This is a genomic window from Rhizobium sp. FY34, from assembly GCF_005222845.1.
In the GTDB taxonomy this organism is placed as follows: domain Bacteria; phylum Pseudomonadota; class Alphaproteobacteria; order Rhizobiales; family Rhizobiaceae; genus Neorhizobium.
Genome location: NZ_STFZ01000008.1, coordinates 1 through 197,131 on the forward strand (window position 1 = coordinate 1; position 197,131 = coordinate 197,131).

Sequence of the window (197,131 nt, forward strand, 5' to 3'; positions counted from 1 at the left end):
TCTCCGGTTTGCAGTTCGCACCAGAGATTCTGATTCATTGCCGTTTGGGAAGCCCAAGAGTCGCAGTCAATGAGGACGCGTATAAGCGGCAAGGAGCCCCCATCTGGCGCGGCTAATGCTGGGCAGGGTATTTCGGGCATACGAGTTCTCTGAATTTGAGGATCTATGTCTAGACCTGCGGCTAGGGGGTGTGGACGGATTACCGCATGTTCAATTTCTGCGATTGAACTAAGCCGCTATCGCGGCGATTGGGGGCAGGCTTTGAACGGAGCCTCCTGACTGGTTGGATGGTGGTGTTGCAACCCACCCTTCAGACAGGAGGTCCAGATGGCTGAGCTTAGCCCTCTTCGCCGCCGGATGATCGAGGACATAACGGTCCGCAATCTGTCTCCGGCAACCCAGCGATCCTACATCAACGCCGTCCAGAAGTTCAGCCGCTATTTCGATCGGTCACCGGATCGGCTTGATCTTGACAATGTTCACGCCTTCCAGGTTCATCTGGTCTCGACAGGGATATCCTGGGCGTCACTGAACCAGATCGTCTGCGCTCTCAGGTTTTTCTACGGCATCACGTTGGGCCGGAATGATGTGCCCGAGCGCATCCCGTATGCGCGCAAGCCGCGCACACTCCCAGTTATTCTGTCGGCTGACGAGGTCGTTCAATTCCTCGAGGCCGTTTCCAGCCTGAAGGCCCGGGTGGCGCTGACATGCGCCTATGCGGCGGGTTTGCGGGTCGGGGAAGTCTGTGGGTTGAAGGTGCATGATATCGACTGCGGATTCCGACGTGAAGCCGGCCACCATTCCGATTTGAAGCCGGCCACGATTCCAATCAAAGATCGGCCGGTTTTCGGCACTGAAGGATACTCCCCTGGGTCAGCAACTTTGGCATCAAATGAACCACGCGCAACGTGGAGATTTCGATGCCGGCAAAGAGAAGGCTGACCATGAGACAGTTACGACAAATGCTGCGGCTTGCCGGAAGCGGGACCAGCGCCCGTGAGATTGCGGTCGTGTTAGGAATAGCGCGCAGCACGGTGCAGGATAATCTGCGGCGAGCGGCGGAGATCGGATTGAGCTGGCCTTTGCCGGGCGACCTGACCGACGATGCGCTGGAGACAAAGCTTTTCGCCCGCAACGGGGTCAAGCAAGGTACCCGACGACGGACTGAACCGATCTGGGCCGAACTCACCATTGAGCTCAAGAGGCCCGGCGTCACTCTGCTGATCCTCTGGGAGGAATACCGCGCTTCAAACCCCGATGGCTATGGATATAGCCGCTTCTGTGAGCTTTTCCGGGGTTTCGAACAGCGTCTGTCTCCGACGATGCGCCAGGAGCATGCCGCCGGCGACAAGGTCTTTGTAGATTCTTCGGGAAAGAAGATACCGATTGTCGACCGCACGACTGGTGAGATCCGTGAGGCGGAGATCTTCGTCGCCGTGCTCGGCGCTTCCAGCTTCACTTATGCGGAAGCGACATGGACGCAGACCCTGCCTGATTGGATCGGCTCGCATGTTCGCCTCTTTCGCTTCATCGGGGGCGTTCCGCGGCTGATCGTTCCCGACAATCTCAAGTCGGGCGTCAATCGCGCCAGCTTCTACGACCCCGAGATCAACCGCAGTTACGGCATGATGGCCTCGCATTACGGTGTTGGTGTTCTTCCGGCGCGTCCGAGGCGGCCTAAAGACAAATCCAAGGTGGAGAACGGCGTTCGTTTCGCCCAGTCCTGCATCCTTGGACGCTTGCGCAATCAGACCTTCTTCTCGCTGGCAGAGGCCAATGCCGCCATTGGCCAGGCTCTTGATCGCATCAACGATCATGTCATGCGTCGCCTTGGTGTCAGCCGTCGGCAATTGTTCGAGAATGTCGAGCGTGCAGCGCTCGCACGCCTTCCCGGTGACGATTACGAGTTTGCGGAATGGCGATTGGTCCGTGTCTCGATCGACTATCACGTCGAATACAAGACCTTCCTCTATTCCGTTCCACATGGCCTCATCCGTCAGCAGGTCGACCTGAGAGCAACGGCGCGCACCATCGCGATCTTTCACCGCGGGAAGCGTGTCGCTGCCCATCAACGTCGGTATGGTGGTCCTCGACATGGAACCGATCCGGAGCACATGCCCAGCTCCCACAGGCGATATGCCGAGTGGACGCCCGATCGCTTTCGTCGCTGGGGCGCGTCCATCGGGCCCAATACCGAAGGTTTGGTGATCGCAATTCTCGCCAGCCGTCCACACCCGGAACAAGGCTTTCGAACATGCTTGGGCATTCTGCGGTTGTTTCGCGATATCACTCGCGATCGCGCCGAGGTCGTGTCTGCCAGGGCAGTCGAGATCGGAGGCTTGAACTGCAAAAGCATCGCCTCGCTTCTGGCCAACCATAAAGCCGCAAAACACTCCACCGAACCGTCTGCAATCATCGACCATGCCAATCTGCGTGGCCCAGGCTACTTTCATTGAGGATAGATACCGATGCTGACAAATCCCACCATCGACATGCTGCATGAACTCGGTCTTAAAGGCATGGCCACAGCCTTCCAGGAACTCGACGCACAATCCGAAGCACGCGGCCTCGAGCATGGAGAGTGGCTTGCCATTCTGTTGGAGCGTGAAGCTACCGTGCGCCAACAGAAGCGCTTTGAAGCTCGCGCCAGAGCTGCCAAATTACGTCATGATGCGCAGATCGAGAATGCTGACTTTCGCGCCGCACGTTGTCTCGACCGCAATCTGTTCTTGGCGCTTGCCGGTTGCGACTGGATCCGCAAACACCACAGTCTGCTCGTCACAGGGCCGGCCGGCATCGGCAAGAGTTGGCTTGCTTGCGCGTTGGGCCATAAGGCCTGCCGCGAGGATTTCTCCGTCGCCTATCATCGCGTTCCCAGGTTGTTTGCCACCCTTGCGCTGGCAAGGGGTGACGGCAGATATGGCCGTATCCTCAAATCGCTCGCCAAGACCGATCTGCTGATCCTTGATGACTGGGGTCCGGAGAAGCTCAATGACGACCAGCGCCGCGACCTTCTGGAGATCATTGAGGATCGCTACGAACGGCGGTCGACCATAGTCACCAGTCAGGTGCCCCTGGATCGATGGTACGAGATCATCGCAAATCCAACACTTGCCGACGCCATCCTGGATCGCCTTGTCCACAACGCCTACCGCATCGAGCTCACCGGTGAAAGCATGAGAAAGCAGCGCGCTCCAGCGCTTCCTGAAGCATCGAAGCCTTGACGTCGCACGAAACCAGATCCAAACATCAAACAGACCCAGGATCCGTCCGACAAATGGCCGCCTTCAGATCGGAACGCCGGCCGGAATGAAATCGGAATGACTGGCCGGCTTGATATTGGAATCAGTGGCCGGCTTCATCGGAATACGCAATATCGACAGCTCCCGGATGGTGATCCATGTCCGTCACGGCAAAGGCAGCAAAGCCCGCTATGTCATGCTGTCTGTGGAGTTGCTGGGAATTCTGCGCAGTTATTGGCGTCTCGCACGTCCAGAATCGTTCCTGTTTCCGGGACGTGATCCCAGCAAGCCCATCGAGCCGACAGTGTTGAACGCTGCCTGCCGATCAGCAGTTACCGCGACTGGCCTTTCCAAACGCGTCACCGTGCACACGTTGCGGCATTCCTTCGCCACGCATCTTCTGGAGAATGGCACCGATATCCGCATCATTCAGGTTCTGCTCGGTCACGCCCATTTGTCGAGCACGGCCCACTATACGCAGGTTTCCAACAAGACCATCTGCTCTACGACGAGCCCGCTCGACCGATTGCGCCTGGAGGTGACGCCGCCGGGCTATTAGTCGGGTGCGCTCTGCCTTCGAAATCGCCGACATCTTGCGGCGGCATGGGGCGTCCTACAGACGAGAGAACGCCGGTCACCTTGGCCGCGGCGAACGTCGCGTCATGGGTGCGGTCGAAGCTTGCCGGACGCCGCAGCTTGGCGGTCACGTCGATACTTGCGACGACTGTGGCCTGACACGTGTCTCCTATAATTCCTGCCGCAATCGCCATTGTCCGAAGTGCCAGGGGGCGGCGCGCAAGCAATGGGTCGCGGCCCGTATCGCCGATCTGCTGCCGGTCCCGTACTTCCACGTGGTCTTCACCCTACCTCCGGCAGTCGCCGAGATCGCTTTCCAGAACAAGGCGGTCGTGTATGCACTGCTGATGCGGATTTCGGCTGAGACACTGCAGACTATCGCCGCCAACCCCAGATGGCTGGGCGCCGAGATCGGCGTTACCGCCGTGCTTCACACATGGGGCCAGGCGATGACCCACCATCCCCATGTCCATTGCGTCGTGCCGGGTGGAGGTCTCTCGCCGGACAGGTCGACGTGGATCGCATGTCGACCGGGCTTCTTTTTTTGCCAGTGCGCGTGCTGTCACGCCTGTTCCGCCGGCTCTTTCTGGCAGCTCTCGCCAAGGCCTTCGCTCAGGGCGAACTGCGCTTCTTCAATGACCTCGCCCATCTCAACGACGCTGCCTTGTTCACCCGCCATCTAGCATGTGCGCGCAGCATCGAATGGGTCGTCTATGCAAAGCCGCCCTTCGGCGGTCCAGACCAGGTGCTCGCCTATCTCGGCCGATACACCCATCGCGTCGCTATCGCCAACAGCCGCATCGTCGAACTTGATGATGACCATGTTGCCTTCCGATGGAAAGATTACCGGCGCAATGGATGTGATCGCGAGCAGATCATGAGCATTCATCCTCACGAGTTCATCCGACGATTTCTCTTACACCTGCTTCCCGCCGGCTTCCACCGCATGCGTCACTTCGGCTTTCTCGCCAACAGTCATCGACGGGATCGCATCGCTCTGTGCAGGATGCTCCTTGGGCAGTCATCGCCCCCAGGCGAGCAAGCCCATTCCGGCGAAACACAAGGCGGGAAGTCCTACGAATGCCCAGCAAGGCGCGGCAATCCTATTGGGTAGTTCACGTTGAGGCTTGGCAGCGCAGCGGACTGACGCGGACGGAATATTGCCGTGTGCATCGCTTGGCGAAGGACACGCTCGATCGTTGGCTTAAGTACTTTGCGGGCGACGACGCCGCGCGTAAGCAGGCGGAATTGCGCCGTCAGAAACGTCTGGAAGAACGAGTGAAGCATCGTTCTCTGAGAGGACTATCTCTGAGGGCTCCGATCCAGCCCCACCGACACGTCGGATCACCAGAACAGTCTAGGTGATCCGACGCGCAAGTTCACACGAAATGCGAACCTGAAATGCTACCGCCATCTGCCGTGACGAACCACTCCATGCTGTCTACACTGTTGTACCAGTCAAGAACTTTAAGTCCAGCTTCGGCGGTACCATCACTGAAATCGCTGACGGTCGATATGACCAAGTCATTCCCATCGCGAACGTATTGCAGAGCTGAGATATCTGCGATTGCGTTCAAGTACACATAGTCGGTACCGACACTTCCTGAGTCGGTGATAGTGGCCTGCATAGGCCCATCAATGAAATAGTGATCTCCATTTTCTCCACCATCAGCGAAGCCTTGGCCGGAAGTCAGGTATAAACTATCAGCGCCCGCCCCCCCTTGAAGCTGGAAGCCCGCTCCGAGACCCAGGATCGTGTCATCCCCATCCTCGCCATAGGCAAAACCCGCAGCGGTCGAAATGGTATCGTTGCCCGTCCCACCGTATACCGTTGCGTTCGTTACGAAGACCGTATCATTACCTCCATCGCCATAAATTACGGTGCCAACGTCATTGCCCGTCAAGCTGGCTGCATTGTCGCTGCTTCCTGAGGCGTAAATGATGTCGTTACCCTCCCCACCGAACAGGGTGTCTGCCTGCTCTGGAGTAGATGAGATGCCGCCTTGCACAAGCTTCAAGCCGCCAAATATCGTGTCGTCCGCGGCTCCCCCGCGGACAGAATCGTTGCCGTCGCCACCCTCAATGAGTGAGCCAAGCGCACTGGCTGTCAGTACGTCGTCAAAGTTTGAACAAACAAGTTGGAGGAAGCTCGAATGGGGCATCTGAATCAGTGATCTTTCCAGGGTTGGCAAGGTACAGTTCTCTTCAGTTTCGGAGCAAACTCCAGAAGCCATGCTTCTTGCCATGCACACGTTGCAGGCCCAAAACATAGGCATCGTGGCCCGGCAAACCGTTGAAGTCGCTGATATGGGCCTCCAGCGCAGTGCATTGTAGCAAATGCCGGGCGGCGTGCTTGTAGCGGCTGGAGCGGGCGGTCTGCAGCGTAAAATCGATCATGGCGCGCAGCGCAATCGTGGCGGCCAGCGGATGTTTTTCCGCAAGGGTTTCGGCCGCCGCGCTCATCAACTCGTAGAGATCGCCATCCAGCTCTGTGCGACGGCGCAGCACCAGCTTTGCCGCTTCCGCCGGTTGCGGCCAGCGCAGGAAGAAGGCCAGCGCCTGGTGCACATCCTTGGCCGCCTGTACGAAGGCAAAGCCCCTTTCCTCGGCCTCCATATCGTCGAAATCCGGCAGGCGCTTCACAAAGGCGCGCAGATGATCCTCATCAAGGCTCTGCTCAAAGCAGGTCCAGCGATAGGCCTGCGCTTCCTCGGGCCGCTTTTCCGCCTCCAGCGCATCGATACGCGCCTGCTGCCATTCAAACGGAATGAGATGGCCAGGGCGCGGGCGCGCCTTGTCGAGCACAGCGAGCGCTTCCCTCGACCGGCCAGCCGTCAGCAGCCGGCGGGCGATATCGGTTGCCACCATGGGCGATTGCAGGCTCGCTTTGGATTGCTGGGCGATATAGGCATCCACATCGCCTTCCGCATCGGCAATCGCCTGCAGCGCCAGTTTCACGGTACTATCCCGATGCCGGCCGTAGATCTCGTCTTCATAGACCGGGCCGGAACTGCCCCAGCCGATCACGCGACGCTCGCTGTCAGGCAGTTTTTCTTCAGGCTCGGCCGCCCAGGCCTGCAGACGCTGGCGCAAATGGCCAAGGCCATCGCTTCCCAGCGCTTGCGCCATCTGCGCAATCAGCGTGTCGAACTGGCCATAGCCATTGCCGCTGAGCGCTGCAAACACCCGATCCGCCAGCACCTGGGGCGCAAGGCCAGCTGACTGCGCAAGCCTGCCCGCATCGGCGCAGGCTGCATGGAAGCTCTCGATCAGCGTGCCATTGCCATCATCGCTGCGCTCGAAGATCGGCTCGGCCAGCGCCAGAAACTGCCAGATCAGTTCGAAGGCCTCAGACGGATCGCCGGGCGCGACAGTGTCGACGATCGTGCTGCGCTGGGTTTCGAGGTCCAGCTTCACGCCCTTCACCTTGCGCCAATCGATGAAGGTGCGCGCACGCGCCAGGCTGACCAGGCGCTTGCGCACTTCGCGGGCCACTTCCAAACTTCCCTGGCTGCCGGCCAGTTCCAGCCGCAGCCGCCGTTTATGGGCGGCATTGCCGGTGCTGATCTCAATCAGCAATGCGGCCAGCCGCTCGGTGCCCAGCGCTTCGAGGTTCTTTGCATTGAGCGTGGTTTTGGCAGCCATCCCGTTCCGTCACCCTGTCCTGATACCCTTGTCTTTGCAGCGAAACTACCCCGCACTGGCTGCAATACCAAGTGCGTGCTTTGCGAAAGTTCTGGCTCAAGCGCCGTCAATCCGGGCGGTCGATCACGGCGCGGCCGCTCGTTAGGTCCGCCACCAGGCGCAGAATGCTACCTGCCTCCTGCGCCGGCAGATGCAAAGCCAGCTTGGCGCCGTGGCCGTTGAAGGTTTCCTCGATCAGGCGCACATCCTCTATGGCGCCAAGCCTTGCCTTTACCAGCGCCAGATCGGCAAAGGACAGACCAAGGCCAATCATGATGCTCGGTACGATCTTCGTCTTTTCCGCTGCTTGAAGGCAAAGCGCCGCCGTCCCGCCATAAGCACGTATCAACCCGCCACTGCCCAGCAGCACGCCGCCGAACCAGCGCGTCACCACCACCGCCACGTGATCGAGCCCCTGCCCGTCAATGGCCTGCAGAATCGGCTTGCCGGCCGTGCCGCTCGGCTCGCCATCATCTTGGAAGCGATAGGCCTGACCGATGCGCCAGGCCCAGCAATTGTGGTTGGCATCTGTTATGGAATGCGAAGCGATAAAGGCACGGGCCTCCTCCTCGCTCGACACGGCACCGGCCGTGGCGAGAAAGCGGCTGCGCTTGATCTCCTGGGAAAAACTATGGCTGGCGGCAAGGGCGAACATGGGTCTCGCTTATCCGATAATCTCTGGTCCGCGAAGATGCGTGCCGGACGAGCCCACGTAAAATTTATGGTTTTCGCGGCTAATACTTAATTAGTAAACAAGACGTATCCTGACGGAACTGGACAATAGTGGTTCGGTGGATGCAGCAGCCTGGTCAATCCAGTTTTGCGCATGCTCCCCATGCAACCATTGCCAACAGGCCCGATACGATACCCGCAACCGACGCTGGGAGGATATTCTGATGAATGCCGTGCAAATCAGTAGCGATGAAGTTCTGGAGATCATCGCGTTTCGCCTGCACTCCCAGGAGTTTTGCGTGCGCACCACATCGATCCGGGAAATTCGTGGCTGGGCGCCGGTCACGCCACTTCCGCACGCTCCTTATGAAGTCATCGGCGTGATGAACCTGCGCGGCACCGTGATCCCGATCGTTGATCTCGCCGTCAAGCTTGGCATGCCGAACACGGAAGTCAACGAGCGTTCGGCCATCGTGGTGGCCGATATCAAGGGCATGACGGTTGGCCTGCTGGTGGACCGGGTCTCCGATATCATGACCATTCCGGGCAACCGCCTGCAGCCGGTTCCCACCGCTGCCGGATCCAGCTCCGCCTTTTCCGATGGCATTATCGCCCATGACAGCGGCATGATCTGCTTCCTCAACCTGGAACGCATGTTCGGCACCGATGGCCTGGATGATTGGGGCATGGTCGCCTGATACGGCAGCCATAGGCCCCTCCTTCCATTCGCTTATCAAGGCACCGCGCCTGTTGCCGGTGCCTTTTGGCATTTTGACATTCTGAGGCTTTGCCGCGTCGATCAGAAATTCGCCGCCAAACGACGGTGAATGGCGTTGAGATCGCCCATGCTGCGCAGCGAGAGCGCATTTTCCCAGGCAAGAGCCGTCGAAACGATATGATCGAGATCATCGTGGCGGGGAGCCCAGCCCAGAAGCCGTCGCGCCAGCGTCGAATCGGCAATCACGGCGGCTGCATCGCCCGGCCGGCGTGGACCATACCGGGTCTCGAAACCGCCGCCGCCGACCCGCTGCACGGACTGCAGAACCTGCAGCACGGAATAGCCGCGGCCATAGCCGCAATTGGCCACCAGCGGCTCGCCGCCCAGCCTTAGATAGGCCAGCGCCTTCAAATGCGCAGCCACAAGATCGCTGACATGGATATAATCGCGAATCCCGGTGCCATCGGCTGTCGGGTAATCGGTGCCATAGACATCGACACCGCTGCGCTTGCCAAGCGCTGCCTCGCAGGCAATCTTGATCAGATGCGTGGCACCTGCCGTGGAAAGCCCGGTGCGGCCTTTGGAATCGGCGCCCGCCACGTTGAAGTAACGCAGAGCCACATAGCGGAATTTGTGAGCGGAGGCCGCATCGCGCAGCATCATTTCCGACATCAGCTTTGACTGGCCATAAGGGTTCTTCGGTGCCGGACGGGCGTTTTCGCGCACGGGCCCGTCATCCGGCTGATCGCCATAGACGGCAGCCGTGGAGGAAAACACGAAATGCTCGATGCCGGCCTTGATGGCGGCATCTGCCAGAAGCGCGGTCTTGGCTGTGTTGTTTTCGTAATAATCCAGAGGATTGGTCATGGATTGCGGCACAACGATCGAACCGGCGAAATGCAGGATGGCATCGATACGGTTTTCCTCGAAAATGCGCTCGAGCATGGCCCGGTCGCCTACATCGCCGAGATAGAAGCGCGCCGCATCGGGCACTGCCCAGCGGAAGCCCGTCGATAACCGGTCGAGAACAACGACTTCCTCGCCTGCGTCCAGCAAGGACCAGACCATGTGACTGCCAATATAGCCTGCGCCACCGGTTACCAGAACTGCCATGTCGATGCTCCCTGCTCTTTGTCTTGAGCAGCATCGAACCACGTCCCGGTTCATCAGTGCTTACCGGGAGCCTTTCCGGTAAGCTATTGTTCTTTATGTAGAAAATAAAGAATTTCAGCTTTCGTTCAAATTGTAGCGACATCGAGCCAAAAGGAAGCGAAAGGGCCGGAAATTCCTGTCAAAGACGGGCAATATACTCCGCCAGCCGGCCTGCGGCTTCGGTCACCTGCCGAGGGTCGCGCAGGAAGCAGGCGCGCAGGAAACTCTCCCCGCCTGGCCCGAAGGCCGTGCCGGGTGCAAGCCCCACCAGTGTCTTGTCGACGATGTCGAAGGCTGCCTTGCGCGGATCATCGATGCCGTCGATCTTCAGAAACGCATAGAGCGCGCCATCGGGCTTCAGTGTCTGCACGCGGTTGGTGGCAATCAGCGCATCACAGAGGATATCGCGCGAGGTGCGGGCCCGCTCGATATTGGCGCGCATGAAATCATCGCCCTTGTCGAGGGCGGCAATCGCGCCGCGCTGCATGAAGGGCGTCAGGCCGGAGCTTGAATACTGGATGAGGTTTTCCAGCACCTGGCCGATCTCTGGCGGCGCAACAATCCACCCAACGCGCCAGCCGGTCATCGACCAGTTCTTCGAGAAGGAATTGGCGTAAAGGATACGGTCGTCTGCCTGCTGGATATCCATGAAGGAGGGCGCACGCGGCCCGTGATAGTAATAGAGCGCGTAGATCTCGTCGGCGATGATCCACAGTCCATGGCGACGGGCAAGCGCCAGAATGGCCTTCAGATCGTCTTCGGTTGCCGTCCAGCCCGTCGGGTTGGAGGGCGTATTGATGAACAGCGCCCTGGTGCGCGGCGTAATCGCCGCTTCCAGCTTGGCGATATCCAGCGACCAGCCGCCACCGACGAAATCCACCGGCACCGGCACGGCCTTGCCGCCGGCGATGCCGATGGCGGCAACGATGTTCGGCCAGCTGGGCGACAGGTAGACGATCTCATCGCCCGGCGCGCTGACGGCCTGGACGCAGAGATTAATGGCATGCATGCCCGAACTGGTGGCGAAGAAATGATCGATCGGCAGTGTGACGGAGAAATGACGCTCGTAATAGCGCGACAGTGCCTGGCGCAATTCCGGCAGGCCACGCTGCCATGTGTAGAAGGTTTCGCCGGCATCCAGCGAATCCTTGGTGGCCTGGTTGATGAAATCCGGACTTGGCAGGTCTCCCTCACCCGCCCAGAGCGGAATGAGGCCTTCGCGGCCGCGGGCATAGTTCACCAGTTCGACGATACCGCTTTGCGGGGCGGCAAGCGCACGGGCGCTAAGACTGTTCTTGAGGGTCATGCTGCAAATCTCCATCTGCCGCCTTCATAAATCAGGCACGCGCCGAAATCCCATGACATTCGGTGAGCGCCTGATCGAATTTGGTGATGGATCACCCAACCGGTCAGCGGGTTTTCAGGAGATCGCGGATTTCGGTGAGCAATTGCACATCGGCCGGCGGCGGCGCGGGTGTGGCGTCAGCCGGCTTCTTCTCCTCGGTGAGGCGGATGCGGTTCACAGCCTTCACCATCAGGAAGATGATCCAGGCCAGGATCAGGAAGTTGATGATCACCGTCAGGAAGTTGCCATAGGCAAACACGGCGCCCTGTTCACGTGCGGCAGCCAGCGTCGTTGCGGTGACGTTGGAATTCAGCCCGATGAAGTAGTTGGAGAAATCTATACCGCCAATGATGACGCTGACGACGGGCATCACCACATCATTGACAATGGAATTCACGATGCCGGTAAAAGCGCCGCCGATAATGATACCCACCGCCAGATCGACAACATTGCCTTTGGCTATGAAAGACCGGAATTCGCTGACCACCGACATGGCGTACCTCTCGCTCTATGCTTTTTAATCTAAAGTTTCGCCTAATATAACCAAGCCATGTGACTTGGAAAGAGACGGTTCATGGAAGCCGTGGTTCTCCATTCAACTTTTTGCCGAGACGGCTTCGATTTCCAAGGCACGGCTTTTCCCCTATCATCGACCCACAATGAAGCCGGATCCTGCCGGCATGCGGAGGGGATATGCTACCCGGCTGGATGATCCTGCTGTCAGCCTGCGCCTATGTGCTCCTGCTGTTTGCCGTGGCAAGCTATGGCGACCGCAGAAGCCGGCGTTTGGGCGTTCCCAAGCAAGGACGCCCGGTCGTCTATTCGCTCAGCCTTGCCGTCTACTGCACCTCCTGGACCTATTTCGGCGGCGTTGGCCTGGCCTCCGAGCGCGGACTGGAATTCCTCGGCATCTATATCGGGCCGATCCTGGCATTCACGCTTGGCATGCCGCTTCTGCGGCGCATCGTGGAGATTGCCAAGGCAGAGAAACTGACATCGGTGGCCGATTTCATTGCCGCCCGCTACGGCAAGAATTCTGCCGTCGCGCTGATTGTCGCCGTCATTTCGCTGGTCGGTGCCATTCCCTATATCGCCCTGCAGCTGAAGGCCGTTTCGAATTCCGTTTCCACCATGGTCAATCCGAGCGAATATGGCATTGGCAGCGGCAATCTGTATTTCATCGATCTTGCCCTCATCGTCACGCTGATGATGGCCAGTTTTGCGGTCATGTTCGGAACCCGCCACGCGGATGCGACCGAACATCAGGATGGGCTGATCCTGGCCGTTGCCATGGAATCCATGGTAAAGCTGGTGGCCATCTTCACCGTTGGCCTGACGGTGGTGTTCCTGATCTTCAACGGTCCGGCTGATCTTTGGGCAAGGGCGTCGCAAAGCCCGCTTGTTGAACAGGCGATGAACTATGAGACTCCGATCTCGCGCTGGCTGCTGCTGATCGGCCTGTCGGGCTTTGCCATCATCCTCTTGCCGCGCCAGTTCCATGTCACCGTGGTGGAGAACCGCACGCCGCGCGAACTGAAAATGGCCGGCTGGCTGTTTCCCATCTACCTGATTGCCATCAATTTCTTCGTGCTTCCGGTGGCTATCGGCGGCCTCATCCTGTTTGGTGGCGCCGGCGACGCGGATCTCTATGTGCTGCAACTGCCGCTTTCGCATGAAATGCCGCTGATCACGTTGATCACCTTCATCGGCGGGTTTTCCGCCGCCACCGCCATGGTCATCGTCGCCTCCGTCGCCCTGTCGATCATGGTATCGAACGACATCATCATGCCGATCTTCCTGCGCCGCAAGCTGATGACGGCCGGCGGCCATCGCGATGATTTTGCCAAGACCTTGCTGCGCATTCGCCGCATGGCGATCTTTGCCGTGCTGATGCTGGGCTATGGCTATTACCGCGCTGCAGACAGCGAATCCGGGCTTGCCTCCATCGGGCTTCTGGCCTTTGCCGCCGTCGCGCAGATCGCGCCCTCCCTGTTTGCCGGCCTGTTCTGGCGGCGAGCCAATGCGCGCGGCGCCATTGCCGGCATGTGTCTCGGCTTTTTCGCCTGGGCCTATCTTCTCTTCGTGCCGAGCCTTGGCGGCCCGGACAATTCGGCGCTGGCCGCCGCCATCCTCGATTTCCTGATGCCCGGCACGCAGATGTTTTCCGGCCCGAAGGCCGATCCGCTGGTCAATGCCGTGCTGCTCAGCCTTCTCGTCAACAGCGCTGCCTTCATCATCGGATCGCTGTCGCGTAATCCCCGTCCGGTGGAACGCATCCAGGCCGGTATCTTCGTCAAGCGGCATCTGCGCTCGCAATTTGCCACGCGCGGCTGGAAGACCCGCGTCAGCGTCGGCGACCTGAAGGCGACGATTGCCCGCTATCTCGGCGAGGAACGCATGCGGCGCTCCTTTGCCAATTACGAGCACAATGCAGGCCGCAAGCTGGGCGAGGACGAAGCCGCCGACATGGCACTGATCCACTTTTCCGAACAGCTTCTCGGCAGCGCCATCGGTTCATCCTCGGCACGGCTTGTCCTGTCGCTGATCCTGCAAAAGGCCGAGGATGCCGGCTCCGATACGGCCTGGCTTCTCGATCAGGCCAGCGAGGCCCTGCAATATAATCAGGACATCCTGCAGACAGCACTCTCCCAGATGGACCAGGGCGTTGCCGTGTTCGACAGTTCCGACCGGCTGGCGATCTGGAACAGGCGCTTCCGTAACCTGCTCGACCTGCCGGAACAGGTGGGCCAGGTCGGCTATCCGCTGGCCGATATCGTGGCGATCCTCACCGAACGCGGGCATCTGCCCATCGAGGAGAGCGAGACCGTCATCCGGCGCATCAAGACGCTCGATACGCCCTTCTCTCTGGTGCTCGACGGCGGAGCCCGCATCATCGAAGTGCGGTCCAACACCATGCCGGATGATGGCATTGTCGCAACCTTTACCGACATGACGGACCGCGTGGCCGCCGCCCAGGCCCTGAAGCAGGCCAATGAGACGCTGGAACAGCGGGTGGAGGAGCGCACGGCGGAACTGACACGCGTTAACCGGGCTTTGGCCGAGGCACGCGCGGCAGCCGACGAGGCCAATAATGGCAAGACGCGCTTCTTTGCCGCTGCCGGCCACGATATCCTGCAACCGCTGAACGCGGCGCGCCTCTATTCCTCCTCTTTGGTGGAGCGGCTGGGCGCTTCCGACAATAGCCAGTTGGTGCGCAATATCGATTCGGCGCTCGAATCGGTGGAGAGTATCCTCGGTGCAGTGCTCGATATCTCGCGGCTCGATACAGGCGCCATGAAGCCGCGGGTGTCGTCGGTACCGCTTGGCGAATTCCTGCAGCGGATCGAGACCGATTTTGCCCCGATTGCCCGCGAGAAGAACCTGACATTCAAGGTGCTGCCCAGTTCGCTCACCGTGCGCACCGATCCGACGCTCTTGCGCCGGCTGGTGCAGAATCTCGTGTCCAACGCGATCAAATATACCAGGAGCGGCAAGGTTCTGGTCGGTGCGCGCCGGCGCGGCAATGAAGTGGTGATCGACGTTCTGGACAGCGGCATCGGCATTCCTTCCTCCAAGTTCAAGACGGTGTTCAAGGAGTTCGCCCGCCTGGATGAAGGTGCGCGCACCGCCGCCGGGCTTGGGCTTGGTCTTTCCATCGTCGATCGCATTTCGCGGGTCCTGTCGCATCCGGTGGAACTGGCCTCCACACCGGGACGCGGCACCATGTTTAGGGTGCGGATGCCGCGCGACATGGCCGCCCCCCGCACGAGCCGGGCAGAGCCGAGCGGCAAGTCCATGCCGCAGCCACTGTCCGGTCTTCGTGTTCTGTGCATCGACAACGAGCCGCAGATTGTCGATGGCATGGTGCTGCTTCTGTCCGGCTGGGGCTGCACGGTCCTGCATGCCGGCTCGATTGCTGCCGTGGAGGCACTTGCCGGCACGCGCGAGGCAGCGCCAGACATTGTCATTGCCGACTACCATCTGGACGACGGCACCGGCATAGAGGCGGTTCTCAGGTTGCGGGCACTGTTTGGCGGCCCCATTCCCGGCCTGCTTCTGACCGCCGACCGCAGCCTTGAGGTGCGTGCCCAGGCGGAACGCTATGGGCTTGGCCTGCAGCACAAGCCGGTGAAGCCGGCGGCCCTGCGCGCCTATATTACCCAGGTGGCCGGTGCACGGCGCGCCGCCGCCGAGTGAGCAGCGTTCCATCCCATACCACGACAGGTTCATGACGGGTTTGTGAATTCGCACAGATCCGCTATGTGCTTGCCTTGCGGAACCGCGCCGCCTATTCCGCGTTACACGCCAAACATCCCGCCCGCAGAGGCAGCACGGACCGCAGCACTGGCATCGGTCCGCTGGACGGAGTCGCGACCGATGAAACGCTTTGATCTGATTGACGGCATGCGTGGCTATTTCCTCGTGTTCATGCTGATCAACCACATGATTTTCGCCGGCGGCTACTGGCTGGTACAGATCAACCACAACCAGCTGGCATTCGTGGAGGATGCCCAGGGCTTTGTGTTCCTGTCTGGCCTTCTGATCGGCATGGTCTATGCCCGCAAGATGGCCAGGAACGGCTATGCGGCCGGTCGCCAGGCGATCTATTCCCGCGCCTTCGAGCTTTACCGCTATGCAATAGGCATCGTGATCTGCGTGCTGGCGGCGCAGATGCTGCTGCCGGGCGCCTATTATATCTGGTACAACTGGCTGGGTTACACCACCTTCGACGACCCATGGCGGCTGGCAGCGATTGCCAGCTTCATCTACCAGCCAACCTTCATGGATATCCTGCCGCAATATATCATCTACATGATCTTTGCGCCGATACTGGTGAAGCTGGTGCTCGACGGCAAATGGGCGCATGTGATGGCCGGATCGCTGATCCTGTGGATGGCCGGGCAGTTGGGGCTTCAGAAGCTTGTCACCGTTCCGATCGACATCTTCTTCATGCGTCCTGATGATCAGGGCGTGCGCGTCTCGTTCAACCTTCTGGGCTGGCAGATCGTGTTCTATTCTGGTCTGGTGCTGGGCGCACTGACGGCGCTGGACCGCATTCAGTGGACGAAGATCTTTTCGCCGCAGAACAGTTTCATCCCGACGATCTGTGTGCTCGTCTGCGGTTTCTTCCTGCCGCTGCGCCTGCTGACAGCGCATGGCATGCTACCGGCAGAGCTGGCGGCGAAATTTTCAACGATGGAGATCCGCGCCGATTTCGGCCCCGTCTACCTCATCAACTTCGTCGCCGCTGCCACACTGATTGCCTGGATGATCATTGCCGGGCCGAAACACAAGGCAGCCTGGGTACAGAACATCGCCAATGCGATTATCTGGGTCCTATCGCTGAAGTTCCTGCAGCTTCTCGGCCGCCATTCGCTCTATGTCTATGTCTGGCATGTCGCCATCGTCTACGGAGTCTACTATCTCGACGGTCGCACACCGGAACTGTCTGAACTGACCAAGACGGCCATTGCGCTGACCTGTGTTGCCCTGCTTGCCGTGCCGGCGCTGTGGCGCGAACGCGACAAGTGGCTTGCCACATCCTCAAGCGGTGCATCGCCGCAGACGGTGACGCTGCCCGCCGGCAAGCAGGCCTGACGCATCAGGCCAGCACGTTTTCCGGCCGCATTCGGAAGATCACCGTCAGACCTTCGGGGGCGAAATCGAAACTGCATTCGCCGCCAAAACTGGTGGACATGCGCCGTACCAGCTCATTACCGAAGCCATGCCGGGTGGGAGGGCTGACGGTCGGGCCGCCGCGTTCCTGCCAGACGAGTTCGATCATCGGATCCGCATCGATTTCACCGGCTGGAGCCTCGCCTTTGACCATGCGCCAGGTAACGGAAATCTGCCCGGCATCCTGCGAAAGCGCGCCATATTTGAAAGCATTGGTGCCAAGCTCATGCATGATGAGGCTGAGCGAGATGATCGTGGCGCCGCTGAGATTGAGCCGTGGCCCTTCAAACGACAGCCGCTCCCCCTGATTGAGGCCGAGCGGTTCGACGGCGGCCAGAATGGCTTCGCGCATATCCGCGCTGCCGCCATGCAGGGAGCCACGCAACAGGGTGATGGAATGGCCCATGGCCTGGATGCGCAGGCGCAGCTGACTGCCAAGCTCCTTCGGTGTCGCGGCATAGCGCTGCGACAGCGAGATCAGGCCGCTGGTGGTGGCGAGCAGGTTCTTCATCCGGTGATCCACCTCTTCAGAGACAAGCTGCTGCAATTGAAGGTGACCCGTCAGCTCTTCCCTGGCTCGCACCTGCGCGGCATAGGCCGAGAGCAAAAGCTGCAAAAGGCCCAGATCAATGCCGATGACGAGAAAGAAAAACGACAGCGCGGTGATGGAGGGGCCGTTGAGTTCGAAGCTTTCCACCGGCGGCACGAACCAGTACCACGCGACCAGCGCGCAGATGATGGTGTTTAAAATCGCCGGGCGCATGCCGAAGAAAAAGCCGGTGAGGATGATGGCCGGGAAAAAGGTGAGATAGGGGAAGCCCGGCGGCAGGAAGGGATCGATGACGAAGCGCATCAGGACGGCGATGGCGACAATCAAAAGCGACATACCATAGGCAAAGGCGGCCTGCGAAGGGCTGGAGCCCTTGGTGGTGGAGCGGAAGGCCGGCAGGCGTGACAGGAGCGCCACAAGCCAGGTATCGCGGGCCTCGATGCGTGCAATACCGCTGCGTCTTCCAACCGTTTTTTCTACGGAAGACGCCGCTTCCCCCTCAGACACCATCTACTCGACCTTCCCCTTGGTATTTTTATGCGATCGTATTTAGCGCAGTTTGCCAGGGAATGCAGCAGCTTCCATAGACTTGATCCGATATCCGGCTCCCGACTTGCGGGCGGGAACCGGAGCATGCTGACGCTCGCGGCGATGGACGGATTACTGACCGGCCGGGTGCAGCGAGTTGATGATGGCCAGGAGCGCCGGGCCATGCTTTTCCTGTTCGCCCTTGGTGCCCCAATAGGTGATGACCAGAAGCTTGCCGGGCTTGGGCGAGACGACCGAGAGGCCGACGCTGACCGGGCCGTCCTTATCCGTGCCGGACCAATCGAAATTGGCCATCTTCATGCCGTTGATCTCGTCTTCCGACTGCTTCTGCGTCGAGCCATCGATATTGACGCCATTGCCCTGCAGGAAGGCGACGGCATCATCGATCACCTTGTCGCTCGTCCTTTCATCCGCGACATCGATCGACAGGTAGATGGCGCCGTCATCCGAGGTTGCCTCGATGCCGGTTTCGGTTTCTTCCGGGCTCCAGCTTTCCGGGATCGCGATACTGGCAACGGGCGCATCCGAGGGAAACACCACGGTTTTGGACGCGGCAAACGCGCCAAAGGGCTGGATCAGGGCAATAGCGAGAGCGGCGGCGAAGATCTTCTTCACGGGTGATGTCCTTTGGATGAGGTGAAAGCGGCCTTTCGGCCAAATAGCGGGGCGAACGGTCGGCACCGTCCACTTGCTCAGATACGACTTTTCACCTGTCAGCAAGATGAATGTTAGTAACTGCAAACAGAATAACATGATTTATTTTGCAGTGGACGTGGGCAAGGGTCCGCTCTTGCGGAAGATCTTGCCAGGGCATGGCTGCCATTCGCGGATGCGATACCGGATCGGCGGTTCTTGCTATAGGTTCCGTGCTTTCATGACCTGCCGGAGATCCTTCCCATGTTGCGCGGCATTGCAGCCCTCCTTCTTTTCCAACTGATCGGCGAGAGCCTGGTTTTCCTCACCAAATTGCCGCTTCCCGGTCCGGTGATCGGCCTGGTTCTGCTGTTTATTGCTTTGCAGATCGGCCGGCGAGCAGGCTATGCACCCTTTCCCCAGGTGGAAGGAGCGGCGAATAGTCTTCTCGCCAATCTCGGACTGCTGTTCGTGCCGGCCGGCGTCGGCGTCGTCTCGCTCTGGGGCGTGATGCAGGCGCATGCCGGTGCCATCGGCTTGGTGCTGGTTCTGTCCGCCGCCGTGACGCTGGCGGCCACCGTCTGGACCTTCATTGCCGCACGGCGCTTCTTTGACAAGAAATGGGGCGCCTGATGCGCAGTCCTGTCGATCTCTGGGTCTATCTCTCCACCTCGCCGCTGATCTGGCTGACGCTGACCGTCTGCACATGGATTGCCGCCGTCGAGCTTTCTGTGCGGCTGAAGCGACACCCGCTGTTGAACCCGGTGATGATCTCCATCCTCTTCCTGTCGCTGGTGATGACACTCTTCCACATCCCTTACGAAAGGTTCTTCGCCGGCGCACAGTTCGTGCATTTCCTGCTGGGACCGGCCACCGTTGCCATTGCCGTACCGCTTTACCTGCAATGGCACGAGGTGAAGCGTGTTCTGGCGCCGATTGGGGTGGCGCTTCTCGTCGGTTCCGTCGTGGCCGTTGTCTCGGTCATTGTGCTTGGAACGCTTGTCGGTCTGCCGCACGACGTGATGGTGTCCTTCCTGCCGAAATCGGCCACCGCCGGCGTGGCCATGGCGATTTCGTCCTCGCTCGGCGGCAATCCCTCGCTGACAGCGGTGCTGGTGATCCTCACCGGCATTATCGGCGCGCTGATCGTAACGCCCTTGATGAACCGCATGGGCATTCGCGATTATGCCGCGCGCGGCTTTGCCGTGGGCCTGACCTCGCATGGCATCGGCACGGCCCGCGCCTATGAAGTCGACAAGACGGCCGGCCTGTTTGCCGGCATTGCCATGGCCCTGAACGCCATCGCCACTTCGCTGATCGTGCCGCTGGCAGCCCACCTGCTTCTCGGTTCGTAAGCGATCAGGCACCGGATTTGCGCTTGCCGAGGAGCGGGTGCATCTGCGCATCGAAGAGATGCTCGCACTCGTCGAGCGCCTTCAACATTTCCCCCTGCCGCCGCCCGCCAGGGCCGGTGCAGGGCGGATAGGCTCGATTATAGCCGCCCCTTTCGATCTGCGCCTTGGAGAGGAAGCCGCGGCATTGTTTGGCGCGGCGGCAGACGGACAGGTCGCAGGTTTTCCAATAGCCGAGCACGGTGGCGGGAACCTGCATCAGGATCTGGCAGTGCCTGTCCCGTTCGTCGGGCGGCAGGCGATCGAACTGACCCTCGGTCAGCCCATTGATATGGGGTTCGTTTTCGTAGATCCAGTCCTCGCGTGCACGCTCTTCCTTGCTCATGGCCATGTGACATCTCCCTTTCCTGTTTGACATGCCGAAACGCCGCCAAGGGCCGCAGAACGGCCATCGCGGTTGCAAGGAGAAGCCACGCAAGGGCGAATGCCCGTTGGTGAAAAATGAGAATGGCTCCGCCCTTGCGTGGCCTTCGGTGTCCTGTCAGGGCATCCCTGCCCCTACAGATGAATGCCTCATCCCACTGCACAGCGGTTTCCCGATGCTTGCACGGCTCAACCGAACCGGACATGGCTGTCCGGGGAGGACTTGATAGGCCAGGCATTTGCGCCGCCATGGCTTTCACCTCCTCATGAGGCCGCCGCACGTTACGACAACACCATGAGGCACCGGCCCCGCCTGCCCGCGACCGTCTCGCGAAACACTCCGGCAGCGGAGGCAGGTGGATTATGAGCACAGGTTTGGGATGTGGGGATGAGGAAGGAGCTAAGTGGTTGAATTTGCGAGTGGCACGAGGGGATGCGTGCACGAAATGGCAGTGAGGATGACGCCGTTCAGGTTGAGGATCTATGCGACCCAAACCCAACGCATAAGCATGGATATAATTTGCGTATATGCGAGAGATGAAGCGCCTATGCCAGACATATGGCACCCTTCTTGCTAGCACTGAGGCATTCGGACAAGGCTGCAAGGCCCCCGGCAACCTTGGAGCATAGTTCATGAAATTCTCACATATGTTAGCGCTATCAGTAGCGGCGTTCATCGCAACACAGCCAGCCCGCGCCGATGAGGGCGTGCTGGCGGCCATCAAGCAGGCCGGCGTGTTGCGGATGGGCACCACCGGTGACTACAAGCCCTTCAGCTACAAGGGTGCCGATGGCGCGCTGACCGGCGCCGACATTGCCATGGGCGAAGACCTGGCAACCTCGCTCGGCGTGAAGCCGGAATTCGTCGCCACGACCTGGAAGACGATGCTGGAGGACTTCAAGGCCAACAAGTTCGACGTGCTTCTGGGCGGTGTGACCGTCAACCCGGCCCGCGCCGAGGTGGGCGACTTCTCGCTTCCCAATGTCAGCGACGGCAAGCGCCCCATCGTGCGCTGCGCCGACAAGGACACGTATACAAGCATCGAGGCGATCGACCAGCCATCCGTACGGGTGATCGTCAATCCGGGCGGAACGAATGACAAGTTTGCCCATGAGCGCTTCACCAAGGCGCCGATCCAGGTGTTTCCCGACAACAAGGTGATCTTCGACGAGATTGCCGCCAACCGCGCCGATGTGATGGTGACGGATGGCGTGGAAGTGGATCTGCAATCCAAGCTGCATGAGGGCGTTCTGTGCCCGGCAGCCGTGGCGCAGCCCTTCACGCATTTCGACAATGCCTATCTGCTGCGCAAGGACCCCGCTTTGAAGGCGGCCGTTGATGATTTCATGCGCAAGCAGCTGGAAAGCGGCGGCTGGAAGACGAAGCTGAACGCAGCGATGAAATAATAATACAGCCGGCTGGCTGGTGTGAGCGCCAAGCGCCAGCCGCCATCGAAAAACCCTTTCCCTGCATTTCCAGGGAAAGGGTTTGCATAGAAAGAAAGTCCCCTCCCAAACCCTCCCCACAAGGGGGAGGGCTTAACCCGGCCGCACGCCTTGATGCAGGAATGGTGTGACTGCTGCGTCGTATCTCCCCCCTTGTGGTGGGGTCGCAAGGACGGGGCGAGACCTTGATTACGCAGCTTTTTCCACCGCGCCATAGGGATCAAAGCGCGTGTAGAAGGTGTCGCCCTTGGCGGCCATGTCGAGGAGCAGCGGCGTTGGCTTGAAGTGAGTGCCGTATTGGCTAGCCAGCGTTTCGCAGAGCGCCACGAACGTCTTCACGCCCATGCCATCGATATAGGACAGCGTGCCGCCGGTATAGGGCGCGAAGCCGAAGCCGAGGATGGAGCCGACATCGGCCTCGCGTGGATCCGTCACGATGCCCTCTTCCATGGTGCGGGCCGCTTCCAGCGCGATGGTGACGAGAAGGCGCTGCTTCAGCACGGTCACATCCACCTCGGAAGCCGGCTTCTGCGGGTAGAGATCCTTGAGGCCCGGCCACAGGAACTTCTTGGCGGGCTTTGCCGGATAATCGTAGAAACCGCGCGTATTCTTGCGGCCGCGACGATCGAGATCGTTCACGAGCTTGTCGACCAGCGCCATATGCTCCGGCTTCACCGAGGCTTCGCCCAGATCGGCAATCGAGGCCTTCATGATCTTCTGGGAGAGATCGACGGCGACTTCGTCGTTGAGCGACAGCGGCCCGACCGGCATGCCGGCCATCTTGGCGGCATTTTCGATCATGGTGGCCGGCACGCCTTCGATCAGCATGTCATAGGCTTCGTTGATGTAACGGAAGACGCAGCGGTTGACATAAAAACCGCGCGTATCGTTGACAACGATCGGCGTCTTCTTGATCTGGGCGACGTAATCCAATGCGACGGCCAGCGCCTCGTCACCGGTTTCCTCGCCGAGGATGACTTCGGTGAGCATCATCTTTTCGACCGGCGAGAAGAAATGCACGCCGATGAACTGCTTGGGGCGCTTGGAGTTTTTCGCCAGGCCGGTGATCGGCAGGGTCGAGGTATTGGAGGCGAAAATGGCGGCTTCCGGCAGGACGGCCTCGACCTTTTCGATGACATCCTTCTTCACCTGACGGTCTTCGAAGACGGCTTCGACGACGAGCGCCACATCCGAGAGCGTGGAATAATCCGCGGTGGGCGTGATAAGGGAGAGCAGCTTTTCGCCGTCTTCCTTGGTCATTCGTCCCTTACCGATCTGGTCTGCCACCAGCTTTTCCGAATGGGCCTTGCCCTTGGCGGCGGCTTCCTCGTCACGATCGATCAGCGAGACGGCAATGCCGGCGGCTGCCGTGACATAGGCGATGGAGGCGCCCATGAAGCCTGCGCCGACGACGCCGATTTTCGTGAGTTTCTTCTTTTCCACGCCTGCCGGGCGACGCGCGCCCTTGCCCAGTTCCTGCATGGAAATGAACAGCGAGCGGATCATCGAGAAGGCTTCGGTGGTGCGCAGGATTTGCGTGAAATAGCGCTGCTCAACCTTCAAGGCCGTATCAAACGGCAGCTGCAGGCCTTCATAGACGCATTTGAGGATGGCAAGCGCGCCCGGATAATTGCCAGCGGTTTCACGGCGCAGGATGGCGGGAGCGGCCGGCCAAAGCTGGGCAGCAGCTGGCGTCCAGATGCCGCCACCGGGAACCTTGAAGCCCTTTTCATCCCAAGGTGCGACGGGCTTCAAGCCATCCTTGATCATCTGTTTGGCGGCAGGCACCAGTTGATCCGGCTCGACCACCTGATGCACGAGGTTCATCGCCTTGGCGCGCTGCGGGGTGAGCGTCTGGCCCGTCGTCATCATTTGCAGGGCATCCTGCGTATTGGCAAGGCGCGAGACACGCTGCGTGCCGCCGGCACCGGGGAAAATGCCGACCTTGACTTCCGGCAGCGCCAGCTTGACGGATTTCGAATTGGAGGCGACGCGGCCATGGCAGGCAAGCGACAGTTCCAGCGCGCCGCCCATGCACACGCCATTGATGGCGGCAACCCAGGGCTTGCCATTGGTCTCGATCTTGCGCCACAGCCAGGTCATGCGGCCGGCTTCGGTAAACAGCGTCTGCATGGCGGTTTCGGGATTTTTCGCCTGTTCCTGCTGCAACAGATCGAACATGCCGCGGATCATGGTGAGATCGGCGCCGCCGGAAAAGGCAGGTTTGCCGGAGGTGAAGACGACGCCCTTGACGGCCTCATCCTTGACGGTCGCATCGACGATGGCATCGATTTCCTGCATCACCTCGACGGTGAAGACGTTCATCGACTTGTCCGGCATGTCCCAGGTGACAAGCGCAATGCCGTCTGCGTCGGTTTCAACGGTGAAATTCTTGTAGGTGCTCATGATGGGGTACCTCTTCCCTTGAAATTGTGCCGATGTCGCCGCCGCTCCGAATTCGGTGCGATCTGGCGGGGTTAAGCCCCTCCCCCTTGTGGGGAGGGGTTGGGGAGGGGAATTTGCCGTAAAAACCCCTCCCGCCTGCCGGCCACCCTCCCCACAAGGGGGAGGGTTAGGACCCCCATCAAACGCGTTCGATGACCGTGGCCGTGCCCATGCCGGCGCCAATGCAGAGCGTGACAAGCGCGGTATTCAGATCGCGCCGCTCCAGCTCATCCAGCACCGTGCCGAGGATCATGGCGCCGGTGGCACCGAGCGGATGGCCCATGGCAATCGCCCCGCCATTGACGTTCATCTTGTCGTGGGAGATGTCGAACGCTTGGAGATAGCGCAGCACGACGGCGGCAAAGGCTTCGTTCAGCTCGAAGAGGTCAATGTCAGAAATCGACATGCCGGTGCGCTTCAGAAGCTTTTCCGTGACATCCACCGGGCCGGTGAGCATGAGGGCCGGATCGGAGCCGATATTGGTGAAGGAGCGGATACGGGCGCGGGGTTTCAAGCCCATGGATTGACCACCGGCTTTCGAGCCGACGAGGACGGCGGCGGCGCCATCGACGATGCCAGACGAATTGCCGGCATGGTGGACGTAAGTGATGCGCTCGACTTCCGGATGCGCCTGCAGGCCGACGGCTTCGAAACCGCCCATTTCGCCCGGCATCTGGAAGGAGGGATTGAGCGCTGCCAGCGACTGCATGTTCGTTTCGGGCCGCATATGTTCGTCGCGGTCCAGAATGGTGAGGCCGTTCTGGTCCTTCACCGGAATGACGGATTTGGAGAAATAGCCGTTTGCCCAGGCATGGGCGGCGCGCTTCTGGCTTTCCACCGCATAGGCATCCACATCATCGCGGGTGAAGCCGTATTTCGTGGCAATCAGATCAGCCGACACGCCCTGCGGCATGAAATAGCCGGGGAAATTGACGGAAGGGTCCATGTACCAGGAGCCGCCCGACATGCCCATGCCGACGCGCGACATGCTTTCAACGCCACCGGCAATGACGATATCATCGGAACCGGCCATGACCTTGCCGGCGGCGAAATTCACCGCATCGAGACCCGACGCGCAAAAGCGCGAGATCTGCATGCCGGGCGCCTTCACCGAATAGCCGGCCTCGAAGGCGGCAGCCTTGGGAATGACGGCGCCGGCATCCATGACCGGATCGACGCAGCCCATGATGATGTCATCGACGGTTGCCGTGTCCAGCCCGTTGCGGTCGCGGATGGCTTCCAGCGTTTTCGCAGCGAGACGGACGGAGGGCACTTCGTGCAGCGATCCATCCTTCTTGCCCCGTCCGCGCGGCGTGCGCACGTGGTCGTAGATATAGACTTCAGTCATTGTCTCTCTCCCTTGGGCGCGCGGGGCGCCTGAAATTCTTGTGCCTCGCCAGCCTATCGCGCTTACGGGGCGTCATCCTCGGGTCAACCCTCCCCCTTGTGGGGAGGGTCGGAGCGAAGCGACGGGGAGGGGTTGAGAACCGTGAAGATCCCCTCCCCCACCCTCCCCACAAGGGGGAGGGAGCCCGTCGGCGCAAGTGGTTCTCAAAACGCCTCGGCGGCCAGTTCCATCAGCGTATCGCAGCCGGCCTCGATGCGGACCTTGCGAAGTGCCGTTTCCGGCATGATCTTGTCCATGTAGAAGCGCGCCGTGACAAGCTTCGTCTTGAGGAAATCCCCCCGCTCGTCGCCGGCAGCCAGGAGGTCCTGCGCGGATTTCGCCATTTTCGCCCACATATAGCCGAGCATCACGAGGCCGAAGAGGTGCATGTAATCGGTGGAGCCGGCACCGGCATTATCGGGTTTGGCCATGGCATTCTGCATGAACCACATGGTGGAGGCCTGCAGATCGTTGAGGCCCTTTTTCAGCGCCTTGGTATAGGGCGCCATGGCTTCGTTTTCGCGGTTCTCGTCGCAGAAATCGCCGATTTCCTTGAAGGCGGCCATGACGGCACGCCCGCCGTTCAGCGCCAGCTTGCGACCGACCAGATCGAGTGCCTGGATACCATTGGCACCCTCATAGATCATGGCGATGCGCGCATCGCGGACATACTGGCTCATGCCCCATTCTTCGACATAGCCATGGCCACCATAGACCTGCTGGGCCATGACCGCATGGTCAAAACCCTTGTCGGTCAGCACACCCTTGAGGATCGGCGTGGCAAGCCCGAGCAGATCATCGGCAGCCTGACGCTCGGCTGCATCCGAGGAACGGTGGGCGATATCGGATTTCAGCGCCGTCCACAGCATGAAGGCGCGGCCGGCCTCGTTGAAGGATTTGATGGTCATCAGCGTGCGGCGGATATCGGGATGCACGATGATCGGATCGGCAGCCTTTTCCGGCGCCTTGGGGCCAGAGAGCGAGCGACCCTGCAGACGGTCCTTGGCGTAGGACACGGCGTTCTGATAGGCGACTTCGGAAATGGCGAGACCCTGAAGGCCGACGCCGAGGCGTGCCTCGTTCATCATGACGAACATGGCGTTCAAGCCCTTGTTCTCCGCGCCGATCAGATAGCCGGTCGCATCGTCATAATTCATCACGCAGGTGGCATTGCCGTGAATGCCCATCTTGTGCTCAAGCGCACCGCAGGAAACGCCATTGCGCGTACCGACCGAGCCATCATCATTGACGATGAATTTCGGCACGATGAACAGCGAAATGCCCTTGGTGCCGGCGGGCGCACCTTCGATGCGCGCCAGAACCAGATGGATGATATTGTCCGTCATGTCGTGTTCGCCAGCCGAGATGAAGATCTTCTGGCCGGAAAGCTTGTAGGACCCATCTGCCTGCGGCAGTGCCTTGGTGCGAAGCAGGCCGAGATCCGTGCCGCAATGCGGCTCGGTGAGGTTCATGGTGCCGGACCAGGAGCCCTCGATCATCTTCGGCAGATAGGTTTGCTTCTGCGCATCGCTGCCATGTACGAGAATGGCCGCGATGGCGCCCTGGGTGAGGCCCGGATACATCATCAGCGACATATTGGCGGCAGATGTATATTCGCCAAGCGCGGCATGCAGCGTATAGGGCAGGCCCTGGCCGCCGAATTCTTCCGGCACGGCAAGCCCGATCCAGCCGCCTTCGCGATAGGCATCATAGGCCTGTTTGAAGCCTTTGGGCGTGGTGACCGAGCCATCATCGGCGCGCCTACAGCCTTCCTGGTCACCGGAATAGTTCAACGGGAAAAGCACTTCTTCCGAAAGTCGCGCTGCTTCCGAGGCAATCGCCTCAATCATGTCCGGCGTTGCATCGGCAAAGCCGGGAAGGTTGTTGTAGCGCTCGATGCCGAGCACGTCCTTCAAGATAAACAGCGTATCGGCAACGGGGGCCTTGTAGACGGGCATTTCGCGAACTCCTCCAAATCAGCGACCGGATCGACCGGTATTCATGACCGTATAAAATATTGACGTGCGCGTAAACGTCAATCCGACAAAAAACCGCAGGCAATGGAATCTTTGCGTGTAGAATTTTCGCATCAGTTGCAGGGGTGACCGCTGATCGGGCGAAAAGAATGGACGATGTTAACACGGTATTAACTACGTTTCGCGAAATGATGACACCAGCCGTCGTGCGTCGTGCGTCGGCTTCACTGACCGTGAGGAAGCAGACCTAACGTCAGACCAGTTCCGAGCACGTTTCGAGACCTAGGTTGTGACGATGCATGCACCCTCCGCACGGAACTGATCAGTGGTTGACTTCAGGGCCAGAACTCCCAGGACGTGTGCGAAGCGAGCAAGATATGAACGGATCACGCCTAACTTCTCATCCTCGTGGAGAAAACTCTTCGCTTGATGCGCTCAACCGCACGATCGAAGGGCTGGAAGCCCGCATCGCCGGTCTGCTGAAGACATCCGGCCGTGGCACAGGCGCGACCGGCCCATCGGTCGCGGCCAGCGCCAGTGCCAGTGCCAGCGAGCCGTATCGGGCGCCTCCAGAAAACCCGCGCTCGCCCCGTATCGACATCGATATGCTGAACGAGATCCGCCAGCGCCAGCGCATTCTGGATGCCAGCCGCGACCGTGAAGGCCGCCGTGAACGGGGCCCGAAAGCCGGGCACGCCGCGGCACGCCAGCCGGATCTCCCCGCACCTGCGCCGGCTGCCCGCCCGCAGCCCACAGCCGAGGCACCGCCGCGCGCCAATAGCCGGCCGCTTGCCAATACGGACATTAAGGCCAATACCGACATTCAGGACATGGCCCAGGCGCTGCACAGCCTGCGCCGGGAGCTGAAACAGGATATTTCCGACAGCATTGCCCGCGAAATGTCCACCTTGCGCGGCGACGTGCAGGCCCTGCGCCACTCTTCGGCCGATACCTATTTCGGCGACGACCTGCGCGAGGATCTGGGCCGGCTTGCGCATGGCGTCGATGTTCTGAGCCAGAGGACGCCATCGGGCGCGCTTGAACTGCGCGGCGAACTGGAAGACCTGCGCCGGCTGATCGATGGCCTGGCCACGGAACAATCCGTACAGCGCATGGAAAGCCGCTGGACCGCACTGGAAGACCGCATCGAGGATATCGATACCGGTTCCATCCAGAAGGAACTGATCGCGCTGGCCTATCGCATCGATGGCATCAAGGCGGAACTGGGCACCATGGCCGACAGCCCCGCCATTCGCGCCCTGGAAGACAAGGTGCTGATGATGGCAACGGCGATGGAGGAACTCATCGCCCGCCCGAACGAGACACAGACCTTCAACGACCAGTTCTCGCAGCTGGACGAGCGCCTGGACGAGATCAGCCGGGCCGTTGCCATTTCCCGCAGCCCGCGCGCCGATGCCGAGGAACAGGCCATGCTGCGCCGCATGGAAGAGCGCCTGGCGCTTCTGGCCGACCGGATGGACAGCCTGGCCCATGTGCAGGATGCCCAGCGCCTGGAAGACCGGCTGGACGAACTGGCCGAGACGATGAAGCACGGCCCGCAGGGTGATCTCACCGGCTATATTTCCGACCTGTCGCGCAAGATCGATGCGCTGGCGCTGGAACAGACAAGCGACGGACTGGCAGACCGGCTGGACGACCTGACGCGCCGGATCGACGATATGGGCCGGCATTCCGACCTGCAGGACGAGGCCGGACTTGAACGACTGGAAGTGCGTCTGGATGCGATTGCCGCGCGCCTGGACGAGGCGACAAGCGGGCCGGTTGGCGACAACCAGGCTATCATCAACCTTGAAAAACAGATTGCCCATCTGTCGAGCCTGCTCAGCGAGCCGCAGCATGAAGGGGCAGCACTGGTTACCCATTTCGATGAGCGCATGTCGGCGCTGGAAGGCTATATGGCCACCAGCGACGAATATATTCTGGAAGCCGCCCGGCAGGCCGCCGAAACCGTGATCGAAGCCTATGCGCGCAACGGCACGGCAAGTGCCGCCTCGCCCGGCGATACGGCTGCCATCATCGGGCTTGCCGAAGACCTGCGCCATCTGGAGCAGCTGGCGCGCAGCTCTGAAGAGCGCACGCACCAGACCTTCGAGGCCCTGCACCGCACGCTGGTACAGATTGCCAGCCGGCTGGACACGATGGAAGACAGGCTTGCGGCACCGCCAAGCTCGCTGATGAACCATGCGGTGATCGAGCGCAACCAGGCGGCTTTGCGCAAGCAGGACATCGCGCGCGAACCGGCGCATCTGGACCAGGCGTTTCTGGAGCCGGCCAAGCGCGACCGGGCTGTGGCCTCTGATGAGATCCGCCCGCCTTTTGCCGCGGCCCCCATTGCTGGCCCCACCGAGGAGAAGCGCGCTGCCGAACGCAGCGTGCTGGCCCGCACGACCGATGACCTGATGAATGACGCCGCCAGCGGCATCGACCTTTCAGACGTTTCGCAACCCGATGAAGCGGCAGAACCCGTTGCATCCAGGACCGGCCTTCTGGCCGGACTGACGAAACGACTGATGCCGGGCAAGACAGGCACGAAGGCCAAGGCGACCAAGCCCGCAGCATCGACAAAGGCAGAGCAGAAGAAGCAAAAGCGCGCAGTGATCGATCCGGCGCCGTCGCTCGATCCCGGCGATCTTGCCGATGGCCACGAGAATGATCTTCTGGAACCGGGTTCCGGCACGCCGGACCTGCGCAAGATTCTGGAGCGCGTGCGGGCCACACAGGCCGCCAGCGGCTCCACGCCTGCCATGGATGGCGAGCGGATCGACTACATAGCCGCCGCCCGCCGCGCCGCAACCGCTGCGGCCCAGGAAACCGACCCGATGCAGGTGGCCGCCAAGCCGAAGCAGCAGCGTATCAAGGCCAAGGTCGATGCCGGTGGCCTGAAGGGCTTGCTCGCCCGCCATCGCCGTCCGATCCTAATGGCCGTTGGTGCCATTCTTCTGGCCCTGATGGCCATGCCGCTGGTGAGCACGCTGACACGCAGCGAGAAGGCACCGACACCGACGGTGGCGATCACAAGCGAGCAGACGAGCCAGAGCCAGCCCGCAGCCATGACGCCGCCGGCCAGAAACGATGCAGCGCAAGTGCAGGCATCCTCTGCCCAGCAGGCGCACGCAAACCTGATGGCACCGGCACAGGATGTGCAAACCCTGCAACAACCCGGACAGCCGGCGGATGCGACCGTGACGGCAGCGCCGCTTGGCGCACCCCAGACGGATGCCACCGTGGCTCCGGCTGCCGCCGCGGCCACACCACGGATCACAGTGCCTGAGACCATCGGGCCGAAATCGCTGGCCGATGCCGCCGCCAATGGCGATCCGCAGGCGCTGTTTGAGATCGGCGCCCGCTTTACCGAAGGCCGCAACGGCGTTGCAACCGACCTGCCGGAAGCCGCCCGCTGGTATGCCATGGCCGCCGAGCAGGGCTTTGCACCGGCGCAATATCGCCTGGGCAGCCTTTACGAGAAAGGCACCGGCATCGGGCGGGACATCAAGAAAGCCATGGCGCTCTACGAGCAGGCGGCTGCCGCCGGCAATGCCAGCTCCATGCACAACCTGGCTGTGCTTTACGCCTCCGGCGCCGCCGGCGCCGCCAATTACAAGGCGGCTGTGGACTGGTTCACCAAGGCGGCCAATCTGGGCATAGTAGACAGCCAGTTCAACCTGGCCATTCTGCATGCGCGCGGCAATGGCACGCCGCAGAACCTGGAAGAATCCTATAAGTGGTTCGCCATCGCGGCCAAGGGCGGCGACAAGGATGCCGGCCAGAAGCGCGACGAAGTGGCCAATGCGCTGAAGCCCGAACGCCTGGAGGCGGCCCGGATCGCCGTCGATATGTGGAAGCCGCAAGCTGTCAACGAGCGCAGCAACAGCGTGAGCGTGCCGGACGAGTGGGTTGGCAAGGGCGTTACGACAGCTTCGGTGGACATGGAAAAGGCCATTCGCAACATCCAGGCGATCCTCAACCGCAATGGCTATGATGCCGGCCAGGCGGATGGCATGATGGGCAAGAAGACGGTGACGGCCATCAAGTCCTTCCAGCGGGCCAATGGTCTGGCCGAGGACGGCACGATTTCCGAACCGCTGGTGCGCAAGCTGCTGGAAAAGAACGAGACGAAGGGCGCCTGAGCGCGCTCTTCATCATGCCGTTTAGAAATAAGGCACTGTAAAGCGCTTATGAATTGACTCCATGCCCGCAGCCGTCGCATGACGGGTATCGGCATTGCGCGGTTTTCCGCCTGCGCCGCTGAAAATTCAGAACGCCGCAACGGGCGGTTTCCCCCATCGCGCTACCGCCCGGGACGGCGAAGCTTTTGCTGATCGTGAGGCGCCCGTGACTGTCTATCTGCCGATTGCAGAACTGTCGGTGAACATCTTCGTGATCCTGGGCATGGGCGCAGCCGTGGGCTTTCTCTCGGGCATGTTCGGGGTGGGCGGCGGCTTCCTCATCACGCCGCTTTTGATCTTCTACAACATCCCGCCCGTGGTGGCGGTCGCAACCGGCGCCAACCAGGTGGTGGCCTCGTCCATTTCCGGCGCCATCACCCATTTCCGGCGCGGCACGCTGGATATGAAGCTGGGCTCCGTGCTGCTGATGGGCGGCCTTGCAGGGGCCACGCTTGGTGTGTGGATCTTCTCCTGGCTGAGAAGGCTTGGACAGCTCGACCTGATCATCTCGCTGCTCTATGTGGTCTTTCTCGGCACGATCGGCAGCCTGATGCTGGCGGAAAGCCTGCGTGCCATGCGCCGCGCCGCACGCAACGAAAAACTGCCACTGAAGCGGCCCGGCCAGCACAATTGGGTGCATCGCCTGCCCCTGAAGATGCGCTTCAAGAAATCCAAGATCTATCTCTCGGCCATTCCGGTGGTGGCGCTCGGCTTTGGCATCGGCATCCTCACCTCGGTGATGGGGGTTGGCGGCGGCTTCATCATGGTGCCGGCGATGATCTATCTGCTGCGCATTCCGACCAATGTCGTGGTGGGCACCTCGCTGTTCCAGATCATTTTCGTCACCGCCTATACGACCATGGTGCAGGCAGCGACCAATTATTCCGTCGATATCGTGCTTGCCACCATCCTGATGGTGGCCGGCGTGATCGGCGCGCAATATGGCGTGCGCGTCGGCCAGAAGCTGCGCGGCGAACAGCTGCGAGCGCTGCTCGGCCTTCTGGTTCTGGCCGTGGGCCTCAGACTTGCCGTGGATCTCGTGCTCACACCCGCCGACATCTATTCGATTTCCGTCGGAGGCTTTGGCAGCCCATGACGCGTTTCCTGTCTGCCGCACTCACTCTTTTCGCAGCGCTGGCCTTTGCCGCGCCCGCACCTGCCCAGCTTCTGACAGGCGAAACGCCGACGATCCGCGAGGGGCTGGAAATCGGCACGTCCACCAGCGAAATCGCCATCACCTCGGATTTTCGCGGCGCAGATCTGACGATCTTCGGGGCGCTGACCAATGCCGACGAACTGTTTCTGGCCATCGGCCAATATGATGTCGTGGTGACGCTGGAAGGCCCGCGCGATTTTGCCACCGTGCGGCGCAAGGAACGTGTCTTCGGCATCTGGATGAACACGCGCTCCATGACATTCGAGCAGGTGCCGGAATCCTATTCGATTGCCAGCACCCGCCATCTCGACGATATTCAGCGCGCATCGGCTCTCAATTCCATTCCTGTCGGCATTGACCACCTGACGCTGTCGCCGACCGGCTTTGTCGGCAATGCCTCGCTGCTCGCCGATTTTCGCGAGGCCTATCGCCGGCTGAAGCTGACCAATGGGCTATACCAGCGCGACACGACGGGCGTGCGCTTTGTCAGCCCCAGCCTGTTTCGCGCCACGGTGCGCCTGCCGGCCAATGTGCCGGACGGCATTCATATGGTGCATGCCTATCTGTTCAAGAGCGGCGAGATGATCATGCAGAAGGACCTACCGCTGCGGGTGGTCAAGACCGGCCTGGAACAGGCGATCACCGATGCCGCGCACGAAAAGCCGATCGCCTATGGCCTGTTCTGCGTGCTGATTGCGGTGCTGACCGGCTGGGGAGCCAGCGTGATCTTCCGCAAGGAATAGCACAAGGGTAGGCCAGGGACGGGGCTGTCTGCACCGGGAATGGCGGGAAGAGACTTGGATGGATGGCCAATTTTGACCACAAACCTGTCGCACACAGGTGTTGTAATATCATTACGCCAACCCTCGGGACAGAGTGCTCCCGGTCGTAGGTGCCATGCCCCTTCGAACGCGGCTTGCCGCCCTTTCCCTTCTGGAACGCCCATGGTTTTGAAACCCATCCTCTTCGCAAGCCTCATGGCTGCGGCCACTTTCAGCGCGGCAGGCGCTGCCACGCTGACCCCCGACAAATATGTGGCCGTGATGCGCCACGGGGTGCGCCCGCAAACCAACAGTGAGGACCTGTTGCATTATTCCACGCAAGCATGGCCCGTATGGGACACAGCAGACGGCATGCTGACCGCGCATGGCGCACAGGCCGCCGGAAAGCTGGGCGCCTGGGAGGTTTCCATGCTGCGCGACAAGGGGCTTGTGCCGCAAAGCGGCTGCCCGGCACCGGGCGATGTGTTCGGCTGGGCGAACGGCTCGGTCAAGCGTACCATCGATACCGGCAATACCGTGCTGTCTGCCATGTTCCCCGGCTGCGGGCTTTCCGTCGGCTTCAACAAGACCGCTGACGTGGATGTGCTCTATGCCGCCTCGGATGCAGCACTCGGAGCCATCGACGTGGAGACGGCAAAGGCCGCGATCCTGGATGCGGCGGGCGGCAGTTTCGACACCATGAAGGCGAAGGCCCAGCCTCTGCTGAAAGAGCTTGATGCGGTACTGGGCTGCGAGACAAGCGCCTGCTCGATGGTCGAGCGGCCCTGGACGATGGAGGTCAAGGAACCGAAGAACGGCAAGCCGGCCAGCGTTTCCGTCAAGGGCCCGCTGACCGAGGCTGCCGCCGTGGCGCAGGTGTTCCTGCTGCAATATGCCAATGATTTTCCGATGAACGAGGTTGCCTTCGGCAAGCTGGACGGGGCGCAGGATATCATCCGCCTGTCGGCACTGCGCCAGATGAAATACGATATCAGCAACCGCGTGCCCTATGTTGCACGGCGCGATGCCTCCAATTTCCTCAACCAGATCCTGCTGGCTGTGGCCAAAGACCCGAGCGATGCGACGGTGTCCGACGGGCCGCCCAATGCCAGGTTCCTGCTGTTCATGGCCAGCGACACGCAGCAGGCCGAAGTGGCAGCCATGCTGGGCCTGCATTGGCATCTGCCGCCCTATGTGGATGACGAAACGCCGCCGACGGGCGCTCTGAGCTTCGAGCGGCTGCATGATGCGAGCGGCCGAGCCTATGTGCGGCTTGGCTTTACCGCGCCGACACTTGACCAGATCCGCAATGCCTCGGTGATCGATGCCGCTTCGCCACCGGTGCAAGCATCGGTTTCTATCCCCGGCTGCGAGACCGAGACGGTGGAGGGCGCCTGCCCGCTCGACCGCTTCCTGACGATTGCCCGTGCTTCGCTCGACATGAGCGCGGTGGGCGAACAGAGCTATCGGTGATCGCGCAGATTGGTATCAGGCGACATGCTTTGGCCGGCCGGGGCGACGCGGCCGGTAATGGGCATGCATCAGAAGCGGATCGCGCTGGCTGGCGCGCAAGAGCATCTTGACGGCAGTGCTGATGGGCGCGCCGCTGCGATAATTGTTCCAGCTGCGCAGACTGACGCCGAGGAAATCGGCGGCCTCGTTGTTGGAAAGTCCGGTCGTCTCCTGCCAGGCCTTCAGATCGCTCAGACCAAAATCACGCTGATCCTCGGCAATCTGGCGCAGATGAAAGGCGTCTATGGCGAGATCATCGCCGTCCCAGGCAAGGGTGGCGCCAAAATCCTCCGCATATGCGCTGGACCAGACGGCAGGTGAGGCAAGAGCCGCAAGAAGCCCGCCGCCGGTGGCGATCCAGCCGATAAGATTGACGGTGGATGCCGTGCCATCCGCCCATTCGATCGAAACAAGCGGATAGGCCAAGGCCGTCACCTGTCTGATACGTGGCATATCCATGCTCTGACCTGTTTCACGCAATGGGAAAACGCGGGTTGGTTCTGTTCCACTCATCGGCAATCAACCTTTGGTTCGCCCTTGCCCAATTCATGGCCGTTTCTTCCGCCTTGCGCGACAGGCTTCCCCGCAGCACCGACAGGGTTGCAATGTCCACCAAAGCATCGGCATCCGGCGTGATGACATGAAAATGCGGCGGCAGATGGTCATTGGCATAGACCCGGATGATCAGGTTGCCGATCTGCACCAGCCTGCCCATGCCTTTTACTCCTTAAATATAGTGCAAATTATGCATCATGTAAATGCCATGCAGACGGATAGACCCGGCTTCGGTTGACCCTACCCGATCAGGCTATCGAAGCGCACGGAATAGATGCGGTCGCGGCCGAGCAGATGGGCGATCAGGGCGGCACGGTCAAACAGGCCGTGCATGGCCTTATGCTTCAAGTCCAGACCGCCGGTCAGAACCCCGAAGGCGGGCATGACCAGCCGTGTGCCATCGGTGGCAAAGCAAGGGCGCCGGACATATTTGCCGCGCCGGCCAACGGTGGCGGACGGGTGCAGATGGCCGGCCACCTCGCCCTTGCCGGCGACCAGGCTCGGCTCATGGCGAAAGACGAGGCCGCCATGCACAAGCTCGTCGGCGCTCTGGCCGGGCAGGCCGGTTGTTCCATCGGGATCATGATTGCCGTTGATCCAGATCCAGTCACGACCGCGCGCCAGTTCACCGATCATGGTGCGGAAGCTATCCGGCATAAGTTGCGAGCCGCGTCGGTCATGAAAATTATCGCCGAGCGAGATCACCGTCTTTGGATCATAGCGGGCAATGACGGCGGTTAAGATGTTGAGCGTTGCCAGCGTATCATAGGGCGGCAGCATCATGCCGCGCCTGGCAAAGGCTGCACCCTTTTCCAGATGCAGATCGGAGACGACAAGAATACCGTGATCCGGCAGATAGAGCCCGCCCAGCGGATCGCACAGGGCTGCCACGCCATTGATGGCGATCTCGGCGCCGGTAAACGGGCTGATCATCTCGGATGGGGCATAGGCCAGTCGCGGATTCATCATCGTCGTCTTCTGTGGCAAGGCGTGCCTGCCGTTTCCTTTGTATCGATTGCCCCTCACCCTAACCCTCTCCCCGCAAGCGGGGCGAGGGAACGTGGATGCGGAGACCGCTTGCCGAGCCGCCTGCGCCGCAGGATCCATCGCGGAGGCAGAAAGTCTCGATCCCCCTCGCCCCGTTCTTGACGGGGAGAGGGTTGGGGTGAGGGGCGGACTTCGCCGATCGATCCACCCTACCCGCAGCCAGACATCATCCCATCGCCTCGAGGATCATATCCTCGGCGGCTTCGGCCAGAACCGCATCCTGCGCTTCGCCGGCCACCGTTTCGCGACCGATTTCCAGCATGATCGGCACGGCAAGCGGCGAAACGCGATCCAGCGGTCGATGCACGACATGGCCCTTGATTCGCGCCAGCATAGCGCCAAGCCGTGCCAAATCCAAAAGCCCCGATGCCGCATCGCGCCTTGTTGCCTCCAGAAGCACATGATCCGGCTCGTGGCTGCGCAGCACATCATAGATGAGATCGGTGGAGACCGTGACCTGTCGGCCGGTCTTTTCCTTGCCCGGATGGCGCCGCTCGATGAGGCCGGAAATCACCGCGCAGTTTCGAAAGCTGCGCTTCAGCATGAAGCTTTCATCCAGCCAGGCTTCCAGATCATCGCCCAGCATGTCCTCGTCAAACAGGTCGGCAAGGCTTAAAACACCGGTCGCGATCATCGCGCCCATGTCGTTCAGGCCCCAGATGGCGAGCGAATAATCGGTGGCGACAAAGCCGAGAGGGCGCGCACCGGCACGCTCCAGCCGGCGCGTCAGCAGCATGCCGAGCGTCTGGTGCGCCAGCCGGCCTTCAAAGCAATAGGCCACGAGGAAGAAGCGCTGGCCGCGTGGAAAGGTTTCAATAAGCAGCTCATCGCGCGCCGGCAGCATGGATTTTTCGCCCTGGAGCGACAGCCATTCGCGCACCTGAGCGGGCAGTACATGCCAGCGGGCGGGATCGGCCAGCATGCCGCGCACCTGGTCTGCGAGATAGGTGGAAAGCGGGAATTTGCCGCCGGCATAGGCCGGGATCTTCGGATCGAGCGAGGCGGCATTGGAGACGAGACATTCATTTTCGCGGATGCCCTCGAAACGCAGGACCTTGCCGGAAAACAGGAATGTATCGCCGGCCACCAGTTGCTCGATGAAATATTCCTCGACCTTGCCGAGCGACAGACCGCCACGACCCGGACCACCCTTGGCGCCGCGCTTGACGAGGCGGACATTGAGCTCGGCGGCCGCCACGATGGTGCCGAGGTTCATGCGGTATTGCTGGGCGATCTGCGGATTGGAGACACGAAAGCGGCCATCCGCCATCTTGCGGATCTTGGCATAACGTTCATAGGCGCGCAGCGCATAGCCGCCGGTCGCGACGAAATCCACAATCCGCTCGAACATGTCCCAGGAGAGAGAGGCATAGGGCGAGGCGCTGGTGATTTCCGTGTAAAGCGCCAGTGGATCAAAAGGCTCAGCACAGGCCATGCCCAGCACATGCTGGGCCAGCACATCCAGCGCCCCCTCACCCACCGGCGGTGTATCCTGCGCGCCAAGATAATTGGCATCGAGCGCTGCCTGGCACTCCATCACCTCAAACCGGTTGGCCGGCACGAGAATGGCCTTGGATGGTTCATCCATGCGGTGGTTGGAGCGGCCGATGCGCTGGGCAAGCCGGGATGCGCCTTTGGGAGCACCGACATGCACGACGAGATCCACATCGCCCCAATCCAGCCCCATATCCAGTGTCGAGGTGGCAACGACCGCCCGCAAGCGGTTGGCGGACATGGCGGCTTCCACCTTACGGCGCTGGCCGGCATCCAGAGAACCGTGATGCAGGGCAATCGGCAGACTGTCCTCGTTGATCGTCCAGAGTTCCTGGAAGATAAGCTCGGCCTGGAAGCGCGTATTGACGAAGATCAGCGTTGTCTTGTGGCGGCGGATTTCCTCATAGACCTCGGGAATGGCATAGGTCGCGACATGGCCGGACCAGGGAATGCGCTTATCGCTGTTGAGAATATGGATATCCGGCGGCGCACCGCCGGTGACATGCACGAGGCCGGCGGGCCTGGAGACGACTTCACCATCGGCATTGTTCTGCGCCACCAGCCAGCGCTGCAGGTCCATCGGATCGGCCACCGTGGCCGACAGGCCGATCGTGGTGAGGCCAGGCGCCAGACGGCGCAGGCGCGCCAGACCCAGCGCCAGAAGATGGCCGCGCTTGGAGGTGACGAGCGAATGCAGCTCGTCCAGCACCACGAATTTCAGATCCTTGAAGAAGCGCTCGGACTGGCTGTTGGCCAAGAGCAGCGCCAGCTGTTCCGGCGTGGTGAGGAGAATATCCGGCGGGCTGAGCTTCTGGCGCTGGCGCTTGGATTGCGGCGTATCGCCGGTGCGGTTTTCCACCGTGACGGCAAGCCCCATTTCCTCGACCGGCTTCATCAGGTTGCGCTCGATATCCACCGCAAGCGCCTTCAAGGGCGAGATGTAGAGCGTGTGGACGCCGGTAAAGGCAGAACCGGGCGCAAGCTTGCCGCGCCGCGTGAGATCAGTCAGCGATGGCAGAAAGCCGGCCAGCGTCTTGCCGCCGCCGGTTGGGGCAATCAGCAGCATGTTTTCGCCCACAATTGCGCGGGCGAGCAGTTCCATCTGATGGGCGCGCGGCGACCAGCCCTTTTGCGCAAACCATTTCTGGAAGGGTCGCGGCAGAAGGTCCGGCAGGGCAGTTGGCTGGGGGTCGTTCAGGCTGTTATCCACGCTTCCCAAAGTAAGACAAAATTCCGCAAAAAGAAGAGCGCTTGACGTCGCACAGAATCATGGATAACTTTTATCCATGATAAGGAGACGGACCGATGAAGCTGGGTGACGGCGTCGAACAGGCCATCCATTGCGTGGGGCTGTTGAGCGGACTTGACGGTGACAGCGTTCTGTCGGCGGCAGCGCTTGCCGAATTCCACGGCGTATCGACCAGTTACCTCCTGAAGCATCTGCAGGCACTGTCCGGAGCGGGGCTTCTGGAAACGGTTCCGGGGCCGAAGGGCGGCTATCGACTGGCAAAACCGCCTGCCGAGATCAGCCTTCTCGATATCGTGCTTGCCGTCGAAGGCCCGCAGCCCGCCTTTCGCTGCGCCGAGATCCGCCAGCGGGGGCCAAATCCGCTGCCCGGTCGCTACTTTACCAAGCCCTGCGGCATCAATGCCGCCATGCTGAAGGCGGAACGCGCCTATCGCGCGGAACTCGCCAAGACATCCATGGCCGATATCCTTGAGGGTCTGGCCGCGGAAGACGACGGAGGCATTGCAGCACGCGGCTGCGCCTTCCTGAACCTCAACCAGCGCGCCGCCGGTCGCAAGGACTGACGGCCTCACCGACAGGAGATCACCTGATGCAGCCCCGCCTCAACTTCTTCAAGGCCGCGCCCGAGGCCTACAAGGCCGTTCTGACGCTTGAAAACTTCGTGCAGTCTTGCGGTCTGGAGCGCCGCTTCATCCATCTGATCAAGCTGCGCGCTTCCATCATCAATGGCTGCGCCTTCTGCGTCGACATGCATGTGAAGGAGGCCCGCCATGACGGGCTTTCCGAGCAATGGATCAACCTGATGAGCGTGTGGTGGGAATCGCCTGTCTATGACGACAAGGAGCGCGCACTTCTGACCTGGGTCGATGCCGTGACGAAGATTGCCGAAACCGGCATTCCCGACAGCGCATACGCGCCGTTGCACCAGCATTTCAGCGAGCAGGAACTGGTCAACATCACGGTGGCGATCGGTGCGATCAACATCTGGAACCGGCTCGCCGTCGGCTTCCGCTCGCAGCACCCGGTCGATCAGCCGGCAAAGGCCGCGTGATCAGCAATTTGCTACATTGATCAGTTGGAGGCGTTAAGACGCCCCCAACATCACACCGGCAAACGGCAGAGAGATCCGTGCGTAGGCCGGCGCCCGGACTTCCAGAGCTTTACTTCACGACATCGATCTCTACGATGAAATCTCTGATCTTTCCATTTCGAAAGGAAATTCTTGATCTGAGCTCATCCTTGCCAATATAGCCCGGAGTGGACGTGTAGTATGCTACACTGGCCGGGAATTTGGTGCTATTGCACTTGGCGAAATCCCCCTTAAAATCGCCTCGAAACACTTTTTCATTTACAATTTCGGTCTTTCCGTGCTTTGGCGACTCGGTAATGCGCGTATTCGGTACGTTACCAGATGTGCAATCCCGATTGGCGAGAACTGCGTGGCCGAGCATTGTGCGCTCTCCAGATACCGCTTTCTTGTTGATATGCGTGACGCTTATTCCATCCGGACCCGTTGTCGTGCAGCCGCTCAAAAGACCGGCGAAAACTACAACTCCTAGCAAACATCCCCACTTGATCATCATTCCCCCTGAAATCCTTTAGCCTACGGCGATACTTGCAGAACAAACCGGCACCTGCTGCCGACATAGAAACCGACTTAAAAGCATTACACTCTGATAATTCAATTATAAATCTCGTTCGCACAATTATTACGTCTTACCGCACACTCTACCGGTCTGCACGGTGGTTGACGTCGAGCATGAGGTCAGCATCACCTCCCTAAGAATGGCTGCGGCCTCAATCCACAATTTCATTTCACGACATCGATTTCTACAGTGAAGTCCTTGATCAAACCGTTGGCATAAGAGATCCGGACCTTGAATTCATCTTAACCAAGGTAACCAGACACCGAAGTGTAACACTGATTTGGAAACTATCTTCCCCAAAATCGCCGCGAGTATTGTTTCTTTACCCGTCAGTTCCGACTCACGAATTACGCCTCAGGACATTATTCATTCTGTTCACGCAACCATCTGTCAATGGGTGAACGTGAAACAGATATTTAAATTAGACAACACTACCTTACGATATACCTGTCCGTGCGGTGATTGATGGCCAGCGTCAGGTTGAGCATCACAGCGGCAATGATCGAGCAGAGGATGACGAAAGGCGTGGCGACGAAGAAGGAGACGCCAAGCACGACGAAATCCAGCCCCAGTTGCACGAAGCCGGCGCGCCAGCCGAACTTGTCCTGCAGGTAGAGCGCCAGGATGCCGAAACCGCCCAGGCTTGAGCGGTGGCGAAACAGAGCCAGCATGCCAGTGCCGAGCAGAAGACCGCCAAACAGCGCCGCCACCAGCGGATCAATGGCGCCAATCGGGATGAGGCCGGGCAGGATTTCGGTGAGCAGCGAGGTGAGCGCCACGGTTGAGAAGGTTTTCAGCGTGAAGGCAAGGCCCAGCCGCTTATAGGCGATCCAGTAGAAAGGCAGGTTGACGAGGAAAAAGACCAGGCCAAAGCTGAGGCCCGTAGAATAGCGCAGGAGAAAGCCAAGGCCCGCCGTGCCGCCGATCAACAGATGCGCCGACGACAGAAGCGTGACGCCGAGCGCTGCCAGCATGGAGCCGGCAACGACGCCCTGGACATCTTCCAGCAGCGAATGGCGCTCGGAACTGGAGGCCCAGAAACCGACCGGACTTTTGGAGGAACGTGCATCGGCCATCAGCGCACCACGATATAGCGGTCCGAGCGATGGTTGATCGCCAGGAACAGGTTGAGAATGACGGCGCCGACAATCGACCAGATGACGATCTGCGGATCGAGCACCAGGAAGGCGGCGGCCATGACGCCCGTATCAAAGGCAAGCTGGATAAGGCCCGCCTGGATGCCGAAGCGTTCCTGGATATAGATGGCGAGGATGCCGACGCCGCCGAGGCTTGCCCTATGCCGATAGAGCGCCAAAAGACCATAACCCAGGAGCAGCCCGCCCATCAGCGCGCCCCAGAAGGGATGCAGGTAATCGATGACGAGAAAGCGCCCTTCGATTTCCGTGACGACGGAGACAAGGCCGATGGCGATGAAGGTTTTTGCCGAAAAGGCAAGGCCCAGCCGCTTGAAGGACAGATAGTAGAAAGGCAGGTTGACGAGGAAAAACAGAAGGCCAAAGGAAATGTTGAAGGCATAGTGGATGAGGAAGGCGACGCCCGCCGTGCCACCCGTCAACAGGCCGACACGGTTAAGGAGATAAAAGCCGAGACCGGAGACAAGCGCTCCGGTGATGAGGCCCTGGCTATCCTCCCAGAACGTGTGCTTGGACGGATCGGCGCTGTAAAAGCCGAGAGCCTTTTTCTGGTGCTGCGACAAGCGGATTTTCCCCTGCTTCTTTTCCGCAATTGTGCACCGCAACAGGGGCTGCTTCAAGATGCCGCCGCAGGCTGACTTGAAATGGCAAGAAAGCATCCGCTCAGGTTACCAGCCGGGCAAGAAACAGAATGCCGAACAGCTGTTTTCCGGCATCCATGCGAATATCGGTCTTCATCATATCGACGACCTCAAAGCCTGTATCGGCCAGCCGGTCGCGCACATAGGTCTGGCTATGGGCGTAGCGCAGCGAGGATTGCAGGCCAAAACCCTCTGGGATTTCCCCGCCATCTTCCACGGAAAAGGCAAACAGGCCGCCGGCTTTCAACAGCGCGCGGGCCAGAAGAAAGGGCGCATCGAGCCTGCCGAGATACATCAGGACATCGGCGGCAGAGACAAGATCGGCGCGCTGCATGGCGAGGGTTTCGGCAAACAGGCCGCAGCTTTGCGGCGATGCCGACAGATCGGCCTGCGCCAGATGATGATAGATCCGCTTTTCGCCGGCCTTGGCCAGCATATTGGCAGACAGATCAAACCCCTCAAGCCGGGCCGTGACGCCTGCCACTTCGGCGCCGAACAAGCCGGTGCCGCAGCCGAGATCGACAGTCAGTTCAAACGGTGCATGGGGTTTGACCAACGCAAACAGCTTTTGCGGCACGCTGTAGTTCAGTTTTTCGACAAGCGAGACTTCGAAACGATCAGCATAATCGTCAAACAGGCCTTCGACATAGGCTGAAGGCGGGCTCTGCGGCATGGGGGCGGCCCCGAGTGACGCAAGCTTGAGGCCGGCGCCGAAAATGCCGGTGCCATCCAGCGTCTCAACCTGGCCGTAAGCCGCGACGGCGCCTGTCGCAAGGCCCGCCTTTTCGCGGTAATCGCCGAGGCGAAACCAGCCGGCGGCCCAGCCGGGCACAAGCTCCAGCGCCTGTTCCATCAATTCGGCAGCGGCGGCAAAATCGCCGGCCTCAGCCAGCATGCGCGCATAATCGGCACGGCGATCGGCGATTGCATCGCCGGACGAGAATTGGGTGGGGGTCATGGGCTTCGATGCGTCAAGAGGATGGGCGCTTCTGCGCCAAGCCATAAAAAAATACAAGTTCTATCGCAGCAAGCCATGACGACGAAGCTTGCGGGCGTGTCGCGACGGACCTATCTGTTTTGCCGCAACGAAGAAGGAAAACCGCAATGTCCGACCAGATCAACAGAGCGCTTGGCGACAGTCCGGGCCGCACGATCGTCAAGCTGATCGTCGTATCGCTGATTGTCGGCTTCATCATGGCCGTGTTCGATATACGCCCCTGGGACGTGTTCCACGGCTTGCGCGACTTCTTCATCGACCTGTGGCATCGCGGCTTCAGCGCGCTCGGCGCGGTGGGCGATTACCTCGTCCTCGGCGCCACGATCGTCATCCCGGCCTTCATCCTTTTGCGCATTTTCAGCTACAGGCGATAATGACACACCTGCCTTCTTACCCTACCCGCCGCGGTTTTCTTCTCATCTCCGGCGGCTCCCTATTGACGCTTGCCGGCTGCACGACGCTTCGCGGTCCTTCCACACCCTCCGTCGATGGCGCGACAGACGATACGCGCGCGGCTCTGCCGCTCGTCAATGCGCTGCGGGCACGCCACGGGCTTTCAGCGCTTGGCGCCAGCGGCCCGACCGGGCGGGCGGCGGCAGAACAGGCCGTGCGCATGGCAAAGGCCAATGAGATGAAGCACCTCATTGGCTTTGGCGATGATTTCGGCGACCGGATGAAGCGCAACAGCGTGGCCCTGCCGGCAGCTGAAAATATTGCGAGCGGCCAGGCGAGCGTGACTGAGGCCGTGCAGGCCTGGATCGATTCGCCCAAGCATCTCATCAATATGCTGGGCGATTACCGCGCCGTGGGCGTTGCCATGGCGCGCTCTCCCTCCACCAGCCGTCCCTATTGGGCGATGGTGCTCTCGGCTCAAGCTTGAAAGCTTAGGACCGATCAGAGCGGTCGTGCCGCCCAGCGATCGGTACCGGTATCGCGCAGATCGCGGATCGATGTCGTGCCGAGACGGTCCATTTCCGCCGAGAGACCCCGCAGGATGTCCACGGCAAGCCCCGGCCCGCCATAGACCATGGCAGAGTAGAGCTGCACGAGATCGGCACCGGCGCGGATCTTTTCCAAAGCCGTCTGCGCACTCGACACGCCGCCCACGCCGATGATCGGCAGAGCCGGACCGATGCGCCGGCGCATGCGGGCAAGGACCGCCGTTGACCGGTGAAACAGCGGCTTGCCCGACAGTCCGCCCGCCTCATTGGCCTTTGCCTCGTTTTTCAACCCGGAGCGGGCGAGCGTCGTGTTGGAGATGATCAGGCCATCGAGCGGATGCGACAGAACTTCGGCGGCGATATCATCCATGCCCTCTTCGGTCAGATCCGGCGCGATCTTCAGGAAGACCGGCACCGTGCGGCCAATGCGCACCGCCTCTTCATCGCGCGCCAGAAGCACGGCCGACAGAAGCGCGGCAAGGCTTTCGCGCGCCTGCAGATCGCGCAGGCCCGGCGTGTTGGGCGAGGAAATATTGACGGTGAAATAGCGTGCCAGAGCGGCAAAGCGGTGAATGCCCGCGACATAATCGCCGATGCGATCCTCGCTATCCTTGTTGGCACCGATATTGACGCCGACAATGCCTTTGGTCTTCAGCGCCGTCAGCCGCGTGAAGGCGGCCTCATGCCCCTCATTGTTGAAACCGAGGCGATTGATGACCGCCTCATCCTCCACCAGGCGGAAGATGCGCGGGCGCGGATTGCCGGCCTGCGGCTTTGGCGTCAGCGTGCCAACCTCGGTAAAGCCGAAGCCGAGATTGAGGATCGCCTCGGGCACCTGGGCATTCTTGTCATAGCCGGCGGCAAGGCCGACCGGATTGGGGAAGACAAGGCCGGCAAGCGTGAGTTTCAGGCGCGGATCCGGCGGCACCCGGCAGGCGGGCACGAGGCCGGACCGCAGCGCGGCAATCGACAGGCCATGGGCGGCTTCCGCATCGAGCGTGAACAGCGCCGTGCGGGCGAGATCAAAGAGGGACATCAGGCAAGCTCCGGAAAGACATGGTCGCCATCTGGCCCAAGCGGCAGCGGCGTTTCAGACACGACGGCCGACAGCGGCAGCGGTGCATACAGATGGGGAAAGAGATCACCGCCGCGCGAGGGCTCAAGCATGAGCTTATCGCCCAGCGCCTGCGCATCGACTGCGAGGAGCAGCAGACCCGCCTGGCCGGCGAAATGACGGGCTGCGGTCTCACGAAGCTGGGCGGATGTCGAGAAATGGATGAAGCCATCGGCATGATCCACCGGGGCACCATCGAAAATGCCAGCCTTGCAGGCCTTGTGCCACAAATCCTGCGTGACGATCTTATATATGATGCTGGCCATGACCGGCTCCTGTCGCAGTGGAGACCGGCAGGCTTTGCCGCAAACCGTGCTGCTTGTCCATGGGTACAAGCGCCAAGACGGGGGAACGGCTGCCCAATCAGGAGGATGTGACGATGCGGATAGGATTATTTGCCTTTTACGTGATGCTTGCGGGCCTGCCTGCGCTCTCAACCCTGGCGCAACAGCCCGCCGAGGAACCCGGCGCCAATCGCTACCGCATGGAGCGCACCGAGCAGGGTTTCATCCGACTTGACCAGCAGACCGGGGCCGTGAGCTATTGCCGCGAGGCGGCCGATGGTCTTTCTTGCCGTCTGGCCGCAGACGAGCGCGCAGCCTTTGAACAGGAACTCGACATTCTCGCAAAACGTGTGGATGCACTGGAAAAGCGGCTGGACGCAGCGTCCACGCCGCAACGACTGCCGAGCGACGCGGAAGTGGAAAAAACCCTGTCGATCATGGAGCGCTTCATGCGCCGCTTCATGGCCATCATCGGTGAAAGCGCACCGGAGACCGCACCGGCTCCCAACCGCACATGACCAGTCATACATGACCGCTTTGAAACTTAAGCTTGTCTCGGGGGCTTGTTTCAAGTCACAACCGGGTCTAATAATCAAAGGGTGAGGACGCAGGCTATGCTCTTGGGAGGGGGCGTGGAAATGCAAACACTGAAAATCATCATCGCAGACGATCATCCCCTGTTTCGCGGCGCATTGCGCCAGGCGCTGAGTGATATTGCCCGGCAGCCGGACATTATCGAAGCCGGGACTTTCGAAGCCGCCCGCCGCATGGCGGGCGACCACCCGGACGCAGACCTTTTGCTGCTTGACCTTGCCATGCCGGGTGTCAGCGGTTTTTCCGGCCTGATGTCGCTTCGGGCTGAATTTTGCAGCCTGCCGATCGTCATCGTCTCGGCCAGCGACGATGCGGCCACCGTGCGGCGGGCGCTGGAACTGGGAGCTTCCGGCTTCATCTCGAAATCATCCGGGCTCGACGATATCCGCACCGCCATCGAAACCGTTCTCAACGGCGGTCTCTGGGCACCCGAAGGGCTGGCGCGCGAGGCGGAGGAAGATCCGGCCGTGGTGGAGCTGAAGGAGCGGCTGAGAACGCTGACGCCACAGCAGAGCCGCGTTTTATCCATGTTGGCCGAAGGCCTGCTCAACAAGCAGATTGCCTATGAGCTTGGCGTTTCGGAAGCCACGATCAAGGCGCATGTCTCGGCCATTCTGATGAAGCTGAATGTCGATAGCCGCACCCAGGCGGTGATCAAGCTCGGCAAGGTGAATATGGCGCTGGTCGCCTGACATGCCTGCAGGAAAGGATTTTATTCCTTTCCCTCTTTACTCAGGAACGCGGTTTCATTAAATCTTGAGGCATCGGGACGCGTGAGCGGCCCGATCCTGGCCATTGGCGGATGCAGACGCATCGTGCCGCACGGCCATGGATTCCGCCATGATGAGCAGGTCTCGCCTTGCCACCCTCCCCTTCCTGATGGACCGGGTCGCCGCAGGCGCTGGAGCAAGAACGGTGATGTTGTCGCATGATACGATCTGGATGGCGATCGACACGCTGGCGGAACGCCATCAGATGACGGCGTCCGGCCTTGCGCGCCGGGCGGGGCTCGACCCGACATCCTTCAACAAATCCAAGCGGCTGGGGCCGGACGGGCGGCTGCGCTGGCCCTCGACGGAATCGATTGCCAAGGTGCTGGAGGCAACCGGCGCTTCGCTGGACCAGTTTGTCAGCTATGTGCCGCAGGAAACCCATGAGAGCGAGCTTCTGGACGCACCGCGCCACGGCCTGCCGGACGGCGCCTTTCCGCCGCAAACGGGCGCCATTCCACTTTTAGGCTTTGCGCAGGCCGGCGCCGGCGGCTTTTTCGATGATGGCGGCTTTCCAGCCGGCCAGGGCTGGGATGTGGTGGATTTTCCCGTCTCGGCCTCGCGCAAGGCCGGTGTCTATGCGCTTGAAGTGCAGGGCGATTCCATGCTGCCGCTTTACCGCGACGGCGACCGGTTGATCGTCGAGCCCGGCGCGCAGGTGCGCCGCGGCGACCGGGTGGTGGTGAAAACCCGCGAGGGCGAGGTCATGGCCAAGATTCTTTTGCGCCAGAGCGTGCGGTCCATCGAACTGACATCGCTCAACCCCGCCCATGCCAACCGCGTGTTCGATATGGCCGAGGTGGAGTGGATGGCACGCATCATCTGGGCAAGCCAGTAACCGGGGCCATGCCCACACATTTTTCAGGGCCAACTCTTTTTCAGTAAAAGCCGTTGGGGAAATAGCGCAGATAGATGTCCTGCAACCTGCCCTTGCGGATCAGCTGGTTGAGCGCATAATCCATGGCAGCGGGCAGAAGGCCACTCTCCTTGCGTGTCATGATCGTCAGTCCTTCGCCGAGGAAGCGCTGCGACAAATAGGGGCCATCAAAAAGGCGGCAACAGGCTTCAGAATCGGCACTGGCCACCCAGAAGGGCAGCCGCAAGGCATCGGAAAATACAGCATCCACCTCGCCCTGTTTCAGGGCCGAAAGCATGCTCTCCTGGCTGTCATAGGCCACGCGCCTAAGCGCGGGGAAGAAGGCTGCAAGCATCTGATCATGCGCCGTGCCGGCCAGCACGCCGACCGGGCGGGTGGCAAGCGCTTCTGCGGCCTTGCCCGAGATATCCAGGGTGCGACGCACGGCAAAACGCGCCGGAATGCTGAGATAGGGCCTTGAAAAGGCAAAGTTTTCGCGAAGCGGCGCCGTGACTGCGATACCGGCCACGGCCGCCTCACCCGTTCCCTCCAACAGGGCCTTTTCGATATCGGCAAAGGGCATGGCCTGGATCTGGCATTTCGGCTCGATGGCAAGTTCCGCGCAGATTTCCCGCACCAGATCGACATGGAAGCCGGACAGCCGGCCGGTCTGATCGACAAAGCTGAAGGGCGGAAAATCGACCGTTGTCAGCACCCGCAGACGCGCCAGGTTCTGGAGGTCAGGCCTTGCCAGGCGCTCGCCCGGATCCATCAGCAGCGGCATGTCAGACGGCGTCTGGCCCAGTGCTTTCAAGGGAAAAAACCCAACCCAGGCAAGAAATATCAGAGCGAATGCACGGAACTCTGAGTGATCCTTACAATTTGATTGTTTAACCATGGCGTGTATGCCTATCATGCGCTCGGGGTCAGGTTGGGGGCAGCCTGCGCAACGTGGTGTACCAGCTTGACGGATTTAGGGGAATATCCGCCGACAGATGCCATCCCAGGCCTGGGGAGGCGCAACAGCAAGGATGAGGCACCGGAAAAGCCGGTGCCGGACGACACGGCCCATGCAACAGAGATCGCGGCCCTGCGGGCGCTTGGCCTGTCAAAGCCATTGCTGGCATGGCTTTGCACCAGGGCGCACCGCAACGGCACGACTATTGAAACGGAACTGCTGGCAAGCGGCCGCGTGCGCGAGGAGGCCTATTTCGGTGCACTCGCCAGGGCCTTTCGATTGCCCTTTGTCGCCAGGATCGACCCCGCGGCAGTGCAGGACCTGGAGGGGCTGGACATCCAGTTGCAACGCCCGACGCAGATCCGCCTCAACCACAAGGCGCGGGCGCCGCAGGTGGCCATCGTACCGGAAGCCGCACGGCTGGCGGAATTTTCAGCACTTCTGATGCGGCTGCCGGATCTTGGCCGCGGACTTGTGATCACCACGCCCGGCGCCATTCGCCGCGCGGTCTGGGCAGCCGGCGCGAGGCGGCGCGTGCGCCACACGGTATCGGAACTTTTCGACAACCAGCCGCAGCATTCGGCGCGCATCGTGGCCACGGGGCGCCAGGGCATGATCAGCGGCATGCTCCTGACGCTGCTGGCGGCGGCGATTTTCTGGGTACCGGGCGCGCTGCTGCCGCTGATGCATGCGGTGATCTCGCTGCTCTATCTCTCCTCGCTTGTCCTGCGTATCCTGGCCGTCATCCTGCACAAGGTGCGCAAGCCAAAGCCGGTGCCACCACCAGAGGCACCGCTCGCCTGCTATACGGTGATGGTGGCGCTCTACCGCGAGGCAAACATGGCACCTCAGCTGACTGAGAGCCTGATGCGGCTGGATTGGCCACGCTCAAGGCTGGATATCAAGCTGGTCTGCGAAGCGGATGACCGTGAGACGATCGAGGCTTTCCAGGCGCTGAACCTGCCACCCCATTTCGAGATCGTCGAAGTGCCGCCCTATCATCCGCGCACCAAGCCCAAGGCACTCTCCTATGCACTGCCGGCGGCGCGCGGCGACTATCTCGCCGTCTATGACGCGGAAGACCGCCCGCATCCGCAACAGTTGATGGAGGCCTGCCAGCGCTTTCGCCAATGCGGTCCGGATGTGGCCTGCCTGCAGGCGCCGCTGGTGATTGCCAATATGCAGGAAAGCCATGTCAGCACACTGTTTGCGGTGGAATATGCCGCCCTGTTTCGCGGCCTTCTGCCCATGCTATCGCGCTACCGGATGCCCATGCCACTGGGTGGCACATCCAATCATTTTCGCACCGATGTGCTGCGCAAAGTGGGTGGTTGGGACCCGTATAACGTAACGGAGGATGCCGATCTTGGCCTGCGTCTCTACCGCCTCGGCTACCGATCCGAAACGCTGCGTTGCCAGACGCTGGAAGATGCCCCTGTCTCGATGAAGGTCTGGACCGACCAGCGCCGCCGCTGGTTCAAGGGCTGGCTGCAGACCTGGCTGGTGATGACCCGCCATCCGCTGACGACCATGCGGCAAATGGGGCTGAGGGCCACGCTCGTCTTTCACCTGCTGATCGGCGGCATGCTGATCTCAGCGCTCGGTCATCCGCTGATCCTGCTGTTTTTCGGCTCCACGCTGCTGACGCTGGCAACGACGCCCGTGGCCACAATCCCGCTTTTAAAGCTTTCTCTGTTTGCCATCGATACGGTGAATGTGTTTGGCAGCTATGCGACGTTTCTGGCACTCGGGATCGGCTCGATGATCGAGCGCGAGAAACGCATGGTGGGCTGGCGCTGGATCGGTGTGCCGCTGCACTGGTTCATGAGTTCCTATGCCGCCTGGCGGGCGCTCAACGAATTGCGCACGAACCCGTTTTTCTGGAAAAAGACACCGCACAACCCGAGCCCGCCCAAGAAGGAACAGTGAGCGGAGAGATGGAGCGGGTGAAGGGAATCGAACCCTCGTATTCAGCTTGGGAAGCTGCTGCTCTACCATTGAGCTACACCCGCATCTGACCTGGAGAGGTAGCACCAAGACGCAGGCGCGTTCAAGCAAAAATCGCAAATACGGCGGTGAAGTCCGCGCATCTTCACAAGCGAACTACCGGGTTGATGCGCCCTGTTTCAACGGAAATGCTTGGACAGTTTCAGGCCCTGCGCCTGGTAATTGGAGCCGAGGCCCGAGCCATAAAGACCCTGCGGGCGCTCCAGCATATGTTCATAGACGAGGCGACCGACGATCTGCCCATGTTCGAGAATGAAGGGCACTTCATGGCTGCGCACTTCCAGCACCGCCCGGCTGCCGGAGCCGCCGGCCGGCGCATGGCCGAAGCCCGGATCGAAGAAACCGGCATAATGCACGCGAAACTCGCCGACCAGCGGATCATAGGGCGTCATTTCGGCGGCATAGAGCGGTGGCACATGCACGGCCTCGCGCGAGACCAGAATGTAGAACTCGTCCGGATCAAGGATCAGTTCGTCGCGGCCACGGCTATAGAGCGGCTCCCAGAAATCCAGAACATCCAGCGCGCCCTTGCGATCCACATCAACGACCGAGGTATGGTGCTTGCCGCGATAGCCGATCAACCCATCCGGGCCGGTGCCCTTCAGGTCGATCGACATGGCAATGCCGGCGCCCGACACATTCGGCGTTTCGCTGGCGACCAGCGTATCAGTCGCATGCAGGGCCATAACCTCGGTTTCCGACAGAAGCGCGTGACCGGTGCGAAAGCGGATCTGCGACAGGCGCGAGCCACGCCGCACGATGACCGGGAAGGTGCGCGGCGAAATTTCCAGATAGAGCGGTCCCTTGTAGCCGGCCGGGATCTTGTCGAATTCCTGCGCCCGATCCACCATGACGCGGGTGAAGATATCGAGACGCCCGGTCGAGCTTTTCGGATTGCTGGAGGCTGACAGATCGGCCGACAGATCCAGGCTTTCCATCAGCGGCACGATATAGACGCAGCCGGTTTCCAGCACGGCTCCGTTTTCAAGATCGATCTCGTGCAGGGTCAGCCGTTCAAGCTTGTCGGCCACCGTATGGCCGGGGCCGGGCATGAAGCTGGCGCGCACACGCAGAGCCTTGGAACCGAGCCTCAGATCAAGGCTTGCCGGCTGGATCTGGTCCGTATCGAGCGCGGCTTCGCTCTTCAACCGGCCCTCCTGGAAGAGTTCGCCGATGGCACGATCTGCCAGAATGCCCGCATTGCGTTTCATGTGAACCCGTCCTTTATTGCGGCGACAAAAGCAAAAGCAGGGAATTGACGCAAGCACTGCTTGGGCGTATGCCTCGCTTATCCCGTGGTGATTTGGCCGGTCGGCTTGCAGCCACGTTAAATAAGTGGCTAAAAAGACCGGGTGCGAAACCGGTCTGCTTTTGCGACCGGTTTTTTTGTTACGAAGTGGTGACACGCATGACCAAGACCTGGCGCCCCGCAACCCAACTCGTTCACGAAGGCACGCTGCGCTCGCAGTATGGCGAAACCTCGGAAGCGATCTACCTGACGCAGGGGTTTGTTTACGAGAATTCCGCCGCAGCCGAGGCCCGTTTCAAGGGCGAGACGGACGGTTTCATCTATGCCCGTTACGGCAGCCCGACCAATGACATGTTCGAAAAGCGCATGATAGCGCTGGAAGGTGCCGAAGACGCACGCGCCACGGCCTCCGGCATGGCTGCGGTTTCCGCCGCCATTCTGTGCCAGGTGAAGGCCGGCGACCATATTGTGGCTGCCCGCGCGCTGTTTGGTTCCTGCCGCTGGGTGGTGGAAACGCTGGCGCCGAAATATGGCGTGGAATGCACGCTGGTCGATGGCCGCGATCTTGCCAATTGGGAAGCGGCAATCCGCCCCAATACAAAGGTGTTTTTCCTCGAAAGCCCGACCAACCCGACGCTGGAAGTGATCGATATTGCCGGCGTTGCAAAGCTGGCCGATCAGGTGGGCGCAAAGCTGGTGGTCGACAATGTGTTTGCCACGCCGCTTTTCCAGAAGCCGCTGGAGCTTGGCGCGCATGTGGTGGTCTATTCCGCCACCAAGCATATTGATGGCCAGGGCCGCTGCCTGGGCGGCGTGATCCTTTCCGACAAGCAGTGGATTGCCGAAAACCTGCAGGACTACTTCCGCCACACAGGTCCGGCGATGTCGCCCTTCAATGCCTGGACGCTGCTGAAGGGCCTGGAAACGCTGCCGCTGCGCGTCAAACAGCAGACGACGAGCGCTGCCAAGATTGCCGATTTCCTGGCGGATGAGAGCAAGGTGGCCAAGGTTATCTATCCCGGACGCAAGGACCATCCGCAGGCCGATATCATCGCCAAGCAGATGACCGGCGGCTCGACGCTTGTGTGCTTTGAACTGAAGGGCGGCAAGGACGCAGCCTTTGCATTGCAGGATGCGCTGGAGGTGATCAAGATCTCCAACAATCTGGGTGATGCCAAGAGCCTGATCACCCATCCCGCCACGACAACGCACAAGAACCTGACAGATGCGGCCCGCGCCGAGCTTGGCATTTCTGCCGGCACCTTGCGGCTCTCCTGCGGGATCGAGGACGAAGACGATCTGGTGGACGATCTGGCGGCAGCGCTTTCGAAAGTCTCGGCATAAAAGGTCGATTCACCATCGCGGTTAGGATTAACCGCTAAAAATCAGGCTTTGACCACATCCGGGCGCGGGCGGATTTCTTGACCTCGCGCCCATCCTGTATGATATCCGTACAGGTAATACCAAATTTCGATGATTGGAGCCTGTCGGTTTCTATCATGGCGATCTGGTATAAGATGAAGGTGTCGCCATGTATCGCGCAATGACGAAAGATATTGAAGTGGCCGTCGAGCCCTATTTTCTGGAGGAGCAATCCGATCCGGACGATAGCCGCTATGTCTGGGGCTACCGCATCGTTATCGCCAACCATTCCGAGCTGACCGTGCGGCTGGTGCATCGCTACTGGCACATCACCGACCAGAACGGCCTTGTGGACGAAGTGGAAGGACCGGGCGTCGTGGGGGAACAGCCGCGCCTGCGGCCCGGCGACACATATGAATATTCTTCCGGCTGTCCGCTCGACACACCATCCGGCATGATGTTTGGCCACTACCAGATGGAAAGCGATGAAGGCGAGACCTTCTTTGTCGAAATCCCCGCCTTCTCCCTGGATGCGCCCGGCCTGATGCGCATCCTGAACTGAGCTTCAGCAGACGTAGCAAGGGCCGATGCCTCGGCCCTTATTACATGTCTCAGGCCGGAATGAATTCCGACGGCGCGTAGCGATAGGTCGTCGAACAGAATTCGCAGGTTACCGAAATCTCCCCGTCTTCCAGGCTCGCCTCGATTTCCTCGGCGGTGAAGCCTTCCAGCACGCCCTTGATCTTGTCGCGTGAGCAGCTGCAACGGTCGAGCACGGCCTGCGGCTCATAAATGCGCACGCCCCGCTCGTGGAAAAGCCGGAACAGAAGCCGTTCGATATTGACCTGCGGATCGGTCAATTCGTCCGTATCCACGGTTTCCACCAGCATGCGGGCCTCCGCCCAGGCGTCGTCATCGCCATGATCATGGGTCTGTTCATCTCCATCGCCGCCATGCAGATCCCGCTGGCGCAGGCGTTCCGGCGCCTGTGGCAGGAACTGCGCCAGCACGCCGCCGGCCCGCCAGTTATGGCGCGGCTTGCCTTCCGGATCGCGATCGATGAGTTCGGCAACGCCAAGGCGCACCCGCGTCGGGATCTGCTCCGACTGGCGGAAATAGACGCCGGCGATTTCCTCAAGCGACGATCCATCCAGCGGCACGATGCCCTGATAGGGATGCATGCCCTGCCCCTGATCGATGGTGAAGGCGAGATAGCCCTGCCCCAGAAGCGCCGGCGGCGACACAGTGCCATTCGCCTGCGCCTCCTTCAGCCGGTCTTCATCGAAACGGGCATAGGCGCGCAGGCTGTCGGGGCTGGAAAAATCCGCAACCAGAAGATCCACAGGGCCATCGCCCTTGGTCTGCACGGTAAAGCGGCCATCGAATTTCAGCGAGGTGCCGATCAATGCCGTCAGCACGATGGCTTCGGCCAGAAGCCGGGCGACCGGTGCGGGATAATCGTGACGGGCCAGAATGGTGTTGAGCAGCGGGCCAAGCTGCACGGCGCGGCCACGCACATCCAGACCATCGATCTGGAAGGGAACCACGCGGTCATCACCCGCCAGATTGAGTTCGCTGAGGTCTACTGCGGCTTCTGCCATGACTTACTCCTTCGCGCCGGAGCCATCCATTTCGCACCTAATACCAAGTGTCAATGATAGGAAACTATTGCGTGGGACCGGAGACGTTCACCCGGCAAGGAGCATACCGGAGAGCGATGCTTAGGCATCAGTCGAGGATTGCGACATAGCCGGTGAACGAAATCCGGCCCATGCGAAGCACCGGGCGCATTTGTCTTCCGGACGTTGTCGAAAATCCTCGCCGGACCGAAAGGTCCGACTGCGGTTTTCTCCTAGCCGGAAATCAAAATCGCTCCGGCACAATCGGTTTCTACCATCGACACTTGGTATAATACAGCCGAGCGAAACCGCTCAACCGGGGGCAATCAGGCCGACGATGTGGTGTTGATGCGCCGGCGCCAATTGGCGCGCGGCACGATTGAAGCCCGACAGATGGGGAGGCAGGCCCTTCAATTCAAGCGGCCGGCAAAGGTGCCGGCCGGGACGTAACGCTTGCGTAAAACCGGATCAGACGGCGCCGAAACACCAGGCAAGGATCGATTTTTGCGCATGCATGCGGTTTTCCGCCTCATCAAAGACAACGGACTGCGGACCGTCGATCACCTCGTCGGTAACCTCCTCGCCGCGATGTGCCGGCAGGCAATGCATGAACAGCGCCTGCGGATTGGCACGCGCCATCAGCTCTGCATTCACCTGATAAGGCTGGAAGACATTGTGGCCGCGCGCCTTGTGCTCCTGGTTCATCGAGACCCAGGTATCGGTAACGACCATATCGACGCCCTGAACCGCCCGTTCGGCATCATGGCACAGCATGATTTCGCCGCCATTGTTGCGCGCCCAGTTGAGATATTTGTCGCCCGGTTCCGAACCCAGCGGCACGGCCATGTTCATGCGATAACCGAAGCGGGCAGCACCCTCGACGAAGGAATGCAGCACATTATTGCCGTCACCGGTCCAGGCAAAGGTCTTGCCGGAGACCGGGCCACGATGTTCCTCGAAGGTCAGGAGATCGGCCATGATCTGGCAGGGATGGGTTTCATCCGTCAGACCGTTGATGACCGGCACGGTGGCATGCTCGGCCATTTCCAGCAGACGGTTATGGTCCGTGGTGCGGATCATGATCGCATCGACATAGCGCGACAGGACCTTGGCCGTATCACCAATGGTTTCAGCGCGGCCCAGCTGCATTTCCGTGCCCGAAAGGAACAGGGTTTCGCCGCCGAGCTGGCGCATGCCGACATCAAACGACACGCGGGTGCGCGTCGATGGCTTTTCGAAGATCATCGCCAGCATCTTGCCAGCCAGCGGCTTATCGGCCGTGCCGGCCTTGGTGGCCATTTTGCGCGTCAGCGCATCATCAAGGATGGTGCGCAATTCCCCGGACGAAACGGCCGAGAGATCGAGAAAATGCTTGGGTGATGCCATGGTCCATTCCATCGGGGGCGCCATCCGGCGGCCCGCTGTTTCCGGGGGGTGGGGCCGTCAGGCCGACTTCTTCAACTGTTGGCTCTGCAGCTTTTCAGCGGCGCGCTCGATCCGGGCGATGCCTTCGCGGGCTTCCTCGGCTGTCACCACCAGCGGCGGCAGGAGACGCACGACGTTATCGCCGGCGGGCACGCCGAGAATATGCTCATCGCGCATGGCCATGACGAGTTCACCCGCCGGAACACGCGCCTTGATGCCGAGCATCAGGCCTTCGCCACGGATTTCCTCGATCACACCCGGAAAACGATCCTGCAGTGCCGCCAGACCCTGGCGGAAGACGAGCGAGACATCGCGGACGCTTTCCAGAAACTCGTCGTTCAGCACCACGTCGAGCACGGCATTACCGACAGCCATGGCCAGCGGATTGCCGCCATAGGTGGTACCATGTACGCCGGGCTTCATGCCGGACGCGGCCTCTTCCGTGGCAAGGCAGGCGCCGAACGGAAAGCCGCCGCCGATACCCTTGGCCACGGCCATGATATCAGGCGCGATGCCGGTCCATTCGTAGGCGAAGAATTTTCCGGTACGCCCGACGCCTGACTGCACCTCATCAAAGATCAGCAGCAGGCCGTGCTCGTCGCAGAGCACGCGCAATTCCTTGAGGAATTCCTTGGAGACGGTGCGGATACCGCCCTCGCCCTGGATCGGCTCGATCAGCAGGGCGGCGGTGTTTTCGGTGATCGCCGCCTTCAGCGCATCCAGATCGCCAAACGGAACCTGATCGAAGCCCGGAGCCTTGGGGCCGAAGCCTTCGAGGTATTTTTCCTGGCCGCCGGCAGCAATCGTTGCAATCGTGCGGCCATGGAAGGCACCTTCGAAAGTCACGATATGAAACTTTTCCGGATGGCCCTTGGAATAGTGATAGCGACGCGCGGTCTTGATGGCGCATTCCAGCGCTTCCGCACCAGAATTGGTGAAGAAGACCTTGTCGGCAAACGTGGCCTGCACCAGCCGGCGCGCCAAACGCTCCTGCTCGGGGATCTCGTAAAGGTTCGACAGGTGCCAGACCTTGTCGGCCTGATCCTTCAAGGCGGCAACGAGATGCGGATTGGAATGGCCACAGGAGGTGACGGCAACGCCTGCGCCAAAATCCAGATATCGCTCGCCCGTTTCCGTCACAAGCCAGACGCCCTCGCCGCGCTCAAAGCGCAGCGGAGCCCGTGCAAACGTGTCGAAAAGCGCGGCTTCAGCCATGGCGACATCACTCCTTGGGCAGATATGAACCAACGGACGGCACGCACCGCCCGAAATTAAAAATGCCGCCTTTGCGGGCGGCAGGCGCACTATCTCCATTTCACCGCATTCTGTCAACAAAAGGCCTTGAATACACGGGGATTTGCATACCTATGGGGTGAGCGGCAGCCGTTGCGTAAGTTGTGACAAAAATGACTCTGCCGGACAGCAAGTTGGGGAAAACCCGGAAATCGATTCGCAGCGATTCGCCGGACTCTTGTCAGCGAGTCCCCCGACCATTAGGTTAAAGATCAATTACTAGACTGCATGCGGCGGAACTAGTCACCAAAAGTATAGATGTAGTATGCGCGGCGAAAATTTATTTCGCCGTAACGGTGAGAGATTCTGTCTTGTGATAGCGCTCAAGGCGGAGAGACAGCATGAACTGGACAGATGAACGCGTCGAAAAGCTAAAGCGGCTATGGGCGGAGGGCCTGAGCGCGAGCCAGATCGCGGCGCAACTTGGCGGCGTCAGCCGTAACGCCGTGATCGGCAAAGTACACAGGCTATGCCTTCCGGGCCGCGTCAAGGCAGGCGGCAACAATGCTGCCAGCCGCACCGCCACCAAGCGTCCGGCGCCGGCTCAGCGGCCCGCAGCACCAGCAACAACAACTTTCACGGCACGCCCGGCAGCGCCTGCGGCACGCCCGACTACAGCCCATGCCATGGGCGCCACAGCCATCAAGGCCGAAGTCGAGATGGAATCCGCGCAGCCGCGTATCCTCGTTCCGACCAGCAATGTCGTCGTGCCGCTGGCCAAGCGTCTGGCTCTGACGGAACTGACCGAGCGCACCTGCAAGTGGCCGATGGGCGACCCGCTGAAGGACGACTTTCACTTCTGCGGCGCCGAGTCTCCGGACAATTCGCCCTATTGCAAATATCATGGTCGCCTTGCCTACCAGCCGGTCACCGAACGCCGCAGAGCCGCCAACACTGCCGCACGCGCCTGAACGGACACTGACATACGCACAAAAGAAACGGGCCGCGCGCCCGTTTTTTTGTGCCTGCCGTTCGGCCTGCATGCCGTAACCGCAGAACACGAAAAACCCGGCCGTCGCCGGCCGGGTTTTGAAAAGACCACCAAATGGGTGGGCGTCAAGCTTCCATGGAATAGCCGGCACCGCGCACGGTGCGGATGACATCCTGCATGTTGGAAAAATTGAGCGCCTTGCGCAGGCGCCCGACATGTACATCGACGGTGCGCTCGTCGACATAGATATCATGGCCCCAGACACCATCGAGCAGCTGTGACCGTGAATAGACGCGGCCGGGCGATGCCATGAGGAATTCGAGAAGCCGGAACTCGGTTGGCCCCAGCCGCACTTCACGGCTCTTGCGGTGAACGCGATGCGTTTCGCGGTCCAGTTCGATATCGCCGCAGCGCAGGACGCTGGAGAGAACCTCGGGCCGGGCACGGCGCAGCATGGCCTTCACCCGCGCCATCAGTTCCGGCGTCGAGAACGGCTTGACGACATAATCGTCGGCGCCGGTGGCCAGGCCACGAACGCGTTCGCTTTCCTCGCCACGCGCCGTCAGCATGATGATCGGCAGGCGCTCGGTTTCCGGGCGCATGCGCAGGCGACGGCACAGCTCGATGCCGGAAACACCCGGCAGCATCCAGTCGAGGATCAGCAGATCCGGCTGGCGTTCCTGAAGACGGATTTCCGCTTCATCCCCCCGCAGGATCGTATCGACTTCATAGCCCTCGGATTCCAGGTTGTAACGCAGGAGGACGCTGAGAGCCTCCTCGTCCTCCACGACCGCAATTTTCGGCAGCATGCTTCAGGCCTTTCCGTCAGCCAGCCCTATTCGGCGACCGCGCCGAGCGTGTTCGACGAATCGTCCTTGGGACGTTCGCCTTCAGGCTGGGCACCGGTCGCGATATAGTAGATGGTTTCGGCAATGTTGGTGGCGTGGTCGCCGATACGCTCGATGTTCTTGGCGCAGAACAGAAGATGCGTGCAGGTGGTAATGTTGCGCGGATCTTCCATCATGTAGGTCAACAGCTCGCGAAACAGCGAGGTGTACATGGCATCGATTTCTTCGTCGCGCTGGCGGATGGCCTCAGCCTTTGCCACCGAGCGGTTGGCAAACACGTCGAGCACTTCCTTCAACTGAATGAGCGCCAGTTCGGACAGGTGCTCGATACCGCGGGCCAGCTTGCGCGGCACGCCCGTGCCCTGCACGGCAATCACCCGCTTGGCGGTGTTTTTGCCCAGATCGCCGACGCGCTCCAGATCGCCAGCGATCCTGAGCGTACCGATGATTTCGCGCAGGTCGCTGGCCATGGGCTGGCGACGGGCGATAGTGACGATTGCCTTTTCCTGGATCTCGCGTTCAGCGTGATCGAGGATCACGTCGTCGGAGATGACCTTCTGCGCCAGGGCGGCATCGGAATTCACCAGAGCCCGCACGGCATCACCGCACATCTGCTCGGCAAGGCCGCCCATTTCCGAGATCCGGCGGTTGAGATATTTCAGGTCTTCGTCATAGGCCGAAAAGATGTGGGACGTCATCGTTATATTCCTCGCAATGGAGATCTGGGTGACAGATGCGACAGGTCAGGATCAGCCGAAGCGACCCATAATGTAGTCCTGCGTGCGCTGGTCATCCGGATTGGTGAACATCTTGTCGGTGTCGTTCTCCTCGACCAGCAGGCCGAGGTGGAACATGGCCGTGCGCTGCGAGACGCGGGCGGCCTGTTGCATGGAATGCGTCACGATGACGATGGTATAATTGCTGCGCAGTTCGTGGATCAGTTCCTCGACCTTGGCGGTCGCGATCGGATCGAGCGCCGAGCAGGGTTCGTCCATCAGGATGATTTCCGGCGAGACGGCCACCGCACGGGCGATGCACAGGCGCTGCTGCTGGCCACCCGACAGACCGGTGCCCGATTCCTGAAGGCGATCCTTCACTTCGTTCCAGAGACCTGCCTTCTGCAATGCAGATGCGACGATATCGTCGAGATCCGACTTCTTGCGGGCAAGACCATGTATGCGCGGACCATAGGCAACATTCTCGTAGATCGACTTCGGGAACGGGTTCGGCTTCTGGAACACCATGCCGACCTTGGCGCGCAACTGCACCGGATCGACCTTCGGATCATAGATGTTTTCACCATCGATGCCGATGCTGCCTTCAACACGGCAGCTGGCAATCGTGTCGTTCATGCGGTTGAGGCAACGCAGGAAGGTGGACTTGCCGCAACCCGAGGGGCCGATGAAGGCCGTGACCGAGCGCGGGCGGATTTCAATGTTCACGTCGCGCAGCGCATGCTTTTCGCCGTAGAAGACCTGAACATTGCGGGCGGAAATTTTAGACTCGCTCATTGTCGCTGCTTTCGTCGTGCTCGTCGTCGTCGTTATCATCGTTGAAATACTGTTCATCGTCACGATCCCTCTACCAACGGCGCTCAAAGCGACTGCGCAGAATAATGGCCACCATATTCATAGTGATCAAAAAGATGAGAAGCACGATGATCGCCCCCGAGGCACGCTCGATAAAGGCGGGGTCGCCGCGCTGTGTCCAGTTGTAGACCTGCACCGGAAGCGCCGATGCCGGATCAAAGAAACCGTCCGGCGGACCGGCAGGATATTCGCGTACGAAAGCCACCATGCCGATAAGCAGCAGCGGTGCGGTTTCGCCCAGCGCACGGGCAAGGCCGATGATGGTGCCGGTGAGAACGCCGGGCATGGCAAGCGGCAGGACATGGTGGAAGATGGCCTGCATCTTGGAGGCACCGACACCGAGCGCTGCATCGCGGATCGACGGCGGCACCGACTTGAAGGCAGCACGCGTGGCGATGATGATCGTCGGCAGGGTCATCAGCGTCAGAACCAGGCCACCCACGACCGGAGCCGATTGCGGCATGCCGGCGAAATTGATGAAGATGGCAAGACCGAGAATACCGAAGACCACCGAGGGAACGGCCGCCAGATTGGCGATATTCACCTCGATAAGATCGGTAAACTTGTTCTGCGGTGCGAACTCTTCCAGATAGATCGAGGCCGCGACACCGATGGGCAGGGACAGGACCAGCACAATCAGCATCATGTAGAGCGAGCCGATGATCGCAACGCCGAGGCCGGCGGCCTCAGGGCGGGTGTCGGACGCATCTGGAGCCGTGAAGAAGGACCAGTTGAACTTCGTGGTCAACAGCCCCGCCGATTTCAGCTTGTCGGCGAGCAGGAGCTGCTCGGGCGAGATGTTGCGATCGAGCTTGGCGCTCTCCATCGTCACTCGGCCCTTGTAATAGCCGTCGATGCGTCCGGCTGCGAGCAGCTTGAAGGACACGGTCTGGCCAATGCTTTGCGGATCGGCAATCACGTAATTGCGCAGATCGGCCGGAGCTTCCTTGGAGATCAGTTCGGCGGCGGCCTTGACGGTGACGCCATTGCCCAGGATGCCCTTGGCCGTCATCGCTTCGGACAATGCCTTTTCGATCAGCGGCGCATAGCCAAAGGTGGTGACCTTGGCAATTTCTTCCGGGTTGCGGTTGCCGCTCTTGTCGAGACGGGCCGGGTCCAGATGAATGTCGAGCGTGATGAAGGTCTGCTGGAAGGAAGACAGGCCGTTCGACAGAATGGAGGTGAGAAGGCCCACAAGCGCCAGGATGCCGATCAGCACCCCGATCTTGCCCATCATGCGGAACCGCATTTCGGCAGCATTGCGCCGGCGGGTGCGGTCATCGAGGGTGAGCAGTGACTTCTTCTGGGTTTCAGCCGGCGGAATTCCCGCTGCGGTGATGTCGGTCATTCGTACTGCTCCCGATATTTGCGGACAATGTAGAGGGCCAGCACGTTGAGCCCGAGTGTAAAGACAAAGAGGGTCAGGCCGAGTGCGAAGGCCACCAGCGTTTCGGGGCTGGCAAACTCGGTATCGCCAGTCAGCTGGCTGACGATCTTCACCGTCACCGTTGTCATGGCTTCGAAGGGGTTGAGGTCGAGCTTGGCCGCTGCACCGGCACCGAGCACCACGATCATTGTTTCGCCAATCGCACGGCTGGCGGCGAGCAGGACAGCGCCGACGATGCCGGGAAGGGCTGCCGGCAGAACAACCTGCTTGATGGTTTCCGATTGCGTGGCACCAAGGCCGTAGGACCCATCGCGCAGGGCCTGGGGAACGGCATTGATAATGTCATCCGACAGCGAACTGACGAAGGGGATGATCATGATGCCCATGACGAGGCCAGCCGTCAGAACGGAGGACGAAGAAGTGCCAAGCCCCAGCGGCTGGGCAAGCCAGTCGCGCAGGAACGGACCGACCGTGATGAGGGCAAAGAGACCGTAGACGATGGTGGGAATGCCGGCCAGCATTTCGATGGCGGGCTTGGCAAGGCTGCGCACCGTCTTGCTGGCATATTCAGCCAGGTAGATGGCGATCATCAAGCCGATCGGAACAGCCACAAGAAGCGCGATCAGGGACACATAGAGCGTGCCCCACAGCAAGGGCAGGATGCCAAGCTCCGAACCGCCGCGGAACTGCGGGTTCCAGACCGTGGAGAAGAAGAATTCGCTTGCCGGATAAATCTTGAAGAAGCTGATCGTTTCAAACACCAGCGAGCCGACAATGCCAAGCGTGGTGAGAACGGCGACCATGGAGGCGGCGATCAGCAGCGACTTGACGAAGCTTTCGGTGACATTGCGGGCACGCATATCCGGCTGGATGCGCCGGTAGGCCCAGAGGCCAAGAGCAACCGCAAGCACAAGCACAACAACGCTCATGGCCATATTGCCGGTCTTGACGTCCTGGCGATAGGCTCTGGCTGCTTCGAACACCACCGGCGGCACATCACCGACGAGCGCAACGCCGACTTCAGCAAGTCTTGAGCGCACGGTGGAGAGATTTTCGCCGATGCGCACCAACTCGTCTTCGCCCATGCCACCAAGCGCCAGCACGGCATCAAGGCCACCGGCAATACGGCGCACATCCGACATGACCAGGCTGCGCGCGCCGCCTTCGGGAATAACGCTGTCGGGGATCATGCCGCCAATGCGGCTTTCGATCGCCATGGGCTGAAGGATCAGCCAGGCGCCCAGCAGGAAGAGTGCCGGCACTGCGGTAAACAGTGCGACCGTCTGTCCGTAATAACCGGGCAGCGAATGCAATTTGGTTTTCTGGCTATCGGACAGGGCAAGGGCCTGCCGCTTGCCGAGCACAAATCCCAGTGCCGCCAGCACCAACAAGACGGGAATAAGGATGCCAACGCTCATTTTTCTGTCCGCACCTTCCAGATGACATGAAAACTGGCGGCGCGATAATTCGCGCCGCCAGAGACAAAGACGATTACTTCAACGGTGCCATCGGCGTGCGAGCCTTGACCATTTCCTGGGTCTTCTTCAGCTCAGGATCAGAAACCAGGCCATAGGCAGCCAGCGGGCCGTTCGGGCCAGCCATGTCGTCGGATACGAAGAACTCGATATAGTCCTGAAGGCCGGGGATGACGTCCAGGTGAGCGTTCTTCACGTAGAAGTATAGCGGACGCGAGACCGGATACTTGCCGGAAGCGATGGTTTCCACCGAAGGAACGATGCCAGCCATGGTGCCGACGCGCAGCTTGTCAGTGTTGTTCTGGTAGAAGGACAGGCCGAAGACGCCGATGCCGTTCTTGTTGGCAGCAACGCGTGCCAGCGTTTCCGGATAGTCGCCGTCGATGTCGATCGACACGCCGTCGGTGCGCAGCTGGGCGCAAGCCTTGCTGGCAGCAGCCTTGTCGCCATTGGCAGCAGCCAGATGAGCGTCATAGGTGCCGTCTTCCTTGCAGCCGTCAACGATGACCTTTTCGTCGAACACTTCGCGGGTGCCGTGCTTGGTGCCCGGAATGAAGGCGAGGATCGGCTGGTCAGGCAGGTCGGCGCGGACTTCCTTCCAGTTCTTGTAGGTGTTGTCGACGATCTTGCCGTCCTTCAGAACCTTGGCGGCCAGAGCCTTGTGCCAGTCAGCCTGGGTGAACTTGAAATCCGGAGCGGTGATTTCCGAGGCAAAAACGATGCCGTCGTAACCGATGCGCACTTCCTGGATGGCCGTTACGCCGTTCTTGGCGCAGGTTTCGATGTCGGACTTGCTGATGCGCGACGAAGAATTGGCGATGTCGATGGTGTTTTCGCCCACGCCTTCGCAGAGCTTCTTGCGGCCAGCGCCGGAACCGCCGGATTCAACGACGGGCGTCGGGAACTTCGTGTTTTCGCCGAAAGCTTCAGCAACGATGGATGCATAGGGAAGAACGGTGGACGAGCCGGCAATCTGGATCTGGTCGCGCGCAACGGCAGCGCCGGCGAATGCGCCGGATGCCACCAGGGCAGCTGCGGAAAGCTTAAGGATGTTCATGATGATCTCCCGTCATGGGCTTGTGTGAATTCTGTCTGCAACCGGCTCTCGCTCTCGCCGATCGTCAGGCAGCTCTGTCTTAGCCGCCCTCGCCCCATGCTTTTATGTCAGTTCCGTGAAACATTTGTGACAATTCATGTCGCTGAAAATATTAGATATTTTCAATCGACGCCAAGCGGACTTGGGGTTTTATGTCAAAAACGGACGGTAAAGTCCGTGCCCTTGCCCAGTTCGGATTTGACGATCAGCCTTGCACGGTGGCGCGTGAGGATGTGCTTGACGATGGCAAGCCCGAGGCCCGTGCCCTTTTTCGAGCGGCTGTCGGCAACGCTGACGCGGTAAAAGCGCTCTGTCAGGCGCGGCACATGTTCGGCCGGAATGCCCGGCCCGCGATCGACAACGCTGAGTTCCACCGGCTGGCCGGGTTCGTTGCGCAGATGGACATCGACAAAGCCGCCCTCCTGCCCGTATTTGCAGGCATTCTCCATGAGGTTCTCGATGACCTGTACCAGTTCGTCACGATCGCCGGTGACCTCCACCTTGCCCGCTGGCAGATGCATGCGGATTTCGATGCCCAGTTCCTGCGCCAGCGGCAGAAGACTGTCACGCACATGCCCGACAAGTGGCACGAGATCCACTCGCTGGCTGGGGGCAATGTGCGATTTGAGTTCCAGCCGCGACAAAGAGAGAAGATCATCCACCAGCCGGCTCATGCGGGTGGCCTGTTCGAACATGATGCCGAGGAAGCGCTCATGGGCCGCCACATCGCCCTTGGCCGGCCCCTGCAGGGTTTCGATAAAGCCGCGCAGAGAGGCAAGCGGCGTGCGCAGTTCATGGCTGGCATTGGCGACAAAATCGGACCGCATGCGGTCAATGCGCCGCAATTCGGAAATATCGCGAAACGACAGGGCATAGAGGCGCGGCATGTCGCCCTCGCCTTTGGCCGGCTCGATCGGCGCGATGCGGATGATATAGACGCGCTCGGACGGGTGGCGCTCGGAATGCTCGATCTGGTTCGGCTGGTCGGTGACAATGGTTTCGCGCACCATGTCGAGAATGCCGGGCGAGCGCAGCCGCGCAGACAGATGCATTCCCGGCGTGATGGAGCCGAAGGATTTTTCCGCCGCCGGGTTCTGGCACAGAACATTGGCATCGGCTGCCAGCACGAAGACCGGCATGTCGAGTGCGGCAAAGGCGGCCGCGACATCCGGCAGAGGATCGCGTGGGGCGTGAGGTTCGATGATGGCCGCCACCGGTTCGGCCTCATCCGGAGCAGCCGGAACCACAGACCAGGCGGACAGAACGACCAGCAGCCAGCCGATGGCGACGAGCGAGACATCCAGCCCCGCCATGGCGGCAAGTGCTGCCATGAGGGTGACGGTTGCCAGAACCAGCCAGAGACGCGAGAGGCGCTCGCGCATTGTCTTGCCCCGCTGCCTGGATGCCATTCCTGCCTCTTGCCGTGACGGCTGCAATTGTTTCAACTTAGAGCGGGTTTGATCTGACCAAAACCCGCTCTAACGGGTGGTGATAGCCTTGCGCCATGACAGATATACATCGGTCATGCGGGAGGTCAGGAAAATTTGCCGTTAAACACCGGAAAGTTTGACGGAACCGGCATTTTCCGCCGTTCATTGCTGTAGAAAGACAAAAGACAAACCCTTTGGAGAACGTGCATGACGGTTGAGAATGGGACAAGTGGCAGCCGCGCCGTGGAACTGGAGATTGGCGGCAAGCGCCGTATCTTCGATATTGACGACCCGAAACTTCCCGACTGGATTTCCGACAAGGCACTGATCTCCGGCGGCTATCCTTACGACAAGAAGCTCGACAACAGCCTGTATGAAAGCGAGCTGAAGACATTGCAGATCGAACTCGTCAAGGCGCAAACCTTTCTGAAGGACAGCGGCAAGCGAGTGATGGCGCTGTTTGAGGGGCGCGATGCGGCAGGCAAAGGCGGCACGATCTTTGCCATTCATGCCTATCTCAACCCACGCACGGCACGCGTGGTGGCGCTGACCAAGCCGACGGAAACCGAGGCAGGGCAATGGTATTTCCAGCGATACGTGACTCATTTCCCCACCAAGGGCGAAATCGTGCTGTTTGATCGGTCCTGGTACAACCGCGCCGGGGTGGAGCCTGTCATGGGCTTCTGCACGCCGGAGCAGCACAAGCATTTCCTGAAAGTGACACCGACCTTCGAGCAGCTGATTGTCGATGACGGCATTCATTTCTTCAAGTTCTGGCTGAATATTGGCCGCGAAATGCAGCTGAAGCGCTTTCACGACCGCGCCCATGACCCGCTGAAAGTGTGGAAGCTTTCACCCATGGATATTGCCGCGCTGAACCGCTGGAGCGATTACAGCGACAAGCGCGACCTGATGCTGGACAAGACGCACACCAAAACCAGCCCCTGGACAGTGGTGCGCGCCAATGACAAGCGCCGCGCACGGCTCAACATCATCCGCCATATTCTTCTGTCGCTGGATTATGCCGGCAAGGACATCAAGGCGATCGGCACAATTGACGACAAGATCCTCGGTTTTGGTCCCGACGCCTTCAAATCGTAAAGGCTCACTGGCCGGGCAGGATGCGCACGGAATAGAGCAGCACCGACTGGCGACCGCCGAGGATATCGCTGTTGATGAAGATGCGTCCCGGCTGGTTGGGGGCAAGCGTTCGATCAAAGGTGATGCGAAACAGCGTATCGGACTTTTCCTGCAGCGCCATCACCCGGTGGCGCGAGCAGGTTCCGAGGCTGGAGAAATCGCAGCGCACGGCCAGCTGCACGCCGTTATCACCGGCCGATTGCAACGTGAGCGCAATGGTCGAGGTCTTGCCGCCCAACTGGCGCAAAAGTTCCACCGGCACCGGAATGGCCACGTCGCCGGATGCCTGCGGCGAACGCGAGGTGATGCGTAGGGCCGGACCATCGGCCATGGCCACCGTTTCCACGCTGGCATCCTTGCCCGCACTCGCCTGCGCCTTGCCGCCGGCCGTATAGACTTCCAGCCAGTCATCGGAAAAACCCTGCTGCGGATCAAAGGCAGGGCTTGCCGGCTGGCCGGTGAAATCCTCTTCGGCCACGCTTGCCGGCGGGTTCGGCACGCTGGTGTCGCGCTCGGCAGCCGTCAGGAACAGGCCGCCGCTATAGGCCCACCAGAGGCCCATGGCACAAAATGCAAAGAGGGTGACAGAGATGAACAGGCGCGACAGGAAGCCACGACGCTTTCGCGGGCGCTTTTCACCAGGAATACCCGGCGCATCATCGGCGCTCAGTTCCGCCTGCCGGGCCTTGGCGAGCTTGGCAAGTTTTGCAGCCTTTCGCGACTGCTTACCGCGTGGTCCGGGCATAGGTGCGAGAGGCGCCAGCCGATCAACGCCGGCTTCGGCGCGCACTGGTTCGGCAAGTTCGCCGGAATCGGCATCGGACTGGGGCGCAAGCCCTGCGGAAATGTCGCGCCGGGCAGAAAGATCATCCAGACCGCCCGGATCAGCCGCAGGATCGCCGGGGACCGATGCGGGCCGGGAAACGCCGGTGCTCCGCGTCTGGCCGCCGAGATCAGGCTCATGGCCCCGCGCAAAGCCGTTGGCCGGCCCGCCCCGCTGGGCAGAAACATGGTCGGCGCCCAGCAATGCATCATCCGCGCCGGCATCCGGCGGCGGGTTTTGACGCGATGGCACGACGGCGGGAGCCATGTCGGCCTCGCGTGCCAGCCGCGCCTCTTCGCGCAGGCGTTCACGCTCTTCGAACTCGATTTCGCGGATCTTGTGCTCCAGCCGCACGCGCTGGGCCTCGATCACCTGCGGATCGGTGATCTCCTGCTTGACCAGACCGGCTTCCAGCGCCTGACGCGCGGACTGGTAGATCCGGGCGCGGGCATTGGCGTCGCCGCGGTCGGCGCGCGACAGCGCTGTCCTGATTGCCGTTTCCAACCCGCTCACGGAAAATCCCTATTCTTGGCACATATGCTATTCAGCGCTCTGGGTACCCTCTCAATGGAGGAACTGCAAGCACCGCGCCTCCACCCGGCATATGGCGCCATCATGGCAAATGGCGCAAAGAGTTTGCAAAAGGCGAAATTCCCGGCTTGAATTCCTTTTCCATTCGCTGTATCAGCCGCCTCACACCGCAGGGCTTCATGCTTCGCGCGGGCCGCTTTAGCTCAGGTGGTAGAGCACATCATTCGTAATGATGGGGTCGCAGGTTCGAGTCCTGCAAGCGGCACCATTTTAATGTTCCCCAATCGCAACCGATGCTCCAAGGATTGTCCGCTCGCTCGGAAGCCCGACATGCCTTCGCCATTTTGGTGCATTTTTGCGGCTCCCTCCCTCCATCTTAGCGAAAGATTCAGGGAATGGCGGGCAGACTGGCCTCACATTTGACATCGCCACCGGACCTGCAAACAGGGGGTGACGGCGGATCTAGGGGATAATCTCGTGCCAGCTTCCTATCATCAATCCATTCGCGAATTCATTGCCGACAATTTTCTGTATCGCGCTGATGCCAGTGTCGAGGATGACCAGTCGCTGCTCGACAGCGGCGTGATGGATTCGACCGGCGTTCTGGAACTGATCGCCTTTCTCGAAAGCACCTACCATATTTCGGTAGCCGATCATGAGATCGTGCCGGAGAACCTCGACAGTATCCAGCGCGTTTCAACCTATCTCTCGTCGAAACTGAAAGCGGCCTGAGACGCAACGCGGGGAGTGCCGCATGCGCCTTGAGACCTATCTTCTGCGCCATGCTGGAGCCCGGCCAGACAGGCTTGCCGTGATTGCCGGCGAGACGCGGCTGACCTATGCCGGTCTTCTGTCGCGCGTCGAGGGTCTTGCCGCTTCGCTAGAGGGGCTCGGCATCGGCCGCGGCGACCGTATTCTCATTCTGCTCGACAATGGCTGCGAGGCGGTCATCGCCTTCTTTGCCGCCTGGCGGATCGGCGCGGTGGCCTGTCCGCTGCATGTTTCATTGAAGAGTGACAAGCTGTCCACGATTGCCACCAAGACCGAGCCGAGGGCGATCATTGCCCATGCGCGGTCCGCCGGCATGATCACGGCGGCACTTTCGGGACTTGCAGGGGTTACCGGGCTTGCAAGGCCGGCGCATGTGATTTTGGTCGAAGCGCCGGCGCAAGCGGATGCCCTGCGGTTCGAGGCGTTGAGCGCACTGGACGCAACCGGCGCAAGCCCTGCCGCCCGCACGTGCTTCCCGCTGGATGACCTGGCCCTGCTTATCCACACATCCGGCTCGACCGGCACACCGAAGGGCGTCATGCACAGCCATGCGAGCCTTGGCGCTGCCTGCTCTTCCATCGGCGCCTATCTTGGCAATCGCAGTGATGACGTGGTGCTGAGCGTTTTGCCGCTTTCCTTCGGCTATGGCATCACCCAGATGGTGACGATGATAATGGCGGGAGGAACGCTGGTGCTTGAGCGCAGCTTTGCCTTTCCGCGCGCCATCCTTGCCCGGCTGCAGGCAGAACAGGTCACCGGCTTTCCCCTGGTGCCGGCCATGGCGACGATGCTGACCAACCTGCAGGATCTGAGCCCCGACCTTCTGCCGCATCTTCGCTATATCACCAGCGCGGCAGCGGCCATGCCACCGGCAACGACCGCTGCCTTGCGGCGGCTTTTGCCCGCCACGCAGCTTTACCTGATGTATGGCCAGACCGAATGCATCCGCACCAGCTTTCTGCCGCCGGACACGATAGACACAAAGCCGCTGTCCGTCGGGTATCCGCTCTCCATCAGCCGGGTCGAGATCGTCGGCGAAGATGGAAGACCGGTCGAGGATGGCGAGACCGGCGAGTTGATGGTGTGCGGGCCGCATGTGATGACCGGCTATTGGCGGGATGTACAGGCCACGGAGCACGCCTTTCTCGAGATTGACGGCCAGCGCTTCCTGCGCAGCGGCGATCTGTTTCACCGCGATGGCGACGGATGCCTGTTTTTCGTCGCAAGGCGAGATGACATGATCAAGACGCGCGGCGAAAAGGTGAGCCCGCAGGAGGTGGAGCGGGCTCTCTATGCCCTGCCCGGCATTCTGGAAGCGGCTGTCGAAGGTGTGGCGGATGCAATTTTCGGCCAGGTGGTGAAGGCGCATGTCGTGGTGGAGCCTGCATGCGGCCTGACAGAGAAGATGATCCTGCGCCACTGCGCGCAGCATCTGGAAGATTACATGGTGCCAAAGCTGATCGAATTTCACGCAAGCCTGCCGAAAACGACAAGCGGCAAGATCCGGCTTTCTGCGGGACAGATATCGACCGATGAGATGGAAGGAAAAGTGGCATGACGCAGACGCCGAGCACCGCACCGACAGGCGGCCCATTTAGCCAGGACAGCCTGATACTGGATGCGGAAGCGGAGATCGAGCGCATCTGCGCCTGGATCCGCGAAAGCGTGCTTAAAGGCTTACGCAAGCGCGGGGCAACGCTTGGCCTTTCGGGCGGCATTGATTCCAGCGTCACGGCAGCGCTCTGCGCACGGGCGCTGGGGGGCAAGAAAGTGACCGGCATTTTCATGCCCGAGCATGATTCCGATCCGGAAAGCTTGCGGCTTGGCCAGGCGCTGGCGGCCGCCATCGGCGTGGAGACGGTGCTGGAAGATATCGGCCCGAGCCTTGCGGCAGCCGGATGCTACCTTCGCCGCGATGGCTTTATTCGCCAGGTCGTGCCGGATTTTGACGAGGGCTGGGGCTGCAAGGTGGTGCTGGAGGATGCGCTGGCGGGGCGCGGCTATAATATTTCCTGGCTGGTGGTGGCCAATCCGGACGGAGAGCAGAGCCGGCACCGCATGCCGCTCGATGTCTACCTGGGCATGATTGCTGCGGCCAACATGAAGCAGCGCACCCGCAAGCAGATCGAATATTACCATGCCGACCGGCTGAATTTTGCGGTGGCAGGCACACCGAACCGGCTGGAATATGACCAGGGTTTCTTCGTGAAGAACGGCGATGGCGCCGCCGATTTCAAGCCGATCGCCCATCTTTACAAGACGCAAGTGTACCAGTTGGCGCAGGCGCTGGGCGTGCCGGAAGAGATCTGCCGCAGGCCACCGACGACCGATACCTGGTCGCTGCCTCAGGGCCAAGACGAGTATTATTTCTCGCTGCCCTATCATCTGATGGATCTGTGCCTTTACGGGCTGGACCATGGCATTACCCGCGAGGCAGTGGCGGAAGCCGCCGGCCTTTCGCCCGACCAGGTGGATGCCGTTTGGCGCAATATCGCTGCCAAGCGCAAGGTGGCGGACTATCTGCACGCCGCGCCGCTGACCATGCTCTGATGCCGGGTTAGGCGACAGTTTCAGTCGCGGAAATCGTCGCCGATCAACCGCATCCAGCTTTCGCCGGCCAGCCCGCTGGCGAGAGCCTCTCCGGCGAGAAAGGGCTGTAACAGCGTCTTGTCGCGGGCATGGGCGAGGAAGAAGGTGCGCGACAGGAAGAGGCTCTTGCGGCTCATCAGCGCGGCATTCAGCCAGGGCTGGGCTGCACCGCGAATGCCGGCGCAGCCATAGCTATCTGCATCCAACAGCATATCATCGACAAGATCGCCCGCCTGTTCCGGCGTTACCAGCGATTGCAGCATCCAGGCAAAATCATCGCGCCGGCGGAAATAGGCATAGGCCGACGCCGGCTGTCCATCGCGCCCAAGCGCCAGCCGATAGCGCGGCTCGCCGAAATTGCGCTTCACCGCGGCATGGCTGGAAAACCAATGGAGCGAGGGCGCATCCCAGCGGGGACGCAGTGCATAAAAATCCTTCAGGTGAAGGGCAGCGGCATCAAACTCTGAACGCTCCACGGTCTGGAAAGAAAGCCTGCGCGGCGAGGCTTCGACACGCGGGCGCAATGGATCAGACAGCATGCGGGCGAAAGCCCAGTCGATGCCATGGGCCAGTGGCGACAACAGCCGGGCTGCGGGCAGTTTGCGCTCCAGAATGCTCATGGCGCCGGCGGCCGGCCGCAGTAGCCGGATCCAGTTGAGACTATAGGCGGTATTGAGGGGTATTCCCTGTTTCTGCCACATGCGCGCAGCCGTGGCATTGGCGGTTTCGGTCACGGAAATATCCTGCGGGCCGCTGAGGAAACTGCGCAGAAGCCGCGCGCCGGCCAGCGGATGCAGGGCTGAATCCTCGACTGTCAGGGCGCCGGCATAGGCAACCCGCAGCGGCCGACCCTCGTATTCCATCGGCACGACATTGGCACCGATGAAACCGTGCACCTCTCCCGCCTCATCGACAAAAACCCAGGAGCGGATCTGCGGATCATACCAGGGCGTTTCGAAATAGATCTGCCGCAACTGCGCCAGAAGGACCGGCGATGGTGTGGCGCTGGCCGCCCGCCCCTTGCGGAAGGTTTTCAGAAACAGCCGCGCCACGGCCGGTATGTCGTCCAGCTCGAAATGTCGAACCGTTGCACCGGCATCCCGCAAAGCCTCTGCCATAATCCTGATCCTGCCTCCCAATCGAAAACGGGGAGAGTGTCACCGGCGCCTGAAAATTATATTAAATAGAAGAAAGAGGAGCTGAAAGACTGTCCGATCCCCAGCCGGAGACGAAAGCGGCATCCGGCGGACGACGGCCGGTGCCGATCAGAGCCGATTTATCCCAAGGCCTTGTTCTTGAGTATCATTGACGCTTACGTCAAAGTTATTTAGCGTGACGACCAATCCGGTGCATAGATAAGCCGGACACGTGAAAAAGGTTGTGCATCGGGAGTGGAGGCCTGTTGCAGGACTGATAAACAAGGAGGAGCTACCGCCATGACCGAAGTTTCCCATGCGCAGACGCATCCGGCGGCCCAGAAGATCTGGCTCGCCTCCTACCCGCCCACCGTGCCGGCAGAACTGCCGCCTTTGGCGCATCGTTCGATCGCGCAACTGTTCGAGGACAGCTGCGCCCGCTTTGCCGATCGCACCGCATTTTCCAGCATGGGCAAGGGCATCACCTTTCGCGAATTGGAAGAGGCAACACGGCAGGTCGGCGCCTGGCTGCAATCGCTGGGGCTGGAGCGTGGAGACCGCGTGGCGGTGATGATGCCGAATGTGCTGCAGAACCCGGTGGTCGTCTATGCCATCCTGCGGGCCGGGCTGGTGGTGGTCAATGTCAACCCGCTCTATACGCCGCGCGAACTGGAATACCAGCTGAACGATTCCGGCGCACGCGCCCTGTTCGTGCTGGAAAACTTCGCCCATACGGTGCAGCAGGTCGTGCACAAGACCCAGGTCAAGCATTTGGTGGTAACCAGCATGGGCGATATGCTGGGCCTGAAGGGCCATATCGTCAATCTGATCGTGCGGCGCGTCAAGAAACTGGTGCCCGCCTGGTCCATGCCTGCGGCGCTGTCGTTCAAGCGCGTGATGGCGGCCGGCGCTGGCCTTAGCCTGAAACCGGCCGATACCAATCTCGATGATATCGCCTTCCTGCAATATACCGGCGGCACGACCGGCGTTTCCAAAGGCGCCATACTGACCAACCGCAATCTTCTCTCCAACAAGGAGCAAATGGCCTGGTGGCTGGAAAGCGCCTTCCTGAAGAAGCAGAGACCGGAGATCATCACCTTTCTCTGCGCGCTGCCGCTCTACCACATCTTCGCGCTCACGGTGAATTCGCTGATGGGCGTAGCGCTTGGTGCACACAATGTGCTGATCGCCAATCCGCGCGATCTGCCAGCGCTGGTGAAGGAGATGGAAAAGCACAAGATCCACATGTTCCCCGGCCTCAACACCCTGTTCAACGCGCTGATGAACAATGCCGAGTTCCAGAAACTCGACCATTCCGCGCTGCTGATGGCGTTTGGCGGCGGCATGGCCGTGCAGAGGCCGGTGGCGGAACGCTGGCACAAGATGACCGGCTGCCCGATTACCGAAGGCTACGGACTTTCGGAAACCTCGCCAGTGGCAACGGCCAACCGTATCGACGTGCAGGAATTCAGCGGCATGATCGGCCTGCCGGTATCCTCCACAGAGGTCACCATCCGCGACGAGGATGACACAGTGCTGGTGTTTGGCGAAGTGGGCGAAATCTGCATTCGCGGGCCCCAGGTGATGGCCGGCTACTGGAAGCGGCCGGACGAAACCGCCAAGGTGATGACCGCCGACGGCTATTTCCGCTCCGGCGACATGGGCTATATGGACGAGCGCGGCTATATCAAGATCGTCGATCGCAAAAAGGATATGATCCTGGTGTCCGGCTTCAATGTCTATCCCAACGAGGTGGAGGAAGTGGCCGTGATGCATCCGGGCGTGGTGGAATGCGCAGCCATCGGCATACCGGACGAGCATTCGGGCGAAGCGGTGAAACTGTTCGTGGTGAAGAAGGATCCGGCGCTGACGGAAGCCGCGCTGAAGGCACATTGCGCCGAATACCTGACCAATTACAAGCGCCCTCGTTTCATCGAATTCCGCAACGACCTGCCGAAGACCCCGGTGGGCAAGATCCTGCGGCGCGAACTGCGACCAAAGTGACGATACTGAAATATCGTCACAATAAATGAACGGCGCGGGATGGACGCTGCACCCCCTGCCCGGTAAAGCTACCGGCTTGAGAGGCCGGCCCCGGTGGGCCGGCTGCACAACACTGCCGGTGTTCATGTGATCAGGCCTATCTCTTGCGCACAGCGCGCCCTTGCCGCCGTAGTCATGCTGGCCTTGCTGTCCGGCTGCGCAAGCCGCGCGGAAGGCGTGCTGATCCCCACCTCGCTTCAGGTCAGAAACACCTCTGTCGTGAATGTGCTGGTCGCCACGACGCGCAAGGAAAGCCCGACACCCGGCGTTCTGTTTTCCGGCGAGCGTGGGCGTGAACCGGAAACTACGGAAATTGAAGTGTCGATACCGCCCGCTGCCAATCGTTCGGTCGGGCAGGTGCAATGGCCCAAGCGCCTGCCGGCCGACCCGGAACGCGACTTCACCACCGTGGCAGTCAACTCTCTCACGATTCCAGAGGCGCGCCAGTGGCTGAAGGGTCACCTGCCGAAGAGCCGGCGCGTGCTGGTCTTCGTGCATGGTTTCAACAACCGCTACGAAGACGCCGTCTACCGCTTTGCGCAGATCGTCCATGACAGCGGTGCCGATGTGGCACCCATTCTCTTCACCTGGCCGTCGCGTGGCAGCATATTTGCCTATAACTACGACAAGGAAAGCGCCAACTATTCACGCGATGCGCTCGAAACCATGTTGCGCCGCATTGCGCAGGAACCGGGCGTCGGCGAAGTCACCGTCATGGCGCATTCCATGGGATCTTGGCTGACGATAGAGGCGCTGCGCCAGATGGCCATTCGCGATGGCAAGATCTCGCCGAAGATCCAGAACGTCATCCTGGCCTCGCCGGATCTCGATGTCGATGTGTTCGGCCAGCAGATGCAGGAACTGGGAAAGCAGAAGCCGAAATTCACGCTGTTCGTTTCGCGCGATGACCGGGCGCTGGCGCTGTCCAAGCGCATTTCCGGCAATGTCGATCGGCTCGGCCAGATTGACCCGACGCAGGAACCCTACCGCTCGGAACTCGAGAAGGAAGGCATCACCGTTCTCGATCTGACGGCACTTCAGAGCAATGACAAGCTGAACCATGGCAAGTTTGCCGAAAGCCCCGAAGTGGTGAAGCTGCTCGGCAACCGGCTGATTGCCGGCCAGGCAGTGACGGATTCGTCCGTCGGGCTGGGTGAAAGCATCGGCGCGCTAGCTCTCGGCACGGCACAGACGGTGGGCGGTGCGGCAAGCGTTGCGGTGAGTGCGCCGATTGCCATTTTCGACCCCAATACCCGCCGGACCTATACCGAGCAGATAGACCGCTTCGGCCAGACGGTGGGCGGCACGCTCCAGACGGCTGCTGGCCACTAGAGGATGCGAATCGATTAAGTCGCGCTTGATTTGGCCGGGAAAGCGAATAGGTTCCCAATCGACTGAATAAAGCGCGAGGAAAATCCATGCAGGCGATCGTCAAACACCTGAAGGCCACTGCGGAAAAGACCAAGGCCACCGATATCCGCTCAGCCTTTGCTGCGGACACGGGCCGTTTTGAACGGTTCAGCGCAGCATTCGACGATCTGCTGATGGATTATTCGAAATGCGCCGTGAACGGCGAGATCATGGCGCTTTTGGAAAGCCTGTTTGTCGAAGGCGGCGTGGCGGAAAAGCGCGCGGCAATGTTCTCCGGTGAGGCAATCAACTTCACCGAAAACCGCGCTGTGCTGCATACGGCGCTGCGCAACCGGGCGAACACGCCGGTCCTGGTGGACGGGCGCGACGTGATGCCGGATGTGAATGGCGTGCTTGCCGCCATGGCAGCCTTTGCCGATGGTATCCGCTCGGGCACCATGAAGGGTGCCACCGGCAAGGCGATCACCGATGTGGTCAATATCGGCATTGGCGGTTCGGATCTTGGCCCGGTCATGGCAACGCTGGCGCTTTCCCCCTTCCATGATGGCCCGCGCGCGCATTTCGTTTCCAATGTCGATGGCGCCCATATTGCCGATACGCTGAAACTTCTGGATGCCGAAACCACCCTGTTCATCATCGCCTCGAAGACCTTTACCACCATCGAGACCATGACCAATGCGGCCACGGCGCGGACCTTCATTGCCGAAAAGCTGGGTGAAGGGTCGGTGAAGCATCATTTCTGCGCCGTTTCCACGGCGCTCGACAAGGTGGCGGCCTTCGGCATCGACAGCGAGCGTGTCTTCGGCTTCTGGGATTGGGTCGGCGGGCGCTATTCCATCTGGTCGGCGATCGGCCTGCCGCTGATGCTGGCCATTGGCCCTCAAAATTTCGGCAAGTTCCTCGATGGCGCGCATGCCATGGACACGCATTTCCGCGAGGCGCCGGTGCGTCAGAACCTGCCGGCACTGCTGGGCCTTATCGGCTATTATCACCGCAACGTTCTGGATTATCCCTCGCGCGCCATTCTGCCCTATGACCAGCGCCTGACGCGTTTTCCGGCCTATCTCCAGCAGCTGGACATGGAATCCAATGGCAAGGGCGTCACCATCGATGGCACGCCGGTCGAGGGCAATTCCGGCCCGGTCGTCTGGGGTGAGCCCGGCACCAATGGCCAGCACGCCTTCTACCAGCTGATCCACCAGGGCACGACGGTAATACCCGCCGAATTCATGATTGCCAAAACCGGCTTCGAGCCGCATCTGCGCCACCAGCACGAGCTGCTGATGGCCAATTGCCTGGCCCAATCGGCAGCCCTGATGAAGGGCCGCACGCTGGACGAGGCCAAGGCGCAGCTGACGAAAGCCGGCATGGACGCAGCCAAGATCGACCATATCGCGCCGCATCGCGTGTTTACCGGCAACCGCCCGTCGATCACCTTCGTGCATGACCAGCTGACGCCCTTTGCACTTGGCCGCCTGATCGCGCTTTATGAGCACCGCGTCTTCGTGGAAGGCGTGCTGTTCAAGATCAACTCATTCGACCAATGGGGTGTCGAGCTTGGCAAGGAACTGGCGACGGGGCTTCTGCCGGTCATTCAGGGCAAGGCTGCCACGGACGGACAGGACGGATCGACTGCCGGCCTCGTCAAGGCACTGATCGGCTGAGACGGTGTGAGCAACTGGAATCGGGCAGCTTGCTTGATGAGGCTTCCGAATTGATATACGCTAAGCACCAGGTATATCTATCCGGAGGTCACCATGCAGATCGCCAAATGGGGCAATAGCCTGGCCGTCCGTCTTCCCGCCAGCGTGGTCGAAGCGCTCAAGCTGAAGGAAGGCGACGACATAGAAATTCGCGCCGCAGACTGGCGCGAGCTTGATGTCGCGCGCAAGCCCACTCCCGCAGACCTCCTTCAGCGCCTGCGCGCCTTCCGGGGACGGTTGCCGGCTGACTTCAAATTCGATCGGGATGAGGCGAATGGGCGGTAGGTTCGTCGATACGAACGTGCTGCTTTACCTCGCCTCCGGCGATTCCCAGAAGGCCGATCAGGCAGAGGCCGTCCTTGCTGAAGGTGGCACAATCAGCGTTCAGGTCCTCAACGAAATCACCAATGTTTTACGGCGCAAGATACGGATATCGTGGTCGGACACGCATGTGTTTCTCGACATGATCCGTGTCTTGCTGACTGTTGAGCCGGTCACGATAGCGACCCACGAGAAGGGTCTGGCCGTATCCGAGCGTTACGGGCTTTCCGTCTATGATGCGATGATTGTTGCATCCGCACTCATAGCCGGGTGCGACACCTTGCTCTCCGAAGACATGCAGGACGGCCTCGTCATTGATGACCGCCTGCGCATCGTCAATCCGTTCGGACAAGCCTGACTGCTGCGGGGATGTGGCGGCGCAAGGCCAGCCGATCCCCCCGCCGCCTGCTATCTCAAAGCCCGATTTCGTGGGCGTAAGGCGGATTGGCGCCGGCTCGCGAGACGGTGACAGCGGCAGCCTTTGCGCCAAGCTCCAGAGCATCCTTCACCGCCTGTTCGGAAAGGCTTGCGACCTTGTCCTTCGACAGCAGGTTCTGGCGCTTCAGCGAGGCCAGAATGCCCGCATCAAACGTATCGCCTGCACCCACCGTATCGACCACCGTGACCCGTTCGGCGGGAACAACCACCTTGAAACCTGCCGTATAGCCTACCGCGCCTTCGGCACCGCGGGTGATGACGACGAGCTTTGCACCCTGCCCCAGCCAATATTTCGCCAGCGTATCGTGATCGCCCTCCAGGCCGAACCATTCCAGATCCTCATCGGAAAACTTGATGATATCGGACATGGCGGCCATACGCGCCACGCGGCCATGGTGTTTCTCGCGGTCTTTGATGAAGCCAGGGCGGATATTGGGATCAAAGGAAATCACGCGGGTCTGATATTCGCGTGCCATCAGCGTTTCATAGGTCTCGCCGCAGGGTTCCGGAATAAGGCTGATCGCACCGAAATGCATGGCCTCGATCTCCGGCCCAAGCTCCGGCAGATCCTCGCGCGACAGCATCCGTCCGGCGGTTCCCTCGTCGTAGAAGGCATAGGTTGCATGGCCATTGACCAGCTTGACGAAGGCAATTGTCGTGGGGCGCGATGAGGTGGCGCAGAAACGCGCATCCACATGGCTATCCTTCAGCGTGGTGCGCAGGATATCGCCCATCATGTCATCGGAAAGGCCGGTGAAGAAGCCCGTCGGCTGGCCGAGGCGGCCGAGCGCAATGGCTGTGTTGAAGATGGCGCCGCCGGCATAGGGGGCAAAGCCGTTTTCGCCGAGCGTCGTTTCACGCGGCAACATATCGATGAGCGCTTCACCGCAACACAAGATCATCTTATCCTCCTCGGCACCATCAGGCTGTTCTTCAATCGATTAAATCAGGTGGTAGAAAAACGCTAGTGTCAGGCGACCGGCAATTCGCTGACGCCGCCATTGCGGGCAGACCAGGCAAGCGGCGCATCGAGGAAGCTTTCCACTTCGCCAAGCGTTGCATCATCGAAAAGCTTCTGGGCGCGGGCCACGGCCAGAACCTCGCGCCAGGTGGCGATATGATGAAGCGTGACCTTGCCATTGGCAAAACGGGCTTCGGCCTCGGGGAAGAAGCCGTAATAGAAGAGCGCGATGGCATGATCGACGACGCCGCCAGCGGCACGGATGGCATCGATGAACTGGAACATGCTGCTGCCAACCGTCGTCAGGTCTTCGATGACGAGAACACGGCTACCCTCCGGCATATGGCCCTCGATCTGGGCATTGCGACCATGGCCCTTTGGCTTCTTGCGCACATAGATCATCGGCAGACCAAGGCGGTCCGCGAGAAGGGCTGCAAAGGGAATGCCGGCCGTTTCGCCACCGGCAATGCAATCAAAGGCCTCGAAACCGACGCCTCGCGTGACGGTGGAGGCGGCAAAATCCATGATGGCGGAGCGGATGCGCGGATAGGAGAGGAGCTTGCGGCAATCGATATAGATCGGGCTCGCCATGCCCGAGGCCAGCTTGTAGGGTTCTTGCGGGCGAAAATGCACCGCGCCGATTTCCCACAGCATCTTGGCCATGAGCTCCGCCATCAGCGTGCGTTCGGGATAAATCATCTGGATCATGCTGCTCTCCATCGCGTCTGCCTATGGCGGCAATAGCAGCAACGGAGCTTTGAAACCAGCGGCAGAAACAGTCTACCGGCCCAGAAAATCACGCGGAAGATCGCAGGCTGCCGCCTTCGGCATGAAGGGGCTCCGGCGCGCGCTCCACCCGGTTGCGGCCATTGCGCTTGGCAAGATAAAGCGCACCATCGGCGGCATTCAAAATACTGTCGAAACTGCTCCCCGCGCCATGGCCATAGGCGATACCGGCACTGACGGTTGCCCGCAGGCGCTGGCCGTCCACCTCGGTCTCGCGCTCAGCGAAATTGCGACGAATGCGCTCGGCAACCCATTCCGCATAGCCGGGGGCTGCGTTTCTGACCACGGCGGCAAATTCCTCACCACCGAGGCGCGCTACGGTATTGACGCCCATCGCAGTCTTAAGTTCCTCGGCAAACAGACAGATGACCCGGTCACCCATGGCGTGGCCATATTGGTCATTAATCGATTTGAAACGGTCGAGATCGAAAACCATCACCGCCATCTCATGGCTGAACATCTGCGTCTGGTGGGCTTCAAACAGAGCGCGACGATTGGAGAGGCCGGTCAACGCATCCGTCAGCGATTCGCGCCGGTGATGCTCGGTGATACGCGACTGATGCACCATCAGCGACATGGCGCCCACGCCGGTCATGCCGGCAATGCTGATGGCGATATTGAAATTTTCGGCCCAATTGGTCGGCGCATAGCCGAGAACCATGTGTCCATCGTGAATGAGAACCGATGCGCACAGCAGGAAGGATATGCCGGTCAGGGCATAGAGCGCGGCCATGCCGGCGAGCGACACGAGAGATTCGCTGCGGGCCTGCCAATAATGCCAGGCGGTGGCAAACAGCAGGCCGGCACAGCCCAGGTTGAGACAGATGAAGGCAAGGCCATCATAACCGGACAGCATGGTGGGAATGGTGAAGGCATTGATGGCAAGCGCTGCCCAGGCCGCACGGCGCCATGGCGACACATCCAGGCGAAACTGTACCGCACCGGCATAGATGGTGGAAAAGCCGCAGAGCATCAGGCTGGTGCAGACAACGCCAATGAAACGGTTGGGATATTCCGCATAGAGGCTATAGGTGAAAATGCCGGGCACCATGAAGGCAAGCCCAATCACCCAGGTGAGCAGGAACCCATCCCGACGCCTCGCCATCCATGTCCCGAACAGGGTAAGAAGAAGGCAAAGAGCGGAAACGCCCAGCGATATCAGCAGAGTTTGGTAATCAAGCATCATGCCCGCCTGTGGGTGACGCGCTCATGCGTCAAGCCTGAGCGCATCGTAGAGATGAAGTCTGTCTGATTGGTTACCGTGTTTGATAAAATGAAACCAATGCGTGCCGGATCAACGCACCGCCCAATGGAGCGGAAACATCGGATCAAACACCGTGACGGGACCGGCTTCCGTATCGATCTTTGCCGGGAAATCGACCGGTTGTTCGCGCCTTTCCAGAACCATCATGTCCGTGTTCGGCGACAGCCCGTACCAGGCCGGGCCGTTGAGCGAGGTGAAGGCTTCCAGCCGCTCAAGCGCGCCCTCTTCCTCGAACACATGCGCAAGGCAGCTCATGGTATTGATGGATGTATAGATGCCGGCGCAGCCGCAGGCGCATTCCTTCAAGGGATCGACATGCGGGGCGGAATCCGTGCCGAGGAAGAAGCGGGCATCGCCGGATGTCGCTGCCTTGCGCAGCGCCTGGCGATGATGTTCGCGCTTGGCAACCGGCAGGCAGTAGTAATGCGGGCGGATGCCGCCGACGAGCAAAGCATTGCGGTTGATGATCAGGTGATGGGTGGTGATGGAACCGGCGAGATTGCGGTCGGCACCGAGAATGTAATCGACACCATCTTTCGTCGTCACATGCTCCATGGTGATGCGCAGATCCGGTAGGCGGCGGCGGATGACATCCAGCTTCTCATCGATGAACACCGCCTCGCGATCAAAAATATCCACTTCCGGTGTTGTGACCTCTCCGTGCACACAGAGCGGCATGCCGATCTTGGCCATGCGCTCCAGCGTGGGCATGGCCTTGTCGAGATCCCGCACGCCGCCATGCGAATTGGTGGTGGCGCCGGCCGGATAGAGCTTCACCGCGGTGATGAGGCCACTTTTCAGGCCCTCTTCCACATCGTCGGGATCGGTGTGTTCCGTCAGATACAGTGTCATCAGCGGCTCAAACCGATCACCGGCCGGAATGGCCGCCACGATGCGCTCGCGATAGGCCCTGGCATCTGCCGTGGTGACCACCGGCGGCACCAGGTTCGGCATGATGATGGCACGGGCGAAATGACGGCTGGTATCGCCGATCACGCCGGCCAGAACGCCGCCATCGCGCAGGTGAAGATGCCAGTCGTCCGGGCGGCGAATGCTGATCGTTTTGCTGGGCGTGTTCATGGGGCTGTTCCGCTGATTCATGTTTGTCTTTCGCATAGCATCTGCCTTCAAGCATCCACAACATCAAGCATGAGGCTTTCTGACATCCGGCGCATCGCAGCCGCACCGGAGGTGCTGAAGCATCTGGCTACGCAATGATCCCATCAGGTTGAAAGACGCTAAAGACCAAGGACCGGACGTCAGCCGGGAATGTCGCCGGCAGACGGCCCCCAGACATCTGTCATGGCAAAGCCGTTGGCGAGCGGATCGAAGGGATCGAGCGCTACCGTCTGCTGACCGAAGGTAAAGCCGCGACCGCTGATCGTGGGAATGACGGCCGGGCGATCACCGACTTTGGTCAGTCCCTTCAGGCCCACCTGGAATTCCGAACCGATGATGGAGCGCGAGGTAAACACATCGCCCTCTTTCACCAGCCCACGGGCGTGAAGCGTGGCCAGATTGGCGGAATTTCCCGTGCCGCAGGGCGAACGGTCGGCACGGCCCGGCCACATGGTGGTGCAGGTGCGCACGGCGCCATCCGGATCGCGATCGCGAAACATCACGTAGGCGACGCCGGAGACCGCCGGGATTTCCGGATGCACCACCGGATAGGCGGCATTGACGGCAGCCTTCAGCTCCATGCCGGCCGCGACCAGCGCCGCAGCATTGTGCTTTTCGATGGTCAGCCCAACCTGCCCGACATCCACCAGCGCATAGAAGACACCGCCATAGGCCAGATCAAGCGTGATCTGGCCCCAGCGGGTGTCGAGCGCAACATCCAGCGCTGCCACGAAAGAGGGCACCATGGTCAATTCGACGCGTTCGCAGCGGCCATCCCGGCAGGTGGCCTTGGCCCGGACAAGCCCCGCCGCCGTTTCCAGAATGACAATGGTTTCCGGCTCCTGCATCTCGACCATGCCGCTTTCCAGCAATGCGGTGGTGACGCAGATGGAATTGGAACCGGAGCTTGCATGCGCCTGGTCAGGCTGCAGGATGATGAAGGCGGCATCGGCCGAAGGATCGCTGGGCGGAACCAGCAGGTTGACCGAGCCGATGGGATTGCCGCGCGGCTCCAGGCAGAGAAAACGCCGCAGTTCCTGACCTTTCGGGTCGCTGTTCAGCCAGGCCAGCTTGTCTGCCGTGGTGAGGCCGGGGATTTTCGGCACGCCGCCGATGGCGACCTTGCCAATTTCGCCCTCGGCATGCACGTCCAGCAATTGCATCGTCCGCTTCCAGCGCATTTGAGGTCTTCCTTCTTGTCCATCGGCATTGCGGGCCGCACCATAGGGCGGGGAGGCGCCAAAGAAAATCGGCCTCTAAGCCTGACGGCGGAAAAATTCGGATGGAATGCGACATGCCCACACGTTGCAATTCTACGCCCCGTGACGCATCAGGGTTTGGGATCAACAGGATAATATGCATGCTGGACATCTTCGAACAGGCGGCGCTGGCTGCCGGCCGCGTCATTCTCGACATTTATGCACGCGGCTGTTCGGTGCAGACCAAGCCGGATGACAGCCCGGTGACGGAGGCCGATATCCGCGCCGAAGAGGTGATCCTTGCCATGCTGCGCGACAAGCTGCCCGATGTGCCGGTGGTGGCCGAAGAGCAGGTCGCGGCGGGCGTGGTGCAGGATATTTCCGCCGGGCGCTTCCTGCTCATCGATCCTTTGGATGGCACGCGTGAATTCATCAGCCGCAATGGCGAGTTTACCGTCAATATCGCGCTGATTGAAGACGGCGTACCGGTGGCGGGCGTGGTCTATGCGCCGGTGCTGGACATAGCCTATCTGGGAAGCCCGGACGGCGCCTGGAAGCTTTCGGTTGACCAGAAGCAGAGAGTGCTTTCCCGCCATAGGATCAAGGCCCGGCCAGTGACGACGCCACCGGTGGCGATGGCCAGTCGCTCGCACCAGGATGCCCAGACGGCCGCCTATCTTTTGGAACTTGGCGTCTCGGAATGCCGCAATATCGGCTCCTCGCTGAAATTCGGCCTCTTGGCGGAGGGGCTGGCGGATGTCTATCCGCGCTTTGGTCGCACCATGGAATGGGATACCGCGGCCGGCGATGCCGTGTTGCGAGCTGCCGGCGGCATGACGCTAACGACCGATGGTGTGCCGCTGACCTATGGCAAGCAGAACCGGCCGGACATGGCAGATTTTGCCAATCCGGCCTTCATTTCCTGGGGTGCCCGATAGGTCTTATACTGCCACGGAATGGCGGGCCGTGCCGCGACCGAAATACTGGTCGAAGCGCGAGGCAATGGTGCGCACGAAGAGCTGGCCCCTGGGCAGCACCTCGAAGCGATCGCCGTCAAAGGCGGTGAACTGATCGGGATCCTGCTGGTGAATGTGGGCCGCCTGCGCCTGCACCACTTCGGCGGCCGGGCCATAGCGCTCCTTCAGCGCGCGCACGGAAAAGCCATAGGAGCACATCAGCGCTTCAATCGCATCACCGACGGCGCGGTCCACATCGCTCAAGGCAAAGCCCTTGGCCACCGGCAGGCGCCCTTCGCTGACGGCGCGGATATAGTCGCCGGTCGCCACGATATTCTGCACATAGCCGACGCCAACCCGACCGATGGCGGACGCACCGAGCCCGATCAGCGCCGGTGCGGCATCCGTCGTATAGCCTTGAAAATTGCGCTTTACCGCACCTTTGTCCAGCGCCTGCGCCAGACTGTCGCCGGGCCGCGCAAAGTGATCGATGCCGACGGCCAGATAACCGGCCTTTTCCAGCACTTCGCCAATCAGCTGCACCATTTCGAAGCGTTCCTCGATGCCGGCAAGCGCCGTCTCGTCGATCAGTGTCTGGTGCTTCTTCATCCAGGGCACATGTGCATAGCCGAAAATGGCAAAACGGTCCGGTCGCATGGAGAGCGACATGTCCAGCGTATGCTTCAGCGTCTCGCGCGTCTGGTACGGCAGGCCATAGACCACATCAAGATTGATGCCGCCAATGCCCAGTTCCCGCAAAAGCGCCACCACGCGATCCGTCTGCTGGAAGCTTTGCGGCCGATTGATCGCTTCCTGCACCGCCGGATCGAAATCCTGCACGCCGACGCTTGCCCGCGTCATGCCGAAATCCCGCCAGGCGGCAAGCTTGACGGCATCCACATAGCCTGGATCAATTTCGACGCTGATTTCACAGCTCGGCAGGATATCGAAATGCTGTTCCAGCACCGCGCGCAGCCGCACGAGGTCCGGCACCGACACAATGGTCGGCGAGCCACCACCGAAATGAATGGTTTCCACGGCACGGCGATGCGGCAGATGGCTTGCCACCAGGGCAATCTCCGCTTCCAGAGCCGCCACATAGGCCCCCACCGGATCATAGCGCTTCACCTGCTTGGTGTGACAGCCGCAATACCAGCAAAGCCGATCGCAGAAGGGCACATGCAGGTAGAGCGACAGGGGAGCCTCACCATTCTCCCGCGCCAGCCAGGCGCCATAATCTTCCCCGCCGATACCGGCATGGAAATGCGGTGCTGTGGGATAGCTCGTATAGCGTGGCGCAGGTGCCGCATAGCGGCGAAGCAGATCTGGGTGCATGGGGCCTTCCTTTCCGGCCCAGAATAGAAAGGGATGCACCCATTTCCTTGATCAAGATCAAGCCGGATGGTGCATGCGCTCACAAGCGCGTATATCTGTATCGCCATGGACATGACCCGCCGCGATATCCACAATTCCGAGATCCCCGCGCTCTGCCGCAGTTGCGAAGTGCGCCACAAGGGGATGTGCGGTGCGCTGACGCCTGACGAGTTGACGCAGCTTTCCCGCCATACCCGCCAGGTGGCGCAGGCGGTCGGCGAAGAACTGGTCGGCGAGAGCACCGATGTGGCCGCCTATGACAATGTCATGCGTGGCGTGGTGAAATTGTCCAAGACACTGGAGGACGGGCGCCAGCAGATCGTCGGGCTGCAGTTTGCGCCCGATCTGGTGGGGCGGCTCTATGCGACCGAAAGCCCGATCACGGCCGAGGCGGCCTCCGATGTCGAGCTGTGCCGCGTGCCCAAGGCCATGCTGGAACGCCTGCTGGAGCAGAACCCTGCCTTGCGCAAGCGGCTGATGGATCAATCCTTGCGCGAACTCGACGAGGCGCGTGACTGGATGGTGACGCTGGGGCGCAAAACCGCCTCGGAAAAGGTGGCAAGCCTGCTTTTGCTCATCGCCACGCATCTGGAGCCGGATGCACGCGATGACCGACGCGTCTTCGATCTGCCGATGTCGCGGCTGGATATCGCCGACTATCTCGGCCTGACGATCGAGACCGTGTCGCGCCAGCTTTCCAAGCTGAAAAGCGCCGGCATCATCACTATTACCGCCAATCGACATATCGACGTGCCGAGCCTTGCCCGGCTGCGGGCGCGATGCGGCTGATGGCTTTGCGGCTCGGGTGATAGCCGAAGCCGAATACTGCTGTAAATTTCCGCTCCCTTGATGAAGATCAAAAAATCGGCAGATCTGCGCCCGTTCGCACGGCAAAACGCCCAAAATTTATTGATCACCCGGTAAATTTTTGACCATTTGATAAATTTTTTCGATCGCGGCGAAACAAGCTATTGAATTCTATAGTCTTTTCAATATTGGCACGCCATTTGCTTTTCTTCTGGCATAGCGGGGCCCTTGGCCCGAACACAGAGGGAGCAAGAACATGGAAATTGGCGTCTTCATTCCGATCGGCAATAATGGCTGGCTGCTGTCGGAAAATGCACCGCAATACAAGCCGAGCTTCGAGCTGAACAAGGCGATTACCCTGAAGGCTGAATCCTACGGCTTCGATTTCGCGCTCTCGATGATCAAGCTGCGCGGCTTTGGCGGAAAGACGGAATTCTGGGACTATAACCTGGAAAGCTTCACGCTGATGGCAGGCCTTGCCGCCGTGACCTCGAAGATCAAGCTGTTCGGCACGGCCGCAACCCTGATCATGCCGCCGGCGATCGTTGCGCGCATGGCGACCACCATCGATTCCATTTCCGGCGGCCGCTTCGGCGTCAACCTCGTCACCGGCTGGCAGCGCCCCGAATATAGCCAGATGGGCCTGTGGCCGGGCGATGACTATTTCTCCGATCGCTACGAATATCTGAGCGAATACACGACCGTGCTGAAGGACCTGTTGACCACCGGTCAATCGGACTTGAAGGGCAAGCATTTCCAGATGGATGATTGCCGCATGAAGCCCGTTCCGGAAGGCGAAGTGAAGCTGATCTGCGCCGGCTCATCCAATGCCGGCATGGATTTTTCCGCGAAATTTGCCGATTACAGCTTCTGCTTCGGCGTTGGCGTCAATACGCCCAAGGCCTTTGCGCCGACCAATGAACGCCTGCTGGCTGCAACGCAGAAGACCGGGCGCGACGTGCGCTCCTTCGTTTTGACCATGGTTCTCGCCGAGGAAACCACCGAGGAAGCCTTTGCCAAGTGGGAACACTATAAGGCCGGCGCCGACGAGGAAGCCATCAAGTGGCTGGGCCTGCAAAGTGCCGCCGATACCAAATCCGGCACCGATACCAATGTGCGCCACATGTCGAACCCGGTATCCGCCGTCAACATCAACATGGGCACGCTGATCGGCTCCTATGCCGAAGTGGCCGCCATGCTGGATGAGATGAGCGAAGTGCCCGGCACCGGCGGCGTGATGCTGACCTTTGATGACTTCCTGGAAGGCATCGAGAAATTCGGCAAATATGTGCAGCCGCTGATGAAGAGCCGCGCTCATGTCAACCAGATGCTGGAGGCCGCCGAATGAGCGAGGCGGTTGTTGCAGGCTATCAGCCGCGCCCGGAACGGACAAAAAGCGTGACCCTGCCGGCCCGGCCCGAGCCGATCACGCTAAAGCCCTCGGAAACGGCCGTCGTCGTCGTCGATATGCAGAACGCCTATTCCACCGAAGGCGGCTATGTGGATCTTGCCGGTTTTGACATTGCCGGCGCCAAGGGCACGATTTCCAACATCAAGAAGACGCTGGATTCAGCGCGCGCCGCCGGCGTGCTGGTCGTCTATTTCCAGAACGGCTGGGACAAGGATTATGTCGAGGCCGGCGGCCCCGGATCACCCAACTGGCACAAGTCGAATGCGCTGAAAACCATGCGCGCCCGTCCCGAGCTACAGGGGCAGTTGCTGGCCAAGGGCACCTGGGACTATGCCATTGTCGATGAGCTTCAGCCGCAGCCGGGCGACATCCTGGTGCCGAAGACGCGCTATTCCGGCTTCTTCAACACCAATATGGACTCGGTGCTGCGCGCCCGCGGCATCCGCAATCTGGTCTTTGTCGGCATTGCCACGAATGTCTGCGTGGAAAGCTCGCTACGCGACGCCTTTCACCTCGAATATTTCGGCGTGATGCTGGAGGATGCCACCCATCACCTCGGACCCGACTTCATCCAGCAGGCGACCGTCTACAATGTCGAAAAATTCTTCGGCTGGGTGGCGACCGTCAATGATTTCTGCGGCGCGATCAGCCAGGCAGCGCCTGCGGATGCTGCCGAATAATCTCACACTGAAAACGGAGAGAATGACAATGCCCAAGACCATTATCGTTCCGGAAGGCACGGCCAAGCCCATCGCCCCCTATTCGCCCGGCACGCTTGCCGATGGCATCCTGTATGTCTCAGGCACGCTGCCCTTCGACAAGAACAATGACGTGGTGCATGTGGGCGATGCCGGCGCCCAGACCCGGCATGTGCTGGAAACGATCAAATCCGTCATTGAGACCGCCGGCGGCACGATGGATGACGTGACGATGAACCATATCTTCGTCACCGACTGGGCCAATTACCAGGCGGTCAACAAGGTCTATGCGGAATATTTCCCCGGCGACAAGCCGGCCCGCTACTGCGTGCTGTGCGGCCTGGTGAAGCCGGACGCGCTGGTGGAAATCGCAACGGTCGCGCATATCGGGAAGAAGTAAGGGCTGAACGGTGGGTCTCTGAGTGTGGTTTACCCCCCTCTGGCCTGCCGGCCATCTCCCCCTCAAGGGGGGAGATCGGCAAGACGACAGCTTGCATCCTCCCATCTGAACCTCGGCTCCTTCATCCGTTACCTTCGCAGAGAGAAGGCACTGTGGTGGTGCATGGTGATCTCCCCCCTTGAGGGGGAGATGGCCGGCAGGCCAGAGGGGGGGGGTCCACACCACAACATTTGGAAACGCCATGCATTACGACATCCACGGCCAAACCGCCCCTGACGCAACCACCATCCTGCTCTCGTCCGGGCTTGGCGGATCGGGTGCCTATTGGACACCGCAGATCCCTGCCCTTTCAGAGCAGTTCCGCGTCATCACCTATGACCATCGCGGCTGCGGACGCACCGGCGGTGATGTGCCGGAAGATGGCGGGATTGCCGCCATGGCCGATGACGTGTTTGCCATCGTCGATGAATTGAAGATCGAGCGCATGCACTTCATGGGCCATGCGCTGGGCGGCCTGATCGGTCTCGATATGGCGCTGCGCCGACCGCAGCTGATCGAAAAACTCGTGCTGATCAATGCCTGGAGCAAGGCTGATCCACATTCCGGCCGCTGCTTCGATACGCGGCTCAGCCTGCTGGAAAATTCCGGCGTCGAGGCTTTCGTCAAGGCGCAGCCGCTGTTTCTCTATCCGGCCTGGTGGATGAGCGACAATGCCGAGCGCATGGCGCATGACGATGCCCATGGACTTGCCCATTTCCAGGGGCGTGAGAACGTCACCCGCCGCATCGCTGCACTGCGGGCCTTTGACGTGGACGACCGGTTGGCGGAGATCACCACAGAGACTCTGGTGATTGCCACCAGGGATGACCTTCTGGTGCCCTATACGCGCTCGCTGCGGCTTGCCGAGGGTCTGGCCAACGCGACGCTGTCTGTCACGGACAGCGGTGCGCATGCCGTCAACATCGTCTATCCGGAAAGCTTCAACCGGACACTTCTGGATTTCCTGAACGACCAGAGCGGCGCCTGAAGCCGGCACGCGCTCACCACATTGACAATTCGTGTCCACCACCGCTGAACCGCAGACCTGAACCTGCGTAAAGTGGGATTAACGACCTCCTGGAGAATGAAGCATGTCTGCTGCCGCTGCACCCGCTGCCATCGCACCCGCCGACGAGGACCATCGCCTCGCCTACCGCAATGCGATGGCCCGTCTCGGCGCTGCCGTGACCATCGTGACGACGGATGGCCCCGCAGGCCGCGCTGGCTTTGCCGCAACGGCCGTGTGCAGCGTGACCGACAGCCCGCCGACGCTGCTGGTCTGCCTGAACCGTGGCTCCTCGGCCTTTGCCGCTGTCAGCGCCAACCAGGCGGTCTGCATCAATGTGCTGGCGGGCGAGCACGAGCCGCTCAGCCGCCTGTTCGGCGGCAAGACACCGGTGGACGAGCGCTTTGCCGCCGCCCATTGGGCGCAAACGGGCACCGGTTGCCACCGGCTGGAAGATGCGCTCACCTCGTTTGATTGCCGCATTCGCTCAGTGGCCGATGGCGGCACCCATGACGTGCTGTTTTGCGAGGTCGAGGCCATCCACACCCGCGACGACGGACAGGCGCTGATCTATTTCGACCGGGGCTACAAAACCGTCTGACTGCCTGCTGGAGCGGACGGCTGGCCGCTCCAGCGCGCCTGAGACTGATAAAAAGGTGGCGAACCCGTTCGCCGCCTTTTTTGATGTTGCAACGACGGGAAAAACAGCAAAAAGCCGCCAGACATTGTCATGTCAGCGGCCATTTCATAGCAAAATTTGCAGAAAGAAAATGAATGGCGCACCCGAAGAGATTCGAACTCCTGACCCCCAGATTCGTAGTCTGGTGCTCTATCCAGCTGAGCTACGGGTGCGTGCCTCGGCAGTGCCGGTGGCGTGAGCGGTTCTCTAAAGGGTCCCGCTTTGGATTGCAAGCGATTTTGCCGAAGCCTTTGTCATTTTACTGCAATATCGTCATAAATATTTGTTTTTAAATGGAAATTTTCAAGCGCGGACGCGATAGTTCTCCAGCGATACGGGGCGATCGGGAATTTCAATGCGAAATTGCGTGCCCGGACCGGGCTTCTCGACAAGCGCAATCGTGCCGCCATGGGCCAGCACCAATTCGCGGGCGATCGCGAGCCCCAGCCCCGTGCCGCCGGAGCGTGCAGCCCCCCTGAAGGCAGTAAACAGGTTCTCGCGCGCCTTGCGCGGCATGCCCGGACCATTGTCGTCTATAATGATGCTGACGACACTGCCGACACGCTGGGCCGATAGCTGGATGCGCCGCGCGCCGCCATCCTCGGGCGGATCGGCCTGGACCAGCGCCTGCACGGCGTTGCGGCTGAGATTGTGAATGACGCGGAAGAGTTGCTCGCTATCGGCATCCACTTCCAGATCATGAGCGACCTGATCGATGAATTCGATACCGCCTTCGGGATCGAGCGCCAGCATGTCACGCACATCCTGGCAGAGCAGCGCAAGCTGCAGCAGGCGGCGGCGTGGGGCTGCCTCCGAGGCCTGCCCATAGGCCAGAACTTCATTGGTATAGCCGACGGCCCGATCGATGGTGCGCAAGAGCTTGGGCGCAAAGCTGCGCACCATGGGATCGTCCACATCCACCAGACGGTCGGACATCAGCTGCGCCGAGGCCAGGATATTGCGCATGTCATGATTGATCTTGGAGACGGCAAGGCCGAGATCGGCGAGGTTCTTCTGCTGTTTCAGCGTGCGCTGCAACTCGGTCTGCATGGCCGCCAGATGGCGTCCGGCGACGGCCAGCTCGCCCTTGGCACGGCCGGAGCGGAAGATGCGCGCCGGATCTTCCGGGCGCTCGGAAAACACCTGCATGCCATGCGTCAGCCGGCGGATCGGGCCGATCATCATGCGGTTGATGGCCAGATAGATGAACAAGGCCGTGAGCACGGAGATCAGCAGCGAAATGCCGAACATCAGCTTGGAAAAGCCGATCATTGCCTTGCGCAGCGCATCATCGGTCATCACCAGTTCGATGATCATGTCCGTCTCGCCGATCGGCCCGAAGACGCGCATGACGCGCCCGCCGCCAAACAGCAGCGTATCCAGCGCATGATGCATGGAGCCAAGCGCTGTTTCGGCGGCCAGATCATACTGGTCATCCACCTGCGGCGGCACGTCGATGGCGGCCAGCAGGCGCGAGGTACCATCCTTGCGCAGCGCCAGCACCTTGGTGCCGGTGGCCAGCAGCGTATCATCCTGCACCGCACGCGGCAGCTCGGCCGGCTGAAGGCCGTCGATGACGATACCGGCCGCCGCCGCCGTATCCAGCCGGTCGCGCAACCAGGTCATGCGCATCACGGAAATGGAGGGCACGAAGATCAGCACTTCGGCAAACATCACGAAGATCACGGTCAGCCACAAGAGCTGGCCAGACAGGCCGCGAAAGCGCCGCGGCATGCGTTGCAGGGGAAGATCGACCCCGGCCTCCGCACCCGATCTCAGCGGGGCGGAAACCTCCGCCTCGTTCAACATGCGGGTCTCCGTTGCAAGGTTCATCGGATGCGCAAGCGGCGCAGGATGTGCTTCCAGCAAACAATAACGACGCCCGAGGGGTTTTTCCAGCCCCGGACGTCGTTGATCATCGTGTCATCTGGAAGGTTCGGCTCAGAACTCTTCCCAGTTCTCGCCGCTCGGGCTTGCCACCGCCGGCGACGGCGACAGGGCGCGGGCGAGATTGCCCATCATCTTGCGGGCCGGAGAGGGCTTGGCGACCGTGCGTGCATCGGCGACGCGGGGCCCGGCATTGCGCTGGGGCGCCGGGGCTGACGGACGGGCAGCAGACTGTGATGCGTAGCCACCACCTGCGGCATAGCTAGCCTGAGACACCGCGCCATAGCTTGCCGTCGATTGTTCGACCTTGAAGTGAGACAAAAGAGTAAACAGCGTATTGGCTTCCTGAGACAGCTTGTGTGTGGCAGCGGATGTCTCTTCCACCATCGCGGCATTCTTCTGCGTCACCTGGTCCATCTGGTTGATGGCGATGTTGACCTCGTTGAGGCCGGTTGCCTGCTCGCGCGATGCGGTGGCGATCGACTGGATATGATCATTGATGGCAAGGACCCGCGTCTCGATTTCAGACAGCGCCTCGCCCGTCTTCTGGACCAGATTGACGCCACCGGCGACTTCCTGGCCGGACTTGGTGATCAGCGTCTTGATATCCTTGGCGGCATTGGCGGAACGCTGCGCCAGTTCGCGTACTTCCTGGGCGACAACCGCAAAGCCCTTGCCGGCTTCACCGGCACGGGCTGCCTCAACACCGGCGTTCAGCGCCAGAAGATTGGTCTGGAAGGCGATCTCATCGATGACATTGATAATCTGGCTGATCTCGCGCGAGGCCTGCTCGATGCGGCCCATGGCGGAAATCGCCTCGCGCACGACAGTGGCCGACTGGGCGGTGCTGTCCTTGGCTTCGCCCACCATGGTGCTGGCTTCCTGGGCCCGCGTGGTCGAGGTCTTCACCACGGCGGTGATCTCGTCGAGGGCGGCAGAGGTCTGTTCAAGGGCTGCTGCCTGCTGCTCGGTGCGGCGCGACAGGTCGTCGGCGGCTGTGCGCAATTCGTTGGAATTGCTGCTGATCGAGCTTGTGGCATTGCGCACCTCGCTCATGGTCCTGGCGAGATTGGTGATGGCATCATTGACATTGTGCTGCAGTTCGGCAAATGCGCCGCGGAAATCGCCGGCCATGGTCTCCGTCAGATCGCCGGCCGCAAGCCGCTTCAGCACATCGCCGGTGCGGCGCAGACCCTCGTCCACGGTACCAAGCAGCTGATCGACATTGCGGGCAAAGCGGTCGAGGCTTTCCTCGCCGAATTCCTTGTTGACGCGGCAGGTAAAATCGCCTTCGGCCGCAGCAGCCAGAACCGAGGCCATGCGGGCCTGAAGGTCGTCGCTTTTCGCCCGCATGCCGCTTTCCTGGGCGTTCATGCGGTTCACCTCAAGGCCATTGCGCTTGAAGACTTCGACAGCACCGGCCATGTCGCCGATTTCATCCGGGCGACCGACGGATGGCACCGGTGTGTTATAATGGCCACCGGCCAATTGCTTCATGGCATTGGTCAGTTCCACGATGGGCGCACTGAGCGAGCGGCGGGCAAAGAGGATACCGACAGCGCAGCCGGCCACGACGCCGACCAGGGTTATGGAGCCGATCAGGATGAAAAGCGTCGTTCCGAGAGAGCCGACACCGGTGCGCACTTCGTCAAGTTCGACCTTGTCCTGTGAGACAATGGCGTCGATCTCTGCCTGGAACGCCTTGCGGTTGTTGCGGTTGGCTTCGTTATTGCCCTGCTTGTTGGCAGCTTCCGGGCCTTCTTCCTTGCCAAGCCGGACCGTTTCGGAACGAAATGCCTTGAACTCCTGCGCCCGTTTCAACATGGCTTCGAATGCCACCTTCTCGGCGGCGGGCACGAGTGGCTGCCATTCGGCGAGAAGCTTGTCAATCTGGCCGAGATTCTTGACGAGACCCTCGCCGAACTTTTCCGTTTCGACTGCCGTCTTGGACGCATAGATACCACGCGCTTCCATGACAACGGCTGTCACCAGTCGGTTCAGGCTCTCACCCTTGTAGGCGCGTTCAGCAGCGTTGCTGAATGCATCCATGCGGCGGCTGTATTCGGATATTGCAAACAGAGAAAGGCCGCCGACGATCAGCGCCACTAACCCCATCAACCCGACCAGCAGATTGATCTTCCCACCGATTTTCATTTCAAACTTTCTCCAAAATTGCGCGCTGGCGGCACATCAGCACCCACTCCCCCAGCATCTACTAATGTACGCTCATGATTATTAAGGAAGACTTGAAAGAAAACCTTGGGCGGACCCGACTATTCACGGGTGCAAAGTGAGGGGTATTTTGCTATCGCCATGGTGGTGACAGTCACCAAAACCTTGCTCACGCGATCGCGAATGCCGGTGACAATTGACTTTTGCGGCGGAACCCTCTTATAAGCCGCCCACGTCCGGCTGATCAGGCGCGCGTGCGCGCTTTTCCATGCCGATACGTCTCCATCAACGCTCTTGTCCTCCTCAAGGGGGGCAAACCCAAGAAGGACCGCACACCGCGGTGTTAAAAAAATGAAGCGTACCTACCAGCCGTCGAAGCTTGTCCGCAAGCGCCGTCACGGATTCCGCGCCCGCATGGCCACCAAGGGTGGTCGCAAGGTTCTGTCTGCCCGCCGTGCGCGTGGCCGCCAGAGTCTGTCGGCTTAAGGCCGGCATGCCCGTCGAATGACCGGGCGATGACGACCGAAGACAATTGCGAAAAGACTGTCGGGCGGCTGAAAAGCCGGCCGCAGTTTCTTGCTGTCCGGGAGGGCGAAAAGCGGCGTGGCCGTCTTTTTCTCCTCGAAGTGCTGGATCGCAAGGCACCGGAAGAGGCGGCGCGTGTCGGCTTCACGGTGACCAAAAAGCAGGGCAATGCCGTCGAGCGGAACCGGATGCGGCGACGCCTTCGGGAAGCGGTGAGGCAATCCGCCCGGTTTGCAATGAAAGACGGTCATGACTATGTGATCGTCGCCCGGCGCGAGATGCTCAATGCATCCTTCGACGACATTACGGCGGCGCTTTCCGAACGCCTGGAGAGCCGGCCGAAACATAAGCGGTCCGAGGAGACCCTTTCCAGGAAAGCATGATGGAAAAGAACCGCAATTACTTCATCGCGATCGGGCTTTCGGTGCTGATCGTTCTTGCCTGGCAATTCCTCTATATGAACCCGAGGATCGAGGCGCAGCGCGTCGCAGAAGAAGCGCGTCGCGTGCAGCAGGAACAGTTGCAGGCCGCCAATCCGCAGACCAGTCCGACACCCGGCGTTGCCGTCAACGGAAGCCTGCCAGGCTCGACCCAGGCTGCCGCCGGCGCCACCCGCGAGCAGGCTTTGGCCCGTTCGCCACGCGTCATCATCGATACGCCGGCTGTCAGCGGTTCGATCAATCTGACCGGCGCACGCTTTGATGATCTGCACCTGCGTGATTATCATGAGACCGTCGATACGAAGAGCCCGACCATAACGCTCCTGTCGCCGGCCGATACGCGCGAGGGTTATTTCACCGAAATCGGCTATATCGCCGGTGAAAATTCCGGCTCGGTGCCTGGACCGAACACGGTCTGGACCCTATCTGGCGGCGACAAGCTGACGGCACAGACGCCCGTTACGCTGACCTACACCAATGACAAGGGCGTCGTGTTCACCCGTTCGGTCGCGATCGACGAGCATTACATGCTCACCGTCACCGACAAGATCACCAACCCGACCGGTGAAGCCGTCAACCTGGCCTCCTATGGCCGCGTGACCCGCTACAACAAGCCGGACCATGCCTCGGTCTACGTCATCCATGAGGGCTTCATCGGCGTTCTGGGCAAGGAAGGCGGACTTTCTGAACACAGCTATAGCAGCATCGAGAAGGAAGCCTCGGTCAATCCGAAGGCGACCGGCGGCTGGCTTGGCATTACCGACAAGTACTGGGCCTCGGCACTCGTACCGCCGCAGGCTGTTCCCTATGAGGCGCGCTTCACGCATTTCACCGATGGCCAGTCGCGCTACCAGGCCGACTACAAGACCGACGCCATCAGCATCGCCGCCGGCCAGACCTCCGAATTGAAGAACCTGATCTTTGCCGGCGCAAAGGAAGTTCCGCTTGTCGATGGCTATGAGCAGACGCTCTCCATTCCGCGCTTTGACCTTCTGATCGACTGGGGATGGTTCTACTTCATCACCAAGCCGATGTTTAAGCTTATGGACTTCTTCTTCCGCTATTTCGGCAATTTCGGCGTGGCGATCCTGTGCACCACGATCGTGGTGAAGGCATTGTTCTTCCCGCTGGCCAGCAAGCAATATGCTTCGATGGCGGCGATGAAGCGCGTGCAGCCAAAAATGGAAGAACTGAAGGCCAAGCATGGCGATGACCGCATGGCGCTGCAGCAATCCATGATGCAGCTCTACAAGGAAGAAAAGATCAATCCGATTGCAGGCTGCTGGCCGGTCGTACTGCAGATCCCGATCTTCTTCTCGCTTTACAAGGTCATCTACGTCACGATCGAAATGCGCCATGCGCCGTTCTTCGGCTGGATCCAGGATCTGTCGGCTCCGGACCCGACATCGCTGTTCAACCTGTTCGGCCTGCTTCCCTTTGACGTTCCGCATGCGCTGATGATCGGCGTCTGGCCGATCATCATGGGCATCACCATGTTCCTGCAGATGCGCATGAACCCGACGCCGCCGGATCCGACCCAAGCGATGATCTTCACCTGGATGCCGCTGGTCTTCACCTTCATGCTGGCCTCATTCCCGGCCGGTCTGGTGATCTACTGGGCGTGGAACAATACGCTGTCGATCACGCAGCAGGCGCTCATCATGAAGCGCCACGGCGCAAAGATCGAGTTGCTCGACAATCTGGTGGGGCTCTTCAAGCGAAAATCGCCCGCCAATAAATAACACCGACCAGAGACCCCGGCCTTGTCCGGGGTCTTTCGTTTACGGGCTGCCTTTTTGGCCGATGCCTTGACATTGCGGTGTAAAACCGTGAAGCCGGGCGCTAAATCAAAGACAATGGCGACAAACGACATGGCAACGACACCGACACCCGAGGAAAGGCCGCTTTTCGGCCGCCCGTGGACCTTTATCCGCGGCGTACCCTCCCTGCAGTTCCTGCCACCGGAAGGCCCGCTGGAAGTGGCCTTTGCCGGCCGTTCCAATGTCGGCAAGTCATCGCTGATCAATGCGCTGGTCGGCCAAAAGGGTCTTGCACGCACGTCCAACACGCCGGGCCGTACGCAAGAGCTTAACTATTTCGTGCCGGAGGGCTATTCCGGCGGGGCCGGCGACATGCCGCCAATGGCGCTGGTCGACATGCCCGGCTACGGCTATGCACAGGCGCCGAAGGACCATGTGGAAGCCTGGACAAAGCTGGTATTCGATTATCTGCGCGGTCGCGCGACGCTAAAGCGCGTCTATGTGCTGATCGACAGCCGTCACGGCATCAAGAAGAATGATGACGACGTGCTGGACCTGCTCGACAAGGCGGCCGTTTCCTACCAGATCGTGCTGACCAAGACCGACAAGATCAAGCCGCCGGCCGTCGTGAAGCTCTTGGCCGACACGCGCGAAAAGATCCGCAAGCGGCCTGCCGCTTATCCGGACGTTCTCTCCACGTCTTCGGAAAAGTTCGAAGGACTGGATGAGTTGCGCCGCGCCATCTGCGAGACGGTCGGCCGGTCGGCCTGAGACCGTCTCACGGGATACGGGTCTCTCCGGAGACAAGAAGTGCGCCCGTCGGCTGTCCAGCCGGCGAGCCACCGAGAGGTTCCAGGCTGACGGCAAGCGTGGCGTTTCCATCCTGTAGCCTGGCGCGCTGGGCTTGCGGCACCACAAGCGCGCCCGCGCCCTCAGCCGTTTGCGGCAGGACGCCGAGCGATATCGCCGGATCGCTGCCGCGCATCAGCCAGACTTCAAGGGACTGCTGACCGGAGGCACTATTGGCGAAGGGTGCTAGTTGCAGTATGCCGCTTTTCGCATCATAGCGGGCAATAAGGCCAAGCGCGCTGTTTCCGTCACCCTTCATGCTGGCAAGCACGGGCGCTCCTGCCCGGCTGACCGTCGTCCGTTCCGCATTCAGGATCGTGCCCACGAGCAGGAAGATCGAACCCAGCGCAAGGCCGCGCCAGAAGGCGACCGACGCCCAGAGAGAGCTGATCAGCCGGACATTGCCGGAACGGGCCGGAAGTGCCAAGGGCCGGGTATCCCGGCGTGGCAAAGCGAAATCCGATGAGACAATCGTGGTATATTCATCGTCCAGCGTGCCGAGATTTTCCTGCCAGCGCGCAACGATGGCGGCAAAGGCCTTGTCGGTGCGAAGACGCGCTTCGACCCTGGCGCGCGCCTCACTTGAGAGCACGCCCAGCACATATTCGCCGGCAAGTACTTCGTCGCGGGGGCGGTCCCCTTCGCTCTGGTCTGGCCTTGTCATCGATCCATGCACTTTCTCGATTTCAGAAGGCTTCGTCGAAACCCGATCCCGACAGTTCTGCTGGCCCTGTTCGGCAATCTTGCGACGGCACGATCCAACAGGTGCCGATCGCCAGGCCCAGGGAAAGTTCAGAATCCTTGTCTTGGGCGCAGCTGTCAATGTGGGTTTGCTTAACAAAGACCCGCCATGCACTATCCATAGCACAGACTGAGACAATTGCGCTTTCTGGTTTTGGTTACGGGCATTTGTTGCCTTCAGATTATTTCCTCCGTCAAAAACATGGGGTACAAGGCCGCACCGCAGGTTCCAGAGGTGTAGTGATGTCCCCTTCCGAAAGTGAGATGCAGGCCCGTCTTCTGGCGCAGGCCCTGCCCTTCATGCAGCGTTACGAGAACAAGACCATCGTCGTGAAATATGGCGGCCACGCCATGGGCGATTCCGCGCTCGGAAAGGCCTTTGCCGAGGATATCGCACTCTTGAAGCAATCAGGCGTCAATCCGATCGTCGTGCATGGTGGCGGGCCGCAGATCGGTGCCATGCTGACCAAGATGGGCATCGAATCGAAGTTCGAGGGCGGCCTGCGCGTCACCGACCAGAAGACGGTCGAGATCGTCGAAATGGTTCTGGCCGGTTCGATCAACAAGGAAATCGTCGCGCTCATCAACCAGACGGGCGAATGGGCCATTGGCCTTTGCGGCAAGGATGGCAACATGGTGTTTGCCGAAAAGGCCCGCAAGACCGTCATCGATCCGGACAGCCATATCGAACGCGTGCTCGATCTCGGCTTTGTCGGCGAAGTGGTGGAAGTCGACCGGACCCTGCTTGATCTGCTTGCCAAGTCGGAAATGATCCCGGTGATTGCCCCCGTTGCTCCGGGCCGTGACGGTGCGACCTACAATATCAATGCCGATACCTTTGCTGGCGCGATTGCCGGTGCACTTCGGGCAGACCGCCTGCTTTTCCTCACCGATGTTCCCGGCGTTCTCGACAAGGACAAGAACCTCATCAAGGAACTTTCGGTCTCCCAGGCGCAGGCTCTGATCAAGGATGGCACGATTTCCGGCGGCATGATCCCCAAGGTCGAGACCTGCATCGAGGCGATCAAGGCCGGTGTGCAGGGCGTCGTCATCCTGAACGGCAAGACATCGCATGCCGTGCTTCTGGAGATCTTCACCGAAGGTGGTGCCGGAACACTGATCGTTCCCTGATCAGGAGCGGGTCACAAGCGCCAGGATGCATGCAACGATCAGCAGGCATCCGGCCACTTCCAGCCGGTTGATCTTTTCCTTGAACAGAAAGACCGAGGCCATGAAGGTGAAGACAAGCTCGATCTGGCCGAGCGCCCGCACATAGGCCACCTGTTGCAGTGTCATGGCGGTGAACCAACCGGCCGAGCCGACCACGCCCGCCAGTCCCACCAGCGACGAGGTACGCCAGGAGCGGACAACTTTGCCGATCTCGCTTCTGTCGGTCGCCAGCATCCAGACCAGCATATACAGCGTCTGGAAACCGGTCACGCAGGCCAGCGTGAAAGCCGCCTGCATGACTGCATTCGGACCATCCAGCGAGAGCGAGGCCGAGCGATAGGCAACCGCGGAAATACCGAACACGCCGCCCGACGCAATGCCGATCAGCGCCGTGCGGCTGGCCAAAGCGCGCAAGAGACCGGAGGGCGACAGCGGCGAGCGGGCCACCGAGATGATCATCACCCCGACAATGCCGGTGAGGATTGCCAGCACTGTGCCTAGGCTCAGCGTTTCACCCAGAATGAGAAGGCCAAACAGCGCCGCCTGCATGGGTTCGGTCTTCGAATAGGCCGTGCCGACGGTGAAATTGCGCAGTGAAAACAGATAGACCAGCATCATGGTCGCATAGATCTGCGCCAGCCCGCCAATGATGACCCAGAAGGCAAAGCCAAGGTTCAGGCCCGGCAGGCGATAGCCGCCGATCACATGCAGTGCGAGCACATAGAGAACCGCCACGGGCAAGCCGTAGCCGAAGCGCACGAAGCTTGCGCCGCGTGTGCCAAGCGAGCCCTGCAGATGCTTCTGAAGCACAGACCGCAGGTTTTGCAGGAAGGCGGCGGCAATGGTGATGGGGATCCAGAGTTCCATGCATGGCGGCTATCACGCCCTTTCCGGCCCGCCAAGCCAGACGCAAGCCTGTACGGTACGCCGCACTTTCTTTTCGCGCCGGCCCGGTGCATAAAGCGCGCATGCCACAGCTCGATAACACGCCCGATCCCGCCGCCTTTGCGCATATCCGTGACTGGGTCTTCGACCTCGACAACACGCTCTATCCGCATCACATCAACCTGTTTTCGCAGATCGACCGCAATATGACGGATTTCGTCGCGGAACTGCTGCAGATGGAGCGGGAAGAGGCGCGCGCGCTGCAAAAGCGCTATTACCATGAGCATGGCACGACGCTGAAAGGCCTGATGATGCATCATGGCATCGATCCGAACGCCTTTCTGGAACGGGCGCATGCTATCGATTACTCGGCGCTGCTGCCGCATCCGGATCTGGGAGATGCGATCAAGGCGCTGCCCGGCCGCAAGTTCATCTTCACCAATGGCACTGTGTCACATGCCAAAGCCGCCGCCCGTGCGCTGGGCATTCTGGATCATTTCGACGATATTTTCGATATCGTGGCAGCTGATTATGTGCCAAAGCCTGCCGGCGAGACCTATGACAAGTTTGCAAGCCTGAACCGCATCGATACGCGCCATGCCGCCATGTTCGAGGATCTACCGCGCAATCTCGTGGTTCCGCGTGCGCTAGGCATGAAAACGGTGTTGCTCGTGCCGCGTAATCTTGGTGATTTCATCATAGAGCGCTGGGAACAAGCCGAAGACGATGATCCGAATGTCGATCATATGACCGATGACCTGACGAGCTTCCTGCAAGCCATTCTGGCCCGTTAGATTACCAAAGCTTCATGGAGGTTACGGATGTTTAAGTGGTCCTGCGGGCCACGGCGCCCTACCTTGTCCCTATACCAATAACGGACAAGGAAACATTCCATGACGATCAAGACCTATGCTCTCGCAGCGCTGGGCGCGACGCTTCTGCTTGGCGCCGCAGCCCCCGCAAGCTTTGCTGCCTCCGGTCGTCCTGGCCATGACGGTCCCGGCCGCGGCGGCCCTGAACGCGCCATGATGCAGGATGTGATGTTTGTGCGCCTGCTGAAAAATGCCGACGCCAACAAGGACGGCAAGATTTCCAAGGAAGAAGTCGCCGCCTGGCAGGAGAGCCTGTTTGCGCAGGCCGACACCAACAAGGATGGCACGCTGACGCCCGGCGAAATGCGCGAATTCCGCCAGGCCCGCATGGAAGCCTGGCGTGAAAGCCGCAAGGCAGAGCGCGCCGAAAACGGCAACATGCCCGGTGATATGGACATGGCAGACGGTACGGCCCCACCGGCCGGCGGCCCCAAGGACAAGCCCGGTCACCATGAAATGGCCGATGGCGAAGGCGGCCCCGGCCGTCACCACGGCGACGGCCCTCGCCATGGCATGCGCGACGGCATGGGCCAGCGCGGCATGATGCCCGGCATTGCCATGGTGCGCATGGCCGATACCGACGAGAACGGCCAGATCAGCCGCGCCGAGGCAACCGCTGCCGTGGACAAGATGTTTGCCCGCATGGACCGCAACAAGGACGGCGTGATTTCCATCGACGACATGCCCGACAGCCCGATGTAAGCGGTCCGCCCACTGCTGACACGGGATGGAAGCCCGCTCCTGACGCCTCAGGGGCGGGCTTCTTCCAGTTCATAGAAGTCGGCAATCACCTTCCAGGCCTCCTCGGCCGTCTCCACGAAGGTGATCAGTTCCATGTCTTCCGGCGCGATCGTGCCGAAATCGGCCAGCGCCTGAAAATCGATGATCGTGTTCCAGAACTTTTCGGCAAACAGGATCAGCGGAATGCGCGCCATGCGCCGCGTCTGGATCAGCGTCACGGCCTCGAACAGCTCGTCCAGCGTGCCGAAACCACCCGGAAACACGGCAATCGCCCGCGCCCGCATGAGGAAATGCATCTTGCGGATGGCGAAATAGTGGAAGTTGAAGCTGAGCGCCGGCGTTACATAGGGGTTGGGCGCCTGCTCATGCGGCAGGAGAATGTTGAGGCCAATGGTGGGCGCGCCGGCTTCGGATGCGCCGCGGTTTCCGGCCTCCATCACACCCGGCCCGCCACCGGTGATGACGACGAATTCCTGATGATCGTGATGCGCCGATTCTTTGGCGCAGAGCGCTGCGAACTTGCGGGCTTCTTCGTAATAGACAGAGGCTTCCGTCAGGTTCTTGCGCTGAACCTCATTGCGCGCCGCCCAGGGATCCGCGCCGGGGGCCGGGATGCGGGCGCCGCCGAACAGAACGACGGTGGACTGGATGCCCATTTCGGCAAGCATCATTTCCGGCTTCAACAATTCCAGCTGCAGGCGAACCGGGCGAAGTTCGTCGCGGCAGAGAAAATCCTCGTCCGTATAGGCAAGCCTATAGGAGGGCGATACCGATTGCGGGGTCTTGGGAATGGAGCGAGCCCGCAGCTTGTCGACGGAACTGTCCTTCAGCGGATCGAACACCCCGCCCGCGCGTCTCAACCGGTCCTGCTTGCCTGTCGCCATGGTCTTGTCCTTCGTGGTCATATCGCCGATGCCTAATTTTAGGACCGAAGTGTTTACGGAAGTGTGCGGTTGCGCCGCTACAGCCGATCCTGGCTCCAAATCGCATTGACGCTTGAGTGGCGGTCGCTTAGAGCAAAAGGCACTGTTTTGCCAGTCGGCAGAGCGCTTCCCCTCATCACGTTCCGTTTGACATCCAAGGAATTCCCATGACCAGCCCCGAAGCCAAGGATTTCTCCTCCCTCGAAGCGACGATCGAAAAAGCCTTCGATAATCGGGACAGTGTCACCATCGGCACGAAGGGCGAAATCCGCGATGCCGTCGAGGAGGCGCTGAACCTTCTGGATGCCGGCACGCTGCGCGTTGCGGCACGTGGTGAGGATGGCCAGTGGACAGTGCACCAGTGGCTGAAGAAGGCGGTTCTTCTCTCCTTCCGTCTCAACGACATGGAAGTGGTCAAGGGCGGCCCCGGCGCCTCCACCTGGTGGGACAAGGTGCCCTCCAAGTTCGAAGGCTGGGGCGAAAACCAGTTTCGCGCCGCCGGCTTCCGCGCCGTGCCGAATGCCGTCGTGCGCCGCTCGGCCTATGTTTCCAAGGGCGTGGTGCTGATGCCCTCCTTCGTCAATCTGGGCGCCTATGTCGGTGAAAACACCATGGTCGACACCTGGGCGACGGTTGGCTCCTGCGCGCAGATCGGCGCCAATGTGCATCTCTCCGGCGGCGTCGGCATTGGTGGCGTTCTGGAGCCGCTGCAGGCCGGCCCTACCATCATCGAGGACAATTGCTTCATCGGCGCCCGTTCGGAAGTCGTTGAAGGCTGCATCATCCGCGAAGGATCGGTGCTCGGCATGGGTGTCTATATCGGCAAGTCGACCAAGATCGTCGATCGCGCCACCGGCGAAGTCATGTATGGTGAAGTGCCGCCCTATTCCGTGGTCGTTGCCGGCTCCATGCCGTCGGGCACGGGCACCATGGGCAATGGCCTGCCCGCACCGCATCTCTATTGCGCCGTAATCGTCAAGCGCGTCGATGAAAAGACCCGCTCCAAGACCGGCATCAACGAGCTGCTGCGCGACTGACCGGAAAGCTTTACCGATGGCCGCGACAGATCCCGTCGAAAACCTTGGCACGCTGATCCGCTGCCCTTCCGTCACCCCTGCGGAAGGCGGCGCGCTTTCGGTGCTTGAAGCCATGCTGTCACCGCTCGGCTTTGCCGTCGAGCGCCTCACGGCATCGGAAGCCGGCACGCCGGATATCGAAAACCTCTATGCGCGGCTGGGCCAAACCGGGCCGCATCTGATGTTTGCCGGTCATACGGACGTGGTCCCCGTGGGGGACATCGCCGCCTGGACGCATGCACCTTTTGCCGCCGACATTGCCGGGGGCATGATGTATGGCCGCGGCGCCGTCGATATGAAGGGCGGCATCGCCTGTTTTGCTGCAGCCATTGCCCGCCATATCGAAAAGCATGGCGCACCGCAGGGTTCGATCTCCTTCCTCATCACCGGCGACGAGGAAGGCCCGGCCATCAATGGCACGGTCAAGCTTCTGGAATGGGCAGCGGCGAAAGGCGAGCGCTGGGATGCCTGCCTTGTCGGCGAGCCGACAAACCCGGACCAGTTGGGTGACATGATCAAGATTGGCCGGCGCGGCTCGATCTCCGGTTTCGTCACCGTTCACGGCGTGCAGGGCCATGTTGCCTATCCGCATCTTGCCGACAATCCGCTGCGCGCTGCCGCCGTGATTGCCCAGGCGCTGATGCATCCGCCGCTCGATGCCGGCACCGAGAATTTTCCGCCGACGAACCTCGAAGTCACGACGATCGACACGGGCAATACGGCCACCAATGTCATTCCGGCCAAGGTGACGCTCGCCTTCAACGTCCGTTTCAACGATCTGTGGAGCGTAGAGAGCCTGCAGGCCGAACTGATCCGCCGGCTGGATGCCGCCTGCGCCGACGGGACCTTGAGGCCGGGACGCGCTCCGCTCCGCTACGATCTTCGCTGGTCGGAACGGCCAAGCCAGGTTTTCCTGACAAAAAACGATGCGCTCGTCTCGTCCCTGTCTGGCGCGATCGAGACCGTGACCGGGAACACACCGAAGCTATCGACCACCGGCGGCACATCCGATGCGCGCTTCATCAAGGATTACTGCCCCGTGGTGGAATTTGGCCTTGTTGGCCAGACCATGCATATGGTGGATGAACGGGTGGCCGTGGCTGATCTGGAAACCCTGACCGAAATCTATGGTCTTTTCCTCGCGCGCTGGTTTGAGAATGCCGCGTCTGCTTGACCTGCGCCACCAGATGACCGGCCTGTGGCTGCTGGTCCAGGGCGATGCGCGCGGGCTTTCCCATTTCGATATTTCCGACGATGGCGTGATCCGCTCCTTCTGGGCCTGGGTCTATTGCCTACCGCCACTTGTCTTCTACGCCATTCTGCGCCGCATCGAATTCCTGCAGGTGCTGCCCGATCCGGGGCGCTACAGCCTCACCTATGGCTTGCAGGTGATGGTCGTGGAAACCGCCGGCTGGACAGCCAGCATCCTGGCCGTGGTGGTGTTTGGGTTTCTTCTCGGCATTCGCCCGCTTGTGCGCACGCTGGTCGTGGCGCTGAACTGGGCAGCGGTTCCAGCCCTATGGGTCAGTTACGGCCCGCTGTTTGCCCTTGTGATGCTGCCCGGCCAATCCACCCTTCTCTGGCTGTTGCAGATGAGTGCGCTTCTGGCCTCAATCGTGCTGGTGGTGGCGCTATCCTGGCGCATGCTGCACACGGTGATTGGCGGAAACTGGCTGCGTCGTGCCGCCTATTTGCTTCTCATCTGCCTGCCGCCGCTCTATACCATGCACAGTCTTGAGCGATCGATGGGACTTGTCCTTCCCTGAGATCGATCCCACGTCAGGCTGCGTTCGCAGCATCCCACCGAGGCCTGTCCCTTGCCGCCCATTTCTGAAGTGAAGCTCTATCTGTTCGGCCTCTGGCTGCTGGTCAAAGGCGACCGCTCCGGCCTCCAGTATCTCGACATCACCGACCGGGGCATGATGCGGTCCTTCTGGGCGATTGCCTGGTGCATTCCGGCCATCGGCTTCTCGTGGATCTGGTGGCGGCTCGCCTATCTGGATGGGCTGCCGCCCGGCCAGTCGCTCGGTGGCATCTTTTTTGTCCGCATGGCCATGCTGGAGACGGCCAACTGGCTGCTACCGCTGGTTCTGGCCGGAACGCTGTGCCTGCTGTTGGGCATCGGGCGTCATTTCCCGGCCATCGTCTTTACCGCCAACTGGCTTTCGCTGCCGTTTTCTTACTTCTACGGCCTCTTGAGCGTGCTGCTCATTCTCCTGCCGTCTGCCACCGGCCTTGTCGCGCTCGTCTGGCTGGCCGCCATTGTGGCACTCATCGTCTCGCTATCGCGCATCTTCAGGATCTTCCTGGGCGAACAGAGGCTGTTGATCTCCACCCTCACCATGGTGCTGATCGTGCCGTCACTCCTCATCGCCGACGTGCTGGAGCGCTTTCTCGGCGTCTATCCCGGCTGATCCGGCATCGGCCGGATAATCCACCTGCATGAAGTAGAGCCCTTCTGGCGGCGCAACCGGCCCGCAGGCGGAGCGCCTGCGCGCCTCCAGTGCCACGCGCACATCATCCGCCGTCATCTTGCCCTCGCCGGCCATTTTCAGCGTGCCGGCAAAGGAGCGGATCTGGTTGTGCAGAAAGCTTTGGGCAGAGGCGCGGATTTCAATGAGGTTGCCGCTGCGCGTCACATCCAGCCGGTCGAGCGTGCGCACGGGGTTCTTCGCCTGGCAATGCACAGAGCGGAAGGTGGTGAAATCATGATGGCCGACAAGCATCTGGGCGGCCTCGTGCATGGCCTCATGGTCAAGATCCTTCGACACCCACCAGGCGCGCTTGGCCTCGATGGCCAGCTGTGATTTGCGCGAGATGATCCGGTAAAGATAATGACGGCGCAGCGCCGAAAAGCGGGCATCAAAGCCCTCCGACACACGCTCCACCTCAACCACAGACACCGTTTCACCGCCCGTCATCAGATAGGCATTGACGGCATTGCGCAGCTTGTGGGGCTCCCATGCGCGCGTCAGATCGACATGCACGACCTGACCCAGCGCATGCACGCCCGAATCCGTGCGGCCTGCCGCGCGGATCTTGACCGTCTCGCGTGTCAACAACAGGATCGCATCCTCCAGCGCCGATTGTACCGAGCGTCCGTTTTCCTGCCTTTGCCAACCGACATAGGGCGTGCCGTCATATTCGACGGTCATCTTGAAACGCGGCATCAGGCGGGCTCCGCACCGGTGGGAAGCCTGGTTCCGGCCGGCAGTGGCGTGCCGCGCAGGAAGTCCACCGCGGCAAGCGGCTTGCCCCCCGCCTTTTGCAGGCGCGTGAGGCGCAGGGCACCCGCGCCGCAGGCAATCGTCAGCTGATCATCCAGCACGGTTCCGGGCTCGCCTGTCCCCTCGCCCATCACGCTCGCCAAAACCTTGATACGCTCCAGCTTGCCATTGACTTGCGCCTCGAACCAGGCGCCGGGAAAGGGAGAAAGCCCGCGAATATGGTTGTGCACGTCCGGCGCCGGCCTTGAAAAGTCAATGCGCGTTTCGCCCTTGTCGATCTTGGCGGCATAGAGCACGCCCTCTTCCGGCTGCGGGGTGAGCGGCAGATCCTGCATTTCAAGCTTTGCCATGGCCTCCACCATGGCGCGCGCGCCGACCTGCATCAACTCATCGTGCAATTCGCCAGCCGTTATGTTTTGTCCGATAGAGACCTCTGCCGTCAGCGCGACGGGGCCGGTATCGAGCCCCTTTTCCATCTGCATCACCATCATGCCGGTCTTTTCATCGCCGGCCATGATGGCCCGCTGGATGGGGGCTGCACCGCGCCAGCGCGGCAGAAGCGAGGCGTGGCCATTATAGCAGCCGAGCCTTGTGCCCTGAAGCACGTCCACCGGCAAAAGCAGGCCATAGGCCACCACCACTGCGACATCGGCCTCCAGCGCCTTGAAGCGGGCGCGTTCTTGCGGGTCCTTGAAATTGAGCGGTGTTGCAACGGGCACGCCCAGAAGCTCGGCTGCCTGATGCACCGGCGATTTCTGCAGATCGAGCCCGCGCCGCCCGCCGGGGCGCGGCGGCTGCGTATAGACCGCCACGATCTCGTGGCCAGCTTCGGCCAGAGCCCGGAGCGTGGCGACGGAAAATTCGGGCGTGCCCATGAAAATGATGCGGAGTGCCATTCGACCTGTCCTGTTCGTCAGCCGTCTTCAAACGGGTTCACGAGGTGAAGATCAAGCCCCTCGAAGTCTTTTGTGTTGCGCGTGGCGAGTGTCGCGCCGTGCGTCAGGCAGATTGCGGCGATCATGGCGTCTTTTGTTTCGATTTGCCGGCCAATGGAATAGCGATGCGCAGAAATGACGCCGTAGCGGTGCGCCGCTGGCGCCGAGAACGGCAATGTTCGGTCCTGAAACTCTGCCTCCAGTAAACCGTAGGTTTCCATCAGCTTCGTCTTGCGCGCGCCTTGCGGCAACAGGCACAGACCATATTGCGTTTCGGCAATGGTAATCGTCGTCAGAAACACGTCGGAGATTGCAAATCCGTCGAGCCATCGCATCAGTTTATCGCTGTAGAGACGACCTCGCAGCTCTGAAAAAACGTTCGTATCGAGGACGATCATTCCCGAAACCGTGGCGGCGGCCGATCCGGTGCATACCGGGCAGCGTCGATTGCGGCGATTTCCTCATCAGTCCAACTCGCCTCATTGGACATGAGAGACCGCAGGCGATGTCCTGCCCGCTCCGGGCTGGACGGCGCAAGGTCTCTAAGTTCCCGATGAAGGATCGCTGTCACCTCTTCCGAAACGCTGCGGCCCGATCGCTCGGCACGTTCGGTCAGGCTCTGGCGGATGGCGTCGGGAATATTGCGGATCAGCAGGTCACCCATGGGTATTCCTCCTCGATAACATCTCTATCATAGGAGCCGGGCGGGCCGTGTTCAAGCAGGATCAGTCTGCCTTGCCCTTGGCCGCCTTGGTAAACCGCTTGATGACCATCTCGCGCTTGAGGCGGGAAATGTAATCGATGAACAGGACCCCGTTCAAATGGTCGATCTCGTGCTGCAGGCAAGTGGCGAGAAGGCCATCGGCCTCCAGCAGGTGTTCCTTGCCATCGCGGCCGATATGCCGGACGGTGACGGCGGCGGGACGTTCCACTTCGGCATAATAGTCCGGGATCGACAGACAGCCTTCCTCATAGACCGAGCGCTCATCCGAAGACTGCAGGATTTCCGGATTGATGATGACGAGCGGCGTCTTCTCGTCACCCTCGCGCGATACATCGACGACGAGAATACGGCGCGCCACGCCGATCTGGATGCCGGCAAGGCCAATGCCCGGCGCCTCATACATGGTTTCCAGCATGTCGTCGGCAAGTTTCAGCACGTCGGCATCGACGCGCTCGATGGGCGCGGATACCTGACGCAGAACGGGATCGGGAAGTATGATGAGAGGCTTGATGGTCATAATTTTTCCCATAGCCCAGTTTTTGCAGGGATGAAACCGGTCAAAGCGCAGGAATTACGGGGAATCTGCACAATGTTCCCGTTTTGATCTTCCGTTAGCCGAAGTTCTCCGCTAGCCTTTGGCCATGCAGAACCCGTTTCTTTCCCTCAACGACCAGGCGCTTTCGCTTCTCGATGGCGCAAACCCGCTGCTGCTTGTCCTCGGTTTCGGCCTGCTCGTGCTGGTCTGGCTTGTCCAGCGGCGTGCAGCAAGCCGGCAGAGGGCCGAAGCCGATATGCGTTTTTCCGAGCTTCTGCGCGCGCAGGCCGAAATGCAGGGACGGGTTTCGGCCATGACGGACGCAATGGGCAGCCGGCAGGCGGAGCTGAACCGCGCCATCAACCAGCGGCTGGATGGCATGTCGCACCGGCTGGGCTCAAGCATCACCGAGCAGACGAAATCGACGCATGACAACCTTCGCAAGCTGCAGGAGCGGCTCGCCGTGATCGATGCGGCGCAGAACAATATCCAGACGCTGGCAAAGGATGTCGTCGGCCTTCAGGCCATTTTATCGAACAAGCAGACACGCGGCGCTTTCGGCCAGGGCCGCATGGAAACCATCGTTGCCGACGGACTGCCGCAGGGCGCCTATGGCTTCCAGACGACATTGTCGAACGGGTTGCGGCCAGATTGCACCATCACCATGCCGAATGGCGCACCGCCGCTGGTGATCGATGCCAAATTTCCGTTGGAGGCATGGCATGCCTTTCGTGACGCGACGCAGCCGGAGGCGCGCAAGGCGGGCTCCCAGCAGTTCCGCCGCGATCTGGAAGTGCATATCAAGGATATTGCCGACAAATACCTCATTTCCGGCGAAACACAGGATACGGCCTTCCTTTTCGTGCCGTCGGAATCGATCTTTGCCGAAATCCACGAGCATTTCGGCGCCTCCATCGAGAAGGCGCAGCGGCTGCGCATCGTTATCGTATCGCCATCACTGCTGATGCTGTCGATCCAGGTCCTGCAAGCGCTCCTGAAGGACCAGCGCACCCGCGAACAGGCGCATCTGATCCAGGCCGAGGTGGCGCTGTTGATGGACGATCTCCTGCGGCTGGATGAGCGGACGCGCAAGCTGCAGGCGCATTTCCAGTCGGCGCAGAAGGATGTGGAGCAAATCCTCACCTCGTCGGACAAGCTGGCGCGACGCGGAGCCCGCATCGGCGCGCTCGAACTGGAACAGGTGCCGCCACCCCTTGCCGAAACGCGACCGGAACGCAGCATCGAGAGCCGAACAGGCCTTCTGAAGCTGAGGGTGGTTGACGAGGATTGATCCGGTCGGGCAGTGTCCGCGCCAACACATCGATTGCACGCAGGAACATCCGCATGATCACCGTTTTTGGCTCCATCAACATGGATCTTATCGCCACCACGGCACGGCTGCCGCAGCCGGGCGAGACCGTGCCGGGCTCCAGCTTCTCGACAGCCGCCGGCGGCAAGGGCGCCAATCAGGCCCTAGCCGCGGCACGCGCCGGTTCGACCGTGCGCATGGCAGGGGCCGTGGGACAGGATGGCTTTGCCGAGCCGGCACTGGCGCTTCTGGCTGAGGCTGGCACGGACCTCTCAAGCGTCAAGCATGTCACGGAGCCCACGGGCACGGCCCTTATCCTGGTGGGCGGCGATGGCGAGAACATGATTGCCGTCGTTCCCGGCGCCAATGGCACGATGACGCCGGCCGATGCCTCAGCAGCCGTTGCTGCAATGAGCGCCACCGACATCCTGATGCTGCAGATGGAAGTGCCGGCCGATGCGGTGGAACAGGCTTTCCGTGCTGCGCGGGACAAATCCGTGCGCAGCATTTTCAACACCGCCCCCCTGACGCCGGATGCAATCCGGCTTGCTGGTCTCGCCTCTATCGTGGTTGCCAATGAGACGGAATTCGAACTGCTGATCGGCCGCCAGACGCTTGGCGCAGACGAGCGGATCGATGCCATGCGCGAACTCAGCGCACGCACCGGCCAGACGCTTGTCGTGACGCTCGGCGCCGATGGTGTCGTTGCCATCAACGAGGGCGAACTGGTTCGCGCTTCGGGCCTCAGAATCGAACCGGTCGATACGGTCGGTGCCGGAGATACGTTCTGCGGCTATCTGGCGGCAAGCCTTGACCAAGGACTGGATTTCGCAACATCGCTTCGCCGTGCAGCCGTCGCCGGCTCGCTTGCCTGCCTGAACGCCGGTGCCCAGCCGGCCATTCCGCTGGCAGCGCAGGTCGATGCAAAGCTCTGATGGAGCGGCCTGCGCGAGCGTTGCAAAGCGCTTGCGCTGCCTGGCTCGGCGCACCATATGGGGGGTCAATAAAACGGCGCATGCCGCAGGGGTGCGCCACTGGTCGCTTGATTTCAAGGACTGAAACATGAGCAGAATGACGCCATTTGCCAGCCCGCTGCTGCTGGGCTTCGATACGATGGAAAAGACCCTTGAGCGCCTGGCCAAGGGCAATGACGGATATCCGCCCTATAATATCGAACGTATGCGTGCCGAAGTGGCGGGCGAGCCGGAACGACTGCGAATCACTTTGGCAGTGGCCGGCTTTTCGGACGAGGATCTCGAGGTTAGCGTCGAGGAAAATCAGCTGGTCATTCGCGGACGCCAGAGCGATCCGGGCGAGCGACAGTATCTCTATCGTGGCATTGCGGCGCGCCAGTTCCAGCGCATATTCGTTTTGGCCGACGGAATGCAGGTGGACGGCGCGCGCCTTCGCAATGGTCTCCTTTCGGTTGACCTCATCCGTCCGGAACCGGAGCGCATGGTGCGAAAAATTAACATTTCCGTCTCAGACTAGGGTTTATGGCAGCAATGCTGAATACCCGAAGTCGGAGGCAAGAATGCTCCTCAAACACGCAACGGCACGCCTGACAGAATCAGAGCTTGCGCATCTCGGTTCCGGCGAAGTCGGCTATATCCGCAAGATGCGCTCGGAAGAAGTATCCCGATGCTTCCCGGAAGCTCCGGATATCGATCCGGCACTGGATCTCTGGGCGCTGTTCGGTGCCGATGGTACGCCGATCCTTTTGACCGACAATCGCTCCAGCACCTTCTTCAAGGCAGCCGAAGACGATTTGAAAACCGTCAGTCTTCACTGACGGTTTTGCCCCAACGCTGAGGGGCCATCAGAAATCCCGAGTTCAGGTTCGGCGGAAGGTCAGATAGGCAGAGGATCGTCCTTCGCGCCTAGCCTTGGCCTCGTAGCGCGTGCCCGGCCAGTTGGCAAACGGCGTCAGCCAGTCAGTCGGCTCCTGCGCAGTCCAATCGAAACCCCCGTGATCGCGGCAGTGCTGCAACGTCCAGTTCACATAGGTATCGATGTCGGAGGCAAAGCAGAACAGCCCGCCCGGCTTCAGCACGCGATGGAAGCGCGACAGATTGACCGCAGAGACGAAGCGCCGCTTCCAGTGCTTCTTCTTCGGCCAGGGATCGGGATAGAGCAGATCGATCCGGTCGATTGAGCCTTCAGGCATCCAGTCGAGCAATTGCGTCGCATCATCATTGTAGACACGGATATTGTGCAGTTCCAGCTCGTCCACCCGGCCGAGCAATTTCGCCATGGAATTGACGAAAGGCTCCACGCCGATAAATCCGGTCGAGGAGTTTTCGACGGCGCGGTGAACGAGATGCTCCCCGCCGCCAAAGCCGATTTCCAGCCGCAGTGTGTCAACGGCAAAAGGAAACAGCGTTTTCAGGTCATCCGGCGCAGGTTGCGCCGGATCGACCATCAGGTTTGGAAGGAGCGTCGTCATCAGGTCGACCTGACGCTCGCGAAGAGGTTTCCCCTTGCGGCGGCCGAAAAACGCCTCGGTGGCGCGTGACCTGCGCTCGGTCTCCTCAGATGACATGCTCAGCCCTTGATTGCTTCCTTGAGCGGCTTCACGAGATCCAGCTTCTCCCAGGAGAAGGAACCATCGCGACCCGCCTTGCGGCCGAAATGGCCGTAGGATGCAGTCTTTGCATAGATTGGCTTGTTCAGGTCAAGATGGCGACGGATTCCAGTTGGGGAAAGATCCATGACCTGGCGGATTGCCGCCTCAACCTGGTCTTCCGTAGCACCCTTGCCGGTCCCGTGCAGATCGACATAGATCGACAGGGGCTGGGCAATGCCGATGGCATAGGAAATCTGGATCGTGCAGCTGTCGGCAAAGCCGGCGGCCACAACGTTCTTGGCCAGATAGCGGGCGGCATAGGCGGCCGAACGGTCTACCTTCGTCGTATCCTTGCCGGAGAATGCACCGCCGCCATGCGGAGCTGCCCCACCATAGGTATCCACGATGATCTTGCGACCGGTCAGGCCGGCATCACCGTCGGGACCACCGATGACGAACTTGCCCGTCGGGTTGATGTACCAGTTGCAGTCATCGGCAATCTTCAGATCACCCAGCGCTTCGCGGATGTAAGGCTCAACGACCTGGCGAACCTTGGCCGAATCCCAGCTGTCATCGAGATGCTGGGTGGAGAGCACGATCGATACAGCCTCTGCCGGCTTGCCATCGATGTAGCGCACCGTGACCTGGCTCTTGGCATCGGGACCGAGCTTGCCAGCATCACCTTCACCTACCTTGCGGGCCGTGGCGAGCAATTGCAGGATGCGGTGCGAATAATAGATCGGCGCCGGCATCAGGTCCGGCGTTTCGTTGCAGGCGTAACCGAACATGATGCCCTGGTCGCCAGCACCTTCATTGCCCTGCTGGTCTGCTGCATTGTCCACGCCCTGGGCAATATCGGCCGACTGCGAGTGCAGCAGCACATCGATCTTGGCAGTTTTCCAGTGGAAGCCATTCTGCTCGTAGCCGATGTCCTTGATGGCGCGGCGGGCAGCAGCCTTGAACTTGGACGGATTGATGACGCTGTTGCCGTCCTTGTCCTGTTTCATCAGGCTCGGCGGCAGGCGAACCTCGCCGGCGATGACAACGCGGTTGGTCGTCGCCAGCGTCTCGCAGGCAATGCGAACCTTCCAGGGATCGACACCCGTCTTGGCGGCTTCACGATAGACAAGATCGACGATTTCGTCGGAGATACGGTCGCAAACCTTGTCCGGATGGCCTTCGGCAACGGATTCGCTGGTAAACAGATAATTGGCGCGCATGCTGGGATTCCCCTCAAGAACAAACCGGTGACTGTCGTAGTCAGTTCAGACATCAAAGACAAGGACACAACCACATAAATATATCTTTATACGACAAGGAGAGGTTACCGGAATGCAGATTCTTGTCAAAATCGGCCATAAAAAAAGCGGCCAGATGGCCGCTCGGCAATTGCCTCTTGAATATTGGTTCACTCCACGTCGGCTTCAGCAGCCAGAGCCTTGACGAGATCGACCAGCTTTCGGCGAACCTTGGGATCCGAAATCTTGACGAAAGCCCGATTGAGCTGGAGGCCCTCGGATGAGGACAGGAAGTCAACGACATAGTTGGAGCTGGATGCCTCGGCCATACCAGCCTGATTGACCGGCTGGTCGCCGGGTGCATCTTCGAAAAAGAAGGATACCGGCACATTCAGGATGCTGGAAATATTCTGCAGGCGGCTTGCGCCGACCCGGTTGGTGCCCTTCTCGTATTTCTGGATCTGCTGGAACGTAATTCCCAAGCTTTCACCCAGTTTTTCCTGGCTCATTCCGAGCATGGTGCGGCGAAGACGAATACGACTTCCAACGTGGATGTCGATCGGGTTCGGCTTCTTCTTGTTCTCTATCATTCTCAAGCGTCCTAAGTTGCTGAATTTCCCCGCGACCCGCTTAACGTGTAAACATATACCATAACTAATATTGCCAGTGCCCAATTGGCGAACATCAGCATATGTCAACACACGAGGCCAAAGCACTATGCAATCTTAGGGGTTTCTGGTCAATTGAGCCGTATTTTTAAACCCAGACGCGAAACTCCTGCAATCAGAACCAGCGTCACAATGATCAACCAGAAGTGCGTTTGTCGACTATAGTTGCTCCAAATAGAGTGGGCGGAACCACCCAGAGTGGAGTCAATGACAGCTTTTTGATCAAAATCAAGTCCACGCGCAATACGCCCATAACCATCGATCATGGCGGAAATCCCGCTATTGGCGCCGCGAATCAGTGGCAGACCCGTTTCAACAGCCCGTAGGCGCGACTGTAGAAAATGCTGATAGGGGCCGGGCGTATTGCCGAACCAGGCGTCGTTGGTGATGTTGAGAAGCGCCGAAGCACGCCCAACAGCCGCCGTGATTTCATCCGGAAAGATCGCCTCGTAGCAGATCAGCGGATAAAACACCTGGCCGCTGGGCAGGGTAAATAGCGTGCGGCTTGCCCCGCTTGTGAAGCCGCCCGGCATATCGACGATATTACCAATGCCAAATTCGTTCCAGAAGTCTTCAAAGGGCAGATACTCGCCAAATGGGGTCAGATGCACCTTGTCGGCGGCGGCAACGATCTGGCCCTGGCTGTCAATGGCGTAGACGGAGTTATAATAGCGCGGCGGCTGGCCGGGTGCAGCATCCTCCGAACGCACGACCCCCGCAACCAGGATCTGCCCGTCCTGCAAGACATCGCCAATGCGCGCCAGTGCGTCCCGGTTCTGCGTCAGGATGAAGGGCACCGAAGTTTCCGGCCATACGATGATATCGGGACGCCGGGCACCCGGTTTCGGCGGCAGGGCACTGAGGCTCAGATGCTCCTCGAAAACGGCGATGCGATCGGCATTTTCCATCTTGCGAGCCTGGTCGATGACCGGCTGCACAAGGCGCACGATCGTGCCTGCACTGGCGCCTGCATCTGGCGCGGCAATATCCGGTGCCTGACCCAGCCGATAGAAACCATAACCGATATGGGCTGCCGCCAGCAGCACGGCCAACGACAGGCCGCCCGCCATGCCGCGCCGCGTGCCGAGAAGTGCGGGCGCAGACAACACGAAGACGGCAAGCGCGCAGACACCGAACAGTCCAATGACCGCATCCGACTGCATCAACACCGGGATCGGCATCACGCCATAGCCGATGGCGTTCCATGGAAAGCCGGTAAACAGGAAGCTGCGCAGCCATTCGGCAAGGCCAAAACCCAGCGCCAGCGCAGCCAGACGACCAAAGCCGTCGGACCAGAACAAGCCGGCGATCCAGGTCGCCATGCCATAGAAGATGGCGAGCACGGCAGGCAGGCCAAGCACGGCCAGCGGCAGCGCCCAGGCAAACTCATCGGCATCGACCAGCAGCGCATTACCGAGCCACCAAAGACCGGCCACGAAATAGCCGAAGCCGAACAACCAGCCGAGACAGAAGGTCGAGCGCCAGCGCGCGAAAAGGCCGGAGCCCGGCGCCGTGGCCGAGCCATCCATCAGCCAGACGAGAAATGTGAAGGAAACGAAAAGCGCCGCAACGAAGGAAAACGGTGGCTGGGCCAGTGCGCCGAAGGCGCCGGCAAGCACGGCGAGCCCCGCCCGCCTTGCACCCCAGAGAAGGATGACCCTGCTGGCAAGCCATTCCATGAATTCCCCTTCCCTATTGCGCAACGATCGAGAGCTTGCAGGACAATGTCCGGCCAGGTTCGAATCCTTGTTAGCGCAGGTTAGGCGTCAGGGTCCATGCTGTTCCGGATTGGCCGGCGATACGGGCGCGGCAAGGGTCTGTGTCTCCAGCGCCGGCTGCTCGGTTTCACCCTTCAACAGGCGACGGCGTGCCGTCATCTGGCGACGACGCACGATACGCACCCGCTTGATCCGGCGCGGATCGGCATCCAGGATCTGAAACTCAAAACCGGGAACGGCCTGCACCAGTTCTCCGCGCACCGGAATGCGCCCCAGCGCCGAGAAGATCAGGCCGCCGAGTGTATCGACATCTTCCAACTGATCGCGCACGTCGAAATCGGAGCCGATCGCCGCCGCGATCTCCTCGAGCTCGACGCGGGCGTCTGCGATGAACACATCTTCGCTGGTACGCGAAAACATGACTTCTTCATCGTCATGCTCATCCTCGACATCGCCAATCACCATTTCCACGATGTCTTCATGGCTGACGAGACCGTCGGTGCCGCCATATTCATCAATCACCAGCGCCATCTGGGTGCGGGCCGCCTGCATGCTCTGCAAAAGGTCGGAAGCCAGCATGGAGGGCGGAACGAAGAGGATCTTGCGGATCAGCCCGGCATCACCAACCGACTTGCCGAGATCGACGCGCCCGAGATCGAACGCGGCGCGCGGGGTGCGCGCCGGCTTTGTCGTCAAGACCAGGGCGGCAGAGCCGTCGGGCTCCTCTGCAATCTTGGAGGAACTGCGACGTTTGTTGCGGGCCTGCTTGGCCAGATAGGACAAGAGATCGCGGATGTGGACGAAACCACGCGGATCGTCCAGCGTCTCGCGATAGACCGGCATGCGCGAGCGACCGTTCTCTTCGAACTGGATCAGCAATTCGCCAAGCGTCGTGTTGACATCGACCGCCTCGATATCGGCGCGGGGTACCATAATGTCTTCGACGCGAACCTCGCGAAAGCGTAGGATATTGTGAAGCATGGCCCGTTCTTCGGGCGAGAAGGCGCCGCTGACGGCTGTATCCGTCATCAGGGCATCGGCGAGGTCCTCACGCAGGCGTTCGCCCTGCGATGGCCGCAACAGCCGGAATGCCCGCGACCAGAATGAATTGGGCGACCGCCCAGGCGCTTCGCGTTTGAGCGGACTGCCACCCTCTTCAGAGGAAGATTGGTCCGAACCGCTGCCGTCATGCGCGGCGTGTGTCGAAATGTCGTTCATGGTTCCAGTTTACACCAACGGGTCTTGTCCCGCATAGGGGTCAGATAGTCCAAGCCTGGCCAAAATACGAGTCTCGAGGCCTTCCATTTTTTCAGCCTCGTCGATTTCGATGTGATCATAGCCGAAAAGATGCAGAAAACCGTGCACCATCAGATGCGTCAGGTGCTCATCAAAAGGCTTATCGAGGTCGGCGGCTTCCCGCTCCAGCGTCTCGCGGGCAATGACGATATCGCCCAGCATCGGGCCCGGCATTTTGCCCGGCGTAATGGGAAAGGCCGGAAAGGACAGGACATTGGTCGGCTTGTCCTGGCCGCGCCATTCGGCATTGATCTCGCGGATGGCCGCATCATCGGTAAAGACGAGAGAAAGCTCGGCGGCATGCGGGGGAAAAGGCTGGTTTTCCTCGCGGGCGATGAATGCGGCCGCAGCCCCGACCACGCGCTCGGCCATGGCGGCAAGCGTCTCTTCGTCGGGCCAGCGCTCGTCTTCCACGCTGATCTGTATGTCCAGGTCTGGCATAAGCGTTTTTCAGCCGCGTCTCAGCGGCCTGCATCCTCGCTCTCGTCTTGAACGGCATATTGCGCATCATAGGCCTGAACGATGCGGCCAACCAGCGGATGGCGCACGATATCGGTATCCTTGAAGCGCACGACGGAAATACCCTCGACACTGCTCAACAGTTGCAAGGCCTCGACAAGACCGGATTTGACGCCACGCGGCAGATCCACCTGGCTCGGGTCGCCGGTCACGATCATGCGGGCATTCTCACCCAGACGCGTCAGGAACATCTTCATCTGCATGGATGTTGTGTTCTGCGCCTCATCGAGAATGACGGCGGCATTGGCAAGCGTACGTCCACGCATGAAGGCAAGCGGCGCGATTTCGATGACGCCGGCGGCAATCGCCCGCTCCACCTTGTCGCCGGGAATCATATCATAGAGCGCATCATAGAGCGGCCGCAGATAGGGATCGACCTTTTCCTTCATGTCGCCGGGCAGGAAGCCCAGGCGCTCGCCGGCTTCGACGGCCGGACGCGACAGGATGATCTTATCGACAGCGCCGCGCTCCAGAAGCTGGGCGGCATGGGCGACGGCCAGATAGGTCTTGCCGGTGCCGGCCGGGCCAACACCGAATACCAGTTCGGACCGTTCCAGCGCCCGCATATAGGCGTCCTGCGTCGGCGTGCGCGCCTGCACCGTTTTCTTGCGGGTGGAAATCTGCGCCATGGAAAGCTTGGCCTTGCGCTCAAGCGTCGGCAGGGTCAGCTGGTCATCTGCCGCAATGGCCATGCGAAGTGCACCTTCCACATCGGAGGTTTCAACCGAGGCGCCCTTTTGCAGGCGTTCATAGAGGAAATCCAGCGCCCGTCGCGCCTGGTTGGTGGCCAGAAGCTCACCGGTAATGCTGACGGAATTGCCGCGCGCCACCGCTTCGATGTGAAGCTTCTGTTCCATAAGCTTCAGGTTCTGATCGAATTGTCCGAAGAGTTCGCTGGCGAGCCGGTTATTCTCAAAGGTCAAGACGAAGTGATTGGCGTCTATCGCGGCGGTTCGGCTGTTGCGCGAGGGTGAAGAAACCAATTCACGTCCGTTCAATGAGTCACGCTCCCATTCGGTGGCTGGAAACCATTTAACGCTCTGTTCTCTCGGCAAACAAGCTGTTTGGTCCCGCGGCGATGATTCGTACAGAAACAATGTCACCGATTTGCGATGCTTTTGCATCAAGATTCACAGACTGCAGCCAAGGAGAGCGCCCGATCAGCTGATCGGGCATGCGACCGGGCTTTTCCAGCAACAGATCGATGATCTTTCCGACGCAGCTTTCGGCAAAATCCTGCTGCTGCTTCAGAAGCAGAGCCTGCAAGCGCTCAAGCCGTTCGCCTTTGACATGCTCTTCCACCTGCGCACCAAGATCGGCGCCCGGAGTTCCAGGACGCGTGGAATATTTGAACGAATAGGCCTGCGCATAGCCGACCGTTTCCACAAGCCGCAGCGTATCTTCGAAATCCGCATCCGTTTCGCCGGGAAAACCGACGATGAAATCGCCCGACAGGGCAATATCGGGTCGCGCCGTGCGAATGCGCTCGATGAGACGCAGATAGTCGGCCGCCGTATGGCGCCGGTTCATGGCCTTCAGGATCCGGTCGGATCCGGCCTGCACCGGCAGATGCAGATAGGGCATCAGCGCGCGCAGATCGCGATGCGCCTCGATCAGCCGGTCGTCCATGTCGCGCGGATGGCTTGTCGTATAGCGCAGACGGGCAAGGCCCGGAATCTCCGCCAACCGGTAGAGCAGGTCGCCGAGGCCCCAGGCCTCGCCCTTCGGACCCGCGCCATGCCAGGCATTGACGTTCTGACCAAGCAGGGTGATCTCGCGCACGCCGCCCTCCACCAGCCGGCTTGCCTCATCCACGATCTGGGCCAGCGGCCGCGACACTTCGGACCCGCGCGTATAGGGCACGACACAGAAGGTGCAGAACTTATCGCAGCCTTCCTGAACCGTGAGAAAGGCCGTGACGCCACGCAAACGGGTGGCGGCCTTGTCCACCTTCGGCAGGTGCTCGAACTTGTCCTCGACCGCGTAATCGGTCTCGATCACCCGCTCGCCGGCACGGGCGCGCTTCAGGGCCTGCGGCAGGCGGTGATAGGTCTGTGGGCCGATGACCACGTCAACGGCAGGTGCCCGGCGCAGGATCTCTTCGCCTTCCGCCTGCGCGACGCAACCGGCCACGCCGATCATCATCTCGCGGCCATTGGCGGCGCGCTCCTTTTTCATGTCGCGCAACCGGCCAAGCGCGGAATAGACCTTGTCGGCGGCCTTTTCGCGAATATGGCAGGTGTTCAAGAGAACGAGATCCGCCTCTTCCATGCTGTCGGTGGTGACATAGCCATCGCTTGCCAGCGCATCGCCCATGCGCACGGAATCATAGACATTCATCTGACACCCATAGGTCTTGATGAACACCTTGCGCGTGTTGGCAATGTCGGCGCCGGCCTTGGCTGCGGCTGTGAATGTGGCGGTCTGGTCGGTCATGGGCGCTTCTTTACTGCAAGATTGCCCGCATTAGAAGGGATGTTTCACCGGGCGCGGGTCGCAGACGTCATCGATTGTTGGCATAGAGCCGCTGGCGCAACATGTTGCGCAGCCGCTCGACCACCAGCGCGCCTGCCACCTTGCGATGGGTCTCGGCGCGAAACTCGACCACCTCGCCGAAATCCACATCGACCTCCAGCGCTTCAGCCTTCAGCACGCCCATCAGATGCGGCACCATTTCGATATCGCCCGGCCAGGCGGCAATCGGCCGATGATAGCGGCCCATCGGCATGCCATAAAACCCCGTATAGGCAATCGATACCGGCTGGACATAGACAACACCTTCCGGTGAGCCTGGAACGGCGGCCGCCGCTGCGCCAAACAGCGATGATTTCACCTCAAGCAGCCGGTTGCCGTCAGAGGTCGTGCCTTCGGGAAACAGCACGACCAGTTCTCGCGCTGCCAGCCGATCGGCGATCTCGTTCACCTGCTCGCCGGCCTTGCGCTTCTGCTCGCGCACGACAAAGATCGTTTTCTGCAACCTGGCCAGAAGCCCGAACACCGGCCAACCCGCCACTTCCGCCTTGGCGATGAAGACGACATCGGCCACGGCGCCAAGCACGAGGATATCCTTCCACGAGGCATGATTGGCGGCCAGCATCAGCGGCCGGCGGCTTTCCAGCCTGCCATGCTGACGAATGCGGATACCCAGCATATGACAGGCAATGCGGTGCCAAAGGCGCGGCAGGGTGCGGCGCAGCGGCCAATCCAGCCAGAGGGCCAGAAGCTGCAAAGGGATCAGGAACAGCGTCACCAGCGAGAGGGTGACAAAAATGACGCCGATCCGCAGCCGATTGATCACGTGTCGTCCTTGTCGAGCGGGATGCCATAAAGCTCCAGCCGATGGCCGACAAGGCGAAAGCCATGCTCGCGGGCGATACGTTCCTGCAAAGCCTCGATCTCGGCGGAACGGAACTCTATCACATGGCCGGTCTTCACATCGATCATATGGTCATGATGTTCTTCAGGCACCGTCTCGTAGCGCGAGCGGCCATCGCGAAAATCATGCCGCTCGATAATGCCGGCATCTTCGAAAAGCTTGACGGTGCGATAGACGGTGGAAATCGAAATGCGCGCGTCTACCCTTGTCGAGCGCCGATAGAGCTCCTCGACATCCGGGTGATCGTCGGACTCCTGCAGGATGCGGGCAATGACGCGCCGCTGGTCGGTCATCCGCATGCCACGCTCGGCACACAGTTCCTCCAGGGATTTGGTGAGGTCCGTCATCGTGTACCGGCCTTGTATTACAGTCTTGGTCTAAAACAGGGACTAACGAAGATCGCGCCGCATGACAAGCGCTGCCGACCGGGTGCCATCGGCACTTGCATAATAGGCGGGTCGGCGCGCCACCTGCTGGAAGCCCAGACGCTGATAAAGCCCGACGGCGGCGCGGTTGTTTTCCTCCACTTCGAGGAACATGGTTTCAGCACCGCGCTCGACAGCTTCGCGCAGCGCCGCCTGCATCAACCGCCAGCCAAGGCCGCTGCGCGCCACCTTTTCCGTCACGGCAATGGTGAGGATTTCGGCCTCGCCGGCAACCTCGCGCGACAGAACGAAGCCGCCCAGCGGCCGGCTGAAAAACGCATTGGTCTGGAAGGCGGCAAAACCGAAGACGCCGGGCTGCAATAGAAGGCCGGAGATTTCACCATCATTCCACTGCCGGGCAAAGCGCTGACCGTGCAGTTCCGACGCGGCACGGCAATCGCCTTCCTGCAAAGGAACGATATCGAAAAAGGGCTTCCAGCTGAGATAATCGTCAAACATCGGTTCGGTCAGGCGCGGGCGAGTGCAAATCCGTCCTGGGGTTTAGCATCCGGGCCGCGCAGGTAAAGCGGTTTCGGTCGTGCTGCACCAACATCAGCCCTGGCACCCATGCGGGCAACCATGCCGATATCGAAACGGTCGGGCTCACCGGATGGCGCTTCCCCGGCGAGAAGCACCGCTGCCGAGCCGGTCACCGCCGCATCATGCCTCTGCGCCAATTGGCGCAGTTCTTCCAGCGAAAGCGAAAGAGCTTGGCCCAGCGCCTCACCCTTCACATCAAAGGCCTGCGCATAGATCTCATCGCGCTTGGCATCCATGGCGGCAATAACGGCCCGATCCGGATGGTTTGAAAGATAGGTGTTTGCCAGGGTTTCAAGCGTTGTGACACCCGCAACCTCTGCCGGTAGCGCAAGGCCCAGCCCACGCGCGGTCGCAACGCCCACCCGGATACCGGTAAACGAGCCGGGGCCGATGGTGACGGCCACGCGCCCGACAGCCTTCAACGGTAGACGGGCTTTACCCAGCACCTCGTCGATCATCGCCATCAGCCGTTCCGCATGGCCCTTGCCGATACGCTCGGACACTGTTGCAAGCACCGCATCCGCTTCGGCGTCATAGACCGCGGCGGAACAATCCACCCCGGCCGTATCGATGGCGAGAACTATCATCAGAAGATCAGATCGCTTCGACTGCCTGCACTTCGGGGACGAAATGCTTAAGCAGGTTCTGCACGCCATGCTTCAGCGTGGCCGTGGATGACGGGCAGCCAGCGCAGGCGCCCTTCATGTTGAGATAGACAGTCCCCTCGCGGAAACCCTTGAAGGTGATATCGCCACCATCCTGCGCCACGGCCGGGCGCACGCGGCTTTCCAGCAATTCCTTGATGGTGGCCACGATGGTTTCATCGCCGGCCTCGAAAAATTCGCCTTCTTCGTCCGTCACTTCCGCCATGCTGGCCGAGCCGCCCATGACCGGCTGGCCGGACATGAAATGCTCCATGATCGAGCCGAGGATCGCCGGCTTCAGATGCTGCCACTCCTGGGCTTCCTTGCTGACGGTGACGAAATCATAGCCGAAATAGACACCGGTGACGCCGGGAATGGCAAACAGGCGCGCCGCAAGCGGCGAGGCCTGCGCTTCCTCGGTCGAACGGAAATCCGCCGTGCCCTTTTCCATCACGACCTTGCCGGGCAGGAATTTCAGGGTGGCAGGGTTCGGCGTTGCTTCGGTCTGGATGAACATGTGCGGTCTCCTCGGCAGCTTTTCAGCGCCAGTTTAGAATTCTTCCAAAGAAGATAATCCGGTTCAGGTTTGCATTCAAGTGCGCATTTTACCGGAGAGGATCAAGGGTGGCCTTATACCAAGTGTCGATGATAGAAACCTATTGCGCCGGAGCGATTTTGGTTTCCGGCTAGGAGAAAACCGCAGTCGGACCTTTCGGTCCGGCGAGGATTTTCGACAAAGTCCGGGAGGCAAAAGCGCCCGGTCCTTCGCATGGGCCGGATTTCGTTCACCGGCTATGTCGCAATCCTCGACCGATGCGAACAGCATCGCTCTCCGGTATGCTCCTTGCCGGGTGAACGTCTCAGGTCCCACGCAATAGGTTCCTATCATTGACACTTGGTATTAGCACAGCGCGTCGATTTCGTCATTCGTCAGCGTGTCTGGCAGAACGGTGACGGGAATGGGAAAGGCCGTGCCGCGCACAGCAAGCGATGTGACGAGCGGACCGGGACCTTCCTTGGTGGAACCGGCCGCCAGCACCAGGATAGCGATATCCCGGTCTTCCTCGATCACGGCATTGATTTCTTCCGTCGCCATGCCTTCGCGGATGACGATTTCCGGATCGATGCCGATTGAATCGCGCACCTGTTGGGCGGCCTTCGCCATGGCAGCCTCCGCCTCTTCATGGGCCTCGGCGCGCATGATCTGCTCGACACCCAGCCATTGCTGGAAATCGCCTTCCGGAATGATGAACAGCAGAATGAGCCCGCCATTGGAGTTCTTGGCCCGACGCCCTGCATAATGCACGGCGCGCTCGCATTCCGGCGTACCATCGATCACGGCCAGGAACTTGCGCCTATGGCCCTCCATCCGTGAAAGCCGCTTTGAAACCATGACCGCTCTCCTCGCCTACCCGACCTGGTTGTTCGGGCCGAACTTATACCAATCACACAAAATGAAAACCCGCTGATCATGCGTGATCAGCGGGTCTGCCATGCAGAGAAAGTGGCAGGATTTTCAGCGCAGGAAGCCGATGATATCGCTGACTTCGTTCATCACCTTTTCGGCGCGGGCGCCGGCACGCTCGCCGCCATCGCGCAAGATCGCATCGATATGCGTCGTATCGTCCATCAGGCGGCGCATCTCACCGGTGATCGGGGACAGGACATGCACGGCCAGATCCGCCAGCGCCGGCTTGAACACGGAAAACTGCTGGCCGCCGAATTCCGAAATCACCTCCTGCTTGGTCTTGTCGGACAGGGCCGCATAGATGCCCACGAGATTTTCCGCTTCCGGGCGGCCTTTGAGGCCTTCCAGGTCCGAGGGCAGGCCTTCCGGATCGGTCTTTGCCTTGCGGATCTTCTTCAGGATCTCGTCGGCATCGTCCATCAGATTGATGCGCGACAGATCCGAGGGATCGGATTTTGACATCTTTTTCGTGCCATCGCGCAAGGACATGACGCGCGGCGCCGGGCCTTCGATCAGCGGCTCGACCAGCGGGAAATAGCCATGGATCGGCTCCTCGCCCACGACCATATCGACGCCGGTACCGGTCGCGCGGATCTTCTCCTGGAAGTCGATATTGAACTTCTGGGCAATGTCGCGGGCCAGTTCCAGATGCTGCTTCTGGTCGTCGCCGACCGGCACATGGGTGGCGCGGTAGACGAGAATATCGGCGGCCATCAGGCTCGGATAGGCCAAAAGACCGAGCGAGGCATTCTCGCGGTCCTTGCCGGCCTTGTCCTTGAACTGCGTCATGCGGTTCATCCAGCCGATGCGGGCAACGCAATTGAAGACCCAGGCCAGTTCCGCATGCTGCGGCACGGCCGACTGGTTGAAGACGATGTGCTTGACCGGATCGATGCCCGAGGCAATGAAGGCAGCGGCAATCGCGCGGATCTGGCCGCGCAGGTCTTCATGCACGAGCTGTACGGTGATCGAATGCAGGTCCACGACGCAGTAGATGCAGTCGTTATTGTCCTGCAGCGCCACGAATTTGCGGATCGCGCCGAGATAATTGCCGAGATGCAGATTGCCCGTCGGCTGGACGCCGGAAAAAACGAGCGGCTGGAAACTGTTCATGATGTCCTCATCAGGCTGGTGGAGGGCCACAGGCTTTCGGGAAAACAGGTCATCGGAAAGGGTGAAGATCTTTCCGCGTCCTGCCCCTGACGGCCATGGTGCTAACGGCGCGCTTGAAGCACGCCGAAGGGTCAGGGATCAAGAGGCTTGGTCACCAGAGAGCCGATTTCATGGCGGCATAGCCCCTGCGCACTGCCCAGAGGACCTATGCGGCTCAGTGGCGTGAGGGCACAGTGAACCGACCGACTATCGGGTTTTGCCTTGGCACCGCCATAAATGGTTAATGAAAATTAGGATTTAAGGCGAACTAATCACTAATTTGAGCAAATTTATCCTTACTCATGTCACTTTCTGAAACGAAATGCTCCATCACTTTCAACAGCCCCTCGTCTCATGCGGGGCGCCGAGCTGACGGAGATATCATGCGCATCCTGTTTTGCGTCGCGCTGGCCAGCGTCCTGTCCTTCACCAATGCCCTGGCAGCGGAGGACACCGGAGCGAAGAAGCGCCGTGGCAATCTGTTCAAGGAGGATTACAGCGCGACCTATACCGTGCAACGGGTGAGCGTGAAAACCGCCTGCTTCCCGGACCAGCTGGAAGCAATCCTGGCGCATATCGCGTCAGAGACCGGTCGCAAGCCGATCGTCACCTCCGGCCATCGGCCGCGATCCGGCGGTTCGCAGCATACGAGCTGTCTTGCCGCCGATATCCGCGTGCCGGGCGTATCCGACCGCACGATTATTGCCGCAGCCTCTACGGCGCCGGGCATTGGCGGGATCGGGCGTTACTGCAACGGCATCATCCATGTGGATGTCGGCCCGAAGCGCCGCTGGGTACATTGCGGAAAGTCCTGACGGGCCGCAGCTCTCAGGACTTCGGCTCTCAGGTCTTCGGCTTGCGCTTCAGGTTGCGGCGGATCATGCCGAGATCGGCACCGCCGATCAGGAAGGCGCTGGCGAAATAGACGACCATGGCAAGGCCGATCAGCCCAAACAGCGCAATGACCTGCCGCAGCAGCGATGTTTCCGGTTGAAGCCAGACGCCGGCATGACCGAGCGCATAGGTAAGGGCCGCGCACATGATGCCGGTCGCCACCAGAAGCAGGCCGGTGCGCCGTGCAAGCGCCCATTCCCATTTGAGATCGCCGCGATAGAGCAGCGTTGCAAATAAAAGCACGGTATTGATCCAGCCGGCAGCGGCTTCCGCCGTGGCAATGCCGCGCTCGGCGATCAGGGGAAACAGCGTGATGGCAAGGCCTGAATTGACCGCCACCGACAGCATGGTGAAACGCATCGGCGTTTTGGTGTCTTCGCGGGCATAAAAGCCCGGCTGCAGCGCCTTGATGAGCACGAAACCCGGCAGGCCGAGACCATAGATGGCAAGAATAGAGGCGACCACGGCGGTATTGTCCGCTGAAAAGGCGCCGCGCTCATAGAGCACCCGGATGATGGCATCCGACAGAACCCAGATGCCACCGGCCGCCGGCAGTGTCATGAACAGCACGAATTCCAGCGAACGGTTCTGGATACCCGCCGCCTCTTTCATATGGCCGCCCTTCAGCGCCCGCGACAGTTCCGGCAACAGCACGACGCCAACGGCCACACCGACGACGCCAAGCGGCAGCTGGTAGATGCGATCGGCATATTGCAGGGCGGCAATCGCCCCTTCCTTGCTGGACGCAATCGCCTGGCCGATGATCTGGTTGATCTGCGTCACACCGCCAGTAATGGCGGCCGGCACGGCCAGGATCAGCAGGCGCTTCACGTTCGGTGTCATGCGCGGCATGCGGAAGCGGATGCTGATGCCGGCCCTCAGCACGCCGACATAGACGACAGCCAGCTGCAGGATACCCGCCACCAGCACGCTCCAGGCCAGATACCAGGCGGTCTGTGCCGGATCGGAACCCGTCCACAGCGCGTAAAACAGCGCAGCGATCATCACCACATTGAGGAAGACCGGGGCAATAGCGGCAGCAAAGAAATGGTGCAGCGAATTCAGCATGCCGCTCAGCATTGCCGTCAGCGACATGCACATCAGATAGGGAAACATCACCACGGCGAGACGAATGGTGGTTGCCGTCTTTTCCGGATCATCGGCAAAACCGGGTGCGATGATCCAGCGCACCAGAAGCGGCATGGAAAGCTGCATGCCGATGGTGATGATCAGCAGCGCCGAAAACAACACGCCGAAGACTTCCTCGGAAAAGCGCTTGGCACCATCAAGGCCGTTTGCCTCGATTTCCTTGGAAAACAGCGGTACGAAGGCGGCGTTGAAAGCGCCTTCGGCAAACAGCCGACGAAACAGATTCGGAAAGCGGAAGGCGGCGTAGAACACATCGGCCATCGGCCCGGTGCCGAGCGCTGCCGCCATCATCGTTTCGCGGGCAAAGCCGAAAATGCGGCTGCCGAGCGTGGCGCCGCCGACGGTGGCGAATTTCTTGACGAGGCTCATGCGTCCGCCCGGCTCTTGCGCGGCACATTGCCGGTGGTAACAGCTGCCGGGTCCGGTGCGATGATGCCGGACGGCATGCCACGGCGCAATTCGTCCTCCTGTTCGGAGATCACCGTCTTCAACCGTGTCAGGATGGTGCCCTGACGGTTCTCATTGCTGACCTTCTGCCCGACAAGGTCGGTCACATAGAAAGTGTCGATGACCTTTTCACCAAAGGTGGTGATGCGCGCCGAATGGATGTCCAGCGACAGGTCGGCCAGCACCACGGTCATGTCGGCGAGCAGGCCGGTACGGTCAAGGCACTCGACCTCGACCACGGTGAATTTGTTGGACAGCGTGTTGGAGATCGTCACCGAAGGATGCACGGTAAAGGTCTTGTTGCGCTTCTTGGACTTGGCGCGGGTGGCAATGACTTCCGGCAGGCGCTTCTTGCCCGACAGCACGTCCTCGATCATTCGGCCGATCGTGCCGCCACGCCGCAACTCGTCCTCATCGTTCTGGAATTCGCGATTGATGAGAATGGTATCGAGCGCGCGTCCATCCGTGGTGGTGGAGATCTGCGCATCGGCAATATTGGCCCCGGCTGCGGCGCAGGCACCGGCAATGATCGACAGGAGGCGCGGGTGGTCGGGCGCCAGCACGGTGATTTCGGTGATGGCCCGGAAACTATCGGTGCGTACCATGGTCGCCAGAACCTGGCCGGCCTTGTCCGTATCGCGGATGAAGGTGGCATGGCGCACCTGATCTTCCAGCGCGACCGACAGGAGATAGGGCTGATAATGCAGCTTCGAATAGGTCTTGCGATCCTTCTGGCTCCAGTCGCCAAGCGCCTTGGCCAGTGCCTCTTCGGAGGCCTTGGCGCGCTCCTTGCGCGACACTTCCGAAAAGCCGCCCGACAGCAGAAGCTCGGTTTCATAATAGAGCGTGCGCAGAAGCTGGCCCTTCCAGCCATTCCACACACCGGGGCCAACCGCGCGGATATCGCAGATGGTCAGCACCAGCAGCATTTTCAGTCGGTCGAGCGATTGCACGTTTTCGGCAAAATCGGTGATCGTCTTGCGGTCATGCAGGTCGCGCGTCTGGGCCACCATCGACATCAAGAGATGCTGGTCGATCAGCCATGACACCAGTTCCACCTGTTTCGGCTTCAGCCCGAAGCGGGGTCCAAGCTTGCGCGCCACGCGGGCGCCGGCAATCGAATGATCCTCCTGGCGGCCCTTGGCCACATCATGCAGTAGCACAGCGACATAAAGCGCCTCGCGCTCCTCGATATGTGGCAACAGCTTATTGGCCAGCGGATGTTCTTCGGCAAAGCGGCCCTTGTCGATATCCGACAGCGCCTCGACGGCGCGGATCAGATGCTCATCCACCGTATAGTGGTGATACATGCTGAACTGCATCATCGCGACGATCTTGCCGAATTCTGGAATAAAGCGGCCGAGCACACCGGCCTCGTTCATGCGGCGAAGCGTCAGTGCCGGCTCCAGTCGCGAGGTCAGCACAGAGAGGAACAGGCGGTTTGCCTCGGCATTTTCGCGCAGATCGTCATCGATCAGAGACAGGCTGCGGGTAATCGCCTTCAGCGCATCCGGGTGATATTCCAGCCCGTGCAGGTCTGCCACATGAAACAGGCGGATAAGGCTGACCGGATCGCGCTTGAACACATCCGGATCCGCCAGCGCAATGCGCCCCTGGTCTTCGACGAATTCGGCGCTGCCGGGAATTTTCCGCACGCGCTTGCGAAAGCGGGAAATCACGCCGGAAATGCCGGGTGCCGGCTTTGCCTGCTCTTCTTCCAGTGCGGCACAGAGAATGCGGGTCAGATCACCGACATCCTTCGTCACCAGGAAATAATGCTTCATGAAGCGCTCGACGGCCGAAAGGTTCGGGCGGTTGTGATAGCCGAGGCTTTCGGCAATCTCGCGCTGGATATCGAAGGACAGGCGCTCTTCCGCCTTGCCGGTCAGAAAATGCATCTGGCAGCGCACGGCCCAGAGAAAATCCTCGGACTTCTGGAAAAGGCGCAGTTCCTGGCGCGATAGCACGCCAAGCTTCACCAGCTGGGCCGTATCGCGCACGCGGTAGTGATATTTGGCAATCCAGAACAGTGTCTGGATATCGCGCAGACCGCCTTTGCCTTCCTTGACATTCGGCTCCACCAGATAGCGCGTATCGCCGGCCTTCTGGTGGCGCAGGTCACGCTCGGTAAGCTTTGCAGCGATGAAATCCTGACCGCCATGATTGACGATTTCCGCATCGAAACGGGTTTCCAGCTCCTTCGCCAATGCCTTGGCGCCGCAAAGATAGCGCGTTTCGAGGATCGCAGTGCGGATCGTCATGTCCTGCTTGGAAAGCGCGATGCATTCATCCACGGTGCGCGTCGCATGGCCCACTTTGAAGCCGAGATCCCAAAGCACATAGAGGAGAAACTCCACTGCCTTGCGCATGTCCTCGGTATTCTTGGGCGGCAACAGGAACAGGAGATCGATATCCGAGCCCGGCGCCAGCGTTCCACGACCATAACCGCCCACCGCCGTGACCGTCACATGCGGCGCTGCCGTCCTGTAGAGATGCTTGGCAACCGTTTCATAGATGATGCAGATCAGCTGGTCCTGAACCCAGGAAATCCGCTCGGCGCAGTTGAGGCCGCTGCCATCGACAGAAAGTGCGGCGCGCGCCCGGTCGCGGCCTTCATTGCTGGCCCGGCGCAGCACAGGCAGGAGAGCGGCGCGCATTTCCAGAAGCTTGGTCGAACTGCGCCGCGCGATCGTCTCGCATTCCTCGCGCAGATGCGCCAGATCCAGAAGTTCCGAATAATCTATTTCGTGTCTTGCCATGTTATCCTGCCGGTGCGGCTCCCGTATGGCGCTATACCGTTTCGCTGTCGCTTTGCACAATCAAATCGGTCGAATGCCTCAAACCGGCACACTGGTGCTCTTTGCCTTGCCATCCGGTTTCGCCCCCGCGCCACATGCCCTGCCCCGCTGATGTTTCGCAAGACTTGGTTTCCCAGGGGTTACCGGATCAGGCTGCGCGGCGAAGTGCACGCCATTGCGACGGGCTGGCATCAGTCACGCGGCGAAACTCCCGATTGAAGTTGGACTTGGTGGAAAACCCGCAATCGAACATGATCTCGGTCAGCGGCTTTTCGGTCTCTTCCAGCAGCCGGCAGGCTTCCCGGATGCGCCTGTTGTTGACGAATTGCGAGACATTGAGGCCTGTGATCCGGTTGATGGCGATCGACACCTCGCGGGCCGGCAGGCCTGCGCGGCGCGCCAGTTTCGCCAGGCTCAGATCGTCCTGACGATAGAGGTCATTGGCATCAAGGGCGGCTTCCACGCGCGACAACAGCGCCTTATCCGCCACCGTCGGCTGGACGACAGCCACCGTCATGGCCGATCCGCCGCCGCTTCGTGGTTCCGGCGCAAAATAATAGACAAGCACCACGACAATGGCGGCAATATTCATGGCGCTCACCGCAAGCGGCACATAGGCTGGTCCGTAAAGCGCGACAAAAATCGACACCAGGCCATCGGCCAGACCGAAAAACGCCATCAGCCCGGCAGTCAGCCGCGCCGCGCGCAAGGCCGGAATCGTTCGATCCAGCGATGCTTCGGCCACGGCTTCCGGCTCATTCAGCGTCAGCCGGTAAAGAAGCACCGCATAGAACAGAAAAATTGAAACGAGAAGAATATCCACCAGCGGCCAGACAAATGTGATCCCGCAGGCAACCGCAATCGGTGCGCCCAGATGCAGCCAGGAATGGTGGATGGGAGAGGCAGACAGAGCCCGAAAGGCGAGAAAGGCAAGCGGCGGCATGGCTGCCGCAGTGATTGGCTGGACAGGCCCAAGCGCCTCGATACCATAGCCGAAACGCAGGCCGACAATCATGCCCTGCACGGCGTAAGCTGCCAGAAACACAAAGAGATAAAAGCGAGAACCGCCCGTTTCCACACCCCGCAGATTGCGAAAGAGTGTCAGCGCGAAGGCAAGGCCGGCGATGAATGGCAGCGGGACGGAAAGCAAGGAAGCGCGCCTCGATTGGCCTTAGACAGGGTCAAGATGGCCTCTATCATGTTTGAGGTCATCATGCATGGGGAAAGCGGCAAGGTGTGGGGCATCATCACCGCCCCTCCAGCTGTCGGCCTTGTCACCCCAACTGCTTCTTCAGCGCATAAAGCGCATCCATCGCCTCGCGCGGGGTCATGTCATCGGGGTTGAGCGCCTTCAGCGCCTCCTCGACCTTGGACGGTCCCCGCCTTTCCTGTTCCTTGCGCACCGCCACCTGAAACAGCGGCAGGTCATCGATCAACTGGCTTGCCGGGTTCTTGCGGTCGGCATCTTCCAGTCTGTTCAGCACATCGCGGGCGCGCGAAACGACTGCATCAGGCAGGCCGGCAAGCTTTGCCACCTGGATGCCATAGGAACGATCGGCCGCACCGGGCCCCACTTCATGCAGGAAGATGACATCGCCATCCCACTCCTTCACCCGCATGGTGGCATTCGACAGCCGTCCAAGCTTTTCAGACAGCGCCGTCAACTCATGGAAATGCGTGGCAAACAGGCCCCGGCAGCGGTTGGCCTCATGCAGGTGCTCGACGGACGCCCAGGCAATCGACAGACCGTCGAAGGTTGCCGTGCCGCGTCCGATTTCATCGAGGATGACCAGCGAACGGTCGGTTGCCTGGTTGAGGATGGCAGCGGTTTCGACCATTTCCACCATGAAGGTGGAGCGACCGCGCGCCAGATCGTCGGAGGCACCGACGCGGCTGAAAAGCCGATCGACGACGCCGATCTGTGCTGCATGGGCCGGCACGAAGGAGCCCATCTGCGCCAGAATGGCAATCAGCGCATTCTGGCGCAGGAAGGTCGATTTACCGCCCATGTTCGGGCCGGTGAGCAGCCAGAGCGCGCCAAACCCGCCATCGCTATTGGGCGATAGATCGCAATCATTGGCAATGAACGAGCCCGAGGATTGCCGGCGCAGCGCCTGCTCGACCACGGGATGGCGACCGCCCTCGATGTTGAACTGGCGCGAGCCATCCACCTGCGGCCGGCAATAATTCCATTCCTCCGCCAGAAGCCCGAGGCCTGCCGCCACATCGATGATGGCAAGTGCGCGCGCGCCGGCCTTTACCGCATCGGCTGATGCCAGCACCGCTGCCGTCATGCGCTCGAAGGCGGCAAGCTCGATAGTCAGCGCCCGGTCGGCGGCATTGGCGATGCGGGTTTCCAGATCGGCCAGCTCGGTCGTGGTAAAGCGCATGGCGTTCGCCATGGTCTGGCGATGGATGAAGCGGGCCTTGGCGTCCGGCGTATCGATCATAGGGCCGGCATTGCCGGCGGTCACCTCGATGAAATAGCCGAGCACATTGTTGTGCTTGATCTTCAGCGACTTGATGCCGGTCTCTTCGGCATATTGCAGCTGCAGGCCGGCAATCACACGCCGCGACTGGTCGCGCAGGGCCCGCACCTCGTCCAGCTCTTCATGGGCGCCGTCACGCACAAAGCCGCCATCCCGCTTCATCAGCGGCATGTCATCAGACAGCGTTTCGGCCAGCAATTGCTCGACCTCGGCCGGCAGCGCCTGCAGATCGATCTGCGCCTGCGACAATTCTTCCGGCAAAAGTGCGACCGACAGCAGATCAAAGACGCGTCGCGCAGCGGCAAGCCCCTGGCGGATGGCATCGAGATCACGCGGACCGCCCCGATCCAGCGCCAGGCGCGACAAAGCACGCGGCATGTCCGGCACATGTTTCAGCGCGGCGCGCAGATCGGAACACAGCGATGGCTCGTCGATCAGGAAGGCCACGCTATCGAGCCGACGACTGATTTGAGCCGGATCGGTGAGCGGCGACATCAGCCGTTCGGACAGCAGCCGCGCGCCGCCGCCGGTCACGGTGCGGTCGATCGCCTTCAACAGCGAGCCGTCGCGATCGCCAGACAGCGTGCGCGTCATTTCCAGATTGGCACGGGTGGCCGGATCGATGAAGAGGGTAGAGCCGCCGCTTTCCCGCTCCGGCGCGCTCAAGGGCGGGCGCTCGGCAATCTGGGTCTTTTCGACATAGGCGACGGCCGCTGCCGCTGCGGCAAGTTCGCTGCGCGAAAACGTGCCGAAGCCATCCAGCGTGCCGACGCCGAAATAGCGCGTGATACGGTTTTCCGCCGTCGCACTGTCAAACAGCACGCCCGGTTGCGGCACGGCCACGCGGCCGAGAATGTCGAAGGTCGTCTTCAGCTCTGGATCATGAAAGACCGTATCGGGCACGATCAGCTCGCGCGGCTCGATGCGCAGGATATCGGCCAGAAGCCGAAGCGGCGTGGTTTCCGCCACCCGGAAGACGCCGGTCGAGATATCGATCCAGGCCAGCGCCATCAGCGTTTCGCTTCCCCCGCGAATGCGGGCAAGCGCCATCAGATAATTGGATTCAGAGGGCGAAAGAAGCTTGTCCTCCGTCAGCGTGCCGGGGGTAACAAGCCGCACCACATCGCGCTTCACGACGGATTTGGAGCCGCGCTTGCGCGCTTCTGCCGGATCTTCCACCTGTTCGCAGACGGCGACGCGGTAGCCGAGCGAAATCAGCCTTTGCAGGTAATCATCGGCGGCATGGATCGGCACGCCGCACATCTGGATGTCCTGGCCCATATGCTGGCCACGCTTGGTCAGCGTAATGCCGAGCGCACGGGCCGCCTCCACCGCATCCTCGAAGAACAGCTCGTAGAAATCGCCCATCCGGTAAAAGAGCAGCGAATCCGGGTTGTTCGCCTTGATCTCGATATACTGCTCCATCATCGGAGTGGCCGTGGCACGGCTTTCCGCAGACATCAGCGCGGCTGTATTCAAGGTTTCTGAGATAGAGCGTTCCAAGGATTTCCCGGTGGTTTTCTGTTGCGCGCAGTGAACCGCGACCTTATCGATTATGCCCGGGACAATACAACAGAGCGCGTCCGAAACTCGGGCGATGCCCACAACATGCTGGAGGAGACATGTCTGCCAAGGAAACCCGCCCGACCTCGGGCGAGCCCCGTAAGCGCGCCTCTGTGACGGAGCAGGAAGCGCTCGACTTTCACAGCAGCGGCCGCCCCGGCAAGCTGGAAATCACGCCGACCAAGCCGATGGCCACCCAGCGCGACCTGTCGCTGGCCTATTCGCCAGGCGTTGCCGTGCCGGTGAAAGCCATCGCAGCCGACCCGGAAACCGCTTACGACTACACGACGCGCGGCAATATGGTCGCCGTCATTTCCAACGGCACGGCCATTCTTGGACTTGGCAATCTCGGTGCGCTGGCCTCCAAGCCGGTGATGGAGGGCAAGTCCGTTCTCTTCAAACGCTTTGCCGATGTCGATTCCATCGATCTGGAAGTCGATACGGAAAATGTCGACGAATTCATCAATTGCGTGCGGTTTCTCGGCCCATCCTTCGGCGGCATCAATCTTGAGGATATCAAGGCGCCGGAATGCTTCATCATCGAAAGCCGCTTGCGCGAGCTGATGGATATCCCGGTCTTTCACGACGACCAGCATGGAACGGCGATCATTGCAGCCGCCGGTCTCATCAACGCGCTGGAGCTGACCGGTCGCGACCTGAAGACCACCAAGCTCGTCTGCAATGGCGCAGGCGCTGCCGCCATCGCCTGTATCGAGCTGATCAAGGCCATGGGCTTTGCGCCGGAAAACATCATTCTTTGCGATACCAAGGGCGTCATCTACCAGGGCCGCACCGATGGCATGAACCAATGGAAGAGCGCGCATGCCTGCAAGACCGGCCATCGCACGCTGGAACAGGCCATGGAGGGCGCCGACGTGGTGCTCGGCCTGTCGCAGAAGGGCGCCTTCAGCGTCGAGATGATCCGTTCCATGGCCGACAAGCCGATCATCTTCGCCATGGCCAATCCCGATCCCGAAATCACGCCGGAGGAAGTGGCGCGCATTCGCGATGACGCGATCATGGCAACCGGGCGCTCGGACTATCCGAACCAGGTGAACAATGTTCTCTGCTTCCCCTATATGTTCCGTGGTGCGCTGGACGTGCGGGCACGCCAGATCAACGACGCCATGAAGATTGCCGCCGCAAGGGCGCTGGCGGATCTGGCACGCCAGGATGTGCCGGATGATGTTGCCGCCGCCTATCAGGGTGTACGTCCACGCTTTGGGCCGCAATATATCATTCCCGTTCCGTTTGATCCGCGCCTGATTTCGGCAATCCCCGTGGCGGTTGCCAAGGCCGCCATGGACAGCGGCGTGGCACGCAAGGCAATTGCCGATCTCGATGCCTATGGCCGCCAGTTGTCGGCACGGCGCGACCCGATTGCCGCCACCACACAGGGCATTTACGAGCAGGTGCGCCGCAGACCCAAGCGCGTGGTGTTTGCCGAGGCCGAAGAAGAGCAGGTGATGCGCGCCGCCGTGTCCTTCAATGCGCAGGGACTGGGCACCGCCATCCTGCTCGGCCGCGACGACATCATCCGCTCGACGGCCGAACGCGCCGGCATCGAGCTTGACCGTCCGGGCATCGAGATTGTCAACGCACGGCTTTCCACCCGCGTGGAAGCCTATATCGACTATCTCTATGCAAGGCTTCAGCGCGAGGGCTATCTGCAACGCGACGTACAGCGCCTGATCCACAACGACCGCAACCATTTCGCCGCATGCATGGTGGCGCTGGGTGATGCGGATGCCATGGTGACCGGCACGACGCGCAACTATGCCACAGCGCTTGCGGATGTTCGCCGCTGCATCGATGCAAAGCCCGGCCACAAGGTGATCGGCGTCTCCATCATCGTTTCGCGCGGGCGTACCGTCTTTGTCACGGATACGGCCGTGCATGACATGCCCTCTGCCGAGGATCTGGCCGATATCGCGGTGGAAGCGGCCCGCATGGCGCGGCGCATGGGCTATGAGCCGCGCGTCGCCATGCTTGCCTATTCCACCTTCGGCCAGCCGCGGGGTGAACGCTCCGAGCGGGTGCGCGAAGCTGTGAAGATACTCGACCAGCGCCGTCTCGATTTCGAATATGATGGCGAGATGGGGGCCGATATTGCACTGAATACCACGCGCATGGAGCAATATCCCTTCACACGGCTTTCCGGCACGGCCAATGTTCTGGTGATGCCGGCCATCCATTCGGCGGCGATTTCGACACGCATGCTGGAGGAACTGGGCGGCTCGACGCTGATCGGCCCGCTGCTTGTCGGTCTCGACAAGTCGGTACAGATCACCTCGATGGGCGCCAAGGATAGCGATATCGTCAATATGGCAGCGATTGCCGCCTATAATGCCGGCATGTGAGCCTTCTTGCTGACAGGACCCGAGTGGATTAAGCTTCCGGGCTGAAGTCCACTCGGGTGCCTGCCATGAAGACTGTCACTATAAAGCACGCCCAAACCCATCTGTCCCGCCTTGTCGAGGAGGCAGCAAATGGCGAAGCTTTCGTGATTGCCAAGGACGGCAAGGCCATGGTGCAGGTGATGCCGCTGCCGGTAGACGAGAAACCCGTTTCGAAAACGAAGCGGCGGGCAGGGTTTCTGAAAGGCCAAGCCACCGTCCCTGATGACTTCAACAGCATGTTTGCCAAGGAAATCGAGGAGATGTTCTACGGCGAGCCGAAATGAAGGTTCTTCCTGATACGCATATTCTCATGTGGTTTGCAGATGACGCCCCGCGCCTGACCAATGAGATGCGCAATCTGCTCGAAGATGACGAGAATGATGTGTTCTTCAGTGCGGCAAGCTTATGGGAACTGACGATAAAACGTGCTTTGAGACGGGACGGATTCAATGTCGAACCGCGGTTGCTTCATAGGGCTCTTCTGGCGAATGGCTTTAAGGAAGTAGCCGTGAATACGCAGCACGCCTTCGTTCTCGAAACCCTGCCCCTCATCCACAAGGACCCCTTCGACCGCATCTTGATTGCGCAAGCCATCAGCGACGGCATGCTTCTCCTGACATCGGATGAAACGGTGGCCAAATACCAGGGACCGATCCGGCTGGTTTGAACAAGGCTACTAGATTCAACTGGCGAAGCGACCGGCATCGGCACCGTAATAGTTGATATAGCGACCGGAAATGGATTCGATCGGCAGCACCACCAGCACATCGGTGGTGTTGAAGGCCTGATCGACGACGGCACCATTGCCGATCATGGCGCCGAGCCGCAGATAGCCCTTGATCAGCGGCGGCATGGCCATCAGCGCCCGCTTCGGGTTGATGGCTTCGGCAGGCATTAGATCCATTTCGCAATGCAGTTCGGGGCGGGCGGATGCGGCCCATTCACCCTTGGCAAGCACCGACTGGTGGAGGAAAGACAGAGCCAGCGCGTGGCTTTCCGGTTGCACGCCGGGGAAGGATGCGCAGCCGAACAGGGCATGCATATTGTGGCGCAGCGCATAGGCCCAATTGCCCTGCCAGAGAAGTTCGACCGTGCGCTTGGTGCGATAATGCGGCAGCACGCAGGAGCGCCCCAGTTCCATGAAGCGCTTGCCCGGATGGCGTGCCAGCAAGGGCTCGATATCAAATTCAGACGATGAATAGAATCCGCCATGCGCCATGGCCACATCCTGGCGCAGAAGCCGGTAAGTGCCGACGATCTGGTCTTCCGGATCGCCATCAATGGCCGTATCGACCACCAGAAGATGGTCGCAGATCTCGTCGAAACTGTCCATGTCGCGCTTGCGCCGCATGGCATCCTGCGGCAGCTGCGCATGCATTTCCTCGACGAAAACGCGGTAGCGCAGCGCCTGGGCCGCATCGACTTCGCGGGCCGAGCGAGCAAGCCGCGTCTCCAGCGTACCGATGCGTCCGAGGATCTCGGAGCGAGCCAGCGTCAGCACGCGTGGATGGTCAACGTCCAACGCGACGTCACGTTCGATGAAGTCAATAGTCATTTCGATTCACCCGTCCCCAGTATTCTCCCCATAAAACACCGATCTGCGACAGGAAAGTGACATGGATCCTGCGCAAGGCAGGGACGCGCATCAGTAGAGGGCTTTCACGATGCATCGCGCAGGGGGCGCGCCGAAAGAACCGAGCGGACCTCTTCCAGCAATTGCTGCGGATCGATGGGTTTTTGAAGCACACGCCGTGCACCGCCGGCCATGACGCGATCGGTGACATTGCTATCGGTCTCGCCACTCAGAACCAGAAGCGGCGCCGATGCATTTGCGGCACGACCGCCCCGGCCAAGCAGCGGCAGGACATCTGCCAGGTCGCCATCCGGCATGTGGATATCCGATATGATGAGATCGGTATGGCCATCCGCCAGCGCTGCCTTCTGCAGGGCTGCCAGATCCGAGACATGATGCACGATGCAGCCAGCCTTGCGCAGTACCGCCCCCACCATCATGGCGCTGACCGGATCGTCTTCGGCCAGAAGCACCGAGAGCCCCACGTGCCGACGGTCGGTCTGGGCGGCTTGCGGCTCCGCGATGGCCGAGGCCAGCTGGCGGCCGGCGGCACCGCCGAGACGTCCGCGCAGCACATCGACCAGCGATTGTTCGCGCAGCGGGCGGATCAGCCAGGCATCATAGACATCCCAGGGCTGCGTCCCGCGTTCCTCGGGGCTGACAAGAAGAATGCGGCGCAGGTCCTGCGCGGCGGGTCCCATCTGTTCAAGGCCACAGATGCGATGATCGACCACCATGTCGGTAAAGGCGACCCCCTGGCGTTCCATCTGGGCGATGGCCCAATCGGCCTCTTCGACCGATTTCACATGACGGCAGCGGCCGCCCAGGGTTTCGATCGTTGCAAATGTTGCCGTGGCCGCCGGGCCAACAGGCGCCAGAAGCAGGACGCGCGAGGAGCGCAAAAGCAGCATTCGGTCGCTGCCTTCCTTGCCAGCTTCCGCAGACAGAGCCGGAAAGCGGATGGAGAAGGTAGTGCCCACGCCCTTTTCGCTGGCCACAGAGAGCGAGCCGCCGAATTCATGCAGAATGCGGGCGGAAATCGACAAGCCAAGGCCTGTGCCGCCGCTGCGTTCATCTGCCGTGCCTGTTTGCTCGAACTCGCCAAAAATCCGCTGGCGTTCCTCGGCTGTCATGCCGGGACCGGTATCGGCAACGGTGATGACGATGTCGCGTCCATCCAGGTTGACACGGATGAGCACGCCACCGATCTTGGTGAACTTGACCGCATTGCCGATGACGTTGAAAAGAACCTGGCGCAGGCGCGCCGGATCGAAATCCATCAGGCTCGGCACGTCGAAGGAGACCGTTGAGCCGATCTCGATGCCCTTCTGATGCGCCCTCGGCGCCAGCATTTCCACGACGCTTTCCAGAAGCTGGCGCAGGTTTTCCGCACGGCTATTGAGACGAAAGCGGCCTGCCTCGATGGTGGAATAGTCGAGAAGGTCATCGACCAGCTGCGCAAGTGCCGATCCGGCCTGGCGAATGCCGCCGATATAGTTCTTCTGCTCCAGCGTCAGAGCCGTCTGGTGCAGCAATTGCCCCATGCCCAGAATGCCGTTGAGCGGCGTGCGCAACTCATGCACCACGGTTGCCAGCTGCCGGCTCTTGGCAGCGCTCGCCTCCTCGGCATGCAGGCGTGCTTCCTCGCGAAGATGGGCCAGATGGCGTTCGGCCGTGACATCGCGGGCGGCGCTGAGGATCATCAGATCGCGGCTCACCGCATCGCGCACCACGACATCCTGCCAGGCGTAGATTTTCACGCCCTCACCGCTGGCAATCTCGATATCGCGCGGCTGCGCCAAGACATCGCAGGACAGTGGCAGGCCAAGTGCTTCGAGCGTCTGTCCCTGCGGGTTCGGGCAGCCGGTCGCGGTGCGAAAGCTGCGGTTTGCCGCCTGGACCATGCCATCCAAAGAGCGCACCACCGCTGGAATGGCAAGAAGATCATTGCTTTCAAGGAAAGATCGAGAACCGGCCGAAAGAAGCCCATCGGCGCAAGAGGGTGAACCAACCCCGGTATCCACCGCTTCAACCCCTGCCTCCAGGCCAGCGAAGCGGCTCATGGCGCCCACGCGGTTGAGAAAGCTTGCCAGAACACTCGTTTGTGCCGAAGGTTGGCGGCGCGGCAGTTCCACGGGTGCAACACCCGGTCCCACGGGTGCCACAGTCTGGTCGGTGGTATCCGAACCAAACGCGGATCGAAGTCGGGCCTGCAGGTCGGCAAGTTCGCGCATGCTGCGTGCAGTAACACAGCTTTCCTTCATTTTTACTTACGACGCCGCAGTCAATTGTGACTGCGGCTCGTTATTTTGCACTTTCCTTGCGCCTGGAATGCAAAATCTCGTCCAAAATGACACAGCCAGCCCCGACGGTGATGAAACTATCGGCCAGATTGAACACAGCAAATGACCAGGTCTGTGTATAGAAGAGGATGTAATCCACCACATGGCCATAAACGAGCTTGTCGATGATATTGCCAAAGGCGCCGGCGATGATGAAGGCAAAGCCGGCATGGGCAAATGGCCGGTCCTTTGGCGTGCGGCGCCAGAGCCAGAGCACGAAGATGACGATCAACACCCGCATGCCGATGATGAACGAACTGTCCAGATGATCGAGCATGGAGAAGGCGACGCCGAGATTATAGGTCCGGTAGAGCGCCAAGAACGGAATGACCGGCACCATTTCCTGCAATGGCAGATAGGCCTCCACGGCAATCTTGATCAACTGGTCGGCCAGCACTGCCAGCACAACAAAGACAAAGATCGGCAGCGGCCGGGAAAACAGCGTGGGCTTTACTTCGCTCGTCGTCATTTGGCCTCCAGCGCCAGGAGATGGCGACGTGCCTCAAACAGCATTACGGCGGTTGCCACGGCCAGATTGAGCGAATCCGCCCTGCCCTCCTGCGGAATGCGCGCCAGGCGATCGGCCGCTCCCGCCAGCTGTTCCGGCAGGCCTGATTGCTCATTGCCCATCAGGAGAATGGTCGGCTTCTTCCTGTAGTCGATGGTGCGATAGTCGACAGAGCCCGCCAGATGCGTGGCGACGATCTGCCCGCCGGATTTCCGGCTCCAGGCGAGAAAATCATTCGGCACGGCGCGGTAAAGCGGCATGGCGAAGATCGAGCCCATGGTGGCCCGCACCGTTTCCAGCGAAAAGGGATCGGTCGATTCGCCGACCAGGATCACGCCCGAAGCGCCCGCCGCATCCGCCGTGCGGATGATCGTGCCGAGATTGCCCGGATCACGCACGCGGTCGAGCGCCACGAAGGTCTGGCCCTGCTCAGGGTGAAGATCCTCCAGGCGCTGCCATTGCTGCTCGAAGATGCCGACCACCATTTGCGGATTATCGCGACGGGTGACCGACGAGAGAACCTTTTCGCTCACCTCCAGCACCAGACCGCCACGCGCCACGGTCTTGGCCGCCACCTGCTCCACCAGCGGCTTGCCCTTGGCCGCCTTGGCATAGACCAGAGTGCGGATGGTCCAGCCCAGTTCCAGCGCGTCGATGACGAGCTTCAACCCCTCGGCCATGAAGGTGCCGCTTTCCTCGCGGTCCTTCTTGTTGGAGAGCGCCTTGATATCCTTGATAATCGGGTTGGAAAGGCTGGTGACTTCCTTCACCTGGCCCACCCGGCCAGTGCCGGGGCGTCCGGCCATGCTGCGCTCGTCGTCGTTCATGGGTTCACCCAGCGGCTGAAAAGAGATGTTGAAAGGGCACGGCCACGCGTCTGGCCATCAAGGCCTGCCTCGCGGATCACCAGTTCGCCCGATTCGACGATGCCACCGGCACCGCGCATGGTTTCGCGCATCAGTTCATGGATGGAATAGAAGCTGGCGCGGATGGAATAGGCCGTCAGCACGAGGCCGATGGCCTTTGGCGACAGGATCTGGCGGCAGACATCCAGCATCAGCGGCAATTGTTCAAAGAGATGGAAGACCTCGCCATTCGGGCCACGACCGAATTTCGGCGGATCGGCCAATATGATGTCATAGCTATTGCCGCGCCGTTCCTCGCGCAGGATGAACTTCATGGCATCCTCGCAGATCCAGCGGATCGGCGCCTTGTCGAGCCGCGACAGCGCCTGGTTCTCGCGGGCCCAGCCGATCGCCTTTTTCGAGGCATCGACATGCGTCACTTCAGCACCGGCAGCGGCGGCCACCAGCGAGGCAACACCTGTATAGCCGAACAGGTTGAGCACCTTCACGGGCCGCCCGGCTTTTTCCGCCTGTTCCTTCACCCAGGCCCAATGGACGATCTGCTCGGGAAAGACGCCGACATGGCGAAACGCGGTAAAGCGGCCAAGGAAATCAACGTCGAGCAGCGAAAGCGGCCAGGTTTCACCAAGGGCGGCGCGGGGAAAACGCCAGCGCCCCATGCCATCTTCATCCGTATCGCCGGTGAAAATGGCATCGGCATTTTCCCAGACATGCGCGGGTAGCGTCGGCTGCCACAGCGCCTGGGCTTCCGGCCGCACCACACGGTAATCGCCATATTGCTCAAGCTTCAGCCCGGCGCCGCTGTCGATCAGGTGGAAATCGCCGGCTCCGCCGGATTCCAGAATAACAGGCACGCGTTCCATCGGCAGATCGCCGCTGCGTGGCAGAAGCGGCCGGGTTTCGGCAGCGATCTGCTTTGCCTGGGCACCCGCATCAGGTTTTTCCGTCTTCAGCGCCTTTTGCGGACGCGACGAGGATCGGGTTTCACCACCATCGCGACGCTGCGGCGTGGCCGGCTTTTGATTGGAACGCGGCGCAGGCCGCTCAGGTTTCTTGTTCAACGCGTCAATCCGCTGTCTTTAAGGCTTTGCCGTGCAAATAGCATTGGCACGGCCCTTGGCAAAGCGCTTTCCCTTCTGCGATACAGGAAGGTGAAGGGTCTGCGGGGAGGCAGGCTCGGGAGGACGATCATGGATATCAGTGGTGAAGAGCGAATTGCGGCACCGCGTACTGTCGTGTGGGAAGCGTTGAATAATCCAGACATCCTGCGCCAGTGTATTCCCGGCTGTCAGAGCCTGGAACAGACATCACCGACGGAACTGGCCGCCACCGTTAGGCTGAAGATCGGCCCGGTCTCCGCCAGCTTCAACGGCGAAGTGACGCTGGGCGATATCAAGGCGCCGGAAAGCTACCGGATTTCCGGCGAAGGCAAGGGCGGCATTGCCGGCTTTGCCAAGGGATTTGCCGATGTCGTGCTGGTGGAGCAAGGTTCCGAGACGATCCTGACCTACAAGGCCGAGGCACAGGTGGGCGGCAAGCTGGCGCAACTGGGTTCACGCCTCATCGGATCCACTTCGCAGAAGCTCGCGCAGCAATTTTTCGCCAATTTCAACGCCGCGCTGACGACACCCGCCACCGAGCTGTGAGGCATCCGGTGACGGCGGATCAATCGTCAGGCTTTTGCGGCAGGCACCAGAGCTTTTGTATCGCTGCTGCGCTTGGCATCCGGGCGAACACGGTCCTTTTGCCACTGCAATGCGGCGCGCGCTTCCGTGCGCACCTGCTTGCGGTATTTCGCCTGGGCAAGCCAGGTGGCGGCTGAGCCGATCAACATGCCGACCAGCAAAGCGAGAAACAGAAAGACGAAAAACGGTCCGGAGAGGGAAAGAACCTGATCACTGGGCTGGAACGGATTGAGCGCCAGCGTCACGCTCTGGCGATTGGCAACGCATAGCACTATCAGAATTATGGCGAGCGGTATGAAAACCAACAGGCTGACGATTTTCTTGATCCGGTTCATCACATGCTCCCGACAGATGCAGCCTTGACCGCGCCAGAAGGCGCAGCCGTTTCGATCAGAAGAATAGAACGCAAGCAGGCGCTTTCAAGGCCAAGGCGCAACCCTGCGTCACTCGCGATCAATCATCCTCATCGACCAGATCGGGATTGAGCCGCTCGCGCAGTTCCTTACCCGTCTTGAAGAACGGAACCCACTTTTCCTCGACGAAGACCGTATCGCCGGTGCGTGGATTGCGACCGGAGCGCGCCGGCCTGTTCTTGACGGAGAAAGCGCCGAAACCGCGCAGCTCGACACGATTGCCGGCGGCCAACGCATCGGTGATCTCATCGAGAACGGCATTCACAATATTCTCGACGTCGCGGTGGTAGAGGTGCGGGTTGCGGGCCGCAACAATCTGCACCAGTTCTGACTTGATCACGGCTTCCCCCTGAAAGGATTGAATTTTCAATCCTTACCAACCTGCCAAACGGAGACAAGACCGTCAAGGAACAAGTTCCGGCCAAGCCAATTCTGGACCGCGGACGGTGCGCCTGCCGGATCAAAACCGGCCAGACGGGCAAGACCGCTGATGGCGGAGGTCAACGAGAGAAGGTTGCTGTCCTCTTCCCGTTTCCATTCGACGATCGGCAGATCCTGCGAAAGGCCGCGCGAGGTGAGGTAGGCGCGGATCTCCGGCGTGCCGCCGAGCGCATCCACCAGCTTGACCTTCAGCGCCTGACGGCCGGTGAAGATCGAGCCATCGGCCAGACGCAGCACCTCTTCGCGCGGCAATCCCCGGCGTTCCGCCACCAGATCAACGAACCAGTCATAGCTGTCCATGACCATGGCACGGATCATTGCCTTGGCATCTTCGCTGGGCGCGTGAAAAGGCGAAGGCTCGGCCTTCAGGGGCGCCGATTTGATTTCCTCCAGCGAAACACCGATCTTGTCGAGAAGGTCTTTGGCCTGTGGATATTGGAAAATCACGCCGATCGAACCGGTGATCGAGCTTTCGCCGGCAATGATCGTGTCGCCGGCAGAGGCGATCATATAGCCCGCGGAAGCTGCCAATGTGCGAATATCGGACACGACCGGCTTTTCCGCAGCCACGGCACGCAGCGCCTTGTAGATCCTCTCGCCGCCATAGGTCGTGCCGCCAGGCGAGGAAATCGACACCACCAGCGCCTTGACATTGGAACTGCGGCGGATCGTATCGAGCCGCTCCAGCAATTCACGATCATCGGTAATCACGCCGGAAATATCGACACGCGCCACATGCGCACGGCCAGTTCCTGCGCCCCGCTCGCTGAGCGTCGCATAGAAGGTGAAGCCGACGGCGACCAGAAGCACGGCCACCGCCACACGCCAGAAGGTGAGCTTGCGGCGCAACTGCCGACGGTCCGCGATTGCCTGTTGATCCATCGATCATTCCTTCATGTCCAAAGAGGGCTTGCGGAGAGCTCCGACCCAGCCGAATCGCCCTGCCCGCAAGCGCGACCCCCGCCCATTTCTATGTCGGCTGGCTACCTGCAAACTCCGCCGATACCAACTCAGACCCTAATGTGCCGGCACAGCCTTCGCAAGAGAATGCGGCATGGCTACACCAGTCGCCAATGGAATTGCCGCAGAATCCGCGTTATCGAAAATGTCTGCTTGGCAGGTCGCGCCATCGTGACTACACGTGTTTGTGTCGCTCATTATTGTTTGTTGATAAACAAATGCCATATTGGGCGCCGAAGGAAGTTCCGGACCGAATGCGGCCACGCCCGCGACCGAGATGGCCACATAGGTTTTCATGCTGCAAAAACTGATTCGTACATCACAGGATATGCCTGAAGCCGCTGCGACGGGTGACGCCTACAAGGCGGCGCTTGCGCATTCGCGGCATGTGCGACGCTTGCGCATTATGCTGCCGGTAGCGGCCGCCGTCATTTCGGCCATTTTTATCGCCGTCTCCTTCGTGCGGGCCTACCTGCCCGAAAATATCACCATCCAGAGCGCCAAGATCGAGGACGGCAAGATCGTCATGGAAAGCCCGGCCATTGCCGGCCGCAATGACAAGGGCATGTCCTATTCGATGACCGCCACCCGCGCGCTCCAAGATCTCCTCAATCCGAACATGATCACTCTGGAAAATGTCAAGGCGGCCATGCCGCTGAATGATGATGTAGTTGCACGCGTCACAGCGCAAGGCGGCATTTTCGATCGTTCGGCCGATCGCCTGGACATGAACAAGCCCTTCCAGGTGGACCTCAGCAACGGTATCACGGCCAATTTTGAGGATGCCGTTCTCGACGTACCGCGCAGCATGATGGAGACATCCGCTCCGGTACGGATTACGATGGAGCAGGCGTCGATTGTTGCGAAGTCGATGAAGATAACAGATAACGGTAAAACCATCCTCTTTGCGGGTCAGGTCCAGGTCAATCTGGCAGGCTCCGCACTCACCCATCAAGGCAACAAGAGCCCGGCCCCATGACCCTTCGCCGTCCCAACGCCCATTCGATCCTTTCCTGTCTTGCAGCCGGCATGGCGCTTGCTGCGCTGGCTTCGCCCGCGCTTGCCCAGTCTTCCACCACCAAGAAGATGGATGGTATGAAGCTGTCCAATGACCAGCCCATCCAGATCCAGAGCGATCAGCTCGAGATCAAGGACGAGGAAAAGAAGGCTTATTTCACCGGAAATGTGGAAGTCGTGCAGGGCGCGACGACCATGAAGACGACGAAGATGACCGTCCTCTACAAGGGCGAAGGCTCGTCGGTAACGGCCGGCGATACCGATATCGACAAGATTTACATGGACGGCAAGGTTCTCATCACGTCAGCCGCCCAGCAGGCGACAGCCGAGAACGGCGTGTTCGACATGGCAACGCAAACCTTCGTGCTGACCGGCAAGCAGGTTGTGCTGTCCGATGGCGCCAATGTGTTCCGTGGCTGCAAGCTGACCGTCCTGATGAACACAGGCGAAGCCAAGCTCGACAGTTGCGGTGGCCGCGTCGAGATCATGCTCGACCCCAAGTCCCGCCAGAAGCCTTAAGCAAAAGTAACCAGACACGATGTCCCTGTTTTCCCGGCGCCCCGAGGCGGTCGCACCCGAAGGTTTCGACCCGCGCGACAAGGCACGCTATGACGGCACGCTGATCGCGCATGGCCTGACCAAGACCTATGACACGCGCCGCGTCGTCAACGGGGTCTCCATGATCGTACGGCGTGGCGAGGCTGTTGGCCTGCTCGGCCCCAATGGCGCCGGCAAGACCACCTGTTTCTACATGATCACAGGGCTTGTCGCGGTCGATGAGGGCATGATTGCCATCAACGGCAATGACGTGACGCGCATGCCGATGTATCGCCGGGCACGCCTCGGCGTCGGCTACCTGCCGCAGGAAGCCTCGATCTTTCGCGGGCTAACCGTGGAAGAAAACATCCGCGCCGTGCTCGAAGTGCATGAATCGGACCGCAAGAAGCGCGAAAACAAACTCAACGAACTGCTGGAAGAGTTCCATATCAGCCGGTTGCGCAAATCGCCTGCCGTGGCGCTCTCCGGCGGCGAGCGTCGGCGCCTTGAAATTGCCCGCGCGCTGGCCACAGACCCGGCCTTCATGTTGCTGGACGAACCTTTTGCTGGCGTCGATCCGATTTCTGTATCCGACATCCAGAATCTCGTGCGCCACTTGACGGCACGCGGCATTGGGGTTTTGATCACGGACCACAACGTGCGCGAGACATTGGGCCTCATCGACCGGGCCTATATCATCCACGCGGGCGAAGTGCTGACCCATGGCCGTGCCGACGATATCGTCAACAATGCCGATGTGCGTCGTCTCTACCTCGGTGACAAGTTCAGTCTCTGACGCAGAACTGACAAGAAATTTGCTTTCAGATCACCTGCACGCTTGACCAAATCTATTAAAAAAGCAATTTTTGGGCCAAGTGCTCTGCGTGACCTCCTTCGTCCGTCGAAAGAGGTGCAAAAGGAGGATTTGTAGGGAGTTTCGCGTTCGCCATGGCTCTATCCGCCAGCCTTTTCCTGCGCCAATCCCAGTCGCTCGTCATGACTCCGCAGCTGATGCAGTCCATCCAGCTGCTTCAGATGACGCATATCGAGCTGAACCAGTTCATTGCCCAGGAGGTGGAGAAGAATCCTCTGCTTGAATTTTCGTCAGGTGATGGGGAAACGGGCAGCGATAGGCAGACATCTGCCGATGATTTTTCCGACGCCGGCGGCGGCGATGATGCGCGCGAATTTTCCAGCGAGAGCGACCCGGACTGGTTCGACAATGGCTCGGCAAAGCCAGAACAGCTGACAGACCGACTCGACGGCGATTTCGAGAACGTCTTCCCCGACGATGCGCCGGCCCGCCGGCCCGATGCGCCGGAACTGATGAGCCAGTGGAAATCGATGCCGGGCGGCGAAGCCGGCGAGAGCTTCGATCTCGACGATTTCGTCGCCAGTGCCGTGACGCTGCGCGACTATCTGGACCAACAGATCCCCTTCCTCGTCTCCGGCTATGCTGATCGGCTGATTGCCCAGTACCTGACCGACCAGCTGGATGAAAACGGCTACCTGCAGGGCGAAGTCGTCGATATCGCCGAGCGGCTTGGTACTGGCATTGGCGAGGTCGAGCGGGTGCTGACCTGTCTTCAGACCCTCGATCCGGCTGGCATCTTCGCCCGGTCGCTCAGCGAGTGCCTGTCGATCCAGTTGCGCCAAAAGGATCGCTTCGATCCGGCCATGGCAGCGCTGGTGGCCCATCTCGACCTTCTGGCCAAGCGCGACTTCGCCACCCTTCGCAAGATCTGTGGCGTGGATGACGAAGACCTTGTCGACATGCTGGCCGAGATCCGCGCCCTCAACCCGCGCCCCGGCAGCCTGTTCCAGGGTGGTGTATCGGAATCCATCATGCCCGATGTGGTGGTGCGCGCCGGCAGCGATGGCGGCTGGGTGATCGAGCTCAACCCGGACACCCTGCCCCGCGTGCTGGTCAACCAGACCTATTTCCAGACGATTTCCAAGCACGCCACCCGCCAGGGCGAGGACCAAAACTTTCTGTCCGAATGCATGCAGAATGCCAACTGGCTGACCCGCAGCCTCGATCAGCGCGCCCGCACGATCATGAAGGTGGCAACCGAGATCGTACGCCAGCAGGATGCCTTCCTGCTACATGGCGTCGATCATCTGCGTCCGCTCAATCTGAAGACGGTGGCAGATGCCATCAAGATGCACGAATCAACCGTCAGCCGTGTCACTTCCAACAAGTACATGCTGACACCGCGCGGCCTGTTCGAGCTGAAATATTTCTTCACTGTCTCTATCAGCTCGGCCGAAGGCGGCGACAGCCATTCGGCGGAAGCCGTTCGCCATCGCATCCGCATGCTGATCGAAAAGGAGACACCGGATGCCGTTCTGTCCGATGACGATATCGTCATCAGCCTGAAGAATGGCGGGGTGGAACTTGCCCGCCGAACGGTTGCCAAGTATCGGGAAGCCATGAACATTCCGTCATCGGTGCAACGTCGGCGCGAAAAACGGGCGATGGCTGGCATCACCGCATAATGACAGCGTCGGTCAAGGCCGTTCAGGGCGCCATAGCTCGTTAAATCTGTGGCGGGTGACGCCACAACCGATCACGTCTCACCCGCGAGCGTTGACTTTTGTCACGCCCCCCTTTAGAAGCCCGCCGCACCGGCAAACACTAAAAAAGCCACCCCGAACGGTAACGCTCGATAAAGCGCAATTGCGATTGAAATCAGCATGGTCTCACGAGAGACGCTTGGATGAGTGGCCCGCTTGACGTAGACTGATACCCGCAAGTCACGACAAGAAGGAAAGAATTCCATGAACGTGCGTGTATCCGGAAAGCATATGGAAATCGGCGATTCGTTCCGTAAACGGATTGTGGACCATATAGGGGAGGCGGTTACAAAGTACTTTGACGGAGGCTATTCGGGGCAGGTGATTGTGGAGAAATCCAGCTCCCGTTTTGCGACAGACTGCAAGGTACATCTCGATACGGGCGTCATCCTGCATGCCGCAGGTGAGGCGAATGATCCGCAGTTGAGCTTCGATGCCGCTGCAGAACGCATCGAGAAGCGTTTGCGCCGTTACAAGCGCAAGCTGAAGGACCACCATGCTGGCGCAATCCAGAACGGCTATGCGGAAATAGCCTATACGGTGATGGACAGCGTGCCGGACGAGGCCGACGAAGTGCCGGAGGATTTTGCTCCGACCATCGTGGCTGAAAGTTCGAAACCGCTGAAGACCATGACTGTGGCGACGGCCGTGATGGCCCTCGACATGACGGATGATCCGGTTCTCTTCTTCAGAAACCCGGCTCAACAGTTGAATATCGTGTATCGCCGCAACGACGGCAATATTGGCTGGATCGACGCGGCCAGTATCAAGGGATAAGCCTGACGGGAGTGCCCTAACCGGCACTCCCATTCCCCCCGTGCGAGGGGACAGAAGGATGAACAGAATGGCGTTGGCAGATCTCCTGCAGCAAGATGCGATAATTCCAGCCCTCAAGGTGAATTCCAAGAAGCAATTATTGCAGGAACTCGCAGCCAAGGCCGCCAAGCTGACCGGTGTGCCGGAGCGTGAAATCTTCGACGTCATCCTGCAGCGTGAGCGGCTGGGCTCGACTGGCGTTGGCCATGGCATTGCCATTCCGCATGGCAAGCTGGGCAGCATCGGCGCCATCAAGGGCCTGTTTGCAAGGCTTGAATCCCCTGTAGATTTCGAGGCACTGGACGACGAACCGGTCGATCTGGTGTTTCTGCTCCTGGCACCGGAAGGGGCCGGAGCCGATCACCTGAAGGCACTGTCGCGCATTGCCCGCGTGCTGCGCGACCAGGATCTGGTGGCCAAGCTGCGCGCCACCGATTCGGCGTCGGCCATCTATGCCTTCCTCAACGAGGAACAGGCCTCTAACGCCGCCTGATTTTTGAGTTTTCATGAATGACAAAAGGCCCGCCTCCTTGCCGGAAGCGGGCCTTTTCTCGTGGACTCGATCTTTGATAGCTCAAGCCTTGTCGGCTGCTGCCTCGGCCGCCACATCCGATGCCTTGGGACCGCCCTTCGACACGCCGACCATGGCCGGGCGAAGTACACGCTCGCCGATCACATAACCCGCCTGAACCACCTGCAGCACCGTGTTGTTGGGCACGGTGGTGTTGGGAATCTCAAACATCGCCTGGTGGAAGTTCGGATCGAACTTCTGGCCTTCCGGTTCGATCTTCTTCACGCCGTGACGGTCAAGAGCCGACAGCATGGCACGCTCGGTCATATCGACACCTTCAATCAGTGCCTTCAGGCCGGCATCTTCGCTATCCTTGGTATCGGAGGGGATGGAATCGAGCGCCCGGCGCAGATTGTCGGACACGGCCAGCATGTCGCGGGCAAAGGCCGTGACGGCATAGGACTTGGCGTCCTTCACTTCGCGGTCGGTGCGGCGGCGCAGATTGTCCATCTCGGCCGCCAGCCGCAGGAAGCGATCGCGCAGCTGCTCATTCTCCGCCTTCAAGGTTTCCATGGGATCGGGAGCCGGCGCCTCTCCAGCCTCGGTGGCGCCGTCATTGGCGAACGCGGCCGCGGCATCCACCACGGTCTCGGTCTCTGACGCGTCAGGTCCGTTTTTCTTCGTCTCGTCGGTCATGACGTTCTCCGGTAAAATGGTTGGGAATTGAGCCCGATATCGAGGTTTGCGCCTCAAAAATCAAGGCTTGTGCGCGCGATAAGCAAAGGCTGCCTATAAGGGCTTGCGCGTCAGCCGCGCCAGAACCTGCGCGGTATAGTCCACCATAGGGACAATGCGGGAATAATTCAGGCGGGTCGGACCGATAACACCGACGGCACCAACGATGCGATCTTCCTCGTCGCGATAGGGCGCGACGATGAGCGAGGAGCCCGATAGCGAAAACAGCTTATTCTCAGATCCGATGAAAATACGCACGCCCGGACCGCTTTCGGCAAGCTCAAGGATCTCGATGAGGCTATCCTTCTTCTCCAGGTCATCAAACAGCAGGCGCAGCCGATCCAAATCCTCGGCGCCGGCCAGCCCTTCGAGAAGATTGGCACGACCGCGCACGATAAGGCGAGCGGGTTGCCCCTCCTCGCTATCGCCCGACCAGATGGCAAGGCCGCGTTCCACCAGGTCCTGAGACAGGGCGTCAAGCTCGCTCAGCACCTTTTCCTTCAGGCTCTTCAACTGGGTGCGCAATTCCGGCAGCGTCTGCCCGGTCAGATGCGCATTGAGGAAATTGCCGGCCTCCGTCAACTGCGACGAGGTCACGCCGGCCGGAAGGTCGATGATGCGGTTTTCCACCTGGTTATGGTCACCAACCAGGATTGCCAGCGCCTTGGTTGGCTCCAGGCGGATGAATTCCACATGTTTGAGCACCGCATCGCTCTTGGCGGTGATGACGATGCCAGCCCCACGCGAGACGCCCGACAGCATGCGGGTTGCTTCCGTCATCAGGTTTTCCATCGGCTGGGCGCGGTCTTCGGCGCGGATCTGCCGCTCGATATTCGCCTGTTCCTCGATGGAGAGATCGCCCACCTGCATGAAGGCATCGACGAAGAAGCGCAGGCCCGATTGGGTGGGCAGGCGTCCGGCGCTGATATGCGGCGCATAGATGAGGCCAAGCTCTTCCAGGTCGCTCATCACATTGCGCACCGAGGCCGGCGACAGCGACATGGGTAAAAGCCGCGACAAGCTGCGTGATCCGAGCGGTTCGCCCGTATCGAGATAGCTTTCTACAATGCGGCGGAAGATCTCGCGCGAGCGCTCATCGAGCCCGGAAGCGCCTTCCCTTCCTCCCGATGTTTGAAGATCCATCTGCCGCATGTTACCCAATCATGATTGTTCGATGACAAATATAATGCGTTGCGGCCACTTCGCAAAAGGGAATTGTCGTCCGGCCACCGGTAGCCGCCCCCTGCCCCGGCTTTTTCTTTGCAAAAGCGCCGCCACGGCCTTAAGACGCCTTCACTGAACCGTCAGGAGAACAAGATGCGACCCTCAGGCAGAAAAACCGACCAGATGCGCAAGGTGAGTTTCGAGCGCAACGTCTCGAAACATGCCGAAGGCTCGTGCCTGGTCAAGTTTGGCGATACGCATGTTCTGTGCACGGCAAGCCTTGAAGAAAAGACCCCGCCATGGCTGCGCAATTCCGGCAAGGGCTGGGTCACGGCCGAATATGGCATGCTGCCGCGCGCCACCGGCGACCGGATGAAGCGCGAAGCAGCCACCGGCAAGCAGGGCGGACGCACACAGGAAATCCAACGCCTGATCGGCCGTTCGCTGCGCGCCGTCATTGATCTTGAAGCGCTGGGCGAAAAGCAGATCACGGTGGATTGCGATGTCATCCAGGCGGATGGCGGCACCCGCACGGCGGCCATTACCGGCGGTTTCATTGCGCTGCATGATTGCCTGAAGTGGATGGAAGCGCGCCAGATGATCAAGCTGGACCGTGTGTTGAAGGATCATGTCGCTGCGATTTCCTGCGGCATCTTTGCCGGCCAGCCGGTGATCGATCTCGATTATCTGGAAGATTCGGCGGCTGAAACCGATGCCAATTTCGTCATGACCGGCTCTGGCGGCATTGTCGAAGTGCAGGGCACGGCGGAAGGCAAGCCGTTTTCGCGCGAGGAACTGATGACGCTTCTGGACCTGGCCGCTGCCGGTACTGCCGAACTGGTGGCCCTGCAGAAGCAGGCGATTGGCTGAACCGGAGGGTGGGGCAATGATCGAGGGCATGCTGGAAACGGCTCTTTACGTGGATGATCTCGACGCGGCCGAAGCCTTTTATGGCGGCGTGCTTCAGCTTGAGATGATTGCGCGTGCCGGAAACCGGCATATCTTTTATCGCTGCGGACCGGGCGTGCTGCTGCTCTTCAATCCGCAGGAAACGGTCAAGCCTGCGCCGGAGGGGGCCCTGCCCGTTCCGCCGCATGGCACATCAGGTGCCGGCCATGCCTGTTTTCGTGTGGCCGAAACGGCGCTGGATGCCATGGTTGCGCACCTTTTGGCGCACGGCATCGCGATCGAATCCGATTTTCGTTGGCCGGGCGGCGCACGCTCGATCTATTTCCGGGATCCCGCCGGCAACAGCCTGGAATGCGCAAGCCCCTCCCTCTGGAACATTCAATAGGACATATGTGATGCGCAAGCTCGAGACCCGCACCATCGTTGTCGCCAGCCACAATGCCGGCAAGATCCGCGAAATTGCCGATCTGATCGGTCCATTCGGCTTTTCGGCAAAATCCGCCGCCGAGTTGAACTTCATCGAGCCGGATGAGACCGGCACGACGTTTGAGGAAAATGCCGCGATCAAGGCTCTCGCCTCGGCCAAGGCGTCGGGCCTGCCGGCTCTGTCGGATGATAGCGGCCTGGTCATCGATGCCCTGGATGGCGCGCCAGGCGTCTATACCGCCAACTGGGCGGAAACGGCCGACGGCACGCGCGATTTCACCATGGCCATGCAAAAGGTGCAGGACGCACTGACCGACAAAGGCGCGACCAGCGCCGACCAGCGCCGAGCACGCTTTGTCAGCGTGCTGTGTCTGGCCTGGCCGGACGGCCATACGGAACTGTTTCGCGGCGAAGTGGAGGGCACAATCGCCTGGCCGCCACGCGGCACCGAAGGTTTTGGCTACGATCCGCTCTTCCAACCTCTCGGCTACGACACCACATTCGGTGAAATGAGCGGCGATGAAAAGCATGGCTGGAAGCCCGGCGATGCGGAGGCTCTTTCCCACCGCGCCCGCGCCTTCAAGATTTTCATTGAAACCGGCCTTGGAGGCTGATCCTTGCTGACCGACGCCCCATTGCTGCCCGATACCGGCGAACCGGGCTTCGGTTTCTATGTCCATTGGCCGTTTTGCGCGGCCAAATGCCCCTATTGCGACTTCAACAGCCATGTGCGCCACCAGCCGGTGGACCAGGAGCGTTTTGCGGCAGCCTTCCTGAAAGAAATGGACACGATGCGGGCGCTGTCTGGCCCGAAAACCGTGACCAGCATCTTTATGGGCGGCGGCACGCCCTCGCTGATGGACCCGAGGACGGTGGAAACCATTCTCGACGGCATCGCCAGCCGCTGGCATGTGCCGGCCGGTATCGAAGTGACCATGGAAGCCAATCCGTCCAGCGTCGAGGCCGATCGTTTCCGCGGATACCGGGCGGCCGGTGTCAACCGCGTATCGCTTGGCGTGCAGGCGCTCAACGATCGCGACCTGAAATTCCTCGGCCGGCTGCACAATGTCGAGGATGCGCTGAAAGCCATTCGGCTGGCGCGCGACATCTTTCCGCGCATGAGCTTCGATCTCATCTATGCCCGCCCCAACCAGACGGTGGAGGAATGGGAAAAAGAGCTGAATGAAGCGGTCTCCTATGCTGTCGATCACCTGTCGCTCTACCAGCTGACGATCGAGGAGGGCACGCCCTTCTTCGGCCTGCACAAGGCCGGCAAGCTGGTGGTGCCGGATGGCGATCAGTCCGCCGAGCTTTACGAGGCAACGCAGCAGATTACCGCAGGCTTCGGCATGCCGGCCTATGAGGTCTCCAACCATGCCAAGCCGGGTGCTGAAAGCCGCCATAACCTGACCTACTGGCGCTATGGCGATTATGCAGGCGTTGGGCCCGGCGCGCATGGCAGGTTGACCCGTGCCGGCAACAAGCTTGCCACCGCCACCGAGCGCAAGCCGGAAGCCTGGCTCGACCTTGTCGAGGCCGAGGGCCATGGCATGGTGGAGCAGGAAATGCTGGAGCGCGAAGAGCAGGCCGACGAACTGCTGTTGATGGGACTTCGCCTGCGCGAAGGCATCGATCTGGTGCGCTGGCAGCAGCTATCCGGGCGCGAGCTTGATCCGGCACGCGAACAGTTTTTACTGGAACACGGGTTTGTCGAACGGTTGGGCAATTCGCGCATACGCTGCACGCCGTCCGGCATGCTGATCCTTGATGCCGTGGTGGCCGATCTCGCCTGCTGACGATCAGGCCCTGTGCCGCCCAAGGGCGCGCCGCCAGAGCCGCCCGTCAATGGCCGCAAGTCCCGCCCCAATGAGCACCAGACCGACGAGATGGCGCCATTCCAGCTGTTCGCCAAGCACCAGCGCTGACAAGAGGATGGCGCTTGGCGGAATGAGAATGGTGACCAGCATCAGATTGGTGGCGCCGGCACTGGCCAGAATGCGGAAGAACAGCAGATAGGCGACGGCGGTGGACAGAAGGGCAAGCCCCAGAAGGGCGGCCCATGTTTCAAGACCCGGTGCCGGCAGCGTCCAGGGCCGATCGACCATAAGCGCGATAGGCACCAGGAGAACGGTCGAGGCGGTGACCTGACCGGCCGCCGGAAGAATCGGTGGCAGGCCCATGCGCTTGAAACGCCGACCATAAAGGCCGGAAAAGGCGTAAGTGAAGGCGGCACCCAGCACCGCAAGTTCGCCCCAGAGCGCATCCCCCACATGGCCGAGAACCGAGGGGCCGATCATCCAGGCAACACCGAGAATGCCGATGACGACGCCCGCCAGGCGGTTTGCTGTCAGCCTCTCGTCACTCGTCAGAAAATGCGCAGCAATGACACCAAACAGCGGCGTCGTGGCATTGAGGATAGCAGCAAGGCCGCTGGCAATATGCGTCTGGCCCCAGACAATCAGCGTGAACGGAATGACATTGTTGAGAAGGCCCATACCGAGAAAGGCAAGCCAGACTTCCCGGCTTCTGGGCACGGCATGGCCGAACAGCCGAACCGCCCCCCAGAGCGCCAACGCCGCAACGAATACACGAGCCGCAACGATGGTCAGCGGCGGCCAGACCTGCACCAGCAAGCCATTAAACAGGAAGGAACCACCCCAAAGCAGTGAGAGCATGGCCAGCATCAGCCACTCGATTGCGGTCATCTGTCTTTGCATGCGGCGCATCCCCGTGATGGCCTGTCCTAACCGCAAAGCCTGAACCTTGCCACCCGAAACTGCGCATGATGTCAGATCGCCTTGCGCGCCAGCATATGCAGCCAGGGCGTTGGCACACCATCATAACCGGAACCGCGGGTTTCCTCGAGAACAAGCGACGACCAGCCAGCGCCATAGGCCTGTCTCAGCCAGATCTCATCGGGAAAATTGTAATAGCGGCCGAACCGGTCGAGACCTTCGGCTGTGCCCGCCTTGTAGCTGGCATAGAACAGGCCACCCGGCACCAGAGCCCTCTGGATACGTCGCAGGATGCCGGCAAGATCTGCGCGCGGCACATGCAGCAGGCAGGCATTGGCCCAGACAGCATCATAGGCGGCCTCGTCGCAGAGATCACCAAAGGCCAGCACAGCTACAGGCCGCCCAAGGCTTGCTGTTGCCTGCGCTGCCATTTCCGGCGTGCCATCGGTCGGGGTCACGGTGAGCCCCTTGGCCAGCATCACGGCGCTGTCACGGCCGCTGCCGCAGCCGAGTTCAAGAACGCGCGCCTGCGGCGCCAAGGCGGCAGTGAACTGGCGCAGATGCGCAGACACTGGCTGGTCTACCGTATCGGCTGCATAGGTTGCGGCCTTTTCGGCATAGAAGTGTCGGGTGGTGTCCGGTTTCTCGTCCATGTGCCTCCCTTCTTGTCGATCAGGCGTTGTTTTCATTGATCAGGCGCTTCAGCAGCTCAACCTCGTGGCTGAGCTTGGTATCGCCGGTGATCAGATCCTCGATCTTGCGCACGGCATGCAGCACGGTCGTATGATCGCGTCCGCCAAAGCGGCGGCCGATTTCCGGGAAGGAGCGCGGCGTCAGCGTCTTTGCCAGATACATGGCGATCTGGCGAGGCTTGACGATGACGCGGGTGCGGCGGTTCGACACCAGTTCCTGGCGCGAGACATTGTAGTGCCGGGCGACGATGCGCTGGATATCCTCGATGCGCACCCGCTTAGCTTCGCCGGCACCGACCAGATGGGCGAGAAGCTCATCCACGCGCTCGATCGACAGTTCCGGCTCGAACGAGCGACGGAAGACCAGCTGGTTGAAGGCACCTTCCAGTTCACGACCGGAATTGGCGACATTGCGCGCCACATGGGCGAGAATCTCGTCGGGAATGTCGAGTGCCGCATCGTCCTGGCGGGCGATTTCCAGCCGGCGCTTCAGCATTTCGTGGCGCATGTCGTAATCGGGTGTTTCCATCTCGATCGCGACGCCGCCCTGCAGGCGCGAGCGCACCCGCGGATCGAGCGATTCCAGCTCCCAGGGCGCCCGGTCGGCAGCGACGATCACCTGCTTGGCGCTGTCGAGCAGCATGTTGAGCAGATGGCAGAACTCATTCTGGATCATCTTGCCCTGCAGGAACTGCATGTCGTCGATGATGAGAAGATCGATATTGCGCAGCGATTCCTTCAGCGTCAGCGCGTCATTGTCGCGGATGGCAGTGGCAAAGCGCCACATGAAATATTCCGCCGTCAGATAGACGACGCGCGGCATGCGCGACGAGCCGACAGCGGCATTGGCAACCGCCTGCAAAAGATGCGTCTTGCCAAGCCCGACACCCGAATGGATGAATAGCGGGTTGAAGCGCACGGCGCTGGCGCCGGCTTCGGCAATGGTGCGGGCTGCGGCAAGCGCCACGCGGTTGGACGGGCCTTCGACAAAGGTATCGAACGTATAGCGGCTATCGAGCGGCGAACCGAACAGGGGACCAGCCGGCACCGAGCGGGTGACAGAGGCCGTCGTGGGGCTCGGCGGCGCAAAGGTTGCGATCTGGCCGATTTCACGGGGACCGCTGCGGCGCGGCTGGGCAGCGGCCGGGGCCACATCGGCAACCGGTACGACGCGCTCCTCGGAAGCCGGACGGGCAGCACGGCTTGCCGTGCGCACCAGGATTTCCACCTTGAGGATTTCGGCATCTTCCGCCTGGAAGATCGTGGTGATGAGATCGAGGTAGCGGTTGTTGATCCACGACTTCAGGAAGGTGGTCGGAACGCTGAGGCGCACCACGCTCTTGGAGTTGGAATGCAACTTCAGACGACCGAACCAGCTTGCATAGACTTCCGGACCGACTTGAGCCTTCAGACGCGCGCTGAACCGCTCAAACAGTGCATCATGCTTCATTTCGGAATTTTCCCCTGCCGCCTGGGAGCAAACTGAATCGAGAGCCTTCACCGCCTGGTTGCCACCCTCAAGCGTCCGGGCCGATACCGTATTCATCTGCATTCTTGTGCCGCCTTTTGATGTTTCACCCCGAAGGTCGGCTGTCACCGCCCGTCAGGACCATTTTTTCTCGTTGTTGCGGAGCAGATGGTTCCCCTCGAAAGAACCAGCCGCAGCCGCCTAATGTTTCCGTGCTCCGCAAGATTGCGGAGGTGATGTCCGGCCGGTCGCCCGATCCGGTCATCCGACGCTCCCCAAGCGTCCCGTTCAAATACACCCCTCGTAAAGATGTGCTTGACCGTCGGTTCTTCCAGAGCCGGGATCTGGCTTCAAAATCCGGCACAAAGGTGGTGACCCGGAATCTGAACGATTACCGGCACACAACCTCAAGTTATGTGAAAAAACGGGAAGTTACCTTAACCCGTCGCAAGTGCTTAAAGGCCGGGACACCGGTTCACCGGCTTCTATCCTCTGCCTTCCGGGGAGTTCCCCGTGCCTCTTGCTGAACCTATTAAGGCAGGATCAGGGGGGGATATCAACGAGGATTTTTACGCTAAATTAATGGCGAAGCGTTGACTCTGAGGTCTCAATTTGACTCGGACACCCCCCCTTTGGAAAGAATCCCTGTCGAATCAAAGAGATTCAAATTCCGGCCTTGGTCAGGATGTCCGGGAAGCCCGAAAAATAAAAATTCTCTTGACTCAGTTGGTCGGTCAAAGAACCCCCGGCAAGAGATAGGCCATAGCAACATCCTCTCGCAAACATTTGAATTTATTATATTTTTTATGTCACGCGGCTGTCACCAGCCTGTCATGTGGCGGCTTCGTATGCGGCACCACAAGTTTTGAAGGGTAAGAATCACGAAAAGCCCGGTCAGGGACCGGGCTACATTCATGACAGTCATTTATGACCAAATTAGGCCGAAAGGGCCTTCACACGCTGCGCCAGCCGAGACACCTTGCGCGAAGCGGTGTTGCTGTGCAGGACGCCCTTGTTGGACGCGCGCTGGATTTCCGGCTGAGCAACACGCAGAGCCTCGGCGGCGATCGCCACATCACCCGTCAGGATGGCTTCTTCAACCTTGCGGATGAAGCCACGAACCCGCGACCGGCGAGCCTTGTTGATTTCAGTGCGGCGTGCGATCTTGCGGGTCGCCTTTTTCGCCGAAGTTGTATTGGCCATCTCTGCCTCTCTTCGAATTCGAATAAAAACTCCCCCGCCGCCGCGCTCGGTCCTTGCGACCTGTCATCCAGCAATTTGGGAGCAATGGGGGAAGCCATCAAGGCTTTCCCAACTGTGGGCGGCGATATAACCGGAATGCGGGCCTCAGTCAACGCGGATTTTTGCCATCTGCGCGAAGTCTTGCCGCTAAGCTCCTGTTCGCCGATTCATTTCTGGCAAAGCGCACAGAAGAATGAGGACCGCCCGGACTGGGTGATGCGCTCGATCGTACCGCAGCAGCCCTGTCTGGCGCAGGCCTGCCCTTCCCGATCATAGACCGAGAAACTGTGCTGAAAGTAACCGAGCGAGCCATCCGTCTGGATATGATCACGCAAGGACGAGCCGCCGGCTACAATCGCATCGGCAATCACCTGGCGGATATGGTCGGTCAGCGCCACAAGCTCCGGCCTCGGCTTGCCGGCCTTGCTCACCAGCGTGCCGGCCTTGCGCAGCGGTGACAATCCGGCGCGCCAGAGCGCTTCGCAGACATAGATGTTGCCAAGGCCGGCAATCACCGTCTGGTCAAGCAGCATGCCCTTCAGCGGCTGGGCGCGATTTTCAAAGCGGGTGGCGAGATAGCCGGCATCCAGCAGGTTGCCGGTCGGCTCCGGCCCGAGCCCGGCAAAGGCCGGATAGAGATCCAGCTGGCTGCGCGCCCACAGATGCATGAAGCCGAAACGCCGTGGATCATTGTAGATGACGCGGCTTGCCACGCCGTCGCGCTCCAGATGAAAGAGCACATGGTCATGCTTGCCATCCTTTGAGCGCGGATGGTGGAAATCGCCGGGAAGATCGTCTTCATCCCCTGCCTCGATGCGGAAGGAGCCGGACATGCCCAGATGCGCAATCACCGTCATGCCGTCATCGAGATCGATCAGCAGATATTTCGCCCGCCGCGCAAGGCCGATGATACGCCGGCCCGAGACACGCTCGCCAAAGGCATCGGGAAAGGGAAAGCGCAGGTCCGCCCGGCGCGTCTCCAGCTTTGCGATGGTGGCGTTCTCCATGGTGGGCGACAGACCGCGACGAACGGTTTCCACCTCTGGCAATTCGGGCATGAGCTACCTAACTTCCTGTTTCCAACAGCGTGCTGCGTGCTCTATAGACCAGCGCTATAGTGCCGCAAGCACGCCAAGAGATAGTATCGCTCTGCCGACTTCGCTATGGTCGCGCCCGAGTATCAAGAGGATGACACAGCGATGGCCGAAAGCCGAACCTCCGCCCAGGGTGGCATGGAAACCTCCTACGGCTTTCGCGACGTGGCGGAAGGCGAAAAGCAGGGTCTGGTCAACGACGTCTTCCACAAGGTGGCCAAGCGCTACGACATCATGAACGATGTCATGTCGGCCGGCCTGCACCGGGTGTGGAAGGATGCGATGGTGGCAAGCCTACACCCGCGCAAGGACCCATCCTACACGGTTCTGGACGTGGCCGGCGGCACCGGTGACATTGCCTTTCGCATCGTGGAAGCCTCCGACCGCCAGGCGCATGCGACCGTGCTCGACATCAATGGATCGATGCTCGGCGTCGGCGCCGAACGGGCCGCCAAGCGCAAGCTCTCCGACAACCTCACCTTCGTCGAGGCCAATGCCGAGGAACTGCCCTTCGAGGCCAACACATTCGATGCCTATACGATCGCCTTTGGCATCCGCAACGTGCCGCGCATCGATGTGGCGCTGTCGGAAGCCTATCGCGTGCTGAAGCGTGGCGGCCGCCTGCTGGTGCTGGAATTTTCCGAAGTGGAAATGCCGCTGCTCGACCGCGTCTATGACCAATGGTCGTTCAAGGCGATCCCGCAATTTGGCAAGATGATCACTGGCGATGCCGAGCCCTACCAGTATCTGGTCGAATCCATCCGCAAATTTCCCAATCAGGAAGACTTTGCCCGGATGATCCGCACTGCCGGTTTTTCCCGCGTGACCTATACCAATTACACCGGCGGTATCGCCGCCCTGCATTCCGGCTGGAAACTGTAATCGCATGAGAGCCGCAAGAACTGCGACGGGAGCCAGCCAATGAGCACGATCGGTGCCTATTTCCGGCTTGTGCGGGTTGGCTGGGTTCTCGTGCGCGAGGGCGTGGTGGCCGCACTGCCGAGCCAAGGCCTGCCGCCGATCGTCGTGGCAGCCAAATCGCTCGCCCAGATTTTCACCCGCCCGGCCTCCATCCAGGAAAGCCGCAGCGTGCGCCTGACCAGGGCGGTCGATCGGCTGGGGCCGTCCTATGTCAAGATCGGCCAGTTTCTCGCCACAAGACCGGATGTGGTGGGCGTCGATTGGGCGCTCGATCTGTCCATGCTGCAGGACCGCATGGCCTTTTTCCCGACGGACGTGGCCAAGACCAATATCGAGACCTCGCTGGGCCGCACGATCGATGATCTCTACACGCGTTTCGATGAGCCGCTGGCCGCCGCTTCGATTGCGCAGGTGCATCAGGCCGCCGTGCTTTATCCGGAAGGTGAGCGTAATGTGGCGGTCAAGGTCGTGCGCCCCGGCGTGCGCCAGCGCTTTGCCCACGATATTGAAAGCATGTACCTGATTGCCCGCATGCAGGAGCGCCTCATGCCATCGGCACGGCGCCTGCGCCCGGTCGAGGTAACGCGCACGCTGGAGCAGACCACCAAGCTTGAAATGGACCTGCGCCTGGAGGCAGCCGCCCTTTCGGAAATCGGCGAGAATACCAAGGATGACCTGGGCTTTCGGGTGCCGAAGGTAGATTGGGAACGCACCGGCCGCGATGTCATCACCATGGAATGGATCGATGGCGTCAAGATGTCGGATATCGAGGGGCTGCAATCTGCCGGTCATGATCTGGTAAAGCTTGCCGAAACGCTGATCCAGTCCTTCCTGCGCCATACCTTGCGCGACGGCTTTTTCCATGCCGACATGCATCCGGGCAATCTCTTCGTCGATCCGGCCGGAACGATCGTTGCCGTCGACATGGGCATTGTCGGGCGGCTGGGAAAGAAGGAACGGCGCTTCCTCGCCGAAATCCTCTACGGCTTCATCACCCGCGATTACCTGCGCGTGGCAGAAGTGCATTTCGAGGCGGGCTATGTGCCCTCGCATCATGACGTGGCAAGCTTTGCCCAGGCGATCCGCGCCATTGGCGAGCCAATCCACGGCCAGCCGGCGGAAACCATTTCCATGGCGCGCCTGCTGGCTCTGCTGTTCGAAGTGACCGATCTCTTCGAAATGCAGACGCGGCCGGAACTGATCATGCTGCAAAAGACCATGGTTGTGGTGGAGGGCGTCGCACGCATGCTCGATCCGCGCTTCAACATGTGGAAGGCGGCAGAACCTGTCGTCGGAAGCTGGATCCGCGACAATCTCGGCCCCAAGCGCATCGTTGCCGATCTGCGCGACGGGTTGAAGGCCGCGATGAAGCTGGCGGAAGCCGCGCCCGAAATCGCCGCCAAGACCGAAAAATTCCACCAGCAGCTTTTGCACATGACCGAGCATGGCGTGCGTTTTGATGACGCCACAGCCGAAGCGATCGGCAAATCGGAAGCCAAGCATAGCCGTGGCGGCCGGGCAGCGCTCTGGGTCATCGCCGCAACGCTGATCTATATCGCCGTTCAGGCGAGCTGAGCGGGCGCCGTGATCGGCACCCGTGGCATGCAAGACATGAGGCTCAACGCTTGATCTCCCGATCGGAAAAGATGATCCGGTTGCTGAAGGGATCGGTCACCATCATGTCGAGCCCCCATTGCATCTGTTCCAGGCTTGGGCGTGTGAAGCGGCAACCTCTTGCCGTAAGTTCCCGGTGGAAGGCCTCCACGCCGGAAACCGGCACATAGACCTTGGCGCCTGGTGAGGCATCGCCCGCATGTTCGCTCAGATGCAGGATGAGTGCGCCGCGCGAGACCTGCAGATAGACCGGAAAACCGGGGCCGTGGCGGTATTCCCAATCAAGGCGGAAACCCAGGAAATCCCGGTAAAATTCCAGCGCCATGTCGATTGCGAAAATGCGGATGACCGGTATGCCCGGCTGCAGCAGAACAGGCTCCGGCTTTGCCTCGCCCACCTGCGCAATTTTGGCCGCAAGCACATTCCAGTCATCATAGCCAAATTGGCTGGCCACCAGTTCCAAAGCGCGGGAATGGGTTATTGAAATCCCCTGTTCCTCCAATCCGGAACGGAGCGCCTTGGCCATGGTTTTGGCGTCGCGAAAATCACGCATGTCGTCATCTCCCTGAACGAACGGCGTCATCAGTGCCCGTCTTGCTGATCCGTTCGTCGCTCGGAAGAAACGCATGCTCGATGCGTGAGGCGAAAGGTATGTGGACGCATTCACCAAGCGCCTTGAAGAGCGCCACGGGCGGCAGGCCGCGTCCGGCCAGGCCTTATTGTGTAGCGCTGCATCGGCCGTGTTGCAACGCGTTTTCAGCGGCTATGGTCTTCCGATCGATGGTCGAAAACACCCTTGCAGTTTTCCCGCTTTTCGGTTCAACTACGCATAGTAAAAATTTGAGGCTTCAACAAAGAAGTCCGGGAACAGCTGAACCGAACAACGGAGCCAGTGATATTATGCGCATTTCCAGACGTGCCCTTTCGATTGCCTTTGCCGCATCTGCCGCTCTCTTTTCCGCAAGCGGAGCCATGGCGCAGACCGTCCTCAACATGGCCAACTGGCTGCCGCCGGCCCATCCGCTCGTCACCAATGTCATGAAGCCCTATGCGGATGCCGCAAAGCAGGCAACCGATGGCCGCGTCACCATCAACATCATGCAGGCGCCGCTTGGACCGCCGGCCGCCCATTTCGATTTTGCCGTCAATGGCGTGGCCGATATCACCTATGGCGTGCAGGGCTATAATCCCGGCCGCTTCAAGACCACCAATATCGCCGAAATACCCTTCCTCGGCGATACGGCGGAATCGGTCTCGGTCGGCTACTGGCGCGTTTTCGACAAAACGCTGCGCAAGGCCGGCGAATATGACAAGGTCCATGTGCTGGGTGTCTTCACCCACGGCCCCGGCCAGATCTTCATGAAGGGCCGTGACGTAACGGGGGCCGAACCGGTCAAGGGCGCGAAACTGCGTGTTGGCGGCGGAATCGTGGCCGATCTGGTGAAATCGCTCGGCGGCGTGCCGGTCGAGGGCCCCTCCTCCAAGACCTATGAGATCATGTCGAGCGGCGTTGCCGATGGCATTACCTTTCCGTTTGAATCGGTTGCCTTCTTCAAGCTGATCCCGATGCTGGATACGGCGCTTGTCGTGCCGGGCGGCCTTTACAACACGTCCTTCTACGTGGCGATGAACAAGGCCAAGTGGGACGCACTCTCGGATGCCGACAAAAAGGCCATCGACAGCGTATCCGGCGAAGCCCTGGCGCGTCTGGCCGGCAAGGCCTGGGATGCCGCCGATACGGCCGGCAAGGCGGCCATGGATGGCAAGATCAAGTTCGTGACGGCAACACCTGAGCAGGTGAAGGCGATCGAAGCGGGCCTGAAGCCGGTCGTCGATGCCAAGCTTACTGAAACCGCCTCCACCGGCGTCGATGTGCAGGCAGCACTTGCCGAAATGAAGGCTGAGATCGCCAAGGCGGCCAAGGGCCAATGAGCGGCGGATCTTTACCGTCCACATCCCCCGCCAGATCGCTGACGCCCACGCATAAGGCGCTCTCCCTCATCTGCGGGCTGATGCTGCTGGCCATGATGTTCGTGACATTGCTGGATGTTCTCGGCCGTTACATCTTCAACAGCCCGCTGCAGGGTGCAACGGAACTGACCGCGCTTCTTCTCGTCTCGACCATTTTCATTGGCCTGCCGGCCGTGTGTCTCGACGAGGAGAATGTCACGGTGGATCTCGTGACCGATTATATGCCCGACTGGGTACAGCCGGCGCGGCGGGCCGTGGTGCGGCTCCTGTCGGCTGCGGTCCTCGGTCTCGTGTCCTGGCGGCTGATGGTCTATGGCCATGATCTTGCAAGCTATGGCGAAACGACAGTGAGCCTTCACCTGCCGGTCGCGCCCTTTGCCTATCTCTGCGCTGCGACCACCTGCGTGGCGGGACTGATTACGCTTCGACACGTCTTTTCCCGTTCCTGATGTGAAAGAATAACCATGAGCTGGCCAATCGGCTGCGTCGTATTTCTGGCGCTGATGTTTTGTGGCATGCCCATCGCCTTTTCCATGGCGCTGGTGGGGCTTGTCGGCACTATGTCGATCATCGGCATGGCACCGGCCTTTGCGCTGCTCGGCCAGACCTTTTTCGACAATGGCCGGGAATATTCGCTCTCCGTGCTGCCGCTCTTCCTGATGATGGGCAATTTCGTCGTGCAGTCGGGCGTCGCCGATGATCTCTACAAGGCAGCCCATGCCTGGCTTCGCCACCGCAAAGGCGGGCTGGCGATCGCCACCATTCTGGCCTGTGGCGGCTTTTCCTCCGTCTGCGGCTCATCCCTGGCAACGGCTGCGACCATGGCCAAGATCGCGCTGCCTTCGATGCGCCGCTATAGCTATCCCGACAGCCTGTCGACCGCCTCGATTGCCGCTGGCGGCACGCTTGGCATTCTCATTCCACCTTCGGTGATTTTCGTTTTCTACGGCATCATCGCCCAGCAGGATATCGGCAAGCTGTTTCTCGCCGGCATCATTCCCGGCATTATCGGCATGGCGGGCTATGCGCTGGCCGTCGTCATTTCGGTGCGACTGCGCGGACTTGACCTGCCGACCGAGGAAAAACTGCCGCTGAAAGAGCGGCTCAAGGCCACACGCGGCGTGGCGGGCGCACTGGCGCTGTTCATCTTCGTCATGGGCGGCATTTATCTGGGCGTCTTCACCGCAACAGAATCGGCCGGAATGGGGGCCGCCGGCGCTATGCTGCTGACCATTCTCAAGGGCCGCTTCAGGCTGGAGGAAACCTTCCGCACGCTCTACGAGACAGCCAAGAACACCGCGATGATGTTCTTCATCCTGTTCGGCGCGCTGACTTTTACCAATTACGTCAACCTGTCGGGCATGGCAGCCGATCTACAGGGCGCGCTGTCCGGCTTTGAAAGCCCCTGGGCGATCATCTTCATCATCCTTGCCATCTATCTGGTGCTGGGCTGCCTGTTTGAAAGCCTGTCGATGATCACGCTGACGGTGCCGATCTTCTATCCCGTGGTGGCAGCTGCCGGCTTTGATCTCATCTGGTTCGGCGTCTTCGTCGTGGTGGTCACCGAAATCAGCTATATCACGCCACCCGTTGGCATGAATGCCTTCGTGCTGCGCTCAGTGGTGAAGGATGTGAAGCTCTCGACCATTTTTTCCGGCCTGATCCCCTTCGTCGCCATGGATCTGGTGCGCATCCTGCTTCTGATCTTCATTCCCGCCATGGCACTGTTCATTCCCTCGCAGATGTAATGCCGGTGCATGGCCGGCAATTGCATGTTGTGGCTCAACCGCTTAGGGTCCGGGCAAGAAGTCGGTAAGGTCTTTGGCGTCTGTACCAGCCGCCCCCTCACCCCGCCTCCGCTTTGCTCGGCGGACCTCTCCCCGCTGGGGCGAGGGGAACCGCAGGCCTTGCGGCAAATCCCCTTCTCCCCTCGGGGAGAAGGTGCCGGCAGGCGGATGAGGGGGCAGGCGCACACGCTCTGCACCCCAACCGTCACACACGGGAGACATCCATGGAGCTTCACGGCAAGCGCATCCTTCTGATCATTGCCGGCGGTATTGCCGCCTATAAAAGCCTTGATCTCATCCGTCGTTTGCGCGAACGGGGTGCGAGCGTGCGGCCCGTGATGAGCCGGGCGGCACAGGAATTCATCACGCCGCTTGCCGTGGGCGCCCTGTCTGCCAGCCATGTCTATACCGATCTGTTTTCCCGCGAAGACGAGCAGGATGTCGGCCATATCCGGCTGGCGCGCGAATGCGACCTTGTGATCGTGGCTCCCGCTACCGCCGACCTGATGGCCAAGATGGCGCATGGGCTGGCCGATGACCTGGCCAGCGCCGTGCTTCTGGCAACAGATCGCCCGGTGCTGGTGGCGCCTGCCATGAACCCGGTCATGTGGAATGCCGCGCCAACGCGCCGCAACAGCGCGGTGCTGAAGGCCGATGGCATCCACTTCATCGGCCCGATGAAAGGCGAGATGGCGGAAAGTGGCGAGGCCGGCACCGGCCGCATGGCGGAGCCGCTGGAGATTGTTGCAGCAGCCGTGACGCTCCTGTCATCACAGGACAAGCCGCTTGCCGGAAAGCGAGCCATCGTCACCTCCGGGCCGACGCATGAGCCGATCGATCCGGTGCGCTACATCGCCAACCGCTCGTCGGGAAAACAGGGCCATGCGATTGCCGCAGCCCTTGCAAAGCTTGGCGCCGAGGTGACCCTGATTTCCGGTCCGGTGACGATTGCCGATCCGGCCGGCGTCAAAACCCTGCATGTGGAGACGGCGCAGGAGATGCTCTCGGCGGTCCTGTCAGCATTGCCCGCCGATATTGCCGTGATGGTGGCCGCCGTTGCCGATTGGCGCGTCACCGCTTCGGCAGGTCAGAAGATCAAGAAGCAGCCGGGCGAGCCCCCGGCGCCGCTCTTGCTTGCAGAAAACCCGGATATCCTGAAAACCCTCGGCCATCACGCGCAGCGGCCGGCCTTCGTCGTGGGCTTTGCCGCCGAAACGCAGGATATCGAGGCCAATGGCCGGCGCAAGCTTGACGCCAAGGGGGCAGATATCATCATTGCCAATGATGTGTCGCCGGCAACCGGCATCATGGGCGGTGATCGCAACCGCGTGACGCTGATCGCCAAAGATGGCATCGCGCAATGGCCGGATCTCGGCAAGGATGAGGTGGCCATGCGGCTGGCCGAGACGATTGCGGCGCGGTTTACCAGTGTCTGACGATCATGCCGCCTTCGCCATGTCCTGCGGCACGAAGGAGAAGGTGGTAAGGCCGGCATCCGTCACCATGATGGCGCTGCCATCGGCGATCTCTACCCAGGCATCCACATCATCGTTCAGCGGTTCGGAGACGAGGCAATAGCCGGCATTGCCACCCATGGGCGCTGCATAGAGTGTCGGCGGTCTGTTGTCGGTGGCATAGCGCACCGCATAGAGCGAGGTGCCATCAGAAAAGGCGGCGGTGAAGCGCACCAGCGGACTGACCTCATGCTCGCGCGCCAGACATTCCACAGTGGCGATGGCCTTGGACATGCCGCCGATCGGATCCTGTTCCAGGCCCATCTGCAGTGCCAAAAGAAACAGCAGTTCCGAATCTGTCGTGCCGCTGCGTGCTTCGAACAGTTCATCCGACAAAAGCGCTTCCATGCGCCGGCGGATACGGTCGAAACCGGCGATCTGGCCATTGTGCATGAATGACCAATTGCGGTGAACGAAGGGATGGCAGTTGTCGCGCCGGGTGGCGCCATGCGTTGCGGCGCGCACATGTGCCAGAAACAGCGGCGAGCGGATCTGCCGGGCAAGACTGCGCAGATTGCAATCCGACCAGGCCGGCAGGATATCGCGGTAACGGCCCGGCTCCGGGTGATCGCCATACCAGGCAATGCCAAAACCATCGCCATTGGTGGCGGTCTTGGCACGACTGGCGCAATGGCTCTGCTCGATCAGCGAGTGAGCAGGGGAAGAGACCAGATCCTCGAGATACAGCGGATTACCGCGATAGGCGGCCCAACGGCACATGACTGTCCTGCTCCAAACTTTTTCCGCGCGCCCATGCGGGCCGATATATCAAAGATCGACCTAAAGAATTAAGCGATCGTTACCACGGGTTTTCCGGTCGGCAAGCGTCTTGCAAGCGCCTCATGTCGTTTTCATGACAGCTGCGGCAGGCCTGCCACGAACGGACAATCGCCACCTGCTCTTGCCTTCCGGCAAGCCCGGCCTACTTCCCGTGTCATGGACGCGACCAACACATCACGTGAGAGCAAGGCCCACTCCTTGCAGCCGGATGGGCATTTGCTGAGCCTTTTGCGGGCTGAACCACAGGCCTTCGCCCTGTTTCTCGATATAGACGGCACGCTGATCGATCTGGCAGAGACGCCGGACGCCATTGTCGTGCCGGATGATCTGGCAAAGCATCTGCAGGCGGTCTCTGGGAAACTTTCGGGCGCGCTGGCCCTGGTGACCGGCCGTGCCGTTTCCTATGCCGACAAGCTTTTTGAGCCGCTACTGCTGCCGATTGCCGGCCTGCATGGCGCCGAACGGCGCCGCGCCAACGGCCATATGGACAGCGTAGACTGCAGTGCCGATTTTGCGACCCTTAAGCGATCGCTACAGCGCGTAACCGCTGACTGGACGGGCGTTCTGATCGAGGACAAGGGGGCCGCCGTTGCCGCCCACTACCGCCAGGCGCCACAATGGCAATCATCGCTGGAGGCCGTGATGCGCTCGGCGCTGGAAGAGGCTGGCTCTGATTTTGCCCTGCAGCGCGGCAAGATGGTGTTCGAAATCCGCCCCGCCCGCGCCAGCAAGGGCGCGGCGCTCCGCGCCTTTCTGGAGGAAGAGCCCTTTGCCGGGCGCCGTCCGATCGCCATCGGCGACGACTTGACGGACGAGGCCATGTTCAAGGCGGCAAACGAACTGGGCGGCCTTTCCATTCGCATCGGCGCGCCGACGGATGAAACCGCTGCCCAGGAAACACTCGCCTCGCCCGAAGCCTTGCGCACGATCCTGAAGCAGCTCGCAACATCCTGAAGCGCCCCAACCCTGCCAGCATCCTGAAGGAGTGACCCCTTGAGCCGTCTCATCGTGATTTCCAACCGCGTCCCCATGCCGGAAAAGAACGGCACAGCGCCCGCCGGCGGTTTGGCCGTGGCGCTGCAGGCCGCGTTGGAAGAGCATGGCGGCGTCTGGATGGGCTGGTCCGGAAAATCCAGCGGCACGCGCGAACCATCGCCGCTGCACCTGACCGAGCGCGGCAACATTACCTATGCGGTGACCGATCTGACGAAGACGGATGTGGAGGAATATTACCACGGCTTTGCCAACCGGGTGCTCTGGCCCATCTGCCATTATCGGCTGGATCTGGCCGAATATGCCCGCAAGGAAATGGCCGGCTATTTCCGGGTCAACCGCTTCTTTGCCCAGCGCCTGGCACCGCTCATCAAGCCGGATGATGTCTTGTGGGTGCATGATTATCACCTGATACCGCTGGCCGCCGAACTGCGGCAGATGGGTTTCAAGAACAAGATCGGCTTTTTCCTGCACATTCCCTGGCCGCCGGCCGATGTGCTGTTTGCCATGCCGGTGCATGAGGAAATCATGCGCGGGTTGTCGCACTATGATCTCGTCGGCTTCCAGACCGATCACGATCTTGAGAATTTTCGCGGCTGTCTGGTGCGCGAAGGCTTTGGCAATGCCATTGGCGACGGGCTCTTCACCTCCAACGGGCGCACCTTCAAGGGCGATTTCTATTCGATCGGCATCGAGACGGCAGCCTTTGCCGAATATGCCCGCAAGGCTGCCAATAGCGTAATGGTGCGCAAGGCCCGCCAGAGCATGGAAAACCGCGATCTCATTATCGGCGTCGACCGGCTGGATTATTCCAAGGGCATTACCCAGCGCATCGATGCCTATGAGAGCTTCATCAACCGCAACCCGGCCTATCAGGGCAAGGTGACCTATCTGCAGATCACGCCGAAATCCCGCTCCGAAGTGCCCGAATATGAGCAGATGCAGCGCATGGTGGCCGAACAGGCGGGCCGGGTGAACGGCGCGCTGGGTGCCGTCGATTGGGTGCCGATCCGCTATATCAACCGCTCGATCGGCCGCCCCGTGCTGGCCGGCCTTTACCGGTTGGCCAAAGTCGGCCTCGTGACGCCGCTGCGCGACGGCATGAACCTGGTTGCCAAGGAATTCGTCGCCGCCCAGGACCCGAAAGATCCGGGCGTACTGGTGCTTTCGCGATTTGCCGGCGCAGCCCGTGCGCTCAAAGGTAGTCTTCTCGTCAATCCCTATGATGTGGAAGGCACCGGCAATGCCATTGCCCGCGCCATCAGTATGGGGCTGGAAGAGCGCATCGAGCGCTGGCGTGGCATGATGGATCACCTGCTGGTGCATGATGTGAAACGCTGGTGCGACGAATTCCTGGACGATCTCGTCAGCGATCAGCCACTCGAGGGACCGGAAAATTCCAGGGCGAGCCACGCACAGACCTGATCGGTTTCAGGCTTGCACTCGGCCGGTGGCAAGATCCAGTAGCCGCGATCCGGCGAGGTCAGCACCGGCCCGGTCTCCACCAGCATTCCAGCGGAAACCATCGGATCCAAGAGGCCCAGCCAACCGATCGCCAGCCCCTGTTCGGCAATGGCTGCCTGCACGACCAGCGAATAGGTATTGAAGCAAAGCTCTCCCTGGTCGGCAGACAGTTCATGGCTGGTGCCAAGCTCTCTCAGATAGCTCGCCCAATCATACCAGGGAGATGGTCCCTGAGTATCGAGATGCAGCAGTGTGGCAGCGGCAATTTCATCCGGCCTTTGCAGCGGGCCATTGGCCAGAAGAAAGCCCGGCGCGCAGACCGGCACGACGCGCTCAGGTATCAGAAGCGTCCCGACCCGTTCGAATTCCGCGCGCGTGCCGAACACCACCGCCACTTCGCCATCTTCGGGAAGCTCGTGATCCGTGCGGTGCGTCGCAACGATCTGAATATCCATATCCGGGTGGCGCTTGCGAAAGGCATGCATGCGCGGCATCAGCCAGAGTGACGAAAATGCATAGTCCGTCTTCAGCCGCACCGCCGGGCGCTGCGGCCGCTGGCGGAAACTTAGGGTCAGAGCATCGATTTCGGCCACCATGCGCGACACAGTTTCAAACAGCATCTGCCCCTGAGCCGTCAGCGTAACGCCGCGATGCTGGCGCGCCAGCAGGCTGACCTGCATCTGTTCCTCGATACGGCGGATCTGGTAGCTGACGGCGGGCTGGCTGAGACCTAAGCGTTCTGCGGCAAGCGTCAGGTTTCCGGTGCGGCCCACCTCCTGGAAAACCCGCATCCATCCCAGATCCAGCTTCGGCTCTCCCATAAAAAATCCTTTTGGCTGCCATCAAAACAATCAGGCTTCACAGACTTTATCGCGCAACGTTTCATAAACAGATCAAATAAAAAAGGGGAACCGCAATGAAAACCGCTTGCCGTACACGCCGGCTTCTGGCCAGCATCATGCTTTCCGCATTCGCCGCCTCCGGCGCCATGGCCGCAGAACCTGCCGCCTGCAAGACGATCCGCCTGTCTGATCCGGACTGGACGGATATTACCGCCACCAATGGCGTTGCCTCCGTGGTCCTTGAAGCGCTTGGCTACACAGCCGACGTCAAGACGCTCTCCGTGCCGATCGGCTACCAGTCGATGAAGAATGGCGAGATCGACGTTTTCCTCGGCAACTGGATGCCGGCCCAGAAGGCATTCGTCGACGACCTGACCAGCGCCAAGGCGATCGAGGTCGTGACGAAGAACCTGGAAGGCGCAAAGTTTACGCTGGCCGTGCCAAGCTATGTGGCCGACAAGGGTGTCAAGGATTTCGCCGATCTGCAGAAGCTGGCAGACGGCTTTGACAAGAAGATCTACGGCATCGAACCGGGCGCACCGGCCAATGCCAATATCCAGAAGATGATCGATGCCAATGATTTCGGCCTGAAGGGCTGGGAGTTGGTGGAATCGGGCGAGCAGGCCATGCTGGCGCAGGTTGAGCGCGCCGGTCGCGACAAGGGCGATATCGTGTTTCTGGCCTGGGCACCGCATCCGATGAACAGCAAGTTCAAGCTGACCTATCTTTCGGGTGGCGATGCCTATTTCGGACCCAATTTTGGCGGGGCTGAAGTCTATACGCTGGCGCGCACCGGCTGGTCGACAACCTGCCCGAATGCCGCGACACTGCTGAAGAACATGACATTCGAAATCGGCATGGAAAACGAGCTGATGGGAGCGATCCTTGGCGGTGAGGATGCAAAGGCTGCAGCCAAGACCTGGCTGAGGGCGCATCCGAAAACCATCGAGCCCTGGCTTGCCGGCGTCTCGACGCTGGATGGCAAGCCCGGCCTTGCAGCCGTCGCCAAAAGCCTCGGCCTCTAACCACATTTACGACCGCAGCAGGATAATCGCATGACCCGCCCGAACATTCTCATCCTCATGGTGGACCAGCTGAATGGCACGCTGTTTCCAGACGGGCCCGCGGATTTTCTGCATGCGCCGCATCTCAAAGCCCTGGCGAAGCGGTCCGTCCGCTTCGCCAACACCTATACGGCAAGCCCGCTTTGCGCGCCGGCGCGAGCCTCGTTCATGTCCGGCCAGCTGCCAAGCCGCACGCGCGTCTATGACAATGCAGCGGAATTTGCCTCCGATATCCCGACCTATGCCCATCATCTGCGCCGCGCCGGCTATCACACGGCATTATCAGGCAAGATGCATTTCGTCGGACCGGACCAGTTGCACGGTTTCGAGGAACGGCTGACGACAGACATCTATCCGGCCGATTTCGGCTGGACGCCGGATTATACCAAGCCCGGCGAACGGATCGACTGGTGGTATCACAACCTTGGCTCCGTGACGGGTGCGGGCGTGGCCGAGATTACCAACCAGATGGAATATGACGACGAGGTGGCCTATCACGCCTCTGCCAAGCTCTATGATCTGTCTCGCCGCAAGGACGAGCAGCCCTGGTGCCTGACCGTCAGCTTCACTCATCCGCATGATCCATATGTGGCGCGGCGCAAATACTGGGATCTGTACGAGGATTGCACGGAACTCGACCCGCCGGGGAACAATCCCGCCTTCGAGGATCTCGACCCGCACTCCAAACGCCTGCTGGAGGCCTGCGATTTTCGTGCCTTCGACATTTCGCCAGACGAGGTGCGCCGGGCGCGCCAGGGCTATTTCGCCAATATTTCCTATGTCGATGACAAGATCGGCGAACTTCTCGACGTGCTGGACCGCACCCGCATGGCAGATGACACGATTGTTCTGTTTGTCTCCGATCACGGCGACATGCTGGGCGAAAAGGGCCTGTGGTTCAAGATGTGCTTCTTTGAGGGCTCCGCCCGTGTGCCGCTGATGATTGCCGCACCGGACTGGCAGCCATTGCAGATCACACAGCCGGTCTCGACGCTGGACGTGACGCCGACGCTGGCCGGCCTTGCCGGTATCGACATCGCCTCGCTTGCCCGCTGGACGGATGGCGAGGATCTTGCGCCGCTTGCCACCGGCCGTGACGCCCGCCCTGCCGTGCCGATGGAATATGCCGCGGAAGGATCGATTGCGCCGCTCATCGGGCTTCGTGACGGGCGCTTCAAGCTGACGCTCTGCGACGTCGATCCGCCGCTGCTGTTTGATCTGAAGGCTGACCCGCATGAGGAGACAAACCTTGCAGACAGGCCCGAACATGCCGAGACACTGGCCCGCCTGACCTCGACCATGCTTGCCCGCTGGAACCTGCCGCAGTTCGATGAGGCGGTGCGCGAAAGCCAGGCACGCCGCTGGGTGGTCTATCCGGCGCTGCGCAACGGCGCCTATTTTCCATGGGACTACCAGCCGCTGCAAAAGGCATCGGAGCGCTACATGCGCAACCACATGGATTTGAATGTGCTGGAAGAAAACAAACGTTTTCCGCGCGGGGAATAGGCCCCCGCGCACAAATTCATGACGAGATCAGGCCGCCGTGGCGACCTGATATTCCTTGATGGCGACCATCTTGATGGCGGGATAACGCTCGGATTCATAGCGCAGCGAAAACGCATCCTGCGCCAGGAATACCGGATCGCCATCCAGATCGCGGGCGATATCACCGCGCTTGACGGTCAAGAATTTTTCAAGATCGGCCGGCTGATCCGAGGAGATCCAGCGGCAGACTGAAAAGCGCGACATTTCAAACGAGACCGGCAGGGTATATTCGCCCGAAAGCCTTTCTTTGAGAACATCAAGCTGCAGCGCGCCCACCACGCCGACAATGGCCGGCGAGCCATCTTCCGGCGAAAACAGTTGCACGACGCCTTCTTCGGCCATCTGCTGCAGGGCTTCCTTGAGCTTTTTCGCCTTCATCGCATCTTCCAGGCGCACGCGGCGCAGGATTTCCGGCGAAAAATTCGGCACGCCCTGGAAGACCAAAGCTTCGCCTTCCGTCAGCGTATCGCCGATGCGCAGCGTTCCGTGGTTCGGAATGCCCACCACGTCGCCGGCATAGGCCGTATCGGCAAGCTGACGCTGCGAGGCAAAGAAGAATTGCGGCGCCGTAAGCCCCATCAGCTTGCCGGTACGGGCAAGCTTTGCCTTCATGCCACGCTCCAGCTTGCCTGAGCAGATGCGGGCAAAGGCGATGCGGTCGCGGTGGTTGGGGTCCATATTCGCCTGGATCTTGAAGACAAAGGCGGTCATCTTCTCTTCCGAGGCATGCACCTTTCGCACATCCGCCACCTGGTCACGCGGCGGCGGGGCAAAATCACCCAGCGCATTGATGAGATCACGCACGCCGAAATTGCGCAAAGCCGAGCCGAAGAAGACCGGCGTCAGGTGACCTTCGAGAAAGGCCTTGCGATCGAAAGGCCGGCAGGCCTCGCGCGCCAGTTCAAGCTCGTCGATGAAGGCCGCACGCTCGTTTTCCGGCAGGTGACCGGCAACGCTCTCGGCCCCGTTCACCGGCGTCGGCTCGACCTGCGTATCGGAGCCGCGATAGGTATTGTTGGCCAGATTGTAAGATCCGCAGAAATTCTTCGAGCGCCCGACCGGCCAGGTGATGGGTGCCGTATCCAGCGCCAGCTTTTCTTCCACCTCATCAAGGATCTCGAACGTATCGCGGGCTTCGCGGTCCATCTTGTTGACGAAGGTGATGATCGGGATATCCCGCATGCGGCAAACTTCGAACAGTTTCAGCGTCCGTGGCTCGATACCCTTGGCCGCATCGATGACCATGACGGCGGCATCTACCGCCGTCAGCGTGCGATAGGTATCGTCGGCGAAGTCTTCGTGGCCCGGTGTATCGAGAATGTTGAAGACATTGCCATCGAATTCGAAGGTCATCACCGAGGTGACGACGGAAATGCCGCGCTCGCGTTCGATCTTCATCCAGTCGGAGCGCGTCTGGATACGGTCCTTCTTCGCCTTCACCTCGCCGGCAAGCTGGATGGCACCGCCGAACAGCAGCAGCTTTTCAGTCAGCGTGGTCTTACCCGCATCCGGGTGCGCGATGATCGCGAAGGTGCGGCGGCGGGAAACCGCCTCGGCAATGCTTTCGGCCATGTCTAGCAATTCCTTTGAGTTGCCGCGTATCTAGCGATTTCAGGCCGATTATGCAATTGACCGGGCAAACATGCGCGATGATCTGCGCAAGAACGAGAAAAGGACTGCACCATGCGCGACATCATCGGCCCGACCCTCAAGCTTGTCCGCCTGCCGCATGCAGGAGGGCTCGACCTGCCAGCCTATGAGACGGCAGGCGCCGCCGGCATGGATATCCGCGCCGCCATCGAGGAGCCGCTCACGCTTTGCCCCGGCGCCCGCACCCTGGTGCCGACCGGCTTCATCTTCGAAATCCCGCAGGGCTTCGAAGTGCAGGTGCGACCGCGCTCCGGCCTTGCCTTCAAGCATGGCGTAACCTGCCTCAACACGCCTGGCACCATCGACAGCGATTATCGCGGCGAGGTGAAGGTGCTGCTCGTTAACCTCGGCGAGGCCGATTTTACCATCGAGCGCGGCATGCGCATCGCCCAGCTCGTCGTCGCCCCCGTTGTGCAGGCCAGCGTCATCGAGACGACCTCGACCAGCGATACTGCCCGCGGTGTCGGCGGCTTCGGCTCGACGGGCGTCTGACATAGCTTTTCCCCCTGCCCTGCTATACCTCTGCCCTTGCTTACGCCCGGCCAGTTCATCCGCAGAGCGGATTTCTGCAGCCGCCAGAAAACCGGTTTTCATCCGGGCTCTCATGCGCTAAGCCTGCGCCAACCGGGGAGGAACCGATGACGCTGACTGCCATGATTGCCTATGCCGGTGCACTCTTCATCGCGGCTGCCATTCCTGGGCCCGGCATGACGGCGATTATCGCCCGCGCCTTGGGCTCCGGCTTTCGCCCGACCTTCTTCATGGGGCTTGGCCTTATCCTGGGTGATCTCGTCTATCTGACCGCCGTCATTCTCGGCCTTGCCATTGTTGCGCAGACCTTCCCGACGCCCTTCCTGATCATCAAATATGTCGGTGCGGCCTATCTGATCTTTATCGCCTGGAAGCTCTGGACGACCGGGCTTCTGGCGCAGGACATCAAGGCTGAACGCGCCCCGAGCCTTGGCCTGTCCTTCCTCTCCGGCCTTCTGGTGACGCTCGGCAACCCAAAGACAATGCTTTTCTACGTGGCGCTGGCACCGACGCTTCTTCCCCTCCAGGATATCGGCTTTGGCGATTATGGCGTGCTGGTCGGCATTACGTTCATGGTTCTGATGGCGGTTCTCCTTCCCTATATCCTGCTCGCCTCGCGCGCCCGCACCCTCCTCAAGAAGCCCCGCGCGCTGCAGACGCTCAATCGATCAGCCGCCAGCATCCTAGCCGGCACAGCCGTCTATATCGCTGCACGCTAAGCCCCGGCGAGCGGCACGCCCCAAACCCCTCCCCGTGGAGTTCACGCCGCCGCCGTCAGCCGCTCACCGGCAATGCGGTAGGAAATCGCCTCCGCCAGATGAATGCGCCCGACACTGTCTGAATCGTCCAGATCGGCCAGCGTGCGCGCCACTTTCAGCACCCGGTGATAACCACGCGCCGAGAACTTCAGTTTCTCCGCTGCATCGCGCAAGAGCTGCAGGCCGGGCGCATCGGGCTCGGCAAAATCCTCGATGAGAGCGGTCGAGCAGCGTGCATTGGTGCGAATGTCAGCCAAGCCCGCCTCGGCAAACCGAAGGCGCTGGCGTTCTCTCGCCCGCGCCACGCGTGCCGCCACCGTGGCACTGCTTTCGGCCGGGCGCGGCCGGATGAGATCGGCAGCCGAAACCGCCGGCACATCAATGCGGATATCAATGCGGTCCATCAGCGGCCCGGAGATGCGTCCCTGATAATCGCTCATGCAGCGCGGCCCGCGCGCGCAGGTGTGCCCCGGCTCCCCAGCCATGCCGCAGCGGCAGGGGTTCATCGCTGCCACCAGCTGGATGACGGCCGGGTAGCTAACCCGGTGATTGGCCCGCGCGATGACGCATTCGCCGGTTTCCAGCGGCTGGCGCAGCGCATCGAGAACCTGCGGCGTAAATTCGGGGAACTCGTCGAGAAACAGCACGCCATGATGGGCAAGCGAGGCCTCACCGGGCTTGGCCCGCAGGCCACCGCCGACCAGTGCCGCCATGGTGGCGGAATGATGCGGCGTGCGAAACGGCCGGCGATCCGATAGCTTGCCGCCGGAAAGCTGGCCGGCAATCGAATGGATCATCGAGACTTCCAGCAATTCGGCAGCCGAGAGCGGTGGCAGAATGGATGGCAGGCGCGCCGCCAGCATCGACTTGCCGGAACCGGGAGGACCAATCATCAGCAGATTATGGCCGCCGGCCGCTGCCACTTCCAGCGCCCGCTTGGCGCTTTCCTGCCCCTTGATATCGGCAAGATCCGGCAGATTGGCCGGGGCTGCCCGCACGGCCGGCAGCGGACGCGACAGGACCTGCGTACCGCGGAAATGATTGGCAAGCGCAATCAGGCTGCGCGGGGCGAGAATGTCGATCTCCGCGCCGGCCCAGGCGGCTTCCGCCCCACTGTCGAACGGGCAGATAACGCCCTTGCCCTGCGCATTGGCGCCAATGGCTGCCGGCAGAGCGCCGGCCACCGGCGCCAGTGTTCCATCCAGGTTCAACTCCCCCAGAACCACATAGCCGGACAGCGCATCGGCAGGGATGGCTCCCAGAGCCGCCATCAGGCCAAGTGCTATGGGAAGATCGAAATGCGAGCCTTCCTTGGGAAGATCCGCCGGCGCGAGATTGACCGTCACCCTTTTGGGCGGCAGGGCCAGTCCGGAGGCGTGCAGGGCCGCCTGCACCCGTTCGCGGCTTTCGGCCACCGCCTTGTCCGGCAGACCGACAATCTGCATGCCGAGCTTTCCCGGCCCGACCATGACCTGAACATCGACCGGCACGCCCTCGATACCCTGGAATGCAACCGTATTGACTCGCGCGACCATGCTCACCTGCCCGCCTCTCGTGTCCGCCCGTCCCCCATGGGTTGTCGGACTTCAGATCTACAATCAAGCACAGTCCAAGGTCTAAAACAAGAACATTTACCGAACGATTTCGCCTTTTTCGCGAACTATAGTGGGCTTCCGGTTGCATTTTCGGAACAAAGGAAGAGCAGAGGGGCGCCGCGGCGCCGCCTCACAGGCGCGATGGCCGGGTCAACCCCGCTTTGCTTCGATTGCATCCCACAGAAGTGCAGCCACGTCGGCGCCGCCGAACTTCTTTACTTCACGGATTCCGGTCGGCGAGGTCACGTTGATCTCGGTCATGTAATCGCCGATCACGTCGATGCCGACAAACAGGAAGCCGCGTTCACGAAGGGCCGGCCCGATGCGGGCGCAGATTTCCTTTTCGCGACCCGTCAGTTCGGTAGCCTCGGCGCGGCCGCCCACATGCATGTTGGAGCGCGCATCATGCTCTGCCGGAACGCGATTGATGGCGCCCACCGGCTCGCCGTTCACCAGCAGAATGCGCTTGTCGCCCTTGCGCACCGCCGGCAGATAGGCCTGCGCGATATAGGGTTCGCCGCGATACATCTGGGAAAACATTTCCAGAAGCGAGGTGAAGTTGCGGTCGTCGCGGGCGGAATGGAAGACGCCAGCCCCGCCATTGCCATAGAGCGGCTTCAGGATGATATCGCCGATCTCGTCACGGAAGCGGGCGATTTCCCCCGTATCGCGGGAAATCAGCGTTGCCGGCATCAGATCGGCAAATTCGGTGACGAAAATCTTTTCGGGTGAATTGCGCACCCAGGCCGGATCATTCACCACCAGTGTCTTGGGGTGCAGCCGCTCCAGCAGATGGGTGGAGGTGATATAGCCCATGTCAAACGGCGGATCCTGGCGCAGATGGATCACGTCCAGCGTCGACAGATCGATGCGCTGACGCTCGCCCAGCGTGAAATGATTGCCCTTTTCATCGCGCAGCGCCATCGGCTCGACAGCGGCGAAGATGCGGCCGTCGCGCATGCTCAGCCGGTCGGGCGTATAATGAAAGAGTTCGTAGCCGCGCGCCTGCGCCTCCAGCGCTATGGCAAACGTGCTGTCGCCGGCGATGTTGATGCTCGATACGTGGTCCATCTGGAACGCGACTGTGCGGATCTTGGCCATACCCTGTCCCTTGTCAATTTGCCTGCCTGATGTAGGACGGCGCGCCGGTGATGGCAACGGGGTCCGCCTTCGAAGACGGACCCCGGTGGGACTGGCCGGATCAGGCGTGGCTCACCTGGCGGGCGGCCTGCGGGGTTCTGGCAGCGTAGCCGTCGCCGATACGCTTTCCCGTGGCTGTCGTGAAGAAATGCAGCCGGTCTGCATCGATTGCCAGCATCAGTTCGTCGGCAATGTCCATTTCGGTGGGCAGCGAGGCAGTCAGCAACTGGTCGCCCACATGGCCATGCACCAGGCGCTGCGCCCCCAGTTCCTCGATGTAATCAAGCTTGAAGGCGAAGGCCGCTTCGCCCGGACGCGCCAGATGCAGATCTTCGGCGCGAAGCCCGACAGTGACCGGGCCGGATGCCGGCGCCTTGCCGTGCAGATCGATAAGCGCCGGGCCAATCGCCAGCTTGTCGCCATGCAGTTCGCCGGAGACGAGGTTCATCGCCGGAGAGCCGATAAAGCTTGCGACAAAGGTGGAGGCCGGTGCGTGATAGACCTCGAGCGGCGAACCGATCTGCTCGATTTCGCCGCCGTTCAGCACTACCAACCGGTCAGCCAGCGTCATGGCTTCCAGCTGGTCATGCGTGACATAGATGGAGGTCGTGCCGAGCCTGCGCTGCAACCGCTTGATTTCGCCGCGCATGGATACGCGCAGCTTGGCATCGAGGTTGGACAGCGGTTCATCGAACAGGAAGGCAGCCGGCTTGCGCACAATGGCGCGGCCCATGGCCACGCGCTGGCGCTGGCCGCCGGACAGGGCGCGCGGCTTGCGCTCCAGATAGGGGCCGATCTCCAGCATGCGGGCGGCTTCCGCCACGCGCGCCTCGATCTCGGCCTTGGGCGTGCCGCGGTTTTTCAGGCCATAGGCGAGATTCTGGTAGACGGTCATATGCGGGTAAAGCGCATAGTTCTGGAACACCATGGCGATGTCGCGCTCGGCGGGCTCCATGCGGTTGACGACGCGATTGCCGATCGACACCTCGCCCTCGGAAATCGCTTCCAGCCCGGCCACCATGCGCAGAAGCGTGGACTTGCCGCAGCCGGATGGGCCGACGAGCACGATGAACTCGCCATCGGCAATGTCGATGGAGACGGATTTCACCGCCTTCACGCCACCCGTATAGATTTTCGACACACCGGCGATTGTGATGCCAGCCATGTTACTTCTCCGTTTCTGTCAGGCCGCGGATGAACAGCCGCTGCATGAAAATGACCAAGAGGATGGGGGGCAGCATGGCCAGCACGGCACCGGCCATGACCAGCTGCCACTGGATGACGCCGTCCTGCACGGTCACCATGCGTTTCATGCCCATCATCAGCGTGTAATAGCCGGGATCGGTGGTCACGAGCATCGGCCAGAGATACTGCACCCAGCCATAGATGAAGAGGATGACGCAGAGCGCACCGATATTGGTGCGCGACAGCGGCAGGAGGATATCCCAGAAGAATTTCATCGGGCCGGCACCATCCACGCGCGCCGCCTCCAGCATTTCATCGGGCACCGTCATGAAGAACTGGCGAAACAGAAATGTGGCGGTGGCAGACGCGATCAGCGGAATGGTAAGCCCCGCCCAGGAGTTCAACATGCCGAGATCCGCAACGATCTTGTAGGTCGGCATGATGCGCACCTCGACCGGCAGCATCAGGGTCACGAAGATGATCCAGAAGGCCAGCTGGCGGAAGGGAAAGCGGAAATAGACGATGGCAAAGGCAGAAAGGATCGAAATCGTGATCTTGCCCACGGTGATGACCACCGCCATGACCAGCGAATTCAGCGCCATGTGCGAATAGTTGGGCAGCCCGTTTGCCGCAGACGCGCCAGTGAGGATCTCGCTGTAATTCTCGATGAAATGCGACCCCGGCCAGAGCGGCACAGTATTGCTCATCAGGGTTGCGACATCATGCGTGGAGGCAATGATGGCCACATAGACCGGCAGCGCCACGATGACGAAACCGAGGATCAGGAAAGCGTGGGTGAGGAAGGTCAGGAAAGGGCGGTTTTCAACCATGATCGGTCCTCAATACTGCACGCGGCGTTCGACATAACGGAACTGCACGAAGGTCAGCACCATGACGATCAGCATCAAGAGCACGGATTGCGCAGAGGAAGAGCCGATGTTGAGACCCAGATAGCCATCCTGGTAAACCTTGTAGACGAGCGTGGTCGTCGCCTGTGCCGGCCCACCCACCGTCGTTGCATCCACGATCGGAAAGGTATCGAACATCGTGTAGTTCACGTTGATGATGAACAGGAAGAAAGTGGTGGGCGACAGAAGCGGCAGGGCAATGGTGAAGAAGCGTTTGACCGGGCCGGAGCCATCAATGGCGGCCGCTTCCATCAAGGATTGCGGCACAGATTGCAGGCCTGCGAGAAAAAACAGGAAATTGTAGGAGATCTGTTTCCAGGCAGCGGCAATGATGATGAGGATCATCGCCTGCGTGCCGTTCAGATCATGATCCCAGTCGATTCCGAAGCGTTCCAGCACGAAGGGCATCAGGCCGGTCGTGCTGTTGAACAGGAACCACCAGAGCACGCCGGCAACGACCGGGGCCACGGCATAGGGCCACACAAGCAGCGTGGTGTAGATGCGTCCGGTGCGCGTCAACCGGTCTACGGCGGCGGCAAAGGCAAGCCCGAGAAGCATGGAAAGGGCGGTAACGGCAACCGCAAACACCCCGGTGCGGATGAGCGCATCGAGATAGTTCGGATCAACCAGAAGCCGCTGATAATGCAATAGCCCGACAAAGCTCGTCGACAGGCCAAAAGGGTCTTCCCGCTCGAAGGAGGATTTGACCGCCTGGCCGGCCGGCCAGATGAAGAAGACCAGCGTGATGAAAAGCTGCGGCGCCAGAAGCAGATAGGGCAGCAGGCGGTTGTTGAAGGTTGTCTTTTTCGTTTCCATAATGCCCGCCGGAAGTTGCCGAACAAACGATAAGGAGGACCGGCAGATGCCGGCCCTCCCATCATGTCAAAGGCGATCAGTTGGCGGCTTCGAATTCGCGCAGCAGCTTGTTGCCACGCTCAACGGCGCTGTCGAGAGCCTGCTTGGCGTCCTTCTTACCAGCCAGCAGCGACTGGAATTCTTCATCCACGATGGTGCGCACCTGGGTGAAGTTGCCAAAACGCAGGCCCTTGGAATTGTCCGAAGGCGTGCCGCGGGTGATCTGCTCGATGGAAATGTCCGAACCGGGGTTCTTGGCGTAGTAACCCTGGCTCTTGCCCAGATCATAGGCGGCATTGGTGATCGGCAGATAGCCGGTGAACTGGTGCCAGTCGGCCTGGACTTCCGGCTTGGACAGGTAGGAGAAGAACTTGGCGACACCCTTGTAGGTGGCCTTGTCCTTGCCGTTCAGAACCCAGAGCGTTGCGCCGCCAATGATGGAGTTCTTCGGCTGCTTGATCTCGTCGTCATAGTAAGGCAGCGGGGCAAAGCCCGGCGTGAAGGTCTTGGCATTGTTGATGACGCCTGCACGGCCAGCCGACGAGTTCATCGTGATGGCGCATTCCTGGGCGTAAAACATGGTGGCTGCCTGATCGCCGCCCACCGGGCCGCCATACTTGAAGAGGCCTTCGTCCTGCCACTTCTTCAGGTTTGCCCAATGCTTGATCTGCAGGTCGCCATTGAACTTGAACTCGGCGCTCGTGCCGCCAAAGCCGTTTGCCAGCGTGCCGAACGGCTTGTCATGCAAAGCAGACAGGTTTTCCGTCTGAACCCAGGTGATCCAGGCCGAGGTGAAACCGCATTTTGCAGCGCCGGAGGACACGATCTTCTTGGAAAACTCCTCGACTTCCTTCCAAGTCTTCGGGGCGACTTCCGGATCAAGGCCAGCCTTCTTGAAGACGTCCTTGTTGTAATACATGATCGGCGTGGAAGAATTGAAGGGCAGCGACAGGATGTTGCCGCTGGTATCGGAATAGTAACCGACGACGGGCGCCAGGAAGGACTTGGTATCGAAGGCTTCGCCTTCATCCTTCATCAGCTTGTAGACCGGATAGACGGCGCCCTTGGCGGCCATCATCGTGCCGGTGCCGACTTCGAAAACCTGTACGATGGCCGGCTGCTGGTTGGCGCGGAACGCGGCGATGGCAGCCGTCAGGGTTTCCGGATAGGTTCCCTTGTAAACCGGGACGACCTTGTATTCGCTCTGGCTTTCGTTGAACTTGGTGGCGACTTCCTCGAGCTTCTTGCCGAGTTCGCCACCCATGGCGTGCCACCAGGTGACTTCAGTCGCGGCAAACGATGCGGAGGCAGACAGGGCCAGTGCGGCAGCCGCCAGGCTAAGCTTCTTGAACATGGATCGTCCCTCTTTTCCATTGGCTTGGATGAGGGTGGATTAGCGGTCTTGTGTGACAGGTCCTTGATGGATTTATGACGTCCCGGTTACAGGAACAGCCGATATTGCACAGCCATGCATTTTCCCGTCAAAATGCATCCTGGATATGCACCGGAAAACGCCAGGGTTGCACGGCAATGATATCGTATCGCTGTGACAGGAGATGGGCATCGCGGCGGCGCGACAGCCAGAGGTCGCTTGCATCGCGAATGCGCCGCTGCGTGGCACCACCCACGGCATCCACCGCATCGGCAGAGCGGGCACGCGCTTTCACCTCGATGAAGATCACCAGATCGCGCTTACGAGCAATGATGTCGATTTCCCCCATCGGCGTGCGGTGGCGAAGGGCAAGGATGCGGTAGCCCTTGATCATCAGGAAACCGGCCGCGACATATTCGGACAACCGTCCGTAGCGCTCCGCCCTGCGCCGTCGCCTGCCTCTGTCCTCAGCCGCCATCGTCATCCTTCAACTCGATCAGCCGCTGGTAGAGATCCTTGCGTGACAGGCCGGTAAGCCGTGCCGCTTCGGCGGCCGCTTTCGTCGCCGGCATCGAAAGGGCCAGTTCGCGCAACATGATATCCACATCCAAGGCGGCCGGAATATCGTCGAAGGCGGGCGGGCCGATGACGAGAACAATCTCGCCTTTCACCATACGCTCGTCGTCGTAATAGAGCGACAGCTCGCCCAGCGTGCCGCGGCGAAATTCCTCGAATGTCTTGGTCAGTTCGCGGCATACGCAGGCGGCCCGCGCAGGTCCCAGCACGTCAGCAGCAATGCGCACCGTATCGGATATGCGATGCGGCGATTCAAAGAAGATCAGGGTTGCGGGGATTTTCGAAAGCTCCGCCAGCCGGTCGCGGCGACCTTTTTCCTTCACCGGCAGGAAGCCGGCAAACAGGAAGGCATCGGCAGGCAGGCCGGAACCGACAAGGGCCGCCAGCGGCGCCGAGGGGCCGGGGATCGGCACCACCCGGTGGCCCGCCTCAATCGCCAGCTGCCCCAGCCGATAGCCCGGATCAGAGACCAGCGGCGTGCCGGCATCAGAGACCAGCGCCACGGATTTTCCCTCCTCCAGCGCCTTGATCAGCTTTGGCCCCACCTCGTTGGCATTGTGCTCGTGATAGGCATAGGGCCTACCGGTAATGCCGAAACGGTCGAGCAGAACGCGGGTGACGCGGGTATCTTCGCAGGCCAGCACATCGGCACCCGCCAGCGTTTCCAGCGCCCGAAGCGTCATGTCGCCCAGATTGCCGATCGGCGTTGCCACCAGATAGAGCGCCGGCTCCAGCGGCCGGGCCGGCACTGCCACATTGGCAATCCGATAGGTGCGGCTCGAGGCCTTGTCGTCTTCCGTCACGATGTCATGTCGCCTTTTTTCTTGAAGTGGCCTTTATGGGGTAGCGGCGGGTATTCAGCAAGCGCGGCGGCATGGCCCAGGGCGATGTGGAACACGCATCGCCCTGTTTGGGATAGAGAAAATGTGGATAGCGAGGCCGATAGGCCAGCCGCTTGCGCGAATTGCGCCGGCCATGGACCACCACCCCTTGCCTTTTCCGTCAATTGTCTGCCATTTTGCGCGTCCACATCGTCCGACCAGCCGACGGACAAGAATAGAACAGACGGTCCCATCGTGAGGACCGGTACGGTCGAAAGCGATAGCGTCCATGCGTATTACTCTTGAGCGGTCCAACCTCCTGAAATCGCTGAACCACGTGCATCGCGTGGTCGAGCGTCGCAACACGATCCCGATCCTGTCCAACGTGTTGTTGAAGGCATCGGGCAGTGAGCTGGCGCTGAAGGCGACGGACCTTGATCTGGAGATCACCGAGGAATTGCCGGCCATGGTCGAGCAGGCTGGCGCCACCACCGTGCCCGCCCATCTTCTTTATGAAATCGTGCGCAAGCTGCCCGATGGCGCAGAAGTGCGTCTGGCCACCAATCCGGATGGCGCCGGTATGACGGTGCAGTCCGGCCGCTCGAAGTTTTCGCTGCAATGCCTGCCGGAATCGGATTTCCCGGATCTGACGGCCGGCACTTTCAGCCATAGCTTCAAGATCAAGGCGACCGATCTGAAGATGCTGATCGATCGCACCCAGTTTGCCATTTCGACGGAAGAGACGCGCTATTACCTGAACGGCATCTTCTTCCACACGATCGAGGCTGGCGGGCAGCTAAAGCTGCGCTCCGTCGCAACCGATGGCCATCGTCTTGCCCGCGCCGATATCGAAGCCCCTTCGGGCTCGGAAGGCATGCCGGGCATCATCATTCCGCGCAAGACGGTCGGCGAGCTGCAGAAGCTCATGGACAATCCGGATCTTATCGTCACGGTCGAGGTGTCTGACGCAAAGATCCGCCTTACCATCGGTCAGGTCGTCATGACATCCAAGTTGATCGACGGAACCTTCCCGGATTACCAGCGCGTCATTCCGACCGGCAATGACAAGGAAATGCGCGTCGATTGCCAAAGCTTCACCCGCGCGGTGGATCGCGTTTCGACCATTTCGTCGGAGCGTGGCCGGGCCGTCAAGCTGGCGCTGAGCGAAGGGCAGCTGCTGCTCACCGTCAACAACCCGGATTCCGGCAGTGCGACGGAAGAAGTCGCTGTCGGCTATGAGAGCGATGCCATGGAGATCGGCTTCAACGCCAAGTATCTCCTCGATATCACCGCCCAATTATCGGGCGAGGATGCCATTTTCATGCTGGCCGATGCGGGTTCGCCCACGCTGGTCAGGGATACCGCCGGCGATGATGCACTCTATGTATTGATGCCCATGCGGGTATAAAGATCAGGGATCGGTTCGCCGGTCCCTTTTTTTGCCGCATTTTAGATGCGACATTTTTTCATGAATTTGCGTCATCAGGACGCGATCACATCAGGCCATGAGCGCCGGGAGACCATGTATGGAGTTGCGTCTGAAAGAGCGGCTTGGCCGCAAATTCGATGAGGAAATCCGATTCTTCAAGGGTTGGATGGACGGACCGAAAAGTGTCGGCGCCATTTTGCCCACATCCGGCGTCACCGCCCGGCGCATGGCCAGCATCATAACGCCGCAATCCGGCCTTCCGGTTCTGGAACTGGGGCCTGGCACCGGCATCATCACCAAGGCCATTCTTCAAAAGGGCATTGCCCAGGAAAACCTGGTTTCCGTGGAATATTCCACACCCTTCTACCAGCACCTCACCAAGACATTTCCCCGTGTCAACTTCATCAATGGCGATGCCTTCGACCTGGACAAGACGCTTGGGAATTTCCGCGACCAGCAATTCGACTGCGTAATCTCCGCCATCCCGCTTTTGAGCTTTCCGATGCAGAAGCGCATCGATCTTCTGGAAGACCTGCTTGACCGCATGCCACGCGGCCGCCCGATGATGCAGATCACTTATGGTCCGATCTCACCGATCGTGGCGCGGCCCGATCGCTACCAGATCAAGCATTTTGATTTCGTCGTGCGCAATATTCCCCCGGCGCAGCTCTGGGTCTACACCCGCCCCTGACGAAGGCTGCCTGCCGATGTTTGGCGTCTACATCACCCATCCCCAGGTGAACATCGATCCCGCGGTTCCGGTTCCAGACTGGGGCCTGTCGGATGTCGGGCTGGCACGGGCACGACAGGCCGCACAGGCACCCTGGGTGCGGCGCCTCGCCCGCATCGTCTCCAGCGGCGAGACGAAGGCCGTCGAGACGGCGGCAACCCTTGCCGAGGCGGCATCGGTCACATCCGAGATCGATGAGGCCATGCATGAAAACGACCGCTCGGCGACCGGCTTCCTGCCGCCGCCGGCGTTTGAGGCAGCAGCCGACTGGTTCTTTGCCAATCCGGCAGACAGCTTTAATGGTTGGGAGCGCGCACAGGATGCGCAGGCGCGCATCGTCGAAGCCGTTTCACGCGTTCTCTGCGATCACGATCCGGCACTCCCCATCGCCTTTATTGGCCATGGCGGGGTGGGCACGCTGCTGAAATGCTACCGGAGCGGTGCGCCGATCGCGAGAGACCGCGACCAGCCGGGCGGCGGGGGCAATCTTTTCGCATTCTCGCTTGCCACCACTCTTGTCGATTGCCGCCTCACATGCGACTGGACGCCCATGGAATTCTGGCAAGGAGACAGATGATGACGCCACGCGACCGCCTGATCGTCGGGCTCGATGTTCCAACGGTTCTTGCGGCTGAAAAGCTGGTGGCCACGCTGGGCAGCGACATCTCCTTCTACAAGATCGGCTACCAGTTGGTCTTTGCCGGCGGGCTGGAATTTGCCCGTGATCTGGTGGCCGAGGGAAAACAGGTCTTTCTCGACATGAAACTGCTCGACATCGACAACACGGTGGCAAGCGGTGTGGAAAACATTGTCAAGATGGGTGTCTCCATGCTCACCCTGCATGCCTACCCCAAGGCAATGCGAGCCGCCGTTTCCGCGGCCAAGGGGTCGAACCTCTGCCTGCTCGGCGTGACGGTTCTGACCTCCATGGACGATGCCGATCTGCGCGAGGCAGGCTATGAATACGACCCGCATACGCTGGTTTTGACACGCGCCGAACAGGCGCGGGCCGCCGGCATGGGCGGCATTGTCTGCTCGGCCGAGGAATCCTCTGCCGTGCGCAAGATCGTCGGCCCGGATATGGCCGTGGTCACCCCCGGCATTCGTCCGAAAGGTTCAGACGCCGGCGACCAGAAGCGTGTCGTTACCCCGTTTGATGCGCTGAAGGCAGGCTCCAGCCATCTGGTCGTCGGGCGCCCCATCGTGAAGGCCGCCGATCCGCTTTCCGCTGCCCGCGCCATTCTGGCCGAGATGCAACAGGCAGTTTGAATTCAAAAGACACAATCAAAGAGGAGACGAGGATGGCCAAGGGATACTGGATTGCCCGGATCGATGTGAAAGACCCGGAGCGCTACAAGGATTATGTTGCTGCCGCAAAGCCGGCCTTTGACCGATACGGCGCCCTGTTTCTGGCCCGTGGCGGCCCGGCAACCGAGCTTGAAGGGACGGCCCGCGCCCGCAATGTGGTGATCGAGTTTGCCTCGGCGCAAGACGCCATCGACTGTTTCCATTCGCCCGAATATCAGATCGCAGCAAAGATCCGCCAAGAGGCGGCAGATGGCGAACTCGTCGTCGTTGAAGGCGCTTGAGGCCACCAGCCGATCCACACGGTTGTCATTTCTCAATTTTGCCCGCGATTTTGCCGATGTCTGATGTCGCAGCGCAGCGGCTAAGACTTCACCTCGGGCAAGGATTGGGCTAGAGACAGTAGATATCGACCCTTCCAGGCTTTCGGAGCATCCCCATGACCCTGTCCAACATTCCGCCGCTCGTCACAGTGTTCGGGGGCTCTGGCTTTGTCGGCCGGCATGTGGTTCGGGCGCTGGCAAAGCGCGGTTACCGGATTCGCGTCGCCGTGCGCCGTCCGGATCTAGCCGGCTTCCTGCGTCCGCTCGGCTATGTTGGCCAGATCCAATTGGTGCAGGCCAATCTGCGTTACCGCAACTCGATCGATCAGGCCGTCGCCGGCTCGTCCTTCGTCGTCAACTGTGTCGGCATTCTGTTTGAAAGCGGCAAGAACTCGTTCGACAGCGTGCAGGAATTCGGCGCCAAGGCCGTGGCCGAAGCCGCCAAGGCGGCAGGCGCCAAGCTTACCCATATTTCGGCCCTCGGTGCCGATGCCAAGTCTGATTCTACCTATGCCGCCAGCAAGGGCCGCGCGGAAGACGCCATTCTGTCGCTGCTGCCGGATGCGGTGATCCTGCGCCCGTCGATCATCTTCGGGCCGGAAGACAATTTCTTCAACAAGTTTGCCGATATGGCACGCACAATGCCGTTCCTCCCGCTGATCGGCGGCGGCCACACCAAGTTCCAGCCGGTCTTTGTCGAAGACGTTGCGGAAGCTGTCGGCCGCTCCGTGGATGGCAAGGCAAAGCCCGGCGCAATCTACGAGCTGGGCGGCGCGGAAGTGCTGACCTTCAAGCAGTGTCTCGAAGAGGTTCTGCGGGTGACCTATCGCAAGCGCGCCTTCGTCTCGCTGCCTTTCGGCATTGCCTCGCTGATTGGTCGCATTGCCGCCAAAGTGCCACTCATCACGCCGCCGCTCACCGGCGACCAGGTGACGCTGCTAAAGAAGGACAATGTCGTCTCGGAGACGGCAAAGAGGGAAGGCCGCACGCTGGAAGGCCTCGGCATCAGCCCGACACTCGTGTCATCGATCCTGGCTTCCTATCTGGTGCAGTACCGCGTTCAGGGCCAGTTCACCAAGAGCGGCAAGGCTGCCTGATCTTTTCTGATCCCTTGCGATATCGCCGATGTGACAGGCAGGGCCACGCCCCGCCTGTCTTCACATTTCCTAATGTGACACAAAAGACGCAGTCATCCACAGGTTGCCGTTAACGCCCGGTTCAGCAAGATGCTCTATTGAATTATAGGGCGTCGGCTCGTAAACCGCAGCCTCCTCATTTTACACTGTTGGCACCGTGAATCCTATTTCATCTCCCGAAAGGCACTCCTCCATGGGCAAGTCCATCGCACTGTTTTTTGCGTGTGCGGCATTGGTTATTCTTGCAGGCTCCTTCATGGCGCCGAGCACGGTTGCAGCAAACAAGGGCGCCTGCGCGCCGGCCTATGGCGTCGATCCGTGCAGCACCGGTTCTATCCACAAGGATGTTCTGCGCTAATTACAATTGGGGACAGGGCCAGAGCTTTAGGGTCTGTGGGGATTCACAAATCAGCGCGAATGTGATTCACGCTTTGGATGGATCGTTTTGTACTGACAGACGCCCAATGGGCGAA

General features: G+C 60.7%; 185 protein-coding genes, 3 tRNA genes, 4 pseudogenes and 1 riboswitch. Of the genes and pseudogenes, 92 read left to right on the forward strand and 100 right to left on the reverse strand.

Annotated elements, in window-relative coordinates; translation table 11 throughout:
• Positions 1–327: 327 nt before the first annotated feature.
• The 5 genes and pseudogenes from E8M77_RS06185 to E8M77_RS06205 all read left to right on the forward strand — a co-directional run.
• Positions 328–771: pseudogene (locus tag E8M77_RS06185) on the forward strand (phage integrase N-terminal SAM-like domain-containing protein); the annotation flags it as partial.
• 173 nt (positions 772–944) lie between these two features.
• Positions 945–2,456: an IS21 family transposase gene (istA, locus tag E8M77_RS06190; protein ID WP_137129934.1), complete on the forward strand. Its 1,512-nt coding sequence runs from the start codon at positions 945–947 to the stop codon at positions 2,454–2,456.
• Positions 2,457–2,468: 12 nt separating this feature from the next.
• Complete coding sequence (istB, locus tag E8M77_RS06195) at positions 2,469–3,224, forward strand: IS21-like element helper ATPase IstB (protein ID WP_137129764.1); 756 nt, start codon at positions 2,469–2,471, stop codon at positions 3,222–3,224.
• Positions 3,225–3,360: 136 nt separating this feature from the next.
• Positions 3,361–3,801, forward strand: a pseudogene (locus E8M77_RS06200) (tyrosine-type recombinase/integrase); the annotation flags it as partial.
• 4 nt (positions 3,802–3,805) lie between these two features.
• Positions 3,806–4,932: pseudogene (locus E8M77_RS06205) on the forward strand (IS91 family transposase).
• A 265-nt stretch (positions 4,933–5,197) separates the two neighbouring features.
• On the opposite strand, the gene E8M77_RS06210 reads toward E8M77_RS06205, so the two are convergent.
• The 3 genes from E8M77_RS06210 to E8M77_RS06220 form a co-directional block, all read right to left on the reverse strand.
• Positions 5,198–6,052 carry a calcium-binding protein gene (locus tag E8M77_RS06210; RefSeq protein WP_170975768.1) on the reverse strand — a complete coding sequence of 285 codons (855 nt, stop codon included), beginning with the start codon at positions 6,050–6,052 and terminating at the stop codon, positions 5,198–5,200.
• Entirely contained in the window at positions 6,024–7,463 is a 1,440-nt protein-coding gene (locus E8M77_RS06215) for a DUF6880 family protein (RefSeq protein ID WP_137129766.1), read from the reverse strand. Before E8M77_RS06215 ends, E8M77_RS06210 begins: the two co-directional genes overlap by 29 nt.
• A 106-nt stretch (positions 7,464–7,569) precedes the next feature.
• Positions 7,570–8,157, reverse strand: coding sequence for a YigZ family protein (locus E8M77_RS06220; RefSeq protein ID WP_137129767.1), 588 nt, complete (start codon positions 8,155–8,157; stop codon positions 7,570–7,572).
• A gap of 241 nt (positions 8,158–8,398) precedes the next feature.
• Between E8M77_RS06220 and E8M77_RS06225 the strand changes: the two genes are divergently transcribed.
• Complete coding sequence (locus E8M77_RS06225) at positions 8,399–8,872, forward strand: chemotaxis protein CheW (protein ID WP_137129768.1); 474 nt, start codon at positions 8,399–8,401, stop codon at positions 8,870–8,872.
• A 101-nt stretch (positions 8,873–8,973) separates the two neighbouring features.
• Here the strand turns inward: E8M77_RS06225 and galE are convergent, their stop codons facing one another.
• The 3 genes from galE to mscL all read right to left on the reverse strand — a co-directional run bounded on the left by galE (position 8,974) and on the right by mscL (position 11,876).
• Entirely contained in the window at positions 8,974–10,005 is a 1,032-nt protein-coding gene (gene galE, locus E8M77_RS06230; RefSeq protein ID WP_137129769.1) for a UDP-glucose 4-epimerase GalE, read from the reverse strand.
• Between the two features lie 178 nt (positions 10,006–10,183).
• On the reverse strand, positions 10,184–11,350 hold the full coding sequence (locus tag E8M77_RS06235; RefSeq protein WP_137129770.1) for a pyridoxal phosphate-dependent aminotransferase: 1,167 nt from the start codon (positions 11,348–11,350) through the stop codon (positions 10,184–10,186).
• Between the two features lie 103 nt (positions 11,351–11,453).
• The gene (gene mscL, locus E8M77_RS06240; RefSeq protein ID WP_137129935.1) at positions 11,454–11,876 is read right to left on the reverse strand and encodes a large conductance mechanosensitive channel protein MscL; all 423 of its coding nucleotides are present in this window, start codon (positions 11,874–11,876) and stop codon (positions 11,454–11,456) included.
• Positions 11,877–12,082: 206 nt separating this feature from the next.
• Here mscL and E8M77_RS06245 point away from each other — a divergent pair, with 206 nt between their 5' ends.
• Positions 12,083–15,586 (forward strand): PAS domain-containing hybrid sensor histidine kinase/response regulator, encoded by a 3,504-nt coding sequence (locus E8M77_RS06245; protein WP_137129771.1) that lies wholly within the window; start codon positions 12,083–12,085, stop codon positions 15,584–15,586.
• Positions 15,587–15,766: 180 nt separating this feature from the next.
• A complete protein-coding gene (opgC, locus tag E8M77_RS06250; protein ID WP_137129772.1) occupies positions 15,767–16,987 on the forward strand; it encodes an OpgC domain-containing protein in 1,221 nt (406 codons plus the stop codon).
• Between the two features lie 4 nt (positions 16,988–16,991).
• On the opposite strand, the gene E8M77_RS06255 is transcribed toward opgC, so the two are convergent.
• Together E8M77_RS06255 and E8M77_RS06260 are read right to left on the reverse strand one after the other, a co-directional pair.
• Positions 16,992–18,125, reverse strand: a complete 1,134-nt coding sequence (locus tag E8M77_RS06255; RefSeq protein ID WP_137129773.1) for a DUF4118 domain-containing protein — start codon at positions 18,123–18,125, stop codon at positions 16,992–16,994.
• Between the two features lie 150 nt (positions 18,126–18,275).
• Positions 18,276–18,779, reverse strand: coding sequence for a histidine kinase (locus E8M77_RS06260; protein ID WP_170975769.1), 504 nt, complete (start codon positions 18,777–18,779; stop codon positions 18,276–18,278).
• Between the two features lie 282 nt (positions 18,780–19,061).
• On the opposite strand from E8M77_RS06260, the gene E8M77_RS06265 reads away from it, so the two are divergent.
• Both E8M77_RS06265 and E8M77_RS06270 read left to right on the forward strand, forming a co-directional pair.
• On the forward strand, positions 19,062–19,430 hold the full coding sequence (locus tag E8M77_RS06265; protein WP_137129774.1) for a CidA/LrgA family protein: 369 nt from the start codon (positions 19,062–19,064) through the stop codon (positions 19,428–19,430).
• Entirely contained in the window at positions 19,430–20,152 is a 723-nt protein-coding gene (locus E8M77_RS06270) for an LrgB family protein (RefSeq protein WP_137129775.1), read from the forward strand. The genes E8M77_RS06265 and E8M77_RS06270 overlap by 1 nt, the downstream gene beginning before the upstream one ends.
• A gap of 4 nt (positions 20,153–20,156) precedes the next feature.
• On the opposite strand, the gene E8M77_RS06275 is transcribed toward E8M77_RS06270, so the two are convergent.
• Complete coding sequence (locus E8M77_RS06275) at positions 20,157–20,540, reverse strand: hypothetical protein (RefSeq protein ID WP_137129776.1); 384 nt, start codon at positions 20,538–20,540, stop codon at positions 20,157–20,159.
• A gap of 665 nt (positions 20,541–21,205) precedes the next feature.
• On the opposite strand from E8M77_RS06275, the gene E8M77_RS06280 reads away from it, so the two are divergent.
• Positions 21,206–21,979, forward strand: coding sequence for a transporter substrate-binding domain-containing protein (locus E8M77_RS06280; RefSeq protein WP_137129777.1), 774 nt, complete (start codon positions 21,206–21,208; stop codon positions 21,977–21,979).
• 228 nt (positions 21,980–22,207) lie between these two features.
• On the opposite strand, the gene E8M77_RS06285 is transcribed toward E8M77_RS06280, so the two are convergent.
• The 3 genes from E8M77_RS06285 to E8M77_RS06295 all read right to left on the reverse strand — a co-directional run bounded on the left by E8M77_RS06285 (position 22,208) and on the right by E8M77_RS06295 (position 27,808).
• Complete coding sequence (locus E8M77_RS06285) at positions 22,208–24,424, reverse strand: 3-hydroxyacyl-CoA dehydrogenase NAD-binding domain-containing protein (protein ID WP_137129778.1); 2,217 nt, start codon at positions 24,422–24,424, stop codon at positions 22,208–22,210.
• A 178-nt stretch (positions 24,425–24,602) separates the two neighbouring features.
• The gene (locus tag E8M77_RS06290; RefSeq protein ID WP_137129779.1) at positions 24,603–25,811 is read right to left on the reverse strand and encodes an acetyl-CoA C-acetyltransferase; all 1,209 of its coding nucleotides are present in this window, start codon (positions 25,809–25,811) and stop codon (positions 24,603–24,605) included.
• Between the two features lie 203 nt (positions 25,812–26,014).
• Positions 26,015–27,808, reverse strand: coding sequence for an acyl-CoA dehydrogenase C-terminal domain-containing protein (locus tag E8M77_RS06295; RefSeq protein WP_137129780.1), 1,794 nt, complete (start codon positions 27,806–27,808; stop codon positions 26,015–26,017).
• Positions 27,809–28,203: 395 nt separating this feature from the next.
• Here E8M77_RS06295 and E8M77_RS06300 point away from each other — a divergent pair, with 395 nt between their 5' ends.
• From E8M77_RS06300 to E8M77_RS06315, 4 genes are all read left to right on the forward strand, one after another.
• The gene (locus tag E8M77_RS06300) at positions 28,204–31,974 is read left to right on the forward strand and encodes an SEL1-like repeat protein (RefSeq protein WP_137129781.1); all 3,771 of its coding nucleotides are present in this window, start codon (positions 28,204–28,206) and stop codon (positions 31,972–31,974) included.
• 205 nt (positions 31,975–32,179) lie between these two features.
• Positions 32,180–33,109 carry a sulfite exporter TauE/SafE family protein gene (locus tag E8M77_RS06305; protein WP_137129782.1) on the forward strand — a complete coding sequence of 310 codons (930 nt, stop codon included), beginning with the start codon at positions 32,180–32,182 and terminating at the stop codon, positions 33,107–33,109.
• Positions 33,106–33,912, forward strand: a complete 807-nt coding sequence (locus E8M77_RS06310) for a TIGR02186 family protein (protein ID WP_137129783.1) — start codon at positions 33,106–33,108, stop codon at positions 33,910–33,912. Before E8M77_RS06305 ends, E8M77_RS06310 begins: the two co-directional genes overlap by 4 nt.
• A gap of 201 nt (positions 33,913–34,113) precedes the next feature.
• Positions 34,114–35,403: a histidine-type phosphatase gene (locus E8M77_RS06315; protein WP_170975770.1), complete on the forward strand. Its 1,290-nt coding sequence runs from the start codon at positions 34,114–34,116 to the stop codon at positions 35,401–35,403.
• A gap of 15 nt (positions 35,404–35,418) precedes the next feature.
• Here E8M77_RS06315 and E8M77_RS06320 read toward each other — a convergent pair whose 3' ends face one another.
• From E8M77_RS06320 to E8M77_RS06335, 4 genes are all read right to left on the reverse strand, one after another.
• Positions 35,419–35,895 (reverse strand): hypothetical protein, encoded by a 477-nt coding sequence (locus E8M77_RS06320; RefSeq protein WP_246659151.1) that lies wholly within the window; start codon positions 35,893–35,895, stop codon positions 35,419–35,421.
• A gap of 19 nt (positions 35,896–35,914) precedes the next feature.
• Positions 35,915–36,157 carry a DUF4160 domain-containing protein gene (locus tag E8M77_RS06325; protein ID WP_137129786.1) on the reverse strand — a complete coding sequence of 81 codons (243 nt, stop codon included), beginning with the start codon at positions 36,155–36,157 and terminating at the stop codon, positions 35,915–35,917.
• An 80-nt stretch (positions 36,158–36,237) separates the two neighbouring features.
• Entirely contained in the window at positions 36,238–36,966 is a 729-nt protein-coding gene (gene pdeM / locus E8M77_RS06330) for a ligase-associated DNA damage response endonuclease PdeM (RefSeq protein WP_137129787.1), read from the reverse strand.
• Between the two features lie 244 nt (positions 36,967–37,210).
• Positions 37,211–39,748, reverse strand: a complete 2,538-nt coding sequence (locus tag E8M77_RS06335) for a ligase-associated DNA damage response DEXH box helicase (protein WP_246659152.1) — start codon at positions 39,746–39,748, stop codon at positions 37,211–37,213.
• A 95-nt stretch (positions 39,749–39,843) separates the two neighbouring features.
• Here E8M77_RS06335 and E8M77_RS06340 point away from each other — a divergent pair, with 95 nt between their 5' ends.
• A complete protein-coding gene (locus tag E8M77_RS06340) occupies positions 39,844–40,350 on the forward strand; it encodes an Rrf2 family transcriptional regulator (RefSeq protein WP_137129788.1) in 507 nt (168 codons plus the stop codon).
• A gap of 26 nt (positions 40,351–40,376) precedes the next feature.
• Complete coding sequence (locus E8M77_RS06345; protein ID WP_137129789.1) at positions 40,377–40,838, forward strand: carboxymuconolactone decarboxylase family protein; 462 nt, start codon at positions 40,377–40,379, stop codon at positions 40,836–40,838.
• A gap of 109 nt (positions 40,839–40,947) precedes the next feature.
• Here the strand turns inward: E8M77_RS06345 and E8M77_RS06350 are convergent, their stop codons facing one another.
• The 4 genes from E8M77_RS06350 to E8M77_RS06365 all read right to left on the reverse strand — a co-directional run bounded on the left by E8M77_RS06350 (position 40,948) and on the right by E8M77_RS06365 (position 44,186).
• Complete coding sequence (locus E8M77_RS06350; protein ID WP_137129790.1) at positions 40,948–41,370, reverse strand: hypothetical protein; 423 nt, start codon at positions 41,368–41,370, stop codon at positions 40,948–40,950.
• 494 nt (positions 41,371–41,864) lie between these two features.
• Positions 41,865–42,509: a YitT family protein gene (locus E8M77_RS06355; RefSeq protein WP_137129791.1), complete on the reverse strand. Its 645-nt coding sequence runs from the start codon at positions 42,507–42,509 to the stop codon at positions 41,865–41,867.
• Positions 42,509–43,150, reverse strand: coding sequence for a YitT family protein (locus E8M77_RS06360; protein ID WP_246659153.1), 642 nt, complete (start codon positions 43,148–43,150; stop codon positions 42,509–42,511). Before E8M77_RS06360 ends, E8M77_RS06355 begins: the two co-directional genes overlap by 1 nt.
• Before the next feature lie 100 nt (positions 43,151–43,250).
• Entirely contained in the window at positions 43,251–44,186 is a 936-nt protein-coding gene (locus E8M77_RS06365; protein ID WP_137129793.1) for a methyltransferase, read from the reverse strand.
• A gap of 146 nt (positions 44,187–44,332) precedes the next feature.
• Between E8M77_RS06365 and E8M77_RS06370 the strand changes: the two genes are divergently transcribed.
• Positions 44,333–44,599 (forward strand): DUF6460 domain-containing protein, encoded by a 267-nt coding sequence (locus tag E8M77_RS06370; protein WP_137129794.1) that lies wholly within the window; start codon positions 44,333–44,335, stop codon positions 44,597–44,599.
• A complete protein-coding gene (locus E8M77_RS06375; RefSeq protein ID WP_137129795.1) occupies positions 44,599–45,105 on the forward strand; it encodes a CAP domain-containing protein in 507 nt (168 codons plus the stop codon). The genes E8M77_RS06370 and E8M77_RS06375 overlap by 1 nt, the downstream gene beginning before the upstream one ends.
• A gap of 14 nt (positions 45,106–45,119) precedes the next feature.
• Here the strand turns inward: E8M77_RS06375 and E8M77_RS06380 are convergent, their stop codons facing one another.
• Positions 45,120–46,202, reverse strand: coding sequence for a quinone-dependent dihydroorotate dehydrogenase (locus tag E8M77_RS06380; RefSeq protein WP_137129796.1), 1,083 nt, complete (start codon positions 46,200–46,202; stop codon positions 45,120–45,122).
• Complete coding sequence (locus tag E8M77_RS06385; RefSeq protein WP_137129797.1) at positions 46,202–46,546, reverse strand: DUF952 domain-containing protein; 345 nt, start codon at positions 46,544–46,546, stop codon at positions 46,202–46,204. The genes E8M77_RS06380 and E8M77_RS06385 overlap by 1 nt, the downstream gene beginning before the upstream one ends.
• Positions 46,547–46,659: 113 nt before the next feature.
• Between E8M77_RS06385 and E8M77_RS06390 the strand changes: the two genes are divergently transcribed.
• The 3 genes from E8M77_RS06390 (at position 46,660) to E8M77_RS06400 (ending at position 48,766) form a co-directional block, all read left to right on the forward strand.
• Complete coding sequence (locus E8M77_RS06390) at positions 46,660–47,082, forward strand: hypothetical protein (RefSeq protein ID WP_246659154.1); 423 nt, start codon at positions 46,660–46,662, stop codon at positions 47,080–47,082.
• 120 nt (positions 47,083–47,202) lie between these two features.
• Complete coding sequence (locus E8M77_RS06395; RefSeq protein ID WP_137129798.1) at positions 47,203–47,850, forward strand: response regulator transcription factor; 648 nt, start codon at positions 47,203–47,205, stop codon at positions 47,848–47,850.
• Positions 47,851–48,076: 226 nt separating this feature from the next.
• Positions 48,077–48,766, forward strand: coding sequence for a helix-turn-helix transcriptional regulator (locus E8M77_RS06400; RefSeq protein WP_137129939.1), 690 nt, complete (start codon positions 48,077–48,079; stop codon positions 48,764–48,766).
• A gap of 40 nt (positions 48,767–48,806) precedes the next feature.
• Here the strand turns inward: E8M77_RS06400 and E8M77_RS06405 are convergent, their stop codons facing one another.
• Complete coding sequence (locus tag E8M77_RS06405; protein ID WP_246659160.1) at positions 48,807–49,568, reverse strand: transporter substrate-binding domain-containing protein; 762 nt, start codon at positions 49,566–49,568, stop codon at positions 48,807–48,809.
• Positions 49,569–49,748: 180 nt separating this feature from the next.
• Between E8M77_RS06405 and E8M77_RS06410 the strand changes: the two genes are divergently transcribed.
• The gene (locus tag E8M77_RS06410) at positions 49,749–51,671 is read left to right on the forward strand and encodes a glycosyltransferase family 2 protein (protein WP_246659155.1); all 1,923 of its coding nucleotides are present in this window, start codon (positions 49,749–49,751) and stop codon (positions 51,669–51,671) included.
• A 9-nt stretch (positions 51,672–51,680) separates the two neighbouring features.
• On the opposite strand, the gene E8M77_RS06415 is transcribed toward E8M77_RS06410, so the two are convergent.
• Positions 51,681–51,754: transfer RNA gene (locus tag E8M77_RS06415), tRNA-Gly, on the reverse strand.
• 114 nt (positions 51,755–51,868) lie between these two features.
• Entirely contained in the window at positions 51,869–52,960 is a 1,092-nt protein-coding gene (locus E8M77_RS06420; protein ID WP_137129800.1) for a 2'-deoxycytidine 5'-triphosphate deaminase, read from the reverse strand.
• Positions 52,961–53,034: 74 nt separating this feature from the next.
• Positions 53,035–53,113, forward strand: a riboswitch (SAM riboswitch).
• A gap of 44 nt (positions 53,114–53,157) precedes the next feature.
• Between E8M77_RS06420 and E8M77_RS06425 the strand changes: the two genes are divergently transcribed.
• A complete protein-coding gene (locus tag E8M77_RS06425) occupies positions 53,158–54,342 on the forward strand; it encodes an O-succinylhomoserine sulfhydrylase (RefSeq protein ID WP_137129801.1) in 1,185 nt (394 codons plus the stop codon).
• 187 nt (positions 54,343–54,529) lie between these two features.
• On the forward strand, positions 54,530–54,922 hold the full coding sequence (apaG, locus tag E8M77_RS06430) for a Co2+/Mg2+ efflux protein ApaG (RefSeq protein ID WP_137129802.1): 393 nt from the start codon (positions 54,530–54,532) through the stop codon (positions 54,920–54,922).
• A gap of 49 nt (positions 54,923–54,971) precedes the next feature.
• Here the strand turns inward: apaG and E8M77_RS06435 are convergent, their stop codons facing one another.
• From E8M77_RS06435 to E8M77_RS06445, 3 genes are all read right to left on the reverse strand, one after another.
• Positions 54,972–55,961: an Hsp33 family molecular chaperone gene (locus tag E8M77_RS06435; protein ID WP_137129803.1), complete on the reverse strand. Its 990-nt coding sequence runs from the start codon at positions 55,959–55,961 to the stop codon at positions 54,972–54,974.
• A 486-nt stretch (positions 55,962–56,447) separates the two neighbouring features.
• Positions 56,448–57,365: an ornithine carbamoyltransferase gene (gene argF, locus E8M77_RS06440; protein ID WP_137129804.1), complete on the reverse strand. Its 918-nt coding sequence runs from the start codon at positions 57,363–57,365 to the stop codon at positions 56,448–56,450.
• A 57-nt stretch (positions 57,366–57,422) separates the two neighbouring features.
• Positions 57,423–58,619 carry an aspartate aminotransferase family protein gene (locus tag E8M77_RS06445; protein WP_137129805.1) on the reverse strand — a complete coding sequence of 399 codons (1,197 nt, stop codon included), beginning with the start codon at positions 58,617–58,619 and terminating at the stop codon, positions 57,423–57,425.
• 419 nt (positions 58,620–59,038) lie between these two features.
• Here E8M77_RS06445 and E8M77_RS06450 point away from each other — a divergent pair, with 419 nt between their 5' ends.
• Positions 59,039–59,608 carry a GcrA family cell cycle regulator gene (locus E8M77_RS06450; protein WP_137129806.1) on the forward strand — a complete coding sequence of 190 codons (570 nt, stop codon included), beginning with the start codon at positions 59,039–59,041 and terminating at the stop codon, positions 59,606–59,608.
• 145 nt (positions 59,609–59,753) lie between these two features.
• Here the strand turns inward: E8M77_RS06450 and phoB are convergent, their stop codons facing one another.
• The 7 genes from phoB to phoR form a co-directional block, all read right to left on the reverse strand.
• On the reverse strand, positions 59,754–60,437 hold the full coding sequence (gene phoB / locus E8M77_RS06455) for a phosphate regulon transcriptional regulator PhoB (protein WP_137129807.1): 684 nt from the start codon (positions 60,435–60,437) through the stop codon (positions 59,754–59,756).
• Between the two features lie 26 nt (positions 60,438–60,463).
• Positions 60,464–61,174: a phosphate signaling complex protein PhoU gene (phoU, locus tag E8M77_RS06460; RefSeq protein ID WP_137129808.1), complete on the reverse strand. Its 711-nt coding sequence runs from the start codon at positions 61,172–61,174 to the stop codon at positions 60,464–60,466.
• 51 nt (positions 61,175–61,225) lie between these two features.
• A complete protein-coding gene (pstB, locus tag E8M77_RS06465; protein WP_246659161.1) occupies positions 61,226–61,987 on the reverse strand; it encodes a phosphate ABC transporter ATP-binding protein PstB in 762 nt (253 codons plus the stop codon).
• Between the two features lie 70 nt (positions 61,988–62,057).
• The gene (gene pstA / locus E8M77_RS06470; protein ID WP_137129809.1) at positions 62,058–63,413 is read right to left on the reverse strand and encodes a phosphate ABC transporter permease PstA; all 1,356 of its coding nucleotides are present in this window, start codon (positions 63,411–63,413) and stop codon (positions 62,058–62,060) included.
• Positions 63,410–64,870 carry a phosphate ABC transporter permease subunit PstC gene (gene pstC, locus E8M77_RS06475; RefSeq protein ID WP_137129810.1) on the reverse strand — a complete coding sequence of 487 codons (1,461 nt, stop codon included), beginning with the start codon at positions 64,868–64,870 and terminating at the stop codon, positions 63,410–63,412. The genes pstA and pstC overlap by 4 nt, the downstream gene beginning before the upstream one ends.
• A gap of 73 nt (positions 64,871–64,943) precedes the next feature.
• Positions 64,944–65,984 (reverse strand): substrate-binding domain-containing protein, encoded by a 1,041-nt coding sequence (locus E8M77_RS06480; protein WP_137129811.1) that lies wholly within the window; start codon positions 65,982–65,984, stop codon positions 64,944–64,946.
• Between the two features lie 194 nt (positions 65,985–66,178).
• A complete protein-coding gene (phoR, locus tag E8M77_RS06485; RefSeq protein WP_170975774.1) occupies positions 66,179–67,405 on the reverse strand; it encodes a phosphate regulon sensor histidine kinase PhoR in 1,227 nt (408 codons plus the stop codon).
• Between the two features lie 255 nt (positions 67,406–67,660).
• On the opposite strand from phoR, the gene ppk2 reads away from it, so the two are divergent.
• Positions 67,661–68,554, forward strand: coding sequence for a polyphosphate kinase 2 (gene ppk2 / locus E8M77_RS06490; RefSeq protein ID WP_137129813.1), 894 nt, complete (start codon positions 67,661–67,663; stop codon positions 68,552–68,554).
• 1,162 nt (positions 68,555–69,716) lie between these two features.
• On the opposite strand, the pseudogene E8M77_RS24450 reads toward ppk2, so the two are convergent.
• Positions 69,717–69,929 (reverse strand): annotated as a pseudogene (locus E8M77_RS24450) (biotin transporter BioY); the annotation flags it as partial.
• A 210-nt stretch (positions 69,930–70,139) separates the two neighbouring features.
• Between E8M77_RS24450 and E8M77_RS06500 the strand changes: the two are divergent.
• The 4 genes from E8M77_RS06500 to nadE all read left to right on the forward strand — a co-directional run bounded on the left by E8M77_RS06500 (position 70,140) and on the right by nadE (position 73,268).
• A tRNA-Thr gene (locus tag E8M77_RS06500) sits at positions 70,140–70,215 on the forward strand.
• A 209-nt stretch (positions 70,216–70,424) separates the two neighbouring features.
• A complete protein-coding gene (locus E8M77_RS06505; RefSeq protein ID WP_137129815.1) occupies positions 70,425–70,679 on the forward strand; it encodes an acyl carrier protein in 255 nt (84 codons plus the stop codon).
• A 22-nt stretch (positions 70,680–70,701) separates the two neighbouring features.
• Positions 70,702–72,276: a class I adenylate-forming enzyme family protein gene (locus E8M77_RS06510; RefSeq protein ID WP_137129816.1), complete on the forward strand. Its 1,575-nt coding sequence runs from the start codon at positions 70,702–70,704 to the stop codon at positions 72,274–72,276.
• Complete coding sequence (gene nadE, locus E8M77_RS06515; protein WP_137129817.1) at positions 72,273–73,268, forward strand: NAD(+) synthase; 996 nt, start codon at positions 72,273–72,275, stop codon at positions 73,266–73,268. The genes E8M77_RS06510 and nadE overlap by 4 nt, the downstream gene beginning before the upstream one ends.
• Before the next feature lie 20 nt (positions 73,269–73,288).
• Here the strand turns inward: nadE and E8M77_RS06520 are convergent, their stop codons facing one another.
• Entirely contained in the window at positions 73,289–74,425 is a 1,137-nt protein-coding gene (locus tag E8M77_RS06520) for a hypothetical protein (RefSeq protein ID WP_137129818.1), read from the reverse strand.
• Between the two features lie 318 nt (positions 74,426–74,743).
• On the opposite strand from E8M77_RS06520, the gene E8M77_RS06525 reads away from it, so the two are divergent.
• From E8M77_RS06525 to E8M77_RS06545, 5 genes are all read left to right on the forward strand, one after another.
• A complete protein-coding gene (locus tag E8M77_RS06525) occupies positions 74,744–76,447 on the forward strand; it encodes a long-chain-fatty-acid--CoA ligase (RefSeq protein WP_137129819.1) in 1,704 nt (567 codons plus the stop codon).
• 174 nt (positions 76,448–76,621) lie between these two features.
• Positions 76,622–77,818, forward strand: coding sequence for an alpha/beta hydrolase (locus E8M77_RS06530; RefSeq protein ID WP_137129942.1), 1,197 nt, complete (start codon positions 76,622–76,624; stop codon positions 77,816–77,818).
• A gap of 86 nt (positions 77,819–77,904) precedes the next feature.
• Entirely contained in the window at positions 77,905–79,521 is a 1,617-nt protein-coding gene (gene pgi, locus E8M77_RS06535) for a glucose-6-phosphate isomerase (RefSeq protein ID WP_137129820.1), read from the forward strand.
• A 93-nt stretch (positions 79,522–79,614) separates the two neighbouring features.
• Complete coding sequence (locus E8M77_RS06540) at positions 79,615–79,845, forward strand: AbrB/MazE/SpoVT family DNA-binding domain-containing protein (RefSeq protein WP_137129821.1); 231 nt, start codon at positions 79,615–79,617, stop codon at positions 79,843–79,845.
• A complete protein-coding gene (locus E8M77_RS06545; protein ID WP_137129822.1) occupies positions 79,835–80,239 on the forward strand; it encodes a PIN domain-containing protein in 405 nt (134 codons plus the stop codon). The genes E8M77_RS06540 and E8M77_RS06545 overlap by 11 nt, the downstream gene beginning before the upstream one ends.
• A gap of 55 nt (positions 80,240–80,294) precedes the next feature.
• Here the strand turns inward: E8M77_RS06545 and E8M77_RS06550 are convergent, their stop codons facing one another.
• From E8M77_RS06550 to E8M77_RS06570, 5 genes are all read right to left on the reverse strand, one after another.
• Complete coding sequence (locus tag E8M77_RS06550) at positions 80,295–81,221, reverse strand: carbohydrate kinase (RefSeq protein WP_137129823.1); 927 nt, start codon at positions 81,219–81,221, stop codon at positions 80,295–80,297.
• 68 nt (positions 81,222–81,289) lie between these two features.
• Positions 81,290–81,988 carry an orotate phosphoribosyltransferase gene (locus E8M77_RS06555; RefSeq protein ID WP_137129824.1) on the reverse strand — a complete coding sequence of 233 codons (699 nt, stop codon included), beginning with the start codon at positions 81,986–81,988 and terminating at the stop codon, positions 81,290–81,292.
• 88 nt (positions 81,989–82,076) lie between these two features.
• Positions 82,077–83,252, reverse strand: a complete 1,176-nt coding sequence (locus tag E8M77_RS06560) for a GGDEF domain-containing protein (protein WP_137129825.1) — start codon at positions 83,250–83,252, stop codon at positions 82,077–82,079.
• Positions 83,253–83,360: 108 nt separating this feature from the next.
• Positions 83,361–84,410 carry a dihydroorotase gene (gene pyrC / locus E8M77_RS06565; RefSeq protein WP_137129826.1) on the reverse strand — a complete coding sequence of 350 codons (1,050 nt, stop codon included), beginning with the start codon at positions 84,408–84,410 and terminating at the stop codon, positions 83,361–83,363.
• Positions 84,411–84,589: 179 nt separating this feature from the next.
• Complete coding sequence (locus E8M77_RS06570; RefSeq protein WP_137129827.1) at positions 84,590–85,630, reverse strand: proline racemase family protein; 1,041 nt, start codon at positions 85,628–85,630, stop codon at positions 84,590–84,592.
• Positions 85,631–85,809: 179 nt separating this feature from the next.
• Between E8M77_RS06570 and cysQ the strand changes: the two genes are divergently transcribed.
• The gene (gene cysQ, locus E8M77_RS06575) at positions 85,810–86,586 is read left to right on the forward strand and encodes a 3'(2'),5'-bisphosphate nucleotidase CysQ (RefSeq protein ID WP_137129828.1); all 777 of its coding nucleotides are present in this window, start codon (positions 85,810–85,812) and stop codon (positions 86,584–86,586) included.
• Positions 86,587–86,589: 3 nt separating this feature from the next.
• On the opposite strand, the gene hemN is transcribed toward cysQ, so the two are convergent.
• The gene (hemN, locus tag E8M77_RS06580) at positions 86,590–87,939 is read right to left on the reverse strand and encodes an oxygen-independent coproporphyrinogen III oxidase (RefSeq protein WP_137129829.1); all 1,350 of its coding nucleotides are present in this window, start codon (positions 87,937–87,939) and stop codon (positions 86,590–86,592) included.
• 105 nt (positions 87,940–88,044) lie between these two features.
• Between hemN and E8M77_RS06585 the strand changes: the two genes are divergently transcribed.
• The 6 genes from E8M77_RS06585 (at position 88,045) to E8M77_RS06615 (ending at position 92,940) form a co-directional block, all read left to right on the forward strand.
• Positions 88,045–88,767, forward strand: a complete 723-nt coding sequence (locus tag E8M77_RS06585; protein WP_170975775.1) for a Crp/Fnr family transcriptional regulator — start codon at positions 88,045–88,047, stop codon at positions 88,765–88,767.
• A gap of 274 nt (positions 88,768–89,041) precedes the next feature.
• Complete coding sequence (gene rutA / locus E8M77_RS06590) at positions 89,042–90,133, forward strand: pyrimidine utilization protein A (protein ID WP_137129830.1); 1,092 nt, start codon at positions 89,042–89,044, stop codon at positions 90,131–90,133.
• Entirely contained in the window at positions 90,130–90,876 is a 747-nt protein-coding gene (gene rutB / locus E8M77_RS06595) for a pyrimidine utilization protein B (RefSeq protein ID WP_137129831.1), read from the forward strand. The genes rutA and rutB overlap by 4 nt, the downstream gene beginning before the upstream one ends.
• Positions 90,877–90,904: 28 nt before the next feature.
• Positions 90,905–91,294, forward strand: a complete 390-nt coding sequence (rutC, locus tag E8M77_RS06600; RefSeq protein WP_137129832.1) for a pyrimidine utilization protein C — start codon at positions 90,905–90,907, stop codon at positions 91,292–91,294.
• Positions 91,295–91,535: 241 nt separating this feature from the next.
• Entirely contained in the window at positions 91,536–92,321 is a 786-nt protein-coding gene (rutD, locus tag E8M77_RS06610) for a pyrimidine utilization protein D (protein ID WP_137129833.1), read from the forward strand.
• Between the two features lie 103 nt (positions 92,322–92,424).
• A complete protein-coding gene (locus tag E8M77_RS06615; protein ID WP_137129834.1) occupies positions 92,425–92,940 on the forward strand; it encodes a flavin reductase in 516 nt (171 codons plus the stop codon).
• A 174-nt stretch (positions 92,941–93,114) separates the two neighbouring features.
• On the opposite strand, the gene E8M77_RS06620 is transcribed toward E8M77_RS06615, so the two are convergent.
• The 3 genes from E8M77_RS06620 to E8M77_RS06630 form a co-directional block, all read right to left on the reverse strand.
• Positions 93,115–93,191: transfer RNA gene (locus E8M77_RS06620), tRNA-Arg, on the reverse strand.
• A gap of 130 nt (positions 93,192–93,321) precedes the next feature.
• Positions 93,322–94,752: a HAMP domain-containing sensor histidine kinase gene (locus E8M77_RS06625; RefSeq protein ID WP_246659162.1), complete on the reverse strand. Its 1,431-nt coding sequence runs from the start codon at positions 94,750–94,752 to the stop codon at positions 93,322–93,324.
• Between the two features lie 207 nt (positions 94,753–94,959).
• A complete protein-coding gene (locus tag E8M77_RS06630) occupies positions 94,960–97,059 on the reverse strand; it encodes a methyl-accepting chemotaxis protein (protein WP_137129836.1) in 2,100 nt (699 codons plus the stop codon).
• 369 nt (positions 97,060–97,428) lie between these two features.
• Between E8M77_RS06630 and rpmH the strand changes: the two genes are divergently transcribed.
• From rpmH to yihA, 4 genes are all read left to right on the forward strand, one after another.
• On the forward strand, positions 97,429–97,563 hold the full coding sequence (rpmH, locus tag E8M77_RS06635) for a 50S ribosomal protein L34 (protein WP_137129837.1): 135 nt from the start codon (positions 97,429–97,431) through the stop codon (positions 97,561–97,563).
• A gap of 29 nt (positions 97,564–97,592) precedes the next feature.
• Positions 97,593–97,985 (forward strand): ribonuclease P protein component, encoded by a 393-nt coding sequence (gene rnpA, locus E8M77_RS06640; RefSeq protein ID WP_137129838.1) that lies wholly within the window; start codon positions 97,593–97,595, stop codon positions 97,983–97,985.
• Positions 97,985–99,784: a membrane protein insertase YidC gene (gene yidC, locus E8M77_RS06645; protein WP_137129839.1), complete on the forward strand. Its 1,800-nt coding sequence runs from the start codon at positions 97,985–97,987 to the stop codon at positions 99,782–99,784. The genes rnpA and yidC overlap by 1 nt, the downstream gene beginning before the upstream one ends.
• A gap of 129 nt (positions 99,785–99,913) precedes the next feature.
• Positions 99,914–100,573 carry a ribosome biogenesis GTP-binding protein YihA/YsxC gene (gene yihA / locus E8M77_RS06650; protein ID WP_137129840.1) on the forward strand — a complete coding sequence of 220 codons (660 nt, stop codon included), beginning with the start codon at positions 99,914–99,916 and terminating at the stop codon, positions 100,571–100,573.
• Positions 100,574–100,580: 7 nt separating this feature from the next.
• On the opposite strand, the gene E8M77_RS06655 is transcribed toward yihA, so the two are convergent.
• Positions 100,581–101,315 carry an anti-sigma factor gene (locus E8M77_RS06655; protein ID WP_137129841.1) on the reverse strand — a complete coding sequence of 245 codons (735 nt, stop codon included), beginning with the start codon at positions 101,313–101,315 and terminating at the stop codon, positions 100,581–100,583.
• Positions 101,316–101,635: 320 nt separating this feature from the next.
• Between E8M77_RS06655 and argB the strand changes: the two genes are divergently transcribed.
• A complete protein-coding gene (argB, locus tag E8M77_RS06660) occupies positions 101,636–102,523 on the forward strand; it encodes an acetylglutamate kinase (protein ID WP_137129842.1) in 888 nt (295 codons plus the stop codon).
• Here the strand turns inward: argB and E8M77_RS06665 are convergent, their stop codons facing one another.
• Positions 102,524–103,429, reverse strand: a complete 906-nt coding sequence (locus E8M77_RS06665) for a DMT family transporter (protein WP_137129843.1) — start codon at positions 103,427–103,429, stop codon at positions 102,524–102,526. It lies immediately after the preceding gene.
• A 101-nt stretch (positions 103,430–103,530) separates the two neighbouring features.
• On the opposite strand from E8M77_RS06665, the gene E8M77_RS06670 reads away from it, so the two are divergent.
• Together E8M77_RS06670 and E8M77_RS06675 are read left to right on the forward strand one after the other, a co-directional pair.
• Positions 103,531–104,241 (forward strand): pyrimidine 5'-nucleotidase, encoded by a 711-nt coding sequence (locus E8M77_RS06670; protein WP_137129844.1) that lies wholly within the window; start codon positions 103,531–103,533, stop codon positions 104,239–104,241.
• A gap of 99 nt (positions 104,242–104,340) precedes the next feature.
• Positions 104,341–105,021 (forward strand): hypothetical protein, encoded by a 681-nt coding sequence (locus tag E8M77_RS06675; RefSeq protein WP_137129845.1) that lies wholly within the window; start codon positions 104,341–104,343, stop codon positions 105,019–105,021.
• A gap of 47 nt (positions 105,022–105,068) precedes the next feature.
• On the opposite strand, the gene E8M77_RS06680 is transcribed toward E8M77_RS06675, so the two are convergent.
• Positions 105,069–105,944, reverse strand: coding sequence for an LOG family protein (locus E8M77_RS06680; RefSeq protein ID WP_137129945.1), 876 nt, complete (start codon positions 105,942–105,944; stop codon positions 105,069–105,071).
• Positions 105,945–106,150: 206 nt separating this feature from the next.
• On the opposite strand from E8M77_RS06680, the gene dapD reads away from it, so the two are divergent.
• From dapD to E8M77_RS06700, 4 genes are read left to right on the forward strand one after another with little or no spacing between them, the layout of a single operon-like run.
• Positions 106,151–107,020 (forward strand): 2,3,4,5-tetrahydropyridine-2,6-dicarboxylate N-succinyltransferase, encoded by an 870-nt coding sequence (gene dapD, locus E8M77_RS06685; protein ID WP_137129846.1) that lies wholly within the window; start codon positions 106,151–106,153, stop codon positions 107,018–107,020.
• A 16-nt stretch (positions 107,021–107,036) separates the two neighbouring features.
• On the forward strand, positions 107,037–108,233 hold the full coding sequence (gene dapE / locus E8M77_RS06690; protein WP_137129847.1) for a succinyl-diaminopimelate desuccinylase: 1,197 nt from the start codon (positions 107,037–107,039) through the stop codon (positions 108,231–108,233).
• The gene (locus E8M77_RS06695) at positions 108,217–108,825 is read left to right on the forward strand and encodes a hypothetical protein (protein ID WP_137129848.1); all 609 of its coding nucleotides are present in this window, start codon (positions 108,217–108,219) and stop codon (positions 108,823–108,825) included. Before dapE ends, E8M77_RS06695 begins: the two co-directional genes overlap by 17 nt.
• Before the next feature lie 51 nt (positions 108,826–108,876).
• Positions 108,877–109,473 (forward strand): hypothetical protein, encoded by a 597-nt coding sequence (locus E8M77_RS06700; RefSeq protein ID WP_137129849.1) that lies wholly within the window; start codon positions 108,877–108,879, stop codon positions 109,471–109,473.
• Here the strand turns inward: E8M77_RS06700 and truA are convergent.
• The 5 genes from truA to def all read right to left on the reverse strand — a co-directional run bounded on the left by truA (position 109,420) and on the right by def (position 112,462).
• Positions 109,420–110,229 carry a tRNA pseudouridine(38-40) synthase TruA gene (truA, locus tag E8M77_RS06705; RefSeq protein WP_137129850.1) on the reverse strand — a complete coding sequence of 270 codons (810 nt, stop codon included), beginning with the start codon at positions 110,227–110,229 and terminating at the stop codon, positions 109,420–109,422. The two genes, E8M77_RS06700 and truA, sit on opposite strands and share 54 nt — an antisense overlap.
• On the reverse strand, positions 110,229–111,182 hold the full coding sequence (gene fmt, locus E8M77_RS06710; protein WP_137129851.1) for a methionyl-tRNA formyltransferase: 954 nt from the start codon (positions 111,180–111,182) through the stop codon (positions 110,229–110,231). The genes truA and fmt overlap by 1 nt, the downstream gene beginning before the upstream one ends.
• Before the next feature lie 17 nt (positions 111,183–111,199).
• Positions 111,200–111,619 (reverse strand): type II toxin-antitoxin system VapC family toxin, encoded by a 420-nt coding sequence (locus E8M77_RS06715; RefSeq protein WP_137129852.1) that lies wholly within the window; start codon positions 111,617–111,619, stop codon positions 111,200–111,202.
• Positions 111,616–111,885, reverse strand: a complete 270-nt coding sequence (locus E8M77_RS06720; protein ID WP_137129853.1) for a plasmid stabilization protein — start codon at positions 111,883–111,885, stop codon at positions 111,616–111,618. The genes E8M77_RS06715 and E8M77_RS06720 overlap by 4 nt, the downstream gene beginning before the upstream one ends.
• A gap of 61 nt (positions 111,886–111,946) precedes the next feature.
• Positions 111,947–112,462: a peptide deformylase gene (gene def, locus E8M77_RS06725; RefSeq protein ID WP_137129854.1), complete on the reverse strand. Its 516-nt coding sequence runs from the start codon at positions 112,460–112,462 to the stop codon at positions 111,947–111,949.
• 274 nt (positions 112,463–112,736) lie between these two features.
• Here def and rmuC point away from each other — a divergent pair, with 274 nt between their 5' ends.
• From rmuC to E8M77_RS06745, 4 genes are all read left to right on the forward strand, one after another.
• Complete coding sequence (rmuC, locus tag E8M77_RS06730) at positions 112,737–113,771, forward strand: DNA recombination protein RmuC (protein ID WP_246659163.1); 1,035 nt, start codon at positions 112,737–112,739, stop codon at positions 113,769–113,771.
• A 53-nt stretch (positions 113,772–113,824) separates the two neighbouring features.
• Positions 113,825–114,724 carry a ribokinase gene (locus E8M77_RS06735; RefSeq protein WP_137129856.1) on the forward strand — a complete coding sequence of 300 codons (900 nt, stop codon included), beginning with the start codon at positions 113,825–113,827 and terminating at the stop codon, positions 114,722–114,724.
• A gap of 127 nt (positions 114,725–114,851) precedes the next feature.
• Positions 114,852–115,280, forward strand: coding sequence for an Hsp20 family protein (locus E8M77_RS06740; protein ID WP_137129857.1), 429 nt, complete (start codon positions 114,852–114,854; stop codon positions 115,278–115,280).
• Between the two features lie 43 nt (positions 115,281–115,323).
• Positions 115,324–115,581, forward strand: coding sequence for a DUF1150 family protein (locus tag E8M77_RS06745; RefSeq protein ID WP_137129858.1), 258 nt, complete (start codon positions 115,324–115,326; stop codon positions 115,579–115,581).
• A gap of 42 nt (positions 115,582–115,623) precedes the next feature.
• On the opposite strand, the gene trmB is transcribed toward E8M77_RS06745, so the two are convergent.
• From trmB to trpS, 15 genes are all read right to left on the reverse strand, one after another.
• The gene (trmB, locus tag E8M77_RS06750; RefSeq protein ID WP_137129859.1) at positions 115,624–116,331 is read right to left on the reverse strand and encodes a tRNA (guanosine(46)-N7)-methyltransferase TrmB; all 708 of its coding nucleotides are present in this window, start codon (positions 116,329–116,331) and stop codon (positions 115,624–115,626) included.
• A gap of 2 nt (positions 116,332–116,333) precedes the next feature.
• Positions 116,334–117,575: a methionine adenosyltransferase gene (gene metK / locus E8M77_RS06755; RefSeq protein WP_137129860.1), complete on the reverse strand. Its 1,242-nt coding sequence runs from the start codon at positions 117,573–117,575 to the stop codon at positions 116,334–116,336.
• Between the two features lie 188 nt (positions 117,576–117,763).
• On the reverse strand, positions 117,764–118,183 hold the full coding sequence (locus tag E8M77_RS06760; protein WP_137129861.1) for a helix-turn-helix domain-containing protein: 420 nt from the start codon (positions 118,181–118,183) through the stop codon (positions 117,764–117,766).
• 149 nt (positions 118,184–118,332) lie between these two features.
• Positions 118,333–119,940 carry an apolipoprotein N-acyltransferase gene (gene lnt / locus E8M77_RS06765; protein WP_137129862.1) on the reverse strand — a complete coding sequence of 536 codons (1,608 nt, stop codon included), beginning with the start codon at positions 119,938–119,940 and terminating at the stop codon, positions 118,333–118,335.
• A gap of 87 nt (positions 119,941–120,027) precedes the next feature.
• Positions 120,028–121,197, reverse strand: coding sequence for a hemolysin family protein (locus E8M77_RS06770; RefSeq protein ID WP_137129863.1), 1,170 nt, complete (start codon positions 121,195–121,197; stop codon positions 120,028–120,030).
• Between the two features lie 9 nt (positions 121,198–121,206).
• Positions 121,207–121,716 carry an rRNA maturation RNase YbeY gene (ybeY, locus tag E8M77_RS06775; protein WP_137129864.1) on the reverse strand — a complete coding sequence of 170 codons (510 nt, stop codon included), beginning with the start codon at positions 121,714–121,716 and terminating at the stop codon, positions 121,207–121,209.
• A gap of 20 nt (positions 121,717–121,736) precedes the next feature.
• A complete protein-coding gene (locus E8M77_RS06780; RefSeq protein WP_137129865.1) occupies positions 121,737–122,792 on the reverse strand; it encodes a PhoH family protein in 1,056 nt (351 codons plus the stop codon).
• A 34-nt stretch (positions 122,793–122,826) separates the two neighbouring features.
• Entirely contained in the window at positions 122,827–124,230 is a 1,404-nt protein-coding gene (miaB, locus tag E8M77_RS06785; protein ID WP_137129866.1) for a tRNA (N6-isopentenyl adenosine(37)-C2)-methylthiotransferase MiaB, read from the reverse strand.
• Between the two features lie 67 nt (positions 124,231–124,297).
• Complete coding sequence (locus E8M77_RS06790; protein ID WP_137129867.1) at positions 124,298–125,092, reverse strand: 1-acyl-sn-glycerol-3-phosphate acyltransferase; 795 nt, start codon at positions 125,090–125,092, stop codon at positions 124,298–124,300.
• On the reverse strand, positions 125,089–125,517 hold the full coding sequence (locus E8M77_RS06795) for a Fur family transcriptional regulator (RefSeq protein WP_137129868.1): 429 nt from the start codon (positions 125,515–125,517) through the stop codon (positions 125,089–125,091). Before E8M77_RS06795 ends, E8M77_RS06790 begins: the two co-directional genes overlap by 4 nt.
• A gap of 42 nt (positions 125,518–125,559) precedes the next feature.
• Complete coding sequence (locus E8M77_RS06800) at positions 125,560–126,054, reverse strand: N-acetyltransferase (RefSeq protein ID WP_137129869.1); 495 nt, start codon at positions 126,052–126,054, stop codon at positions 125,560–125,562.
• Positions 126,055–126,062: 8 nt separating this feature from the next.
• Positions 126,063–126,722 (reverse strand): tRNA (adenosine(37)-N6)-threonylcarbamoyltransferase complex dimerization subunit type 1 TsaB, encoded by a 660-nt coding sequence (tsaB, locus tag E8M77_RS06805; protein WP_137129870.1) that lies wholly within the window; start codon positions 126,720–126,722, stop codon positions 126,063–126,065.
• Between the two features lie 7 nt (positions 126,723–126,729).
• On the reverse strand, positions 126,730–127,296 hold the full coding sequence (locus E8M77_RS06810; protein WP_137129871.1) for a NifU family protein: 567 nt from the start codon (positions 127,294–127,296) through the stop codon (positions 126,730–126,732).
• Between the two features lie 384 nt (positions 127,297–127,680).
• Complete coding sequence (locus E8M77_RS06815) at positions 127,681–128,172, reverse strand: universal stress protein (RefSeq protein WP_137129872.1); 492 nt, start codon at positions 128,170–128,172, stop codon at positions 127,681–127,683.
• A gap of 123 nt (positions 128,173–128,295) precedes the next feature.
• Positions 128,296–129,360 (reverse strand): tryptophan--tRNA ligase, encoded by a 1,065-nt coding sequence (trpS, locus tag E8M77_RS06820; protein ID WP_137129873.1) that lies wholly within the window; start codon positions 129,358–129,360, stop codon positions 128,296–128,298.
• Between the two features lie 422 nt (positions 129,361–129,782).
• On the opposite strand from trpS, the gene E8M77_RS06825 reads away from it, so the two are divergent.
• Positions 129,783–130,214: a DUF882 domain-containing protein gene (locus tag E8M77_RS06825; protein ID WP_137129874.1), complete on the forward strand. Its 432-nt coding sequence runs from the start codon at positions 129,783–129,785 to the stop codon at positions 130,212–130,214.
• Between the two features lie 28 nt (positions 130,215–130,242).
• On the opposite strand, the gene murJ is transcribed toward E8M77_RS06825, so the two are convergent.
• The 4 genes from murJ to mutS form a co-directional block, all read right to left on the reverse strand.
• The gene (gene murJ, locus E8M77_RS06830; protein WP_137129875.1) at positions 130,243–131,811 is read right to left on the reverse strand and encodes a murein biosynthesis integral membrane protein MurJ; all 1,569 of its coding nucleotides are present in this window, start codon (positions 131,809–131,811) and stop codon (positions 130,243–130,245) included.
• Positions 131,808–134,648 carry a [protein-PII] uridylyltransferase gene (locus E8M77_RS06835; RefSeq protein ID WP_137129876.1) on the reverse strand — a complete coding sequence of 947 codons (2,841 nt, stop codon included), beginning with the start codon at positions 134,646–134,648 and terminating at the stop codon, positions 131,808–131,810. The genes murJ and E8M77_RS06835 overlap by 4 nt, the downstream gene beginning before the upstream one ends.
• Positions 134,649–134,835: 187 nt before the next feature.
• Positions 134,836–135,837 (reverse strand): AraC family transcriptional regulator, encoded by a 1,002-nt coding sequence (locus tag E8M77_RS06840; protein ID WP_137129877.1) that lies wholly within the window; start codon positions 135,835–135,837, stop codon positions 134,836–134,838.
• 124 nt (positions 135,838–135,961) lie between these two features.
• Entirely contained in the window at positions 135,962–138,637 is a 2,676-nt protein-coding gene (mutS, locus tag E8M77_RS06845) for a DNA mismatch repair protein MutS (RefSeq protein ID WP_137129878.1), read from the reverse strand.
• A gap of 161 nt (positions 138,638–138,798) precedes the next feature.
• Between mutS and E8M77_RS06850 the strand changes: the two genes are divergently transcribed.
• The 3 genes from E8M77_RS06850 to E8M77_RS06860 all read left to right on the forward strand — a co-directional run bounded on the left by E8M77_RS06850 (position 138,799) and on the right by E8M77_RS06860 (position 141,805).
• Positions 138,799–141,099 carry an NADP-dependent malic enzyme gene (locus tag E8M77_RS06850; RefSeq protein WP_137129879.1) on the forward strand — a complete coding sequence of 767 codons (2,301 nt, stop codon included), beginning with the start codon at positions 138,799–138,801 and terminating at the stop codon, positions 141,097–141,099.
• Between the two features lie 65 nt (positions 141,100–141,164).
• On the forward strand, positions 141,165–141,422 hold the full coding sequence (locus E8M77_RS06855) for a type II toxin-antitoxin system Phd/YefM family antitoxin (RefSeq protein WP_137129880.1): 258 nt from the start codon (positions 141,165–141,167) through the stop codon (positions 141,420–141,422).
• Positions 141,419–141,805 carry a type II toxin-antitoxin system VapC family toxin gene (locus tag E8M77_RS06860; protein ID WP_137129881.1) on the forward strand — a complete coding sequence of 129 codons (387 nt, stop codon included), beginning with the start codon at positions 141,419–141,421 and terminating at the stop codon, positions 141,803–141,805. The genes E8M77_RS06855 and E8M77_RS06860 overlap by 4 nt, the downstream gene beginning before the upstream one ends.
• Positions 141,806–141,820: 15 nt before the next feature.
• Here E8M77_RS06860 and E8M77_RS06865 read toward each other — a convergent pair whose 3' ends face one another.
• The 5 genes from E8M77_RS06865 to E8M77_RS06885 all read right to left on the reverse strand — a co-directional run bounded on the left by E8M77_RS06865 (position 141,821) and on the right by E8M77_RS06885 (position 147,488).
• Entirely contained in the window at positions 141,821–142,693 is an 873-nt protein-coding gene (locus E8M77_RS06865; RefSeq protein ID WP_137129882.1) for a GNAT family N-acetyltransferase, read from the reverse strand.
• 104 nt (positions 142,694–142,797) lie between these two features.
• Positions 142,798–144,945, reverse strand: a complete 2,148-nt coding sequence (locus tag E8M77_RS06870; protein ID WP_170975771.1) for an ATP-binding protein — start codon at positions 144,943–144,945, stop codon at positions 142,798–142,800.
• 70 nt (positions 144,946–145,015) lie between these two features.
• Positions 145,016–145,522, reverse strand: a complete 507-nt coding sequence (gene lspA, locus E8M77_RS06875; protein ID WP_137129884.1) for a signal peptidase II — start codon at positions 145,520–145,522, stop codon at positions 145,016–145,018.
• The gene (locus E8M77_RS06880; RefSeq protein WP_137129946.1) at positions 145,519–146,367 is read right to left on the reverse strand and encodes an RNA methyltransferase; all 849 of its coding nucleotides are present in this window, start codon (positions 146,365–146,367) and stop codon (positions 145,519–145,521) included. Before E8M77_RS06880 ends, lspA begins: the two co-directional genes overlap by 4 nt.
• A gap of 17 nt (positions 146,368–146,384) precedes the next feature.
• Positions 146,385–147,488 carry a class I SAM-dependent methyltransferase gene (locus E8M77_RS06885; protein ID WP_170975772.1) on the reverse strand — a complete coding sequence of 368 codons (1,104 nt, stop codon included), beginning with the start codon at positions 147,486–147,488 and terminating at the stop codon, positions 146,385–146,387.
• Between the two features lie 129 nt (positions 147,489–147,617).
• Between E8M77_RS06885 and E8M77_RS06890 the strand changes: the two genes are divergently transcribed.
• Entirely contained in the window at positions 147,618–148,073 is a 456-nt protein-coding gene (locus E8M77_RS06890) for a carbon monoxide dehydrogenase subunit G (RefSeq protein WP_137129886.1), read from the forward strand.
• A 26-nt stretch (positions 148,074–148,099) separates the two neighbouring features.
• On the opposite strand, the gene E8M77_RS06895 is transcribed toward E8M77_RS06890, so the two are convergent.
• From E8M77_RS06895 to sppA, 3 genes are all read right to left on the reverse strand, one after another.
• The gene (locus E8M77_RS06895) at positions 148,100–148,447 is read right to left on the reverse strand and encodes a DUF1049 domain-containing protein (RefSeq protein WP_246659156.1); all 348 of its coding nucleotides are present in this window, start codon (positions 148,445–148,447) and stop codon (positions 148,100–148,102) included.
• Positions 148,448–148,565: 118 nt separating this feature from the next.
• On the reverse strand, positions 148,566–148,865 hold the full coding sequence (locus E8M77_RS06900; RefSeq protein WP_137129887.1) for an integration host factor subunit beta: 300 nt from the start codon (positions 148,863–148,865) through the stop codon (positions 148,566–148,568).
• A 26-nt stretch (positions 148,866–148,891) separates the two neighbouring features.
• Positions 148,892–149,848, reverse strand: coding sequence for a signal peptide peptidase SppA (gene sppA, locus E8M77_RS06905; RefSeq protein WP_137129888.1), 957 nt, complete (start codon positions 149,846–149,848; stop codon positions 148,892–148,894).
• Between the two features lie 406 nt (positions 149,849–150,254).
• Between sppA and lptC the strand changes: the two genes are divergently transcribed.
• The 6 genes from lptC (at position 150,255) to ptsN (ending at position 155,366) form a co-directional block, all read left to right on the forward strand.
• Complete coding sequence (gene lptC / locus E8M77_RS06910; RefSeq protein ID WP_246659157.1) at positions 150,255–150,905, forward strand: LPS export ABC transporter periplasmic protein LptC; 651 nt, start codon at positions 150,255–150,257, stop codon at positions 150,903–150,905.
• Entirely contained in the window at positions 150,902–151,462 is a 561-nt protein-coding gene (locus E8M77_RS06915; protein WP_137129890.1) for an LptA/OstA family protein, read from the forward strand. Before lptC ends, E8M77_RS06915 begins: the two co-directional genes overlap by 4 nt.
• Positions 151,463–151,481: 19 nt before the next feature.
• A complete protein-coding gene (gene lptB / locus E8M77_RS06920) occupies positions 151,482–152,276 on the forward strand; it encodes an LPS export ABC transporter ATP-binding protein (protein ID WP_137129891.1) in 795 nt (264 codons plus the stop codon).
• Positions 152,277–152,428: 152 nt separating this feature from the next.
• On the forward strand, positions 152,429–153,979 hold the full coding sequence (gene rpoN / locus E8M77_RS06925) for an RNA polymerase factor sigma-54 (protein ID WP_137129892.1): 1,551 nt from the start codon (positions 152,429–152,431) through the stop codon (positions 153,977–153,979).
• A 282-nt stretch (positions 153,980–154,261) separates the two neighbouring features.
• A complete protein-coding gene (gene raiA / locus E8M77_RS06930) occupies positions 154,262–154,834 on the forward strand; it encodes a ribosome-associated translation inhibitor RaiA (RefSeq protein WP_137129893.1) in 573 nt (190 codons plus the stop codon).
• A gap of 67 nt (positions 154,835–154,901) precedes the next feature.
• Positions 154,902–155,366 carry a PTS IIA-like nitrogen regulatory protein PtsN gene (ptsN, locus tag E8M77_RS06935; protein WP_137129894.1) on the forward strand — a complete coding sequence of 155 codons (465 nt, stop codon included), beginning with the start codon at positions 154,902–154,904 and terminating at the stop codon, positions 155,364–155,366.
• Positions 155,367–155,447: 81 nt separating this feature from the next.
• Here ptsN and grpE read toward each other — a convergent pair whose 3' ends face one another.
• Together grpE and hrcA are read right to left on the reverse strand one after the other, a co-directional pair.
• The gene (gene grpE / locus E8M77_RS06940) at positions 155,448–156,080 is read right to left on the reverse strand and encodes a nucleotide exchange factor GrpE (RefSeq protein WP_137129895.1); all 633 of its coding nucleotides are present in this window, start codon (positions 156,078–156,080) and stop codon (positions 155,448–155,450) included.
• 93 nt (positions 156,081–156,173) lie between these two features.
• Positions 156,174–157,262 carry a heat-inducible transcriptional repressor HrcA gene (hrcA, locus tag E8M77_RS06945; RefSeq protein WP_137129896.1) on the reverse strand — a complete coding sequence of 363 codons (1,089 nt, stop codon included), beginning with the start codon at positions 157,260–157,262 and terminating at the stop codon, positions 156,174–156,176.
• 174 nt (positions 157,263–157,436) lie between these two features.
• On the opposite strand from hrcA, the gene rph reads away from it, so the two are divergent.
• The 4 genes from rph to hemW are packed head-to-tail and all read left to right on the forward strand — an operon-like array spanning position 157,437 to position 160,414.
• The gene (gene rph, locus E8M77_RS06950; protein ID WP_137129897.1) at positions 157,437–158,153 is read left to right on the forward strand and encodes a ribonuclease PH; all 717 of its coding nucleotides are present in this window, start codon (positions 157,437–157,439) and stop codon (positions 158,151–158,153) included.
• A gap of 16 nt (positions 158,154–158,169) precedes the next feature.
• Positions 158,170–158,577, forward strand: a complete 408-nt coding sequence (locus E8M77_RS06955; protein WP_137129947.1) for a VOC family protein — start codon at positions 158,170–158,172, stop codon at positions 158,575–158,577.
• 10 nt (positions 158,578–158,587) lie between these two features.
• The gene (gene rdgB / locus E8M77_RS06960; protein ID WP_137129898.1) at positions 158,588–159,232 is read left to right on the forward strand and encodes an RdgB/HAM1 family non-canonical purine NTP pyrophosphatase; all 645 of its coding nucleotides are present in this window, start codon (positions 158,588–158,590) and stop codon (positions 159,230–159,232) included.
• 3 nt (positions 159,233–159,235) lie between these two features.
• Complete coding sequence (gene hemW, locus E8M77_RS06965; protein ID WP_137129899.1) at positions 159,236–160,414, forward strand: radical SAM family heme chaperone HemW; 1,179 nt, start codon at positions 159,236–159,238, stop codon at positions 160,412–160,414.
• A gap of 3 nt (positions 160,415–160,417) precedes the next feature.
• On the opposite strand, the gene E8M77_RS06970 is transcribed toward hemW, so the two are convergent.
• From E8M77_RS06970 to mutM, 5 genes are all read right to left on the reverse strand, one after another.
• Positions 160,418–161,335: a DMT family transporter gene (locus tag E8M77_RS06970; protein WP_246659158.1), complete on the reverse strand. Its 918-nt coding sequence runs from the start codon at positions 161,333–161,335 to the stop codon at positions 160,418–160,420.
• A 71-nt stretch (positions 161,336–161,406) separates the two neighbouring features.
• Positions 161,407–162,006, reverse strand: a complete 600-nt coding sequence (locus tag E8M77_RS06975; RefSeq protein WP_137129900.1) for a class I SAM-dependent methyltransferase — start codon at positions 162,004–162,006, stop codon at positions 161,407–161,409.
• A 19-nt stretch (positions 162,007–162,025) separates the two neighbouring features.
• Positions 162,026–163,597 carry a chromosomal replication initiator protein DnaA gene (gene dnaA / locus E8M77_RS06980; RefSeq protein ID WP_137129901.1) on the reverse strand — a complete coding sequence of 524 codons (1,572 nt, stop codon included), beginning with the start codon at positions 163,595–163,597 and terminating at the stop codon, positions 162,026–162,028.
• An 852-nt stretch (positions 163,598–164,449) separates the two neighbouring features.
• A complete protein-coding gene (rpsT, locus tag E8M77_RS06985) occupies positions 164,450–164,716 on the reverse strand; it encodes a 30S ribosomal protein S20 (protein ID WP_137129902.1) in 267 nt (88 codons plus the stop codon).
• A 206-nt stretch (positions 164,717–164,922) separates the two neighbouring features.
• Entirely contained in the window at positions 164,923–165,813 is an 891-nt protein-coding gene (gene mutM, locus E8M77_RS06990; protein WP_137129903.1) for a bifunctional DNA-formamidopyrimidine glycosylase/DNA-(apurinic or apyrimidinic site) lyase, read from the reverse strand.
• 141 nt (positions 165,814–165,954) lie between these two features.
• On the opposite strand from mutM, the gene ubiE reads away from it, so the two are divergent.
• On the forward strand, positions 165,955–166,731 hold the full coding sequence (gene ubiE / locus E8M77_RS06995; protein WP_137129904.1) for a bifunctional demethylmenaquinone methyltransferase/2-methoxy-6-polyprenyl-1,4-benzoquinol methylase UbiE: 777 nt from the start codon (positions 165,955–165,957) through the stop codon (positions 166,729–166,731).
• A 39-nt stretch (positions 166,732–166,770) separates the two neighbouring features.
• On the forward strand, positions 166,771–168,345 hold the full coding sequence (gene ubiB / locus E8M77_RS07000; RefSeq protein WP_137129905.1) for a 2-polyprenylphenol 6-hydroxylase: 1,575 nt from the start codon (positions 166,771–166,773) through the stop codon (positions 168,343–168,345).
• Positions 168,346–168,388: 43 nt separating this feature from the next.
• Here the strand turns inward: ubiB and E8M77_RS07005 are convergent, their stop codons facing one another.
• On the reverse strand, positions 168,389–168,937 hold the full coding sequence (locus tag E8M77_RS07005) for a glyoxalase superfamily protein (protein WP_137129906.1): 549 nt from the start codon (positions 168,935–168,937) through the stop codon (positions 168,389–168,391).
• A 347-nt stretch (positions 168,938–169,284) separates the two neighbouring features.
• Here E8M77_RS07005 and E8M77_RS07010 point away from each other — a divergent pair, with 347 nt between their 5' ends.
• The 4 genes from E8M77_RS07010 (at position 169,285) to coaBC (ending at position 173,578) form a co-directional block, all read left to right on the forward strand.
• Positions 169,285–170,316, forward strand: a complete 1,032-nt coding sequence (locus tag E8M77_RS07010; RefSeq protein WP_137129907.1) for a TRAP transporter substrate-binding protein — start codon at positions 169,285–169,287, stop codon at positions 170,314–170,316.
• Positions 170,313–170,804, forward strand: coding sequence for a TRAP transporter small permease (locus E8M77_RS07015; protein ID WP_137129908.1), 492 nt, complete (start codon positions 170,313–170,315; stop codon positions 170,802–170,804). The genes E8M77_RS07010 and E8M77_RS07015 overlap by 4 nt, the downstream gene beginning before the upstream one ends.
• A gap of 15 nt (positions 170,805–170,819) precedes the next feature.
• The gene (locus E8M77_RS07020; protein ID WP_137129909.1) at positions 170,820–172,103 is read left to right on the forward strand and encodes a TRAP transporter large permease; all 1,284 of its coding nucleotides are present in this window, start codon (positions 170,820–170,822) and stop codon (positions 172,101–172,103) included.
• Positions 172,104–172,366: 263 nt separating this feature from the next.
• Complete coding sequence (gene coaBC, locus E8M77_RS07025) at positions 172,367–173,578, forward strand: bifunctional phosphopantothenoylcysteine decarboxylase/phosphopantothenate--cysteine ligase CoaBC (RefSeq protein WP_137129910.1); 1,212 nt, start codon at positions 172,367–172,369, stop codon at positions 173,576–173,578.
• A 3-nt stretch (positions 173,579–173,581) separates the two neighbouring features.
• Here the strand turns inward: coaBC and E8M77_RS07030 are convergent, their stop codons facing one another.
• On the reverse strand, positions 173,582–174,376 hold the full coding sequence (locus E8M77_RS07030) for a class II glutamine amidotransferase (RefSeq protein ID WP_137129911.1): 795 nt from the start codon (positions 174,374–174,376) through the stop codon (positions 173,582–173,584).
• A gap of 276 nt (positions 174,377–174,652) precedes the next feature.
• Here E8M77_RS07030 and otsB point away from each other — a divergent pair, with 276 nt between their 5' ends.
• Positions 174,653–175,390 (forward strand): trehalose-phosphatase, encoded by a 738-nt coding sequence (gene otsB, locus E8M77_RS07035; protein ID WP_246659159.1) that lies wholly within the window; start codon positions 174,653–174,655, stop codon positions 175,388–175,390.
• 39 nt (positions 175,391–175,429) lie between these two features.
• The gene (otsA, locus tag E8M77_RS07040; RefSeq protein ID WP_137129913.1) at positions 175,430–176,854 is read left to right on the forward strand and encodes an alpha,alpha-trehalose-phosphate synthase (UDP-forming); all 1,425 of its coding nucleotides are present in this window, start codon (positions 175,430–175,432) and stop codon (positions 176,852–176,854) included.
• Here otsA and E8M77_RS07045 read toward each other — a convergent pair.
• Positions 176,803–177,714: a LysR family transcriptional regulator gene (locus tag E8M77_RS07045; RefSeq protein ID WP_137129914.1), complete on the reverse strand. Its 912-nt coding sequence runs from the start codon at positions 177,712–177,714 to the stop codon at positions 176,803–176,805. The genes otsA and E8M77_RS07045 overlap by 52 nt on opposite strands.
• A gap of 95 nt (positions 177,715–177,809) precedes the next feature.
• On the opposite strand from E8M77_RS07045, the gene E8M77_RS07050 reads away from it, so the two are divergent.
• Together E8M77_RS07050 and betC are read left to right on the forward strand one after the other, a co-directional pair.
• Positions 177,810–178,760 (forward strand): choline ABC transporter substrate-binding protein, encoded by a 951-nt coding sequence (locus tag E8M77_RS07050; RefSeq protein WP_137129915.1) that lies wholly within the window; start codon positions 177,810–177,812, stop codon positions 178,758–178,760.
• 30 nt (positions 178,761–178,790) lie between these two features.
• On the forward strand, positions 178,791–180,305 hold the full coding sequence (gene betC, locus E8M77_RS07055) for a choline-sulfatase (RefSeq protein ID WP_137129916.1): 1,515 nt from the start codon (positions 178,791–178,793) through the stop codon (positions 180,303–180,305).
• 27 nt (positions 180,306–180,332) lie between these two features.
• On the opposite strand, the gene E8M77_RS07060 is transcribed toward betC, so the two are convergent.
• Positions 180,333–181,916, reverse strand: coding sequence for a peptide chain release factor 3 (locus E8M77_RS07060; RefSeq protein WP_137129917.1), 1,584 nt, complete (start codon positions 181,914–181,916; stop codon positions 180,333–180,335).
• 111 nt (positions 181,917–182,027) lie between these two features.
• On the opposite strand from E8M77_RS07060, the gene dut reads away from it, so the two are divergent.
• Together dut and E8M77_RS07070 are read left to right on the forward strand one after the other, a co-directional pair.
• Positions 182,028–182,486: a dUTP diphosphatase gene (dut, locus tag E8M77_RS07065; RefSeq protein ID WP_137129918.1), complete on the forward strand. Its 459-nt coding sequence runs from the start codon at positions 182,028–182,030 to the stop codon at positions 182,484–182,486.
• Positions 182,487–182,632: 146 nt separating this feature from the next.
• Positions 182,633–183,244, forward strand: coding sequence for a LysE family translocator (locus E8M77_RS07070; protein WP_137129919.1), 612 nt, complete (start codon positions 182,633–182,635; stop codon positions 183,242–183,244).
• Positions 183,245–183,285: 41 nt separating this feature from the next.
• Here E8M77_RS07070 and E8M77_RS07075 read toward each other — a convergent pair whose 3' ends face one another.
• From E8M77_RS07075 to rsmI, 8 genes are all read right to left on the reverse strand, one after another.
• Positions 183,286–184,818, reverse strand: coding sequence for a YifB family Mg chelatase-like AAA ATPase (locus E8M77_RS07075; RefSeq protein ID WP_137129920.1), 1,533 nt, complete (start codon positions 184,816–184,818; stop codon positions 183,286–183,288).
• Positions 184,819–185,028: 210 nt separating this feature from the next.
• A complete protein-coding gene (gene gshB, locus E8M77_RS07080) occupies positions 185,029–185,979 on the reverse strand; it encodes a glutathione synthase (RefSeq protein WP_137129921.1) in 951 nt (316 codons plus the stop codon).
• A gap of 100 nt (positions 185,980–186,079) precedes the next feature.
• Positions 186,080–187,183 carry a sn-glycerol-3-phosphate import ATP-binding protein UgpC gene (locus E8M77_RS07085; protein ID WP_137129922.1) on the reverse strand — a complete coding sequence of 368 codons (1,104 nt, stop codon included), beginning with the start codon at positions 187,181–187,183 and terminating at the stop codon, positions 186,080–186,082.
• A gap of 1 nt (position 187,184) precedes the next feature.
• On the reverse strand, positions 187,185–188,033 hold the full coding sequence (gene ugpE / locus E8M77_RS07090) for a sn-glycerol-3-phosphate ABC transporter permease UgpE (protein WP_137129923.1): 849 nt from the start codon (positions 188,031–188,033) through the stop codon (positions 187,185–187,187).
• A gap of 9 nt (positions 188,034–188,042) precedes the next feature.
• Complete coding sequence (ugpA, locus tag E8M77_RS07095) at positions 188,043–188,927, reverse strand: sn-glycerol-3-phosphate ABC transporter permease UgpA (protein ID WP_137129924.1); 885 nt, start codon at positions 188,925–188,927, stop codon at positions 188,043–188,045.
• Between the two features lie 76 nt (positions 188,928–189,003).
• Positions 189,004–190,320 carry a sn-glycerol-3-phosphate ABC transporter substrate-binding protein UgpB gene (gene ugpB, locus E8M77_RS07100; protein ID WP_137129925.1) on the reverse strand — a complete coding sequence of 439 codons (1,317 nt, stop codon included), beginning with the start codon at positions 190,318–190,320 and terminating at the stop codon, positions 189,004–189,006.
• A 127-nt stretch (positions 190,321–190,447) separates the two neighbouring features.
• On the reverse strand, positions 190,448–190,816 hold the full coding sequence (locus tag E8M77_RS07105) for a YraN family protein (RefSeq protein ID WP_137129926.1): 369 nt from the start codon (positions 190,814–190,816) through the stop codon (positions 190,448–190,450).
• A complete protein-coding gene (rsmI, locus tag E8M77_RS07110) occupies positions 190,806–191,717 on the reverse strand; it encodes a 16S rRNA (cytidine(1402)-2'-O)-methyltransferase (protein WP_137129927.1) in 912 nt (303 codons plus the stop codon). Before rsmI ends, E8M77_RS07105 begins: the two co-directional genes overlap by 11 nt.
• A 307-nt stretch (positions 191,718–192,024) precedes the next feature.
• Between rsmI and dnaN the strand changes: the two genes are divergently transcribed.
• The 7 genes from dnaN to E8M77_RS23850 all read left to right on the forward strand — a co-directional run bounded on the left by dnaN (position 192,025) and on the right by E8M77_RS23850 (position 197,016).
• Positions 192,025–193,143: a DNA polymerase III subunit beta gene (dnaN, locus tag E8M77_RS07115; RefSeq protein ID WP_137129928.1), complete on the forward strand. Its 1,119-nt coding sequence runs from the start codon at positions 192,025–192,027 to the stop codon at positions 193,141–193,143.
• A 118-nt stretch (positions 193,144–193,261) separates the two neighbouring features.
• Positions 193,262–193,855 carry a phospholipid N-methyltransferase PmtA gene (gene pmtA / locus E8M77_RS07120; protein WP_137129929.1) on the forward strand — a complete coding sequence of 198 codons (594 nt, stop codon included), beginning with the start codon at positions 193,262–193,264 and terminating at the stop codon, positions 193,853–193,855.
• Between the two features lie 16 nt (positions 193,856–193,871).
• Positions 193,872–194,471 carry a histidine phosphatase family protein gene (locus tag E8M77_RS07125; RefSeq protein WP_137129930.1) on the forward strand — a complete coding sequence of 200 codons (600 nt, stop codon included), beginning with the start codon at positions 193,872–193,874 and terminating at the stop codon, positions 194,469–194,471.
• Positions 194,471–195,163, forward strand: a complete 693-nt coding sequence (gene pyrF / locus E8M77_RS07130) for an orotidine-5'-phosphate decarboxylase (protein ID WP_137129931.1) — start codon at positions 194,471–194,473, stop codon at positions 195,161–195,163. Before E8M77_RS07125 ends, pyrF begins: the two co-directional genes overlap by 1 nt.
• Positions 195,164–195,195: 32 nt before the next feature.
• Entirely contained in the window at positions 195,196–195,483 is a 288-nt protein-coding gene (locus E8M77_RS07135) for a DUF1330 domain-containing protein (protein WP_137129932.1), read from the forward strand.
• 155 nt (positions 195,484–195,638) lie between these two features.
• On the forward strand, positions 195,639–196,619 hold the full coding sequence (locus E8M77_RS07140; protein WP_137129933.1) for a complex I NDUFA9 subunit family protein: 981 nt from the start codon (positions 195,639–195,641) through the stop codon (positions 196,617–196,619).
• Positions 196,620–196,851: 232 nt separating this feature from the next.
• A complete protein-coding gene (locus tag E8M77_RS23850; protein ID WP_170975773.1) occupies positions 196,852–197,016 on the forward strand; it encodes a hypothetical protein in 165 nt (54 codons plus the stop codon).
• Positions 197,017–197,131 lie beyond the last annotated feature (115 nt).

What these genes read in the sequence shown, in the direction of transcription:
- istA (WP_137129934.1), top strand. Translation starts at nt 945, where the DNA reads ATGAGACAGTTACGACAAATGCTGCGGCTTGCCGGAAGCGGGACCAGC.
- istB (WP_137129764.1), top strand. Translation starts at nt 2,469, where the DNA reads ATGCTGACAAATCCCACCATCGACATGCTGCATGAACTCGGTCTTAAA.
- E8M77_RS06210 (WP_170975768.1), bottom strand. Translation starts at nt 6,052, where the DNA reads ATGGCTTCTGGAGTTTGCTCCGAAACTGAAGAGAACTGTACCTTGCCA.
- E8M77_RS06215 (WP_137129766.1), bottom strand. Translation starts at nt 7,463, where the DNA reads ATGGCTGCCAAAACCACGCTCAATGCAAAGAACCTCGAAGCGCTGGGC.
- E8M77_RS06220 (WP_137129767.1), bottom strand. Translation starts at nt 8,157, where the DNA reads ATGTTCGCCCTTGCCGCCAGCCATAGTTTTTCCCAGGAGATCAAGCGC.
- E8M77_RS06225 (WP_137129768.1), top strand. Translation starts at nt 8,399, where the DNA reads ATGAATGCCGTGCAAATCAGTAGCGATGAAGTTCTGGAGATCATCGCG.
- galE (WP_137129769.1), bottom strand. Translation starts at nt 10,005, where the DNA reads ATGGCAGTTCTGGTAACCGGTGGCGCAGGCTATATTGGCAGTCACATG.
- E8M77_RS06235 (WP_137129770.1), bottom strand. Translation starts at nt 11,350, where the DNA reads ATGACCCTCAAGAACAGTCTTAGCGCCCGTGCGCTTGCCGCCCCGCAA.
- E8M77_RS06245 (WP_137129771.1), top strand. Translation starts at nt 12,083, where the DNA reads ATGCTACCCGGCTGGATGATCCTGCTGTCAGCCTGCGCCTATGTGCTC.
- opgC (WP_137129772.1), top strand. Translation starts at nt 15,767, where the DNA reads ATGAAACGCTTTGATCTGATTGACGGCATGCGTGGCTATTTCCTCGTG.
- E8M77_RS06255 (WP_137129773.1), bottom strand. Translation starts at nt 18,125, where the DNA reads ATGGTGTCTGAGGGGGAAGCGGCGTCTTCCGTAGAAAAAACGGTTGGA.
- E8M77_RS06265 (WP_137129774.1), top strand. Translation starts at nt 19,062, where the DNA reads ATGTTGCGCGGCATTGCAGCCCTCCTTCTTTTCCAACTGATCGGCGAG.
- E8M77_RS06270 (WP_137129775.1), top strand. Translation starts at nt 19,430, where the DNA reads ATGCGCAGTCCTGTCGATCTCTGGGTCTATCTCTCCACCTCGCCGCTG.
- E8M77_RS06275 (WP_137129776.1), bottom strand. Translation starts at nt 20,540, where the DNA reads ATGGCCATGAGCAAGGAAGAGCGTGCACGCGAGGACTGGATCTACGAA.
- E8M77_RS06280 (WP_137129777.1), top strand. Translation starts at nt 21,206, where the DNA reads ATGAAATTCTCACATATGTTAGCGCTATCAGTAGCGGCGTTCATCGCA.
- E8M77_RS06285 (WP_137129778.1), bottom strand. Translation starts at nt 24,424, where the DNA reads ATGAGCACCTACAAGAATTTCACCGTTGAAACCGACGCAGACGGCATT.
- E8M77_RS06290 (WP_137129779.1), bottom strand. Translation starts at nt 25,811, where the DNA reads ATGACTGAAGTCTATATCTACGACCACGTGCGCACGCCGCGCGGACGG.
- E8M77_RS06295 (WP_137129780.1), bottom strand. Translation starts at nt 27,808, where the DNA reads ATGCCCGTCTACAAGGCCCCCGTTGCCGATACGCTGTTTATCTTGAAG.
- E8M77_RS06300 (WP_137129781.1), top strand. Translation starts at nt 28,204, where the DNA reads ATGAACGGATCACGCCTAACTTCTCATCCTCGTGGAGAAAACTCTTCG.
- E8M77_RS06310 (WP_137129783.1), top strand. Translation starts at nt 33,106, where the DNA reads ATGACGCGTTTCCTGTCTGCCGCACTCACTCTTTTCGCAGCGCTGGCC.
- E8M77_RS06315 (WP_170975770.1), top strand. Translation starts at nt 34,114, where the DNA reads ATGGTTTTGAAACCCATCCTCTTCGCAAGCCTCATGGCTGCGGCCACT.
- E8M77_RS06320 (WP_246659151.1), bottom strand. Translation starts at nt 35,895, where the DNA reads ATGCCACGTATCAGACAGGTGACGGCCTTGGCCTATCCGCTTGTTTCG.
- E8M77_RS06325 (WP_137129786.1), bottom strand. Translation starts at nt 36,157, where the DNA reads ATGGGCAGGCTGGTGCAGATCGGCAACCTGATCATCCGGGTCTATGCC.
- pdeM (WP_137129787.1), bottom strand. Translation starts at nt 36,966, where the DNA reads ATGATGAATCCGCGACTGGCCTATGCCCCATCCGAGATGATCAGCCCG.
- E8M77_RS06340 (WP_137129788.1), top strand. Translation starts at nt 39,844, where the DNA reads ATGAAGCTGGGTGACGGCGTCGAACAGGCCATCCATTGCGTGGGGCTG.
- E8M77_RS06345 (WP_137129789.1), top strand. Translation starts at nt 40,377, where the DNA reads ATGCAGCCCCGCCTCAACTTCTTCAAGGCCGCGCCCGAGGCCTACAAG.
- E8M77_RS06350 (WP_137129790.1), bottom strand. Translation starts at nt 41,370, where the DNA reads ATGATGATCAAGTGGGGATGTTTGCTAGGAGTTGTAGTTTTCGCCGGT.
- E8M77_RS06355 (WP_137129791.1), bottom strand. Translation starts at nt 42,509, where the DNA reads ATGGCCGATGCACGTTCCTCCAAAAGTCCGGTCGGTTTCTGGGCCTCC.
- E8M77_RS06365 (WP_137129793.1), bottom strand. Translation starts at nt 44,186, where the DNA reads ATGACCCCCACCCAATTCTCGTCCGGCGATGCAATCGCCGATCGCCGT.
- E8M77_RS06370 (WP_137129794.1), top strand. Translation starts at nt 44,333, where the DNA reads ATGTCCGACCAGATCAACAGAGCGCTTGGCGACAGTCCGGGCCGCACG.
- E8M77_RS06375 (WP_137129795.1), top strand. Translation starts at nt 44,599, where the DNA reads ATGACACACCTGCCTTCTTACCCTACCCGCCGCGGTTTTCTTCTCATC.
- E8M77_RS06380 (WP_137129796.1), bottom strand. Translation starts at nt 46,202, where the DNA reads ATGTCCCTCTTTGATCTCGCCCGCACGGCGCTGTTCACGCTCGATGCG.
- E8M77_RS06385 (WP_137129797.1), bottom strand. Translation starts at nt 46,546, where the DNA reads ATGGCCAGCATCATATATAAGATCGTCACGCAGGATTTGTGGCACAAG.
- E8M77_RS06390 (WP_246659154.1), top strand. Translation starts at nt 46,660, where the DNA reads ATGCGGATAGGATTATTTGCCTTTTACGTGATGCTTGCGGGCCTGCCT.
- E8M77_RS06395 (WP_137129798.1), top strand. Translation starts at nt 47,203, where the DNA reads ATGCAAACACTGAAAATCATCATCGCAGACGATCATCCCCTGTTTCGC.
- E8M77_RS06400 (WP_137129939.1), top strand. Translation starts at nt 48,077, where the DNA reads ATGTTGTCGCATGATACGATCTGGATGGCGATCGACACGCTGGCGGAA.
- E8M77_RS06405 (WP_246659160.1), bottom strand. Translation starts at nt 49,568, where the DNA reads ATGCCGCTGCTGATGGATCCGGGCGAGCGCCTGGCAAGGCCTGACCTC.
- E8M77_RS06420 (WP_137129800.1), bottom strand. Translation starts at nt 52,960, where the DNA reads ATGAAACGCAATGCGGGCATTCTGGCAGATCGTGCCATCGGCGAACTC.
- E8M77_RS06425 (WP_137129801.1), top strand. Translation starts at nt 53,158, where the DNA reads ATGACCAAGACCTGGCGCCCCGCAACCCAACTCGTTCACGAAGGCACG.
- apaG (WP_137129802.1), top strand. Translation starts at nt 54,530, where the DNA reads ATGTATCGCGCAATGACGAAAGATATTGAAGTGGCCGTCGAGCCCTAT.
- E8M77_RS06435 (WP_137129803.1), bottom strand. Translation starts at nt 55,961, where the DNA reads ATGGCAGAAGCCGCAGTAGACCTCAGCGAACTCAATCTGGCGGGTGAT.
- argF (WP_137129804.1), bottom strand. Translation starts at nt 57,365, where the DNA reads ATGGCATCACCCAAGCATTTTCTCGATCTCTCGGCCGTTTCGTCCGGG.
- E8M77_RS06445 (WP_137129805.1), bottom strand. Translation starts at nt 58,619, where the DNA reads ATGGCTGAAGCCGCGCTTTTCGACACGTTTGCACGGGCTCCGCTGCGC.
- E8M77_RS06450 (WP_137129806.1), top strand. Translation starts at nt 59,039, where the DNA reads ATGAACTGGACAGATGAACGCGTCGAAAAGCTAAAGCGGCTATGGGCG.
- phoB (WP_137129807.1), bottom strand. Translation starts at nt 60,437, where the DNA reads ATGCTGCCGAAAATTGCGGTCGTGGAGGACGAGGAGGCTCTCAGCGTC.
- phoU (WP_137129808.1), bottom strand. Translation starts at nt 61,174, where the DNA reads ATGACGTCCCACATCTTTTCGGCCTATGACGAAGACCTGAAATATCTC.
- pstB (WP_246659161.1), bottom strand. Translation starts at nt 61,987, where the DNA reads ATGAGCGAGTCTAAAATTTCCGCCCGCAATGTTCAGGTCTTCTACGGC.
- pstA (WP_137129809.1), bottom strand. Translation starts at nt 63,413, where the DNA reads ATGACCGACATCACCGCAGCGGGAATTCCGCCGGCTGAAACCCAGAAG.
- pstC (WP_137129810.1), bottom strand. Translation starts at nt 64,870, where the DNA reads ATGAGCGTTGGCATCCTTATTCCCGTCTTGTTGGTGCTGGCGGCACTG.
- E8M77_RS06480 (WP_137129811.1), bottom strand. Translation starts at nt 65,984, where the DNA reads ATGAACATCCTTAAGCTTTCCGCAGCTGCCCTGGTGGCATCCGGCGCA.
- phoR (WP_170975774.1), bottom strand. Translation starts at nt 67,405, where the DNA reads ATGCGCGAGCGCCTCTCGCGTCTCTGGCTGGTTCTGGCAACCGTCACC.
- ppk2 (WP_137129813.1), top strand. Translation starts at nt 67,661, where the DNA reads ATGACGGTTGAGAATGGGACAAGTGGCAGCCGCGCCGTGGAACTGGAG.
- E8M77_RS06510 (WP_137129816.1), top strand. Translation starts at nt 70,702, where the DNA reads ATGCGCCTTGAGACCTATCTTCTGCGCCATGCTGGAGCCCGGCCAGAC.
- nadE (WP_137129817.1), top strand. Translation starts at nt 72,273, where the DNA reads ATGACGCAGACGCCGAGCACCGCACCGACAGGCGGCCCATTTAGCCAG.
- E8M77_RS06520 (WP_137129818.1), bottom strand. Translation starts at nt 74,425, where the DNA reads ATGGCAGAGGCTTTGCGGGATGCCGGTGCAACGGTTCGACATTTCGAG.
- E8M77_RS06525 (WP_137129819.1), top strand. Translation starts at nt 74,744, where the DNA reads ATGACCGAAGTTTCCCATGCGCAGACGCATCCGGCGGCCCAGAAGATC.
- E8M77_RS06530 (WP_137129942.1), top strand. Translation starts at nt 76,622, where the DNA reads ATGCTGGCCTTGCTGTCCGGCTGCGCAAGCCGCGCGGAAGGCGTGCTG.
- pgi (WP_137129820.1), top strand. Translation starts at nt 77,905, where the DNA reads ATGCAGGCGATCGTCAAACACCTGAAGGCCACTGCGGAAAAGACCAAG.
- E8M77_RS06540 (WP_137129821.1), top strand. Translation starts at nt 79,615, where the DNA reads ATGCAGATCGCCAAATGGGGCAATAGCCTGGCCGTCCGTCTTCCCGCC.
- E8M77_RS06545 (WP_137129822.1), top strand. Translation starts at nt 79,835, where the DNA reads ATGGGCGGTAGGTTCGTCGATACGAACGTGCTGCTTTACCTCGCCTCC.
- E8M77_RS06550 (WP_137129823.1), bottom strand. Translation starts at nt 81,221, where the DNA reads ATGATCTTGTGTTGCGGTGAAGCGCTCATCGATATGTTGCCGCGTGAA.
- E8M77_RS06555 (WP_137129824.1), bottom strand. Translation starts at nt 81,988, where the DNA reads ATGATCCAGATGATTTATCCCGAACGCACGCTGATGGCGGAGCTCATG.
- E8M77_RS06560 (WP_137129825.1), bottom strand. Translation starts at nt 83,252, where the DNA reads ATGATGCTTGATTACCAAACTCTGCTGATATCGCTGGGCGTTTCCGCT.
- pyrC (WP_137129826.1), bottom strand. Translation starts at nt 84,410, where the DNA reads ATGAACACGCCCAGCAAAACGATCAGCATTCGCCGCCCGGACGACTGG.
- E8M77_RS06570 (WP_137129827.1), bottom strand. Translation starts at nt 85,630, where the DNA reads ATGCGCTGGAAGCGGACGATGCAATTGCTGGACGTGCATGCCGAGGGC.
- cysQ (WP_137129828.1), top strand. Translation starts at nt 85,810, where the DNA reads ATGCTGGACATCTTCGAACAGGCGGCGCTGGCTGCCGGCCGCGTCATT.
- hemN (WP_137129829.1), bottom strand. Translation starts at nt 87,939, where the DNA reads ATGCACCCAGATCTGCTTCGCCGCTATGCGGCACCTGCGCCACGCTAT.
- E8M77_RS06585 (WP_170975775.1), top strand. Translation starts at nt 88,045, where the DNA reads ATGGACATGACCCGCCGCGATATCCACAATTCCGAGATCCCCGCGCTC.
- rutA (WP_137129830.1), top strand. Translation starts at nt 89,042, where the DNA reads ATGGAAATTGGCGTCTTCATTCCGATCGGCAATAATGGCTGGCTGCTG.
- rutB (WP_137129831.1), top strand. Translation starts at nt 90,130, where the DNA reads ATGAGCGAGGCGGTTGTTGCAGGCTATCAGCCGCGCCCGGAACGGACA.
- rutC (WP_137129832.1), top strand. Translation starts at nt 90,905, where the DNA reads ATGCCCAAGACCATTATCGTTCCGGAAGGCACGGCCAAGCCCATCGCC.
- rutD (WP_137129833.1), top strand. Translation starts at nt 91,536, where the DNA reads ATGCATTACGACATCCACGGCCAAACCGCCCCTGACGCAACCACCATC.
- E8M77_RS06615 (WP_137129834.1), top strand. Translation starts at nt 92,425, where the DNA reads ATGTCTGCTGCCGCTGCACCCGCTGCCATCGCACCCGCCGACGAGGAC.
- E8M77_RS06625 (WP_246659162.1), bottom strand. Translation starts at nt 94,752, where the DNA reads ATGCCGCGGCGCTTTCGCGGCCTGTCTGGCCAGCTCTTGTGGCTGACC.
- E8M77_RS06630 (WP_137129836.1), bottom strand. Translation starts at nt 97,059, where the DNA reads ATGAAAATCGGTGGGAAGATCAATCTGCTGGTCGGGTTGATGGGGTTA.
- rpmH (WP_137129837.1), top strand. Translation starts at nt 97,429, where the DNA reads ATGAAGCGTACCTACCAGCCGTCGAAGCTTGTCCGCAAGCGCCGTCAC.
- rnpA (WP_137129838.1), top strand. Translation starts at nt 97,593, where the DNA reads ATGACGACCGAAGACAATTGCGAAAAGACTGTCGGGCGGCTGAAAAGC.
- yidC (WP_137129839.1), top strand. Translation starts at nt 97,985, where the DNA reads ATGGAAAAGAACCGCAATTACTTCATCGCGATCGGGCTTTCGGTGCTG.
- yihA (WP_137129840.1), top strand. Translation starts at nt 99,914, where the DNA reads ATGGCAACGACACCGACACCCGAGGAAAGGCCGCTTTTCGGCCGCCCG.
- E8M77_RS06655 (WP_137129841.1), bottom strand. Translation starts at nt 101,315, where the DNA reads ATGACAAGGCCAGACCAGAGCGAAGGGGACCGCCCCCGCGACGAAGTA.
- argB (WP_137129842.1), top strand. Translation starts at nt 101,636, where the DNA reads ATGTCCCCTTCCGAAAGTGAGATGCAGGCCCGTCTTCTGGCGCAGGCC.
- E8M77_RS06665 (WP_137129843.1), bottom strand. Translation starts at nt 103,429, where the DNA reads ATGGAACTCTGGATCCCCATCACCATTGCCGCCGCCTTCCTGCAAAAC.
- E8M77_RS06670 (WP_137129844.1), top strand. Translation starts at nt 103,531, where the DNA reads ATGCCACAGCTCGATAACACGCCCGATCCCGCCGCCTTTGCGCATATC.
- E8M77_RS06675 (WP_137129845.1), top strand. Translation starts at nt 104,341, where the DNA reads ATGACGATCAAGACCTATGCTCTCGCAGCGCTGGGCGCGACGCTTCTG.
- E8M77_RS06680 (WP_137129945.1), bottom strand. Translation starts at nt 105,944, where the DNA reads ATGGCGACAGGCAAGCAGGACCGGTTGAGACGCGCGGGCGGGGTGTTC.
- dapD (WP_137129846.1), top strand. Translation starts at nt 106,151, where the DNA reads ATGACCAGCCCCGAAGCCAAGGATTTCTCCTCCCTCGAAGCGACGATC.
- dapE (WP_137129847.1), top strand. Translation starts at nt 107,037, where the DNA reads ATGGCCGCGACAGATCCCGTCGAAAACCTTGGCACGCTGATCCGCTGC.
- E8M77_RS06695 (WP_137129848.1), top strand. Translation starts at nt 108,217, where the DNA reads ATGCCGCGTCTGCTTGACCTGCGCCACCAGATGACCGGCCTGTGGCTG.
- truA (WP_137129850.1), bottom strand. Translation starts at nt 110,229, where the DNA reads ATGCCGCGTTTCAAGATGACCGTCGAATATGACGGCACGCCCTATGTC.
- fmt (WP_137129851.1), bottom strand. Translation starts at nt 111,182, where the DNA reads ATGGCACTCCGCATCATTTTCATGGGCACGCCCGAATTTTCCGTCGCC.
- E8M77_RS06715 (WP_137129852.1), bottom strand. Translation starts at nt 111,619, where the DNA reads ATGATCGTCCTCGATACGAACGTTTTTTCAGAGCTGCGAGGTCGTCTC.
- E8M77_RS06720 (WP_137129853.1), bottom strand. Translation starts at nt 111,885, where the DNA reads ATGGGTGACCTGCTGATCCGCAATATTCCCGACGCCATCCGCCAGAGC.
- def (WP_137129854.1), bottom strand. Translation starts at nt 112,462, where the DNA reads ATGACCATCAAGCCTCTCATCATACTTCCCGATCCCGTTCTGCGTCAG.
- rmuC (WP_246659163.1), top strand. Translation starts at nt 112,737, where the DNA reads ATGCGTTTTTCCGAGCTTCTGCGCGCGCAGGCCGAAATGCAGGGACGG.
- E8M77_RS06735 (WP_137129856.1), top strand. Translation starts at nt 113,825, where the DNA reads ATGATCACCGTTTTTGGCTCCATCAACATGGATCTTATCGCCACCACG.
- E8M77_RS06740 (WP_137129857.1), top strand. Translation starts at nt 114,852, where the DNA reads ATGAGCAGAATGACGCCATTTGCCAGCCCGCTGCTGCTGGGCTTCGAT.
- E8M77_RS06745 (WP_137129858.1), top strand. Translation starts at nt 115,324, where the DNA reads ATGCTCCTCAAACACGCAACGGCACGCCTGACAGAATCAGAGCTTGCG.
- trmB (WP_137129859.1), bottom strand. Translation starts at nt 116,331, where the DNA reads ATGTCATCTGAGGAGACCGAGCGCAGGTCACGCGCCACCGAGGCGTTT.
- metK (WP_137129860.1), bottom strand. Translation starts at nt 117,575, where the DNA reads ATGCGCGCCAATTATCTGTTTACCAGCGAATCCGTTGCCGAAGGCCAT.
- E8M77_RS06760 (WP_137129861.1), bottom strand. Translation starts at nt 118,183, where the DNA reads ATGATAGAGAACAAGAAGAAGCCGAACCCGATCGACATCCACGTTGGA.
- lnt (WP_137129862.1), bottom strand. Translation starts at nt 119,940, where the DNA reads ATGGAATGGCTTGCCAGCAGGGTCATCCTTCTCTGGGGTGCAAGGCGG.
- E8M77_RS06770 (WP_137129863.1), bottom strand. Translation starts at nt 121,197, where the DNA reads ATGAACGACATTTCGACACACGCCGCGCATGACGGCAGCGGTTCGGAC.
- ybeY (WP_137129864.1), bottom strand. Translation starts at nt 121,716, where the DNA reads ATGCCAGACCTGGACATACAGATCAGCGTGGAAGACGAGCGCTGGCCC.
- miaB (WP_137129866.1), bottom strand. Translation starts at nt 124,230, where the DNA reads ATGACCGACCAGACCGCCACATTCACAGCCGCAGCCAAGGCCGGCGCC.
- E8M77_RS06795 (WP_137129868.1), bottom strand. Translation starts at nt 125,517, where the DNA reads ATGACGGACCTCACCAAATCCCTGGAGGAACTGTGTGCCGAGCGTGGC.
- E8M77_RS06800 (WP_137129869.1), bottom strand. Translation starts at nt 126,054, where the DNA reads ATGTTTGACGATTATCTCAGCTGGAAGCCCTTTTTCGATATCGTTCCT.
- tsaB (WP_137129870.1), bottom strand. Translation starts at nt 126,722, where the DNA reads ATGATAGTTCTCGCCATCGATACGGCCGGGGTGGATTGTTCCGCCGCG.
- E8M77_RS06810 (WP_137129871.1), bottom strand. Translation starts at nt 127,296, where the DNA reads ATGTTCATCCAGACCGAAGCAACGCCGAACCCTGCCACCCTGAAATTC.
- E8M77_RS06815 (WP_137129872.1), bottom strand. Translation starts at nt 128,172, where the DNA reads ATGGTTTCAAAGCGGCTTTCACGGATGGAGGGCCATAGGCGCAAGTTC.
- trpS (WP_137129873.1), bottom strand. Translation starts at nt 129,360, where the DNA reads ATGAACAGTTTCCAGCCGCTCGTTTTTTCCGGCGTCCAGCCGACGGGC.
- E8M77_RS06825 (WP_137129874.1), top strand. Translation starts at nt 129,783, where the DNA reads ATGCGCATCCTGTTTTGCGTCGCGCTGGCCAGCGTCCTGTCCTTCACC.
- murJ (WP_137129875.1), bottom strand. Translation starts at nt 131,811, where the DNA reads ATGAGCCTCGTCAAGAAATTCGCCACCGTCGGCGGCGCCACGCTCGGC.
- E8M77_RS06835 (WP_137129876.1), bottom strand. Translation starts at nt 134,648, where the DNA reads ATGGCAAGACACGAAATAGATTATTCGGAACTTCTGGATCTGGCGCAT.
- mutS (WP_137129878.1), bottom strand. Translation starts at nt 138,637, where the DNA reads ATGTCTGCGGAAAGCCGTGCCACGGCCACTCCGATGATGGAGCAGTAT.
- E8M77_RS06850 (WP_137129879.1), top strand. Translation starts at nt 138,799, where the DNA reads ATGTCTGCCAAGGAAACCCGCCCGACCTCGGGCGAGCCCCGTAAGCGC.
- E8M77_RS06855 (WP_137129880.1), top strand. Translation starts at nt 141,165, where the DNA reads ATGAAGACTGTCACTATAAAGCACGCCCAAACCCATCTGTCCCGCCTT.
- E8M77_RS06860 (WP_137129881.1), top strand. Translation starts at nt 141,419, where the DNA reads ATGAAGGTTCTTCCTGATACGCATATTCTCATGTGGTTTGCAGATGAC.
- E8M77_RS06865 (WP_137129882.1), bottom strand. Translation starts at nt 142,693, where the DNA reads ATGACTATTGACTTCATCGAACGTGACGTCGCGTTGGACGTTGACCAT.
- E8M77_RS06870 (WP_170975771.1), bottom strand. Translation starts at nt 144,945, where the DNA reads ATGCGCGAACTTGCCGACCTGCAGGCCCGACTTCGATCCGCGTTTGGT.
- lspA (WP_137129884.1), bottom strand. Translation starts at nt 145,522, where the DNA reads ATGACGACGAGCGAAGTAAAGCCCACGCTGTTTTCCCGGCCGCTGCCG.
- E8M77_RS06880 (WP_137129946.1), bottom strand. Translation starts at nt 146,367, where the DNA reads ATGGCCGGACGCCCCGGCACTGGCCGGGTGGGCCAGGTGAAGGAAGTC.
- E8M77_RS06890 (WP_137129886.1), top strand. Translation starts at nt 147,618, where the DNA reads ATGGATATCAGTGGTGAAGAGCGAATTGCGGCACCGCGTACTGTCGTG.
- E8M77_RS06895 (WP_246659156.1), bottom strand. Translation starts at nt 148,447, where the DNA reads ATGAACCGGATCAAGAAAATCGTCAGCCTGTTGGTTTTCATACCGCTC.
- sppA (WP_137129888.1), bottom strand. Translation starts at nt 149,848, where the DNA reads ATGGATCAACAGGCAATCGCGGACCGTCGGCAGTTGCGCCGCAAGCTC.
- lptC (WP_246659157.1), top strand. Translation starts at nt 150,255, where the DNA reads ATGCCTGAAGCCGCTGCGACGGGTGACGCCTACAAGGCGGCGCTTGCG.
- E8M77_RS06915 (WP_137129890.1), top strand. Translation starts at nt 150,902, where the DNA reads ATGACCCTTCGCCGTCCCAACGCCCATTCGATCCTTTCCTGTCTTGCA.
- lptB (WP_137129891.1), top strand. Translation starts at nt 151,482, where the DNA reads ATGTCCCTGTTTTCCCGGCGCCCCGAGGCGGTCGCACCCGAAGGTTTC.
- rpoN (WP_137129892.1), top strand. Translation starts at nt 152,429, where the DNA reads ATGGCTCTATCCGCCAGCCTTTTCCTGCGCCAATCCCAGTCGCTCGTC.
- raiA (WP_137129893.1), top strand. Translation starts at nt 154,262, where the DNA reads ATGAACGTGCGTGTATCCGGAAAGCATATGGAAATCGGCGATTCGTTC.
- ptsN (WP_137129894.1), top strand. Translation starts at nt 154,902, where the DNA reads ATGGCGTTGGCAGATCTCCTGCAGCAAGATGCGATAATTCCAGCCCTC.
- grpE (WP_137129895.1), bottom strand. Translation starts at nt 156,080, where the DNA reads ATGACCGACGAGACGAAGAAAAACGGACCTGACGCGTCAGAGACCGAG.
- hrcA (WP_137129896.1), bottom strand. Translation starts at nt 157,262, where the DNA reads ATGGATCTTCAAACATCGGGAGGAAGGGAAGGCGCTTCCGGGCTCGAT.
- rph (WP_137129897.1), top strand. Translation starts at nt 157,437, where the DNA reads ATGCGACCCTCAGGCAGAAAAACCGACCAGATGCGCAAGGTGAGTTTC.
- E8M77_RS06955 (WP_137129947.1), top strand. Translation starts at nt 158,170, where the DNA reads ATGATCGAGGGCATGCTGGAAACGGCTCTTTACGTGGATGATCTCGAC.
- rdgB (WP_137129898.1), top strand. Translation starts at nt 158,588, where the DNA reads ATGCGCAAGCTCGAGACCCGCACCATCGTTGTCGCCAGCCACAATGCC.
- E8M77_RS06970 (WP_246659158.1), bottom strand. Translation starts at nt 161,335, where the DNA reads ATGCAAAGACAGATGACCGCAATCGAGTGGCTGATGCTGGCCATGCTC.
- E8M77_RS06975 (WP_137129900.1), bottom strand. Translation starts at nt 162,006, where the DNA reads ATGGACGAGAAACCGGACACCACCCGACACTTCTATGCCGAAAAGGCC.
- dnaA (WP_137129901.1), bottom strand. Translation starts at nt 163,597, where the DNA reads ATGCAGATGAATACGGTATCGGCCCGGACGCTTGAGGGTGGCAACCAG.
- rpsT (WP_137129902.1), bottom strand. Translation starts at nt 164,716, where the DNA reads ATGGCCAATACAACTTCGGCGAAAAAGGCGACCCGCAAGATCGCACGC.
- mutM (WP_137129903.1), bottom strand. Translation starts at nt 165,813, where the DNA reads ATGCCCGAATTGCCAGAGGTGGAAACCGTTCGTCGCGGTCTGTCGCCC.
- ubiE (WP_137129904.1), top strand. Translation starts at nt 165,955, where the DNA reads ATGGCCGAAAGCCGAACCTCCGCCCAGGGTGGCATGGAAACCTCCTAC.
- ubiB (WP_137129905.1), top strand. Translation starts at nt 166,771, where the DNA reads ATGAGCACGATCGGTGCCTATTTCCGGCTTGTGCGGGTTGGCTGGGTT.
- E8M77_RS07005 (WP_137129906.1), bottom strand. Translation starts at nt 168,937, where the DNA reads ATGCGTGATTTTCGCGACGCCAAAACCATGGCCAAGGCGCTCCGTTCC.
- E8M77_RS07010 (WP_137129907.1), top strand. Translation starts at nt 169,285, where the DNA reads ATGCGCATTTCCAGACGTGCCCTTTCGATTGCCTTTGCCGCATCTGCC.
- E8M77_RS07015 (WP_137129908.1), top strand. Translation starts at nt 170,313, where the DNA reads ATGAGCGGCGGATCTTTACCGTCCACATCCCCCGCCAGATCGCTGACG.
- E8M77_RS07020 (WP_137129909.1), top strand. Translation starts at nt 170,820, where the DNA reads ATGAGCTGGCCAATCGGCTGCGTCGTATTTCTGGCGCTGATGTTTTGT.
- coaBC (WP_137129910.1), top strand. Translation starts at nt 172,367, where the DNA reads ATGGAGCTTCACGGCAAGCGCATCCTTCTGATCATTGCCGGCGGTATT.
- E8M77_RS07030 (WP_137129911.1), bottom strand. Translation starts at nt 174,376, where the DNA reads ATGTGCCGTTGGGCCGCCTATCGCGGTAATCCGCTGTATCTCGAGGAT.
- E8M77_RS07045 (WP_137129914.1), bottom strand. Translation starts at nt 177,714, where the DNA reads ATGGGAGAGCCGAAGCTGGATCTGGGATGGATGCGGGTTTTCCAGGAG.
- E8M77_RS07050 (WP_137129915.1), top strand. Translation starts at nt 177,810, where the DNA reads ATGAAAACCGCTTGCCGTACACGCCGGCTTCTGGCCAGCATCATGCTT.
- betC (WP_137129916.1), top strand. Translation starts at nt 178,791, where the DNA reads ATGACCCGCCCGAACATTCTCATCCTCATGGTGGACCAGCTGAATGGC.
- E8M77_RS07060 (WP_137129917.1), bottom strand. Translation starts at nt 181,916, where the DNA reads ATGGCCGAAAGCATTGCCGAGGCGGTTTCCCGCCGCCGCACCTTCGCG.
- dut (WP_137129918.1), top strand. Translation starts at nt 182,028, where the DNA reads ATGCGCGACATCATCGGCCCGACCCTCAAGCTTGTCCGCCTGCCGCAT.
- E8M77_RS07070 (WP_137129919.1), top strand. Translation starts at nt 182,633, where the DNA reads ATGACGCTGACTGCCATGATTGCCTATGCCGGTGCACTCTTCATCGCG.
- E8M77_RS07075 (WP_137129920.1), bottom strand. Translation starts at nt 184,818, where the DNA reads ATGGTCGCGCGAGTCAATACGGTTGCATTCCAGGGTATCGAGGGCGTG.
- gshB (WP_137129921.1), bottom strand. Translation starts at nt 185,979, where the DNA reads ATGGCCAAGATCCGCACAGTCGCGTTCCAGATGGACCACGTATCGAGC.
- E8M77_RS07085 (WP_137129922.1), bottom strand. Translation starts at nt 187,183, where the DNA reads ATGGCTGGCATCACAATCGCCGGTGTGTCGAAAATCTATACGGGTGGC.
- ugpE (WP_137129923.1), bottom strand. Translation starts at nt 188,033, where the DNA reads ATGGTTGAAAACCGCCCTTTCCTGACCTTCCTCACCCACGCTTTCCTG.
- ugpA (WP_137129924.1), bottom strand. Translation starts at nt 188,927, where the DNA reads ATGGAAACGAAAAAGACAACCTTCAACAACCGCCTGCTGCCCTATCTG.
- ugpB (WP_137129925.1), bottom strand. Translation starts at nt 190,320, where the DNA reads ATGTTCAAGAAGCTTAGCCTGGCGGCTGCCGCACTGGCCCTGTCTGCC.
- E8M77_RS07105 (WP_137129926.1), bottom strand. Translation starts at nt 190,816, where the DNA reads ATGGCGGCTGAGGACAGAGGCAGGCGACGGCGCAGGGCGGAGCGCTAC.
- dnaN (WP_137129928.1), top strand. Translation starts at nt 192,025, where the DNA reads ATGCGTATTACTCTTGAGCGGTCCAACCTCCTGAAATCGCTGAACCAC.
- pmtA (WP_137129929.1), top strand. Translation starts at nt 193,262, where the DNA reads ATGGAGTTGCGTCTGAAAGAGCGGCTTGGCCGCAAATTCGATGAGGAA.
- E8M77_RS07125 (WP_137129930.1), top strand. Translation starts at nt 193,872, where the DNA reads ATGTTTGGCGTCTACATCACCCATCCCCAGGTGAACATCGATCCCGCG.
- pyrF (WP_137129931.1), top strand. Translation starts at nt 194,471, where the DNA reads ATGACGCCACGCGACCGCCTGATCGTCGGGCTCGATGTTCCAACGGTT.
- E8M77_RS07135 (WP_137129932.1), top strand. Translation starts at nt 195,196, where the DNA reads ATGGCCAAGGGATACTGGATTGCCCGGATCGATGTGAAAGACCCGGAG.
- E8M77_RS07140 (WP_137129933.1), top strand. Translation starts at nt 195,639, where the DNA reads ATGACCCTGTCCAACATTCCGCCGCTCGTCACAGTGTTCGGGGGCTCT.
- E8M77_RS23850 (WP_170975773.1), top strand. Translation starts at nt 196,852, where the DNA reads ATGGGCAAGTCCATCGCACTGTTTTTTGCGTGTGCGGCATTGGTTATT.